The 229,483-nt window shown below is 70.1% G+C and carries 204 protein-coding genes, 1 tRNA gene, 3 pseudogenes and 4 riboswitches (2 of these 212 cut by a window edge); of the genes and pseudogenes, 114 read left to right on the top strand and 94 right to left on the bottom strand.

Annotation, left to right across the window (positions count from 1 at the left end):
• A protein-coding gene (locus OHT77_RS14955; RefSeq protein ID WP_328834242.1) for an MFS transporter crosses the window boundary here: on the top strand, window positions 1-161 show its final stretch. Its footprint begins 1,252 nt before the window's first position; 161 of the gene's 1,413 nt are visible here — the last part of the coding sequence; its start codon lies off the left edge, out of view; it ends in the stop codon at window positions 159-161.
• Window positions 162-228: 67 nt separating this feature from the next.
• On the opposite strand, the gene OHT77_RS14950 is transcribed toward OHT77_RS14955, so the two are convergent.
• From OHT77_RS14950 to OHT77_RS14940, 3 genes are all read right to left on the bottom strand, one after another.
• A complete protein-coding gene (locus OHT77_RS14950) occupies window positions 229-375 on the bottom strand; it encodes a hypothetical protein (RefSeq protein WP_328828894.1) in 147 nt (48 codons plus the stop codon).
• 719 nt (window positions 376-1,094) lie between these two features.
• Complete coding sequence (locus OHT77_RS14945) at window positions 1,095-2,456, bottom strand: hypothetical protein (protein WP_328828892.1); 1,362 nt, start codon at window positions 2,454-2,456, stop codon at window positions 1,095-1,097.
• A 32-nt stretch (window positions 2,457-2,488) separates the two neighbouring features.
• Entirely contained in the window at window positions 2,489-4,072 is a 1,584-nt protein-coding gene (locus OHT77_RS14940; protein WP_328828889.1) for a penicillin-binding transpeptidase domain-containing protein, read from the bottom strand.
• 752 nt (window positions 4,073-4,824) lie between these two features.
• Here OHT77_RS14940 and OHT77_RS14935 point away from each other — a divergent pair.
• The 7 genes and pseudogenes from OHT77_RS14935 to OHT77_RS14905 all read left to right on the top strand — a co-directional run bounded on the left by OHT77_RS14935 (window position 4,825) and on the right by OHT77_RS14905 (window position 12,261).
• On the top strand, window positions 4,825-7,317 hold the full coding sequence (locus tag OHT77_RS14935; protein ID WP_328828887.1) for a transglycosylase domain-containing protein: 2,493 nt from the start codon (window positions 4,825-4,827) through the stop codon (window positions 7,315-7,317).
• A 689-nt stretch (window positions 7,318-8,006) separates the two neighbouring features.
• Window positions 8,007-8,372: a VOC family protein gene (locus tag OHT77_RS14930; protein WP_328828886.1), complete on the top strand. Its 366-nt coding sequence runs from the start codon at window positions 8,007-8,009 to the stop codon at window positions 8,370-8,372.
• A 563-nt stretch (window positions 8,373-8,935) separates the two neighbouring features.
• Window positions 8,936-9,490, top strand: a pseudogene (locus OHT77_RS14925) (phosphatase PAP2 family protein); the annotation flags it as partial.
• A 377-nt stretch (window positions 9,491-9,867) separates the two neighbouring features.
• On the top strand, window positions 9,868-10,353 hold the full coding sequence (gene crcB, locus OHT77_RS14920) for a fluoride efflux transporter CrcB (RefSeq protein WP_328828885.1): 486 nt from the start codon (window positions 9,868-9,870) through the stop codon (window positions 10,351-10,353).
• Window positions 10,350-10,697 (top strand): DUF190 domain-containing protein, encoded by a 348-nt coding sequence (locus OHT77_RS14915; RefSeq protein ID WP_328828884.1) that lies wholly within the window; start codon window positions 10,350-10,352, stop codon window positions 10,695-10,697. Before crcB (OHT77_RS14920) ends, OHT77_RS14915 begins: the two co-directional genes overlap by 4 nt.
• Entirely contained in the window at window positions 10,694-11,068 is a 375-nt protein-coding gene (crcB, locus tag OHT77_RS14910; protein WP_328828883.1) for a fluoride efflux transporter CrcB, read from the top strand. The genes OHT77_RS14915 and crcB (OHT77_RS14910) overlap by 4 nt, the downstream gene beginning before the upstream one ends.
• The gene (locus tag OHT77_RS14905; protein WP_328828881.1) at window positions 11,065-12,261 is read left to right on the top strand and encodes an MFS transporter; all 1,197 of its coding nucleotides are present in this window, start codon (window positions 11,065-11,067) and stop codon (window positions 12,259-12,261) included. Before crcB (OHT77_RS14910) ends, OHT77_RS14905 begins: the two co-directional genes overlap by 4 nt.
• Window positions 12,262-12,561: 300 nt before the next feature.
• Window positions 12,562-12,638: riboswitch (Fluoride riboswitch) on the bottom strand.
• Between the two features lie 82 nt (window positions 12,639-12,720).
• Here OHT77_RS14905 and eno read toward each other — a convergent pair.
• From eno to OHT77_RS14890, 3 genes are read right to left on the bottom strand one after another with little or no spacing between them, the layout of a single operon-like run.
• Window positions 12,721-13,995 (bottom strand): phosphopyruvate hydratase, encoded by a 1,275-nt coding sequence (gene eno, locus OHT77_RS14900; protein WP_328828880.1) that lies wholly within the window; start codon window positions 13,993-13,995, stop codon window positions 12,721-12,723.
• A gap of 60 nt (window positions 13,996-14,055) precedes the next feature.
• Entirely contained in the window at window positions 14,056-14,811 is a 756-nt protein-coding gene (locus OHT77_RS14895; protein WP_328828879.1) for a 2,3-bisphosphoglycerate-dependent phosphoglycerate mutase, read from the bottom strand.
• Window positions 14,808-15,308 (bottom strand): inorganic diphosphatase, encoded by a 501-nt coding sequence (locus OHT77_RS14890; RefSeq protein ID WP_328828877.1) that lies wholly within the window; start codon window positions 15,306-15,308, stop codon window positions 14,808-14,810. The genes OHT77_RS14895 and OHT77_RS14890 overlap by 4 nt, the downstream gene beginning before the upstream one ends.
• Before the next feature lie 128 nt (window positions 15,309-15,436).
• Between OHT77_RS14890 and OHT77_RS14885 the strand changes: the two genes are divergently transcribed.
• Entirely contained in the window at window positions 15,437-15,784 is a 348-nt protein-coding gene (locus OHT77_RS14885) for a DUF190 domain-containing protein (RefSeq protein ID WP_328828875.1), read from the top strand.
• 20 nt (window positions 15,785-15,804) lie between these two features.
• Here OHT77_RS14885 and OHT77_RS14880 read toward each other — a convergent pair whose 3' ends face one another.
• Window positions 15,805-16,236, bottom strand: a complete 432-nt coding sequence (locus tag OHT77_RS14880; protein WP_328828874.1) for a hypothetical protein — start codon at window positions 16,234-16,236, stop codon at window positions 15,805-15,807.
• A gap of 239 nt (window positions 16,237-16,475) precedes the next feature.
• Window positions 16,476-16,898, bottom strand: coding sequence for a universal stress protein (locus tag OHT77_RS14875; RefSeq protein ID WP_328828873.1), 423 nt, complete (start codon window positions 16,896-16,898; stop codon window positions 16,476-16,478).
• Between the two features lie 113 nt (window positions 16,899-17,011).
• Window positions 17,012-17,095: riboswitch (Fluoride riboswitch) on the top strand.
• Window positions 17,096-17,316: 221 nt separating this feature from the next.
• Between OHT77_RS14875 and OHT77_RS14870 the strand changes: the two genes are divergently transcribed.
• The 3 genes from OHT77_RS14870 (at window position 17,317) to OHT77_RS14860 (ending at window position 19,324) form a co-directional block, all read left to right on the top strand.
• The gene (locus tag OHT77_RS14870; protein ID WP_328828871.1) at window positions 17,317-18,345 is read left to right on the top strand and encodes a cation:proton antiporter; all 1,029 of its coding nucleotides are present in this window, start codon (window positions 17,317-17,319) and stop codon (window positions 18,343-18,345) included.
• A complete protein-coding gene (locus OHT77_RS14865) occupies window positions 18,342-18,548 on the top strand; it encodes a DUF2180 family protein (RefSeq protein WP_328828869.1) in 207 nt (68 codons plus the stop codon). The genes OHT77_RS14870 and OHT77_RS14865 overlap by 4 nt, the downstream gene beginning before the upstream one ends.
• Before the next feature lie 428 nt (window positions 18,549-18,976).
• Window positions 18,977-19,324: an STAS domain-containing protein gene (locus OHT77_RS14860; RefSeq protein ID WP_328828867.1), complete on the top strand. Its 348-nt coding sequence runs from the start codon at window positions 18,977-18,979 to the stop codon at window positions 19,322-19,324.
• Window positions 19,325-19,436: 112 nt separating this feature from the next.
• On the opposite strand, the gene OHT77_RS14855 is transcribed toward OHT77_RS14860, so the two are convergent.
• Both OHT77_RS14855 and OHT77_RS14850 read right to left on the bottom strand, forming a co-directional pair.
• Complete coding sequence (locus OHT77_RS14855) at window positions 19,437-19,940, bottom strand: group II intron maturase-specific domain-containing protein (protein WP_328828866.1); 504 nt, start codon at window positions 19,938-19,940, stop codon at window positions 19,437-19,439.
• 106 nt (window positions 19,941-20,046) lie between these two features.
• Window positions 20,047-20,445: a reverse transcriptase domain-containing protein gene (locus OHT77_RS14850; protein ID WP_328828865.1), complete on the bottom strand. Its 399-nt coding sequence runs from the start codon at window positions 20,443-20,445 to the stop codon at window positions 20,047-20,049.
• Window positions 20,446-20,790: 345 nt separating this feature from the next.
• Between OHT77_RS14850 and OHT77_RS14845 the strand changes: the two genes are divergently transcribed.
• Window positions 20,791-21,273 (top strand): hypothetical protein, encoded by a 483-nt coding sequence (locus OHT77_RS14845; protein WP_328828864.1) that lies wholly within the window; start codon window positions 20,791-20,793, stop codon window positions 21,271-21,273.
• A 128-nt stretch (window positions 21,274-21,401) separates the two neighbouring features.
• On the top strand, window positions 21,402-22,577 hold the full coding sequence (locus OHT77_RS14840) for an NAD(P)-binding domain-containing protein (protein ID WP_328828863.1): 1,176 nt from the start codon (window positions 21,402-21,404) through the stop codon (window positions 22,575-22,577).
• A gap of 78 nt (window positions 22,578-22,655) precedes the next feature.
• Here OHT77_RS14840 and OHT77_RS14835 read toward each other — a convergent pair whose 3' ends face one another.
• Window positions 22,656-23,045, bottom strand: coding sequence for an ArsR/SmtB family transcription factor (locus OHT77_RS14835; RefSeq protein WP_328828862.1), 390 nt, complete (start codon window positions 23,043-23,045; stop codon window positions 22,656-22,658).
• 134 nt (window positions 23,046-23,179) lie between these two features.
• Here OHT77_RS14835 and OHT77_RS14830 point away from each other — a divergent pair, with 134 nt between their 5' ends.
• On the top strand, window positions 23,180-25,159 hold the full coding sequence (locus tag OHT77_RS14830; RefSeq protein ID WP_328828861.1) for a heavy metal translocating P-type ATPase: 1,980 nt from the start codon (window positions 23,180-23,182) through the stop codon (window positions 25,157-25,159).
• Window positions 25,156-25,557 (top strand): (2Fe-2S) ferredoxin domain-containing protein, encoded by a 402-nt coding sequence (locus OHT77_RS14825; RefSeq protein WP_328828860.1) that lies wholly within the window; start codon window positions 25,156-25,158, stop codon window positions 25,555-25,557. The genes OHT77_RS14830 and OHT77_RS14825 overlap by 4 nt, the downstream gene beginning before the upstream one ends.
• Window positions 25,558-25,591: 34 nt before the next feature.
• Here the strand turns inward: OHT77_RS14825 and OHT77_RS14820 are convergent.
• Window positions 25,592-26,931 (bottom strand): annotated as a pseudogene (locus OHT77_RS14820) (MFS transporter).
• Between the two features lie 139 nt (window positions 26,932-27,070).
• Between OHT77_RS14820 and OHT77_RS14815 the strand changes: the two are divergent.
• Window positions 27,071-27,430, top strand: coding sequence for an ArsR/SmtB family transcription factor (locus OHT77_RS14815; RefSeq protein WP_328828859.1), 360 nt, complete (start codon window positions 27,071-27,073; stop codon window positions 27,428-27,430).
• Between the two features lie 129 nt (window positions 27,431-27,559).
• Here OHT77_RS14815 and OHT77_RS14810 read toward each other — a convergent pair whose 3' ends face one another.
• The 5 genes from OHT77_RS14810 to OHT77_RS14790 form a co-directional block, all read right to left on the bottom strand.
• Window positions 27,560-28,273, bottom strand: a complete 714-nt coding sequence (locus OHT77_RS14810; protein WP_328828858.1) for a DUF1775 domain-containing protein — start codon at window positions 28,271-28,273, stop codon at window positions 27,560-27,562.
• A gap of 55 nt (window positions 28,274-28,328) precedes the next feature.
• Window positions 28,329-28,976: a hypothetical protein gene (locus OHT77_RS14805; protein ID WP_328828856.1), complete on the bottom strand. Its 648-nt coding sequence runs from the start codon at window positions 28,974-28,976 to the stop codon at window positions 28,329-28,331.
• A 107-nt stretch (window positions 28,977-29,083) separates the two neighbouring features.
• Window positions 29,084-30,484, bottom strand: a complete 1,401-nt coding sequence (chrA, locus tag OHT77_RS14800; protein ID WP_328828855.1) for a chromate efflux transporter — start codon at window positions 30,482-30,484, stop codon at window positions 29,084-29,086.
• Window positions 30,481-30,912: a chromate resistance protein ChrB domain-containing protein gene (locus tag OHT77_RS14795; RefSeq protein ID WP_328828854.1), complete on the bottom strand. Its 432-nt coding sequence runs from the start codon at window positions 30,910-30,912 to the stop codon at window positions 30,481-30,483. Before OHT77_RS14795 ends, chrA begins: the two co-directional genes overlap by 4 nt.
• Window positions 30,909-31,478: a Chromate resistance protein ChrB gene (locus OHT77_RS14790; protein WP_328828852.1), complete on the bottom strand. Its 570-nt coding sequence runs from the start codon at window positions 31,476-31,478 to the stop codon at window positions 30,909-30,911. The genes OHT77_RS14795 and OHT77_RS14790 overlap by 4 nt, the downstream gene beginning before the upstream one ends.
• A gap of 120 nt (window positions 31,479-31,598) precedes the next feature.
• Between OHT77_RS14790 and OHT77_RS14785 the strand changes: the two genes are divergently transcribed.
• From OHT77_RS14785 to OHT77_RS14765, 5 genes are all read left to right on the top strand, one after another.
• The gene (locus OHT77_RS14785; RefSeq protein WP_328828851.1) at window positions 31,599-32,282 is read left to right on the top strand and encodes an ABC transporter ATP-binding protein; all 684 of its coding nucleotides are present in this window, start codon (window positions 31,599-31,601) and stop codon (window positions 32,280-32,282) included.
• Window positions 32,279-33,070 (top strand): ABC transporter permease, encoded by a 792-nt coding sequence (locus tag OHT77_RS14780; RefSeq protein WP_328828850.1) that lies wholly within the window; start codon window positions 32,279-32,281, stop codon window positions 33,068-33,070. The genes OHT77_RS14785 and OHT77_RS14780 overlap by 4 nt, the downstream gene beginning before the upstream one ends.
• A complete protein-coding gene (locus OHT77_RS14775) occupies window positions 33,067-34,110 on the top strand; it encodes a YncE family protein (RefSeq protein WP_328828849.1) in 1,044 nt (347 codons plus the stop codon). Before OHT77_RS14780 ends, OHT77_RS14775 begins: the two co-directional genes overlap by 4 nt.
• A gap of 409 nt (window positions 34,111-34,519) precedes the next feature.
• Window positions 34,520-34,918 (top strand): hypothetical protein, encoded by a 399-nt coding sequence (locus OHT77_RS14770; protein ID WP_328828848.1) that lies wholly within the window; start codon window positions 34,520-34,522, stop codon window positions 34,916-34,918.
• A gap of 78 nt (window positions 34,919-34,996) precedes the next feature.
• Window positions 34,997-35,257, top strand: a complete 261-nt coding sequence (locus OHT77_RS14765) for a hypothetical protein (RefSeq protein ID WP_328828847.1) — start codon at window positions 34,997-34,999, stop codon at window positions 35,255-35,257.
• Between the two features lie 37 nt (window positions 35,258-35,294).
• Here the strand turns inward: OHT77_RS14765 and OHT77_RS14760 are convergent, their stop codons facing one another.
• The 8 genes from OHT77_RS14760 to OHT77_RS14725 form a co-directional block, all read right to left on the bottom strand.
• Window positions 35,295-36,509, bottom strand: a complete 1,215-nt coding sequence (locus OHT77_RS14760; RefSeq protein WP_328828845.1) for an IS110 family transposase — start codon at window positions 36,507-36,509, stop codon at window positions 35,295-35,297.
• Window positions 36,510-37,108: 599 nt separating this feature from the next.
• Window positions 37,109-38,128 (bottom strand): DNA-directed RNA polymerase subunit alpha, encoded by a 1,020-nt coding sequence (locus OHT77_RS14755; protein WP_328828844.1) that lies wholly within the window; start codon window positions 38,126-38,128, stop codon window positions 37,109-37,111.
• A 230-nt stretch (window positions 38,129-38,358) separates the two neighbouring features.
• Window positions 38,359-39,021, bottom strand: a complete 663-nt coding sequence (locus OHT77_RS14750; RefSeq protein ID WP_328828843.1) for an arsenate reductase ArsC — start codon at window positions 39,019-39,021, stop codon at window positions 38,359-38,361.
• Complete coding sequence (locus tag OHT77_RS14745; RefSeq protein ID WP_328828842.1) at window positions 39,014-39,682, bottom strand: arsenate reductase/protein-tyrosine-phosphatase family protein; 669 nt, start codon at window positions 39,680-39,682, stop codon at window positions 39,014-39,016. Before OHT77_RS14745 ends, OHT77_RS14750 begins: the two co-directional genes overlap by 8 nt.
• Window positions 39,683-39,764: 82 nt before the next feature.
• Window positions 39,765-41,213, bottom strand: coding sequence for an FAD-dependent oxidoreductase (locus OHT77_RS14740; protein WP_328828840.1), 1,449 nt, complete (start codon window positions 41,211-41,213; stop codon window positions 39,765-39,767).
• A gap of 86 nt (window positions 41,214-41,299) precedes the next feature.
• Window positions 41,300-41,623 (bottom strand): thioredoxin, encoded by a 324-nt coding sequence (trxA, locus tag OHT77_RS14735; protein ID WP_328828839.1) that lies wholly within the window; start codon window positions 41,621-41,623, stop codon window positions 41,300-41,302.
• A 21-nt stretch (window positions 41,624-41,644) separates the two neighbouring features.
• Window positions 41,645-42,640: a thioredoxin-disulfide reductase gene (trxB, locus tag OHT77_RS14730; RefSeq protein WP_328828838.1), complete on the bottom strand. Its 996-nt coding sequence runs from the start codon at window positions 42,638-42,640 to the stop codon at window positions 41,645-41,647.
• Window positions 42,637-43,050: an arsenate reductase ArsC gene (locus OHT77_RS14725; protein ID WP_328828837.1), complete on the bottom strand. Its 414-nt coding sequence runs from the start codon at window positions 43,048-43,050 to the stop codon at window positions 42,637-42,639. Before OHT77_RS14725 ends, trxB begins: the two co-directional genes overlap by 4 nt.
• Before the next feature lie 117 nt (window positions 43,051-43,167).
• Here OHT77_RS14725 and OHT77_RS14720 point away from each other — a divergent pair, with 117 nt between their 5' ends.
• The 6 genes and pseudogenes from OHT77_RS14720 to OHT77_RS14695 all read left to right on the top strand — a co-directional run bounded on the left by OHT77_RS14720 (window position 43,168) and on the right by OHT77_RS14695 (window position 47,553).
• Window positions 43,168-43,482, top strand: a complete 315-nt coding sequence (locus OHT77_RS14720; RefSeq protein ID WP_328828836.1) for an ArsR/SmtB family transcription factor — start codon at window positions 43,168-43,170, stop codon at window positions 43,480-43,482.
• Window positions 43,483-43,518: 36 nt separating this feature from the next.
• Window positions 43,519-44,301, top strand: coding sequence for an aquaporin (locus OHT77_RS14715; protein ID WP_443048018.1), 783 nt, complete (start codon window positions 43,519-43,521; stop codon window positions 44,299-44,301).
• Window positions 44,298-45,356, top strand: a complete 1,059-nt coding sequence (locus OHT77_RS14710) for an ArsO family NAD(P)H-dependent flavin-containing monooxygenase (RefSeq protein ID WP_328828834.1) — start codon at window positions 44,298-44,300, stop codon at window positions 45,354-45,356. The genes OHT77_RS14715 and OHT77_RS14710 overlap by 4 nt, the downstream gene beginning before the upstream one ends.
• 34 nt (window positions 45,357-45,390) lie before the next feature.
• Window positions 45,391-46,182 (top strand): MerR family transcriptional regulator, encoded by a 792-nt coding sequence (locus OHT77_RS14705; protein ID WP_328828833.1) that lies wholly within the window; start codon window positions 45,391-45,393, stop codon window positions 46,180-46,182.
• Window positions 46,179-46,499, top strand: coding sequence for a hypothetical protein (locus OHT77_RS14700; RefSeq protein WP_328828831.1), 321 nt, complete (start codon window positions 46,179-46,181; stop codon window positions 46,497-46,499). Before OHT77_RS14705 ends, OHT77_RS14700 begins: the two co-directional genes overlap by 4 nt.
• Window positions 46,500-46,594: 95 nt before the next feature.
• Window positions 46,595-47,553, top strand: a pseudogene (locus OHT77_RS14695) (bile acid:sodium symporter).
• On the opposite strand, the gene OHT77_RS14690 reads toward OHT77_RS14695, so the two are convergent.
• Window positions 47,540-47,938: a heavy metal-responsive transcriptional regulator gene (locus OHT77_RS14690; RefSeq protein ID WP_328828830.1), complete on the bottom strand. Its 399-nt coding sequence runs from the start codon at window positions 47,936-47,938 to the stop codon at window positions 47,540-47,542. The pseudogene OHT77_RS14695 and the gene OHT77_RS14690 sit on opposite strands and share 14 nt — an antisense overlap.
• An 85-nt stretch (window positions 47,939-48,023) precedes the next feature.
• Between OHT77_RS14690 and merB the strand changes: the two genes are divergently transcribed.
• Together merB and OHT77_RS14680 are read left to right on the top strand one after the other, a co-directional pair.
• A complete protein-coding gene (gene merB, locus OHT77_RS14685) occupies window positions 48,024-49,007 on the top strand; it encodes an organomercurial lyase (protein ID WP_328828829.1) in 984 nt (327 codons plus the stop codon).
• A gap of 66 nt (window positions 49,008-49,073) precedes the next feature.
• A complete protein-coding gene (locus OHT77_RS14680) occupies window positions 49,074-49,622 on the top strand; it encodes a DinB family protein (RefSeq protein ID WP_328828828.1) in 549 nt (182 codons plus the stop codon).
• 183 nt (window positions 49,623-49,805) lie between these two features.
• Here OHT77_RS14680 and OHT77_RS14675 read toward each other — a convergent pair whose 3' ends face one another.
• Window positions 49,806-50,183: an ArsR/SmtB family transcription factor gene (locus tag OHT77_RS14675; protein ID WP_328828826.1), complete on the bottom strand. Its 378-nt coding sequence runs from the start codon at window positions 50,181-50,183 to the stop codon at window positions 49,806-49,808.
• A gap of 48 nt (window positions 50,184-50,231) precedes the next feature.
• Window positions 50,232-51,293 (bottom strand): flavin-containing monooxygenase, encoded by a 1,062-nt coding sequence (locus tag OHT77_RS14670; RefSeq protein WP_328828824.1) that lies wholly within the window; start codon window positions 51,291-51,293, stop codon window positions 50,232-50,234.
• Between the two features lie 107 nt (window positions 51,294-51,400).
• Here OHT77_RS14670 and OHT77_RS14665 point away from each other — a divergent pair, with 107 nt between their 5' ends.
• From OHT77_RS14665 to OHT77_RS14650, 4 genes are all read left to right on the top strand, one after another.
• A complete protein-coding gene (locus OHT77_RS14665) occupies window positions 51,401-52,777 on the top strand; it encodes an NAD(P)-binding domain-containing protein (RefSeq protein WP_328828823.1) in 1,377 nt (458 codons plus the stop codon).
• A gap of 28 nt (window positions 52,778-52,805) precedes the next feature.
• The gene (locus tag OHT77_RS14660; protein ID WP_328828822.1) at window positions 52,806-53,273 is read left to right on the top strand and encodes an ArsI/CadI family heavy metal resistance metalloenzyme; all 468 of its coding nucleotides are present in this window, start codon (window positions 52,806-52,808) and stop codon (window positions 53,271-53,273) included.
• A gap of 72 nt (window positions 53,274-53,345) precedes the next feature.
• Window positions 53,346-54,503 carry an MFS transporter gene (locus OHT77_RS14655; protein WP_443048209.1) on the top strand — a complete coding sequence of 386 codons (1,158 nt, stop codon included), beginning with the start codon at window positions 53,346-53,348 and terminating at the stop codon, window positions 54,501-54,503.
• Window positions 54,504-54,679: 176 nt separating this feature from the next.
• Complete coding sequence (locus OHT77_RS14650) at window positions 54,680-55,798, top strand: hypothetical protein (RefSeq protein WP_328828821.1); 1,119 nt, start codon at window positions 54,680-54,682, stop codon at window positions 55,796-55,798.
• 476 nt (window positions 55,799-56,274) lie between these two features.
• Here OHT77_RS14650 and OHT77_RS14645 read toward each other — a convergent pair.
• Window positions 56,275-56,346, bottom strand: a tRNA-Arg gene (locus tag OHT77_RS14645).
• 185 nt (window positions 56,347-56,531) lie between these two features.
• On the opposite strand from OHT77_RS14645, the gene OHT77_RS14640 reads away from it, so the two are divergent.
• From OHT77_RS14640 to OHT77_RS14510, 27 genes are all read left to right on the top strand, one after another.
• Window positions 56,532-57,059, top strand: a complete 528-nt coding sequence (locus tag OHT77_RS14640; protein ID WP_443048017.1) for a response regulator — start codon at window positions 56,532-56,534, stop codon at window positions 57,057-57,059.
• 195 nt (window positions 57,060-57,254) lie between these two features.
• Complete coding sequence (gene nrtL, locus OHT77_RS14635) at window positions 57,255-58,571, top strand: ArgS-related anticodon-binding protein NrtL (protein WP_328828820.1); 1,317 nt, start codon at window positions 57,255-57,257, stop codon at window positions 58,569-58,571.
• Between the two features lie 55 nt (window positions 58,572-58,626).
• Entirely contained in the window at window positions 58,627-60,018 is a 1,392-nt protein-coding gene (gene lysA, locus OHT77_RS14630; protein WP_328828819.1) for a diaminopimelate decarboxylase, read from the top strand.
• Between the two features lie 152 nt (window positions 60,019-60,170).
• Window positions 60,171-61,463, top strand: coding sequence for a homoserine dehydrogenase (locus OHT77_RS14625; RefSeq protein ID WP_266772574.1), 1,293 nt, complete (start codon window positions 60,171-60,173; stop codon window positions 61,461-61,463).
• Window positions 61,464-61,469: 6 nt separating this feature from the next.
• A complete protein-coding gene (gene thrC, locus OHT77_RS14620) occupies window positions 61,470-62,528 on the top strand; it encodes a threonine synthase (RefSeq protein WP_328828817.1) in 1,059 nt (352 codons plus the stop codon).
• A 258-nt stretch (window positions 62,529-62,786) separates the two neighbouring features.
• Window positions 62,787-63,716 (top strand): homoserine kinase, encoded by a 930-nt coding sequence (gene thrB, locus OHT77_RS14615; RefSeq protein ID WP_266772578.1) that lies wholly within the window; start codon window positions 62,787-62,789, stop codon window positions 63,714-63,716.
• A 402-nt stretch (window positions 63,717-64,118) separates the two neighbouring features.
• Complete coding sequence (rho, locus tag OHT77_RS14610; RefSeq protein WP_328828816.1) at window positions 64,119-66,191, top strand: transcription termination factor Rho; 2,073 nt, start codon at window positions 64,119-64,121, stop codon at window positions 66,189-66,191.
• Window positions 66,192-66,342: 151 nt separating this feature from the next.
• Window positions 66,343-68,157, top strand: coding sequence for a trypsin-like serine protease (locus OHT77_RS14605; RefSeq protein WP_328828815.1), 1,815 nt, complete (start codon window positions 66,343-66,345; stop codon window positions 68,155-68,157).
• Between the two features lie 218 nt (window positions 68,158-68,375).
• The gene (locus tag OHT77_RS14600) at window positions 68,376-69,512 is read left to right on the top strand and encodes an LCP family protein (protein ID WP_328828814.1); all 1,137 of its coding nucleotides are present in this window, start codon (window positions 68,376-68,378) and stop codon (window positions 69,510-69,512) included.
• A gap of 139 nt (window positions 69,513-69,651) precedes the next feature.
• Window positions 69,652-69,876 (top strand): 50S ribosomal protein L31, encoded by a 225-nt coding sequence (gene rpmE / locus OHT77_RS14595; protein ID WP_266772584.1) that lies wholly within the window; start codon window positions 69,652-69,654, stop codon window positions 69,874-69,876.
• 303 nt (window positions 69,877-70,179) lie between these two features.
• A complete protein-coding gene (gene prfA / locus OHT77_RS14590) occupies window positions 70,180-71,256 on the top strand; it encodes a peptide chain release factor 1 (RefSeq protein WP_266772586.1) in 1,077 nt (358 codons plus the stop codon).
• An 88-nt stretch (window positions 71,257-71,344) separates the two neighbouring features.
• A complete protein-coding gene (gene prmC / locus OHT77_RS14585; protein ID WP_234468096.1) occupies window positions 71,345-72,184 on the top strand; it encodes a peptide chain release factor N(5)-glutamine methyltransferase in 840 nt (279 codons plus the stop codon).
• Window positions 72,185-72,257: 73 nt separating this feature from the next.
• Window positions 72,258-72,905, top strand: a complete 648-nt coding sequence (locus tag OHT77_RS14580; protein ID WP_266772590.1) for an L-threonylcarbamoyladenylate synthase — start codon at window positions 72,258-72,260, stop codon at window positions 72,903-72,905.
• Complete coding sequence (locus OHT77_RS14575) at window positions 72,902-73,570, top strand: arsenate reductase/protein-tyrosine-phosphatase family protein (protein WP_266772591.1); 669 nt, start codon at window positions 72,902-72,904, stop codon at window positions 73,568-73,570. The genes OHT77_RS14580 and OHT77_RS14575 overlap by 4 nt, the downstream gene beginning before the upstream one ends.
• 73 nt (window positions 73,571-73,643) lie before the next feature.
• Window positions 73,644-74,882, top strand: coding sequence for a serine hydroxymethyltransferase (glyA, locus tag OHT77_RS14570; protein WP_328828812.1), 1,239 nt, complete (start codon window positions 73,644-73,646; stop codon window positions 74,880-74,882).
• A gap of 492 nt (window positions 74,883-75,374) precedes the next feature.
• Window positions 75,375-75,764, top strand: a complete 390-nt coding sequence (locus OHT77_RS14565; protein WP_328828810.1) for a hypothetical protein — start codon at window positions 75,375-75,377, stop codon at window positions 75,762-75,764.
• Between the two features lie 227 nt (window positions 75,765-75,991).
• The gene (locus OHT77_RS14560; RefSeq protein WP_328828809.1) at window positions 75,992-77,305 is read left to right on the top strand and encodes an MraY family glycosyltransferase; all 1,314 of its coding nucleotides are present in this window, start codon (window positions 75,992-75,994) and stop codon (window positions 77,303-77,305) included.
• A 294-nt stretch (window positions 77,306-77,599) separates the two neighbouring features.
• Window positions 77,600-78,013, top strand: a complete 414-nt coding sequence (locus tag OHT77_RS14555) for a hypothetical protein (protein ID WP_266772596.1) — start codon at window positions 77,600-77,602, stop codon at window positions 78,011-78,013.
• 225 nt (window positions 78,014-78,238) lie between these two features.
• A complete protein-coding gene (atpB, locus tag OHT77_RS14550; protein ID WP_328828808.1) occupies window positions 78,239-79,060 on the top strand; it encodes a F0F1 ATP synthase subunit A in 822 nt (273 codons plus the stop codon).
• Between the two features lie 74 nt (window positions 79,061-79,134).
• A complete protein-coding gene (locus tag OHT77_RS14545) occupies window positions 79,135-79,371 on the top strand; it encodes a F0F1 ATP synthase subunit C (protein ID WP_067273352.1) in 237 nt (78 codons plus the stop codon).
• A gap of 41 nt (window positions 79,372-79,412) precedes the next feature.
• A complete protein-coding gene (locus OHT77_RS14540; RefSeq protein ID WP_266772599.1) occupies window positions 79,413-79,955 on the top strand; it encodes a F0F1 ATP synthase subunit B in 543 nt (180 codons plus the stop codon).
• Window positions 79,952-80,767: a F0F1 ATP synthase subunit delta gene (locus tag OHT77_RS14535; protein WP_328828807.1), complete on the top strand. Its 816-nt coding sequence runs from the start codon at window positions 79,952-79,954 to the stop codon at window positions 80,765-80,767. The genes OHT77_RS14540 and OHT77_RS14535 overlap by 4 nt, the downstream gene beginning before the upstream one ends.
• 129 nt (window positions 80,768-80,896) lie before the next feature.
• Complete coding sequence (atpA, locus tag OHT77_RS14530) at window positions 80,897-82,486, top strand: F0F1 ATP synthase subunit alpha (protein WP_328828806.1); 1,590 nt, start codon at window positions 80,897-80,899, stop codon at window positions 82,484-82,486.
• 20 nt (window positions 82,487-82,506) lie between these two features.
• Window positions 82,507-83,424 carry a F0F1 ATP synthase subunit gamma gene (locus OHT77_RS14525; RefSeq protein ID WP_328828804.1) on the top strand — a complete coding sequence of 306 codons (918 nt, stop codon included), beginning with the start codon at window positions 82,507-82,509 and terminating at the stop codon, window positions 83,422-83,424.
• Window positions 83,424-84,860, top strand: coding sequence for a F0F1 ATP synthase subunit beta (atpD, locus tag OHT77_RS14520; RefSeq protein WP_328828803.1), 1,437 nt, complete (start codon window positions 83,424-83,426; stop codon window positions 84,858-84,860). The genes OHT77_RS14525 and atpD overlap by 1 nt, the downstream gene beginning before the upstream one ends.
• 112 nt (window positions 84,861-84,972) lie before the next feature.
• Complete coding sequence (locus OHT77_RS14515; protein WP_266772606.1) at window positions 84,973-85,347, top strand: F0F1 ATP synthase subunit epsilon; 375 nt, start codon at window positions 84,973-84,975, stop codon at window positions 85,345-85,347.
• Between the two features lie 138 nt (window positions 85,348-85,485).
• Window positions 85,486-85,932: a DUF2550 domain-containing protein gene (locus OHT77_RS14510; protein WP_328828801.1), complete on the top strand. Its 447-nt coding sequence runs from the start codon at window positions 85,486-85,488 to the stop codon at window positions 85,930-85,932.
• Here OHT77_RS14510 and OHT77_RS14505 read toward each other — a convergent pair.
• The 3 genes from OHT77_RS14505 to OHT77_RS14495 all read right to left on the bottom strand — a co-directional run bounded on the left by OHT77_RS14505 (window position 85,919) and on the right by OHT77_RS14495 (window position 88,934).
• Complete coding sequence (locus OHT77_RS14505) at window positions 85,919-86,119, bottom strand: hypothetical protein (protein WP_328828800.1); 201 nt, start codon at window positions 86,117-86,119, stop codon at window positions 85,919-85,921. The two genes, OHT77_RS14510 and OHT77_RS14505, sit on opposite strands and share 14 nt — an antisense overlap.
• Before the next feature lie 196 nt (window positions 86,120-86,315).
• Entirely contained in the window at window positions 86,316-88,142 is a 1,827-nt protein-coding gene (locus OHT77_RS14500; protein WP_328828799.1) for a glycoside hydrolase family 18 chitinase, read from the bottom strand.
• A 219-nt stretch (window positions 88,143-88,361) separates the two neighbouring features.
• Entirely contained in the window at window positions 88,362-88,934 is a 573-nt protein-coding gene (locus tag OHT77_RS14495) for a cob(I)yrinic acid a,c-diamide adenosyltransferase (RefSeq protein ID WP_328828798.1), read from the bottom strand.
• A gap of 205 nt (window positions 88,935-89,139) precedes the next feature.
• Here OHT77_RS14495 and OHT77_RS14490 point away from each other — a divergent pair, with 205 nt between their 5' ends.
• The 3 genes from OHT77_RS14490 (at window position 89,140) to OHT77_RS14480 (ending at window position 93,271) form a co-directional block, all read left to right on the top strand.
• The gene (locus OHT77_RS14490; protein WP_266772614.1) at window positions 89,140-89,988 is read left to right on the top strand and encodes a 3-hydroxyacyl-CoA dehydrogenase family protein; all 849 of its coding nucleotides are present in this window, start codon (window positions 89,140-89,142) and stop codon (window positions 89,986-89,988) included.
• Between the two features lie 145 nt (window positions 89,989-90,133).
• Window positions 90,134-90,457 carry an STAS domain-containing protein gene (locus OHT77_RS14485; RefSeq protein ID WP_043683078.1) on the top strand — a complete coding sequence of 108 codons (324 nt, stop codon included), beginning with the start codon at window positions 90,134-90,136 and terminating at the stop codon, window positions 90,455-90,457.
• A 276-nt stretch (window positions 90,458-90,733) separates the two neighbouring features.
• Entirely contained in the window at window positions 90,734-93,271 is a 2,538-nt protein-coding gene (locus OHT77_RS14480; protein WP_328828797.1) for an ATP-binding protein, read from the top strand.
• An 86-nt stretch (window positions 93,272-93,357) separates the two neighbouring features.
• Here the strand turns inward: OHT77_RS14480 and nucS are convergent, their stop codons facing one another.
• Entirely contained in the window at window positions 93,358-94,038 is a 681-nt protein-coding gene (gene nucS, locus OHT77_RS14475) for an endonuclease NucS (RefSeq protein ID WP_266772618.1), read from the bottom strand.
• 286 nt (window positions 94,039-94,324) lie between these two features.
• Between nucS and OHT77_RS14470 the strand changes: the two genes are divergently transcribed.
• Window positions 94,325-94,717, top strand: coding sequence for an SCO5389 family protein (locus OHT77_RS14470; protein ID WP_019060740.1), 393 nt, complete (start codon window positions 94,325-94,327; stop codon window positions 94,715-94,717).
• Between the two features lie 77 nt (window positions 94,718-94,794).
• Here OHT77_RS14470 and OHT77_RS14465 read toward each other — a convergent pair whose 3' ends face one another.
• Window positions 94,795-95,823, bottom strand: coding sequence for an LLM class flavin-dependent oxidoreductase (locus tag OHT77_RS14465; protein WP_328828796.1), 1,029 nt, complete (start codon window positions 95,821-95,823; stop codon window positions 94,795-94,797).
• A gap of 221 nt (window positions 95,824-96,044) precedes the next feature.
• On the opposite strand from OHT77_RS14465, the gene OHT77_RS14460 reads away from it, so the two are divergent.
• Window positions 96,045-96,377 carry an ATP/GTP-binding protein gene (locus tag OHT77_RS14460; protein ID WP_266772624.1) on the top strand — a complete coding sequence of 111 codons (333 nt, stop codon included), beginning with the start codon at window positions 96,045-96,047 and terminating at the stop codon, window positions 96,375-96,377.
• A gap of 13 nt (window positions 96,378-96,390) precedes the next feature.
• Here the strand turns inward: OHT77_RS14460 and OHT77_RS14455 are convergent, their stop codons facing one another.
• From OHT77_RS14455 to OHT77_RS14435, 5 genes are all read right to left on the bottom strand, one after another.
• Window positions 96,391-97,236, bottom strand: a complete 846-nt coding sequence (locus OHT77_RS14455) for an ABC transporter permease (RefSeq protein WP_328828795.1) — start codon at window positions 97,234-97,236, stop codon at window positions 96,391-96,393.
• Complete coding sequence (locus OHT77_RS14450; protein ID WP_328828793.1) at window positions 97,233-98,549, bottom strand: ABC transporter ATP-binding protein; 1,317 nt, start codon at window positions 98,547-98,549, stop codon at window positions 97,233-97,235. The genes OHT77_RS14455 and OHT77_RS14450 overlap by 4 nt, the downstream gene beginning before the upstream one ends.
• A 113-nt stretch (window positions 98,550-98,662) precedes the next feature.
• Window positions 98,663-99,433: an ABC transporter permease gene (locus OHT77_RS14445; RefSeq protein WP_266772630.1), complete on the bottom strand. Its 771-nt coding sequence runs from the start codon at window positions 99,431-99,433 to the stop codon at window positions 98,663-98,665.
• Between the two features lies 1 nt (window position 99,434).
• Entirely contained in the window at window positions 99,435-100,415 is a 981-nt protein-coding gene (locus tag OHT77_RS14440) for an ABC transporter ATP-binding protein (RefSeq protein ID WP_328828792.1), read from the bottom strand.
• A gap of 9 nt (window positions 100,416-100,424) precedes the next feature.
• Window positions 100,425-101,789: an MDR family MFS transporter gene (locus tag OHT77_RS14435; RefSeq protein ID WP_328828791.1), complete on the bottom strand. Its 1,365-nt coding sequence runs from the start codon at window positions 101,787-101,789 to the stop codon at window positions 100,425-100,427.
• A 139-nt stretch (window positions 101,790-101,928) separates the two neighbouring features.
• On the opposite strand from OHT77_RS14435, the gene OHT77_RS14430 reads away from it, so the two are divergent.
• A complete protein-coding gene (locus tag OHT77_RS14430; RefSeq protein WP_328828789.1) occupies window positions 101,929-102,567 on the top strand; it encodes a TetR/AcrR family transcriptional regulator in 639 nt (212 codons plus the stop codon).
• 53 nt (window positions 102,568-102,620) lie between these two features.
• Here the strand turns inward: OHT77_RS14430 and OHT77_RS14425 are convergent, their stop codons facing one another.
• From OHT77_RS14425 to mce, 3 genes are all read right to left on the bottom strand, one after another.
• Window positions 102,621-103,556, bottom strand: coding sequence for a cellulose-binding protein (locus tag OHT77_RS14425; protein ID WP_019073154.1), 936 nt, complete (start codon window positions 103,554-103,556; stop codon window positions 102,621-102,623).
• A 184-nt stretch (window positions 103,557-103,740) separates the two neighbouring features.
• Entirely contained in the window at window positions 103,741-107,589 is a 3,849-nt protein-coding gene (scy, locus tag OHT77_RS14420; protein ID WP_328828788.1) for a polarized growth protein Scy, read from the bottom strand.
• Between the two features lie 209 nt (window positions 107,590-107,798).
• A complete protein-coding gene (gene mce, locus OHT77_RS14415) occupies window positions 107,799-108,239 on the bottom strand; it encodes a methylmalonyl-CoA epimerase (RefSeq protein WP_328828786.1) in 441 nt (146 codons plus the stop codon).
• 149 nt (window positions 108,240-108,388) lie between these two features.
• Here mce and OHT77_RS14410 point away from each other — a divergent pair, with 149 nt between their 5' ends.
• From OHT77_RS14410 to OHT77_RS14400, 3 genes are all read left to right on the top strand, one after another.
• Window positions 108,389-109,591: an acetyl-CoA C-acetyltransferase gene (locus OHT77_RS14410; RefSeq protein ID WP_328828785.1), complete on the top strand. Its 1,203-nt coding sequence runs from the start codon at window positions 108,389-108,391 to the stop codon at window positions 109,589-109,591.
• Window positions 109,592-109,635: 44 nt separating this feature from the next.
• Window positions 109,636-110,592 (top strand): methylmalonyl Co-A mutase-associated GTPase MeaB, encoded by a 957-nt coding sequence (meaB, locus tag OHT77_RS14405; protein ID WP_328828784.1) that lies wholly within the window; start codon window positions 109,636-109,638, stop codon window positions 110,590-110,592.
• 187 nt (window positions 110,593-110,779) lie between these two features.
• Window positions 110,780-112,015: an MFS transporter gene (locus OHT77_RS14400; protein WP_328828783.1), complete on the top strand. Its 1,236-nt coding sequence runs from the start codon at window positions 110,780-110,782 to the stop codon at window positions 112,013-112,015.
• 196 nt (window positions 112,016-112,211) lie between these two features.
• Here OHT77_RS14400 and OHT77_RS14395 read toward each other — a convergent pair whose 3' ends face one another.
• The 5 genes from OHT77_RS14395 to OHT77_RS14375 all read right to left on the bottom strand — a co-directional run bounded on the left by OHT77_RS14395 (window position 112,212) and on the right by OHT77_RS14375 (window position 115,298).
• On the bottom strand, window positions 112,212-112,688 hold the full coding sequence (locus tag OHT77_RS14395; protein ID WP_328828782.1) for a MarR family winged helix-turn-helix transcriptional regulator: 477 nt from the start codon (window positions 112,686-112,688) through the stop codon (window positions 112,212-112,214).
• 92 nt (window positions 112,689-112,780) lie between these two features.
• The gene (locus OHT77_RS14390; protein WP_328828780.1) at window positions 112,781-113,578 is read right to left on the bottom strand and encodes an AIM24 family protein; all 798 of its coding nucleotides are present in this window, start codon (window positions 113,576-113,578) and stop codon (window positions 112,781-112,783) included.
• A complete protein-coding gene (locus OHT77_RS14385) occupies window positions 113,575-114,225 on the bottom strand; it encodes an AIM24 family protein (protein ID WP_328828779.1) in 651 nt (216 codons plus the stop codon). Before OHT77_RS14385 ends, OHT77_RS14390 begins: the two co-directional genes overlap by 4 nt.
• A 1-nt stretch (window position 114,226) precedes the next feature.
• On the bottom strand, window positions 114,227-114,859 hold the full coding sequence (locus OHT77_RS14380; RefSeq protein ID WP_266776754.1) for an AIM24 family protein: 633 nt from the start codon (window positions 114,857-114,859) through the stop codon (window positions 114,227-114,229).
• Between the two features lie 109 nt (window positions 114,860-114,968).
• Complete coding sequence (locus OHT77_RS14375; protein WP_328828778.1) at window positions 114,969-115,298, bottom strand: DUF6191 domain-containing protein; 330 nt, start codon at window positions 115,296-115,298, stop codon at window positions 114,969-114,971.
• A gap of 123 nt (window positions 115,299-115,421) precedes the next feature.
• Here OHT77_RS14375 and OHT77_RS14370 point away from each other — a divergent pair, with 123 nt between their 5' ends.
• The 4 genes from OHT77_RS14370 (at window position 115,422) to OHT77_RS14355 (ending at window position 121,332) form a co-directional block, all read left to right on the top strand.
• A complete protein-coding gene (locus tag OHT77_RS14370; protein WP_266772651.1) occupies window positions 115,422-115,766 on the top strand; it encodes a DUF3817 domain-containing protein in 345 nt (114 codons plus the stop codon).
• The gene (locus OHT77_RS14365) at window positions 115,763-116,056 is read left to right on the top strand and encodes an MTH1187 family thiamine-binding protein (protein ID WP_266772653.1); all 294 of its coding nucleotides are present in this window, start codon (window positions 115,763-115,765) and stop codon (window positions 116,054-116,056) included. The genes OHT77_RS14370 and OHT77_RS14365 overlap by 4 nt, the downstream gene beginning before the upstream one ends.
• A 1,533-nt stretch (window positions 116,057-117,589) precedes the next feature.
• The gene (locus OHT77_RS14360; RefSeq protein ID WP_328828777.1) at window positions 117,590-119,374 is read left to right on the top strand and encodes a glycosyltransferase family 2 protein; all 1,785 of its coding nucleotides are present in this window, start codon (window positions 117,590-117,592) and stop codon (window positions 119,372-119,374) included.
• Between the two features lie 2 nt (window positions 119,375-119,376).
• Window positions 119,377-121,332 (top strand): kelch motif-containing protein, encoded by a 1,956-nt coding sequence (locus OHT77_RS14355; protein ID WP_328828775.1) that lies wholly within the window; start codon window positions 119,377-119,379, stop codon window positions 121,330-121,332.
• Between the two features lie 29 nt (window positions 121,333-121,361).
• Here OHT77_RS14355 and OHT77_RS14350 read toward each other — a convergent pair whose 3' ends face one another.
• Window positions 121,362-122,354 (bottom strand): glycoside hydrolase family 6 protein, encoded by a 993-nt coding sequence (locus OHT77_RS14350; protein WP_328828774.1) that lies wholly within the window; start codon window positions 122,352-122,354, stop codon window positions 121,362-121,364.
• Window positions 122,355-122,529: 175 nt separating this feature from the next.
• Between OHT77_RS14350 and OHT77_RS14345 the strand changes: the two genes are divergently transcribed.
• From OHT77_RS14345 to OHT77_RS14335, 3 genes are all read left to right on the top strand, one after another.
• On the top strand, window positions 122,530-123,039 hold the full coding sequence (locus OHT77_RS14345) for a MarR family winged helix-turn-helix transcriptional regulator (protein WP_328828772.1): 510 nt from the start codon (window positions 122,530-122,532) through the stop codon (window positions 123,037-123,039).
• Window positions 123,040-123,082: 43 nt separating this feature from the next.
• Window positions 123,083-123,421 (top strand): DUF3817 domain-containing protein, encoded by a 339-nt coding sequence (locus tag OHT77_RS14340; protein ID WP_328828771.1) that lies wholly within the window; start codon window positions 123,083-123,085, stop codon window positions 123,419-123,421.
• A 75-nt stretch (window positions 123,422-123,496) separates the two neighbouring features.
• Window positions 123,497-125,197 carry an acyl-CoA mutase large subunit family protein gene (locus OHT77_RS14335; protein WP_328828770.1) on the top strand — a complete coding sequence of 567 codons (1,701 nt, stop codon included), beginning with the start codon at window positions 123,497-123,499 and terminating at the stop codon, window positions 125,195-125,197.
• Window positions 125,198-125,210: 13 nt separating this feature from the next.
• Here the strand turns inward: OHT77_RS14335 and OHT77_RS14330 are convergent, their stop codons facing one another.
• Window positions 125,211-125,837: a TetR/AcrR family transcriptional regulator gene (locus tag OHT77_RS14330; RefSeq protein ID WP_266772664.1), complete on the bottom strand. Its 627-nt coding sequence runs from the start codon at window positions 125,835-125,837 to the stop codon at window positions 125,211-125,213.
• Window positions 125,838-126,037: 200 nt separating this feature from the next.
• Here OHT77_RS14330 and OHT77_RS14325 point away from each other — a divergent pair, with 200 nt between their 5' ends.
• The 4 genes from OHT77_RS14325 to OHT77_RS14310 all read left to right on the top strand — a co-directional run bounded on the left by OHT77_RS14325 (window position 126,038) and on the right by OHT77_RS14310 (window position 130,376).
• Complete coding sequence (locus OHT77_RS14325) at window positions 126,038-127,015, top strand: tetratricopeptide repeat protein (RefSeq protein ID WP_328828768.1); 978 nt, start codon at window positions 126,038-126,040, stop codon at window positions 127,013-127,015.
• Window positions 127,016-127,660: 645 nt separating this feature from the next.
• Window positions 127,661-128,311 (top strand): DUF6230 family protein, encoded by a 651-nt coding sequence (locus OHT77_RS14320; protein WP_328828767.1) that lies wholly within the window; start codon window positions 127,661-127,663, stop codon window positions 128,309-128,311.
• A 117-nt stretch (window positions 128,312-128,428) separates the two neighbouring features.
• Window positions 128,429-129,043 (top strand): DUF6114 domain-containing protein, encoded by a 615-nt coding sequence (locus tag OHT77_RS14315; RefSeq protein ID WP_328828766.1) that lies wholly within the window; start codon window positions 128,429-128,431, stop codon window positions 129,041-129,043.
• A complete protein-coding gene (locus tag OHT77_RS14310) occupies window positions 129,033-130,376 on the top strand; it encodes a hypothetical protein (RefSeq protein ID WP_328828763.1) in 1,344 nt (447 codons plus the stop codon). Before OHT77_RS14315 ends, OHT77_RS14310 begins: the two co-directional genes overlap by 11 nt.
• A gap of 99 nt (window positions 130,377-130,475) precedes the next feature.
• On the opposite strand, the gene pyk is transcribed toward OHT77_RS14310, so the two are convergent.
• From pyk to pta, 3 genes are all read right to left on the bottom strand, one after another.
• Window positions 130,476-131,906, bottom strand: coding sequence for a pyruvate kinase (gene pyk / locus OHT77_RS14305; protein WP_266772672.1), 1,431 nt, complete (start codon window positions 131,904-131,906; stop codon window positions 130,476-130,478).
• Window positions 131,907-131,979: 73 nt separating this feature from the next.
• A complete protein-coding gene (locus tag OHT77_RS14300) occupies window positions 131,980-133,191 on the bottom strand; it encodes an acetate kinase (RefSeq protein ID WP_328828762.1) in 1,212 nt (403 codons plus the stop codon).
• A complete protein-coding gene (gene pta, locus OHT77_RS14295; protein WP_328828760.1) occupies window positions 133,188-135,278 on the bottom strand; it encodes a phosphate acetyltransferase in 2,091 nt (696 codons plus the stop codon). The genes OHT77_RS14300 and pta overlap by 4 nt, the downstream gene beginning before the upstream one ends.
• Window positions 135,279-135,565: 287 nt before the next feature.
• Here pta and OHT77_RS14290 point away from each other — a divergent pair, with 287 nt between their 5' ends.
• On the top strand, window positions 135,566-136,591 hold the full coding sequence (locus OHT77_RS14290) for an ATP-dependent 6-phosphofructokinase (RefSeq protein WP_328828759.1): 1,026 nt from the start codon (window positions 135,566-135,568) through the stop codon (window positions 136,589-136,591).
• Between the two features lie 24 nt (window positions 136,592-136,615).
• Here OHT77_RS14290 and OHT77_RS14285 read toward each other — a convergent pair whose 3' ends face one another.
• Together OHT77_RS14285 and OHT77_RS14280 are read right to left on the bottom strand one after the other, a co-directional pair.
• Window positions 136,616-137,245, bottom strand: coding sequence for a helix-turn-helix domain-containing protein (locus OHT77_RS14285; protein ID WP_328834239.1), 630 nt, complete (start codon window positions 137,243-137,245; stop codon window positions 136,616-136,618).
• 525 nt (window positions 137,246-137,770) lie between these two features.
• Entirely contained in the window at window positions 137,771-138,262 is a 492-nt protein-coding gene (locus tag OHT77_RS14280; protein WP_328828758.1) for a CGNR zinc finger domain-containing protein, read from the bottom strand.
• A 64-nt stretch (window positions 138,263-138,326) separates the two neighbouring features.
• Between OHT77_RS14280 and OHT77_RS14275 the strand changes: the two genes are divergently transcribed.
• Entirely contained in the window at window positions 138,327-139,007 is a 681-nt protein-coding gene (locus tag OHT77_RS14275) for a hypothetical protein (protein WP_328828757.1), read from the top strand.
• A 56-nt stretch (window positions 139,008-139,063) separates the two neighbouring features.
• On the opposite strand, the gene OHT77_RS14270 is transcribed toward OHT77_RS14275, so the two are convergent.
• The 4 genes from OHT77_RS14270 to OHT77_RS14255 form a co-directional block, all read right to left on the bottom strand.
• A complete protein-coding gene (locus tag OHT77_RS14270) occupies window positions 139,064-139,927 on the bottom strand; it encodes a carbohydrate ABC transporter permease (RefSeq protein ID WP_328828756.1) in 864 nt (287 codons plus the stop codon).
• A gap of 3 nt (window positions 139,928-139,930) precedes the next feature.
• The gene (locus OHT77_RS14265) at window positions 139,931-140,905 is read right to left on the bottom strand and encodes a carbohydrate ABC transporter permease (protein ID WP_443048012.1); all 975 of its coding nucleotides are present in this window, start codon (window positions 140,903-140,905) and stop codon (window positions 139,931-139,933) included.
• Window positions 140,902-142,290 (bottom strand): extracellular solute-binding protein, encoded by a 1,389-nt coding sequence (locus OHT77_RS14260; RefSeq protein WP_443048011.1) that lies wholly within the window; start codon window positions 142,288-142,290, stop codon window positions 140,902-140,904. Before OHT77_RS14260 ends, OHT77_RS14265 begins: the two co-directional genes overlap by 4 nt.
• A 232-nt stretch (window positions 142,291-142,522) precedes the next feature.
• Window positions 142,523-143,386, bottom strand: coding sequence for a 5'-methylthioadenosine/S-adenosylhomocysteine nucleosidase family protein (locus tag OHT77_RS14255; RefSeq protein WP_328828751.1), 864 nt, complete (start codon window positions 143,384-143,386; stop codon window positions 142,523-142,525).
• 25 nt (window positions 143,387-143,411) lie between these two features.
• On the opposite strand from OHT77_RS14255, the gene OHT77_RS14250 reads away from it, so the two are divergent.
• Window positions 143,412-143,948 (top strand): hypothetical protein, encoded by a 537-nt coding sequence (locus OHT77_RS14250; RefSeq protein ID WP_328828748.1) that lies wholly within the window; start codon window positions 143,412-143,414, stop codon window positions 143,946-143,948.
• A 266-nt stretch (window positions 143,949-144,214) separates the two neighbouring features.
• On the opposite strand, the gene OHT77_RS14245 is transcribed toward OHT77_RS14250, so the two are convergent.
• Both OHT77_RS14245 and OHT77_RS14240 read right to left on the bottom strand, forming a co-directional pair.
• Entirely contained in the window at window positions 144,215-144,898 is a 684-nt protein-coding gene (locus OHT77_RS14245) for a response regulator (protein ID WP_328828747.1), read from the bottom strand.
• Window positions 144,895-146,640, bottom strand: a complete 1,746-nt coding sequence (locus OHT77_RS14240) for a sensor histidine kinase (protein WP_328828745.1) — start codon at window positions 146,638-146,640, stop codon at window positions 144,895-144,897. The genes OHT77_RS14245 and OHT77_RS14240 overlap by 4 nt, the downstream gene beginning before the upstream one ends.
• Window positions 146,641-146,854: 214 nt before the next feature.
• Between OHT77_RS14240 and OHT77_RS14235 the strand changes: the two genes are divergently transcribed.
• From OHT77_RS14235 to OHT77_RS14215, 5 genes are all read left to right on the top strand, one after another.
• On the top strand, window positions 146,855-148,273 hold the full coding sequence (locus tag OHT77_RS14235; RefSeq protein WP_328828743.1) for a cation:dicarboxylate symporter family transporter: 1,419 nt from the start codon (window positions 146,855-146,857) through the stop codon (window positions 148,271-148,273).
• Between the two features lie 193 nt (window positions 148,274-148,466).
• Window positions 148,467-149,231: a DUF2127 domain-containing protein gene (locus tag OHT77_RS14230; protein ID WP_328834238.1), complete on the top strand. Its 765-nt coding sequence runs from the start codon at window positions 148,467-148,469 to the stop codon at window positions 149,229-149,231.
• 75 nt (window positions 149,232-149,306) lie between these two features.
• Window positions 149,307-149,693: a MerR family transcriptional regulator gene (locus tag OHT77_RS14225; protein ID WP_266772689.1), complete on the top strand. Its 387-nt coding sequence runs from the start codon at window positions 149,307-149,309 to the stop codon at window positions 149,691-149,693.
• Window positions 149,690-150,013: a thioredoxin gene (gene trxA / locus OHT77_RS14220; RefSeq protein WP_328828742.1), complete on the top strand. Its 324-nt coding sequence runs from the start codon at window positions 149,690-149,692 to the stop codon at window positions 150,011-150,013. The genes OHT77_RS14225 and trxA (OHT77_RS14220) overlap by 4 nt, the downstream gene beginning before the upstream one ends.
• Before the next feature lie 176 nt (window positions 150,014-150,189).
• Entirely contained in the window at window positions 150,190-152,442 is a 2,253-nt protein-coding gene (locus OHT77_RS14215; protein ID WP_328834237.1) for a HelD family protein, read from the top strand.
• Window positions 152,443-152,645: 203 nt separating this feature from the next.
• On the opposite strand, the gene glgB is transcribed toward OHT77_RS14215, so the two are convergent.
• From glgB to OHT77_RS14185, 5 genes are all read right to left on the bottom strand, one after another.
• The gene (gene glgB / locus OHT77_RS14210) at window positions 152,646-154,874 is read right to left on the bottom strand and encodes a 1,4-alpha-glucan branching enzyme (protein WP_328828741.1); all 2,229 of its coding nucleotides are present in this window, start codon (window positions 154,872-154,874) and stop codon (window positions 152,646-152,648) included.
• A 2,776-nt stretch (window positions 154,875-157,650) separates the two neighbouring features.
• The gene (locus OHT77_RS14200; RefSeq protein ID WP_328828739.1) at window positions 157,651-159,024 is read right to left on the bottom strand and encodes a maltokinase N-terminal cap-like domain-containing protein; all 1,374 of its coding nucleotides are present in this window, start codon (window positions 159,022-159,024) and stop codon (window positions 157,651-157,653) included.
• Between the two features lie 109 nt (window positions 159,025-159,133).
• On the bottom strand, window positions 159,134-160,834 hold the full coding sequence (gene treS, locus OHT77_RS14195; RefSeq protein ID WP_328828738.1) for a maltose alpha-D-glucosyltransferase: 1,701 nt from the start codon (window positions 160,832-160,834) through the stop codon (window positions 159,134-159,136).
• Complete coding sequence (locus OHT77_RS14190; protein WP_328828737.1) at window positions 160,831-162,930, bottom strand: alpha-1,4-glucan--maltose-1-phosphate maltosyltransferase; 2,100 nt, start codon at window positions 162,928-162,930, stop codon at window positions 160,831-160,833. The genes treS and OHT77_RS14190 overlap by 4 nt, the downstream gene beginning before the upstream one ends.
• A 219-nt stretch (window positions 162,931-163,149) precedes the next feature.
• The gene (locus OHT77_RS14185) at window positions 163,150-164,361 is read right to left on the bottom strand and encodes a S8 family peptidase (RefSeq protein WP_328828736.1); all 1,212 of its coding nucleotides are present in this window, start codon (window positions 164,359-164,361) and stop codon (window positions 163,150-163,152) included.
• Between the two features lie 222 nt (window positions 164,362-164,583).
• Between OHT77_RS14185 and OHT77_RS14180 the strand changes: the two genes are divergently transcribed.
• On the top strand, window positions 164,584-167,208 hold the full coding sequence (locus OHT77_RS14180) for a glycosyltransferase family 1 protein (RefSeq protein ID WP_328828735.1): 2,625 nt from the start codon (window positions 164,584-164,586) through the stop codon (window positions 167,206-167,208).
• Window positions 167,209-167,283: 75 nt separating this feature from the next.
• Here the strand turns inward: OHT77_RS14180 and OHT77_RS14175 are convergent, their stop codons facing one another.
• The 9 genes from OHT77_RS14175 to OHT77_RS14135 form a co-directional block, all read right to left on the bottom strand.
• A complete protein-coding gene (locus OHT77_RS14175; protein ID WP_328828734.1) occupies window positions 167,284-167,793 on the bottom strand; it encodes a DUF1990 family protein in 510 nt (169 codons plus the stop codon).
• 82 nt (window positions 167,794-167,875) lie between these two features.
• Window positions 167,876-169,531, bottom strand: a complete 1,656-nt coding sequence (locus OHT77_RS14170; protein ID WP_328828733.1) for a M4 family metallopeptidase — start codon at window positions 169,529-169,531, stop codon at window positions 167,876-167,878.
• Between the two features lie 257 nt (window positions 169,532-169,788).
• Window positions 169,789-171,816 carry a M4 family metallopeptidase gene (locus OHT77_RS14165; RefSeq protein WP_328828732.1) on the bottom strand — a complete coding sequence of 676 codons (2,028 nt, stop codon included), beginning with the start codon at window positions 171,814-171,816 and terminating at the stop codon, window positions 169,789-169,791.
• 210 nt (window positions 171,817-172,026) lie between these two features.
• A complete protein-coding gene (locus tag OHT77_RS14160) occupies window positions 172,027-173,793 on the bottom strand; it encodes an ABC transporter ATP-binding protein (RefSeq protein ID WP_328828731.1) in 1,767 nt (588 codons plus the stop codon).
• Window positions 173,790-175,502, bottom strand: coding sequence for an ABC transporter ATP-binding protein (locus OHT77_RS14155; protein WP_328828729.1), 1,713 nt, complete (start codon window positions 175,500-175,502; stop codon window positions 173,790-173,792). The genes OHT77_RS14160 and OHT77_RS14155 overlap by 4 nt, the downstream gene beginning before the upstream one ends.
• Before the next feature lie 193 nt (window positions 175,503-175,695).
• Window positions 175,696-176,604: an alpha/beta hydrolase family protein gene (locus tag OHT77_RS14150; protein ID WP_328828728.1), complete on the bottom strand. Its 909-nt coding sequence runs from the start codon at window positions 176,602-176,604 to the stop codon at window positions 175,696-175,698.
• Window positions 176,605-176,628: 24 nt separating this feature from the next.
• Complete coding sequence (locus tag OHT77_RS14145; RefSeq protein WP_328828727.1) at window positions 176,629-177,648, bottom strand: aldo/keto reductase; 1,020 nt, start codon at window positions 177,646-177,648, stop codon at window positions 176,629-176,631.
• A gap of 216 nt (window positions 177,649-177,864) precedes the next feature.
• The gene (locus tag OHT77_RS14140) at window positions 177,865-179,733 is read right to left on the bottom strand and encodes an ABC transporter ATP-binding protein (RefSeq protein ID WP_328828725.1); all 1,869 of its coding nucleotides are present in this window, start codon (window positions 179,731-179,733) and stop codon (window positions 177,865-177,867) included.
• A complete protein-coding gene (locus tag OHT77_RS14135; protein ID WP_328828724.1) occupies window positions 179,730-181,538 on the bottom strand; it encodes an ABC transporter ATP-binding protein in 1,809 nt (602 codons plus the stop codon). The genes OHT77_RS14140 and OHT77_RS14135 overlap by 4 nt, the downstream gene beginning before the upstream one ends.
• Window positions 181,539-181,744: 206 nt before the next feature.
• Here OHT77_RS14135 and OHT77_RS14130 point away from each other — a divergent pair, with 206 nt between their 5' ends.
• The 4 genes from OHT77_RS14130 to OHT77_RS14115 are packed head-to-tail and all read left to right on the top strand — an operon-like array spanning window position 181,745 to window position 185,319.
• Complete coding sequence (locus OHT77_RS14130; protein WP_266772720.1) at window positions 181,745-182,656, top strand: ABC transporter ATP-binding protein; 912 nt, start codon at window positions 181,745-181,747, stop codon at window positions 182,654-182,656.
• Window positions 182,653-183,387, top strand: coding sequence for an ABC transporter permease (locus OHT77_RS14125; protein WP_328828722.1), 735 nt, complete (start codon window positions 182,653-182,655; stop codon window positions 183,385-183,387). The genes OHT77_RS14130 and OHT77_RS14125 overlap by 4 nt, the downstream gene beginning before the upstream one ends.
• Window positions 183,388-183,413: 26 nt before the next feature.
• Complete coding sequence (locus OHT77_RS14120; protein ID WP_328828720.1) at window positions 183,414-184,682, top strand: sensor histidine kinase; 1,269 nt, start codon at window positions 183,414-183,416, stop codon at window positions 184,680-184,682.
• The gene (locus OHT77_RS14115) at window positions 184,675-185,319 is read left to right on the top strand and encodes a response regulator (protein WP_266772723.1); all 645 of its coding nucleotides are present in this window, start codon (window positions 184,675-184,677) and stop codon (window positions 185,317-185,319) included. Before OHT77_RS14120 ends, OHT77_RS14115 begins: the two co-directional genes overlap by 8 nt.
• Window positions 185,320-185,385: 66 nt before the next feature.
• On the opposite strand, the gene glgX is transcribed toward OHT77_RS14115, so the two are convergent.
• Window positions 185,386-187,683 (bottom strand): glycogen debranching protein GlgX, encoded by a 2,298-nt coding sequence (glgX, locus tag OHT77_RS14110; protein WP_328828718.1) that lies wholly within the window; start codon window positions 187,681-187,683, stop codon window positions 185,386-185,388.
• Between the two features lie 152 nt (window positions 187,684-187,835).
• On the opposite strand from glgX, the gene OHT77_RS14105 reads away from it, so the two are divergent.
• From OHT77_RS14105 to OHT77_RS14075, 7 genes are all read left to right on the top strand, one after another.
• Window positions 187,836-189,068: a L,D-transpeptidase gene (locus OHT77_RS14105; RefSeq protein WP_328828716.1), complete on the top strand. Its 1,233-nt coding sequence runs from the start codon at window positions 187,836-187,838 to the stop codon at window positions 189,066-189,068.
• A gap of 191 nt (window positions 189,069-189,259) precedes the next feature.
• Window positions 189,260-190,504 carry a L,D-transpeptidase gene (locus OHT77_RS14100; protein ID WP_328828715.1) on the top strand — a complete coding sequence of 415 codons (1,245 nt, stop codon included), beginning with the start codon at window positions 189,260-189,262 and terminating at the stop codon, window positions 190,502-190,504.
• An 80-nt stretch (window positions 190,505-190,584) separates the two neighbouring features.
• Complete coding sequence (locus tag OHT77_RS14095) at window positions 190,585-191,352, top strand: enoyl-CoA hydratase/isomerase family protein (protein WP_328828714.1); 768 nt, start codon at window positions 190,585-190,587, stop codon at window positions 191,350-191,352.
• A 285-nt stretch (window positions 191,353-191,637) separates the two neighbouring features.
• The gene (locus OHT77_RS14090; protein WP_323185436.1) at window positions 191,638-192,141 is read left to right on the top strand and encodes an ATP-binding protein; all 504 of its coding nucleotides are present in this window, start codon (window positions 191,638-191,640) and stop codon (window positions 192,139-192,141) included.
• A gap of 204 nt (window positions 192,142-192,345) precedes the next feature.
• Window positions 192,346-193,146: a polysaccharide deacetylase family protein gene (locus OHT77_RS14085; RefSeq protein WP_328828712.1), complete on the top strand. Its 801-nt coding sequence runs from the start codon at window positions 192,346-192,348 to the stop codon at window positions 193,144-193,146.
• Window positions 193,146-194,333 (top strand): YncE family protein, encoded by a 1,188-nt coding sequence (locus tag OHT77_RS14080; RefSeq protein ID WP_328828710.1) that lies wholly within the window; start codon window positions 193,146-193,148, stop codon window positions 194,331-194,333. The genes OHT77_RS14085 and OHT77_RS14080 overlap by 1 nt, the downstream gene beginning before the upstream one ends.
• Before the next feature lie 97 nt (window positions 194,334-194,430).
• The gene (locus tag OHT77_RS14075; RefSeq protein ID WP_328828709.1) at window positions 194,431-195,042 is read left to right on the top strand and encodes an ADP-ribosyltransferase; all 612 of its coding nucleotides are present in this window, start codon (window positions 194,431-194,433) and stop codon (window positions 195,040-195,042) included.
• A gap of 3 nt (window positions 195,043-195,045) precedes the next feature.
• Here the strand turns inward: OHT77_RS14075 and OHT77_RS14070 are convergent, their stop codons facing one another.
• A complete protein-coding gene (locus OHT77_RS14070; RefSeq protein ID WP_328828708.1) occupies window positions 195,046-195,690 on the bottom strand; it encodes a GNAT family N-acetyltransferase in 645 nt (214 codons plus the stop codon).
• Between the two features lie 57 nt (window positions 195,691-195,747).
• Here OHT77_RS14070 and OHT77_RS14065 point away from each other — a divergent pair, with 57 nt between their 5' ends.
• Entirely contained in the window at window positions 195,748-196,665 is a 918-nt protein-coding gene (locus OHT77_RS14065) for a helix-turn-helix domain-containing protein (RefSeq protein ID WP_328828707.1), read from the top strand.
• Between the two features lie 48 nt (window positions 196,666-196,713).
• Window positions 196,714-196,926 (top strand): EF-hand domain-containing protein, encoded by a 213-nt coding sequence (locus OHT77_RS14060; protein WP_266772742.1) that lies wholly within the window; start codon window positions 196,714-196,716, stop codon window positions 196,924-196,926.
• 65 nt (window positions 196,927-196,991) lie between these two features.
• On the opposite strand, the gene OHT77_RS14055 is transcribed toward OHT77_RS14060, so the two are convergent.
• Both OHT77_RS14055 and OHT77_RS14050 read right to left on the bottom strand, forming a co-directional pair.
• The gene (locus OHT77_RS14055) at window positions 196,992-197,780 is read right to left on the bottom strand and encodes an ABC transporter ATP-binding protein (protein ID WP_328828706.1); all 789 of its coding nucleotides are present in this window, start codon (window positions 197,778-197,780) and stop codon (window positions 196,992-196,994) included.
• Window positions 197,777-199,381 (bottom strand): 2-isopropylmalate synthase, encoded by a 1,605-nt coding sequence (locus OHT77_RS14050; RefSeq protein ID WP_328828705.1) that lies wholly within the window; start codon window positions 199,379-199,381, stop codon window positions 197,777-197,779. Before OHT77_RS14050 ends, OHT77_RS14055 begins: the two co-directional genes overlap by 4 nt.
• Before the next feature lie 243 nt (window positions 199,382-199,624).
• On the opposite strand from OHT77_RS14050, the gene OHT77_RS14045 reads away from it, so the two are divergent.
• Both OHT77_RS14045 and OHT77_RS14040 read left to right on the top strand, forming a co-directional pair.
• Window positions 199,625-200,302 (top strand): FadR/GntR family transcriptional regulator, encoded by a 678-nt coding sequence (locus OHT77_RS14045; protein ID WP_328828703.1) that lies wholly within the window; start codon window positions 199,625-199,627, stop codon window positions 200,300-200,302.
• 133 nt (window positions 200,303-200,435) lie between these two features.
• Window positions 200,436-201,137 carry an NADPH-dependent F420 reductase gene (locus OHT77_RS14040; RefSeq protein ID WP_328828702.1) on the top strand — a complete coding sequence of 234 codons (702 nt, stop codon included), beginning with the start codon at window positions 200,436-200,438 and terminating at the stop codon, window positions 201,135-201,137.
• 28 nt (window positions 201,138-201,165) lie between these two features.
• Here the strand turns inward: OHT77_RS14040 and OHT77_RS14035 are convergent, their stop codons facing one another.
• The 3 genes from OHT77_RS14035 to OHT77_RS14025 form a co-directional block, all read right to left on the bottom strand.
• The gene (locus tag OHT77_RS14035) at window positions 201,166-201,723 is read right to left on the bottom strand and encodes a glycoside hydrolase family 25 protein (protein WP_266772751.1); all 558 of its coding nucleotides are present in this window, start codon (window positions 201,721-201,723) and stop codon (window positions 201,166-201,168) included.
• A 35-nt stretch (window positions 201,724-201,758) separates the two neighbouring features.
• Window positions 201,759-202,799 carry a phosphatidylinositol-specific phospholipase C domain-containing protein gene (locus OHT77_RS14030; RefSeq protein ID WP_328828701.1) on the bottom strand — a complete coding sequence of 347 codons (1,041 nt, stop codon included), beginning with the start codon at window positions 202,797-202,799 and terminating at the stop codon, window positions 201,759-201,761.
• A 69-nt stretch (window positions 202,800-202,868) separates the two neighbouring features.
• On the bottom strand, window positions 202,869-203,828 hold the full coding sequence (locus OHT77_RS14025) for an aminoglycoside phosphotransferase family protein (RefSeq protein WP_328828700.1): 960 nt from the start codon (window positions 203,826-203,828) through the stop codon (window positions 202,869-202,871).
• Between the two features lie 181 nt (window positions 203,829-204,009).
• Here OHT77_RS14025 and OHT77_RS14020 point away from each other — a divergent pair, with 181 nt between their 5' ends.
• Together OHT77_RS14020 and OHT77_RS14015 are read left to right on the top strand one after the other, a co-directional pair.
• The gene (locus OHT77_RS14020) at window positions 204,010-204,366 is read left to right on the top strand and encodes a PRC-barrel domain-containing protein (protein WP_266772755.1); all 357 of its coding nucleotides are present in this window, start codon (window positions 204,010-204,012) and stop codon (window positions 204,364-204,366) included.
• Window positions 204,367-204,419: 53 nt separating this feature from the next.
• Window positions 204,420-204,707, top strand: coding sequence for a hypothetical protein (locus tag OHT77_RS14015; RefSeq protein ID WP_266772756.1), 288 nt, complete (start codon window positions 204,420-204,422; stop codon window positions 204,705-204,707).
• A gap of 22 nt (window positions 204,708-204,729) precedes the next feature.
• Here OHT77_RS14015 and OHT77_RS14010 read toward each other — a convergent pair whose 3' ends face one another.
• The 9 genes from OHT77_RS14010 to OHT77_RS13970 form a co-directional block, all read right to left on the bottom strand.
• On the bottom strand, window positions 204,730-205,875 hold the full coding sequence (locus OHT77_RS14010; protein WP_328828698.1) for a N(5)-(carboxyethyl)ornithine synthase: 1,146 nt from the start codon (window positions 205,873-205,875) through the stop codon (window positions 204,730-204,732).
• 143 nt (window positions 205,876-206,018) lie between these two features.
• A complete protein-coding gene (locus OHT77_RS14005; RefSeq protein WP_328828696.1) occupies window positions 206,019-206,621 on the bottom strand; it encodes an NADPH-dependent F420 reductase in 603 nt (200 codons plus the stop codon).
• The gene (locus OHT77_RS14000) at window positions 206,618-207,853 is read right to left on the bottom strand and encodes a beta-ketoacyl-[acyl-carrier-protein] synthase family protein (RefSeq protein ID WP_328828695.1); all 1,236 of its coding nucleotides are present in this window, start codon (window positions 207,851-207,853) and stop codon (window positions 206,618-206,620) included. The genes OHT77_RS14005 and OHT77_RS14000 overlap by 4 nt, the downstream gene beginning before the upstream one ends.
• Before the next feature lie 55 nt (window positions 207,854-207,908).
• The gene (purU, locus tag OHT77_RS13995; RefSeq protein WP_328828693.1) at window positions 207,909-208,835 is read right to left on the bottom strand and encodes a formyltetrahydrofolate deformylase; all 927 of its coding nucleotides are present in this window, start codon (window positions 208,833-208,835) and stop codon (window positions 207,909-207,911) included.
• Between the two features lies 1 nt (window position 208,836).
• On the bottom strand, window positions 208,837-210,117 hold the full coding sequence (locus tag OHT77_RS13990; RefSeq protein WP_328828691.1) for a beta-ketoacyl-[acyl-carrier-protein] synthase family protein: 1,281 nt from the start codon (window positions 210,115-210,117) through the stop codon (window positions 208,837-208,839).
• On the bottom strand, window positions 210,114-210,578 hold the full coding sequence (locus OHT77_RS13985) for an SRPBCC family protein (RefSeq protein ID WP_328828690.1): 465 nt from the start codon (window positions 210,576-210,578) through the stop codon (window positions 210,114-210,116). The genes OHT77_RS13990 and OHT77_RS13985 overlap by 4 nt, the downstream gene beginning before the upstream one ends.
• Window positions 210,565-214,518, bottom strand: a complete 3,954-nt coding sequence (locus OHT77_RS13980; RefSeq protein ID WP_328828688.1) for a non-ribosomal peptide synthetase — start codon at window positions 214,516-214,518, stop codon at window positions 210,565-210,567. The genes OHT77_RS13985 and OHT77_RS13980 overlap by 14 nt, the downstream gene beginning before the upstream one ends.
• Window positions 214,515-214,859: an acyl carrier protein gene (locus OHT77_RS13975; protein ID WP_328828687.1), complete on the bottom strand. Its 345-nt coding sequence runs from the start codon at window positions 214,857-214,859 to the stop codon at window positions 214,515-214,517. The genes OHT77_RS13980 and OHT77_RS13975 overlap by 4 nt, the downstream gene beginning before the upstream one ends.
• A gap of 50 nt (window positions 214,860-214,909) precedes the next feature.
• Window positions 214,910-216,736 (bottom strand): acyl-CoA dehydrogenase, encoded by a 1,827-nt coding sequence (locus tag OHT77_RS13970; RefSeq protein WP_328828686.1) that lies wholly within the window; start codon window positions 216,734-216,736, stop codon window positions 214,910-214,912.
• A gap of 723 nt (window positions 216,737-217,459) precedes the next feature.
• Between OHT77_RS13970 and OHT77_RS13965 the strand changes: the two genes are divergently transcribed.
• The 3 genes from OHT77_RS13965 to OHT77_RS13955 all read left to right on the top strand — a co-directional run bounded on the left by OHT77_RS13965 (window position 217,460) and on the right by OHT77_RS13955 (window position 221,165).
• On the top strand, window positions 217,460-217,951 hold the full coding sequence (locus OHT77_RS13965) for a MarR family winged helix-turn-helix transcriptional regulator (protein WP_328828685.1): 492 nt from the start codon (window positions 217,460-217,462) through the stop codon (window positions 217,949-217,951).
• Window positions 217,952-218,257: 306 nt separating this feature from the next.
• Window positions 218,258-219,871, top strand: coding sequence for an MFS transporter (locus OHT77_RS13960; protein WP_266772773.1), 1,614 nt, complete (start codon window positions 218,258-218,260; stop codon window positions 219,869-219,871).
• Window positions 219,872-220,112: 241 nt separating this feature from the next.
• Window positions 220,113-221,165 (top strand): bifunctional class I SAM-dependent methyltransferase/NUDIX hydrolase, encoded by a 1,053-nt coding sequence (locus OHT77_RS13955; protein ID WP_328828683.1) that lies wholly within the window; start codon window positions 220,113-220,115, stop codon window positions 221,163-221,165.
• 11 nt (window positions 221,166-221,176) lie between these two features.
• On the opposite strand, the gene OHT77_RS13950 is transcribed toward OHT77_RS13955, so the two are convergent.
• The 4 genes from OHT77_RS13950 to gcvT all read right to left on the bottom strand — a co-directional run bounded on the left by OHT77_RS13950 (window position 221,177) and on the right by gcvT (window position 225,549).
• A complete protein-coding gene (locus OHT77_RS13950) occupies window positions 221,177-222,544 on the bottom strand; it encodes an L-serine ammonia-lyase (protein WP_328828681.1) in 1,368 nt (455 codons plus the stop codon).
• Between the two features lie 114 nt (window positions 222,545-222,658).
• Entirely contained in the window at window positions 222,659-223,918 is a 1,260-nt protein-coding gene (gene glyA, locus OHT77_RS13945; protein ID WP_328828680.1) for a serine hydroxymethyltransferase, read from the bottom strand.
• Window positions 223,919-223,932: 14 nt separating this feature from the next.
• Entirely contained in the window at window positions 223,933-224,310 is a 378-nt protein-coding gene (gene gcvH / locus OHT77_RS13940; RefSeq protein ID WP_266772778.1) for a glycine cleavage system protein GcvH, read from the bottom strand.
• A 111-nt stretch (window positions 224,311-224,421) separates the two neighbouring features.
• Window positions 224,422-225,549 (bottom strand): glycine cleavage system aminomethyltransferase GcvT, encoded by a 1,128-nt coding sequence (gcvT, locus tag OHT77_RS13935; protein ID WP_328828679.1) that lies wholly within the window; start codon window positions 225,547-225,549, stop codon window positions 224,422-224,424.
• A 34-nt stretch (window positions 225,550-225,583) separates the two neighbouring features.
• A riboswitch (glycine riboswitch) is annotated at window positions 225,584-225,691 on the bottom strand.
• Window positions 225,692-225,790: riboswitch (glycine riboswitch) on the bottom strand.
• A gap of 149 nt (window positions 225,791-225,939) precedes the next feature.
• On the opposite strand from gcvT, the gene OHT77_RS13930 reads away from it, so the two are divergent.
• From OHT77_RS13930 to OHT77_RS13915, 4 genes are all read left to right on the top strand, one after another.
• A complete protein-coding gene (locus OHT77_RS13930) occupies window positions 225,940-226,620 on the top strand; it encodes an AAA family ATPase (protein WP_328834236.1) in 681 nt (226 codons plus the stop codon).
• Window positions 226,621-226,683: 63 nt separating this feature from the next.
• Window positions 226,684-227,469 (top strand): enhanced serine sensitivity protein SseB, encoded by a 786-nt coding sequence (locus OHT77_RS13925; protein WP_328828678.1) that lies wholly within the window; start codon window positions 226,684-226,686, stop codon window positions 227,467-227,469.
• A 150-nt stretch (window positions 227,470-227,619) separates the two neighbouring features.
• On the top strand, window positions 227,620-228,408 hold the full coding sequence (locus tag OHT77_RS13920) for an enhanced serine sensitivity protein SseB C-terminal domain-containing protein (RefSeq protein WP_328828677.1): 789 nt from the start codon (window positions 227,620-227,622) through the stop codon (window positions 228,406-228,408).
• 343 nt (window positions 228,409-228,751) lie between these two features.
• Window positions 228,752-229,483, top strand: the 5' portion of a protein-coding gene (locus tag OHT77_RS13915) for an ABC transporter permease (protein WP_266772784.1). The gene runs 267 nt beyond the window's last position; 732 of the gene's 999 nt are visible here — the first part of the coding sequence; it begins with the start codon at window positions 228,752-228,754; its stop codon lies beyond the right edge, outside the window.

Here is a 229,483-nt window from a genome sequence, read left to right as displayed (position 1 = left end):
CCCTGATCACCCTCCAACTCCACCTGACCCACGGCCAAGGTGTCCGCGAACGTTGGGTCCAGTCCATCGCCATCCTGCTGGCCGCTGCGCTTGTTGCCACCGCGACGGCGTGGCTGTCCCCGGCCGACCGCCCCCGCACGCAGGCGATGTCACCGAAGTGACAGCATGGGAAAGGGCGTGAACCCGTGGGCAGGGGAAGAAGAGCCGGCCGAGGCGAGGAGAGCGGGTTCAGGGGCGGCTGAATGCGGCCATCGTGTTTCGGTAGATGGAGCGGAAGGGGCCGGTCAGCCGGGCCAGCAGCGACGCGCCCAGTGCGACGGCCAGGGCCTGGTCGAGCAGGGCCTGCGTGGTCGCCAGGAAGGTCAGCAGTATCACTGCGGCGGGTACGCGGCCCGACCGCAGGACGCTGCGGATGTCCCGGGTGCGCGGCGAGGAGCTTGCAGCTGATGAAGGCGACCAGGGCCCCGATGACGGGAAGCGGGAAGCGGGAAGCGGGAAGCGGGAAGCGGGCGGCGAGCGGCCGAGGCACGCGTGATGCCCGTCTGCTCACCGAGGCCGTCACCCGGCTGCGCCAGCCCTGCGCGCCTCGATAAGGACCGACTATCCGTGGGAAACCCTCCCCATGGCCCAGGTCGAACTGCTCCAGGCCCACGCGGAGCACGCCCCGGCGCGCGTCAGCGACCTCGCCACGGTCCGGCCCCTGGCCCAGTCCACCGTCAGCGGCTGGATCGGCCAGACGATCACTGCCGGGCTCGTCACCCGTGAGGTCCACCCCACCGACCGCAGCGCTTCGGCGGTTGCCGTCACCGAGGTGGGCCGCGCCCAGCTGGCAGCCTGGACCCGAGCCCACGAAGACCGGTTGGACGCCACACTCGGCAGACTCGACGAAACGAAACGGACCGCACCGCCGTCAGGACCGCGCTGCCCGCCCTTTTCCGTCTCACCGAACGCCCCGGCACCACGACCTGACCATCGGCGCCGACACCCTCGACGTCATCGAGGGCGCAACGAAGCAGCCGGCACATCCGCAGGGGTACGACCACGGCACACCTCTGCTGCGGCCGGGCAGGACTCGCTTTGCGGACCGTCGATGCTCACCATGTCCAGCCGTGACCGCCGCTGTTGTGGCACAGGGCGAGGACGGCGGTCGTCGCGGTGAGGTACGGGGTGAGGCGGCCTGGGCGGGACAGGGCCGCCAGTGCGCACGTCAGAGCCGTGTACCAGGGCATCGACCACGGTGCCGTGAGGACCCAGGCGAAGGCGAGCACGAACGGCACGGTGACGGCGGCGGGGGCGTCCGGCGGGACGCGGCGGCGAAGTGCCCATGCGAGCGCGAGCATCAGGACGGGCCACAGGACGCTGACGATCGCGGCGGTGGCACGGCGGCCCAGCAAGGCGGTGCCGAAGTGGTCGAACACCGCCCACAGCGAAGGCGTGGACACCAGATGCGAGGCCGCGGAGAGCGGGGCGAGGGCGTGCGGGCCGTAGACGTCGTAGAGGGCCGCGAGCACCAGCGCGGCCGTGAGTGCCTGTCGGACAGCCGAACGCCACTTGCCCGAGCGCAGCAGCGGCCAGGTCAGTCCGACGCCGAGCAGCGCGGCGCTGATTTTGACTCCGCAGGCCAGGCCGATCAGCCCTCCGACGGCCAGGTCGTGGTGCCACCTTGTGGCTCTGCGGGTGAGCTGGACCGTGCAGACGGCCAGGCAGGCGACGAGGGTGTCCAGATGCCCGCCCGCGACGAGCACACCGATCAGGAGCGGGTTGGCGATCCACAGCAGTCCGGCGCGAACCGGGTCCTCGGCAGTGCGTATCAGCAGGTGGCCGGTCGCCACGAACACGGCCGCGTTCGCGAGCATCAGCGCCCATATCGTCAGCCACGGCCGCTCACCGCCGACGGACGCCGCGCCGGCCTGCCACCACGTCGCCACCGGCCCGTACACCGACGGGGTGTTGCGCCATGCTTCGCCCACCAGATGGGCGTAGGCGCCTCCCAAGTGGGCGGGGGCCGTCACATAGGGGTCCCCGCCGAGGGCAGCAATCCGGCCGTACGCGGCGTAGCTGGCCGTATCGGAGGAACCGACCGGGGTGAGGTTCGCGACGACGAGGGCGGCGAGCACGCCGGCCCGGAACAGGAGGCGCGCGTCCGGGCTCCAGCCCCGCCTGTGGGCGTGGAGCATGCCGAGTGTGCCGAGACAGGACAGCACGATGGCCGCGGAGGTGACCGCCTCGGAGAGCATGCCGGGCATGGCGGGCAGCCGGAACCACGGGATGGGGGCCCTGAGGGTGTTGTGGTTGGGTGCGCTTGCTCCGACCAACGCGAACAAGGCGATGCCTGCCGCCGACATCCCTACGGCTGCGGATGGGCGGCGCCACGCGCTGCCGATCAGGGCCGACCAGGATGCTGTGCGGATCCAGCGGGCCGGATACCCGGCCCAATCGCTGCTGTTGGTCGTCAAGGTCGCTCCCTGGCCGCTCGTTGCTCGCTGCTTTAGCTCGCGGCGAGGACGGCGGTGACGACCTTGCCCGCGAACTTGTAGCCCTCACCGCTGGCAGGCACCACCGCTGCCGCCGCCACATCGCCGCGGTAGGCGATGAACCAGCTGTTGGGCTTTTGCCGTCCGTCCACCTCCGCCGTACCGGTCTTCGCGCCGACATCACCGCTCAGGCCGCCGATGACCGGCGCCGCCGTGCCCTGGCGTGCGGTCAGTTTCATGAGGTCGCGCAGGGCAGCGTCGACCGAGGCGCTCATCCGCCGCGGCGCCCGGGCGATCTGCCGCTTGTCGACGGAGGCCGGCACGAGCACCGGCTGGTGGAACTCGCCCGCTTTGGCGGTGGCGGCCACTGATGCCATGTCGAGCGGGTTGACGAGGATCGTGCCCTGTCCGATGTACGTCATGGCCTTGGAAGCGCCGCCGGTCGGCGGCACGCTGCCGTCGAAGCTGGCCACGCCGGTGTTCCAGGTGAGGCCCAGCCCGAACACGTCGTGCGCCTGGTTCTCCACGGCGCCGTCGGGCAGCACCTTCGCCGTCGACATGAAGGCGGTGTTGCAGGACGCCTCGAAGTCCATGGCGAGATTGGCGTGGTCGATCTTCATCTTGTTCACGTTGTGGAAGGTGAGGCCGCCGTAGGAGAAGTACTGGGGGCAGTCCAGCGGCGTGCTGGGAGTGAACTTGCCGCTGTCCAGCAGGGTCGAGGCGGTGATCACCTTGAAGGTGGAGCCCGGCGCGTACGTGCCCTGGATCGCCTTGTTGAAGCCCTTGGCCGGTGTCATGGCGACGGCCAGCACGTCGCCGGTGCTGGGCTGGATGGCAACCACCGAGGCGTCCGGGCCCTGGGTCTTGACGGCCTTCTCCGCCTCGGCCTGCAGGTTCGCGTCGATCGTGGTGGGCAGCGGCTTGCCCGGCCTGCCCTGCGAGAGCACCCTGAGCACCGGCCCCGCGCTGCCGTCGGCGTTCTTGACGCGGATCTCGGTACCGGGTGTGCCCTGCATTTTGGCCCCGTACCGGGTCTGCAGCTGGCTGAGGATCCCGGTCAGCGACGGGTAGCGGGCGGCGGTCAGTTCGTTGCCGTCGCGGTCCACGGCCTTGACCGGCGGGGCACCGGTCGGTATGACCGCGACCGACTGGCCCGGTGCCAGCTTGGGGTAGAGCACCGATGGTGCCCACTTGACCACGGCGTCGCCGCTGCTGCCGCGCACCACGGTCAGCGAGGAGTCGTAGGCCCACGTCGACTTCTGCCCGGCATAATCCAGTTGCGTCCGTACGGAAAAAGGGACCTGGAAGCCGGTCGGCTGCTTGCCGCCAAGTGTCAATGCGGTGACGTGCAAACCGCTCTTGAAGGAGGCGAGTTGCGCGCCCGCCTGCTTGACGTTGTCGGTGAGTACTGCCGCCTTCGCCGTGTCCCCGGACTGCCAGGCGGTCAGGAACGCCTGGGCCGTGACGCGCACTTCGTGCGGCGAGGGAGGGCTCGTGTTCACCGGCTGCGCCGCGCCCGCGCGCGCCGACGTCGTGTCATGGCCTGCCGGGCCCTGCTGTTCCACGGCATAGGCAAGGGTCACCCCCAAGACAGCCACCGACACCGCACCACCCACAACTGCGATCTTCACCGCTTTCCGCACGCGCCCTCCCCCGGCCACCGACTGGTCGACACGACACTACATCGGGGACCGAACCTTTCGGATACCGTGGTAACGTGATCATCGTCTTGGTGGTGCCCGACAGAGGGCACGGCGGCGGTCCCGGACCCAGTCGAGTTCGACGGTGAAGGCCGGCGTCACCACGAGCTGGCAGTCGTGCCGCCCAGGTCAGCTGGGCGGCACCAGGTGGTTTGTGCCGGCCGGGGCCAGGGTCGCCGACTTTCGAGGGGCCGCGTCCTGGCGGATCCAGACTTTGATCGTGCCCGTGGGCTTGCTCCGACGCCAGGCATATACCAGGGCGTACGGGGCTGGGGGCATCGCGAAACCGTGAGGACCACTGGGAAGCATTTTCACACTTCAGCGCCACCTCCTCGACATCTGTGCAGCTCACAGAAGTGCCCGAATCTGTTGTGGGCGAACTCACCTGCCAGGCACTGGCGAACCGCGCCGCACTGTCACAAGCCGCCGGAAACATCGTCCCCTCGGCTTGCGCCACGCCCGGACCTGTGCGCCGTGGGGCTTTGGCCAGAGGCGGTTGCCGACGCATCCCGAGCACGACTTACTCTTACAACTTGTAGTAATCGCCGGGAGCGTCAGTGGGCCCCAGGCCAGGCCCTTTGTGCATCACGGCGGGGCGGGTCGGTTTCGCAGCGGCGGGCGGGCGTGTGCCTGGCTGAGGAGTGGCGAGTATGAGTGAACACCGGCGCCGATCGTCGGGGAGGACCGGGCCGTCCGGCTCGGAGGGTGTGCCGTACGGCGGCCGTGCCGAGGCGCGCAGGGCTGCCCGGGCCGGGGGTAGGCGGGGCCGCCGCGCTGCGGACACGCGTCCTGCAGGTGCCGGGCACTCTGGCCGGGCGGCCACACGGCGTGCGAATTCGGCACGTTCCAGCCGGGCCCGCCTCATCGATTACCCGCGGGCGGACAAGCTGGGCCTGCGGCGGTGGCTGCCCTCGTGGAAGCAGCTGCTCGGCACCTTCCTGGTGTTCTCCGGCGGCCTGCTGGGCCTGTTCGGTTACGCCTACGCCACCACGACCATCCCGAGCGCGAATCCCAGCACCCAGCAGCAGAGCAACACCTACTACTGGTCCGACGGCTCGGTGATGGCCACCCAGGGGCAGACCAACCGGCAGAACGTCGACCTCGCCCAGGTCCCGAAGCTGGCGCAGTGGGACTTCCTCGCCGCGGAGAACGCCACCTTCTACACCGACCCCGGCGTCGACACGCAGGGCATGCTCCGTGCCGTCTACCACATGGCCACGGGCGGGGAGGTGCAGTCCGGGTCGACGATCACCCAGCAGTTCGTGAAGAACACCTACCTCAGCCAGAACCAGTCGGTCACTCGCAAGCTGAGGGAGATCATGATCTCCCTGAAGATCGGCAGCCAGCTGTCCAAGCAGCAGATCCTGCAGGGCTATCTCAACAGCTGCTACTACGGGCGGGACGCCTACGGCATCGAAGCCGCGGCCCGCGCTTACTATCACGAGCACGCCTCCCAGCTGACCGTCAGCCAGGGCGCGTTCATCGCCGCCACGGTCAACGAGCCGAGCCTGCTGATGCACGCCGACACCGACCCGCAGGCCAAGACCCAGGCCAAGGCGCGCTGGACGTACGTCCTGGAGCGCATGGCCAAGATCCACAAGATCACCGACGCCCAGGAACAGCAGTACCTGGCCGCAGGGTTCCCCACGCCCAAGCCGTACACGGCGTCGGCGGGGATGTCGGGGCAGACCGGCTATCTGGTGGACGCCGCGAAGAAGTACGTCGAGGCCCACTCGTCGATCACCGAGCAGCAGCTCGGCCGCGGGGGCTATCAGATCTACACCACCTTCGACAAGAAGAAGGTGAACGCGCTGGCGGCGTCCGTGGCGGCGATGGAGAAGAAGCACCTCGATCCCAAGCACCGCTCGGCCGACAAGAACGTCCAGGTCGGCGCGGCGTCGATCGACCCGTCGAGCGGCGCGGTCGTGGCCCTGTACGGCGGAGCGGGCTGGAACAAGGGCCACTGGACCGACAACGCCGACGCCACTGGTGTGCCGGTCGGCTCGACCTTCAAGCCCGTCGACCTGGCCGCCGCCCTCGACCACGGAGCCGTGCTCTCCCCGGGCCAGCCGGCCTCACCGATCACGCCCGGCTCCAAGTTCAACGGTGACGACGGCATCACCATCAAGAACCAGCAGGGCCAACAGATGCCGGACCCGGGCGACCCCACGGGAGTCCTCCACCAGCGCAACGACGTCCCCACGAAATGGGGTTACATCACGCTGCGCAAGGCCATGGAGCAGTCGGTCAACACCCCCTACGTCCAGCTCGGCGAGTACGTCGGCTACGACAACGTGGAGAACGAGGCCCTCAAGGCGGGCCTGCTGCGCAAGAGCCTGCAGTACGACACCCCCGGCTTCTACATCGGCACCTCCACCCCCTCGGCGATCCGCATGGCCGACGCCTACGCCACCTTCGACGCCGGCGGCGTCCAGCACGAGCCCTACTCGGTGACCAAGGTCATCGCCGACGGTCAGCCGTTCCCCGGCTTCGACAAGCCCAAGGGCACCACGGCCATGCCCGCCTCGACCGCCGACACCGTCACCGACGTCCTGCAGGACGTCGTCAAGCACGGAACGGGCACCAACGCCCAGGCGCTGGGCCGCCCGGCGGCCGGCAAGACCGGCACCACCGACGACTACAAGTCCGCCTGGTTCATCGGCTACACCCCGCAACTGGTCACGTCCGTCGCCATGTTCAAGGAGGATCCGAAGAACGCCGGCCTGCAGTCGATGCAGGGCGTAGGCGGCTTCTCCAAGGTCTTCGGCGCCGACATGCCCACCGAGGTGTGGACCGGCTACATGACCCCCGCCCTCCAGGGACAGCCCGTCCAGCAGTTCCCGCCCGTACCCCAACTGGGCCAGAGCACCGACGAATACGGCGCCCCCTCGCCCGCTCCCACTCCCTCTCCCGCCGCGAGCACCCCGACAGCACCGGTCACACCGAGCCCCTCCGCCGGGACGTGCCACGCGAAGAAGGACTGCCCGAGCCCGACGCCCACGGACACCTCGGGCACCATCACCGGCGGCACCGGCGACGGCGGGCTGCTCGGTGGCACCACCGGCGGCGCCACCCAAAGCACCTCACCCACCCCCACGCCCACGCCTACTCCCAGCTTTAGCGGCCCCGGTCGGCATCCGTAAGGCGGTCCGACAGGGACCGTCCGGCACGACATGCCCGGCAGCCGTCAGCGGGCGGAGCCTGTCTGTCGTTCAACGCGGCCTGTCGGCGATCCCACGTCAGCGCGGTAAGCAGGAACTGTGGCGACCGGGCTGGCGCAGCTGTACCGACAACACCTACGTCAGCCTGCCGGACCGCGCGGGCAGCAAGTCGAGGAAGTCGTGCCGGTGGACCAGGAATCCGCGCGCGGTCAGTCGGTCGGCCGGAGAGCTCGGGCCCCGGCGGTGCCGTGCGCAGAATGAGGCCACGCCCCATCGCGGCGGGCATCACCAGCTGAAGCTCCTACATGATGTAGAAATTGAGGGAGCGGCGGCCGGAGCCCATCGGGACCTTGAGCCATTCACCCCGCTGCACGAGCCACCACCGGGACCAAGGCATACAGGGCCAGAGCGAACGCATACGCAGCACAATCGAACTGGCGGCGCCCTCTGGCCGAACACCGGCTACGACCATCGCCGACGCAGAACACCGCCGTGGCCGCCGATGCCTCGCAGTTCCCCACCGTGCCGGCGGGCGTCGCCGCGGGGAGCGGCCGACGTGAGTTGCTCGGCGCGGTCCGTCCGGACCGCGCCGCGCGAAGCCGCTATGAAACCGCTCACATAGGTAGGGTGACTGCTACTCGCGGCTACCGTGGAACGGCAGGAGGGGCGTCATGGCAGGTGAACCGGCCTTCTTTGAGCTCGGTGTTCAGGACCCCGAGCGAGCCCGTACCTTCTATGGAGCGCTGTTCGGCTGGACCTTTCAGCCGGCGCCGTCGGGTGTCGGCCTCACGATCAGCACCCGCGGAGTGCCGGGCGGAGTGCACGGTGCGGACGCCGGCGCCTCCCCGTATCTCTTCTTCTGCGTGGACGATCTGGATGCGGCCGTGCACCAGGTCCTCGAACTGGGCGGCACCGTCGACGGCTACCCGTTCTGGGAGGAAGAGGAGCCGGCGTCCGTGACTGCCCGGGGATGGTTCCGGCTGTGCCGGGACGACCAGGGTTCGGCCTTCGGCCTGTACCAGCCCCAGGACGCCTGAGCTCCGTGGAAGCCTCAGCGTGGACATCCGGTGGGGCGGCCGCTCTGGCGCCACGCGGGTGACCGTATCCGAGGACAGCCGCGCCGGTGGGGGCGCGGTGTGGAAGGACTCAGCGGATCGGTGGCCGTGCCCGTGTACGTACCAGAGATTTGTCGAGTTCCAGTGGGTGTTGGGCCTCGACGCCATGATGATGATCAACCTGCGCTACAGGGCCGAATGAGCAAACCGACGTACGCCGTCGCTTGGCACCGCCCGTTGGATGTGCCCGCCCTCCCAGGGATCGGACATCGAGGTTCATTCGTGACCGCCCCCTTGTGGCGCGGGAAGAATTACCGACATGAGAAGACGGCAGTGGTGGACCTGGCTGGGGGACGGCGTGCTGGTCTTGGTGGGGGCTCTGGCGGCAGCCGGACTGATCGTCGGTCTCGGCTGGGGCGAGCACGGGGGCTGGTGGCTGGTCGCCTTCGCGGCTGTGGGTCTGGTGGCGGCCGGAGTGGTGTGCGAACTGCCAGCCGCGCCGGTACGCGGGGAAGGCGGGGCCATCTCGGCCGATGTGCCGCGTGCACATCGTCACGCCCGCCACCCTGGTCTGGCTGTGGCGCCGCCACCCCGTGCACTACCGCAGGGCCCGTACCTGGCTGACGATCTCCACCTTGATCGGCCTGGTCGGCTTCACCGTGCTGCCCACCGCTCCGCCGAGACTGCTGAGCGGCGGGCACGGCTTCATCGACACCATGGCGCTGCACAGCTCCTTCGGCTGGTGGGGCAGCGATGCGAGCGCACCGCGCGGCATGGGCCATCTCGCCAACCAGTACGCGGCCATGCCCAGCCTGCACGTCGGCTGGTCGCTGTGGTGCGGAATCCTCCTCTTCCGCTACGGGCGGCACTGGCCATTGCGCACCCTCGGCGCGATCTACCCGATCGCGCCCCCCCTGATCGTGCTGGGCACCGCCAACCACTATCTGATGGACGCGGTCGTCGGGATCCTGGTGATGGGCCTCGGCTTCGCCCTCACCTGGCCCGCACTGCGGGCCGTCGACGTGCTGTCCGTCCGACTCGGGCGCGCCGGAAGGCCGGGGCAGGCATCCCCCGCCTCAACAGCCGGGGCTGTTCGCTGACATGCATGGCGTTGTTCCGCTCGCACCATCGGCGATGCGTTGCATGAGCATCCGCACCCTGCGCAGCCAGAGATGGAACCCGTGACGGGCCGGCGAGCATGCAGGCGAAGGAGCGGATGTGCCCGGCGAGGGCCTGCGCCTCTGGGCATGCGGCGAGCGCGGCCTTCAGCTGGAGCATCAGGACGAGTAAGGAGGGAGCCGGAGACCGCCGTAACAGACACTCGCGCTACTCTGGCTTCTGGCCGTGGTCTGTGATCGCGGCGCGGCGGTGGGGCTCGCCGTACCCGAACCGCGGCACCGGTGCCGCCAACAGTCCCTACTTGCGATGGTGTGTGCCCGCGTACGTGTGGGCCCCGGCGAGTAGGAGACATGCGTTCATGACAGCCCCGAAGTCCCAGGCGGTGGACGAGCCCACGGATCCCGACGTCGATCTTCACGTGCCCGCCCAGCGGCAGCAGTCCTGGCGGGCACAGGGACCGATCGTGGCGGTGGTCGCGCTCGGCGGAGCCATCGGGGCTTGCGCGCGATACGGGGCCTCGCTCCTGTGGCCGGTCTCGGCCGGGGCGTTCCCGTGGACCACCCTGTGCGTCAACGCCGTGGGCTGTGCGGTGATCGGCGTCTTCATGGTGGTGATCACGGATGTGTGGGCGGCGCACCGGCTGGTGCGGCCGTTTTTCGGCACCGGTGTGCTGGGCGGCTTCACGACCTTCTCGACGTACGCCGTCGACATCCAAAAACTCGTGGACGGTGGCCATGCCCGCACGGGTCTGGCCTATCTCGCGGTGACACTGCTGGCGGCACTCGCCGCCGTTTGGCTCGCGGTGACGGCAACGCGCCGCGTTCTGGCTTGGAGGCAGGGATGACGAGGCTGACGGGCAGAGCCCTGCGGGTGACGGTCTTCATCGGGGAGAACGACACCTGGCACCACAAGCCGCTGTACTCCGAGATCGTGCACCGCGCGCACCGGGCCGGTCTGGCGGGCGCCTCTGTCTTCCGGGGCATCGAGGGCTTCGGTGCGTCGTCGCTGATCCACACCTCGCGGCTGCTGTCGCTGAGCGAGGACCTGCCGGTGGCGATCGTGATCGTGGACACCGAGGACCTGGTGCGGGCCTTTCTGCCGCAGCTGGACGAACTCGTCACAGAGGGACTGGTGATCCTCGACGACTGCGAGGTCATCCGGTACGTGGGCAGGGGGAGCGACGCGTGAACTGGCTGCTGGTGATCGTCGGCGGCGCGATAGGCGCCCCGCTGCGCTACCTGACCGACCGGACGGTGCAGAAGCGGCACGACACGGTCTTCCCGTGGGGCACCTTCACGGTGAACGTCGTGGGCTGCTTCGTGCTCGGCCTGCTGAGCGGGGCGGTCGTGGCCGGTGCCGCCTCCTCGCAGCTGCAGCTGTTGCTGGGCACCGGGCTGTGCGGGGCGCTGACGACGTACTCGACGTTCTCGTACGAGACGCTGCGGCTGGCCGAGGACGGGGCGCGGTTCTTCGCCGCAGCCAACGTGATCGCGAGCGTGGTCGCCGGACTGGGCGCGGTGTTCGTCGGGGTCGCGTTCGCGGAGGCGCTGTGGGTGTGACCAAGGGGGCCGCCGAGCGGTCGGCCGTGATGGGGCCCTGGCGGTTCGTGGTGTGGTTCGGCACGGTCAGCCTGCTGGCGGACTTCGTGTACGAGGGCGCCCGCTCGATCACCGGCCCGCTGCTGGCCTCGCTCGGTGCGTCGGCGCTGGTGGTGGGCGTGGTGACGGGCGCCGGTGAGGCGGCGGCGCTGGGGCTGCGGCTGGTCTCCGGCCCGCTGGCGGACCGTACCCGCCGCTTCTGGGGTCTGGCGATCGCCGGATACGCACTGACGGTGGTCTCCGTACCCCTGCTCGGTGTCGTAGGCGTGCTCTGGGCGGCGTGCGTGCTGGTGATCGCGGAGCGGGTGGGCAAGGCGGTGCGATCGCCAGCGAAGGACACGATGTTGTCGCACGCCACCGCCTCGACCGGCCGTGGGCGCGGGTTTGCCGTGCACGAGGCGATGGACCAGGTCGGGGCGTTGGTCGGGCCGCTCGTCGTGGCCGGAATGCTGGCGATCACGGGCGGTGACTACGGGCCTGCGCTCGGCGTGCTCGCCCTCCCGGGCGTCGCGGTCCTGGGGGTGTTGCTGTGGCTGCGGGCGCGGGTGCCCGACCCCGAGGCGTACGAGCGGGAGATGGCCCCTTCCACGGACGAGCCCGCACCGGAGGGCCGTCTGCCGGCCGCGTACTGGACGTACGCGGCCTTCACCGCCGCCACCACGACCGGGTTCACGACTTTCGGCGTCCTGTCGTACCACCTGGTCGAGCGGCATCTGATGGCCGCGGCCTGGGTGCCGGTGCTGTATGCCGCCGCGATGGCTGTCGACGCCGTCGCCGCGCTCGCCACCGGCTGGCTGTACGACCGCCTCGGCGCGCGGGTGTTGATGGCGCTGCCGCCCTTGACCGCCGCCGTCGTGCTGCTGGCGTTCACCAACACGGTCGCGATCGCGGTGGCCGGGTCCCTGGTGTGGGGCGCGGCCATGGGCATCCAGGAGTCCACCCTGCGCGCCACGGTCGCGGATCTGGTGCCCAGCGGTCGGCGGGCGACCGCCTACGGCCTGTTCGCCGGTGTCGTCGGCGCGGCGAGTCTGGCCGGTGGCGCACTGACCGGCGGCCTGTACGGCTACTCGATCCCCGTGCTGATCACGGTCGTGGTCGCCATCCAGGTCCTTGCTCTGGTGCTGCTGGCCGTCACGCCGGCTACCCGGCGCTGATCCCAGAAACGCCTTGAGTTGGGGGCGCGCCACCCGTGGGGCGGCGCGCCCCCAACCGTGCCCTTTGCCGGAACCGGGCGCGCGGGTGATCGCCCGGCGGGACCCGCGTCAAAGGGCTGGAGGCTGGAACCGCGGGAGCCCGCCATGGGGCGCGGCCCAGCCCGTCCAGGGAGTGTCGGAGACACATGCGGTGGTAGACCGGCGGCAGCAGGGGTGGGGGCATGCCGACAGCCGAGTGCGGGGAGCGAGGTCCTGTGCTGCGATTCCACCTGCGCACCTCCGGGAAGGCATGCGTTCCTGACCAGGTCAGGAACCATCAGCCCGGGCAGGCGGTTCGGACCAGAGCGGTCCCGGCGGGATCCATCGCCACAAGCGAGTGAACAACTCCGCGGAGCGGTGGTCAAGGTGGCGGGCTTCCTGAACCACCGCTCGATGCCACGGCTTTACCCCCGTTGCTCGTCAGCGGTTCAGCCCGTACGGCAGGGCGGGCTCGGCCGCGGCGATCTCGATGAGCCGGTTGTATTTGGCGACGCGTTCACCGCGGGCCGGTGCGCCGGACTTGAGCTGGCCGCTGCCGGTGCCGACGACGAGGTCGGCGATGAAGGAGTCCTCCGTCTCGCCGGAGCGGTGGGAGACCATCTGCGTGTAGTCGGCCTCGCGGCAGATCCGCATCGCCTCCAGGGTCTCGGTGACCGTGCCGATCTGGTTGACCTTGATCAGGGCGGAGTTGCCGATCTTCTTGCTGATCGCCTCGGTGATGATGGCCGGGTTGGTGACGAAGATGTCGTCGCCCATCAACTGCACGCGGTCGCCGAGGCGTTCGGTCAGTCGGACCCAGCCGTCCCAGTCGTCCTCGGCCAGCCCGTCCTCGATCGACCAGACCGGGAAGCGGTCGGTGATCGCCTCGTAGCGGTCGATGAGCTGGTCGGTGCTCAGCGCGTCGCCCGCGACCCGGTAGAGCCCGTCGGCCGCGCTGCGGAACTCGCTGGCGGCCGGGTCCAGGGCGATGGCGATGCCGTCGCGGCCGGGGGCGTATCCGGCGTCGGTGATGGCCTCGACGAGGAGCTGCAGAACGTCCTCGGGGCGGTCGATGGCGGGGGCGAAGCCGCCCTCGTCGCCCAGCCCGGTGGCGTGCCCTTCGGCGGAGAGACGGGCCTTGAGCTTCGCGTAGACCTCGGCCCCGGCGCGGACCGCCTCCGGCAGGCTCGGTGCGCCGAGCGGGGCGAGCATGAACTCCTGGAAGTCGAGACTGTTGGCGGCGTGGGCGCCGCCGTTGACGACGTTGAAGTGCGGGACCGGCAGGCGGGGGGTGGTGCCGGCGATCTGGGCGAGGTGCTGCCACAACTCCCGTCCGGTGAGGGCGGCTTCGGCGCGGGTGGCGGCGAGGGAGACCCCGATGATGGCGTTGGCGCCGAGCCGGGACTTGGTGTCCGTGCTGTCCAGTTCGATCAGCGCGCGGTCGATGTCGGCGGCGGAGGCGAAGGTCCGGCCGGTGAGGGCCTGGGCGATCTCGCCGTTGACGTGGCCGACGGCCGTCAGCACGCCCTGCCCGTTGTAGCGGGTCTTGTCGCCGTCTCGGAGTTCGACGGCCTCGCGGGTGCCGGTGGAGGCACCGGAGGGGACCCCGGCGCGCACACGGGTGCCGTCTGCGGTGGTGAGGGTGACGGCGAGGGTGGGGCGGGCGCGGGAGTCGAGGATCTCCACGGCGTGCAGGTGAGCGATGTGCAGGGACATGCTGGGTTCCTCCGTCGTCCGGTCGGAGCAGGTGGCGGTTGGCTTTCGTGGGCTGCCGGTTCAAGCCTGGCCTTCGGCGACGACGGCCGCTGCGGCCACTCGGGCACTTTCGGGGTCCAGATAGCCCCCTCCGCGTACGACGGGTCGCAGCTCGCGGTCGAAGTCGTAGCGCAGCGGTGCCCCGGTGGGGATGTTCAGGTCTTCGACCTCCTGCTCGGTGAGCCGGTCCAGGACCGCGATCAGGGCGCGCAGCGCATTGCCGTGGGCGACCACCAGCACACGGCGCCCGGTGTACAGCTGCCCGGCGAGGACGTCCGCCCAGTACGGGGCGACCCGGGCGATCATGTCGGCCAGGCTCTCCACGGCCGGCAGTCCGCCGCCGCGCAGGGCGGCGTAGCGGGGATCCGCGCGCAGACAGGCGAGTGCGTCGCCGTCCAGCGGACCGGGAGTGGCGGTGAGCGAGCGGCGCCACGCCTGGTATAGCCCAGGCCCGGCCTCGCGGCGGACCTCGCGTTTGACGCGGCCGGTGAGCGCCCCGTACTGGCGCTCGTTGAGCCGCCAGGTGCGGTGGACCGGGATCCAGGAGCGGTCCATCTCCTCCAGCAGGATGTCCGCGGTGCGGATCGAGCGCCGCAGCACCGAGGTGTGTACGACATCGGGCACCAGCCCGTCCTCGGCCAGAAGCTGCGCCGCGGCGGCGGCCTGCTTCTCCCCGTGGGCCGTCAGCGGGACGTCGCCCCAGCCGGTGAAGCGGCCCTGAGCGTTGGCGGTGCTCTGTCCGTGCCGCAGCAGCACCAGCGTGCCCGGCACGCTCACGAGGACTTCCCGGCCGAGGCGTCCGCGGCCCGCCTGCGGGACGCCTCGATCTCCGCATACGCCTGCTCCCGTCCCTCCCAGTGAGAACCCTCCACCGACTTGCCGGGCTCCAGATCCTTGTAGACCTCGAAAAAGTGGGTGAACTCCAACTGGTCGAAGTGGGAGACATCGCCGATGTCCTGCACGCCTGCCCAGCGCGGGTCGTGGGCGGGCACGCACAGCACCTTCTCGTCCGGGCCGTGTTCGTCCTTCATCACGAACATGCCGACGGCCCGGCACTCGATGAGGCAGCCGGGAAACGTCGGCTCCCCGACCAGGATCAGGGCATCCAGCGGGTCCCCGTCACCGCCGAGGGTGTGCTCGATGTAGCCGTAGTCGGCCGGGTACCTGGTCGAGGTGAACAGCAGCCGGTCCAGCCGGATGCGGTGCAGTGCGTGGTCCATCTCGTACTTGTTGCGGGATCCCTGGGGGATCTCCACGATGACGTCGAACTCCACGACTGCCTCCTTGCCTCATAGGTGTCCTGCACTCGGGGGTCGCCTTGGTCAACCCGGCTTGGTGCGGCCTCTGTTCGCCCTGCCGGCGCGGCAGTACGGTCGCAACGGCGCGCACGAGGAGGTGGGCGATGCCTGATGCTGGCGGCGCCGTCCGTGTGACCATCCACCTCGACGGGGCGGTGCTGTGGCACCACCGGCCCGCCTACGCCGAACTCGTGCACCGGGCCCATCGCGAGGGCCTGGCCGGAGCGAGCGTCTTTCACGGCTTCACCGGCTTCGGCGCCCAGCGGCGTCTCTACCGCGAACGCCCTGCCCACCTGGCCGCCAAGGGCCCGTGCGCGGTCGTGCTCGTCGACGAGGAGGACCGGCTGCGGTGCTTCCTGCTCAGCGTGCAGGACGTGCTGGAGCACACCGAGGCGGTGGCAGTGCTCGACCGGGTCCGCGTCCAATGGACCGGGGCGCGGGCGGCGGGCTAGATCGCTTGTCCTCATGTCGTTCACTCCTCCGCCTTGAGGGTGTCGCGCAGCCGCCGTAGATCGTCCGCCGGCCGGCCCAGGCCGTTCAGCTGCAGCCGGGCCGCCTCGGTGCGGGCGTCTGGGTGCACGGTGAAGGCCAGGTTCACCGACTGGTGCACCATCCACTGGACGTAGTCCAGCAGCCGCCCCGCGTACGCCCGCGCCTGCACGAGGTCGGGGTCGGTGAGCGGCAGCTTCCGCAACCGGGCCCGCAGGTGGAGGAAGGCCGAGCTCGCGTCGCAGCAGTCCCGGGCGACCTGTCCGCAGACGGGACCCGGCTCCCCGCAGGAGGCCACCGCCACATCGGCTCGCTGCTGGGCGGTGACCGCCTCGTCCAGCACCGCGAGCAGCGCCCGCACCTGGGCCGGGCGTGGCAGAGGGAGCGGGGCGGGAGGAGGACGCAGTCGTGTCACGAGGCGAGCTGCACGGTGCCGCAAGGCGGTGCTGCTGCCGGGCGAGGATACGGGCATGGTTCCTCCTGGTCAGCACGGCTGGACCAGGGACCGTCAGCGGACGCCTCCGCGGTTGCGGTGAGCCCCATCACCGGCACTCCCGCCCAAGGGTGTGCCCTTCCAGTGTGCGCCTTCTGTCATTCCGGGCCAGTCCACCGCCGCCGGCCATGAGCCCCGGACGGGGCAGCCAGCCGAAACCATCAGCGCACGATCAGCACCGAGCAGGGGGCGTGCCGGCTGGTCTTCTCCGCGGTGGAGCCCAGGAAGCGGCCCCAGGCCGAGGAGTGCCCGCTGTGCCCGACCACGATCAGATCCGCCCGGTGCTGCTCGGCGGCGCGCACCAGCTCCTGCGCCGGGTGCCCGGCCCGGGTCTCGCCCTCGAAGGCGACGTCGCGTTCGGCGACGTACGCCTCGGCGGCGGCCAGCCAGCGGTGGCAGGCCCGCTCCTCGACCTCCAGCTCCTCGGCGACCTCCCCGACGGTCGCCCCGTAGTGCGGCAGGTGCGCCTCTACCGCCACGGCGATCAGCTCACCCCGGGACAGACGCGCCAGCTCGACCGCCCGCTCCAGTGCTCGGCGCGCGCCCGGAGAGTCGTCGTAGGCCACCACGATCCGGCGGAACATACGACCGAGTCTGCTCCCGTCCGACGCGAGCCGGAAGACACGTCACCACGCGGCCTGCCGCGGAGGCAGCCGACCGGGCGAGCCCTTGACCCGCGCGCCGGGCGGCGGTTCACTCGGAACCAGGCGATGGATCCCGCCCGAGCCGCTGTCAGAGCGGCTCCAACCGCCCTCCCGGGGTTGATGGTTCCTGACCACACACGTCAGGAAACTGCTCACACCCTGCGGAGGTACCGCGTGGAGTCCGCCTACTACGTCGCCGCCGTCCTTGCCGTCACCGCTCTCGCCGCGAGCATGCTCTCGGTCAAACTCGGCCTCTCAGTGGCCGTCATCGAGATCTTCCTCGGCGTCGCCGTCGGCAACGCCCTCCATCTCACCGCACCCCAGTGGCTGGTCTTTCCTCGCCTCCTTCGGCAGCGTCGTGCTGACCTTCCTGGCCGGCGCCGAGGTCGACCCCGACGAGTTCCGGGCCACCTGGAAGGCCAGCCTGCTGATCGGGACGGCCTCCTTCGCGGCCCCATTCGCCGGCGTCCTCCTGCTGTGCCGCTACGGCTTCGACTGGACCTGGAAGGCCGCCGAGATCGGCGGGACCGCCCTGTCCACCACCTCACTCGCCGTCGTCTACGCGGTCCTGGTGGAGACCGGCCTGAACGCCACCGCGCTCGGCAAACTCATCATGAGCGCCACCTTCGTCACCGACCTGGCCACGGTCCTCGCGCTCAGCGTCCTGTTCATCCGGCCCACCTGGTGGCTGCTGCCCTTCGTCGCTGCCTCGGTCCTGCTGATCCTGGTGATGCCGCGCCTGGAACGCTGGTTCTTCGCCCAGTACGGCAACCGCGTCATCGAAACCGAGATCAAAGGCGCCTTCGCCGCCCTGCTGGTCCTGATGTGGCTGGCGGAGAAGGCCAACAGTCAAGCCGTCCTGCCCGCCTTCCTCCTCGGCCTCGCCGTCTCCCGCACCTTCGCCCGCCACCGCGCCACCCAACAACGCTTCCGCGTCGTCGCGTTCGCCCTGCTGACCCCGTTCTTCTTCCTGCGCTCCGGGATGAACGTCTCGCTGCCCCTGGTCATCGCCAACCTCGGCCTGCTCGGCGCACTCCTGGGCGCCAAGCTCGTCCTCAAATCGGCGGCCGTGCACCCGCTGGCCCGCCGCCACGCCCACCCGCACGCCGCGTTCACCACGCTGCTGATGAGTACCGGGCTGACCTTCGGCACGATCTCCGCGACGTACGGCTATACGGCCGGGATCGTCACCAAGGCCCAGTTCTCCCTCCTGGTCACCGTGGTCGTCCTCACCGCCGTCCTGCCCACCGCCGTCGCCCAGCGCTACTTCAGCCCCGACCGGCCGGCACTGGGCATCCCCGGTTCCGCAGACCAGCCCCGACTCCGCCTCGCCGTCTCCGACCGCACCTCCGCCCCGGCACCCGAGCAGAACGGACCCATGCCATGAATTGCTACGACTGCCACTCGGAAGACCTCCCGACCACCCGAGCGGTCGCCGTCTGCTGCCGATGCGGAGCGGCCCTGTGCACGGATCATGTTCAGACGCGGTCGGAACTCGTACTCCGAGTGAGGGGTATGGGCCTTGCCACTCTTCCGGATCGCGCACGGCGCATCACCTGCACGGCCTGCTGCAAGGCTGAGGCCGGCTAGCCATGTGGTTGTTGCTGTAGAGGGGCGGATGACGGCTGACTGCGACCGGTTCGACTGAACCGGCGAGCCGCGACCCCGACCACCGCAGCGCGGACTGCTCACAGGTCCTTTGCGGGCCAGTTCAGCAACCGGGCGCCGGCTTCGTAGGTGACGGACCGTTGACTCAACTTGTAGGTGGGTTCTGACTCCACCCGGTGCCTGGAGGACCCGATTTTGTAGGCGGAGAAATGACTCCACCTGGCGGCCTCGCTGCGACGGGTTGAGCCCCGTGCTGCATCTGAGGTCGGTTCCCGGGGTGCGCAGGTGTGGTGGCTGAACGCTGGGCGCGGCAGCTCGGACTGTGCTGGTGGCCGTGGTGGCGCGTAGTGTGCTGGCAGCTCGCTCCGCGCTCAAGGGTGGGTGGTGTGCCGGGAAGTCTGGTCGGCGACATGTCCGTCGTGCCCGAAAGGCTTGCCGTGCAGCTCAGGCCCCTTCCCCGCCATCGTGCCCGGACCGTTGTGCGGCTGCGGGGTGAGGTGACCTTCCGCAGGGCGCCGCGCGTCCGGAGGAAACTTTTGAGAGCGTTCGCCCGGGCCCCCGGCGTCATGGAAGTAGACCTCGACAAGGTCACCTATCTCGCCCCGGAGGTGCGCGCGCTGCTGTTGGCTGCCGCAGCCAACGCGCGCCGTTCCGGTGCGCGTTTCGTCATCGCCCATGCCTCGCCCCTCAGCCTGCGTGTACTGGACGAGCTAGGCATGCAGCGGTTGACGGACGTACCCCTTCTTTCCGGCCCATAGCTCTGCAATGAGACAAGAGTCTGGCGATGTCATCCCTACACGGTCCCTCCTCTCCGCCTCCGCCCACGCCCCAGGAGCTGGCGGTCCAGGAGGTTCTCACCTGCTTCGATGCCTATGCCCGTATCCGCGTGGCGCGTGACAGCGTGCTTGCCGCCGTCCGCGTCGGGCCGCGCGAGGAAGAACGTGCCTTCGATGATCTGCAGCAAGCAGTCTCCCGGCTCCGCACCGCTTCCCAGCAGTAGGACCGTAGGACCAGAGAGAAGAGAGTTCTCTTGGATGCGCCGTAGCGGAAGTAGGCAGTCCAGCCCCGAAGGACCGGGTTGACCGACCGCAGCACCTGTTCCAACGAGAGCGATGTCGTGCTTCGCCCCGTCAGTTTCTTGATCTTGTGCATCACCGACGCCAAGGCGGGCTTGGACGGAATGGTGAGCACGACGCGACGGCCGTCGTACCAGGGCCTTCGCTGGATGTGGAAGCCCAGGAAGACGAAGCCGTCGTCGATGTGGGTGATGTGGGTCTTCTCGACCGAGAGGGTCATCTTCAGCCTGCGGGCCAACAGCTCACCGATCTCCGCTTTGAGCGTCTCGGCCTCGGACTTGGTGCCGTGCGCCAGCACGACGAAGTCGTCGGCCTATGCCGAGTTCGGCATAGGCCGACGTATCGCACCAGACGGTAGTTCGGCAGCCCCTTGCGCCGCCGGGCTTGCCGACGTGCTCCGAGGTTCATCTCGGTGTTCCAGATCCGGGAGAAATGCCGTCCAGGACGGAGAGATAGACGTTGGCCAGCAGCGGGGAGGCGACTCCTCCTTGCGGAGTGCCCGTGAGGGTCTCCGTGAATCCACCGTGCAGCTCGACAACTCCGGCCCGCAGAAACGCGCTGACCAGCCGCAGGACCTTGCGGTCCTTGACGCGCTCGGCCACCAGGTCCATCAGGACGTGATGGTCGATATTGTCGAAGCAAGCCTTGATGTCGCCCTCGATGCTCCAGTCGTAGGTCGACGGCTGGCGGGTGAAGCGGTGGATTTCGACGATGGCATCCTGACCCGACGTCCGGGCCGATACCCGTAGCTGGACGGGTAGAAATCGGCCTCGAAAATCGGCGCCGGTCGTGGAGCGGTCCACCACCCACATCCAAGTCCCCCCGCGGGAGGTTGCTGCCAGGCCCCCGCACCCCGGATGGTATGGACGATCCGCGTCGAGTCGCGGCGTCGCCGTCCACACGTTGTGCCTTCGTCGTGGCCTTGTGGCCGCTTGGCTGTCACGGGACAGGTGACACGGGCAGGGCACTCGCCCCATGATGGGTGGGTCATGGGGCGTTCGGTGCGTGTGTCCCGTCTGTGCCACCGCGGCTGGGTGCCGCGTGTGGTGCCGGTGGCTGCTGTCCGGGCCGGGCTGTTTTCCCTGCTGGGTACGGCGGTTGCCGTCACTGTCCATCACCTGGCGTTCGATTCGAGCCCCTCGTGGAGCGTGCGCGCTCTCGCCGCGTGTCTCCTTTTCGGTGTCGCGCTGCCCGGCGCGGGTCAGGACAAGCCGCTGGTGCGGCAGTTGATGCTCGCGGTCGGGGCCCAGGTGGCCGTGGGCTACTGGTTCGTACGGGCCGATAACGCGGTCACTGTTCCTGCGCACGCCGTGTGGCCGACCTCCGTCCACGCGGGCTGGCCCGTGGTGGTCGCCCATGTCGCGTTGACCGTGCTGTGCGCGGTACTGCTGCACGGCGTCGACACCTGCCGGCGACGTGTGCTGTACGTGGCCGGGCGCGAATGGGAGCACCTGCGCGAACTGGTGCGCGGGCTGTTCACGCCGGTCCGCGCTCCTCTCGGCCTGAGCAGGGCCGCGGCAGGGCCGCGCCCGCGCCCCGGGCCGGCTCCCGGTCCTCCGGTTCAGGTTCTCCTCGCGGGCGCGGTCGTCCGGCGCGGCCCTCCTCTCTCCTCCCCGCCGCTCGCGGTCTGACGACAGCTGTACGGCGCACCGCTGTGCGCCGTACCTGTGACGTGCGGCGGCATACGGAACACATTGAGGTTGTGACCTGCCATGCCGGAGCGCGGGCTGCCCAAGTGCCCCGCGCCAGGGGGGAATTCATGTCCAGCACAGTCGTTGTCATCGGGGCGGGCCCGTACGGCCTGTCCACCGCCGCGCATCTGAAGGCGCGCGGCCTGCACGTCAGGGTGTTCGGTTCGCCGATGGCGAGCTGGGCCGAGAACATGCCCGCGGGCATGCTGCTGAAGTCGCCGCCGAGCGCGTCGATGCTGTCCGCGCCGAAGCCCGGGTTCACCCTGGATGCCTACGCCCGGCAGGCGGGGGAGCCGCAGTTGGAGGGGCACGACCCGGTGCCGGTCGAGATGTTCGTCCGCTACGGGCGGTGGTTCGCCGAGCAGTTGGTGCCCGAGGTGGAGGACATCCGTGTGCTGGGTGTCGACCGGCAGGCCGACGGGTTCCACATCAAGCTCGCCTCGGGCGAGGAACTGCGGGCCTCGGCCGTGGTGGTCGCGAGCGGGATGGACGGTTTCGCGTACGTCCCCGAGCCGCTGGCGGCGCTCGTTCCCGAGGGGCTCGTCTCGCACAGCTCCCACCACGCCGACCTCGCGAAGTTCACCGGGCGGGACGTGGTCGTGGTGGGCGCCGGTCAGTCGGCGCAGGAGAGCGCGGCTCTGCTGAACGAGGTCGGGGCACAGGTGCAACTGCTCGTACGTGGCAGGGAGTTGGTGTTCGGCGCGGCTCCGACGCCTCCGCCGCACTGGCAGCCGGACACGGGGCTGGGCCGGTCCTGGGGGCTGTACGGCGTCGTTCAGCATGCGGCGGCGTTCCGGTTTCTGCCCGCGGCCACTCGGCTGCGGCTGGTGAAGCGGGTGCTGGGGCCGTTCGGTTCCTGGTGGCTCAAGCCTCGCCTGGAGGGCGTCGTGCCCGTCCACGTCAGGCAGCGCATCACGCAGGCCGCGCGGAACGGCGCCGGTGTCACCCTCACCACCCGGGACGCCGACGGCCGTACCCGCACCGTCGAGACCGGTCACGTCCTGGCCGCCACCGGCTACCGGGTCCGCCTCGATGCGGTGGACTTCCTCGCCTCCGAACTGCGGGCCGAACTGGTCCGCACGGCCGGCTTCCCGCACCTCGACGCCGGACTCCAGTCGTCGGTGCCGGGCCTGTACTTCACCGGTATCCAGGCGGCGGCGACCTTCGGGCCGCTGCTGCGGTTCACGTGCGGCACGCGGTTCGCGGCACCGCGACTGGCTGCGGCGGTGGCGGCCAAGGGCTGACGGCGGATCGGGCCTGGGGATGTGGCTGAGGCGGGCCGTCCCCGGGCCGTCCCGCGTTCACGTTGGCGGGAGGGTGGCTCAGCGGGTCCCGGCCGTCGCGGTCGGGACCTCCGTCGCGGCGTCGCGCAGGCCGAGGCGCAGGTGCTCGACGTGGTAGAGGGCCTGCTCAAGGAGTTCGGCGACGTGGTTGTCGTAGAGCGCGTAGATGACCGAGCGGCCTCGGCGCTCGCCGGTGACCAGGCCGAGGTTGCGCAGCAGGCGCAGTTGGTGGGAGCAGGCGGACTGTTCCATGCCGACGGCGTCGGCGAGTTCGGTCGCCGCGCACGGGCCTTCCTGGAGACGGGCCAGGATCCGCAGCCGGGAAGGGGTGGCCAGGGCCTGGAGCGTGGCGGCCACGTCGGTGGCGCCCACGGCCTCCAGGCGCTCGCGCGCGGTGGCGGTGGTCTTGGCGTCAGCTCCGTGGCCCATGGCGCCCATCCTACGGAGACGAACTCATGAACGCATGAATGAGTCTTCATGTGGTCCTGTACCGTGGAGGAAGCGGGGCCGGATCCCCGGCCGACCGTTGCTTCGTCATGCCTCCGTGAAGGACTTCCGCTCCGATGACCTCCACCCTCACCTCGCCGTGCGCCGACCGGGCCGCGCCGCCGCGCGACGGCGATACCGCCCGCCGCCGTACCCGTGTCCTCGCCCTGCCCGAGGCGCGCTGGGCGATCGTGGCCACGGTCCTCTTCCTCCTCGCCCTGCCGCTGCAGCTGACCGGTGTGCCGGTCTGGGTGTGGGGTCCGCTGTACGCGCTGGCGTACGCCACCGGCGGGTGGGAGCCCGGCTGGGAGGGACTGAAGGCGCTCAAGGACAAGACCCTCGACGTCGACCTCCTGATGATCGTCGCCGCGCTCGGTGCGGCGGCGATCGGGCAGGTCATGGACGGGGCGCTGCTGATCGTCATCTTCTCCACGTCCGGTGCGCTGGAGGCGCTGGCCACGGCCCGGACCGCCGACTCGGTGCGCGGTCTGCTGGACCTGGCGCCGGCCATGGCCACCCGCCTCGACGCCGACGGCAGGGAAGTGGCCGTCGCCGTCGAGGAGTTGGCCGTCGGCGACACGATCCTCGTACGGCCCGGCGAGCGCCTCGGCGCGGACGGCCGGGTGCTGGACGGGGCCAGCGACGTGGACCAGGCGACCATCACCGGCGAGCCGCTGCCCGTGGCCAAGGAGAGGGGCGACGAGGTCTTCGCCGGCACCCTCAACGGCACCGGCGCCCTGCGCGTCCGTGTCGAGCGCGACGCCTCCGACTCGGTGATCGCACGGATCGTGCGCATGGTGGAAGAGGCGTCGGAGACCAAGGCGCCCACGCAACTGTTCATCGAGAAGGTCGAACAGCGGTATTCGCTGGGCATGGTGGCGGCGACCCTCGCGGTGTTCCTCGTCCCGTTCGCCTTCGGCGCGAGCCTTACCGACTCGTTGCTGCGGGCGATGACCTTCATGATCGTGGCCTCGCCGTGCGCGGTCGTGCTGGCGACCATGCCGCCTCTGCTGTCCGCGATCGCCAACGCCGGACGCCATGGTGTGCTGGTCAAGTCGGCGGTCGTCATGGAGCGGCTGGGGCAGGTCGACGCGGTGGCGCTCGACAAGACCGGCACGCTGACCGAGGGCACTCCGAGAGTTACCGACATTCGGCCGCTGACCGGATCCGGGCTGGGTGAACGCGAGTTGCTGGTCCTCGCGGCTGCGGCGGAGCACCCCAGTGAGCATCCGCTGGCCCGTGCCGTCGTGGATGCGGCACGCGAACGCGGACTCGCCCTGCCCGTGGCGGAGGACTTCGACTCCACGCCCGGCGTCGGAGTGACCGCCGCCGTCGACGGGCGCGCGGTCGCGGTCGGTGCCCCGGCCCGGCTGCTCGCAGGGGCGTCGGACGCGGGCTCCGCACGGGCCGCTGCGCTCGCCGATGTATTGGAGCAGGACGGGCGGACCGCCGTGCTGGTCACCCTCGACGGGCGGCCGGTGGGCGTACTCGGCATCGCCGACCGCCTGCGTCCCGATGCCGCCGCCACCGTGTCCTCCCTGAGATCCCTCACCGGAACCGCACCCCTGCTGCTGACCGGCGACAACCCCCGTGCAGCCGCCCGCCTCGCCGCCGAGGTAGGCATCGAGGACGTACGGGCCGGGCTGCTCCCGCAGGACAAGGTGAGCGCGGTCAGGGAACTGGCGAGCGCGGGACGCAAGGTGCTGGTCGTCGGGGACGGCGTCAACGACGCACCCGCACTCGCCGCCGCCCACACCGGCATTGCCATGGGCCGCGCGGGCTCCGACCTCGCGCTGGAGACCGCCGACGCGGTGATCGTCCGCGACGAGCTCGCCACCGTTCCCGCCGTCGTCGCCCTCTCGCGCCGCGCCCGCAAACTCGTCGTGCAGAACCTCGTCGTCGCGGGCGTGTTCATCGCCGCCCTGGTCGTCTGGGACCTGGCGGGCCACCTGCCGCTGCCGCTCGGTGTCGCCGGGCACGAGGGCTCCACCGTCATCGTCGGCCTCAATGGACTCCGGCTCCTGCGTGAAGCGGCCTGGAAGCGGGGTGTCCAGTGAGCCGGGGCAAGGCCCGTACTGCCGACTGGGCGGCGCCGTCGTGCACGGTCACCGTGTGCCGTGGTTGCTGCTGCGGCACGGCCAAGATTCCCGGCGTCGACCATGCCGCCCAACTCGCCGCGCTGAAGGCAGAGTTGGGCTCCGTCGCCCGGGTTCGGGCGGTGAACTGCCTCGATGCGTGCGAGCGGGCCAACGTCATCGTCGTACAGCCATCACCGTCCGGACGCGCCGCGGGCGGGCAGCCGGTCTGGCTCGGACTGGTCAACGACACGGAGGCGACGGCCGACATAGCCGCGTGGGTGCGTGCCGGAGGGCCGGGCCTTGCTGAACCACCCGACATCCTCGACCTGTACGCCTTCGGCCCGTCCCGGCGGGTGCGGCGCGGCATCGAGGACTGAACGAGCGGTGGGCGTGCCGTCCGTCACCGCCCGGTCAGCGGTGGGCGTGCAGTCCGTCGAGGAGCGGGTCGTGGCTGTGCCCCAGCCGTTCGCGACCCGCGCGGCCCCGACGACGTGGGGGTGTGCCGCGTCGAGGCCGGTGTGGTCGTGCTCGACGGCCACCGGTTCCCGTGCCGGCCACAGGCGCACCGCGAGCAGGCCCGCGGAAAGGGCGATCGCCCCGAGCGCGACCACGGCCGCCTGGAGTCCCGCCTCCGCTCCCAGCCAGCCGGCCAGCGGATACGTCAGCAGCCAGCAACTGTGGGACAGCGAGAACTGGGCGGCGAACGCCGACGTCCGTTCCTCCGGAGGGGCCGAGCGGCGGATCAGCCGGCCGGTCGGCGTGAGCACCATCGAGCACGTGGCGCCGAAGGCGGCCCACACCGCGAGCAGCCCGGGCCACCGCCAACTCCCGCTCCCGGCGGCCGTGATGGCGCCCAGCCCGACGAAGACCACGGTGAGCAGCAGGGCGCCGCGCAGCATGACCACGCGGTCCGGGATCCGGTCCAGTACCCGGGGCAGCAGCAGCGCGACCACCATCGAGCCCGCGCCGTACGCGCCGAGCGCGAGGGACACGTCGGCGGCGCTGCGGTCCAGCAGGTCCCGGACGTAGACCACGCTGTTGACCGTGACCATCGCGCTCGCGGCGGCGACGGCGAGGTTGAGGGCGAGCAGGGCGCGCAACTGCGGGGTGGCGAAGAAGAGGCGGGTGCCGGCGGTCGCCTTGGCGTACGCGCTGCCGCTTCGTGGCGTGGTGGCCGTGACCGGCTTGGGCAGCACGGCCGACACCACCAGGGCGGCCGAGGCGAGGAAGCCGGCCACCGTGCCCAGGAACAGCCAGTTGTACGTGATCAGCGAGAGCAGCGCGGCGGCCAGCGCCGGACTGAACAGGCTCTCCAGGTCGTAGGCGAGCCGGGACAGCGACAGCGCCTGGGTGTAGTCGCGCTCGGCGGGCAGCACGTCCGGGATGACCGCCTGGAACGTCGGGGTGAACGCCGCGGACGCCGACTGGAGCAGGAAGATCAGGACGTACACCTGCCACACCTGGTCCACGAACGGCAGCATCAGCGCGACCCCGGCCCTCGTCAGGTCCGAGCCGACCATCAGCGCGCGGCGCGGCAGCCGGTCGGCGACCGCGCCGATGGCCGGGGCGATCGCCACATACGCCAGCATCTTGATCGCGAGTGCGGTGCCGAGTACCGATCCGGCGTCGGCGCCCGCGATGTCGTAGGCCAGCAGACCGAGCGCCACGGTGGCCAGACCGGTGCCGACCAGGGCGATGACCTGGGCGGTGAAGAGGTGGCGATAGGCGCGGTCGCGCAGGACGGAGAACATGCGGGCGGGTCCTCGGCAGGGGGACGGCAGCGGCTGGCATCCACTATATGCATGAGTGCGCATCTGCGCACATGTTCCCGTGTGAACGTGGTGGACGCGCGATGCGCTTCCCGCCCCTACCGGCCTCTACGCTGTCCCCATGTCTGTTCGCGAGCCCCTGCCACCTGCGTCTGATGCGCATCTGCGTGCCCCGGACAGCGCGCGTCTCGCGGAGGCGACCGAGGTGTTCGCGATGCTGTCCGACGTGACCCGGCTGCACCTGCTGTGGCTGCTTGCCCAGGCGGAGTCGGACGTCGGCTCGCTGACCGAGCGTTGCGAGGCGTCCCGGACGGCCGTGAGCCAGCACCTGGCGAAGCTGCGGCTCGCGGGGCTCGTGGAGACACGGCGTGAGGGCCGGCACGTCTACTACAGCCTGCGCGACGGCCATCTGCGCAGGCTGGTGACGGAGGCGCTCAGCCACGCCGACCACCGGGTCACCGGCAAGGCCCCGCACGACTGACGCGGGGGCGGCTCGGGCCGCTGAGCGCGACGCACCGTACTCCAGGAGCCCGGAAGAGCCCGGCCGACTCGGGCAGGTGGCGTCGAGTCGGCTGGGCCGGTCACGGCGAAGACCTTCCGCCGGGTGGGGTTACGCGGACGCGGCACCCCGGCGGCGTACGAGATAGAAGGCCCCGCCCGCCGCTACGACCACGACGGCGCCGATGCCGATCCAGGCACCGGTCGACAGGCCGCCGTCGCCCTTCGTCTCGGCCTCGGCGACGGGGGAGGACGAAGGCTCGGGCTCCTCGGCCGAAGGCGAGGCGGACTCGGACGCCGTCTCGCTCGGGGTCGGGCTCGCGGACTTCGCTCCGGCCGCGGCGGCCTTCAGCTTGAGCACCGGGGCGGGCTGCTCGCCGCTCTCGTCGAGTTCGATCCAGCGGTCGGTACGGCCGTCGCTGTAGGTCTGCAGCGTCTTGAAGGCCAGTTCGCTCGCGTCGGGGAGTTGCTTGACGACGACGGAGTACTCGGCGTTCGCACCGGCCTTCACCGCCGGGCCCTTGACGGTGTAGCCGTCGTCGTTCGCGGTGAACTTCCAGCCCTTGGGGCCCTCGCCGTAGGCCACGTCCGCGGGGGCGATGCCCGCGGGCAGGACCACCCGGATCTGGGTGATCCCCGCCGTGGAGGACTCCGACTCGGCGTCGAAGGAGACCTCGACGTTCTCGGCGAGAGCCTGGGCCCTCTCAGACTCGACCTCCACGTGGGCGGCGGCCGGACCTGTGGTGAGGACGAGGGCGGCGGCCGTCGCGGCGGTGGTGATCGTCAGGCGCCGGGCGGTGGCACGAGTGGTACTGAGGTGGGACATGGGTGTCTCCAGGCGTGGTGGAACGCGGAGCGGCGAGGGTGCCGCTCCGGCGGGGTCAGATGGCGAGTACGAACCCCGCCGGCGGAGGACCCCGCCGTACCACCACGTCCGCGAGCAACGCCTCCTGGGGCAGCGGACGTTCCCTCCACGCGAGGGGGAGCGTCGGCAGGTCGCCCTGCGCCGGTGCCGGGCGGTCGCTCAGCAGCGCCCAGACCGTGGCGATGCGTGCCCGGACGCCGTCCGCGACCACCGTCAGGCCGCGCGCCAGTGACCAGCACGCCGCGTCCGCGCGGTGCAGCAGCACCGCGACGAGTACGGCGGCGACGGCGTGCAGGGCGGTCATAGTGAGGGAACCGTGCAGCCGCTCGTGCCAGGCGCCATGGGTGTCCATGGGGTGGTGGGCGTCCATGGTCATCGTCGGCATCGCGGTGTGCGCGTGCGCCGTCGACAGCCACAGGTGCAGGCCCACTTGGGCGGCGGCGCTCGTCGCCGTCACCGCGCCCAGTGTGCGCGGACGCCGGGCACCGGCGAGCCCGATGCCGAAGAGCACGGAGGCCGCCCAGGCGCTCTGCCGCCAGGGCGCGGGCCCCTCGGCGATCAGGTGGTGGGCGCTCACGCCCAGCACCGTCCCGACGGCGGCGAACAACGCGGCCCGCAGAACGGGCAGAGGCGCACGGTGCGTCGTCGTACGGGGCATGGTCATGGCCCGACCATCATCGGGCATGACCTGGCGAGTGTGGAGGCGGGTTCCGGAAAGAGGCGGCTCGCCCGTAATTCCGCGTTGTGATCAGTTCCTTGGGGTTGATCACGTCACCAGGCGGTGGTGACCGCCGCCGTGGCCAGACCGAGTGCGGCGCAGAGACCGAGGGTGCGCAGGACGCTCCACCTGAGTCTGAAGATCATGATGAGGGCGGCGAGCGTGATGAGCAGGGCGGTGGGCCGCACGGTCGTCAGGTCGGGGAGCTGGAGGTGCAGCGGTCCCCACGAGGCGTCTTCGACCGTGCTGAAGAGCGTGTGCTGCGCGAAGTAGAGGGCGAGGTTGGCGATGACACCGACGACGGCGGCCGTGATGCCGGTCAGGGCGGCGGAGACGGAGCGGTTGCCGCGCAGGCGCTCGATGTAGGGGGCGCCGAGGAAGATGAACAGGAAGCACGGGACGAAGGTCACCCACGTCGTCAGCAGGGCCCCGAGCAGGGCGGCGGCCCACGGGTTGAGGGCGCCGGGGTCGCGGTAGGCGCCGAGGAACGCGACGAACTGCACCACCATGATCAGCGGTCCCGGGGTGGTCTCCGCCAGGGCGAGCCCGCGGACCATCTCGCCCGCGCCGAGCCAGCCGTAGTGCTGTACGGCCTGCTGGGCGACGTAGGCGAGGACGGCGTACGCGCCGCCGAAGGTGACCAGCGCGGTGCCGGAGAAGAACACGCCCTGCGTGGTGAAGACGCTGTGGGTGCCGGTGAGGACTGCCACCGCGGCCAGGGGCACGGCCCACAACAGCAGGCCGATGAGCAGGATGCGCAACGCCCGGCGGCGGCTGGGGCGTTCGGCGTGGAGAGCGTCGTCGGAGATCAGTGGCGGCGGGCCGTCGTCGGCGGTGTGCCCGGCGGGCGGGCGCAGGGTGTGCGGGGCCAGGCGGGCCAGCAGCCAACCGACGAGCGCGGCGCCGATGATCACCAGAGGGAAGGGGACGGCGAACAACGCCAGGGCCGCGAAGGAGGCGACCGCGAGGACGATCAGGGCGGGGTGGGTCAGTGAGCGGCGGCCGACCCGCCACACCGCCTGGGCGACGATTGCGACGACGGCCGGGGCGAGCCCGGCGAACAGTCCGGTGACGGCGGCGGTCGTGCCGAACGCGACGTACAGGCCGGAGAGGGCCAGCAGGGCGAGCACGCCCGGCAGCACGAACAGCGAGCCCGCTACCAGGCCGCCCGGCGTTCCGTTGAGCAACCAGCCGACGTAGATGGCCAGTTGCTGGGCCTCGGGGCCGGGCAGCAGCATGCAGTAGCTCAGCGCGTGGTTGAAGCGCTGCTGGCCGATCCAGCGTTTCTCCTCAACCAGGGCCCGCTGCATGACCGCGATCTGCCCGGCCGGTCCGCCGAAGGTCTGCAGGGATATCGCGAACCAGGTGCGGGCCGCCGTACGGAACGGCACCACATCACGATCACGCGCGGTGGCGGCGCCGGCAGCGGGATCCGTCGCGGGTTCGACGCTCATGCGGGGTCCCGTCCTGTCAGCGTCGCGCGGCGGTGGTACTCGTACAGCCCGTCGAAGAGCGGGCCGGTCAGTTCGAGGACGCGCTCGTCGTCGCAGATCATGGACAGCCCGCGCAGGACCACGTCCATGCCCGGCGCCTCGGGGGCGTCGTAGCGTTCGTCGTCGAGGTCGGCCTCGTGCACGATCTCGGCGAGCTTCCACAGCACCGGGTCGCTCAGGTCGTAGCGGCGCAGGATCGTCTCGAAGGAGCAGTCGCCGCCGTGGTGGCCGAGGTCGACCCCGCGCATGTCGAACGGCGTTGCGCCGACGGGGACTTCAGCCGGATCGGTGACGAAGACGAACTCCGCGTCCTGGTCGACGTGACGGCGGATCAGCCAGGAACAGGCAGCGCGGTCGATGTGGATTCCGGCGCGGGTCGCCCACTTCATGCCCTGTCCTCCTGATGGTGCGCGCTCTCCAGCGGTACGCCGTCGAAGTCGTCGGTCTCGGGTGGGTTCGGCTCGCCGGTCGCGGACCCCTCGGGTTCGTGGGCGAGGGTGCGTACGGCGGCGTGGGCCCGATCGCGTTCGGGCGGCGGGAAGAAGTCGCGGCGGCCGATGCGGCGCAGCTCGGCGCGGAGCCTGCGCACCGCTCCGGTGGTGCCGGCGTTGCTCACTGCGGCCCGGGCGGCTTCGTCGATGACGGCCTGGTACTCGGCGGTGCGAGCGTCGGCCATGGCCATGGCCAGCTCCCGCTCCTGGGCGAGCGTCGCGGGGCGGGCGAGCCAGATCGAGGCGCTGCCGCCCGCCTCGATCGCCTCGTCCGCGATCCACTCCAACTGCTCGCGGGTGCGGGCGTCGGCGGGCAGCGCGACCAGTCCGTCGGAGAGCTGGGCGACACCCAGCCGCTTCAACTTGCGCCAGATGGCGATGCGGGGCGTGGAGGGTTCGCGGGGGACGCGGTAGGAGAGCAGGACCCATTCACCCGGTCTGTCGCGTGCTCGGTCAGCGGTCATGCGTCCGTCCTGGGCGGACGGAACACGGTTCACTGCGTGCCCTCGGGATTCGACGATTCATGCAACCATGGTTACATGCAACCGCGGTTGCAGGAAGCCGGCGCAGGGAGGTAGGCATCTGTGAGGACAAACGCTCCCGCCTTCGCTCTTGAGCAGGTCACGGTGCGTCGCGGCGCCGCGACCCTGCTGGACGCGGTGACCTGCCGCATCCCCGCCTCGGCGTGCACTGCCCTCGTCGGACCGAGCGGCGCCGGCAAGACCACGCTGCTGCGGCTGCTGAACCGCCTGGAAGAGCCCGTGAGCGGAACGGTGACGTTCCAGGGCCGCGCGCTGCCCGACTGGGACGTCCTCACGCTGCGCCGCCAGGTCACCCTCGTCGGCCAGCAGCCCGTACTGCTCACCGACACCGTCCTGGACGATCTGCGCGTCGGCCGCCCCGACCTCGACGAACCGCAGGCAGCCGCACTGCTCGAACGCGTCCACTTGTCGGCCGCGTATCTCCACCGCGGCACCGGGAGCCTGTCGGGAGGTGAAGCCCAACGCGTGTGCCTGGCACGGGCGCTCGCCGTCAGTCCACAGGCACTCCTGCTGGACGAACCCACCTCGGCGCTCGACGCCCTGGGCGCCGCAGCCGTCGAACGCGTCGTAGGGGAACTGGCCTCCGACGGCCTGACCGTCGTCCTGGTCAGCCACAACCTCGCCCAGGCCCGCCGCGTGGCCGAACAGGTCGTCGTCCTCGACGGCGGACGGCTCGTCGAACAGGGCCACGCCCATCACGTTGGCTACCTCAAGGAGGGGACATGAACCCCGCCGTTCCCACCTGGGCGGGCGTGGCCGCCTCCGCCGCCCTGGTCGCGCTCACCATCGTCGTCGCCTGGCGCGGACGCCTGGACCTGGCCCGCGACATCGCCGTCGCCGGCATCCGCGCGGGACTGCAACTGGCCGCCGTCGGCGCCATCCTGCTGCTGGTCTTCCGCCACACCGGACTGGCCGGAGCCATCGGTTGGCTCGCGCTCATGGTGCTCATCGCCGGCCGGGTCGCCGCCCGCCGCGCCCCCGGCCTGCCCCGAGCCCTGCCCACGGCCACCGCGGCGGTCGCCGTCGGCACGGCCGCCACCCTCGGCACCCTCCTCGCGTTCGGCGTGATCGCCACCCAGGCCAGGGTGGTCATACCGGTGGGCGGCATGGTCGTCTCCGGCGCGATGCTGGCCACCTCCCTGGCACTGACCCGGCTGTGCGAGGAGGCCCGTACGGCCCGCCCCGCCATCGAGGCCCGCCTCAGCCTGGGCCTCGCGGCGGCGGACGCCTTCGCCCCGCACCAGCGCACCATCGTGCGCACCGCCCTCATCCCCGCGATCGACTCCACCAAGACCGTCGGCATCATCAGCCTGCCCGGCGCCATGACCGGCCTCATCCTCGCCGGAGTCGACCCGCTCACCGCGATCCGCTACCAGATCGTCGTGATGTACATGCTGCTCGCCGCAGCCGCCCTGGCCGCCGTGACCGCCGCGCGGCTCGGCGAACGCGCCCTGTTCGACAACGCCCACCGGCTGCGCCACCTGACCGCCGAACCCAAGGAGGCCCGCCGATGACCGCCCTCCCACGACCCCGGGTCGTCCTCGCCCTGGCTGTCATCCTGTTCCTCGTAGCGGCCGGAGTGGTGGGGGCCGTGCTGCGGACCCGGACCCCCGAGCAACCCGGCCGGGCCCTTCCACTGGAGCGCATGGGCCAACTCGCCCTGCCCGGTGACAACTCCCGCTTCGACTACGCCGGCCTCGACCCCGGTCGCGGCCTGCTCTTCATCGCCCACCTTGGTGTGAGCGAGGTCATCGAGGTCGACGTACACGCCAATCGCGTGGTGCGTACCATCAGCGGCCTGCCCGACGTCCATGGCGTCCTGGTCGTCCCCGCCCTGCACCGGGTGTACGTGACCGCGACAGGCGCCGACGAGATGGTCACCCTGGACGAGGACACCGGCGCCGTCCTGCACCGCACGCCGACCGGCGCCCACCCCGACGGCCTGGCCTACGATCCCGTACGCGGCACGGTGTGGACCACCAACGAATCCGGCGGCTCGGAAACCGTCATCGACGCCGCCACCGGCACCGTACGCGGCACCGTCGACCTCGGGGGAGACGGGGGCAACGTCGCCTACGACCCGGTCGCCAGCGGGCAGATCCTCGCCGACGTCCAGAGCCGCGACGAACTCGCGGTCGTCGGCCCGGTCACGCTCGCCGTCACCCACCGCATCCCGCTGCCCGGCTGCGATCACGACCACGGCCTGGCCCTCGCCCCCGACGACCGGCTCGCCTTCGTCGCCTGCGACGGCAACGCCCGCCTGCTCACCGTGGACCTGAACACCCGTCGGATCATCGGTACCGACGCGGTCGGCACCGACCCCGACGTCCTCGCCTACGACTCCGCCGCACACCGCCTCTATGTCAGCGCGGAATCCGGCTGGCTCACCGTCCTGGACAACCGCGACCGTCACCTGACGGTCTCCGGCCGCGCCCATCTCGTCGACGGGGCCCATGTCGTGGCCGTCAACTCCACGACCCATCGCAGTTACTACCCAGTTCCCCAGGGCAGCGACGGCCATCCGGCTCTCGTCACCTACCGGCCCAAACGCTGATCCGCATCCCGCGCCCACCGGGACGCCGAGTCATTCACGCGGTGGACGACGGGTGTCATTGTGTGGTGAGAGACCAGGAGCTGATCCGCGCGGACCAGAGGCTTGTCGGCCGGGTCACATACGACTGATCGTTCACCACGTCGGCCGGAGGCAGTCGAATTCACCGTATTCGCGCCGCCGTTCGCATGCGGCTGCGGCATGATGGTCCGGACATGTCGGCCTTCTCTGCATTCGACGAATCCGATCGCACCGTGGGTGGTACCGCTGCCCGTGCGGTCGGCTATGCGCTGGCCGGAACCGCCTTGGCGGCGGGCCTGCATCATGCGGTGACCGACTCCACCGTCTCCTGGACGGCCGTCGCCGTCGCGGCATTCGTGCTCGCGGCCTGCGCCTACCCCATCCTCCAGGCATGCGCATCATCGCCCTCGCCGCGGTGCAGGCCCTGTTGCCCCTCTGGCTCGGCCTGACCGACGCCGATGTGCCCGCCTCGATGCTCGACGACCACCGGCGCCTCCCGTCCGCCTGGCACCACAACACCCCGGCCAGGGCGGCACTGAACTTCCTCGCGGCGCTGGCCCTGGTGTGGGTCTTCCGTAGTGCGGCGAACCTCCGGACCACGCTCTCCCGCAGCGCCGCCGTCTCCGCGCGCCGACTGTGGGAACGGCTGCTGTACGTCATCGGCCTGGTCCTGAGCCTGACGGGTATGCCGTTGCCGCGCCGCGTTCGGCCGCCACTGCCTGCCGTGGCACTCCCACGGCTGCGCGCTCTCACCGTCCTGCTGCACCGCATGCAACCCTGCGCACCCTGACTTCACGGCACTCCGCCGACCCATTTCATGCCGCACGCCCCCCTGTGGCGTGCCCCCATCGACACCGGAGTGTTCGTTGTGTCCGCACATCTGATCGCGATGCGCTGGGCGGCTCAGGGCTGCCCAGCATCCACCGACGGCAGCGCCCTGCAAGCCGACCAGAGCCACGAATCCGATCGCTACGTCCCGCCCGCCGAGGACGGCGGAATCGTCGACGTCCTTACCTCCGTCCAGATGACCCTGGTGCTCCTCGTCGGGCTGATCGCGGTGGTCTTGCTGGTGTTCCAGCTGTGGGCAGGACGACGAGGCGCGCGGGGGGAAGAGGAGGATTCCCAATGACGTTGTCAAGCGGGGGCGGTGACGCCTTGTGATGGGGTCATGCTGCTGTGGCAGCGGGGCTGGGAGTGACGGCTTCGAAGGTCCGGTGGTCGCGTATCAGGGCCCAGAGCACGTTCAGTCGGCGTCTGGCCAGGGCGAGGACGGCCTGCTTGTGGGACTTTCCCTCGGCGCGTTTGCGCTGGTAGAAGGTCCTGGACTGCGGGCAGTGGATGGCGGCGGTCTGGGCGGAGAGGTAGAACATCCGCAGGAGCCGTCGGCTGTAGCGGCGGGGTCTGCGCAGGTTTCCGGTGACCTTGCCCGAGTCGCGGGGAACCGGGGCGAGTCCGGCGACGCCGGCGAGCCGGTCGGGGCTGCCGAAGGCGGTCATGTCGCCGCCGGTCGCGGCGATGAACTCGGCGCCGAGCATGTCGCCGATGCCGGGCATGCTGGTGATCACTTCGGCGTCGGGATGTTCGCGAAACCGGCCCTCGATGAGGGCGTTGAGCTCGGAGATCTCCTCGTCGAGGGTTATCACCTCCCTGGCCAGGGTGTGGACCATTCTGGCGGCCGTTTTCTCGCCGGGGACGGCGGTGAGCTGGGCTTCTGCGGCGGTGACCGCGACGTCGGCGGTGCTCTTGGCGGTGTTGAGGGCACGGACGCCGTGGTTCTTGAGCCAGGTGGCCAGGCGGGCGCGGCCGGTCCGTCGCAGGGCGGCGGGGGTCTGGTATCCGGTCAGCAGGATCAGCGCGGCTTTGGAAGCGCTGTAGTCGAAGGCCCGTTCCAGGGCGGGGAAGTAGTCCAGGATCTGGGCCCGCAGCCGGTTGATCGCTCTGGTGCGGTCGGCGGACAGATCCATGCGGCGGGCGGTGAGAATCTTCAGGTCGACCGCGATCTCGCTGGTCTCCTGCAGCGGCTGGAGGTCGCGGCGCATGCGGGCCTGGTCGGCGATGACGTAGGCGTCCTTGGCGTCGCTCTTGCCGTCGCCCTTGTAGGCGCCGGAGGCGTGGTGCACGGTCCGGCCGGGGATGTAGAACAGCCGCTGCCCGTGGTTGACCAGCAGGGCGATCCACAGCGCGGCGCCGCCGGCGTTCAGGTCGACTGCCCAGGTGACGGGGTCGCCGTCGGCCAGGTCCAGGACGTCACCAAGGAGTTGCAGCAGCTCGTCCTCGTTGTTCGGCACCCGGCGCGAGAGCGCCTTCGTGCCGTCTGTGTCGATCACGGTGCAGTGGTGCTCGGCCTTGCCCGCGTCCGTTCCCGCCCACAGTTCGGGCACCGGTTCCTCCTTCGTCGTCCTTGTGTGCTGTCCCGGCAGACGACCTCGCTGTCACGTCCATACAAGCGATTCGGTTCGCGCATCCCAATCAGCAGTCGAGTCGTCGCGGGATGCCGGGAGGCCAATCCTCCTCAGCCACGAACCCGGCAGACACATGACAGCCACACCCGGCATCCCTGGGTGTCCCGATCTTACGAATGACCCGGATCAACCCACGAGGAAAGGTATGGAAAGGTATGGACACATGACAGCCACACCCGGCATCCCTGGGTGTCCCGATCTTACGAATGACCCGGATCAACCCACGAGGAAAGGTATGGAACACATGGACGGCTAGGAGAAGTCGTCGAGTTGGGACCGCGAACGCCGTTGCCGAGCTGTGGCGACGCCGGCGCCCGCTATGTGATGCGGCAACTGGCACGCCGCATCGACATTGTTCGAGGGGTTCCTCCTGAGCCGGTGCGGAACGTGTTTTGCGGCACTTCGGCCCTGTCCGCGCGGCTGGGCGCGGGACCCTCCGAAGGAGCCGAGCGCGCGGGCAACAGCGTGGAGGTCCTCTTGTCCCGGCACACGAGGTGTCGCCATGCCTGGCGCGGTGTTCAGTATTGCTCGGTCTCCACGAAGCCCGCGTCCACGTCGTCGGCGCCGAAGGAGTCGACGACGGCGGTCGGGTTGAATCCGGGCGGGGCGTCCTTCAGGCCGAGGCCCATACCGGCCAGCTTCTCCTTGACCTCGTCGATGGACTTCGCACCGAAGTTGCGGATGTCCATCAGGTCGGCCTCCGAGCGGGCCAGCAGCTCGCCCACGGTGTGAACGCCTTCGCGCTTGAGGCAGTTGTAGGAGCGGACGGTGAGTTCCAGCTCCTCGATCGGCAGGGCGAGATCAGCGGCGAGCGCCACGTCCACGGGGGAGGGGCCCATGTCGATGCCCTCGGCGTCGATGTTGAGCTCACGCGCCAGACCGAACAGTTCCACCAGGGTCTTGCCGGCGGACGCCATGGCGTCACGGGGACGCATGGCCTGCTTGGTCTCGACGTCGACGATCAGCTTGTCGAAGTCGGTGCGCTGCTCGACACGGGTCGCCTCGACCTTGTACGTGACCTTCAGCACGGGCGAGTAGATGGAGTCGACCGGGATGCGCCCGATCTCCTGACCGACCTGCTTGTTCTGTACGGCGGAGACGTAGCCGCGACCGCGCTCGACGGTCAGCTCCATCTCCAGCTTGCCCTTGCCGTTGAGCGTGGCGAGGACGAGGTCGGGGTTGTGCACCTCGACACCGGCCGGGGGCGCGATGTCGGCGGCGGTGACCAGACCCGGGCCCTGCTTGCGCAGGTACATCACGACCGGCTCGTCCTGCTCACTGCTGACGACGAGCTGCTTGATGTTGAGGATCAGGTCGGTGACGTCCTCCTTGACGCCCGGCACGGTGGTGAACTCGTGCAGGACACCGTCGATACGGATGCTGGTGACAGCCGCACCGGGGATCGAGGAGAGGAGAGTACGACGCAGGGAGTTGCCGAGGGTGTAGCCGAAGCCCGGCTCCAGCGGCTCGATCACGAACCGGGAGCGGAACTCGTCGACGACCTCTTCGGTCAGGGACGGACGCTGAGCAATGAGCACGGGGTGTTGCCTCCATTTTCGGCGCCCGCTATTTGACGCCGTAGACACCACGAAGGGTACGGGGCGACACGACCTCCGCGGAGGCCGAGCCTCCCGACTCCAACCCAGTGGGAGGGTCTTCCCGGCCGCCCGCGGCCCCACGGCCGTTCCTGTTGTGCCCGCGTCCAGCTCGGCTGCTGTGCACGTCGGCGAAGACAGTTGTGGGTCGGCCGCCGTACCCATGTCTGCGGTCAGTGCCGTGCCGGGACGCCGAGTTCGTCGAGGAGTCCGCGGACGCGGCGCTCGATGTCGTCGCGGATGGGGCGGACGTCGTCGACGGACTGGCCGGCGGGGTCGTCGAGGGTCCATTCGAGGTAGCGCTTGCCGGGGAAGACCGGGCAGGCGTCGCCGCAGCCCATGCTGACGACGACGTCGGCGGCGCGGACGATCTCGTCGGTCCAGGGCTTGGTGAACTCGCGGGAGATGTCGATGCCGCGTTCGCTCATCGCGGCGATGGCGGCCGGGTTGACCTCGTTTCCGGGTTCGGAACCGCCCGACCAGGACACCGCGTTGTCGCCGGCGAGGTGCTGGAAGAAGCCCATGGCCATCTGGCTGCGTCCGGCGTTGTGGACGCAGAGGAAGAGCACGATCGGCTTGCCGTCGGTGTGGTGGCCCTCGACCTTGGCCAGGGCGCGCAGGCGCTGGCGGGCGAAGCGTTCGGCCATGAGCGGGAGGAAGTTGGGGATGGTGCTGCGGCCGGCGAACTGGTCGTAGCTGGTGTGCAGGAACCGTTCGATCGTCTCCGTGCCGAAGGTGCCGTCGAACTCGCGGCCCAGGTGGGTGGCGGCGGTACGCAGGGCGAGTTGCTGGTCGATGCTCAGGTTGCGGTGCGGGACGGGCGCGGTTTCAGTCATCGCTGCCTCCAGGAGGCTGTACGGCGGGACCCAGCCGGTCGACCCGGTCGGCGAGATCACTCAGGGCGTCGGCGAAGGCGTCGTCGGTGCCGGTGCGGGTGGGGTCGGGGACCGACCAGTGCAGGCGGTCGGGGACCCGGGGGCCGAGCTGTTCGTGAGCGTTGTCGCAGACGGCGACGACGAGGTCGTCCGGGCGCAGCGTCTCGTCGATGTGGGCGGTGTGGGCGTGGGCCAGGGACAGGCCGTGTTTGCGTGCGGTCGCGACGGCACGGGGGTGAACGCGTTGCGCGGGCTGGGTTCCCGCCGAGGTGGCAGGGACGGTGCTGTGGCGCTTCCACAGGGCTGCGGCGAGGTGGGAGCGGGCGGAGTTGTGGGTGCAGACGAACACCACGCGGGGCGCCGTACGCAGGGGTGTCGGCATGGTGTCGGTCAGGGCCTGCACGCGTAGGCGCAGGTAGGTACGCCGTCGGTCTCCTTCGGAGCGGGACCGCTCGATCAGGCCGACCTGTTCGAGCAGTTTCAGGTGGTGGGCCAGGAGATTACTGGGCAGGTCCAGCTCCTGGCCGAGTTCACTGGGCGAGACGTCGCCCAGCAGCAGCCGGTCGATGATCGCCAGGCGGGCGGGTTCGCCCAGTGCCGCGTGCCGTCGTGCTCGCGCCACCAACGATTCAGACCACTCAGCATTCATTGACTCAATTTTCATTGAGCTAATGACGGCTGTCAATGCAGTCGGCGAAGGTCAATCACGTGGGGCTGCCGGGTAGGTCCGCGACCATGCGGCGCTGGACGTCGAGGTGGTGTTCGTTCATCCATGCCTGCGCGGCAACCTGGACCGCGTCCCAGGGGGAGCCCAGGGGCGGGGTGTAGGAGAGGTCGAGTTCGCTGATGCCGTCGACGTCCATGCCGTGAAAGAGGGCGGTGGCGTAGGTGTCCACGCGCTTGGATATCTCCGCGCCGCGCCGTCCGACGAGCTGGGCGCCGAGCAGGAGGCCGCTTTCGGTGTCGCCGGTGACGCGGATCGAGATCGGGGTGGCGCCCGGGTAATACGCCTTGTGGTCGTCGGGGCGGCTGGCGGTGGCCGCCGGTGTCCAGCCGCGCCCGGCGGTCTGTGCTTCGTGGTCGCGCAGGCCGGTGCGGGCGGCCACGAGGTCGAAGACCTTGACCACCTGGGTGCCGAGGCTGCCGGCGAACCAACGGTGGCCGCCGAGCGCGTTCTCCCCGGCAATGCGGCCCTGCTTGTGGGCGGTCGTTCCCAGCGGCAGCCAGGTCTTGCCCAGGAGGCGGTGATGAGTGACGGCGCAGTCCCCAGCCGCGTACACGTCGGGCAGTGAGGTGCGCATGTACTCGTCGACCTCAATCGCGCCCTTCACGCCGAGCTTGGCTCCGGCGTCGGCAGCGAGGGCGGTGTCGGGGCGTACGCCGACGACGACCAGGACGAGATCGGTGACCTGGGTGAAGGTCTTGCCGTCCGGTCCGGTCGCCTGGACGAGGAGCTGATTGTTGCCCGGGGCGCGGTTGATGGCGGATACCTGGGTGCCGGTGAGGACCTCGACGCCGTTGGCGGTGAGTTCGGCGCGGACGAGGGCGCCGAGTTCCGCATCGACAGTGGGCAGGACTTCGGGCAGGGCCTCAATCTGGGTGACGTGGATGCCGCGGGTGGTGAGGGCTTCGGCCATCTCCAGGCCGATATAGCCGGCGCCGACGACGACGGCCGCCTTCGGGGCTCGGGCGGCGAAAGACTGCATCACGGCGAAGGTGTCGCCCATGCTGTGCAGCAGGTGCACGCCCTCCTGCGGCCCGAGCGCCTCGGATCCGGTCAGGCCCTCGATGGGCGGGCGGGCGCTGACGGCTCCGGTGCCCACGATCAGTGCGTCGTAGGGCAGTTCGCCGATCCAGCCGTCCGCGCTGCGCACCATCAGCCGTCGGCTGGCGACGTCGATGGCGGTGGCGAGGGTGTCCGTGCGGACCTGCATGCCGGTGGCCTTGAGGTCGTCGAGGGTGCGGTGGGCGAGATCGCTCCAGTGCTCGACTTCGCCGGAGACGTAGTACGGGATGCCGCAGATGGAGAAGTTCGGGTAGGCGTCGGCCACCACCACGGTGACCTCGCTGTCCGGGTCGAGTTCGCGGGCGCGGAGCGCCGCGCTGATACCGGCGTCACTGCCGCCGATGGCGACGATGCGCTTGCTGGCCACCGGGATACCTCCGTCGAGATCGGAGAATCAGAGAAAGAGAGGGGCTCGGTGGGGGTCTTGGGGACGCCTCCACCAATGACGCGCAATCAGGCAAGGTGGTCGGCGAGTTCGCGTTCCAGGGCGGCCTTCGGCTTGGCCCCGACGATGGTCTGTACGACCTCGCCGCCCTTGTAGAGGTTCAGCGTCGGGATGGACATCACGCCGTAGCGGGCGGCGATGTCCGGGTTCTCGTCGATGTTGAGCTTGACGATGTCGATCTTGTCGCCGTGCTCGGCGGCGATCGCCTCCAGCGAGGGGGCGAGCTGGCGGCACGGGCCGCACCAGGCGGCCCAGAAGTCCACCAACACCGGCTTGTCGCTGCCCAGGACCTCCTGCTCGAAGGAGTCCTCGGTGACATTCTTGAGAGCCATGACGTTGCCTCCAGCGGAGAGTCAGACGGCGGCCGGGACGGGCTTGCCCGCGGCGTCGGCGTCACTGAGGGCGGCGAGATACCGCTCGGCGTCCAGAGCCGCCGCGCAGCCGGAACCCGCAGCGGTGATGGCCTGGCGGTAGGTGTGGTCGACCACGTCACCGGCACCGAAAACACCAGGGACGTTCGTGCGCGTGGAGGGGGAGACGACCTTGAGGTAGCCCTCGCCGTCCAACTCCAGCTGGCCGGTGACCAGTTCAGTGCGCGGGTCGTGGCCGATGGCAACGAAAAGCCCGGTCGCCGGGAGCTCGGAGGTCCCGCCGGTGACGGTGTCGCGCAGGGTGAGCCCGGCGAGCTTGCCGCCATCCTCGTGGATCTCGGCGACCTCGCTGTTCCAGGCGAAAGTGATCTTCGGGTCGGCGAAAGCGCGGTCCTGCATGGCCTTGGAGGCCCGCAGCAGGTCGCGCCGGTGGACGACCGTCACGGACTTCGCGAAGCGGGAGAGGAAGGTCGCCTCCTCCAGCGCCGTGTCCCCGCCGCCGACCACCACGATGTCGTGCTCGCGGAAGAAGAAGCCGTCACAGGTCGCGCAGTACGAGACGCCCCGGCCGGAGAGCGCGTCCTCGCGGGGCAGGCCCAGCTTGCGGTGCTGCGAGCCGGTCGCCACGATGACGGCCTTGGCCCGGTGGACCGTCCCCGCGCTGTCGGTGACGGTCTTGACCGTGCCGGTGAGGTCGACCTCGACGATGTCGTCGGGGACGAGTTCGGCGCCGAAGCGTTCGGCCTGGGCCCGCATGTTGTCCATGAGGTCCGGGCCCATGATGCCGTCGCGGAAGCCGGGGAAGTTCTCCACCTCGGTCGTCTGCACCAGCGCGCCGTCGGCCGTGACCGCGCCCTCGAAGACCAGCGGCTTCAGCGAGGCGCGGGCGGTGTAGAGGGCCGCGGTGTACCCTGCGGGGCCGGAGCCGATGATGATGACGTTGCGTATGTCCGGGGTCGTGTCCGTCGCGGTGCTCATGCCTGGGGCTCCGGCGCGATCTCCTTGATCAGGCCCTCGATCAGCACCTTGATCTCGTCGCGGATCGGGCGGACGGCCGCGACGCCCTGGCCCGCCGGGTCCTCCAGCTGCCAGTCCAGGTACCGCTTGCCGGGGAAGACCGGGCAGGTGTCGCCGCAGCCCATGGTGATGCAGACGTCCGACTCCTTCACCGCGTCCACGGTGAGCATCTTCGGGACCTCGGCGGAAATGTCGATGCCGACCTCGGCCATGGCCTCGACGGCGGCCGGGTTGACGCCTGCGCCCGGGTTGGAGCCGGCCGAGCGGACCTCGACGCGGTCCCCGGCCAGGTGGGTCAGCCACGCGGCGGCCATCTGGGAACGGCCGGCGTTGTGGACACAGACGAAGAGCACGGAGGGCTTGTCGGGCATCAGGAGGTCTCTCTTGATCTCGCGCCTGCCAGGCGACACCTGTCAGACGGCAGAGGAGGGCACGCACGAATCAGTACCCGGTGGTGTCAGTCACCACTGATGTGACAGTATCAGCGCATGCTGATGTCAGTCGACACTGATCTGATGCGGGTCCTGGCCGACCCGCTCCGCCTCCAGATCGTCACCCTGCTCGCCCAGGAGACGCTCTGCAGCACCCACCTGATCGAGGAGACGGGGGCCAGACAGACCAACCTCTCCAACCATCTGAAGGTGCTGCGCGAAGCCGGGGTCGTGGAGACCGAGCCCTGCGGCCGGTTCACCTACTACCGGCTCAAGCCCGAGGTCATCGCCACCCTCGCCGGTCAGTTCGCCAACCTCGCGGAGACCGCGCGCGCCACCGCCGAGAACAACGTCAAGCGGTCCTGCCCCTGATACCCGCCCCTGCGGCGACTGCACCGAGGAGTCCTGTTGACCGCCACCGAGGCCACCGAGCACGACAGCGCCGGGGAGCCCGCCCCAATCCCCGGCACCGAGCCGCAGCCCGCGCCGGGAGCCACCCCGCCGCGTAACCCCCTGGTCGCCCGCGCTGCGGCCGAACTCATAGGCACGGCGCTGCTGGTGGCGGTCGTGGTCGGCTCCGGAATCCAGGCCACCGAACTCACCAAGGACGTCGGCCTGCAACTGCTCGCCAACTCCACGGCCACCGTCTTCGGCCTCGGCATCCTGATCCTCCTGCTCGGCCCAGTCTCCGGCGCACACTTCAACCCGGTCGTCACCCTGGCCGAGTGGTGGACGGCGCGACGCGGAGGCGCCGGGGTCACCCTGCGCGAGGCCGCGGTGTACGTCCCCGCGCAGATCGTCGGCGCGATCGCGGGCGCCATCCTCGCGGACGCGATGTTCGGCAAGCCACTGGTGGAGTGGTCCACGCACGACCGGTCGGCCGGGCACCTGCTGCTGGGCGAGGTCGTCGCCACGGCCGGCCTGATCCTGCTGATCTTCGGCTTGGCCCGCACCGACCAGCTCCGGTACGCGCCCGTGGCCGTCGCCTCCTACATCGGCGCCGCCTACTGGTTCACCTCCTCGACGTCCTTCGCCAACCCGGCGGTGTCCATCGGCCGCGCCTTCACGGATACCTTCGCGGGCATCGCGCCGGGTTCGCTCCTGGGCTTCATCGGCATGCAACTCGTGGGTGGCGTAGTCGGGTTGGCGCTGGTGGCCCTCATCTTCATGCGCGGACGATCGGCCGAGTGACCAACCGGACGCAGGTGGTGGTGATCGGCGGCGGCCAAGCGGGGCTCGCCGCCGGATACCACCTGCGCCGCCTCGGCCTCGACTTCGTCGTCCTCGACGCCCAGAGCACGCCGGGCGGCGCCTGGCGGCACGCCTGGGACTCGCTGCACCTGTTCTCCCCGGCCGCGTACTCCTCGCTGCCCGGCCGCCTCATGCCGTCGCAGACCGGCGCGACCTACCCTGACGCGCAGCACGTGGTGGAGTACCTCACCGACTACGAAAGACGCTATGAGCTGCCCGTCGAGCGTCCGGTACGCGTCCTGGGCGTCCAACGGGACGGTGGGCTCCTCCGGGTGGAGACCGACTCCGGCACCTGGCACGCCCACGCGGTGATCAGCGCGACCGGTACCTGGTGGCGGCCCTTCCTCCCCACCGTCCCCGGCCAAGCGACCTTCGAAGGCCGCCAACTGCACACGGTGGAGTACCGCACCCCCGCCGACTTCGCAGGCCAACGCGTGATCGTGGTGGGCGGGGGCAACTCCGGCGCCCAGATCGCCGCCGACCTGGCGTACGACACCGAGCTGACCTGGGTGACACAGCGACCGCCACGCTTCCTCGCCGACGACATCGACGGGCGCGCACTGTTCGACGCGGCCACCGCCCGCCGCCAGGCCCTGGACGAGGGCCGGACGGACACGGGCGGCGTCGCCTCACTCGGGGACATCGTCGCCGTACCGCCCGTCCGCGCGGCCCGCGACCGCGGCCTCCTGAAGGCGAGCCCGATGTTCGCGCGTCTCGTCCCCGGCGGCGTCGAATGGGCCGACGGCACCCGTGCCGAGGCCGACACGGTCATCTGGTGCACCGGCTTCCGCCCGGCCCTCTCCCACCTCGCCCCGCTCCAACTCCGAGGCCGACGCGGCCACATCGCCACCGAGGGCACCCGGGCGGGGGACGAGCCGCGCCTGCACCTGCTCGGCTACGGCGACTGGACCGGACCCGCCTCCGCGACGCTCATCGGGGTGGGCCGCCCGGCCCGGGACGCGGCCCGTGAGGTCGCGGGCCTGCTGCGGGCTTGACCTTCCAGTCGACTCGAAGGTTTACGTTCGGGGCATGAGCACTCTGCGGATATCCCAGCTGGCCGAACGCTGCGGCGTTCCGGCGTCCACGCTGCGCTTCTACGAGACGGCCGGGCTCCTGCCGGCCGAGCGCACCGCGTCCGGCTACCGCGCCTACGACGAGGAGTCGGTGGAGCGCCTGGCTTTCATCTCCTCCGCCAAGCTGCTGGGGCTCGCACTGGAGGACATCCGCGACCTGCTCGACGTGCGGGACGCGGGGGTGTGCGCGGCGGTGCGATCCCGGATGGTGCCCCTGGTCGCCGACCGGATCGCGGACGCGGACCGGCGTGCGGCGGAGCTGACGGCGTTCTCCGCCCGCCTCGCCGACGTACACGAACGGCTGGCCGGTCCGGCACCTTCGGGGGCCTGCGGTCCGGACTGCGGCTGCACCAGCGAGGGCGGGGCGCCGGGCCCCGTCTTGGTGGAGCTGTCCCCTGCCCGCCCGCCGGCCCCGGCCCAGATGCCCGCGAAGGCCGGGGAGCCGTGGCGGGAGGCGCCGGTGGCCTGCACCCTCGGCAGCGACGAAGTGGAGGAGCGGACCGTGCAGTGGCGAGCCCTGATCGCCCGGGCCACCGAGCACCAGGACATCCCGGACGGGGTGCGCCTGGCCTTCCCCAATACCCCTGACCTCGCCGCCGAGCTCTCCTCGCTGGCAGCGGCCGAACAGGGCTGCTGCGCCTTCTTCGACTTCACCCTGCACCTGGCCCCGACAGCCCTGACGCTGACCGTCCGGGCCCCCGAGGCCGCCGGATCCCTGCTGTCCGACCTCTTCGGAGCCGCCTCGTGACCACCAAGCCTTCCTCCGGCAGGCCCTCCTCGGATAACTCCATGCTGGGTGCCGGGCTGCTCGCGGTGGCCGCCTGCGCCGTGTGCTGTGCGGGGCCGCTGCTTGCCGTGCTGGGCGGCATCGGAGCCGCCTCCTTCATCGGCGCGATCTGGATACCGGGCCTGGCCGTCGTCGCGGTCGCCGCCGCCTCAGCGGCCGTATGGGTGCAGCGCCGCAGAAAGCGGGCGTCCGCCTGCCAGACGGGGCCCGGCCCCGTCGACGTGGACATGCCCACCGGGATCCCGCACGGTCCCGGCTCCAACCGCTTGCCACAATGAACCACGCCCACCAGGGGGTCAGCCACACTGATCAGCACAACCAGAACAAGGGGTCGGACACGGTGTCGCAGGAACAGCGCGGCCTGGTCGAGTGGATGGAAGCCCACCAGGTCGCGATCTACCTCGCGCCATGGCCCTGGGCGGCCTCCTCGGCTGGGCGGCGCCCGCCTCCGGCCCCGGCCTGGAGCACGCCATCAACCCCGTCCTCGGCGCGCTGCTGTTCGTCACCTTCCTCCAGGTCCCGGACGCGGATCTGCTCCGCTCGCTGCGCGACGGCCGGTTCCTGTCCGCCGCAATGACCGTGAACTTCGTGGTCGTGCCCCTCGTCGTGGCGGCCCTGTTCACGTTCCTGCCCACAGACCAGGCAGTCCGGGTCGGCGTCCTGCTCGTACTGCTGTGCCCGTGAGTGGACTACGTGATCGTCTTCAGCGGACTGGCCGGCGGCGACAGCCACCGCCTGCTGGCCGCCACCCCACTCCTGCTCGTCGCCCAGATGCTGCTCCTGCCCGGCTTCCTGTACTTGTTCATGGGCCCGGACCTGGGGAACATCGTCAAGGCGGGCCCGTTCCTGCAAGCCTTCCTCTTCCTGATCGTCATCCCGCTCGCCCTGGCCTGGACCCTGCAGGCATGGGCCACGCGCCGTCCGGCCGGCCAGACGGTCTCCGGCGCCGCGACCACCACGATGGTGCCGCTGATGGCCGCCACCCTGATCACGGTCGTCGCCTCCCAGGTCCCCAAGCTGAACGGCCGCCTCGGCGACGTGGCGGCCGTCATCCCCGTCTGCGCCGTCTTCCTGATCGTCATGGCCTTCGCCGGGCGCGTGGTGGCACGCCTGTTCCGGCTCGACGCCCCCGCGTCCCGGGCCGTCGTCTTCACCGGCGCCACCCGCAACTCGCTGGTCGTCCTGCCCCTCGCCCTCGCCCTGCCCGACGACCTGGCCGCCGTCGTCGTGGTCACCCAGACCCTCGTCGAGGTCATCGGCATGGTCGCCTACGTACGCCTCATCCCCCGCCTCGTCCCGGCCCCGGACCGGACGTCGGTCATGGCCGGCTGAGGATCGTGCAGATCTCGCCCTCGGCACACGCGTCGGGATCGGTCACCGCTGCCCGCCGGGCCAGCTCCCGCAGCGCGGTACGGGCCTCGCGCAGCTCGGCCATCCGCCGGTCGATCTCCGCCAGATGCTGGTGGATCAGCGCACCGACCTGGGCACAGGGCGCCTGCCCGCTGTCGCGCAGAGCGAGCACGGAGCGGATCTCGGTGAGGGTGAGCCCGGCGGCCTGGGCGTCACGGATGAAGCCCAGCCTGGCGACCGTCTGCCGCGGATAGTCGCGGTAGCCGCCGGAGGTACGCGGGGGCGCGGGCAGCAGTCCGGCCTGCTCGTAGAACCGGATGGTCTTGGTGGTCAGCCCGCCCGCCGCCGCCAGCTCGCCGATACGCATACCTCCACGCTAGCGCCTTGACCTTCCAGTGCACTGGAAGGTCTACGGTCCGGGCAAGTGGCCGTGGACTGGGAGGACAGCGGACATGCGCATCACCATCCTTGCGGTACCGGACTGCCCGAACGTGCCGGTCGTACGGGAGCGGATCACCGCTGCGCTGGCCGGCCGGAGCGCCCAGGTGGAGCTCGTCGAGGTGCGCGAGGAGGCCGAGGCCGCCCGCTGGGGCATGACGGGCTCACCCACCGTCCTGCTCGACGGCGTCGACCCGTTCGCGATGGCCGGTGCCCCGGCGAGCGTGTCCTGCCGCCTCTACCGGGACGCGGACGGCCACGCGGACGGGGCCCCGAGCATCCAGGCCCTGCGCCAGGCGCTGGGCATCCAGGCTGCCGAGGGAAAGGAGTGCTGCACGGCGGATCTGCTGGATCCCGTCGGACGGTTCGGCCGCGGCCGGCGCGCCCCGGCCGAGCGCGGGCTACGCGCCGTCCACCAGGCGATGCTGCGGCACTTCGCTGCCCAAGGCGCGGCTCCGGATAGCGCCGCACTCGATCCGATAGCCGCCGTCGCGGGCAGGACCGCGGCCGACGTCCTCACCGAGCTGGACCGCGAGGACTTCCTGACCCTCGACGCAGCGGGGCGGATCCGGGCGGCATACCCGTTCTCGGCGGTCGGGACCCGGCACCGGGTGAGGCTGGCGAACGGAGCGCAGGTGTGGTCGATGTGCGCCGTCGACGCCCTCGGCATCTCCGCCATGCTCGGCGGGCAGGACGTACAGATCTCCTCCTGCGACCCGGTCAACGACCAGCCGGTGACCATCACCTTCACCGACGGCAGCACACACTGGGAGCCGACGGACGCGGTCGTGTTCATCGGCCGCCGCGAAGCCGACGGGCCGGCCGCCGCGGTGTGCTGCGACGCACTGAACTTCTTCACCAGCCGCGCCTCCGCCCAGCACTGGCAACAAGCCCACCCCGAGATCAGCGGCCAGGTCGTCAGCCAGGACCGGGCCATCCAGATCGGGCAGCAGACCTTCGGCCCGATCCTCCACAACGAAGACGGCGGCGACCGGTGACAGACCGGGCCGGGGCGGGCATCATCGCAGTCCCGGGGCGGGGCGGAGACCGAGAACGGGCAGGCCATGACAGACACGGAACCGATGGACCGCCAGGCCGTGTACGACGAGTACGCGCGCGCCCGCGAGACCTTTCACCGACTCCTCGCCGGCGCGTCGAAGGATGATCTCGCCCGGCCCACCGGCGGCACCAAGTGGACCAACCAGCAGCTGCTGTGGCACATGCTCTTCGGCTACATGGTCGTGCGGGCACTGCTCGTCCTGGTGCGCGTGTTCGGGCGGCTGCCCCGCAGGGCGAGCAAGACGTTCGCGCGGGTGCTCAACGCGGCCACGGCGGCGTTCGACCTGGTCAACTACCTCGGTCCATGCGGGGCGGTGACGGTCTTCAGCCCGCGCCGCACGGGCGCCGCCTTCGACCGCGTCACAGGCTCCCTGCAGCGCAGGCTTGCCGCCGAGTCTGAGACGGACCTTGCTCGCGGCATGCACTACCCGGTCCGCTGGGATCCCTTCTTCAAGGACTTCATGACCCTCGCGGACATCTACCGCTACCCGACCCGGCACTTCGACTTCCACCACCGCCAGCTCACCCTCGGCACAGAGAGCGCGGCCGGCTGACACGCGGACTGCGGCGGTCCAGCAGGATCACCCGGCGCCCCACCTTCGTGACAGCACCCAGCCGAGCACCGCTCCGCGCGCGTCCACGCGAGGCTCGGCCGCCATCGGTAGGACCGTTACCCGGGACGCGTCAGCCGGGGCCGGGCTGCAGACAGCGGCCTTCGCCCCGGCCCCTGGCCACGCTCAGGCCGGGACCGGCGCTATGGTCAGCAGCTTGCCCATCGCGGCCAGCACGGACGGCTCGACGCGGTAGTAGACCCAGGTGCCGCGCCGCTCGGAGGTGAGCAGCCCGGCCTCCTTCAGCTTCTTCAGGTGGTGGGAGACCGTCGGCTGGGAAACCCCGACGTCGGAGATGTCGCACACGCACGCCTCGCCGCCCTCGTGCGAGGCGACCGCGGAGAACAGCCGCAGCCGCACCGGGTCGCCGAGCGCCTTGAACATCCGCGCGGCCACCTCGGCCTCCTGCGCGCTGAACGGTCGCTCGGTCAGCGGAGGGCAGCACGGGACCACGGGCTGGCTGTCGGCGGGCTCTATCAGCGGCAGCACCTTGGCATTCGACATACGTCTATGTTGACACACGTCGAAGCAAGCGGGAGAGGCCCAGCATGGTCAGCTCTGGGTGAGGCGCTGTGCCAGCCGCCGTGCGACGCGGTCGGCGTCCCGGCCGACGCCGCGCAGGGAGTTGGACGACAGGCTGCGCTGCCACTCCAGCCCGACGAACGTCAGCCCGGGGTGGGTGAGCGAGGCGCCGTCGCGGTGACGGGGCTGCCCCGCCGCGTCGAGGGCGCCGTCGAGGCCGGTCAGGTAGGGCAGGTCGGGACGGTAGCCGGTGGCAAGGACGATCGCGTCCACCTCCTCCCGCGTCCCGTCCGGCCACAGGGCCTTGGTGCCGTCGATGCCGGTGAACAGCTCCCGCCGGTCCGGCGCCCCCTGGGCGAGGGCGGCCCGGTAGCGGCCGTCGTCGATGACGAGCTGGGTCGGCGGGGTGCGCAGAAGCCGTCCGAGCGGTGCGATGTCCAGCCCGGTCCGCTTCAGCCAGAAGTGCAGGTCACGACCTCCGATGTGCTGGCGGGCGAACTTCACCGGCGCGCGGCTGACCAGCGTCACCCGGGCCACCGTGGCGAGCTCGGCCGCGATCTGCACGGCCGAATTGCCCCCGCCCACCACGACGACCCGCTGCCCGGCGAACCGGTCCCGGCTGCGGTAGTCGGCGGCATGCAGCACGGTGCCGGTGAAGCCCTCCAGGCCCGGCAGCGCGGGGCGGTGCGGGCGGCCGTACGTGCCCGAGGCGGCAACGACGGCGCCCACCGCCAGTCGGCCACCGCCCGCCAGCTCCACCTCGAACCCCCCGTCGGCCCGGCGAATGGCGCTGACGCGCCGACCAGTACGGATGTCGGCGTCCAGCCCGGCGGCGTACACAGTGAGGTAGGCGGCGACCTCGTCCCGGTGCGGGTAGCGGTCCAGGTCGGCGCCGGGGAACGGCATCCCGGGCAGTGCGCTGTACCGGGCGGGCGAGAACAGCGTGAGGCTGTCGTAGTAGCGCGGCCAAGACCCCACCGCCCGGTCGGACGCCTCCAGCACCACCGGCTCGATGCCCCGCCGTCGCAGAGCGTGCGCCGTGGCCAGCCCGGACTGCCCGCCGCCGATCACCGCGACATCGACATGCTCCACGAAAGAACCCCCAGATTCGATGAATGTCTATGTTGACGCTTATCGAATCAGGTGTCATGCTGGCCGCGCAAGCCATCGACGGATGTCGAAACACCGAGGAGTCGACCGTGAACGCGCCTGCCACCACCGAGCTGCCCGTCGTCGTGATCGGAGCCGGTCCCGCCGGACTCGCCGCCGCCGCCCACCTGGTCGACCGCGGCCTCACCCCGCTGGTCCTGGAAGCCGGCCCGAGCGCCGGATCGGCGGTACGCGAGTGGGCGCACGTGCGGCTTTTCTCCACCTGGGGCGAGGTCACCGACCCGGCCGCCGAGAAGCTGCTGGCCCCCACCGGATGGGTGAAGCCGGACGCGGCCACCTACCCCTCGGGCGGGGACTGGGCCGAGCAGTACCTCCAGCCGCTCGCCGACGTCCTCGGCGAGCAGGTGCGCTTCGGCGCCACCGTCACCGGCGTCTCCCGCGCGGGCCGCGACCGGATCGTGGACGCCGACCGCGAGGACCAGCCGTTCGTCGTCCACGTCGCCCATGCGGACGGCCGCGAGGAGCGGCTGTTCGCCCGCGCGGTCATCGACGCCTCCGGCACCTGGACCACCCCCAGCCCGGCCGGCGGCAGCGGCCTTCCGGCCCTCGGTGAGAAGGCCGCGTCCGACCGGATCACCTACCGCGTGCCGGACCTCAAGGACCCCGCCATCCGCGCCCGGTACGCGGGCAAGCACACCGCGGTCATCGGCTCCGGCGCCTCCGCCTTCACCGCGCTCGCCTACCTCGCCGACCTCGCCACGTCCGACGACGGCACCGGCACCAAGGCCGTGTGGATCCTGCGCCGCGGCATCTCCGGCTCCACCTTCGGCGGCGGCACCGCCGACCAGCTCCCCGCCCGCGGCGCCCTCGGCCTCGCCGCCAAGGCCGCCGTAGACGACGGCCACGCCGACGCGGTCACCGGCTTCCGCGCCGACGCCATCGAGCGCGACGACGCAGGCCGCCTGGTGCTCGTCGGCGAGGACGGCCGCCGCCTCGACCCGGTCGACGAGGTCATCGTCCTGACCGGCTTCCGCCCCGACCTCTCCTTCCTCTCCGAGCTGCGCCTCGGCCTCGACGAGCGCCTCCAGGCCCCGACCGCCCTGGCCCCGCTCATCGACCCCAACCAACACTCCTGCGGCACCGTCTACCCGCACGGCGTGAACGAGCTCTCCCACCCGGAAAAGGACGTCTACCTGGTCGGCATGAAGTCCTACGGCCGCGCCCCCACCTTCCTCGCCATGACCGGCTACGAGCAGGTCCGCTCCATCACCGCCGCCCTCGCCGGGGACCAAGAGGCCGCCGAGCGCGTCGAGTTGACCCTCCCGGACACGGGTGTGTGCGGCGGCGCGGGCCTGTTCGACGAGCCGGAGAACGCCGAGCAGTCCGGCGGCGGCTGCTGTGCCACCCCCGCCGCCACCCTCCAGATCGGCATCGGCGCCCCGGCCACCACCTCCGGCGGCTGCTGAACTCTCCACCCACGCAAGGAGGTTCGCCATGACGTCCCGCGTACAGCTCGCCCTCCGCGTCCCCGACCTCGTCGCGTCGGTCGCCTTCTACACGAAGCTCTTCGGCACCGAGCCGGCCAAACTCCGCGACGGCTACGCCAACTTCGCCATCGCCGAGCCCCCGCTCAAGCTCGTCCTGATCGAGGGCGCGGCGGGCGAGGAAACGCGTATGGACCACCTCGGCGTCGAGGTCGAAAGCACCGAGGCCGTCCAGGCCGCCACCGCCCGCCTGGGCGAGGCCGGACTGTCCACCGACGTGGAGAACGACACCACCTGCTGCTACGCCCTCCAGGACAAGGTCTGGGTCCACGGCCCCGGCCAGGAACCCTGGGAGGTATACGTCGTCAAGGCCGACGCCGACTCCCTGGCCAAACAACAGGGCAGCACCTGCTGCGCCGACCCTGCCGAGGCCGGCACCAGCTCGAAGGAACCGGCCATCGCAGGCGGCTGCTGCTGACCCGCCGATGACCCACCTGCGCGCCGGCGAGGCCGTGACCGGAACGGGAGACCGGTCACGGCCTCGCGCGCGCTGCCCGCCCTGTGCGCCACCCAGATCACCAGCTGGGGAATCGTCTACTACGCCTTCCCCGTCCTCAATCCGCAGATCACCGCGGCCACCGGCTGGTCGGCCACCTCCACCACCGCCGCCTTCTCGGGCGCGCTCCTGGTCTCCGCCGTCACCGGCATACCCGTCGGCCGCATCATCGACCGCCGAGGCCCGCGCGCCGTGATGACCATCGGCTCCGTCCTGGGCGTCATCGCCGTGCTGGCCATCGCCTACGCGCCCAACCTCGTGGTCTTCACCGCCGCCTGGCTGCTGGCCGGCGTGGCCATGGCCGCCACCTTCTACCAGCCCGCGTTCGCCGCCCTCACCCGCTGGTGGGGAAGCGACCGCGTCCGCGCCCTCACCGTCGTCACCCTCGCCGGCGGCCTGGCCTCCACCGCCTTCGCCCCGCTGACCGCCACGCTCGCCGAGCACCTGAGCTGGCGCAGCACATACGCCGTACTCGCGCTGATCCTGGCCCTCGTGACCATCCCCGCGCACGCCTTCGCGCTCCGGGCACCCTGGCCGCCCGCACCGGCGCCGCCCTCCCAACAGGACGTCTCCAGCGGGCCGGTGACCCGCAGCCGCCCCTTCCTGATGCTCGCCACCGCCCTCACGCTGAACAGCTTCGCCATGTACGCGGTCGTCATCGCCCTCGTGCCCCTGCTGATCGCACGCGGCGCCAGTCCCACCGCCGCCGCATGGGTCCTCGGCCTGGGTGGTGCAGGACAGACCCTCGGCCGCACCCTGTACGCGACCCTCGCCCGCCGCACCGGCGTCACCACGCGCACCGTCACCCTGATCGCCTTCGGCGGGACCACCACCGCCGCGTTCGGGATGGTCTCCGGCCCCTTCCCGCTGCTCGTGGGGATTGCGATCGCAGCCGGCATGGTGCGCGGCAACCTCACCCTCCTCCAGGCCACCGCTGTCTCCGACCGCTGGGGAACCACCCACTACGGGCGCCTCTCCGGGCTGCTGGCCGCGCCTGCCACCATCGCTGCGGCGCTGGCCCCCTTCGCAGGCGCGGCGTTGGCCGCGCCGCTCGGTGGTTACCCGCAGCTGTTTGCTCTGCTGGCCGCGATCTCCGCATTGGCTACTGCGCTCGCCCTGAGCAGCTACCCGGCACGACACGACGGCGTGTAACCGCAGCACGGCACGATCGCCCCTGAACAGCGCGTCCGGCAAGGGCGGAAGAGGTGCCACCCCGGGCGCGAGACCTGGCAGACAGGTGTCGTGGAATAGGATTTCTTTCGATGCGGGTGCCTGGCTGCGCCCGAGGTGACGTCATGCCCGAGGGAGCTTAATCAGTGCCACGACGAGTGACCGAAGACGAAGCCGTCAAGGCAATGCTTGACCGGGGAACGCGCCCGCAGGAACCCTTCCCTGGTACACAACTGCCCTGGAAGTGCCGCTGCTTGACCTGCAATGAGGTGAGTTCCCCGCGCTACAACGACGTCGTCAACAAGGGGAGCGGCGCCTGCAACAGAACGTGCCGGTCCCGCAAGATCGCAGCCAAACTCACCCGTGACGGGGCGACGGCTGCTGCTGTCATGCTCGACTGGGGCTGGGATCCACAGGAGGACTACCCGGGCGCCGGAAAACAGTGGGCCGCCAGATGTGTCCACTGCGGCGTCATCAAACCGAAGAAGCTGGCGCACGTCCAACAAGGCCGCGGCGGCTGCACCAACTGCGCCGGACGCGACGTCACCAACGAAGCGGCGCGGCAACTGATGAGCAAGGCCGACCTGGAGCCTCTCGTCGGTTATCCGGGATCATTGCAGCCTTGGTTGTGCCGCTGTCTGCGCTGCGGACACGTCGGAAACCCCACCTACGCCAAGGTCCGTACCCGCGGCCACCAATGCTGGTCGTGCCGCTCGGAGAAGATCGCAGATGCCCTGCGGCTCGACGAGGAAGAAGCCATCGCCAGCATGCTGGAGAAGGCACTCGACCCGCTCGTTCCCTATCCCGGCAGCACAGAACTCCCTTGGAAAGCCCGCTGCATGACCTGCGAAACGGTCCTGGATCCCGGGCCGACCCTGCACAACATTCGTGGCACGCAACGCGGCTGCCCAACCTGCGCCGAGCGCGGCATTAACCCTGCCAAACCCGGCTACCTCTACCTCGTTGTCCACGAGGCCCACCAGGCCCTGAAGTGGGGTATCGCCAACATCGAACAACGGCTGACCCAGCATGTCTCCCAGGGCTGGGAGTTGAGCGCACGTTGGGACTTCGACCTCACCAGAGATGCGTGGGCCTTCGAGCGCCAGGTAAAAGCCTGGGTCCGGGGTCAAGGGATCGCCAGAGCGCTGGAAGCCGACGAGATGAAATACGGCGGCCATACAGAGACCGCTCTCCTCTCCGACATCAGCCTTCAACTCGTCCGGAATTACATAGGGTCCTTGATAGGCCGCAGCTCAGATGTGCCGCCAAAGGCGTAGTTCACATAGCGGCGCCACGCTGCCCTGTCAGTGCGTCACGCGCGGGCGTGCCGACGTGTAGCTGCCCTCCACCTGCATAGGACAGCCCCTCCGCACAGTGGCCGAGGTCCATGTGGTGCCGTCCACCTGGCCGCTGACACTCGACTGATCGGTGGCCTCCGGAGTCGAAAGTGTTACGACCCACCAGACCGTGTGCGCTTTGGTGTGCTCTTCGGCACATTCAGGCAGGTCGCATGGGGTTTTCGCGCGAAAGGCGCGCCGGTACCCGAGGTGTGCGGCACGGTCGGTATTCGGTGACGTGTATCGTCAACCGGTCTTTGGCGAATGGCCTTTGAGCTGCGGAAACGCGTCAGAAGGAGAGCGCGGAAGTCGGTGTATCGCTGAGAAAGAGAAACGGTCAAAAGACCGTGTGCGTTTTGACGTGAACGCAAAAACTCCCGACCTGTATTTCTGCAGGTCAGGAGCTTTTCCCGGAGTGCCCCCGGCAGGATTCGAACCTGCGCACACGGCTCCGGAGGCCGTTGCTCTATCCCCTGAGCTACGGGGGCGTGTCCGTCGCGGTGATCGCGGCGACGGGTAGAACCCTACCAGCTACTTGCGGGTGTCCATGAACAGGTTTCTCAGTGATCAGGGAGGGTTGGTAGGTCGCTCGCAGGGGGTGGAAGTGGGGAAAACCCGGACGCGGTGGCGGGTCCGGACCTACTCTCGAGTTGTGCCAGGCGCGTCGGGTCGGGTGCTTGTTGTGGACGACAACAAGGTCATCCGGCAGTTGATCAGGGTCAATCTCGAGCTGGAGGGTCTCGAGGTCGTGACCGCGGCCGATGGTGCCGAGTGTCTGGACGTCATCCATCAAGTACGGCCCGATGTCGTGACCCTGGATGTCGTCATGCCTCGGCTGGACGGGCTGCGTACGGCCGCTCGGCTGCGCAGCGACCCCCGTACCCGGGATCTGCCCCTCGCCATCGTCAGCGCCTGTACCCAGTACGAGGTGGACAGCGGGCTCGACGTCGGCGTCGACGCGTTTCTCGCCAAGCCCTTCGAACCTGCCGAACTCATCAGTCTCGTACGGCAGTTGATCGAGCGTGGGCGGCGCGAGCCGGGGGACCCGTGTGATCCGGCCGGTGACCTTTCCGGTGGTCTTCCCGGCGGCCTCTCCGACGGTGTCCCCGACGGCCTCTCCCTCGGTGGTGCCTTCGGCGCCGGTGTGAGTGAAGGGGAGCGGGCCGGGCGTAGCGGGCGGGGTGGGCGTAGCAGCGGCTGAGTCGGCTGCCTCTCTCCCCGCTCCCTCCCTCCGTGCTCCCTCTCTCGCCACCCCCTCCCTCCCTGCTCCCTCTCCCTTTTTCTCCGGCCCCTCTCCCTATCTCTCCCTACGGCTGCCGCATCCCCCCGTCCACATCCCGGACCTCCGGCCAAACCGGCTGGCCTACCCACCCCCCTCCTCCCATACGCTTGTCCCGTGACCCCCGTCGAGCTCTCCCGTACCGTGCTGCGCGCGGTGCGTCGTGCTGTCGAGGGCGGGGAGCTGCGCGTGGCCGTGCCGGAGAAGGCCTCGGTCACCGTGCCTGGGGCCGGTGGATGGGGGGACTACGCCACCAACATCGCCCTCCAGCTCGCCCGGCCCGCCGGAGAGACCCCCCGCCGTGTCGCCGAGGTGCTGCGGCCGCATCTCGCCGGCGCCCACGGCGTCAGCGGTGTCGAGATCACCGGGCCCGGGTTCCTCAACATCAGCCTCGGGAGTACGGCGTCCACCGCCCTCGTCGAGGAGATCCTGCGGCGCGGCCCCCGGTACGGATTCGTAGAGTTCGTGGAGTTCGTGGAGTTCGAAGGGTTCGTAGAGGGCGACGGCGCCGGCCGTGACGGCCCCGCGGACCGCCCCGTCCACCTGCACGCGCCCCACGATCCCCGCGCCCTCGTCCTCATGGAGGTCATCGCCCGCCTCCTCCGCTCCCAGGGCACCCCCGTCCGCACCAGCTGCGAGACCCGCCCCGAACCCGAGTGGACCGCGGCCCTCCGCATCGACGTCGACGCGTACGGCACCCCGGCGGCCCTGGCGTCACCGGCAACCCCGGCGTCACCGGCAGCACCGGCAGCACCGGAAGCCCCGGCGGCACCGGAAGCCCCCGCGTCACCGGCAACTCCGGAAGCCCCGGCGGCACCGGCAACCCCGGCGACACCCGTTCCCCTCGACCTCGACGTCGACATCCGCCCCGTCCCGGCCCCCCACCTCGCCGAACTCCTCTCCCTCGGCCCCGACGCCGCCCGCTGGGCCCTGCTGCATCCCGCCGCGCACGACCGGCCCCGGCCGACCGCCGACCTTCTTGTGCAGGGTGAGGGCAACCCCCTCTTCCGGGTCCGTTACGCCCACGCCCGCACCCGGGCCGTCAGCCGTAACGCCGCCGATCTCGGCTTCACCGCCCGACCCGGCGACGTAGACGAAGGCGTACAGGAGGACGTGCACGGGGACACCGCACCAACCACCGTGCCCCCCGTGCGCACCCCACCCCCCGCGCACCCCGCACCTCTCCTCGCCCACCTCGCCGACCACCCCCGCGTCCTCGCCCGCGCAGCTGCCCACCGTGCTCCCGATCTGCTTGCCCGGCACCTGGTCGCCGTGGCCGATGCGACCCTTCCTCTTCTCCCGACCACGCTTCCGCTCGGGGACGAGAAACCCTTGGCCGCCCACCGTGCCCGGCTCGCGCTTGCCGAAGCTGCCGGGGTGGTGCTTGCCGGTGGCCTCTCCCTGCTCGGCATCGACGCACCCGAACACCTCTGAGCGCCACGAAGACATCCACGATCTGCGCGCCAGGAAGAGACAGAAGAGACACGCCATGAGCCGTTCCGCACACCCCGCCGGTCCCCGTCACGCCGATGTCCTGCCCGAGGGGCACTACTCGGGCCCGGCCGCCGATCTCAACGAACTCGATCCCAAGGTGTGGGCGCAGACCGTCGGGCGTGACGCCGACGGTGTCGTCACCGTCGGCGGGGTCGACGTGAAGACGCTCGCGGAGCTGCACGGGACTCCGGCCTACGTGCTCGACGAGGCGGACTTCCGGGAGCGGGCCCGTGCCTGGCGTACCGCCTTCGGGCAGGACGCCGACGTCTTCTACGCCGGCAAGGCGTTCCTCTCGCGTGCCGTCGTGCGGTGGCTGCACGAGGAGGGGCTGAACCTTGACGTGTGTTCCGGTGGTGAGCTCGCCACCGCCCTTTCCGGGGGCATGCCCGCCGACCGCATCGCCTTTCACGGCAACAACAAGTCCGTCAGCGAGATCACGCGGGCCGTCGAGGCCGGGGTCGGGCGGATCGTGCTCGACTCCTTCCAGGAGATTGTGCGGGTCGCTCATATCGCGCAGTCCCTCGGCAAGCGGCAGCCGGTGCAGATCCGGATCACCGTGGGCGTGGAAGCGCACACGCACGAATTCATCGCCACCGCGCACGAGGACCAGAAGTTCGGGATTCCGCTGGCCGGGGGGCAGGCCGCCGAGGCCGTCCGCCGCGCTCTGCAGCTCGACGGGCTCGAGCTGATCGGCATTCACTCGCACATCGGGTCGCAGATCTTCGACATGTCCGGGTTCGAGGTCGCGGCCCACCGCGTGGTCGGGCTGCTGAAGGCCGTCCGCGACGAGCACGGCGTCGAGCTGCCCGAGATCGACCTCGGCGGCGGGCTCGGCATCGCCTACACCAGCGACGACGACCCCCGCGAGCCGCACGAGATCGCCAAGGCGCTCACCGAGATCGTCACCCGCGAGTGCGATGCCGCGAAGCTGCGGACCCCGCGGATCTCCGTCGAGCCGGGGCGCGCGATCGTCGGGCCGACGGCGTTCACGCTCTACGAGGTCGGCACCATCAAGCCCCTCGACGGGCTGCGGACGTACGTCTCCGTCGACGGCGGGATGTCGGACAACATCCGGACCGCGCTCTACGACGCCGAGTACAGCGTCGCGCTCGTGTCCCGCCGTTCCGACGCCGAGCCCATGCTCGCCCGGGTCGTCGGCAAGCACTGCGAGAGCGGGGACATCGTGGTCAAGGACGCGTTCCTGCCGGGGGACCTGGCGCCCGGTGACCTCATCGCCGTACCGGCTACGGGTGCGTACTGCCGTTCCATGGCGAGCAATTACAACCATGTGCTCCGGCCGCCGGTCGTCGCCGTGAAGGATGGGGAGTCGCGGGTCGTCGTCCGCCGGGAGACGGAGGAGGACCTGCTTCGGCTCGACGTCGGCTGAGCGGGCGGAAGAAAGGAGAGGGGTGGAAGATCTACGGTCTTCCACTCCTCTGGAAATGAAATCGATGTCTCACGATCCGGACTATGGATAGAAACTCCCGTCCGGTGAGTGAGACTGGTCCAACCGATGACGGTATGAGGAAACGAGGTCGGATGATGCGTACGCGTCCGCTGAAGGTGGCGCTGCTGGGCTGTGGAGTGGTCGGCTCAGAGGTGGCGCGCATCATGACGACGCACGCCGACGACCTCGCCGCCAGGATCGGGGCTCCCATCGAGCTCGCGGGCGTGGCGGTACGACGGCCCTCCAAGGTCCGCGAAGGCATCGACCCCGCCCTCGTCACCACCGACGCGACCGCCCTCGTCAAGCGCGGGGACATCGACGTCGTCGTCGAGGTCATCGGCGGTATCGAGCCCGCCCGCTCCCTCATCACCTCCGCCTTCGAGCACGGCGCGTCCGTCGTCTCCGCCAACAAGGCGCTGCTCGCCCAGGACGGCGCCGCGCTGCACGCCGCCGCCGAGCAGCAGGGCAAGGACCTCTACTACGAGGCCGCCGTCGCCGGCGCCATCCCGCTGATCCGGCCGCTGCGCGAGTCCCTCGCCGGCGACAAGGTCAACCGGGTGCTCGGGATCGTCAACGGAACCACCAACTTCATCCTCGACAAGATGGACAGCACCGGCGCGGGCTATCAGGAGGCCCTCGACGAGGCCACCGCCCTCGGGTACGCCGAGGCCGACCCCACCGCCGACGTCGAGGGCTTCGACGCCGCCGCCAAGGCCGCCATCCTCGCCGGAATCGCCTTCCACACGCGCGTGCGTCTCGACGACGTCTACCGCGAGGGCATGACCGAGGTCACCGCCGCCGACTTCGCCTCCGCGCGGAACATGGGCTGCACCATCAAGCTGCTCGCCATCTGCGAGCGCGCCGAGGACGGCGGCAGCGTCACCGCGCGCGTGCACCCCGCGATGATCCCGCTCAGCCACCCGCTCGCCTCCGTCCGCGGCGCCTACAACGCCGTGTTCGTCGAGTCCGACGCCTCCGGCCAGCTGATGTTCTACGGCCCCGGAGCGGGCGGCGCCCCCACCGCCTCCGCCGTGCTCGGCGACCTCGTCGCCGTGTGCCGCAACCGGCTCAACTCGACCACCGGGCCCGGCGAGTCGGCGTACGCCGCGCTCCCCGTGTCGGGCATGGGCGAGGTCGTCACGCGGTACCACATCAGCCTCGACGTCGCCGACAAACCGGGTGTTCTCGCACAGGTCGCCACCGTGTTCGCCGAGCACGGTGTCTCGATCGATACGGTTCGGCAGCAGGGGAAGGACGGCGAGGCCTCTCTCGTCGTCGTCACGCACCGCGCGTCCGACGCCGCCCTCACCGGGACCGTCGAGGCGTTGCGCAAGCTCGACACCGTGCGGGGTGTCGCCAGCATCATGCGGGTTGAAGGAGAGTAACCAGCAATGACCCACCAGTGGCGCGGAATCATCGAGGAGTACCGGGACCGGCTCCCGGTGTCCGACAGCACGCCGGTCGTCTCCCTCCGCGAGGGCGGCACGCCCCTCGTGCCCGCGCAGGTGCTCTCCGAGCGCACCGGCTGCGAGGTCCACCTCAAGGTGGAGGGTGCCAACCCCACCGGGTCCTTCAAGGACCGCGGTATGACCATGGCCATCACCCGGGCCAAGGAGGAGGGTGCGCAGGCCGTCATCTGCGCCTCCACCGGCAACACGTCGGCCTCCGCCGCCGCCTACGCCGTGCGCGCCGGGATGGTCTGTGCCGTCCTCGTGCCGCAGGGCAAGATCGCGCTCGGCAAGATGGGCCAGGCCCTCGTGCACGGCGCGAAGATCCTCCAGGTCGACGGCAACTTCGACGACTGCCTCACCCTCGCCCGCCAGCTGAGCGACAACTACCCTGTGGCGCTGGTGAATTCGGTCAACCCCGTGCGCATCGAGGGCCAGAAGACGGCCGCCTTCGAGATCGTCGACATGCTCGGCGACGCGCCCGACATCCACGTCCTGCCGGTGGGCAACGCGGGCAACATCACCGCCTACTGGAAGGGCTACAAGGAGTACGCCGGTGACGGCGTCGCCGCGAGGACCCCGCGCATGTGGGGCTTCCAGGCCTCGGGGTCCGCGCCCATCGTGCGCGGCGAGGTCGTCAAGGACCCCTCGACGATCGCCACCGCGATCCGCATCGGCAACCCGGCGTCCTGGCAGTTCGCGCTGGACGCGCGGGACGAGTCCGGCGGGTCCATCGACGAGGTGACGGACCGTGAGATCCTGCGCGCCTACCGGCTGTTGGCCGCTCAGGAGGGCGTTTTCGTCGAGCCCGCCTCCGCCGCCTCCGTCGCCGGTCTGCTGAAGGCGGCCGAGCAGGGCAAGGTCGACCCGGGCCAGACCATCGTCTGCACGGTCACCGGAAACGGCCTCAAGGACCCCGACTGGGCCGTCGCGGGCGCCCCGCAGCCCGTCACCGTCCCGGTCGACGCGGCCACCGCCGCCGTGCGCCTCGGTCTGGCGTAACCCCGGACGACCCCGTACGACAGGGACATCCCTTACGGGGGTGCACAGGGGGCTTACGACACGCATCGTGCGCCTCCTGTGCGCCCTATGTCGCCACAGAACCTTCCTTCGATAGGCTGTACCGAACCCGCCCGCCGCATATGCCTGCGCGCATGGCTCGGCACCGCGCCGTCTCCACGGCCCGAGGGTCTTCACGTACCTATCGAATGTCATCGAGTGTCTTCGACAATCACGCAGCTCAAGGAGAGTCATCGAGCGATGGCCGGTCCAGCCTTCCGCGCCGCCGCCGTCCGGGTGCGCGTCCCCGCCACCAGCGCCAACCTCGGCCCGGGCTTCGACGCCTTCGGCCTCTCGCTGGGGCTCTACGACGACGTCGTCGTCCGTGTCGCCGACTCCGGGCTGCTCATCGACATCGCCGGTGAGGGCAGCGAGACCCTCCCGCGCGACGAGAACCACCTCCTCGTACGAGCCCTCCGCACCGCTTTCGACCTGCTCGGCGGACAGCCGCGCGGCCTCGAGATCGTCTGCGCCAACCGCATTCCGCACGGCCGCGGCCTGGGCTCCTCCTCCGCCGCCATCTGCGCAGGCATCGTCGCCGCGCGCGCGGTGACCATAGGCGGGGACTCCCGGCTCGACGACACGGCCCTGCTGGAACTCGCCACCGAGATCGAGGGCCACCCCGACAACGTCGCGGCCTGTCTGCTGGGCGGATTCACGCTTTCCTGGATGGACGGCGGAGCCGCGCGGGCGATCAGGATGGACCCGGCCGATTCCATCGTTCCGGTGGTTTTCGTGCCCGGCAAGCCGGTGCTCACCGAGACCGCGCGCGGCCTGCTCCCGCGCAGCGTCCCGCACGTCGACGCCGCCGCCAACGCGGGCCGCGCCGCACTGCTCGTCGAGGCCCTCACCCGGCGCCCCGAGCTGCTGCTGCCCGCCACCGAGGACCGCCTGCACCAGGAGTACCGCGCACCGGCGATGCCCGAGAGCGCCGCACTCGTGGACCGCTTGAGGGCGGACGGAGTTCCGGCCGTCATCTCCGGTGCAGGGCCCACCGTTTTGGCACTTGTCGACGCGGACAACGCCGACAAGGTGTCCCACCTCGCCGGCGAGGGATGGGCCGCCAACCGGCTGGATCTCGACGCACAGGGCGCCTGTGTACTGCCGCTCGCGGCCCCCAGTGCCCATTGACTACGTACCGTCGCCGGATTTCGAGAGGGGGAATGTTTGTTGGATCCGGTAGTGTTAATCTCAAGTCTGCACCCGACCCCACCATGGCGAGGTGCTTGTTGTCCCCGTCCGGGACAGACATTCTTCCGGGAGCCTCCCAAGCCGCACCGTGTTCCGTACGGACACTGAGCGGTTCGCCGGGCACGCTCCGGAAGCCGGGCACGTTCCGGAATTGGTGCGACCAAGCCACGTGACACAGACACTCGGTGCCACGGTTTTCGGAAGCGCCGTCACCACATATCTCTTCCGCCGCTGAGGCGGACCACCGCCCCGGCACGGTTCACACAGCAAGAACCGAAGCCGGACAGCACAACCGGTCGCCGAGCCAGACAGGCCGACGTCCGCTCCAGGGAAGGACCCTTCGTGAGCGACACCACCGATCTGATGGGCGCGCGTGTCGAGGAGACCGCTGCCGCGCCCGCCACGGACGCTTCCGCGCCTGCCACCGGTGCCGGCTCCCGGCGGCGCCGCGGTACCGGCCTCGACGGCATGGTGCTGGCCGAGCTGCAGCAGGTCGCAACCGGCCTCGGCATCAGGGGCACCGCGCGGATGCGCAAGAGCCAGCTGATCGAGGTCATCAAGGACGCGCAGGCGGGAGGGGGTGCTCCGGCCAAGGCCGAGACCGCCACCGAGACCAAGCCGAAGCGCCGCGCCACCTCCAAGACCCGTACGGGCGACGAGACGGTCGCCCCGGCCGAGCAGAAGGCCGAGAAGGTCGCCACCGAGAAGGCCGTGGCCCAGCAGCAGATCGACATCCCCGGCCAGCCGGCCGGCGGCCCCTCCCGTTCGAGCGAGGCCGAGAGCGGGGGAGACGACGCGCCGGTGGAGCGCCGTCGTCGCCGTGCGACCGCCGAGGCCGGCAGCCCGGAGACGGTCACCGCCGAGGCGAAGAACGAGTCCAGGTCCGAGTCGCCCGCCGCCGCGCAGGGCGAGGCCAGGGGCGACGCCGGTGACGACGGCCGGCAGGGCCGCCGGGACCGTCGCGACCGCGACCGCGGTGGCCGCCAGGACCGCCAGGACCGTGACCGCGGCGACCGCCGCAAGGACAACGAGCAGCAGGGCGGCGGCCAGCAGCAGGGCGGCGGACGCCAGGACCGGCAGGACCGGCAGGACCGTCAGCAGCAGGGCCAGCAGCAGAGCGGTGGCCGCCAGGACCGGCAGCAGCGCGACAACGGCCCGCAGGACGACGACGACTTCGAGGGCGGCCGCCGCGGCCGCCGCGGCCGGTACCGCGACCGCCGGGGCCGTCGCGGACGCGACGAGTTCGGTGGCGCCGCCGGTGAGCCGCAGGTCGCCGACGACGATGTGCTGATCCCCGTCGCGGGCATCCTCGACATCCTCGACAACTACGCGTTCATCCGGACCTCCGGCTACCTGCCGGGCCCGAACGACGTGTACGTCTCCCTCGCCCAGGTCCGCAAGAACGGCCTGCGCAAGGGCGACCACGTCACCGGCGCGGTCCGGCAGCCGAAGGAGGGCGAGCGCCGCGAGAAGTTCAACGCGCTCGTGCGCCTCGACTCCGTCAACGGCATGGCGCCCGAACACGGCCGCGGGCGACCGGAGTTCAACAAGCTGACGCCGCTGTACCCGCAGGACCGGCTCCGCCTGGAGACCGACCCGGGTGTGCTGACGACCCGCATCATCGACCTTGTCGCGCCCATCGGAAAGGGCCAGCGCGGTCTGATCGTGGCCCCGCCGAAGACCGGCAAGACCATGATCATGCAGGCCATCGCCAACGCGATCACGCACAACAACCCCGAGTGCCACCTGATGGTCGTCCTGGTCGACGAGCGTCCGGAAGAGGTCACCGACATGCAGCGGTCGGTGAAGGGCGAGGTCATCTCCTCGACCTTCGACCGCCCCGCCGAGGACCACACCACGGTCGCCGAGCTCGCCATCGAGCGCGCCAAGCGGCTGGTGGAGCTGGGCCACGACGTCGTCGTGCTGCTCGACTCCATCACGCGTCTGGGCCGTGCCTACAACCTCGCCGCCCCCGCCTCCGGCCGCATCCTCTCCGGTGGTGTCGACTCCACGGCGCTGTACCCGCCCAAGCGCTTCTTCGGTGCCGCGCGCAACATCGAGGACGGCGGTTCGCTGACCATCCTCGCCACCGCGCTCGTCGACACCGGCTCGCGCATGGACGAGGTCATCTTCGAGGAGTTCAAGGGCACGGGCAACGCCGAGCTCAAGCTCGACCGGAAGCTCGCCGACAAGCGCATCTTCCCCGCGGTGGACGTCGACGCGTCCGGTACCCGTAAGGAAGAAATCCTGCTCGGCAGCGACGAGTTGGCCGTCACCTGGAAGCTGCGCCGGGTGCTGCACGCGCTCGACCAGCAGCAGGCGATCGAGCTGCTCCTCGACAAAATGAAGCAGACGAAGTCGAACGCCGAGTTCCTGCTCCAGATCCAGAAGACCACGCCGGGCAACGGCGACTGAGGCAGGCAAGCAGTATCGAAGGGCCGCTCCCTGGTAAAGGGGGCGGCCCTTCGGCTTGTCAGTGGCTCGCTGTACGATCGCGCCCTTCGGACTTGCTTTCGACAATCGTCCGAACTTCTGATCCCGAGGGGGGACTTGAGTGGGTACGCCCATGCCTGGGGCCGGTCGGCACAGACGCCGGATCCGTTTCGGACTGCCTGTCGCCGCGGCCGGTATCGCCGCCGCCGTGACCGCCGCACTGCTGACGACGTCCGCCGGCGCCGCCACCGCGCTGCCGACGCCGACCGCGAAGCCCGTCGTGGCCCAGCCGTCGCTCGCGACACTGAAGGCGCGCATCGCGGGCGCGCAGGCCGGTGACGACACCGCGGGACAGACGACCAAGAAGTCGTCCCTGAGCGCGAGCACCACCGGCAAGGCCGTCGACCCGAAGATCATCGGGGGGACGACGACCACCATCAACACCGCGCCGTTCATGGCGCAGCTCTGGTACTACGACGACAAGGGCACCACCGCCACGTCCGACGACGTCGGCTTCTTCTGCGGTGGCTCGGTCGTCTCGCCGTCGAAGATCCTGACGGCCGCGCACTGCGTCAAGGGCTACAACTGGGCCAAGTACGGCGTCGTCGTCACCAGCGCCACCCAGCTGCCCACCGACGACGACCTGCACGGCGGCCAGGCCACCGCGGTCCTGCGCCAGTGGAACAACCCGTCGTACGCCGTCTCGACGGACGGCGCCCCGAACAACGACATCGCGGTCCTCACCCTGGCGGCCCCCGTCAAGGCGACCCCGATCCGCATGACGACGAACACCGACACGGCGTCGTACACGGGCACCCCCGCCAAGACCGCCAAGGTCTACGGCTGGGGCCGCACCAGCTCCACCACGCAGGACATCTCCGAGACGCTGAAGACGGCCACGCTGCCGATCAACTCGGACGCCACCTGCACCGCCGCCTACGGCAGCGTCGACTACGTCAAGGGCCACATGGTCTGCGCGGGCACGCCCGCCACCGGCAGCGACACCGGTACGACGACCACCTGCAACGGCGACTCGGGCGGCCCGCTGGTCGTCGGCGGCCGGATCGTCGGCGTGGTGTCCTGGGGCGTCGAGGACTGTGTGGCACAGGGTGCCTACAGCGTCTTCACGAAGGTCAGCACGTACGTCGGCGCGGCCTACGCGCAGATCGACGACGGCAACCTCAGCTACACGGACAACAAGGCCGACGTCTACGCCCGCAAGTCCTCCAACAAGGTGGGCTACGAGCTGGACTCCAAGGGCACCTCGCTGGCCACGCGTCAGTCCCTCGGCGACTGGAGCGCGGTCAACCAGGTCCGCTCGGCCGACCTGAACCGTGACGGCTACCAGGACTGGGTCTACCGGATCGGCAACGGCGCGGTCTACTGGGACCACTTCCAGCTCAACAGCGCCCGGGACGACGGCAGTTGGGTCAGCACGAAGATCTTCGCCAACTGGAAGACCCGCACCCGGATCATCGCCCCCGGCGATGTCACCGGCGACTACCTGCCCGACCTGATCTCGGTCGACAGCTCCGGCGTGCTGTGGATCTACCCGGGCAAGGGCAACGGCACCTTCAGCTCGCCCTCGCGCGTCGGCGGCGGCTGGAGCCAGTACAACGTGCTCGTCGGCCACGGCGACTTCAACGGTGACGGCAAGGCCGACCTGCTCGCCCGCAACAAGAGCACCGGCGCCGTCTACCTCTACAAGGGCGCCGGCAAGTCCGGCACGGGTGCCTTCGCGGCCCGCGTGCAGGTGCGCAGCTGGGGCAGCTACAACGCCTTCGACGCGGTCGGCGACTTCACCGGCGACGGCAAGGCGGACCTCCTGATCCGCAACGCGAGCAACTCGCTGTACCTGTACCCGGGCACCGGCAAGGCCACCAGCGAGATCTTCGGCACACCGAAGTCGCTCGGCACCGGTTTCCAGCAGTACGACATCTTCGGCTGACATCGCAGGTGAGCGGGGTGTGACCCGCTGACGCGACCACGCAGAGTGCCCATCGCCGTACGCGATGGGCACTCTGCGTTGTGCAACCCTTTCCCGAGTTTCCCTGTCTGACCTGGTGGAGCGACCATAGAGCGAGGATTGAGCGGTATCAGTCGCTTCGGCCAGGCCTGAACCCTGAAAGCAGGGGGTACCCGACCGGAACGAGATGCGAGGAGCCCATGTCCGCCGAGAGCACGCCGGAGCCCGCCATACCGGGCGATGACGGCAACAACGGCCCGCGCCACCGCGCGGGAAGCCGTAAGAAGGACCGCAGTCCGCGACACAAGGCCCTGCTGATCACCGCCTGGGTCGCCGCGGGCGTCGTGGTGCTGGGCGGTACCGGCGCCGGGTACGTGTACTTCAAGCTCAACGGCAACATCAAGAGCGTCGACATCAACCAGGCCCTCGGCACCGACCGGCCGGTCAAGGTCGACAACGGCTCCGAGAACATCCTGGTGCTGGGCTCCGACAGCCGCTCCGGCACCAACAAGAAGCTGGGCGGCGGCACCGACGACGGCAGCGCCCGCTCCGACACCGCGATGATCATCCACGTCTACAAGGGCCACAAGAGGGCCAGCGTGGTCTCGATCCCGCGCGACACCCTCGTGGACCGCCCCGAGTGCACCGACACCAAGGGCGTCACGCACGACGCGGCGTCCGGCGTGATGTTCAACGAGGCGTACTCCACCGGCGGCGCGGCCTGCACGGTGAAGACCGTCGAGTCCGTCTCCGGGCTGCGCATGGACCACTACCTCGAGGTCGACTTCGCGGGCTTCGAGAAGCTCATCAACGAGCTGGGCGGCGTCCGGATCACCACCACGAAGGACATCAAGGACCCGCAGAGCCACCTGAACCTCAAGGCCGGCGCGCACACGCTCAACGGCTCGCAGGCGCTCGGCCTGGTCCGCACCCGGCACGGCGTCGGCGACGGCTCCGACCTCGGCCGCATCCAGCTCCAGCAGGCGTTCATCAAGGCGCTGGTCGACCAGGTCAAGCACATCGGCGTCCTGACCAGCCCCACCAAGCTGTACGAGCTCGCCAACACCGCCACCCAGGCCGTCACCACCGACTCCGACCTCGGCTCGGTCAACTCCCTCACGTCCTTCGCCAACGGCCTCAAGGGCATCAGCTCCACGAACATGAACATGGTCACGATGCCGGTCGAGTACGACCCGGCCAACCCGAACCGGGTCATCGTGGAGAAGTCGAAGGCCCAGATGGTCTGGACGGCCCTGAAGAACGACCGCCCGATCCCGGCGGCGGCGACCAAGGGCACGGCCACCGGTGAGGCCAAGGGCGTGGTGACGAGCTCCTGAGGGGGCGCGGGGAATAGACGTCATCAACCCCCGGTTTGGGGAGATGGCTCCAGTCCTGGCAGACTGGACAGTCGGCCCCGGTTCACGCGACCGCACCCGCGGCAGCGACCCGGAGCCCTCCCGAAACTAGGAGACACCCTTGAAGCGCGAGATCCACCCCGAGTACGTCGAGACCCAGGTCAGCTGCACCTGTGGCGCGTCGTTCACCACCCGCAGCACGATCACGAGCGGCAACATCCGCGCCGAGGTCTGCTCCGAGTGCCACCCGTTCTACACGGGCAAGCAGAAGATCCTCGACACCGGTGGCCGCGTGGCCCGCTTCGAGGCCCGCTTCGGCAAGGCTGCTGCCGGCTCCAAGAAGTAGCGAGCCACCTCTAGGGCCTGTCCGGCGGATCCTGTCGGAGACGCGGGGTCCGGCACGCATCTGCGGCGTTGTCGTCGGTCGCCAACGCTCCGCGTTGACTCCCTCCTCCGCCTCGCAGCTGCACGCACCAGACCCCGCTCACCGGCATTCATGAGGTACGGCGGCTTTCCTCCGACCTGATCCGCCGGACAGTCCCTAGCGCCGGTCCACGGCCACGCCCTCCACGCGAGTGAGAGGGCGTGCCGGGACCGGCGTTTTTGGTCGCCCGCCTTCCCTTTCTTCACCGCATTTCAGGAGCCCAAGATGTTCGAGGCTGTCGAGGACCTCATCGGCGAGCACGCCGACCTTGAGAAGAAGCTCGCCGACCCGTCGGTCCACGCCGACCAGGCCAACGCGCGCAAGCTGAACAAGCGCTACGCCGAGCTCACCCCGATCGTCGCCACGTACCGCTCCTGGAAGCAGACCGGCGACGACATCGACACCGCGCGTGAACTCGGCGCCGACGACCCGGAGTTCGCGGCCGAGGTCAAGGAGCTGGAGAAGCACCGCGACGAGATCACGGAGAAGCTGCGCCTCCTGCTGGTCCCGCGCGACCCCAGCGACGACAAGGACGTCATCCTGGAGATCAAGGCGGGCGCCGGCGGCGACGAGTCCGCGCTCTTCGCGGGCGACCTGCTGCGCATGTACCTGCGGTACGCGGAGCGCGTCGGCTGGAAGACCGAGATCATCGACGCCACCGAGTCCGACCAGGGCGGCTACAAGGACGTCCAGGTCGCCGTGAAGACCAAGGGCGGCAACGGCGCGACCGAGCCCGGCCAGGGTGTCTGGGCGCGGCTGAAGTACGAGGGCGGAGTGCACCGCGTGCAGCGCGTCCCCGCGACGGAGTCCGCCGGCCGTATCCACACCTCGGCGGCCGGTGTCCTGGTCACCCCCGAGGCGGAGGAGGTCGACGTCGAGATCAACCCGAACGACCTCCGCATCGACGTCTACCGCTCCTCGGGCCCCGGCGGGCAGTCCGTCAACACGACCGACTCCGCGGTGCGCATCACGCACATTCCGACCGGAGTCGTCGCTTCCTGCCAGAACGAGAAGAGCCAGCTGCAGAACAAGGAACAGGCACTGCGTATCCTGCGCTCCAGGCTGCTCGCCGCGGCGCAGGAGGAGGCGGAGCGCAACGCCGCCGACGCCCGCCGCAGCCAGGTCCGCACGGTCGACCGCTCCGAGAAGATCCGTACGTACAACTTCCCGGAGAACCGCATCTCGGACCACCGCGTCGGCTTCAAGGCGTACAACCTGGACCAGGTCCTCGACGGGGACCTCGACGCGATGATCCAGGCGTGCGTGGACGCGGACTCGGCCGCCAAGCTCGCGGCGGCGTAAGGCACGGCACGGTTCGGCACGGACGAGTACGACACGGAGGACTTGCGTGCAGCAATCATTTGGGGAGCGACCCCCAAACCCCCGGGGGGTGCTGCTAGCAGAGGTGGCCCAGGCCACCCAGCGGCTGGCCGACGCCGGCGTGCCCTCGCCGCGCAACGACGCGGAGGAGCTCGCCGCGTTCGTGCACGGTGTGAAGCGGGGCGAGCTGCACTCCGTGAAGGACGTGGACTTCGACGCCCGCTACTGGGAGACCATCGCCCGCCGCGAGCAGCGTGAGCCGCTCCAGCACATCACCGGCCGCGCGTTCTTCCGGTACCTGGAACTCCAGGTCGGACCGGGGGTGTTCGTGCCGCGCCCCGAGACCGAGTCGGTGGTCGGCTGGGCCATAGACGCGGTCCGCGCGATGGACGTCGTAGAGCCGCTGATCGTCGACCTCTGCACCGGGTCCGGAGCCATCGCGCTCGCTCTCGCGCAGGAGGTCCCGCGGTCCCGGGTGCACGCCGTGGAGCTGTCCGAGGACGCGCTCCAGTGGACCCGCAAGAACATGGAGGGCTCCCGCGTCGACCTGCGGCAGGGCAACGCCCTGGACGCCTTCCCCGACCTCGACGGCCATGTCGACCTGGTCATCTCCAACCCGCCGTACATCCCGCTCACGGAGTGGGAGTACGTCGCTCCCGAGGCCCGGGACTACGACCCCGAACTCGCCCTGTTCTCCGGGGAGGACGGCCTCGACCTGATCCGCGGCATCGAGCGCACCGCGCACCGGCTGCTGCGCCCGGGCGGTGTCGTCGTCATCGAGCACGCCGACACCCAGGGCGGGCAGGTGCCGTGGATCTTCACCGAGGAGCGTGGCTGGGCCGACGCGGCCGACCACCCCGACCTCAACAACCGCCCGCGCTTCGCGACCGCCCGCAGGGCCACGCCGTGACGGCCGGGGGCTCGACACCGACAACAGGCGCCCCGGAGGCGGACCGAGCTACAAAAAAAGGAGACCGCTAGACATGGCACGGCGATACGACACCAATGACGCGACCGACCGCACGACGGGTCTGCGCGAGGCCGCGTCCGCCGTCCGCCGGGGCGAACTCGTGGTCCTGCCGACCGACACGGTCTACGGCATCGGGGCCGACGCGTTCTCCTCGGAGGCCGTCGCCGATCTCCTGGACGCCAAGGGCCGGGGCCGCAACATGCCCACCCCCGTCCTCATCGGCTCCCCGAACACGCTGCACGGCCTCGTCACGGACTTCTCCGAGCTGGCCTGGGAACTCGTCGACGCGTTCTGGCCGGGCGCCCTCACGCTGGTCGCCAAGCACCAGCCGTCGCTGCAGTGGGACCTCGGGGACACCCGGGGCACGGTCGCCGTCCGGATGCCGCTGCACCCGGTCGCGATCGAGCTGCTGACCGAGGTCGGCCCGATGGCGGTCTCCTCGGCGAACCTCACCGGACACCCCTCGCCGGAGGACTGCGACGCGGCCCAGCAGATGCTCGGCGACTCCGTCTCCGTGTACCTCGACGGCGGTCCGACGCCCGGCAACGTGCCGTCGTCGATCGTCGACGTCACGCGCGAGGTCCCGCTGCTGCTGCGCGCGGGCGCGATCTCGGCGGAGGAGCTGCGCAAGGTCGTACCCGACCTCGAGGTGGCGAATTGACAGCCCCTGACGCGGGGCGTGGCATAGGCAACGGGGAAGTGACGGGGACCTTCGGGCTTCCCATGGACAGCTTCCGCATCCTCCACGTCAGCACCGGCAACGTGTGCCGCTCGCCGATCACCGAGCGGCTGACCCGTCATGCCCTGGCGGACCGGCTCGGCGACCCGCTGTGGGGCGGGCTGATCGTGGAGAGCGCCGGGACGTGGGGCCATGAGGGCGCCCCCATGGAGACCAACGCGGCGACCGTCCTCACCGACTTCGGCGCGGACCCCTCCGGGTTCACCGGCCGCGAGCTGCTCGACGACCACGTGATCCGCGCCGACCTGGTCCTGACGGCCACCCGGGACCACCGGGCCCAGGTCATCTCCATGGGCCACTCGGCGGGCCTGCGCACCTTCACCCTCAAGGAGTTCACCCGCCTGGTGAAGGCGATAGACCCGACCACCCTGCCACCCCTGGAGGACGGCATGGTGGCCCGCGCCCGCGCCCTGGTCCGCGCGGCGGCGGCCCTCCGCGGCTGGCTCCTGGCCCCCACGGCGGAAGCGGACGAGGTCTTCGACCCCTACGGCGCACCGCTCCCGTTCTTCCGCTCCATCGGCGACGAGATAAACCAGGCCATCGACCCGGTGGTCACGGCACTGACGGGTGTGCCCGCGCGGACGTAGGGAACGGCCGCGCGCCCCACCCGCCCCGGGCCTACATTGGACGTACGTCATCGTCGACGCCCCGGAGTTCGCCATGTCGGTCGTCCCTGTCATCGAGGCCGATGTCCTGCGTCGGCAGGACCCCGAGCTGGCCGAGATCCTGCTGGGGGAGCTGGCGCGGCAGTCGACGACACTTCAGCTGATCGCCGCCGAGAACTTCAGCTCGCCCGCCGTGCTGGCCGCGCTCGGCTCCCCGCTCGCCAACAAGTACGCCGAGGGCTACCCCGGCGCCCGCCACCACGGCGGCTGCGAGATCGTCGACGTCGCCGAGCGCGTCGCCGTGGAGCGGGCGAAGGCGCTGTTCGGGGCCGAGCACGCCAACGTGCAGGCGCACTCCGGGTCTTCGGCCGTGCTGGCGGCCTACGCGGCGCTGCTGCGGCCCGGTGACACCGTCCTGGCGCTGGGGCTGCCGTACGGCGGGCATCTCACGCACGGGTCGCCGGCGAACTTCTCCGGGCGGTGGTTCGACTTCGTCGGGTACGGGGTCGATGCCGAGACCGGGACCGTCGACTACGCGCAGGTGCGGTCCCTTGCCCGCCTGCACCGGCCCAAGGCGATCGTCTGCGGGTCGATCGCCTGTCCCCGGCACATCGACTACGCCCTCTTCCGCGAGGTCGCCGACGAGGTGGGCGCCTATCTCATCGCCGACGCGGCGCATCCCATCGGCCTGGTCGCCGGGGGAGCGGCGCCGAACCCCGTGCCGTACGCCGACATCGTCTGCGCGACCACGCACAAGGTGCTGCGCGGGCCGCGGGGCGGGATGCTGCTGTGCGGGAGCGAGCTGGCGGAGCGGGTCGACCGGGCGGTGTTCCCGTTCACCCAGGGCGGGGCGCAGATGCACACCATCGCGGCGAAGGCCGTCGCGTTCGGCGAGGCGGCGACCCCGGCGTTCACGGCGTACGCCCATCAGGTGGTCGCCAACGCCCGGGTGCTCGCGGCGGGGCTGGCGGGGGAGGGGTTCGTCGTCACGACAGGTGGGACCGACACCCATCTGATCACCGTCGACCCGCTGCCCCTCGGCGTCGACGGACGCGCCGCACGGGGTCAACTCGCCGCCGCGGGGCTGGTGTTGGACTGCTGCCCGCTCCCGCACGGAGACTCGCGCGGGCTGCGGCTCGGCACCGCCGCGGTGACCACGCAGGGCATGGGCGAGGGCGAGATGGCGACGATCGCGGCACTGCTCGCGGGCGTCCTGCGCGGCCGGGTCGACACCCGGAGGGCGCGTGACGAAGTGCGGGGACTTGTCGGAGGCTTTCCGCCGTACCCGAGCTGAGCATTCTTGTGGTCACTCGGGCGGTCGGAGGGATGTGGCTCAATTCACGGATTATCCGCCGATGTGACGCATGGTGACAGTTCACGGAGTCACTCGTGGCTCTTTTCTGTCGTTATTTTCGCATTGTCCGTTCTTGAGTCGAGCGCGAGATGACCGGTAGTGGTGAATGGTGACTTTTTTTGCGGGTGACACGATCGAGTGTCGTGAACTACCGTCGCCTTTGACGCCGCGCGATGTGACCAATCGTGCGATGAGGGGGTTCGGGGGCTTCTTGGCTTCCGACGCGTGTCGCCATTGCGACACCGGTTAGACCGCATCCTGAGGCCGCTCAGATCTCACCGCACGAATTCGTGTCGAAGTGGACGGCGTGTGAAGAAATCGGATCGGGAACCCGGCAGGGCGCTGGCAAGCAATCGCCGAGGTTCACCGTGAACCGGAACACGAAACCAGGAGTAATGCATGCCCTTCGTCCGTAGAATTCGTGCCAAGCACATGGCCGCAACCATCGCCGCCGTACCCGCGGCGTTCCTTCTCACCGTGGCTCCCGCACAGGCGGCTGGCAACACGACCGTTGTCTACACGGACGACAGCGGCAGCACCAAAGCCGGTAAGGCGATCTTCTGGGGCGGCTACGACCAGGAGGCGTTCCAGGTGTGTGACACGAAGGCGGACGGAATGCGCGTCTGGGCGCACTGGTCATGGGACGGTGGCTCTGTCACCTTGTCGGATGCCGACGGCTCGTCCGCCTTCTGTGACGACAAGCCGTCGCACATTGCCCGCAAGCAGGTTCCGGAGGGCGCCACCGTGGAGATCACGGTCTGCCGCCGCGAGGGAGCCAACGGAGCGAAGAAGGACTGCGGTTTCAACTACGGCAAGGCATGACCTGAATATCCCGGGAGGCGGCCGCGCTGTGACCGGTCGCCTCCCGGGCGTGTCCGCTTGCCTGCGTACGCCCGGTTGAACGGGGCAGACAGCGACGGATGTGGCCCGACGCTTCCGAGCTCACAGCCACACGTGCAACCATCGTCGCTACCCGGAAGTCCCCAAACATATGCGCGCCTCGCTAGGGTGTGGGGCTGTGATGGCCAGCGAGACCTGTGGGGAAGCCTGTGCGTGAATACCTGCTGACGCTCTGCGTGACGGCCGCGGTGACGTATCTGCTGACCGGGCCGGTGCGTAAGTTCGCGATCGTGGCCGGAGCGATGCCGGAGATCCGTGCGCGTGACGTGCACCGGGAACCCACACCGCGGCTCGGCGGTATCGCCATGTTCTTCGGTATGTGCGCCGGCCTGCTCGTCGCCGACCACCTGACCAACCTCAACCAGGTCTTCGAGAGCTCGAACGAACCCCGGGCGCTGCTCTCCGGGGCGGCCGTGATCTGGCTGATCGGGGTCCTGGACGACAAGTTCGAGATCGACGCCCTGATCAAGCTGGGCGGCCAGATGATCGCCGCGGGCGTCATGGTCATGCAGGGGCTGACGATCCTTTGGCTGCCCATCCCGAAGATCGGCACGGTCGCGCTGACTCAGTGGCAGGGCACCCTGCTCACCGTCGCGCTCGTCGTCATCACTATCAACGCGGTCAACTTCGTCGACGGCCTCGACGGCCTCGCCGCTGGCATGGTGTGTATCGCGGCGGCGGCGTTCTTCATGTACACGTACCGCATCTGGTATTCGTACGGCATTGAGGCCGCCGCCCCCGCGACGCTGTTCGCGACCATCCTCATGGGGATGTGCCTTGGCTTTCTGCCGCACAACATGCACCCCGCGCGCATTTTCATGGGGGACTCGGGATCGATGCTGATCGGGCTGGTACTGGCGGCGGGTGCGATCTCAGTCACGGGACAGGTCGACCCGGACAACCTTTTCGGCGGCTCCGAGCGCAGCACTGTGCACCAGATGGTGCCGGTCTACATCCCTCTGCTGATGCCGCTGACCATCATCGCGGTACCGACGGCGGATCTGGTGCTGGCCATCGTCCGCCGCACCTGGCGGGGCCAGTCGCCATTTGCCGCGGACCGCGGCCATCTGCACCACCGGCTCCTGGAGATCGGCCACTCGCACAGCCGGGCGGTGCTGATCATGTACTTCTGGTCGGCGCTGATCGCGTTCGGTGCCCTGTCGTACTCGGTCAACTCGGCCTCGATGTGGATCGTGCTCGGCATCGTCTTCCTGAGCGCGATCGGGCTCGTGCTGCTTCTGCTGCCGCGCTTCACGCCGCGGACGCCGCGCTGGGCCGAGCACCTGGTGCCGCCGCGGTATCGCCGTCGCAGGGCCGGAGTTGACCCTGTCGTGGTGTTGGCGGAGGAAGACCGTGACCCGCGCCCGCCGGTTGCCTCCGGTGTGTCAGGAGTCAACGGGGCGACCGCCGTCGGTGCCCGTTCACGCCTTCTTGACGGTCGTAAAGCGGAGTCCTCGCGCTGACGCCAAGGTAAGAATCTGACTAAAGCGTTGCCATCTCGTGGGGGGACAAAGCCTCCCTATACCAGACAAGTTGGCCGCTATTTTGCACAGACGCGCACTGTCACTCTCATGTGTGACAGCAAGCACACCTTCTAGGTAAAGACCGCATCAAATAGTTTGTGATACGGTTCACGAGAACCCGGGACAGAGCCGAAGGACCGTAGTGCGACGGTCCATTGGCGTGAGGTTCTCTCTCATCCCGGGACTACGCTCGTCCATGACGACACGCCCCCCTTAGCAAGCGGAGTTGCCGCCATGCCGTCCAATGACGCCCGGATTCTCCTTCAAGCCGCTGTGCCCACAGCTGCCGTCGGCGCGATTGCCGCCGTCGTCAGTGGCGTGGTCGCCGGCGGCAAAGGAGCTATTGGGGCAGCCGTTGCGACGCTGATCGTGATCCTCTTCATGGGAATCGGGCTCTACGTTCTGCAGCGCACTGCCAAATCGCTTCCGCACCTGTTCCAGGCGATGGGCCTCATGCTCTTCGCGGCGCAGATTCTGCTGCTGTTCATTTTCCTCGCCGCGTTCAAGCACACCACGCTCTTCAATCCCAAGGCCTTCGCGTTCACGCTGCTCGTCGACACCATCATCTGGACCGCCGCGCAGACCCGTGCCCACATGAAGGCCAAAATCCTCTACGTCGAGCCCGACAAGTCGGGGCACTCGTCGTGAGAGGTAGGGCCGGGATAAGAGGGCGTAAGAGATCCTGCTATCGTCCGGTGCCAACTGCGGCATCGCGGGCGCGGGCATCTGAGCTGACGCCTGCTCAATCGCGAGGCTTGATGCCCCACTGCCGCCCCCACATCCGTAACACCAGTCCAGTGCCGAACCGCGGCCGCGTGCCGCGCCGACACAACGAGGTTGCCGTACCTATGCGCCACGCTGAAGGAGCCCGCGGTGAGTGCTGACCCGACGCAGGTGCTCGCCTTCGAGACCGACTGCCACATCTTCGACGGCTGTGGCTTCCCGGCTCCCGGCCTGCACTCGTTCCTGTTCAAGCCCCTTCTCGGGGACGGCGACAGCAACTTGTACTTCAACAAGACGATGCTGCTGGCGCTGCTCGGCTCGGTCATCGTCATCGGCTTCTTCTGGGCCGCCTTCCGCAAGCCGAAGGTCGTCCCCGGCAAGCTGCAGATGGTCGCCGAGTCCGGCTACGACTTCATCCGCCGCGGTGTCGTCTACGAGACGATCGGCAAGAAGGAAGGCGAGAAGTACGTACCGCTGGTCGTCTCGCTCTTCTTCTTCATCTGGATGATGAACATCTGGTCGATCGTCCCGGTCGCCCAGTTCCCGGTGACGTCGATCATTTCGTACCCGGCCGTCCTCGCGGGCATCGTCTACATCGTGTGGGTGTCGCTGACCTTCAAGCGGCATGGATTCGTCGGCGCCTTCAAGAACTTCAGCGGTTACGACAAGTCGCTCGGCGCGGTTCTCCCGCTGGCGATGGCCATCGAGCTGCTCTCGAACCTGATCGTCCGGCCGTTCACGCACGCGGTGCGACTGTTCGCGAACATGTTCGCGGGCCACACCCTGCTGCTGCTCTTCACGATCGCCAGCTGGTACCTGCTCAACGGCATCGGCATCGCCTACGCGGGTGTCTCGTTCGTCATGGTCCTCGTGATGACGGCCTTCGAACTCTTCATCCAGGCCCTGCAGGCGTATGTCTTCGTGCTGCTGACCTGCACCTTCATCCAGGGCGCGCTCGCCGAGAACCACTGAGCACCCCCACCAGAACCCCCCTTAGCGTCCGGTGGCCAACCCCCGCCGGTCCGTACAGATAAGGAAGAATCAGCATGGCTGCCACTGAGACCCTCGCTGCCGTCTCCGGTTCGCTCGGCTCCATCGGCTACGGCCTCGCCGCCATCGGTCCCGGCGTCGGCGTCGGCATCATCTTCGGCAACGGCACCCAGGCGCTCGCCCGTCAGCCCGAAGCTGCCGGCCTGATCCGCGCCAACCAGATCCTCGGCTTCGCCTTCTGTGAGGCCCTTGCCCTCATCGGCCTGGTCATGCCGTTCGTCTACGGCGTCTGATCAGTCGATCAGCAACAGCCCACTAGACGAAAGGCACTGACATGAGCCAGCTGCTCATTCTGGCGGCCGAGAAGGAAAACCCTCTCATCCCGCCGATCCCTGAGCTTGTCATCGGCCTGATCGCCTTCGTCATCGTCTTCGGCTTCCTCGCCAAGAAGCTCCTCCCGAACATCAACAAGGTTCTGGACGAGCGCCGCGAGGCCATCGAGGGCGGTATCGAGAAGGCCGAGGCCGCCCAGACCGAGGCACAGAGCGTTCTTGAGCAGTACAAGGCTCAGCTCGCCGAGGCCCGGCACGAGGCCGCGCGTCTGCGCCAGGAGGCGCAGGAGCAGGGCGCCACGCTCATCGCCGAGATGCGCGCGGAAGGCCAGCGGCAGCGCGAGGAGATCGTCGCCGCCGGTCACACGCAGATCGAGGCCGACCGCAAGGCCGCTTCGCAGGCGCTGCGTCAGGACGTGGGCAAGCTCGCCACCGACCTGGCCGGCAAGCTCGTCGGCGAGTCCCTCGAGGACCACGCCCGGCAGAGCCGCGTGATCGACCGTTTCCTCGATGAACTCGAGGAGAAGGCCGAGGCCGCACGATGAACGGAGCGAGCCGCGAGGCCCTGGCAGCCGCACGTGAGCGTCTCGACGCGCTGACGGACTCCACGTCCGTGACCGCGGCGCAGCTCGCCGACGAGCTGGCCGCCGTCACCGCGCTGCTCGGCCGTGAGGTGTCCCTGCGCCGAGTCCTCACCGACCCGGCGCAGGACGGCGAGGCCAAGGCCGCGCTGGCCGAGCGCCTGCTCGGCGGCCAGGTCGGCGGCCCCGCCCTCGACCTGCTGTCCGGCATGGTGCGCTCCCGCTGGTCGCAGTCCCGCGACCTGGTGGACGCGCTGGAGGAGCTGGCGGCAACCGCCGACCTCACGGCCGCCCAGCAGTCGGGCGAGCTCGACGACGTCGAGGACGAGCTGTTCCGGTTCGGCCGGATCGTCTCCTCGAACACCGGGCTGCGCGCCGCGCTGACCGACCGCGCCGCGACCACCACGGCCAAGAGCGAGCTGCTGCGCAGCCTGCTCGGCGGCCGGGCCAGGCCGGCCACCGAGCGACTGGTGACGCGCCTGGTGACCGCGCCCCGGGGACGTAGCCTGGAAGCGGGACTCGAGTCCCTGTCCAAGCTCGCCGCCGAGCGCCGCAGCCGCCTGGTCGCGGTCGTCACCACGGCGGTCCCGCTGAGCGACCCGCAGAAGCAGCGCCTGGGCGCCGCCCTCGCGAAGCTCTACGGCCGCCCCATGCACCTGAACATCGACGTGGACCCCGAGGTCCTCGGCGGTATCCGGGTGCAGGTCGGCGACGAGGTCATCAACGGCTCCATCGCGGACCGCCTCGATGACGCCACCCGCCGCATGGCGAGCTAGCAGCACCACAACAAAGACGTAGTAAGGCGGCCCGAGTTGGGCCGTGCAGAGGATTCACCTCGTTCAGGGGGGAGTCCCCCATCCCCCCAAGTGAAACTTCGGGCCCAACAAGGAGAGCAGGGAACCCAGATGGCGGAGCTCACGATCCGGCCGGAGGAGATCCGGGACGCGCTGGAGAACTTCGTCCAGTCGTACAAGCCGGACGCGGCCTCGCGCGAGGAGGTCGGTACGGTCACCCTTGCCGGCGACGGCATCGCGAAGGTCGAGGGCCTGCCCTCGGCCATGGCCAACGAACTGCTGAAGTTCGAGGACGGCACCCTCGGTCTTGCGCTCAACCTCGAAGAGCGTGAGATCGGTACCGTCATCCTCGGCGAGTTCAGCGGTGTCGAGGAGGGCCAGCCGGTCACCCGCACCGGAGAGGTCCTGTCCGTCGCCGTCGGCGAGGGCTACCTCGGCCGTGTCGTCGACCCGCTCGGCAACCCGATCGACGGCCTCGGCGAGATCGAGACCACCGGTCGCCGCGCGCTGGAGCTGCAGGCCCCGGGCGTCATGGCCCGTAAGTCGGTGCACGAGCCGATGGAGACCGGCTACAAGGCCGTCGACGCGATGACCCCGATCGGCCGCGGCCAGCGCCAGCTGATCATCGGCGACCGCCAGACGGGCAAGACCGCCCTGGCCGTCGACACGATCATCAACCAGCGCGACAACTGGCGCTCGGGCGACGTGAACAAGCAGGTCCGCTGCATCTACGTCGCCATCGGCCAGAAGGGCTCCACCATCGCCTCCGTGCGTGGTGCGCTCGAAGAGGCCGGCGCCCTGGAGTACACGACCATCGTCGCCGCCCCGGCGTCCGACCCGGCCGGCTTCAAGTACCTGGCGCCGTACACCGGTTCGGCCATCGGCCAGCACTGGATGTACGACGGCAAGCACGTCCTCATCATCTTCGACGACCTCTCCAAGCAGGCCGACGCCTACCGCGCCGTGTCCCTGCTGCTGCGCCGCCCGCCGGGCCGCGAGGCCTACCCGGGTGACGTCTTCTACCTGCACTCCCGTCTGCTGGAGCGCTGCGCGAAGCTCTCCGACGAGATGGGCAAGGGCTCGATGACCGGTCTGCCGATCGTCGAGACCAAGGCCAACGACGTCTCGGCGTTCATCCCGACCAACGTCATCTCCATCACCGACGGCCAGTGCTTCCTGGAGTCGGACCTCTTCAACGCCGGTCAGCGCCCCGCGCTGAACGTCGGTATCTCCGTCTCCCGAGTCGGTGGTTCCGCGCAGCACAAGGCGATGAAGCAGGTCTCCGGCCGACTGCGCCTCGACCTCGCCCAGTACCGCGAGCTGGAGGCGTTCGCCGCCTTCGGTTCCGACCTGGACGCCGCGTCGAAGGCCCAGCTGGAGCGCGGTCAGCGTCTGGTCGAGCTGCTCAAGCAGCCGCAGTACCAGCCGATGCCCACCGAGGACCAGGTCGTCTCCGTGTGGTCCGCGACCACCGGCAAGATGGACGACGTACCGGTCGACGACATCCGCCGCTTCGAGAAGGAGCTGCTCGAGTACCTGCACCGCAAGGAGCAGGGCCTCATGACCTCCATCAAGGAGGGCGGCAAGATGTCGGACGACACCCTCACCGCCGCCGCGGACGCGATCACCGAGTTCAAGAAGCAGTTCGAGACCTCGGACGGCAAGCTCCTCGGCGAGGACGCCCCGGCCGCGGCCAAGTGACGTAGGAAGGGACCTGACTCATGGGAGCCCAGCTCCGGGTCTACAAGCGTCGCATCCGATCCGTCACCGCGACCAAGAAGATCACCAAGGCGATGGAGATGATCGCCGCCTCGCGCGTCGTCAAGGCGCACCGCAAGGTGCAGGCCTCGACGCCGTACGCGAAGGAACTGACGCGCGCGGTCACGGCGGTCGGTACGGGTTCCAACACCCGGCACCCGCTGACCACCGAGGCGGAGTCGCCGACCCGTTCCGCGGTTCTGCTCCTCACGAGCGACCGCGGTCTGGCCGGCGCCTTCAACGCCAACGCCATCAAGGCCGCGGAGCAGCTGACCGCGCGTCTCGTGGCCGAGGGCAAGGAGGTCGACACGTACATCGTCGGCCGCCGCGGTGTCGCCCACTACAACTTCCGTGAGCGCAAGATCTCGGAGCAGTGGACCGGCTTCACCGACGAGCCCACGTACGCGGACGCGAAGAAGGTCGCGGGTCCGCTGATCGAGGCCATCGAGCGGGACACGGCGGAGGGCGGCGTGGACGAACTCCACATCGTCTACACCGAGTTCGTCTCGATGATGACGCAGACGGCGGTCGACAGCCGCCTGCTGCCCCTCAGCCTCGAAGAGGTCGCGGAGGAAGCCACGCCCCAGGGCGAGATCCTTCCGCTGTACGACTTCGAGCCGTCGGCGGAGGACGTCCTGGACGCCCTTCTGCCGCGGTACGTCGAGAGCCGTATCTACAACGCGCTGCTCCAGTCGGCCGCCTCCAAGCACGCGGCCACCCGCCGCGCGATGAAGTCGGCGACCGACAACGCGGGAGACCTGATCACCACGCTCTCCCGTCTTGCCAACGCGGCCCGCCAGGCCGAAATCACCCAGGAAATCAGCGAGATCGTCGGTGGCTCCGCAGCCCTGGCCGACGCGACCGCGGGGAGTGACAAGTAATGACGACGACAGTTGAGACGGCCGTTGCCACGGGCCGCGTCGCCCGGGTCATCGGCCCGGTCGTCGACGTGGAGTTCCCCGTCGACGCGATGCCGGAGATCTACAACGCTCTGCACGTCGAGGTGGCCGACCCGGCCCAGGACGGTGCGAAGAAGACGCTGACCCTGGAAGTCGCCCAGCACCTGGGTGACGGCCTGGTCCGCACGATCTCGATGCAGCCCACCGACGGTCTGGTCCGCCAGGCCCCGGTCACCGACACCGGCGACGGCATCACCGTCCCGGTCGGCGACTTCACCAAGGGCAAGGTGTTCAACACCCTCGGCGAGGTGCTGAACGTCGACGAGAAGTACACGGGCGAGCGTTGGTCCATCCACCGCAAGGCCCCGAACTTCGACGAGCTCGAGTCGAAGACCGAGATGTTCGAGACCGGCGTCAAGGTCATCGACCTGCTCACCCCGTACGTCAAGGGCGGCAAGATCGGCCTGTTCGGCGGTGCCGGCGTCGGCAAGACGGTGCTCATCCAGGAGATGATCTACCGCGTCGCCAACAACCACGACGGTGTCTCCGTGTTCGCCGGTGTCGGCGAGCGCACCCGTGAGGGCAACGACCTCATCGAGGAGATGGCCGACTCGGGCGTCATCGACAAGACCGCGCTGGTCTTCGGTCAGATGGACGAGCCCCCGGGCACCCGTCTGCGCGTGGCCCTCGCGGGTCTGACCATGGCGGAGTACTTCCGCGATGTGCAGAAGCAGGACGTGCTGTTCTTCATCGACAACATCTTCCGCTTCACGCAGGCCGGTTCCGAGGTCTCGACCCTGCTCGGCCGTATGCCCTCCGCGGTGGGCTACCAGCCGAACCTGGCCGACGAGATGGGTCTCCTCCAGGAGCGCATCACCTCGACCCGCGGTCACTCGATCACCTCGATGCAGGCGATCTACGTCCCCGCGGACGACCTGACCGACCCGGCTCCGGCCACCACCTTCGCCCACCTCGACGCGACGACGGTTCTGTCCCGTCCGATCTCCGAGAAGGGCATCTACCCGGCCGTGGACCCGCTGGACTCCACGTCCCGCATCCTCGACCCGCGCTACATCTCGGCGGAGCACTACGCCACCGCGATGCGCGTGAAGACGGTCCTCCAGAAGTACAAGGACCTGCAGGACATCATCGCGATCCTCGGTATCGACGAGCTGGGCGAGGAGGACAAGCTCACCGTCCACCGTGCCCGTCGCGTGGAGCGCTTCCTGTCCCAGAACACCCACGTCGCCAAGCAGTTCACCGGCGTCGACGGGTCGGACGTCCCGCTGGACGAGTCGATCGTGGCCTTCAACTCGATCATCGACGGCGAGTACGACCACTTCCCGGAGCAGGCGTTCTTCCTCTGCGGTGGTATCGAGGACCTGAAGGCGAACGCGAAGGAGCTGGGCGTCTCCTGACCCCGTGCTTCACCTGAGGGGGTGGGGCCGTGTCCCACCCCCTCTTTCACGCCCCCTAGAATTGAAACCAACACCCGGCACGACCGCCGGGTGGTGACCCGAGGAGCCCACCTTGGCTGCTGAGCTGCATGTCGAGCTCGTCGCCGCGGACCGCCAGGTCTGGTCCGGCGAGGCCACCCTGGTCGTCGCGCGCACCACGTCCGGCGACATCGGCGTCATGCCCGGTCACCAGCCGCTGCTCGGTGTGCTGGAGTCGGGCCCGGTGACCATCCGTACGAGCGACGGAGGGACGGTCGTCGCCGCGGTGCACGGCGGTTTCATCTCGTTCGCGGACAACAAGCTGTCGCTGCTCGCCGAGATCGCCGAGCTGTCGGACGAGATCGACGTCCAGCGCGTGGAGCGGGAGCTGGAGCGTGCGAAGGCGGAGGGCGACGAGTCCGCCGAGCGCCGCGCGGACGTCCGACTGCGTGCGGTGGAGACCCGCTGAACCCAGAAGTGACGCGATGACGTGACTCAGCCGCGGCTGGGACCGGAGGAATCCGGCCCCAGCCGCGGCTGAGGCGAATGTGGGTGTTTTTTCCGTTCCGTTACCTGTTTTACCTAGGAGACGAGGAGGTCGGTGTCGATGGTCCTCGCTCTGACTGCGTGCGGAATCGTGGTGGCCCTGGTAGTCGTGGGGCTGTTCGTCTTCGGCCTGCGCCGCAGACTCATCCAGCGTTCCGGCGGCACCTTCGACTGTTCGCTCCGCTGGGACGTCCCCGAGAAACCCGACACCAACGGCAAGGGCTGGAGCTACGGCGTCGCCCGCTACAACGGCGACCGCATCGAGTGGTACCGCGTCTTCTCCTACGCCTACCGCCCGCGCCGCACCCTGGAACGCTCGGCGATCGAGGTCGCCGGCCGCCGTCTCCCCGAGGGCGAGGAGGAACTCGCCCTGCTCTCCGACGCGGTGATCCTGACCTGTCTGCACCGCGGCACCCGGCTCGAACTCGCCATGAGCGACGACGCGTTGACGGGTTTCCTGGCCTGGCTCGAGGCGGCCCCGCCCGGCCAGCGGGTCAACGTGGCGTGACCGGGCACACCGGGTTGGGCACGTCGGCCTGACCGACGACGGCGGTGCCGTGCGCGGCGCCGAGTGTCACGGTGACGTCGACCGGCCCGGCGGCCATGACGGCGGCGGCGACCGCTGTGGCGAGGGCACTGGCCGGTGCGGCCCAGGAACAGCCGGTGGAACTGCGGGATGTGGACCTGCGCTTCATGGTTTCCCCCGTGGTGCGGTGTTGCTCGTAGGACCACGATGCCCAGGTCGAAGGCTTGCTACCGGCGCCGATCGGCCTTCGCTCCGGGCCGAAGGGCCCCCTGGGGCGCACGCCGGGGGCGCGTGGCGCAGACAACACGCCGCGGACGGACCGGAGTGGTCCGCCCGCGGCGGTCGGGTGCTGAGCGGTGTGGGGATCAGCTCAGCCCGCTGTTGATGGCGGTCACCAGCTCACCGTTGCTGGTGTCGCCGCTGAAGTCCCAGAAGAACGCGCCGCCCAGACCCTGGGTCTTGGCCCAGCTCATCTTTCCGGCGATGGTGCTCGGGGTGTCGTAGGACCACCAGTTGTTGCCGCAGTGGGCGTACGCCGTGCCCGCGATGGTGCCGGTGGCCGGGCAGGTCGTCTTGAGGACCTTGTAGTCCTCGATGCCCTGCTCGTAGGTGCCGGGCGCCGGGCCGGTGGCGGTGCCGCCGGGGGCGTCCTGGGTGACGCCGGTCCAGCCCCTGCCGTAGAAGCCGATGCCGATCAGGAGCTTGTTGGCGGGGACTCCCTTCGCCTTGAACTTGGCGATCGCGTCCGCCGTGGTGAAGCCGGGGGTCGGGATGCCGCTGTAGGTGGTGAGCGGGGAGTGCGGGGCGGTCGGGCCGGTCGGGTTGAAGGCGCCGAAGAAGTCGTACGTCATGACGTTGTACCAGTCGACGTACTGGGCCGCGCCCGCGTAGTCGGCGGCGTCGATCTTGCCGCCGGAGGTGCCGTCGGCCGTGGTGGCGGCGGTGACCAGGTTGTTGGAGCCGAACTTGGCGCGCAGGGCCTGCATCAGGTTCTTGTAGGCCGCGGCGCCGCTGGTGTCGCAGGAGAGCCCGCAGGCGTTCGGGTACTCCCAGTCGATGTCGATGCCGTCGAAGATGTCGGCCCAGCGCGGGTCCTCGACCAGGTTGTAGCAGGAGTTGGCGAATGCGGTCGGGTTGGCCGCGGCCTGGCCGAAGCCGCCGGACCAGGTCCAGCCGCCGAAGGACCACAGGATCTTGATGTTCGGGTACTTGGCCTTCAGCTCGCGCAGCTGGTTGAAGTTGCCCGCGACCGGCTGGTCCCAGGTGTCGGCGACGCCGCTGACCGACTGGTCGGCGGTGAACGTCTTCTGGTAGTCGGCGTAGGCGTCACCGATCGCGCACTGGCCGTTCGTCACGTTGCCGAAGGCGTAGTTGATGTGCGTGATCTTCGCGGCGGAGCCGGAGGTCACCAGGTTCTTGACCTGGTAGTTGCGGTCGTAGGTGCCCCACTCGGTGAGGTACCCGAGCTTGACCTTGCTGCCGCCGGTCGGGGGAGTGGTCGTACCGCCCGTGGTGTGCACGGCGACGGCGCCGCTGACCGGTCCGGTCTGGTCGGCGGTGTCGCGGGCCTGCACGGTGTACGAGTAGTCGGTGCCGGCGGTCAGGCCGGTGTTCGTGTACGACGTCGTCGTGACGGTGGCGACCTTGGTGCCGTCGCGCAGGACGTCGTAGTTCTTGATGCCCTTGTCGTCGGTGGCGGCCGACCAGGAGAGGTTCACCGAGGTGTTGGTGATGCCGGAGGCGGTGGGGGTGCCGGGGGCGGAGGGGGCCGCGTCACCGGGGACCGTGGTGCCGCCGTCACAACTGCCGCCGTTCAGCGCGCAGTTGGTGGGCGAGCCGCTGCCGGCGCCGTTGAAGCCGAAGGAGACGGAGGCGCCCGCGGCGATGGTGCCGTTGTAGGACTTGTTCTTCGCGGTCCAGTGGTTGCCGGAGCTGGTGACGTCCGCGTCCCAGGCCGACGTGACGGACGTGCCGGTGGGGAAGTCCCACGTGATCGTCCATGAACTGATCGCGCTGGTACCGGTGTTCTTCACGGTCCACTGACCGCCGAAGCCGGTGCCCCAGTCACTGGTCTTGGTGAAGGTGGCGGTCGCGGTCGAGGCGGCCTGGGCGGGAGCCGCCAGTCCGACGAGCACGGCGAGCGGAAGCAGCAGGGTGGCGAACCCGGCAACTGCTCGATGTCTGAAGCGCATTGAGCGCCTCCTCGGGGTGTCGGGGGGTGTCTCGAGGATCGGGGCGCGACTGAGCCTTCGCACCACGGTGCCGCGAGAATAGAAAGGTCTGGACCACGGGTCAATAGGTCTGGACCACTTCCGCGCCAGTGCGCTAAACCCCCAACTCCTCAGCCAGTACGGCCGCTTGCCCCCGTCCGCGCGTCCGAGCGGGGACGAGGGCACCGCCGCGGCGCCCGGCTAGCGCTCCCCGCCCGGCACCCACAACACGTCCCCCGTCTCCTTGTTGGCCGTGCGGGCCAGGATGAACAGGAGGTCGGACAGGCGGTTCAGATACGTCGCCGTCAGGGGATTCATCACCTCGCCGTGGGCTTCAAGTGCCGACCAGGTCGAGCGTTCCGCGCGGCGGACGACCGTGCAGGCCTGGTGGAGGAGGGCCGCGCCCGGGGTGCCGCCGGGGAGGATGAAGGAGCGGAGTTTCTCCAGTTGCCCGTTGAAGTCGTCGCAGTCCGACTCCAGTTTGTCGATGTAGAACTGCTCGACCCGCAGGGGCGGGAACTCCGGGTTCTCCACCACCGGGGTGCACAGGTCCGCGCCGACGTCGAAGAGGTCGTTCTGGACGCGGGTGAGGACCTTGACGACGTCCTCGGGGAGGGCGCCGAGGGCGATGGCCGTGCCGATCGCCGCGTTCGCCTCGTTGGTGTCGGCGTACGCCGAGATCCGGACGTCGGTCTTGGCGACCCGGCTCATGTCGCCGAGGGCGGTGGTGCCCTGGTCGCCGGTCCTGGTGTAGATGCGCGTCAGATTGACCATACGGCCAGCGTAGTGAGGCCCCGGGGTTTCGGCGAAGGGGGTCAACTAGGCCGTCCGGGCGGTCGAATGGCCCGTGCCGGTGTGATGTCCGTCAGATGAGACGTGACGCGCGTTACTAACCGGTCACACAGCGCCGCAGCTTCGCTAAGGTCCGCCGAGAGGCATACGGATACACGCTGTAAGCGTTTCAAAGGGGAGTCGCACAGTGGCACGGAAGCTTGCCGTCATCGGCGCCGGACTCATGGGTTCCGGAATCGCCCAGGTCTCCGCGCAGGCGGGCTGGGACGTCGTCCTGCGCGATGTCACCGACGAGGCGCTCAAGCGCGGTACGGACGGCATCAAGGCCTCGTACGACAAGTTCGTCAGCAAGGGCAAGCTGGAGGCGCACGACGCCGACACGGCCCTCGGGCGGATCACGGCGACCACCGATCTGGACGCCGTCGCCGACGCGGACATCGTCGTCGAGGCCGTCTTCGAGAAGCTGGAAGTCAAGCACGAGATCTTCCGCGCGCTGGACAAGATCGTGCGCGAGGACGCCGTCCTCGCCTCCAACACCTCCGCCATCCCGATCACGAAGATCGCGGCCGTGACGGAGCGTCCGGAGCGCGTCGTGGGCGCGCACTTCTTCTCGCCGGTGCCGATGATGCAGCTGTGCGAGCTGGTGCGCGGCTACAAGACGAGTGACGAAACCCTCGCCACCGCAAGGGAGTTCGCCGAGTCGGTCGGCAAGACCTGCATTGTCGTCAACCGCGACGTCGCCGGGTTCGTGACGACCCGTCTCATCTCGGCGCTCGTCGTCGAGGCGGCGAAGCTGTACGAGTCGGGCGTCGCCACCGCCGAGGACATCGACCTCGCCTGCAAGCTGGGCTTCGGTCACGCGATGGGCCCGCTGGCCACCGCGGACCTCACCGGCGTCGACATCCTGCTGCACGCGACGAGCAACATCTACACCGAGTCACAGGACGAGAAGTTCGCCCCGCCGGAGCTGATGCGCCGAATGGTGGACGCCGGTGACATCGGACGCAAGAGCGGGCAGGGCTTCTACAAGCACTGAATCCGTACAGCCCCCTGACCTGTCACACGCAGGGGTGAATTCGGTATCGGTTCGCTCACAGACGGCAACCTCCCGGCACTTCACACAGTCAGAGGTTGCATCACCTACATCACGGAGTACGCCACCGCACTCACGGGGAGCGCATATGTACATCAGGGGCGACCACGTCGAGCTGGTCGTCGGGGGCCGCCTCGACGTCCGCAGCGCGGCGGACGCCCGTACGGTCCTGCACTCGGCCGTCGACGACGGAGTCGGCGATCTGGTGCTGGACCTGTCCGAGCTCGACTCCTGGGACGCCACCGGCCTCGGCGTGATCATGGGAGCCCATCGACGGGCCGGCCGCTGCGGCCGCCGCCTGGTGCTGCGCGACGTACCGCCGCAGATGCAGCGCCTGCTCGTGGCCACCCGGTTGCACCGCATCCTCGCCATCGAGGGCGGGATCGGCGTGGAGTCGCTGCCCAGGGTGTGACACTTTCGGCGAAAGCGTCACGTTCCGCCGAAGAGCCCTCGTCAGCTGCCCGGGACATGTGCACCGCGCACAATCCTCACGAGACTGTGACGTCTCGGACGGCGCGGTACCCCGGCCTGTCGTAGATACTGTGCGAAGGTTTAGGGTTCGGTCGCCCGCTGCCGCACAACCCTTCGAGCGGGCCCGGACCAGAAGCGACAGCGCGGTGTGCACAAGGCCGGGAGGGGCCCTGGGTCCTGTCGACCCGCACACGACGCTTTTGGGGGGCTTGGACCTATGGACCCGATCGACCGGGGACCCGAGGAGTACGGCCACGACGGCGACGGCACGTCGTCACGTCAGCGCCCGCCGCGGGAACCCCTCACACCCGACTTCGGCCAGCACACACCCGCGCTCGCCCGCACCGTGCAACTGGTCACCGGCGACTTCCTGCTCACCGTCAACCCCGTCGACGGCAGCGAGATCGAGGTCTGCCCGCCGCCCCGGCGCCCCGGCACGCCCGCGAAGCGCGGCGCCGCCGACCGCGCCGAGGCGGACCGCGCGGCCAGACCACCGGTCCCGCCCGGCCTGAACCGCCCCGCGCTGCCCCTCCTGGAACGCCAGGAGGAGCGCGAGCGTCTCGTACGGCTGCTCGCCCGCGGCCGTTCCGTACGCCTCACCGGACCCTCCGGCTCCGGGCGCACCAGCCTGCTCGACCTGGTCGCCGAGGACTGCCTCGACCTCGCCCCCGACGGCGTGATCCGCCTCAGCGGCTTCCACCGCACCGCGGGCGACCTCCTCCACGAGCTCTTCCACGCCGTCTACGACGCGCCCCTGCACCGGCCCGACCGGGACGAACTGCTCGCCCTGACACGGGAGATCGGCGCGGTCGTCGTCCTCGACGACATCGAGTTCGGCGCCGCCGCGCTCGACGAACTCCTCGACGCGACGCCCGAGTGCGCCTTCCTGATCGCCGCGACCCCGGATGTCCCGGCACCCTCCGCGGACTCCGCCGTCGAGGAGATCTTCCTCGGCGGTCTCGGCAGGCCCGGTGCCGTGGAGGTCCTGGAGCGTGCCGTGGGCCGCGTCCTCACCGAGGAGGAGGCGAACTGGGCGGGCGACCTGTACTTCGAGTCCGAGGGCCTGCCCCTGCGCTTCGTCCAGGCCGGTGCCCTGCTCCGGCAGCGCGACGAACAGCGCGTCGGCACCAGCGCCGTCGAGGAGTTCGGCGTCTTCCAGGACACGCCCCCGGCCGACGCGCCCTTCGACGCCCCGCCGCTCGACCTCGACGACGCCGACGCCGTACCCCTGCCGTCCCTCGGCGAGGCCGCCGCGCCCGCGGCGCTGCTCGCCTCCCGGCTCAGCACCTCCGCGCGGGCCACCCTGCGCTTCGCCGTCGCGCTCGACGGCGAGGTGCCGCACCAGGCGCATCTGCCCGCGCTCGTCGGCGACACCCACGCGGACGCCGCCCTCGGTGAACTCGCGGGCTGCGGACTGGTCTCCCCGGTCGGCTCCCGCTACCGGCTCGCCGCCGGCGTCCAGACCCAGCTGGAGGCCGCCGGATACGCCGACGAGGTCGCGTCCGGCGCCCTCATCGCCGCCCTGCACTACTCCTGGTGGGCCGGGCACCCCTCGGTCACGCCCGCGCGCGTCTGCGCCGAGGCGGACGCCCTGCTCGCCGCCCTCGTCGCGCTGCTGCCGGGGACGACCCCGCCCGGTGACGGCGAGGAGAGCACCACCGTCCACCTCGCCCGCACGGCGGCCCCCGCGTTCGCCGCCGGGCTGCACTGGAGCGCGTGGGAGCGCGTGCTGCGGTCCGGTGCCGAGGCCGCGCAGCTCGCCGCCGATGTGAGTGAACAGGCCTATTTCCAGCACGAGTTGGGGGTCCTCGCGCTCTGCGACGGCGACCTCGACCTGGCCCGGACAGAGCTGGAGTCGTCCATCGGCCTGCGCGCCGCCGTCGCCGACAAGCGCGGCACCGTCGCGGGCCGCCGTGCCCTCGCCCTGGTCGCCGACCGCTCCGGCGTCGCGCTCGCCCTCGGCGCCGAGGCCGGTGAAGAGGTGCCGGACGCGCGGTACGAGGAGTCGGCGTCGCCGGCCGGCGGCACACCGACGCCCTTCCCGCCGCTCCAGCTGCCCGCCGACACGTACACCCTCGTCTCGCACCAGCCGGCCCCGCTCACGTCCCACAACAAGGCCCGGGGCGGCCTGCGCGGCTACGCCCGTCGCAACCTCGTCGCGGCCGGCGCGGGCGTCCTGCTCGCCGCCGTCCTCGGCACGGTCGTCACCCTCGGCGCCACGTCCAACAACAACGCCGACAACCCGTCCGACAAGGTCGGCGTCAACCCGTCGGCCAGCCAGGGCGGCGACGGCGACAGCCTCGGCGCCGACCCGGCCAAGAACGGCGACGGCGACGACACCGGCACGGCGACCAGCAGGCCGACCGACCCGGGTCCCGACGGGACGTACGGCACGTCGGACGATCCGACCCCGCCGGGCAGCAGCGGCCGGCCCTCGGACAAGCCGAGCGGGACGAGCAGTTCGGGGGGCGGGCACACGAGCCCGTCGCCGACGAAGTCCACGAGCAGGCCGACTTCGCCGACCCCGACCACCTCGCATTCGGCGTCTCCGACCCCGACGGATTCGCACAGCTCGCCGCCGCCCACGGACACCGGCTCGCCTTCGCCGACGGACTCCTCCACCGCCCCGTCCACCAACACCTCGGCGAGCGGTGTCGCCTCAAGTGCCCCCGTGGAGACGGCCAGTTCGGCCGCGCCGGAGAGCAGCACGGTGGACACCCCGAGTTCCGCCGCCGCTTCGGGAGACGTCATCTGACCCTCCGTACGACACGAGAGGGCCGGCTCCGATGATCGGAACCGGCCCTTTTCGTCGTGGTGAGATCGGTGTCCGCCGACGCCTGTTCAGAACAGCCGCAGTTTGTCGTCCTCGATGCCGCGCAGGGCGTTGTAGTCCAGGACCGCGCAGCCGATGCCGCGGTCGGTGGCCAGGACGCGGGCCTGCGGCTTGATCTCCTGGGCGGCGAAGATGCCGCGGACCGGGGCGAGATGGGGATCGCGGTTCAACAGCTCCAGGTAGCGGGTGAGTTGCTCCACGCCGTCGATCTCGCCGCGCCGCTTGATCTCGACGGCGACGGTCTGGCCTTCGCCGTCCCGGCAGAGGATGTCGACCGGGCCGATGGCCGTCATGTACTCGCGGCGGATCAGCGTGTAGCCGTCGCCGAGGGTGTCGATGCGGTCGGCGAGCAGCTCCTGGAGGTGCGCTTCCACGCCGTCCTTGATCAGGCCGGGGTCCACGCCGAGTTCGTGCGAGGAGTCGTGGAGGATCTCCTCCATCGTGATGATGAGCTTCTCGCCCGCCTTGTTGATGACGGTCCAGACGTCTGCCGGGTCTTCCGGGGACCCGGACCCCTCCTTCAGCGTGCAGGGCGGCGACATCCAGTTGAGGGGCTTGTAGGCCCGGTCGTCCGCGTGGATGGAGACGCTGCCGTCCGCCTTCACCAGGATGAGACGGGGCGCGGAGGGGAGGTGGGCGGTGAGCCGGCCCGCGTAGTCCACGGAACAGCGGGCAATGACGAGACGCATGGTCGGCAACGCTACTCGACGGGCGAGGGTCCACGCGATTCGCCCACCCGCCGTCCCCGGGCCCCGCCCCTGTTGTCCTGGAAGACCCGTGACGCCCCTTGTTCATTAGTGGCCGATTGTGGGCCCATTGGGAGTTCCCTATGTACGCATTCTCCTGGTGCCGCCATCCTCCGTTGCCTACCGTATAAACGGGAGGTCGCGAGACGTGTACGCAGCGTGTTCGCAATCGCGGTCTCCCTCATCTGTCCGGCAACCCCCGCGAGTTGGGGGTGCGAGAGGAGAACCCATGTCGCTCGACGTCTCACCGGCCCTACTCGAAAAGGCCGAGCGAGGCGAGGTCGACGAAGCTGAATTCGTCGACTGCGTCCGGACCTCCCTGCCTTACGCATGGGAGATGATCAGCTCCCTGGTGGCTCAGCTGAAGGTCGACGGCGGAGCGTTCGCCGACAACCAGACGCCGCCGCCGGACGAGCAGGCACGCGGTCAGTTGTTGCGTGCGCTCGCGAGTGACGCGATACGCGGCGCGCTGCAGCGGCACTTCGGTGTACGCCTGGCCTTCCAGAACTGCCACCGGGTGGCGGTGTTCCCGCTGGACGGCTCGGTGGACGAGACGCTGGCCCGCTTCACCTCGGTGCGCAGTCAGCTGCTGAACCAGTCCCCGGAGTTCAGGGACTGCTGACGCGGCGGACGGCGCACTGCTTGCCGCTCCGTACGCGGGAGGTGTTCTGTACGGGGCGGCAAGCTCCCGCGGTTCGCTCAGCCGAGGTGGGGGAGTACCTCGGCGCCGAGCCGCCGTACGTTCTCCTCGGTCGCCGCCAGGTCTCCGGATCCCTCGACGAGCAGGGCGAAGCGGGAGATGCCGGTCCGCTCGGAGGTCGCCGCGAGCCGGTCGGCGCACAGCCGCGGGGTGCCCACCGGGTGCAGCCCGCAGAGCAGTTCGGTGTACGCGAGGGGGTCGCGCATCCGGCGCTCGCGGTGGTCCACGGTCACATGGGCGCCGAGCCCCTGCCGCAGCCAGCCCGGCATCGCCTTCACCAGCGCCTCGACGGCGTCGGCGCGCCGGTCCGCGATCTGGCAGACGCCGGCCGACACATGGGCCACGCCGCGGATCTCCTCCGCCGGACGGCCCGCCGCCCGGGCCAACTGCCGCCACAGGGCGACCATTTCGGCTTTCTCCTCGTCCCCGACATGCATGCCGAGGAGCATCGGCAGGCCCCGCTCGGCCGCCAGCCGCACGCTCGCGGGGGAGGTGCAGGCGACGACGACCTCGGGGCCCGGTGTGTCCGACAGCGCCTCCGACGGCCGTGGTACGACGGGCACTTCACGGAACGCGAAGCGGTCACCGGTGCCCGCGACCGACGGCTCGCGCAGCCAGCGCATCAGCAGATCGAGTGATTCCGGGAACCCCTGTTCGTACGCGGCGAGGCCCGCGCCGAACACCTCCAGGTCGACCCACGGCCCGCCGCGCCCCACGCCCAGCGAGAAGCGGCCCCCGCTCGTCACGTGCAGCAGCGCGGCCTGCTCGCCCAGGGCGACCGGGTGGACGGTGGGCAGCACGCTGACGGCGGTGCCGACGCGGATGCGCCGGGTGCGGCCCAGCAGGAGGGCCGCCAGGGTGACCGCGGACGGGCAGGTGCCGTAGGGCACGAAGTGGTGCTCGGCCAGCCAGGCCGTGTCGAGACCGGCTTCCTCCGCGATCTCGACCGAGCGCACCGCGCGGTGCAGTGCCTCCCCCTGGCCCTGCCCCGGGAACTGGGCCGCCAACACAAAACTTCCGACGCGCATGGCATTTCCTGCTTCCTTGGCTCCGACACGGAGCTCCCCCACCGGGCATAACCGTCCGACACGTGCCGAGGACACGGCCTGGCAAAGAGATTTGCGGATTGTCTGCAGAATGCGCGGTCCCGAGGGGGACTTGTGTGGGTTGATGCCCTTCGCGTACCCCTGTCCGCGCCACGTACGCTGGACACAGCCCTTGCCTCCTGTATAGCCCCGTGAGGTGTTCTGTGTCCCCGCGTCGCAACCGACCCAAGGAGTCCGGTTCCTCCGGCCAGAGTGCCGACGACGACCGCTCGGGCCGCTACGGCGGCTGGCAGTCCACGGAGCAGTGGCAGGGCGAGGAGTGGAGCGTGCGCCATGTCGCCGGGGCGAGCGCGGAGGGCAAGACGTACCGCTGCCCCGGCTGCGACCAGCAGATCCCGTCCGCCGTCCCGCATGTCGTGGCCTGGCCGGAGCACTCGGGCGTCGACGACCGCCGCCACTGGCACAAGGCCTGCTGGAACGCGAAGGACCGCCGCACCACACGGGTGCAGCGGTCCAGGAACGCGCCGAGATTCTAGCCCGTCCTACGGCTCACACGTCCCGCTGCTCCAGCAGCGCGACGGCGCCCGCGAACGCCAAAGCCGTCACCCCGGCGATGATCCACAGCGGGTCCCAGCCCGAAGGGCCGGAGTCGGTGAGGGAGTTGGAGTAGAAGACGCTCAGCTGGTTCGGGATCGAGTACTCGAACAGCTTCTGGCGTACGTCCTCCAGGGACTGCGAGAACATGAACAGCGCGATGACCAGCGGGGCGAGCACCGCGCCGATCATGACGGTGATCGCGCCCGCCGAGTGCCGGATGATCGAGCCGATGATCAGCGAGAGCAGTCCGAGCAGCGCGACGTAGAGCGAGACGCCGACGGTCCCCTTGAGCCACTCGCCCGCGGACGGGTCCTTCGCGCCGTTGCCCTCCAGCAGCGAGGCGTCCACGAAGGCGATGAACGCCGAGGACGCCAGCGTGACCACGAAGGCGACGGTGAAGAACACGATCGACTTCGCCGCGAGGACCCGGCCGCGGCTGGGGCAGGCGGTCATCGTGGTGCGGATCATGCCCGTGCCGTACTCCGAGGCCGTGGTCAGCACGCCGAGCGTGATGATGCACATGCAGCCCAGCAGCAGGCCGAAGAAGCCGTAGGAGAGCGGGTTCTCGCCGTGCATCTCCGCGGAGGAGTTGCTGACGACGACGGCGGCGAGCAGGCCGATGCCGATGACCAGGACCACGAACACGCCGAGCGTCCAGAGCGTCGAGCGCACCGACTTGATCTTCGTCCACTCGGAGGCGAGCGCGTGCCCGAGATGCGTGCGCACCACCGGGATCGGCGAGGTGTACCCGGCGTACGGCGCGGCTGCCTGCGGCATCGGGGGCTGGGGCGTACTCATCGGGCGTCCTCGGGCTTGGTCAGGTCGGCGGCGGCGGGGGAGGGGGCGGGAGCGGCAGGGGCCGGGGTCGCGTCCGCGGCCGGAGCCGGGGCGGCCGCCGGGGCCTGAACCGCCGGGGCACCCTGAGCCGGGGCCTGGGGCGGCTGTGTCGGCGCCTGCGGGGTCAGGGGCACCGGAGGCCCGTACGGGCCCGGTACCGCCGCGCCGGGCGCCGCAGGGGCGCCGTACGGGTTCGGGGCGCCGTAGGGATTCGCCGGGGGCTGGCCCATGCCGAAGGGCTGCCCGCCGTGCTGCGGTGACGGCGGCGCGTACCAGCCCGGCTGGCCCTGGCCCGGTACCGGCATCGGCGGCTGCGCGCCCGGCGGCAGCTGCTGCATCAGACCGGCCTTCTGGTCGATCGTCGAGCGGTAGTCGACGGCCCCCTGCGTCATCCGCATGTACGCCTCCTCCAGCGAGGCCTGATGCGGGGACAGCTCCCACAGCCGTACGTCCGTGTCGTGCGCGATGTCGCTGATGCGCGGCAGCGGCAGTCCCGTCACGCGCAGCCCGCCGTCCTGCTCGGGCATGACATGACCGCCGGCCTCGGTCAGCGCGGAGGTGAGCTTCTCGCGCAGCTGGGGCTCGGTGTCGGGGGTGCGCACGCGCGCGAAGTCGGCGGAGTTCGCCGAGATGAAGTCCCGCACGCTCATGTCGGACAGGAGCTGCCCGCGGCCGATCACGATGAGCTGGTCGGCGGTCAGCGCCATCTCGCTCATCAGGTGCGAGGAGACGAAGACGGTACGGCCCTCCGCCGCGAGCGCCTTCATCAGGTTGCGCACCCAGAGGATGCCCTCGGGGTCGAGGCCGTTGACCGGCTCGTCGAAGAGCAGGACCTGCGGGTCGCCGAGGAGCGCGGCGGCGATGCCGAGCCGCTGGCCCATGCCGAGGGAGAAGCCCTTGGAGCGCTTTCTCGCCACGTCCTGGAGGCCCACGACCCCGAGCACCTCGTCCACGCGCCGGGCCGGGATGCCCGAGAGCTGGGCCAGGCTCAGCAGATGGCTGCGGGCGCTGCGGCCGCCGTGCACGGCCTTGGCGTCGAGGAGGGCGCCGACCTGTCTGGGCGCGTTCGGCAGCTTGCGGTAGGGGAAGCCGCCGATCGTCACCTGTCCTGACGTGGGGTTGTCCAGGCCGAGGATCATGCGCATCGTCGTCGACTTGCCCGAGCCGTTGGGCCCGAGGAAGCCGGTGACGGCACCGGGCCGCACCTGGAAGGAAAGGTTGTACACGGCGGTCTTGTCGCCGTAGCGCTTGGTCAGGCCGACAGCCTCGATCATGCTCCGCACCCATCGAAAGGATCAGGACAGCAGGGCACACGCCCCCGTAAGGGTTAGGAGGATATCGGGGCGCTGACGGTTCCGCCCAAGAGAAAGTAAAGCAACGTCCCGCGTCAGGCGTCCCGGCGCTTCAGCAGGACGTAGGCGCCGACGAGCGAGGCGAGCACCCACAGGGCCATGATCCCGAAACCGCCCCACGGTCCGTACGGCGAGGAGTCGTCGACCGGCGTGACCACCTGCATGATCTTGCTGCCAGCCTGGTCGGGCAGGTACTGGCCGATCTTCTTCGTCGCGGAGACGTTGCCGAGGATGTTGGAGATCAGGAAGAAGAACGGCATCAGGATGCCCAGCGACAGCATCGGCGAGCGGAGCATCGAGGCGACGCCCATGGAGAACATCGCGATCAGGGTCATGTAGAGCCCGCCGCCGATCACCGCGCGCAGCACACCCGGGTCACCGATCTCCGCCCTGTGCGAGCCGAGCATCGCCTGCCCGAGGAAGAACGTGACGAAGCTGGTCACCATGCCGACGACCAGGCAGAGCACGGTGGCCACCGCGATCTTGCTGAACAGGAAGGTGCCGCGCTGCGGTACGGCCGCGAGCGAGGTGCGGATCATGCCGGTGCTGTACTCGTTCGACACGACGAGCACCCCGAACACGATCATCGCGAGCTGCCCGAGACTCATCCCGGCGAAGCTGATGAACGTCGGGTCGAAGGACAGCTTGTCCTTGGCACTCATGTCGTCGAACTGGCTCTTCGACAGTGCCGAGATCAGCATGCCGAGCCCGATCGTCACCACCACGGCCAGCGAGAGCGTCCACACCGTCGACGCGACGGAACGGATCTTGGTCCACTCCGAGCGGATGACCTGGGTCGCCGCCATGTCAGCCCTTCTTCCAGCCGTCGCCCCAGCCCTGCTGCGGAGCAGGTGCCGCGGCCGGAACCGCGGTGGGTGGTGCGTCGGAATGCGCGTGGTACTCCACCGACTCCGCGGTCAACTGCATGAACGCCTCCTCCAGGGAGGCCTGTTGGGGACTCAGCTCGTGCAGCACCAGTTGGTGCGACGCGGCCAGCTCACCGATCTGCTCCGACTTGCCGCCGTCCACTTCGAGGACCCCGCTGCCGGACTCGACCACCGTGATCCCGGCCTGGTGCAGCACGTCGAGCAGCCGCTCGCGCTGCGGGGTGCGGATGCGGACGTAGGAGCGCGAGTTCTGCTGGATGAAGTCCGCCATGGAGGTGTCCGCGAGGAGGCGGCCCTGGCCGATGACGACGAGGTGATCGGCCGTCAGCGCCATCTCGCTCATCAGGTGCGAGGAGACGAAGACCGTACGGCCCTGCGCGGCAAGGGACTTCATCAGATTGCGGATCCAGTGGATGCCCTCGGGGTCGAGGCCGTTGACCGGCTCGTCGAACATCAGGATCTCCGGATCGCCGAGCAGCGCGCCCGCGATGCCGAGCCGCTGGCCCATGCCGAGCGAGAACCCCTTGGCCTTCTTCTTCGCCACTGCGGTGAGCCCGACGGTGTCCAGCACCTCGTGGACCCGGGCCTTCGAGATGCCGTTGCTCTGCGCGAGACACAGCAGGTGGTTGAAGGCGCTGCGGCCGCCGTGCATGGCCTTGGCGTCGAGGAGGGCGCCGATGTACTTCAGCGGGTCCTTGAGCCGGTCGTAGCGCTGGCCGTCGATGCGCACGTCACCGGCGGTCGGCCGGTCGAGACCGAGCATCATGCGCATGGTCGTCGACTTGCCGGCGCCGTTCGGGCCGAGGAAGCCCGTGACGATGCCGGGTCTGACGGTGAAGGTGAGATTGTTGACCGCCACCTTGTCGCCGTACCGCTTGGTCAGCCCCTCGAGCTCGATCATGCGGCCACGCTAAGACCGCCGTTCGGCGGATGCCACCCGAACGGGCAAACAGAGTCCGACGAGGCAGGCAACAACCGTGAACGCCGTCGCCCAGGCGAACGCGTGCGGGAAAGCGGAGCCGCCGTGCCCGTGCGCGAGGACCGTCGCCAGCACGGCCGTGCCGACGGACCCGCCGAGCTGCTGCACGATCCGCACGGTGGTGCTCGCGTGCGGGATGCGGGCGCGGTCGAGACCTTGGTACGCGCCCACCATGACCGCCATGTTCGCCGCGCTCACCCCGAGCCCGCGCACGACCAGGGCCACCAGGAGCAGGGCCGCGCCGGGGTGCGGGAGAAGGAAGGGGAGGGTGCCCAGCGCGCACAGCAGCATGCCCGCCACGGTGACCGGGCGCGGCCCGAGCCGGTCGGTGAGCGGGCCGGTGACCCGGGCCAGCAGGCTGCCGAGTCCCTGCGGTGCCAGCAGCAGGCCGGCCGCGATCACGCCCTCGCCGCGCGCCTGCTGGTAGTAGAGGGGGAGCAGGAACATCCCGCCGAACAGGGCGAGCCCGTTCAGGAACATGAGGATCGAGGAGACGGCGAACGCGCGGTCACCGAACAGCCGTAGATCCACGAGGGGTTCGCGGGTGCGCAGCGCGTGCCGGGCGAACAGGGCGATCAGTACGGCGCCCACCGGGATCGCGGTCGCGCGGGCGGCGCCGGTCTCGGACAGGCCGTAGACGAGGGTGGCGAGGCCGGGGGAGAGGAGCAGGAGGCCGGTCAGGTCCAGGTGGTGGCCGGGGCGCGGGGTGTCCTTCGGGACGCCGCGCCAGGCCAGGGCGAGGGCCAGCAGGCAGACGGGCAGGTTGACGTAGAAGATCCAGCGCCAGCTGAGGTGGCCGACGATCAGGCCGCCGACGACCGGGCCGAGGATCGGTACGACCATGGCGGGCAGGGTGATCACCGCCATCAGCCGGCCGAGGCTGCGGCCGCCCGCTGCGCGCATGACCAGGGTCTGGAGGACGGGCAGCAGCAGGCCGCCGCCGATGCCCTGGATCACCCGGAACGCGATCAGTGAGCCGATGTTCCAGGCGAGCCCGCACAGGAGCGATCCGGCGAGGAAGAGGAGCAGCGCGCCGAGCCAGACGCGGCGGGAGTCGAAGCGTTCGACGGCCCAGCCGGAGACGGGGACGACCGTCGCGAGGGCCAGGAGGTACGCGGTGCTGACCCATTGCAGGCTCGTCGTCGAGGCGCCCAGGTCGTGGCCCAGGGTGTGCAGGGCTATGGAGACGATCGTGCTGTCGAGCAGCGGGGCGAGGGCGCCGAGCACGAGGATGCCGGCGAGCTTGCGGACGGCCGGGTCGAGGCGGTCGGCGGGGCGGACGGTGGTGTCGGACATGGCGGTTCCCCCTTGGAGACGCCGTGGGCATGCTTGCGGGACGCCTTTAGAGACGGCTCGTCTCTAAAGAGCCACGTTAGGCTGGAGCCGATAGGAGACGCAAGGTCTCCTAAGGATTTCCGAGGGGAAGGTGCCGGTGATGGCCGCAGAGCAGACGCGGCGGCGCGGGGCCGCGCTGGAGGCCGACATCCTGGACGCCGTCTGGGAGGAACTCGCCGAGGTCGGCTACGCCCGGCTCACCATGGAGGGCGTCGCGGCCCGGGCCAGAACCGGCAAGCAGGTCCTCTACCGGCGCTGGCCCAACCGCGCCGAACTCGTCAAGGCCGCCCTGCCCCACCGCACCGGCTCCATCGTCGACCAGGTCCCCGACACCGGGGAACTGCGCGCGGACCTGCTGACCCTGCTGCGGCTGATGGCCGTGCGGCAGCGGGAGATCGGGCCCGACGTCCTCCGGGGCCTGCTCGCGGAGGCGCCCGACCTGGACCCGAGGGTGTTCGGGATCATGCACGACATCCTGCTGACGGTCCTTCGGCGGGCGGTGGAGCGGGGCGAGATCCCCACCGCCGACCTGCCCCGACGGGTCGTCACCGTCCCGGCCCAGCTGCTGCGGTACGAGATGGTCGTCTCCCGGGACCCGATCGAGGACTCCGCTCTCGTCGAGATCGTGGACGAGGTGTATCTGCCGCTCCTCGCCGGGCACGGCGGACGGGGTGCACGGGGCGGACCGGGCGGACCGGGCGGACGGGGTGGACAGAGCGGGCAGGGCGGGCACGGCTGAGGCCCGCACCCCCGGAGGGAATACGGGCCTCAGCCGTGTGACAAACGCTTTGCTTACCGGGACTGCTGAGCCGGGACCCCGCGGGAGATGGGCTCGTCCTCGACCGGCGAGCTCGCGGCGGCCACCGCGGCTCCGGTGAGGGTGGCGAGCATCTCGCGCACGTTCGTCAGCTGGGCGTTGATGCTGTCCCGACGGTTCGTCAGGGCGGCCAGCTCGCGCTCGGACTCCGAACGGATGCGGTCGGCCTTGGCGTTGGCGTCGGCCACGATGTCCTCGGCCTGGCGCTGAGCCGTCTCCACCGTCTGACGGGCGCGGCGCTCCGCGTCCGTACGCAGCTTCTCGGCCTCCAGCCGGAGCTGCTCCGCGCGGTGCTCGATCTCCGCGAGGCGCTTCTCGGCCTTCTGCTGACGCGACGCCAGATCGCGCTCGGACTGCTCGCGACGCTTGGCGAGGTTCGTCTCGAAGTCGGCGGCGGCCTGCGCGGCCTTGGCGCGGGTCTCCTCGAAGAGGGCGTCGGCCTCCTCGCGCTTCGACTGGGCGTCCTTCTGGGCCTCGCCACGCAGCTGGGAGGCGTCGCTCTTGGCCTTCTCGACGATCCGGACGCCCTCGTCCTCCGCCTTGGCCTTGCGCTCCGCAGCGAACGATTCTGCGTCGTTACGGACCTGCTGGGCAGCGGACTCCGCGAGTTCGCGGTGCTGCTCGGCCGCGCGCCGTGCCTCCTCGCGCAGGTCCTTGGCCTCTTCCTCGGCGAGGCGGAGGATCTTCTCGACCCGCGCGCCGAGACCGGCGTACGACGGCTCCGCGTCGCTGACCTGGGCCTGGGCGTTCTGCGTTTCGAGGTGGAGCTCCTCGATGCGCTTTTCGAGAGCGGTGATACGGGCCAGAGCGCTGTCACGGTCGGAGACGAGCTTCGAGATGCGTTCGTCCACCTGAGCGCGGTCGTACCCACGCCGCACAAGCTCGAAGCCGTAGGGGGAAGTGTCGCTCATGGGGTTCCTGTCGAATGAGACCGGTGAGGTGATAGGTGGAATCCTAGGGGCCGAAGCGGTGTGTCATCGAGCGGATGCGTGTTTGATCTGGAGAATGACACCCCTTTTGAGTGGCTAACCGTCGGACCGCTTGCCAAAGACTCGGTCAAAGGCCCCAGATCCCCCCGAAGCTCACAGGGTCTTCTCAACCTTCAACAGACTTGCCACCCGAACGAGTTGCGCCCGCTGTGGCTGCCGCCTTGACCCCGCCGTCCTTGGCCGCTGTCGGGGCCTCGAAAGACTCCAACGCCTCCAGGACGTCCTGGACACGGGAGATTTCGGCGTTGATGTCCTCGCGGCGGCGGACCAGCACTTCGAGGTCGCGCTTGCCCTCCTCGACCGTGCGGCGGGCCTCGCGGATCGCCTCCGCCTTCAGCTCCTCGGCCTCGCGGATCAGCGTGGACTTCTTCTGCTCGGCCTCCTTGAGGAGACCCTCGGCCTTCTTCACGGCGGCGATACGGACCTTGCCCGCCTCGGAGTTGGCCTCCGAGACCAGCTCCTTCGCCTTCGCCTGCGCCTTGCCGAGCTGCTCCTCCGCGGCCTTGATGAGCGCGTCGCAGCGGTCGCCGGCCGACTTCATCGTCTCGGCCGACTCACGGCGGGCCCGCTCGTGCAGGCTCTCGATCTCCGCCGTGATGCGGTCACGCAGCTCCTCGGACCGCTCCCTTATGGCGGTCGCGTCCCGGCGCGCGCCGACGAGCAGCTCGTCCGCGTCCGTACGGGCCTGCTCCACGCGGGAGTTGCCCTCGACCGTGGCCTCGGACACCAGTCGCTCGGCCTCGGTGCGGGCCGCGCCCACCATGGAGTCGGCCTGCGCCTCGGCGTCCGCCGTCGTCTGCTGCGCCTGCTGCTGGGCCTCGTTGAGGAGTTTGTCCGCCTCGGCCGCGGTCTCCGTGATGAGGGTGTCGACCTGCTCGGCCGCCTCGGAGCGCCGTTTGTTGGCCTCCTGACGGGCCTCGTCCAGCGTCCGCTCGGACTCCTCGCGCGCCGCCGCGGTGACCCGCTCGGCCTCCGCCTCCGCGTCCGCCTTGAGCCGTGCGGCCTCGCTGCGGATCCGCTCGGAGTGCTGCTGCGCGGACCCGACCGTGTCGGCGGCCTCGGCGCGCAGCCGCTCCGCGTCCCCGGTCGCGTCCGAGATGAGCTTCTCGGCCTTGGCCACGGCCTCGGACCGCACCCGCTCGGCCTCGTTGATCGTCTCCGTCTGGAGCCGCTCCGCCTCCGCCGTCACCTCGGTGATCAGGGTGTCGGCCTGCGTCGCCGCGTCCGAACGGATCCGGTTGGCGTCCTCTCGGGCGTCCGCCCGGGCCCGTGCCGCGTCCTGGTCGGCCTGCGCGATCGCGTCCGACGCCTCCGTGCGCACCCGCTGGGCGTGCTCCGCGGACTCCGCCCGCAGCTGCTCCGCCTCCGCGATCGCCTCCGCGACGGTGCGTTCCGCGAGGGCCTTGGCCGCGTCCGTCTCCTCGGCCGCCCGGCGCCTGACCCGGTTCGCGTCCTCGGTGGCCCGCTCCCGCTCGCTGTACGCGTCGGCGCGGACCCGGTCCGCCTCTTCCTGCGCCTCGCGCCGGGTACGGTCCGCGACGTGCTCGGCGGCCGAGCGGATCCCGGCGATCTCCTCCTGGGCCTGCTCGTGCAGCCCGGCGACGGACTCCCGTACCTGCTGGGCGTGCTGTTCGGCGCCCGACACCATCTCGGTGGCGCGCCGGTCGGCCTCCTCGACCAGCCGTACGGCCTCGGACTGTGCCTCCTCGACGCGGTTGCGTGCCGAGGCCAGCAGCTCCTCGCTCTGCTCCCGGGCCTGCTCGCGCTCCTGCCCGGCCTCCTCACGGGCCGACCCGAGGAGCTCCTCGGCCTCCCGACGACGTCGTACGGCCTCCTCCTGGGCGGCGGCCAGCGTCTCCGACGCCTCCGTGGCCAGCCGCTCGGCGGCGGCCTGCGCCTCCGCGCGGACCCGGTCGGCGGTGTCCTGCGCCTCGGTCTTGAGCCGCTCGGCCTCCGCGGCCGCCTCGGACCGCAGACGTACGGCGATGGCCTCGCCCTCGGCGCGGGACGCGGACGCGTCGCCCGCGGCCTCGTTGCGCAGCCGCTCGGCCTCCGCCTCGGCCTGTGCCTGGAGGGAGCGGATGCGCTCGGCGGCCTCGCCGCGCAGGCGTTCCGTCTCCTCGGCGGCCTCGCGACGGATCCGCTCGGCCTCCTCGCGGGCGTCGGTGAGCGCCTGTTCGGCGGCGGCGAGCCGTTCCTCGGCCTCCGTGTGCAGCCGGCGCAGGCCCTCGGCGGCCTCCTCGCGGCGCGCCTCTATGGCCCGCTCGGTCTCCTCGCGCAGCTCGCGCGCGGCCTGCTCGGCGTCGGCCTTGATGCCCTCCGACTGCTCGACGACCTCAGCGCGGTGGCGCTCGGCCTCCTTGCGGGTGCGGTCGAGGGTCTCCTCGGCCTGCCGGCGCAGGGTGGTGGCGCGCTCGATGGCCTCGGTGCGGACCTTCTCGCTGTCCGTGGTCGCGGTCTGACGCAGCTCGTCGGCGTCCGCGCGGGCCTTGGACAGCAGCTCCTCGGCGGTCTTGGCCGCCTCCTCGATCTGCTGGACGGCCTCACGGCGGGCCTCGGCGCGGATGCGCTCGCCCTCGCCGACGGCGTCGGCGCGCAGCTGCTCTGCCTCGCCGCGCAGGCGGCGCGCCTCCTCCTGCAGCTCGACCGTCTTGGCGCGGTACTCCTTGGTGTCGTCCTTCGCCGCGCCCTTGAGGCCCTCGGCGATGTCGTGCGCCTGGGCGCGCAGCCGGTCGGCCTCGGCCTCCGCCTCGGAGCGGATCCGCTCGGCCTCCTCGGTGGCGGCCTTGGTGGTGTTCTTGGCCTCCTCGGACGCCTTGTCGAGGACTTCCTCGGCGGTACGGGCGGCCTTGGCGAGCTGGGAGGCGGTCTCCTCGGCGGTGAGGCTCCGCGCGTTCTCCTCGGCCTCCGCGACGATCTTGTCGGCCTTGGCCTGGGCCTCGGCGACGACCTGCTCGGCGTCCGACTTGGTGGACTCGGCCTCCTTGGTGGCCTCCGTCACCAGCCGGGCGACCTGCTCCTTGGCGGTCCGGGTGCGCTGCTCGTTGGCCGACTCGGCGCTCGCGAGGGCCTTGGCGGCGGCTTCCTTGGCCTCGGCGAGGACCTTCTCCGCCTCGAGGCGGGCCTCGCGCAGTGAGGTTTCGGCCTCGGCCATACGGGTCTCGGCGGCCCGGCTCAGCTCGGTGGCCTGACGGCGGGCGGAGTCCGACTCGTTGACCGTGGAGCTGCGCAGCTGCTCGGCGTGGTCGGTGGCCTCCTGGGCCTGGGTGGAGGCCGCGTTCAGCAGGCGCTCGGCGTCCGTGCGGGCCCGGCGCAACAGCTGCTCGGCCTCCGCGCGGGCCGCCTCGGCGTCCATCTCCAGCCGCTGCCGGGCCTCGGTGGCGACCCGCTCGGCCTCGGCGCGGGCGGCGGCCAGCGCCTGCTCGGCCTCGGCGCGCGACTCGTCCACGAGACGGCGGGCCTGCGACTCGGAGCGGGCGCGGAGCTGCTCGGCCCACGCCACGTTCTCGTTGACGTGGGACTCGACGGTCTGCCGGCGCTCGGCGAGCTCCTGGTCGAGCTGCTGGCGCCGGGTCACGGCCTCCTGGTGCAGCTCCGCCTGGAGGCGCGCGGCCTGCTCGGCGTGCTCCTGGAGGATGCGCTGGGTCTGCGCGCGGGCCTGGCTCAGCTCCCGCTCGGCGTCCTGCCGCAACTGGTCGGCCTGGACCTGGGCATTACGAAGCATCTGCTCGGCCTGATAGCCGATGTCACCGCCGTCGTAAGCCGGTCGGGACATGAGGGTGCGGCGCGCCTCGTGCAGCTTGGCGCGCAGCACCTCGACCTGGTAGCCGAGGTCCTCGGCATGCTGGATCGCCTTTTCCCGCTCGGTCTTCAGCCGCTCCATCTCGGCCTCGAACCGAGAGAGGTGGTCGACGTCAGCCGCCGGCTCTCGCTCCTGGCGTTCGTAGCCCCGCACTGCGCGGTCCCATCCGTCCCCTGGTCACGGTTTACTCCAACGAGCGCCGTCCATCCGCCGAACGGTGCTCCCGGGGAATGGTGTCAGATCAACGACGGAGCATGGGCTGCTGCCCGACGCTCGCCCCCCGAAACCCGGACCCCGGCATGCCGTTGCCCCGGTTGCGGGCGACGACCGACCCCAACCCTACCGGCCCATATGTACGAGGGTCAGTGCTCAGGTGACTCAACAGGCGCCGAAGTGACCAGTTCTGTCAGTACGCCATGGCAATCCTTTGGGTGCAGGAACGTGATCCGTGACCCCATGGAGCCGGTCCGGGGCTCGTCGTACAGAACGCGTACGCCCTTTCCCCGGATGTCCGCGGAGTCGGTGTCGACGTCCGCCGTACCGAAGGCGATGTGGTGGACACCCTCCCCGTTCTTCGCCAGCCACTTGCCCACGGCGGAGTCCTCGCGGGTGGGTTCGAGGAGCTGGAGGTAGGAGGCGCCGCCGTCGTCCGTGTTGTTGATCTTCAACATGGCCTCGCGCACGCCCTGCTCCTCGTTGACCTCGGAGTGGAACACCTCGAAGCCGTAGGTGGCCCGGTAGAACTCCACCGTCCGGTCGAGGTCGAAGCAGGCGATCCCGATGTGGTCGATTCGCGTCAGCATGTATGTAGTGCAGCGCTCGCACGGTGGTTACGCAACGTGCGCGCGATCACACCGACGGCCCGATGACGGGGTGGACTACCGCTCAGTACATTTCAAGTAAACCCTCGTTCACTCCTCAGCTGAAAAACGCTGGAAGGGGATCGCACCTCATGTCTGGAACGAACAGCACGACCTCGGTGATCGTCTCGGGCGCCCGGACGCCCATGGGACGCCTGCTGGGCTCCCTGAAGTCCTTCTCCGGAGCCGACCTCGGCGGCTTCGCGATCAAGGCCGCCCTCGACCGTGCGGGTATCGGTGGCGACCAGGTGCAGTACGTGATCATGGGCCAGGTGCTCCAGGCCGGGGCAGGGCAGATCCCGGCACGCCAGGCCGCCGTCAAGGCGGGCATCCCCATGAGCGTCCCGGCGCTCACCATCAACAAGGTGTGCCTCTCCGGCCTCGACGCCATCGCGCTCGCCGACCAGCTCATCCGTGCAGGTGAGTTCGACGTGATCGTCGCGGGCGGCCAGGAGTCCATGACCAACGCCCCCCACCTGCTCCCCAAGTCCCGCGAGGGCCACAAGTACGGCGCGATCGAGATGCTCGACGCGATGGCCCACGACGGCCTGACCGACGCCTTCGAGAACATCGCCATGGGCGAGTCCACGGAGAAGCACAACACCCGCCTCGGCATCCGGCGCCCCGAGCAGGACGAGATCGCGGCCCTGTCCCACCAGCGCGCCGCCGCCGCCCAGCAGAACGGCGTCTTCGAGGCCGAGATCACCCCGATCGAGATCCCGCAGCGCAAGGGCGAGCCGGTCGTCTTCAGCAAGGACGAGGGCATCCGCGCGGAGACCACCGTCGAGTCCCTCGGCAAGCTGCGCCCCGCGTTCAGCAAGGACGGCACGATCACCGCCGGCACCTCCTCGCAGATCTCGGACGGCGCGGCGGCCGTGGTCGTGATGAGCAAGACCAAGGCGCAGGAGCTGGGCCTTGAGTGGATCGCCGAGATCGGCGCGCACGGCAATGTGGCGGGACCCGACAACTCCCTCCAGTCGCAGCCGTCCAACGCGATCCTGCACGCCCTCAAGAAGGAGGGCCTGGAGGTCGAGGGCCTCGACCTGATCGAGATCAACGAGGCCTTCGCCGCCGTCGCGGTCCAGTCAATGAAGGACCTCGGGGTGTCCACGGAAAAGGTGAACGTCAACGGCGGCGCCATCGCCCTGGGCCACCCCATCGGCATGTCCGGCGCCCGTCTCGTCCTGCACCTGGCCCTGGAGCTGAAGCGGCGCGGCGGCGGGGTCGGCGCGGCCGCGCTGTGCGGTGGCGGCGGTCAGGGCGACGCCCTGATCGTGCGGGTGCCGAAGGCCTGAGCAGCAGTACCTTCTCGACCTTCTCGTAACGGAACGGAGCCGTGATGCAGGACGTCGCCTCGCTGGTGGCCCAGGCCAGGGAAGGCCGGCCACGCGCCGTGGCCCGGCTGATCTCCCTGGTGGAAGGGGCCTCCCCGCAGCTCAGGGAGGTCATGGCGGCGCTCGCACCGCTCACCGGCGGGGCGTACGTCGTGGGCCTCACCGGATCGCCGGGCGTCGGCAAGTCGACCTCGACGTCCGCGCTGGTCACGGCGTACCGCAAGCAGGGCAGGCGGGTCGGTGTCCTGGCCGTCGACCCGTCCTCGCCGTTCTCAGGGGGCGCCCTGCTCGGCGACCGCGTCCGCATGTCGGACCACTCCTCCGACCCCGGCGTCTACATCCGCTCGATGGCCACCCGCGGCCACCTCGGCGGCCTCGCCTGGTCCGCCCCGCAGGCCATCCGCGTCCTGGACGCGGCGGGCTGCGACGTGATCCTGGTCGAGACGGTCGGGGTGGGCCAGTCGGAGGTCGAGATCGCCTCCCAGGCCGACACCAGCGTGGTGCTGCTGGCCCCCGGCATGGGCGACGGCATCCAGGCGGCCAAGGCCGGGATCCTGGAGATCGGCGACGTCTACGTCGTCAACAAGGCCGACCGCGACGGAGCCGACGCGACCGCCCGCGAGCTGAACCACATGCTGGGCCTCGGCGAGTCCCGCGGCCCCGGCGACTGGCGCCCCCCGATCGTCAAGACGGTCGCCTCCCGCTCCGAGGGCATCGACGAGGTCGTGGAGGCCCTGGAGAAGCACCGGGCGTGGATGGAGGAGCACGGCGTCCTCGCGGAGCGCCGCGCGGCCCGGGCGGCCCGCGAGGTCGAGACGATCGCGGTGACCGCCCTGCGCGCCCGCATCGGCGACCTGCACGGAGACCGCCGGCTGAGCGCGCTCGCGGAGCGGATCGTGGCGGGGGAGCTGGACCCGTACCGGGCGGCGGACGAGCTGATCGCAGGCATCACCGAGAGCTAACTCGATGGTCGACGGCCGTGTCCTGTTGGTACGTTGACCGCATGTTCCTCCTCTTGGCATAGGGCCCGCCCGGCCCGCGCACGACAGCGATCACATCGGCGATCACATCGGATCGGCCCGCATCGCAACGCCGTCGCGCGGCGCACAGGCGTCCCTTTCTCCTGCCTCCAGTTGAGGAACCTCTCGCATGTCCGCGCCTTCTTCCACGCCGACTCCGGCGTGCCCTTCGTATGCCGCCGTACTCCAAGTCCCGTACGCCCGCCGCACGTTCGCCGCGGCGCTCGTCGGCCGTCTGTCGTACGGCACGGTCTCCCCGGCGGTCCTCCTCGCGGTCGTCCGCGCCACCGGCTCCTACGCCGCCGCCGGCACGATCATGGCCGCGTTCGGCACCGCGACCGTCCTCCTCCTGCCCCTGCGCGCCGCCCTGGTCGACCGCCACGGCCCGCGCCGCGCCCTCCCGCCCATGGCGCTCCTCTACGGCGGTTTCCTGTGCGTCCTCGCGGCGGTGACCTGGAGCCCCGGGACGCCGGAGGTGGTGCTCGGCGCGGTGGCCGCGCTCACCGGGATGTGCGCGCCCCCGCTGGGACCCACGATGCGCTCCGTGTGGGGCGAACTCGTAGGTGACCGTGGGTCGTTGCTGCAACGCGCGTACAGCCTCGATGGGGTCGCCGAGGAACTCCTCTACGTCGTCGGCCCGTTGGTGGTCGGCGGGGTGCTCAGCTTCGCTCCGGCGGCTGCCGGGGTGCTGCTCAGCGCGGTCCTCGTCGTCACCGGGACGTTCGCGTTCGTCATGTCACCGGCGCTGTCCGGGGTTCGCGTATCCGCAGGCGGGGGGCGGAGGTTGAGGCTCGCCCGGGTCCGCGGGCTCCTCGGGCCGGTCGTCGTCGCCGGGGGGATGGGGCTCGCGTTGAGTGCGGTCTATCTGCTGGTGATGGCGTTCGTGGAGCAGCGGGGGTACGGCGATGATGTCGTGCCCTGGGTGCTGGCGGCGCTCTCGGCAGGCAGTGCGGTGGGTGGTCTGCTGAACGGGGCGGTCGACTGGCGTACGGCCGCGCGGGTTCGGTTGTCCGGGGCGGCGCTGGGGCTCGGGCTGGCGCTGGCTGCCGCCGGGTTCGCCACGGGGCTCTGGTCACTCACCGTGGCCGTGGGGTGCGCGGGGTTCTTTGTGGCGCCGGCGTTGACCACGGCGTATCTGCTGGCCGACGAGACCGCGCTGCCGGAGGCGCGGACGCAGGCCGGGGCGTGGGTCAACATGGCGGTGAACGCGGGGAGTTCGAGTGGGTCGGTGGTGACGGGGCTGCTGGTGGGGCGGCTGCCGTTGGGGGTGTGTTTCGTGGTTGCCGGGGTGGTGGCTGGGGGTGCGGGGGTTGTCGCTTGTCTGCCGGTGCGTCGTGGCTGGTCGCGCAGTTCCCCGCGCCCCTAGAAGCAGGGCGCTGCCGTGGGCCGGACCTCGCGGGTCCCGGCGCCTCTCCAGCACAGGCCGCGCACGCTCAGCCCGTCCCGCGCCTCTCCAGCGCAGGCCGGCTGAATCCAGCCCGTCCGGCGTTTGAGGACGAGGACCCTTCAGGGCCGATCGGGGGTCTGGGGGCGGAGCCCCCAGACGGTCCCCGTGCCCGGGGTCAGGGGCGTCCCCGTTGGCCTCGCAGGTGTTCTGCGATCGGCTTCAGCGTTTTGTTCAGTTCCGACAGACCTTCCGGCGTCACAAGATCGATGAAGTGGCGCCGGACGGACGCGACATGGTGAGGCGCGACCTTCTTCATCGTCTCCAGCCCGTGCTCGGTCAGCACCGCGTACAACCCACGCCGGTCCGACTCGCAATTCTCCCGCCGGACCAGATCCGCGTTCTCCATCCGGGTGATCTGATGCGAGAGGCGGCTCTTGGACTGGAGCGTGGCGGCCGCGAGGTCACTCATCCGCAGCCGTACGTCCTCCGCCTCGGAGAGATTCACCAGAATCTCGTAGTCGTTCATCGTCAGGCCGAACGGCTGCAGATCCTTCTCGAGTTGGTATGTCAGCAGCCTGTTGACCTCCAGGTGGGTGCGCCAGGCGCACTGCTCCTCATCGGTCAGCCAGCGCGTGGCCGTCTCGGTCTCCATGAATGAAGTCTACCTAAAATGTTGAAAGGCGAACTAGTGAGGGTGGCGTGACGGCGCGCACATGTTCGACGTCACACTCCGCAGACTACCGCTCACAGCCCGAAGCGACGCTGGAGATCCCCCAGCTGTCCGGGAAGGCGCGGTGCGCCCGCTTGCTGTGCGGGGCCTGTGGGAGCCCCACCCCCACCGGGTACCCCCGGCTCGTGCGGAACGGCCCCCGTGGCCTGCTCGGCCATCAGCGCCTCGGACGACTGGAGCAGCACCGTGCCGGCCCCGACGAACTCGAACTGGTGCTCCTCGCCGGACGCGCCGCCGATGCCCGTCATCGCACGTAGGCCGCCCATCAGGCCGGTCATGTACGCGTGGTCGTAGTGATGGCAGGGGGAGGGGCAGTCGGCCCAGCCGACGAGGGCCTGCGGGTCGACTCTGATGGGGGGTTCCATGAACACCACCGGGCCGTTCGAGGCGGCCACGAACTTTCCGGTTCCGATGAGTGTCAGAAAGCCGGGAACAATCGACTGCTTGAGAGCGAGACTTGGCTGAAAAGCGAGCAGGTTGCCCGAGCGAATGGTCAGGTTGCCGTCGTCGAGGTCGTACGAATTGACGTCGAAGGCCCGGTCGGCGAGCAGCATCTTGCCCGAGCCCTCCGCCACGACCCAGTCGCTTGCGTGCAGAGGCGAATGGAACGACGTACGGACAAGTCGGTCGAGTCGCCCGTGCCCGATGCCGTTGAACTCCATCGAGCCGTAGTAGGCGATCATCTTCCCCTTCTGCAGGAACCACTGGCTGCTCTTGAGCTCCACGCAGAAGGTGTACTTGTTGACGTTGTCGTCGACCGGGAGGGTCATCGGGTCGTAGACCGTGGGGCCGGACCCCGCGTACTGGCTCACAGCTTCTCCTCCGACGCCTGGACGTACACCGCGCCGCTGCCGCTCAGCTCCAGCTGGAAGGCCTCGCCTGAGCCCCGGCCCACCATGTCGCGCCAACCGAGCGCCGTGGACAGCTTGTTGCGTACGTCGCCGTGGTGGGCGACGTAGGCCTGCGGGTCGACATGGACGGCGCGGCCGGGGGTGATCGGGACCTCGAAGACCCCGCCGTGGGCCATCACGGCGACCGAGCCCTGTCCCTGGAGCGTGGTCGTGAACAGGCCCTGGCCGGTGACCTGGCCGCGGACCATGCCCATGACGCCGCCCTGCGAGCCCATGAACATCGTGCCCTGCTGGAGGGTGCCCTCGAAGGCGAGGAGGCGGTCGGCCTCCACGTAGAGGGTGTCCCCGGTGAGGTTGATGATCTGGATGTGGTGGCCGCCGTGACCGAACATCACGGTGCCGCTGCCCTCGACGGTCATCAGCGGGGTCGCCTCGTTCGCCACGCGGCGTCCGATCATCGACATGACGCCGCCCTGGCCGCCCTGGATGTTCGGGGTGAAGGAGACGTCCCCCTTGTAGGCGAGCATCGCGCCGCGCTGGCTGTAGAGCCGCTGGCCCGGCATGACCGTCGCCTGGATCATCTTCGAGTTGATCTCGGTGAACGCCATGTCAGATGTCCCCCGCGATCGTGTTCCGCTCGCTGGGCTGGACGTAGACGAGGCCGTCGCCCTCGAAGCGGATCTGGAAGGCCTCGCCGCCGCCCTCCCCGAAGAGCGTGCGGAAGGTCACACCGGACTGGAAGGACTGCTGGAGATTTCCCTGGTGCGCGATGTACGCGCCGGGGTCGACCGTCAGCGGGTACTGCCGGCTGACCCGGAGCACGACGGCCGGGCCGTCCGACATGATCGCCGCCTGGCCGTGGCCCTCGACGGTCGTCGTGAACAGCCCGTTGCCCTGCGAGGCGCCGCGCAGCCCGGTGAACGTCGTGCCCGTCCGCAGTCCCGCGTCGGTCGCCAGCAGGTTGCTCGACTCGACGTACAGCTTGTCCCCCTGGAGACTCACGAGGTTGATCTCGGAGGCCCGGTCCGCGAACCAGCAGGTCCCCTGCCCCCTCACCTCCATCACCGTCATCTGCTCACCGGTGAGCCGCCGGGTCACCATCCCCCGGATGCCCTCACCGCCGCCGCTCATCTTCTTGAAGGCCATCTGTCCGTCGTACGCGACCATCGAGCCGTTCTTCGCCTTCACGGCGTCCCCGGTCATGTCGACGGCGAGCACCTTGCTGCCCTGGAGTCGAAACATCGCCACGCAGCGAAGGTAGCCGGAGGGGTGCGGTGGAGGACAGGGCCCGTGGGTGGAGAACGACCCTGATCTGTCCCCCTAAGGGCAGGTCCACGGACTAAGGACGGGTCTACGCGGTCTCGCGGGGCGTGTTCGGGGCCAACCGGATGACGGCGCTGCCCGCGCGCAGGTCGACCGTGGACCAGGGCGGCGCCCCGTCCTCCTCGTCGTCCCGCATCACCAGGGCGCTCTGCCGTTCCTTCAGCTCGGTCTGCTTGCCCGGCGACAGGCTCGCGTGCAGCTGCTCGAAGCCGGTCGCGGATATCTGCCCCTGCCGGCCGGCGTTCCGCCAGGGCAGCGCGCCCGCGCGACCGGCCTTCAGCAGCAGCTGGTCGAGGAAGGCGAGCGCGGTCAGGAGGACGACCAGCCCGGGCAGGGTCATGAAGAACACGAACTGCACGGGCGCTCCCGGGGGCTCGGCTGCGGACCCCCAGTCTCGGCACGCTCAGCCGTTTGCCACAATGGGTGAACGTTTGTGCTCGCGTTCACAAACTGTGGACGTCTCCCTCATCGAAGGTGACCCGTGGACATCAAGACCGCCACCGCCCTCCGCCGCCTCCGCCTGGTGTCGGCGCCCGAGGCCGTGTCCTTCCTCCTGCTGCTCGTCTGCTCGGTGCTGAAGCGGACCACGGACTTCAACGCGGTGCCCGTCATGGGCATGGTCCACGGCGTCCTCTTCATCCTCTACGTCCTCTTCTGGGCCGATGCCTGGAACCGGACCAAGTGGGGTGCCAAGACGGCCGCGTTCTACTTCGTCCTCTCCGTGCTGCCCACCGGCGGCTTCTTCGCCGAGCGCAAGCTCAAGCACGAGGCCGAGAACGCGGTCATCGCCTCCCGCGCCCGCCAGGAAGGAATCGTGAACGCATGATCGTCGCCTTTTCCGTGACGCCGCTGGGTGTCGGCGAGGACGTGGGGGAGTACGTCGCCGACGCCGTCCGCGTGGTCCGCGAGTCCGGCCTCCCCAACCGCACCGACGCGATGTTCACGTCCATCGAGGGCGAGTGGGACGAGGTCATGGACGTCGTCAAACGAGCCGTCGCCGCGGTCGAGTCCCGAGCCCCCCGCGTCTCCGTCGTCCTCAAGGCGGACATCCGCCCGGGCGTGACGGACGGCCTCACATCGAAGGTGGAGACGGTCGAGCGGCATTTGGCGGAGTAGGAGGGGTTCCCTTCGGGGGCGGCGAGTCCTTTTCGGGTAGGGCGAATTCCCTCTGGACGGGGCGGGGCGAGTCGGCGTCGGCTGGGCGTTTCTTTCGAGCGGGAGCGAGGGGAGCCGTAAGGGGCAGGGGCCCCGGGAAATCCCGGGCCTGCAAGGCCCACCCTCACAGGCTCCGCTGTTCCGAGCCCCGCCCCGCTGTTCCGGCACCCAGCTCGACTGCCCGGCACCGCTCCCGGTCTGCCGGTTTGACTGTTCCGGCGCGGGACTCGGCCCACCGGCTTGGCTGCCCGGCACCGCTCCCGGTCCGTCGGCTTGACTGCCCGGCACGGCTCCCAGTCCACCGGCTCGACTGTCCCGGCGCCCCACCCGGCCCACCGGCTCGACCCACCGCGACGAGCCGCTCCCGCGCCGCCGGGACCCCGCCGAGTGCCACCGCGTGTTCACGCCGCGGGCGGCCTACGGCTGACGCCGGGTCGGCCATGAACCCGCCGATCACTTCCTCGCCGTAGCCCACCACCAACGACGTCGCTCGAACGGCATGAGCGCGTCCGCGATCACCCCGCCATCCCTGCACACCGGAATCGACGGGACAACCCGCGCCGGCGCCGCGAGCAGCACCTCCGACCCGGCAACTCCCACCGCTGCCCCGAACTCCTAGGTCTCCGCCCCAATTCGGGCCGGGCGAGGATCTCCTCGGCAGGGGGTTACCGCCCCGCAGCCCGCAGCCCGCAGCCCGCAGCCCGCAGCCCGCAGCCCCGGCACGGCACGGCGCGCAGCATCGACTCCCCACCCCGGGCCCCGCGCCCTACCGAGCCCAGAGCCGCCGTCGCCCCGCCGGAGCCACCCCCTTCCACCTTCCACGGCCGAAGTCCCCTCGCCCCACTGCCGGAAGCGCCTCGCTCCAGCACAGGCAAGACTCCCGCCCCGCTCTCGAAGGCACCTCGCCCCGCAACCCGCAGCCCTGGTGCGGCCCGGCGCGTAGCGCTTATTGACCGACGCGGGGCGCCGCGCCCCACACCGAGCCCAGAGCCGCCGTCACCCAGTCGGGCCCACCCCGTTCCACGACCGAAGGCGCTCCGCCCCCTGCCGGAAGCACCCCGGCTCCCTGCCGGAGGCACCCAGCAGGGAAGCCCCTGCCCACTCCCGAGTGCACCTTGTCCTACTGCCCGAAGCCCCCACCCCACCGCCGCGGCACCCCGCTCCAGCAAAGGCGAGCCCCCGCCTCACCCCCGACGGCCCCCAACCCACCGCCGTAAGCACCTCGCACCCACCCCCGGAAGCCCCCTGCTCTGCCGCCCAACGCACCCCGCCCCACTCCAGGAACCCACCCCGCCCCACCCCACAGACCCCCCGCCCAACCGCCGGAGGCCCCCGTTCCACCACCGGAGGCAACTCCCCACCCACCTGGACGCGTCCAGTTCGACACGCCCTCATATGTCCACTTGTGTGTGGGTATCGGCCCGGTCGATCTTCGGAACGTAGCCGTTCCGGATTCCCCGGGCTTCGATCACTCCTCAATCATTGGAGGGCGCTGTGCGGCCGGAGGGCTACGACTACGACACCTACAGCCGACTGGCGGGGCCGCTCACCGAGCCGTCCGGTGGGTCGTACCAGGTGCAGTACACCTCGCTCCTCTCGCGCGAGCCCCACCGAATACGCGCTGTCCTCCTGATGAGCCTCGCCCCGGTGCTCACCGCCGCCCTGCTCGTCTATCTCGTCTGGCCCTCCCACTGGGTCGAGCGCGAGGGCGGTCAGGAGTGGATGGTCGGGCTCGACGTCACGATGCTGATAGCCATCGGCCTCATCGAGCTGTTCATGGTCGTCAACGTCGCCTCCGTCGCCCACGCCACGCTGGTCGCCCGCGACCCGGTCCCCGTCGTCCCCGCCCCCGGCACCCGCGTCGCCTTCCTCACGACGTACGTCCCGGGCAAGGAACCCCTCTCCATGCTCCGCGCCACCCTCGAAGGCGCGGTCAGGGTCACGCACACCGGGCCGGTCGACGTCTGGCTCCTGGACGAGGGTGACGACGAGCAGGCGAAGGCCCTGTGCGCCGAGTTGGGCGTACGGCACTTCACACGGCACGGCGTCCCGGAGTGGAACCGGCCCAGGGGCGTCCACAAGGCCCGTACGAAGCACGGGAACTACAACGCCTGGATCGCCATGCACGGCGGCGACTACGAGTTCTTCGCCTCCGTCGACACCGACCACGTGCCGCTCCCCAACTTCCTTGAGCGGATGATGGGTTACTTCCGCGACCCGGACGTCGCCTTCGTCGTAGGGCCGCAGGTGTACGGGAACTACCACAACCCCGTCACCAAGGCCGCCGAGTCGCAGCAGTTCCTCTTCCACGCGCTGATCCAGCGCGCCGGCAACCGCTACCGCGCCCCCATGTTCGTCGGGACGAACAACGTCGTACGCATGGCCGCCGTCCAGCAGATCGGCGGGCTGTACGACTCCATCACCGAGGACATGGCCACCGGCTTCGAGCTGCATCGGCACCGCAACCCGCTGACCCGTACGCACTGGCGGTCCGTCTACACCCCGGACGTGCTCGCCGTCGGGGAGGGCCCGGCCTCCTGGACCGACTTCTTCACGCAGCAGATGCGGTGGTCGCGCGGCACGTACGAGACGCTGATCAAGCAGTACTGGAAGGCGCCGTTCACGATGCCTCCGGGGCGGCTGTTCTCGTACACGATGATGCTCGTCTACTACCCCATGACAGCCGTCAACTGGCTGCTGGGCATCATGAGTTGCTTCCTGTTCCTGTGGTTCGGGGCGTCCGGCACCCAGGTCGCCGCGTCCGTGTGGCTGATGCTCTACAGCGATGCCGCCGCCCTGCAGATCGGGCTGTATCTGTGGAACCGGCGGCACAACGTCTCCCCGCACGAACCGGAGGGGTCGGGCGGGCTGGCGGGCATGGCGATGTCCGCGCTGTCCGCGCCCATCTACCTGAAGTCCTTCGGTGAGGCGCTCATCCGTCGGCCCAGCCGGTTCGTCGTCACCCCCAAGGGCGGCGACGCCAGCCCCGACCGGGTGATGACCTTCCGCATCCATCTCTTCTGGGCGATCCTCCTCGCGACCTCGCTGGCCGGCTCCGTCGTCCTCGACCACACGCACGCGGCCATGCGCACCTGGGCCGTCCTGGGCATGCTCATCTCCCTTGCCCCGCTGGGGATCTGGGTCGGCTCGCTGCTCAAGGAGCGCCGGGAGCGGCGGTCGCTGCTCGGCGGCGCGCGCACCGTCGACACGGCCGAGCCCGCGCTCGCCACCACCGGGGCCGGTCCGTCCGTCTCCAGCACCTCGACAGGGGGCAACTGACCATGGCTTTCCAGCCGTCCCAGAAAACCAGGAAGACCGTCCTCGGCATCGGCGGCATCGCCGTCCTGGCCGGTCTCAACGCCCCGGCCGCCCTCGACTTCGCGAGCGAGCAGTACCACGACTACAAGATCACGCGGCCCGAGTACATGGCCAAGTACGGCTCCTGGGACCAGATCGACATCCCGAAGGAGTACCGCACCAACGCCATCCACGCGTCGCTGCTGCACACCGGCAAGGTGCTGATCGTCGCCGGGTCGGGCAACGAGCAGAAGAAGTTCAACGCGGGTTCCTTCGACACCGTGCTGTGGGACCCGAAGGCCAACACGTTCAAGAAGATCCCGACCCCGGTCGACTTCTTCTGCGGCGGGCACAGCCAACTCCCCAGCGGCAACCTGCTGGTGGCCGGCGGCACCGCCCGCTACGAACTCCTCGACGGCGAGGTCAAGCGGGCCGGCGGCGGCATGCGCGTCAAGAACGAGAGCCCGAACAAGGCGATGTTCCTCAAGAAGGGCACCGTCTTCCGCTCCCCGGCGGGCGTCGACTACGTCACCAGGTTCGACGTCACCGTGCCCAAGGCGAAGCGCGAGTTCAAGGTCACCTACAACGCCCGCGGTGTGATGCAGCCCTGGCAGACCAAGGTCACCGCGAGCGAGGTCCGCGTCTTCGTCGAGGCCGCCGAACCGGGCCCGATGTCGGTCACCGAGAACCAGGCGCAGTACGACATCGTCGGCCTCAAGGGCAAGGACGCGAACAACACCTACGGCCTCTCCGAGAAGATCACCCTGCAGAAGCAGGACTACCAAGGCATCCGCGCCGCCTACGAGTTCGACCCGAGGGCCGAGCGGTACATCCCCGTCGACCCGATGGAGAAGGCCCGCTGGTACCCGACCCTCGTCGGCCTCGACGACGGCCGCGTCCTCGCCGTCTCCGGCCTCGACGACGTCGGCGTCATCGACCAGGGCGACAACGAGATCTACGACCCGAAGACCAAGAAGTGGACCCCGGGCCCCAAGCGTTACTTCCCCACCTACCCGGCCCTCTTCCTCACCAAGGGCGGCAAGCTCTTCTACCCGGCCTCCAACGCCGGCTACGGACCCGCCACCAAGGGCCGTGAGCCCGGCCTCTGGGACCTGAAGACCAACAAGTTCACCAAGGTCGCAGGGCTGCGCGACCCCGACGAGACCGAGACCTCGTCCTCACTCCTGCTGCCGCCCGCACAGGACCAGAAAGTGATGATCCTCGGCGGCGGAGGCGTCGGCGAGTCCAAGAAGTCGACCCCGCGCACCGCGGTCGTCGACCTCAAGCAGGACAGCCCGGCCTTCAAGGACGGCCCGCAACTCCCGCAGGGCACCCGGTACTTGAACAGCGTGATCATGCCGGACGACTCGGTCTTCACCACCAACGGCTCCTCGGACTACCGCGGCCGCAGCGCCAGCAACATCTTCAAGGCGCAGTTCTACGACCCGAAGGGCAACGCCTTCCACGCGGCCGCCGCCCCCATGATCGGCCGCAACTACCACTCCGAGGCACTGCTGTTGCCCGACGGCAGGGTCGTCACCTTCGGCTCCGACCCGCTCTTCGACGACCAGGCCAACACCAAGCTGGGCCACTTCGAGCAGCGCATGGAGATCTTCACCCCGCCCGCGCTGCACAGGAACGGCACCAACAGGCCCGTGCTGCAGGACGGGCCGCAGACCCTGGACCGGCACCACCGGGCGACCTTCCGCACCGACCACCCCGAGCGGGTCGTCAAGGCCCGCCTGATGCGGCCGAGTTCGGTCACGCACACGACGGACGTCGAGCAGCGCTCCATCGAACTCGGCCTCGTCAAGGACGGCAAGTCGGTGACGGTGGACGTCCCCAAGGACCAGGCGCTGGTGCCGCCCGGCTGGTACATGCTCTTCGTGACGGACGCGCAGGGCACGCCGTCGGAGGCCAAGTGGATCCAGGTGCGGTGAAGTTGACCCCGGCGCACTGAACCGCCTTGCTACGCCTTGGAGTTGCGGGCCAGCTCCAAGGCGTACTCCGGCCACCACTGCCCGGCGTTCGGACCACCCTCGCAGGTGCCGTCCGAGGCGCCGGGCCGCTTGATCCACAGATAGGCGTCCAGGGCGGCCTCGCCGGTGTCGGTGGTCGGCCGGGTGCCCAGGCCGCGGCCGGGCGGGTTGCACCAGGCGCCGTCCAGCGGACCGTTGCCGTTGCGGCTGGTGTCCACGACGAAGTGCTTGCCGCCCAGATCGCGTGAGAGCTCGACGCCGTACTTCTTCGTCACCTCGTCCGTCTGGAAGTTGGAGACGTTGAGCGAGAACCCGTCGGCCTCCTGGACACCGGCCCGCTTCAACGGCTCCACCAGCTTCCCGGGGTCCCTGATCCAGGCCGGGTTGCCCGCGTCGAGGTACACCCTCGTCCCCGACTGCTGCTTCAGCCGGACGACCGCCTCGCTCAGCAGCTGCTCCCGCTCGTCCTGGTACTCACCGGGCGTGCAGCCGTCCACCGTGTGCGCGACGGCGTCCGGCTCCAGCACGACCAGCGCCTTCGAACTCCCCAGCGCCTCGGCGAACTTCCCGATCCACGCCCGGTACGCGTCCGCGTCCGCCGCCCCGCCGGCCGAGTGCTGACCGCAGTCGCGGTGCGGGATGTCGTACGCCACGAAGAGCGCCGTACGCCCCTCCTGGCGCGCGGCCGAGGTCGCCGCCCGCACCACGGGACCGGGGTCGATCTCCCCGGCGGGCCACAGCGCGGCCGGCTCGTCGGCGATCCGCTTGAGCAGGGCGGCGTCCTGGGTGCGCCCCTCCCGTTCCCACAGCTGGATCTGCTCGGCCGCCGGGCTCGCCGGGTCGACCCAGAAGGTCATGTCGCCGGCCGGCCCCTTGGACCGGGCACCGGCGACGGAGGCCTCGTCGACGTCGGACGCGGACGAACAGCCCACCGCGAGGCCGAGCACCGCGAGCGCCGCGAACGTGTGGATCAGCCGGGACATGCTGCTCCTTGCGCGAGGGGGACATTCAGTGACAATCAGTCAGTAATCCTGGCACAGGGGGCGCGGCCCGCTCCGATACGACACCGGGCACACGGGTACGGCCGCGGCGGACCGCCCGGACCGAAGGGCGAGACGGGGCTGACCACGATGTGACCGGCCGGTAAGGTCTGGTGCCGTGCCGAAGCCCCTCAGTCTCCCTTTCGACCCCATCGCCCGCGCCGACGAACACTGGAAGCAGCGCTGGGGAAGCGTGCCCTCGATGGCCGCCATCACCTCGATCATGCGGGCGCAGCAGATCCTGCTCGCCGAGGTCGACGCGGTCGTCAAGCCGTACGGACTGACCTTCGCGCGCTACGAGGCGCTGGTGCTGCTCACCTTCTCCAAGGCCGGCGAGCTGCCCATGTCCAAGATCGGCGAGCGGCTCATGGTGCACCCCACCTCCGTGACGAATACCGTGGACCGCCTGGTCAGGTCCGGTCTCGTCGCCAAGCGCCCGAACCCGAACGACGGCCGCGGCACCCTCGCCTCCATCACCGACAAGGGCCGCGAGGTCTGCGACGCGGCCACCCGCGACCTGATGGAGATGGACTTCGGTCTGGGTGCCTACGACGCCGAGGAGTGCGGGGAGATCTTCGCCATGCTGCGGCCGCTCAGGGTCGCGGCGGCGGACTTCGACGAGGACTGACCCGGGGAAAGATCGCCCGGAACCGGTCGTTACGCTCGTCCTCATGAAAAAGAGCGTGCTGACCCGCTACCGCGTCATGGCCTATGTCACGGGTGTCCTGCTGGTCCTGCTGTGCCTCAGCATGATCGCCAAGTACCTCCTCAAGATCGACGGTGCCGGGAGCTTCACCGAGGTCGTCGCCATCGCGCACGGCTGGCTGTACGTCGTCTACCTGCTCTTCGCGTTCGACCTGGGCTCCAAGGCGAAGTGGCCGGTCGGCAAGCAGCTCTGGGTGCTGCTTGCGGGAACCATCCCGACGGCGGCGTTCTTCGTGGAGCGGAAGATCAGCCACGAGCTGGAGTCGAAGATCGTCGAGCCGGCTCCGGTCCCCGCCAAGGCCTGATCACCACCGGGGCGTCACTCGGATGCCCCGGTTGGCCATCGACATTTACTAGGACGTCCTAGTAAATTCGAAGGTATGGACGCTGACGCCATCGCAGAGGGCCGCCGACGCTGGCAGGCCCGGTTCGACGCCGCACGCACGCGTGAGGCCGATTTCACCACGCTCTCCGGCGATCCCGTGGAGCCGGTGTACGGGCCCCGGCCCGGGGACAGGTACGACGGCTTCGAGCGGATCGGATGGCCCGGCGAGTACCCCTACACGCGCGGGCTGCACGCCACCGGTTACCGGGGGCGCACCTGGACGATCCGGCAGTTCGCCGGGTTCGGCAACGCCGAGCAGACCAACGAGCGCTACAAGAAGATCCTGGCCAACGGCGGCGGCGGCCTCTCCGTCGCCTTCGACATGCCGACCCTCATGGGCCGCGACTCCGACGACCCGCGCTCGCTCGGCGAGGTCGGGCACTGCGGGGTCGCCATCGACTCGGCCGCCGACATGGAGGTCCTCTTCAAGGACATCCCGCTCGGTGACGTGACCACCTCCATGACCATCAGCGGACCGGCCGTCCCCGTCTTCTGCATGTACCTGGTCGCCGCGGAGCGCCAGGGCATCGACCCGGCCGTCCTCAACGGCACGCTCCAGACGGACATCTTCAAGGAGTACATCGCCCAGAAGGAGTGGCTCTTCCAGCCCGAGCCGCATCTGCGCCTCATCGGCGACCTCATGGAGTACTGCGCGACCGGCATCCCCGCCTACAAGCCGCTCTCCGTCTCCGGCTACCACATCCGCGAGGCCGGCTCCACGGCCGCGCAGGAGCTGGCGTACACCCTCGCCGACGGCTTCGGGTACGTCGAACTCGGCCTGTCCCGCGGCATGGACGTCGACGTCTTCGCCCCCGGCCTGTCCTTCTTCTTCGACGCGCACGTCGACTTCTTCGAGGAGATCGCCAAGTTCCGCGCCGCGCGCCGCATCTGGGCCCGCTGGATGCGGGACGTCTACGGCGCAAAGACCGAGAAGGCCCAGTGGCTGCGCTTCCACACCCAGACCGCCGGCGTCTCCCTGACCGCCCAGCAGCCGTACAACAACGTCGTCCGTACGGCGGTCGAGGCGCTCGCGGCCGTGCTCGGCGGGACCAACTCGCTGCACACCAACGCCCTGGACGAGACCCTCGCGCTGCCCAGCGAGCAGGCCGCGGAGATCGCGCTGCGGACGCAGCAGGTGCTGATGGAGGAGACCGGGGTCGCCAACGTGGCGGACCCGCTGGGGGGTTCGTGGTACGTCGAGCAGCTCACCGACCGGATCGAGGCGGACGCCGAGAAGATCTTCGAGCAGATCAGGGAGCGCGGGCTGCGGGCCCACCCGGACGGACAGCACCCGATCGGGCCGATCACCTCCGGCATCCTGCGCGGTATCGAGGACGGCTGGTTCACCGGTGAGATCGCCGAGGCCGCGTTCCAGTACCAGCGGTCGGTGGAGAAGGGCGACAAGCGGGTGGTCGGCGTCAATGTGCACCCCGGCTCCGTCACCGGCGACCTGGAGATCCTGCGGGTCAGCCACGAGGTGGAGCGGGAGCAGGTCCGGGAGCTGGGCGCGCGCAAGGGCGTCCGGGACGAGGCGGCCGTAGGGGCCGCGCTGGACGCGATGCTCGCGGCGGCTCGGGACGGGTCGAACATGATCGGGCCGATGCTGGACGCGGCGCGGGCCGAGGCCACGCTCGGGGAGATCTGCGGGGTGCTGCGGGACGAGTGGGGGGTGTACACCGAGCCCGCCGGGTTCTAGAACCCGCCCTTTCCTACTGGGTGTTGATCGAGGTCAGACCCAGGAGCAGGACCTGGGTGAAGCTGCGGACCCAGCGCTCGTCGGCTGGTTCCGCGCTCACCAGGGTGCGGTGGACGACCGCGCCCGCGACCACGTCGAAGATGAGGTCGGCGGTGCGGGCGGCCTCCTCGGGGTCGGTCTCCGGGGGGAGTTCGCCGCGCGCCTGGGCCCGCGCCCTGCCCTCCAGGACCAGGCGCTTCTGCCGGTCGACGATCGACTCGCGGATGCGCTCGCGCAGGGCGTCGTCGCGGATCGACTCGGCGACCACCGCCATCAGCCCGCTCTTGGCCTCCGGGCGGGCCAGGATCGCCGCGAACTGCAGGACCACGCCCTCGATGTCGGCGGCCAGCGTGCCCCGGTCGGGGAGGCGCAGCTCGTCGAAGAGCTCCGCCACCGCGTCCACGACGAGTTCGTTCTTGCCCGCCCAGCGGCGGTAGAGGGTCGTCTTCGCGACCCCCGCGCGGGTGGCGACGTCCCCCAACGTGAGCTTGGACCAGCCGAGTTCGACCAGGGCCTCCCGCGTGGCCGCGAGGATCGCGGTGTCCGCCGTGGCGCTGCGGGGGCGTCCTGCGGCGCGCGGGGCGGGAGTGCTGCTCTGCATCCCACGACCATAACCGTCGGGTCCTGTGGTGCAGTGAGGGAGATCACCGGGTACCGGTGTCCGGGAGGTGCCCCACACCATTACGCTACGACTCGTAGCGAAACCACGTGCCGGGTGGGGACCCGGCGCCGGACGGCTCGCACCGGACGAGCTTTCACAACGCTTTTCATTCACACGCGCGGACGGGGGAGGATAGACGCATGCAGCCACGGAACATGTCCATGAGCGGAGTCGTCGACCTCGCCGCGGTGAAGGCGGCCCAAGAGGCCAAGGTCAAGGCGGAGCAGGCGCGCGCCGAGACCGCCAGGCAGGGCGGCGGCGGGGCCGTCTCCCCGGCCGACCTGGTGATCGACGTAGATGAGGCGGGGTTCGAGAGCGAGGTCCTGCAGCGGTCCACCGAGGTCCCGGTCGTCATCGACTTCTGGGCCGAGTGGTGCGAGCCGTGCAAGCAGCTGAGCCCGCTCCTGGAGCGGCTCGCCCTTGAGTACAACGGACGCTTCGTCCTTGCCAAGATCGACGTCGACGCCAACCAGATGCTGATGCAGCAGTTCGGGGTGCAGGGCATCCCGGCCGTCTTCGCGGTGGTCGCCGGCCAGGCGCTCCCGCTCTTCCAGGGGGCCGCCGCCGAGTCACAGATCCGGCAGACCCTCGACCAGTTGATCCAGGTCGCCGAGCAGCGCTTCGGCCTGACCGGCCTGGCCGTCGACCCCGACGCCGAGCAGGGCGACCGCCCCGAGGCCGTCGCCGAGGTGCCCGCGGGCCCCTACGACGCACTGCTCGAAGCCGCCGTGCAGGCCCTGGACGCGGGGGACTTCGGCGGGGCCGTGCAGGCCTACAAGAACGTGCTGAGCGACGACCCGGGCAACTCCGAGGCGAAACTGGGACTCGCCCAGGCCGAGTTGCTGCACCGGGTGTCGGCGCTCGACCCGCAGCAGGTGCGCACCGAGGCGGCCGAGAAGCCGGGTGACGTGCCGGCGCAGATCGCCGCCGCCGACCTGGATCTGGTGGGCGGTCATGTCGAGGACGCCTTCAGCCGGCTCATCGACACCGTGCGGCGCACGGTGGGTGACGACCGGGATGCCGTACGGCTGCGGCTGCTGGAGCTGTTCGAGGTCGTCGGGGCCGATGACCCCAGGGTGACGGCGGCCCGGCGGGCGCTGGCGAGGGCGCTGTTCTGAGCGGGGCGCGGGGCCGGTTCTGACCAGTCGGTAAACCTCGTGACCTGTGTTGCCGGAGTGAAAGATTTGCCGACGGAGTGTCACTGCGGCCGCGCTTTACCAAAACTTGGTAATCGCGGCCGCTGTTACTTGGAGTAAGTCGGGGCAGTTGATCTGCTGGATTCCGTCCGATTATCAACTGGTTTGTCCTGGCCCACGATGGCACCCAGCGTCGCTGACCGATACCGGCGGGTCGTTGTTCGGTTATCCGGCCGTTACTACCCAGTAACGAAGCCCCTTGTGCGGGCGGCGAGAATGCACCACGATCGGCGACGCTCGGTCCATTTCCGTACCCGACAGCCGGTCGGGTCGCCGGAATCTCCTGGGTCCCCACCGAGTAGAGCCGGAAACTATGGAGTCGGCTCTTGGGCAGGGGGGTCTTCGCCGCTCGGCGGAGCCTGTCCAGCAAGGTTGTGCGTGATGTGCGTCAGGCGCGACCAGTGGTTGTCGCTCGGGGGTGATCGCCGGTGATCGGTGCGCGGTTCGCGCCTCCGAGGACGGGCGCTCCCCTTCCCGAGGACGTAGCACTTCTCCCATCCCTGCCCGGCTGAGCCGCCAACTGGGGGCAGTCAGGGCCAGGAGATGTACGTCCGAGAAGGAGGAAATATGGAGTCCCAGGTGCGTGGCGGGACGAGATGGAAGCGCTTCGCTGTGGTCATGGTGCCCAGCGTCGCCGCTACGGCGTGTATAGGTGTCGCCCTCGCGCAGGGTGCTCTCGCCGCGTCGTTCAGCGTTTCCGGCCAGTCGTTCAAGGTGACGGCCGACCAGCTCGACGGTACGGGCTTCGCGCAGTACGGAGCGCTTGACTCGGGCTACAACCTGGACGGCAGCAAGACGGCTCACCCCGTCGCTGTCTCGTCGTTCAAGTCCGCGTCGATCACCAACATGTGCCAGTCGGTGGTCACCCCGAACATCCCGCTGCTCGGGTCCGTCAGCCTCGTGCTGAAGGCCGGCGGCAGCGGTACGCCGGTGCAGGCCGAGAACCTGTACATCGACGTCCAGGACCTCAGCGCCGACGCTGTGTTCCACAACATCGACATCGGTGTGGCGGCCGGTGACACGGGCGCCGCCAAGGGCGGCAAGGGTCCGGGCATGAAGGGCGGCAGCGAGGCTGCCAACCCGTACGGATTCGCTCAGCAGGCCGACTCGGCCACGCTGACCGACGTGAAGCAGACGGCGTGGGCCACCACTGCCGGAACCTTCAAGCTCAGCGGGCTGAAGATGTCGGTCTCGGCCGGCACCCACGAGTGCTACTAGGCACTTGACGGCGGGCGGGGGAGCCGGTGGCGCCCCCGCCCGTCCACCTTCCACCCGCACCTTCACGCGAGGTGCACCTCTCCACCACAGCAACGCCGTACCAGGGAGCTGTTTTCCATGAGCGCCGAGACTCCTGCCGCACCCGGTCAGTTCACCCGCCGGAGGCTGCAGTTCCGCGCCTGGCGTGGCACGAGGCCGTTCTGGGCCGGTCTGTTCGTCATGCTCGGCGGACTCCCGATCGCCTACTTCCCGTACGCGCATCTCCAGATCGGGCACCTGACGCTGGCGATGGCCACCACCGCGGGCGCCGGTTCCCTGATCATCGGTGTGCTGCTCGTCGTCCTGGGCTTCAGCCTCTGGTTCCAGAAGCACGTGCGCACCTTCGCGGGTGTCGCGGCGATCCTGCTGGCGCTGGTGTCCATCCCCGTGTCCAACCTCGGCGGCTTCCTGATCGGCTTCCTCCTCGCCATGGTCGGCGGGGCGCTGGCCGTGTCCTGGGCGCCGGGCGCACCGCCGGAGCCGCAGGCGGTCCAGGAGGACACCCAGGGAGAGGGCGGCGCACCCGCCGGGGCCGCGCCGTACGACACGGCGCCGCACGAGTCCGCGTCGTACTACGCCCAGCCGCAGGAGCCCGCGCCGTACGAGTCCGCCGACGGTACGGGTGAGCCGAACGATCTGTCAGGAACGAGCCCGGTGAACAACGGGGCGAACGGGAGGCACAGTGCCGGCTGACAAGGTGACCCACGGGACTGATGTGGACGAGTCCCGTGTGAGAACCGGGCCGCGGCATGCGGCACCCAAGAAGCCGCTGTTCACCAGGCTCCACATGCCCGCCGGCAAGGCGATAGCCACGGTGGCGATGCCGACCGCCGTCATCATGGGGATGGGCTTCACGTCCTCCCTGGCGCTGGCCGACAACGGATCGACGCCCTCGCCGTCGTCGAAGAGCCTGACGGCCGACGAGTACAAGGACTGCGTCGCGGCCCTCGCCAAGTCGACGGCGAGCGCCACCCCCTCGGTGACGCCGTCCACCAGCGCGAGCGAGTCCGCGGACTCCTCCAAGGACGACGCGACGCCCTCGCCCTCGGCGACGGACGGGTCGAAGTCGGACGACTCCGACTCGGGCAAGACCTCTTCGTCGGATTCAGGTTCCGACGACAGGGCCGCCAAGCCCACGCCGTCCGCCTCCGCGAGCAAGTCGGCGGAGTCGAGCGGTTCGTCCGGCAGCACCGCCACCTCGACGCCCTCGGCGTCCGCGAGCAGCGGCGGCCTGCTGGAGGGCATCGGCGACGCCATCACCGGGATCCTCACCGGCGGTGCGTCGAAGTCCGGCAGCACCGCGAGCGCCACCCCGACGCCGACCGCGTCCGCCTCGGCGAGCGCGACGAAGGACACGTCCTCGGGCGGTTCCTCCAGCGCGTCCGACACCGTCAAGGACACGACGAAGAAGGTCACCGACACGGTCGACGACACCGTGAAGGACACGACCGACACGGCGTCCAAGGCGGCCGAGGACACGAAGAAGGCGGTCGAGGACGCGGCCAGCGCCACGGCCACCCCGAGCCCGTCCGCGAGCGCGAGCACCGACACCTCGGACTGCCCGGTCGCCACGGACGACACCAGCGGCGTCGACAACAAGGTGCTGCTGCCGGACGATCCCTGGTACCTGAACGCGAGTTCGCTGCTCCTCAAGGGCGCCGACTACCAGGGCGTCGTCGAGGTGAAGACGGCCAACGGCACGGTCAAGAAGGTCCTGAAGTACGTCATCTCCGGCGGCACCGACATCGGCGACCTGCACCAGACGGTCGACGACAAGCAGTCCGGCAAGACGTACCACGTGCAGGCGGCCTCCGGCTCGACCTCCACGATCCGCGACGGTGACACCGTGATGTACACGCAGTCCATCTCGGGCAACCTGTTCGGACTGATCCCGATCACGTTCGACCCGGACAACCCGCCGCCGCTGAACATCCCGCTGATCTACTTCACCAACGTGAAGGTGGTCCAGGCGGGCCAGTTCGGCGGCACGCTGACCGTCCCCGGCCTCCACAGCTACCAGAACTGAGCCCCACCACAAGCCCGTTCGGGAGCCGCGCACAAAACTGAGGGCGCCCCCTTCTCCAGGGGGCGCCCTCAGCGCCGTACAAGAACCTTCAGTGGTGCGTCAGTTGCGCTCGCCGCCGCCGAGGTGGTGGACGCGGAGCATGTTGGTGGTGCCGGGGACGCCGGGAGGCGAGCCGGCCGTGATGATGAGGGTGTCGCCCGGGTTGAAGCGGTTGATCTTGGCGATCTCCGCGTCGACCATGTCGACCATCTCGTCCGTGCTGTTGACGAACGGCACGACGTGCGACTCGACGCCCCAGCTGAGCGTCAGCTGGTTGCGGGTGCTCTCGTCCATCGTGAAGGCGACGATCGGCTGCGAGGCGCGGTAGCGGGACAGCCGGCGGGCGGTGTCACCGGACTGCGTGAAGGCCACCAGGGCCCGGCCGCCGAGGAAGTCGGCGATCTCGCACGCGGCACGCGCGATCGAACCGCCCTGCGTGCGCGGCTTCTTGCCCGGCACCAGCGGCTGCAGGCCCTTGCTGAGCAGCTCCTGCTCGGCGGCGACGACGATCTTCGACATCGTCTTGACCGTCTCGATCGGATACGCGCCCACGCTCGACTCCGCGGACAGCATGACCGCGTCCGCGCCGTCCAGGATCGCGTTGGCCACGTCGGAGGCCTCGGCGCGCGTGGGGCGGGAGTTGGTGATCATCGACTCCATCATCTGGGTCGCCACGATCACCGGCTTGGCGTTACGACGGCACAGCTCCACCAGGCGCTTCTGCACCATCGGGACCTTCTCCAGCGGGTACTCCACGGCCAGGTCGCCGCGGGCCACCATCACCGCGTCGAAGGCCGCGACCACGGCCTCCATGTTGGCGACCGCCTGCGGCTTCTCCACCTTGGCGATGACGGGGACCCGGCGGCCCTCCTCGTCCATCACCTTGTGGACGTCGTTCACGTCGTGGGCGTCGCGCACGAAGGACAGGGCGACCATGTCGCAGCCCATCCGCAGGGCGAAGCGCAGGTCCTCGACGTCCTTGTCGGACAGCGCGGGCACGTTGACGGCCGCGCCGGGCAGGTTGATGCCCTTGTGGTCGGAGATGACACCGCCCTCGATGACGATCGTCCGGACCCGCGGGCCCTCGACGTCGAGGACCTTCAGCTCGACGTTGCCGTCGTTGATGAGGATCTGGTCTCCGCGGGAGACGTCACCGGGCAGGCCCTTGTACGTCGTACCGCAGATGGTCTTGTCGCCCGGGACGTCCTCGGTGGTGATGGTGAACTCGTCACCCCGCACCAGCTCGACGGGACCCTCGGCGAAGGTCTCCAGGCGGATCTTCGGGCCCTGCAGGTCGGCGAGGACGCCGATGGCACGGCCGGTCTCCTTGGCCGCGGCACGGACGCGGTCGTACCGCCCCTGGTGCTCGGCGTGGGTACCGTGGCTGAAATTGAAGCGGGCCACATTCATGCCGGCCTCGATCAGCGACACCAACTGCTCGTGGGAGTCGACCGCGGGGCCGAGAGTACAGACGATTTTCGAACGGCGCATGGGACGATCCTATCGGTTTGTTTCCCTGCGGAATATTCCGTCTGGCGGAAGATACAAATGGGCGGGCAGGCGCTCAGGCGTTGGAATTTCCGACCAGTGCATAGGTCTGTGTCGCGATCTCCAATTCCTCGTCCGTGGGCACCACCGCGACCGCGACCCGCGCGGACGCGGGCGAGATCAGCCGCGGCTCGTCGCTCCGTACGGCGTTCAGCGCCCCGTCGACCCCGAGCCCCAGCAGCTCCAGGCCCGTGACGGCAGCTTCCCGCACGGCACTCGCGTTCTCCCCGACTCCCGCTGTGAAGGCGACCGCGTCCACCCGGCCGAGTACCGCGCAGTAGGCACCGATGTACTTCTTCAATCGGTGAATGTAGATGTCGAAGGCGAGTTCCGCCTGTTCGTCGCCCTCGTCGATCCGGCGCCGGATCTCCCGCATGTCGTTGTCCCCGCACAGCCCGATCAGACCGCTCTTCTTGTTGAGAAGAGTGTCGATCTCATCGGTGGACATTTCGCCAACACGCATCAAATGGAAGATGACGGCCGGATCCAGGTCTCCCGACCGGGTCCCCATCACCAGTCCCTCCAGCGGCGTCAGCCCCATGGAGGTGTCCACACACCGGCCGCCGCGCACCGCGGAGGCGGACGCCCCGTTCCCGAGGTGCAGCACGATCACGTTGACGTCCTCGGGCGCCTTCCCCAGCAGCTTCGCCGTCGCCCGCGACACATACGCGTGCGAGGTCCCGTGGAAGCCGTACCGCCGGATCCGGTACGCGTCGGCGGTCGCCACGTCGATCGCGTACCGCGCGGCCGACTCCGGCATCGTCGTGTGGAACGCCGTGTCGAACACGGCCACCTGCGGCAGATCGGGCCGCAGCGCCATCGCGGTACGGATCCCGACGAGGTTCGCCGGGTTGTGCAACGGCGCGACGGGGATGAGCCGTTCGATCTCCGCGAGCACGGCGTCGTCGATCACGGTCGGCGCGGTGAAGGTCTTCCCGCCGTGCACCACCCGGTGCCCGATGGCCGCCAACTCCGGTGAGTCCAGGCCGAGTCCGTCCCTGGTCAGTTCCTCCGCCACGGCCTTGAGCGCGGCCTCGTGATCGAGGATCGGCCCGGTCCACTCACGGACGGCGTCCGTGGCGACGTGGGTGTGCTGGAAACGGGAGGTCTCCTCGCCGATCCGCTCGACGAGCCCGACCGCGAGACGGGTGCCGGCCGCCATGTCGAGCAGCTGGTACTTCACCGACGAGGAGCCGGAGTTGAGGACGAGGACACGGGTCGCGGTCACTGCTGGGAAGCCTTCTCGTTCGGGGTCTGAGCCTGGATCGCCGTGATGGCGACGGTGTTGACGATGTCCGAGACGAGGGCGCCCCGGGACAGGTCGTTGACCGGCTTGCGCAGCCCCTGGAGGACCGGCCCGACCGCGATCGCGCCGGCCGAACGCTGCACGGCCTTGTAGGTGTTGTTGCCGGTGTTCAGGTCGGGGAAGATCAACACGCTTGCCTGGCCCGCGACTTCGGACTCCGGCAGCTTGGTGGCGGCGACGCTGGGCTCGACGGCGGCGTCGTACTGGATGGGCCCCTCGATCCGCAGGTCGGGCCGTCGCAGCCGGACCAGTTCGGTCGCCTCGCGCACCTTGTCGACGTCGATGCCCGAGCCGGACGTACCGGTCGAGTACGACAGCATCGCGATCCGCGCCCCGACCCCGAACTGCTCGGCGGTGGCGGCCGACTGGATGGCGATGTCGGCCAGCTGCTCGGCGTTCGGGTCGGGGTTGACGGCGCAGTCGCCGTAGACGAGGACCTTGTCGGCGAGGCACATGAAGAAGACGGACGAGACGATGTCCGCGTCCGGCTTGGTCTTGATGATCTCGAAGGCGGGGCGGATGGTCGCGGCCGTGGAGTGCACGGCGCCGGAGACCATGCCGTCGGCGAGGCCCTCCTGGACCATCAGGGTGCCGAAGTAGTTCACGTCGGCGACGACGTCGTAGGCCAGCTCGACGGTCACGCCCTTGTGGGCGCGGAGTTCGGCGTACTTCTCGGCGAAGCGGTCGCGGAGCTGGGAGGTGTGCGGGTCGATCAGCTGGGCCGCGGTGAGGTCGATGCCGAGATCGGCGGCCCGCTTGCGGATCTGGTCCTCGGCGCCGAGGAGCGTCAACTCGCAGACGCCGCGCCGCAGAAGGACCTCGGCGGCGTGCAGGACGCGGGGTTCGGTGCCCTCGGGGAGGACGATGCGGCGCTTGTCGGAACGGGCCTGCTCCAGGAGCGTGTGCTCGAACATCATCGGGGTGAGCCGGTCGCTGCTCGGCGCCGAGACCCGCCTCAGCAGGTCGCCCGTGTCGACGTACCGCTCGAAGAGGCCGAGCGCGGTCTCCGCCTTGCGCGGGGTGGCCGCGTTCAACTTCCCCTCCAGGGAGAAGAGTTCGGCGGCGGTGGGGAAGGAGGTGCCGGCCACCGAGATCACCGGGGTGCCCGGCGCGAGACGGGCGGCGAGGGTGAGGACACCGTCGGAGGGCCGCTCGTTCAGGGTGAGCAGCACGCCGGCTATCGGCGGGGTGCCGGCGCTGTGCGCGGCCAGCGCGCCGATGACGAGGTCGGCGCGGTCGCCGGGGGTGACGACGAGACAGCCCGGGGTCAGCGCGTTCAGGAAGTTGGGGAGCATCGCCCCGCCGAAGACGAAGTCGAGCGCGTCGCGGGCGAGCCCCGAGTCGTCGCCGAGGAGGACCTTGCCGCCGAGGGCGTGGGTGATCTGGGCGACGGTCGGCGCGGACAGGACGGGCTCGTCCGGTACGACGTAGCAGGGCACCGGCAGCCGGCTGTCGAGCCAGCCGGCGATCGCGTCGCGGTCCTCGGGGGCGACCCGGTTGGTGACCATCGCGAGGACGTCGCAGCCGAGGCCGTCGTAGGCGCGGTACGCGTTGCGCGTCTCGGCGAGCACGGACTCGGCGGTCTGCTTGCGGCCGCCGACGACGGGGATCACCGAGGCGCCGAACTCGTTCGCGAGGCGGGCGTTCAGGGACAGCTCGTCCGGGAACTGGGTGTCCGCGTAGTCGGTGCCGAGGACGAGGACGACGTCGTAGTCACGGGCGACGAGGTGAAAGCGGTCGACGAGCGTGGACACCAGCTCGTCGGTGCCCTGCTCGGCCTGGAGGGCGGAGGCCTCGTGGTAGTCCATGCCGTAGACGGTCGCCGGGTCCTGGGACAGCCGGTAGCGCGCACGCAACAGCTCGAACAGGCGATCGGGACCGTCGTGGACGAGGGGGCGGAACACCCCCACCCGGTCGACCTGCCGGGTCAGGAGTTCCATGACTCCCAGCTCGACGACCTGACGGCCGTCGCCGCGGTCGATCCCGGTCACGTACACGCTGCGCGTCACGGGTGCGTTCTCCCTCTGGATGGTCGTGTTCCGGCCGCCGTGTTCCTGCCCCGGACGGCCATAAAAATCGCCCACCGAGGGTGAGCAGAACCATCTTGACAATACCTCCGGGGGTGGATAAGGCGCCCGTCAGCTGGGGAGGCGTACGGGAGCTGTGGGGGCGCGGAACACGGCATACCGGACCGAACCGGCACCCCCACTGGGGGACGGAATCGGCAACCCTGTGGAGGACGTGAAAGAATCACCGTGGCTCACCGGTCTCAACAGCGAGCAGGAGACACAGCACGATGCGCATCGGAGTTCTCACCGCAGGCGGCGACTGCCCCGGCCTGAACGCCGTGATCCGATCGGTCGTGCACCGAGCGGTCGACAACTACGGCGACGAGGTCATCGGCTTCGAGGACGGCTACGCCGGACTGCTCGAAGGCCACTACCGCACCCTCGACCTCGACGCGGTCAGCGGCATCCTCGCCCGCGGCGGCACGATCCTCGGCTCGTCCCGGCTGGAGCGGGACCGGCTGCGCGAGGCCTGCGAGAACGCGCTGGACATCGCGCGCGACTTCGGGATCGACGCCCTGATCCCGATCGGCGGCGAGGGCACGCTGACGGCGGCGCGCATGCTGAGCGACGCGGGCCTGCCGGTCGTGGGCGTCCCCAAGACCATCGACAACGACATCTCGTCGACGGACCGCACGTTCGGCTTCGACACGGCGGTCGGGGTCGCGACGGAGGCGATGGACCGCCTGAAGACCACGGCGGAGTCCCACCAGCGGGTCATGGTCGTCGAGGTCATGGGCCGGCACGCGGGCTGGATCGCGCTGGAGTCCGGGATGGCGGCGGGCGCGCACGGCATCTGCCTGCCCGAGCGGCCCTTCGACCCGGCCGACCTGGTCAAGATGGTCGAGGAGCGCTTCGCCCGCGGCAAGAAGTTCGCCGTCGTGTGCGTGGCCGAGGGCGCGCACCCCGCCGAGGGCTCCATGGACTACAACAAGGGCGCGATCGACCAGTTCGGCCACGAGCGCTTCCAGGGCATCGGCACGGCGCTGGCCTACGAACTCGAGCGCCGCCTCGGCAAGGAGGCCAAGCCGGTCATCCTCGGCCACATCCAGCGCGGCGGCGTACCGACCGCGTACGACCGGGTGCTGGCGACCCGCTTCGGCTGGCACGCGGTCGAGGCCTCGCACCAGGGGCAGTTCGGCCGGATGACCGCGCTGCGCGGCACGGACGTGGTGATGGTGCCGCTCGCCGAGGCGGTCACCGAGCTGAAGACGGTGCCCAAGGACCGGATGGACGAGGCGGAGTCGGTCTTCTAGCAGGGCGTTCATGGGGCCCGGCACTCAATAGGTACTCCTCTCCACCATCGCCCAGAACCGGCTGATGATCTGGTCGAGGAAGTCCCGGCCGGCCTCGCCCGCCGCGACCGCGGAGTTGCCGCCGCCCCAGCTGAGGGTGGCGACCATCTGCGCCTGGTAGTCCTCGTGCAACTCCTGGAGGGAGTCCTCCAGGAGCCGCCGGTCCAGCGGCACCATCTTGCCGATCGGCCGTACGTACGCCTGCCACCGCGTGGTCATCGCGCTGCGCAGCAGCTCCGCGAGCCGGCTGTCGCGTCCGGTGACGCTGATGAACTCGGGCAGCGAGAGGTCGAGCAGCTCGGCCAGCGCGGAGGACTGGCGCTCGGTGCCGCGCCACTGGTCGTGCTCCTCCATCCGCAGATACGCGAGGAGTTCGAGCCCGACGGCCCGGGCGACGTCCTCCGGTGCGAGGCCATGGGCGAGCCGGTGCTCACGCAGCGTGCGTGGCTTGCCGATGAGTTCACCCGCCGAGCACCACAACACGCCCGCGAGCGCGGTGAGTTCGGGCCCGGACGGCGCGGTGAGCCCCCGCTCCCAGGCGATGACCAGGTCAGGCGTGACATACGGCAGCCCGTACGAGGCACGCATGCCGTACGCGACGTGCTCGGGCCCCATGTTGAGCGCGGTACGGAGCCGACGGGCGGCGGGCGCGTCGAACGGCGGAGTGGGCGGCGGAGGCGGCGTGGACGGGCTGGGCTGAACTGGGGGTCGGCGCACGCGCCACAAGCTAGGGGCGCCCGCGTGCGGTGACTACGGTCTGTTCGGCCAGGATTACGGATTGTAGGAACGTACGGATCAGGTCGCCCCGCGCGTCCGTACCGACCCCGGGACGGCCGAGATCGGTGACCCTGAGTGGTGACCCCGGGGACGAAGAGACGAACCGAAGGTAACCCCGACCCACTGAATATGCCGCCCTGCCTTGCCATTTGCCGGTGCGGCCGGCTTCGAGGGGGTGGCTTGTCGGGGTGGGGTGTTTGGGCGGGGGTCGAAGAGGAGTGCGTTTGTGGTGGGGGTGGTGATCGGGTGGGGGGATGTGGGGGGTGGCGGGAAATCGATGGTGGGGGGTGGGCCTCGGGGCGTAGGTGGCCGGGAGGCTCGGCTTCCCGTCCGCGCGTTCGCCGACTCCCGACCCTGACCCCGCTACGGCTTCTTGGCCGCCCGAGCCCGGTGGGCCGCGACCGTGGTCCGGCTGGCGCAGGTGTTGGAGCAGAAGCGGCGCGTGCGGTTGCGGGACTGGTCGGCGAAGTAGTTTTCGCAGGTAGTGGCGGCGCAGCGGCCCAGGGTGACCGCGGGGTCCCCGGCGGTGATCAACGCGAGCTTGGCGGCGATGAGTTGGCCGGTCCAGTGGGTGGCGGGGGTGCCGTTGCGGCTGAAGTGGAGGTGCCAGCCGTCGTGGGTGTCGTGGTCGGAGAGGTGCATCTCCGGGGGGTAGTCGCGCAGCAGGCGGTGTACGGCCTCGGGAGCCTCGCCGTCGACCGTCTGGGCCAGGGCCGCGCGCACGAGGGCCGGCAGGTCGCCGTAGTCGCCGTCCGGGGGCGGGGTGATCTCGTGTTCCGTGAAGAACGCGTTGACCAAGTCGCCCTGTTGGTCGAGGGTTCCGGTGTTGGCCAGCTCCACGGCCAGCTGGGTCACGTTCCCAATGTAGTCACCGTATGGCACTTGACCGCCTACATCGCCGCTTCTTAGTGTAGGTGTCATGGTAGCTTATGAGGCCTACATAGCCCGCCGTCTGCATCTCCTCGGGGAGTGGGACGCCGCCCTCTCCGTCCTGGACCCGGACACCGAGCCCGAGTTGCGCGCGGAGATCGCCGTCGACCGCTGGTTCTTCCGGATCGAGGGGCACGACGAGGCCGAGAAGGCGGTCGCCGCGCTCGACCCCGCAACGCCGGTCGCACAGCTGCTCACGGCTCGACTCGCCTACAGCCGCCTGCTGTTCGGGAAGGAGCCCCGCGTCGACGACCGCGCCGTGGCCGAGGCCGGCTACCGTGCGGCGGCCGAGAGCGGTGACGAGAAGACGCGCGGGTGGGCCGAGTACCACTGGGCCGTCCTGCTGGACAACATCGACGAGGACGCGGCCGGAGCCGTCCCGCGGTACCGGACCGCCCTGGAGATCGCCGTGAAGACCGGTGACGACTACTTCGAGTCCTACATCATCCGGCACCTCGCACCGCACATGGAGCCCGCCATGCGGATGGCCATGCTGCGCCGCTCACTTCACCTCCGCGCCGCGCTCGGCGCCCGGCCCCAGACCATCGCCTCCCAGGCCCTCCTCGCCGACAACCTGCCCGAGGGCGACCCCGAACGCGCCGAGCTGATACGGGTGTTCCGCCCCGGCGCGGAGGAACTGGGCATCGGCTGGCTTCTGTCGGGGGAGTGACGCGTGCAGGGTCCGACGGGCGGTCGGCCCTGATCTCAGCGACCGCGCCCAGGAGTTCAGCCCTTGACCGCCCCGCCCAGCGCGAACCCGCCCCCCAGCCGCCGTGAGATCAGTACGTACAGCAGGATCACCGGTGTCGAGTAGACGACGGAGAACGCGGCCAGCTGGCCGTAGGCCACCATCCCCCGGTTCCCGAAGAACTCGTTGATGCTCACGCTCGCCGGCATCTGGTCGGGGGTGAGGAGCAGCATGAAGGGGACGAAGAAGTTCCCCCACATCATCACGAACGAGAAGATCGTGACGACGGCGACGCCAGGCCCCATGAGCGGGAGCACGATCCGGATCAGGGACTGGAGGGACGACGCGCCGTCCGTCCAGGCGGCCTCCTCCAGCTCCTTCGGTACGCCGTCCATGAAGTTCTTCATCAGCCAGATGGCGAAGGGGAGTTGGGACGCGGCGAAGAACAGGATGGTGCCCTGCATGGTGTCGATGAGGTTGACCTGAACGAACAGGGCGTACACCGGCACCATGATCGCCGTGATGGGCAGGCTCGTGGTGAAGAGGATGGTCAGGAGGAACGGGCGGTTCAGGCGGGACTGGAAGCGGGAGAGCGGATACGCCGCGAGGGCCGCGCACACCACCGTCAGCAAGGTCCCGCCACCGCACAGGATCAGGCTGTTGAGCAGGGGCGTGAAGGTGATGTCCGGCTTCAGGACCGCGTCGAAGTTGTCGAGGGTGAGGCTGCTGGGCGCCTTCACCCGCAGGCCCGCGTGCGGGTCGAGCGAGGACAGCACGACCCAGGCCAGCGGGAGCGCGAACGCGGCCGCCACGACGAGGAGTCCGGCGTCCGCCGCCAGGCGTCGGCTCGTACGCCGGGAGAAGCGGGGGCGGCCGGGGGAGAGGGTGGGGGTGAGGGCCATGGGTCAGACCTCCGTCCGCAACAGCCGTACGTACACGAGGGAGAAGAGCGCGCCGACCAGCAACAGCAGCAGGGCGACCGCCGTGCCGTAACCGATCATGCTGTTCTGGAAGGCCTGTTCGTACATGAAGAGGGGGAGGGTCTGGCTCTTGTTGCCGGGGCCGCCCCTCGTCATCACCCAGATCAGGCCGAAGACCGAGAGGGTCTGGAGGGTGTTCAGCATCAGGTTCGTGCCGATCGAGCGGCGGATCATCGGGAGCGTGATGTGCCACATACGGCGCCAGCCGCCCGCGCCGTCGACCTCCGCCGCCTCCGTGATCTCCTTCGGGATCTCGTCCAGGGCCGCCGAGTAGACCAGCATCGAGAACGCCGTGCCCCGCCACACGTTCGCGAACGACACCGCGAGGATCGGCAGCGTGAACAGCCAGTTCTGGGACGGGAGATGGAGCCAGGCCAGGATCGCGTCCAGGGTGCCCTCGCGGCGGAAGAAGGCGTAGAGGAGGAAGCCCGCGACGACCTCCGGGAGCACCCACGCCGTGATCACGATCGCGCCCGCGATGGTGCGGACCGGTTTCGAGGCGCGCTGCATGAGTGTGGCGAGCGCGAGGCCGAGGGTGTTCTGGCCGATCAGCGACGACACCACCGTGAACACCAGCGTCAGCCATACGGCGTTGAGGAACTCCGAGTCCTTGAAGGCGGCACGGAAGTTCGCGAAGCCCACGAACGACGAGTGGGCCTGGCCGGTGAGCTGGAGGTCGGTGAAGGCGATGTAGGCGCAGTAGCCGATCGGGACGGCCAGGAAGAGGAGCAGGAGGACCAGGGCGGGGGAGAGGGGGAGGTAGTGGGTGAGGATCCGGGTGCCCGTGCGGGCGCGCTTGCCGTGGGGCAAGTCCCCTTGCCGCGTGGGCTGTTGGGGCGCCGGGGCCGGGGCGGACGTCGGCAGGTCCGGGCCTGGGGCGTGCCGGGGTGCCGTGGTCACTTCTGCGTGACCTGGTTGTCCGTGGCCGACTTCAGTTCGTCGTCGTACGAACTCGCCGCCTTGTCCACCGGCATGTCACCCGTCGTCACGCCCTCCATCGCCTCCTGGATGGCGGTCGAGACCTTCGGGTACGCCGGGTACGCCGGGCGGTAGTGCGTGCTCGCGACCAGGTCCGTGAAGAACTTGATGCCGGGCTGCGCGGTGGCGTAGGCGGGGTCGGCGGCGACGTCCTTCCGCACGGAGATACCGGAGTTGGCGATGTACCACTTCTCGGCGTTCGCCTTCGTCTGCATGGTCTTGATGAAGTCGAAGGCGAGGTCGGGGTTGCCGGCCTTGGAGGGGATCGCCCAGGTCCAGCCGCCGGACATGCTCACCTTGCCGGGCGCCTGGCCCTGCTGGGTCGGCATGTAGGCGAGACCCAATTCCTTGGACCAGTCGGGCCATTCGTGCCCGCTGCCCTTCAACCAGGCCTGGGGCAGCCAGGATCCGTCGAGCGCGATGCCGAGTTTGCCCTTGGGGAGCAGCTCACCGGCCACGTAGGTCTGGATGTTGGGGTCGAGGGCGTCCGAGACGTCCGGGCCGAGCTTGTCCTTGTACACCGTGTGGACGAAGGAGAGGGCGTCCTTGAAACCCTGGCTCCCGGCGACCCACTTCTTCGACGACCGGTCGTAAAGGGGGTCCGTGGTGCCGTCGTTCGTGCCGTAGAGCAGCATCTCGAAGCCCTGCATGGTGGCGGCTTCGCCTGCGGGCTTCCCGGTGTAGACGTTGAGGGGGGTGACGCCGGGGACCTTCTGCTTGATCGTGCGGGCCGCGGCGAGGACGTCGTCCCAGTTCTTCGGCTGCCAATTCGCGGGCAGGCCCGCCTTCTTGAAGATCCCCTTGTCGAACCAGAGGCCCCGGGTGTCCGTGCCGTCCGGGACGCCGTACGTCTTCCCGTCCTCGGCCTTGGCCGCGGACTTCGCCGTGTCGACGAACTGGTTCCAGTCCGGCCACTTGTCGAGGTAGGCGTCGAGGGGTTTGAGATAGCCCGAGGTGATGTCGCTGTTGATCAGGAACGTGTCCTCATAGACCAGGTCAGGGGCGGTCTTCGGGGAGCGGAGCATCTGCTGGAGCTTGGTGTAGTACTCCGAGTCCGGGGCCTTGATCGGGACGAGCTCGACCTTCTTGCCGGGGTACTGCTTCTCGAACTGCTTCTTGATGTCGGCGAGGTAGGTGTCCATCACCTTGATGGAGTTGTCCGTCGACTGCTTGAAGGAGATCTTCACCGTGTCCGGGTCGCTCCCGGACCCGCTGCTGCAGGCGGTGAGAGTCGTCGCGGCGAGGGCGAGAGCAACTAGGGGCGTGAGAAGGACAGTTCGGCGGGGGCTGGCGGCGGTGGGGCGCACGGGCACGACCTCCTACGGGCTCACTACGTTGTGGCCTGGGCGGATGGCTGCCCGGTGAAGGTAAGTGGAGTGGTCTAGTCAGGTCAATGAGTCTGCGGCGGATTGGGCATCCCGGTGACGGCGGAGACGAGCAGCGGGAGGGTGGGGGAGTCATCCGTCTCCGGGGCCAAGTGGGGGAGCGCTCGCGCCGGGGACCGGCCCGTGGGTGGTGCCCCTAGCCCTGGCCGTACTCCTACCCCCGCCCGTCGACCCGCTTCCCGACGACAGGCCCGTAAAAAGTCCCGCCCCGGAAGTCGATGTGATCCCCGCCGTACGTTGCTCCGCCCCCACTCCGATGGGGCGCCTCCTCGGAGTCGGCGGAACCCTCGCGCGGCCGGTGCTTGCGCAGCAGCGCGACCGTCACCAACGCGGCCTGCTTCGCGGCGCGTTGCTGTGAGCCGGAGGCGTCGGCGGTGGACTTGCCGTCGTCGGCCCGGTCGCTAATGCCACGGACGACCAGGGCATGCAACTGACCGTTCAGATGGGCCGCTTGGAGTGCTCCGAAGCCCTCCATCTCGATCGCGCCGGCGTCGTTGTAGTTGTTGTGGATGAACTGGGCGATCTCCGACTTGGCGTCGGCCAAGACGACATCACCCGTCGCGATCGGCACGAAGTGCGCCCGTACAGCGGGCATGTCCCGTACGGCGGAGCGCGCCGCCTGCTCCAAGGCGTGGGACCCCGGCAGCGCCTTCGGGCGGACGAGGAAACCCTCCGGCGTCTGCTTCCCGCCGTGGATCTCGTACACCTGCGTTCCTACGACGACGTCACCGATCCCGATGTCGTCCTTCAGGCTGCCCGCGACCCCGACGAACAACACGGCTTGCGGGTGAAGCCAGTTGATGAGCTGGGAGGTGAGCGCGGCGGCCCGGTCGGCGCCTACGCCCAGTTCGCTGAGGGCAACATGCCATGAGGTGCTGGGGAGTTGGCCCCGCTCCACTCGTGTTCCGTCGGGATGGACGCGCTCCTCTCGCTGCTCGACCTGTGCGCGGACGGCGTCGTATTCGAGAGGGAGTGCGGTCAGGACGAGGACGGTGGGCTGCGGCTCCGGCACACTCATAAGGTACTGCGGGGAAGGGAAACGAGTGCCGGAACAGGACGTGACGGTCGGGCAGTTGCTGCTCGCCGAGTACCAGAGCATCAAGGACGAGCAGAAGGCGAGGATCGGGTTCAGGGACAACCTGCTCTACGTCACGTTGGGCGTCGTGGCCGCCGTCATCGCCGCCGCCGCGCAGGCGAAGCAGGCGTCGATGCTGCTCGCGTTGCCGCCGGTGTGTGTCGTGCTCGGGTGGACGTACCTCGTGAACGACCAGAAGATCTCCGCGATCGGGGCGTACGTCCGCGACGAACTCGGGCCCAGGCTCGCGGTGTTGGCGCAGCCGGGCGGGGGATTCCAGGCGTTCGGGTGGGAGACCGCGCATCGGGTGGACCGGCGGCGCGGGTCCCGTAAGGCCGTGCAGATCGCGGTGGACCTGACGGCGTTCTGTGTCGTGCCGTTGGCCGCGCTGGTGGTGTTCTGGGTGGACGCGGGGAGCGGGCTGCTCGTCGCCATCTCGGGACTGGAGGCGCTCACCGTGGTCGGGCTGGCTTGGCAGGTCGTCTGGTACGCGAAGGCACCGTGAACTCCCGTACCCGCCTTTACCGTTGAGCCGTAGGCGGAGGGGCGGGCGTATGAAGGCGGCACTGCTGGAGGCCCTGGCCGACGGGGCGGGTGGTGACTCGGGTCGCCGTACGGGAGTCGGGGCGCCGTCGTGCCCGAGGCATCGGCCGGTTGCCGCCGAAGCCCGCGCCGCCTACCTCCAGGCCGCCGACGCCCGCACCCGAGCCAACGCCCCTGTCGAAGCCGCCGACGCCCGCACCCGAGCCGCCGCCCTGGACAACCCCCCACTCACCCCTTCACCCACCGGTACTGCAACTCCGGCCGTCCCACAGTCCCGTACTGCGGACTACGCGCAGCCCTCCCCGCGTCCACCAGATGCTCCAGATACCGCCGCGCGGTGATGCGGGAGATCCCCACCGCCTCCGCGATCCCCGCAGCCGTGAGCCCCTCCCCGCAGTCCCGCAGAGCGACCGTCACCCGCTCCAACGTCGGCGCGCTCAACCCTTTGGGCAGAGCCGCGGGCGACGGCGCCCGCAGCGCGGCCAGCGCCCGGTCGACCTCGTCCTGGCCGCTCGCCTCACCCGCCGCCGCGTGGAACTCGGCGTACCGCACCAGCCGGTCCCGCAGGGTCGCGAACGTGAACGGCTTCAGCACGTACTGGACGACCCCCAGCGACACCCCCTCCCGCACCACCGCCAGATCCCGCGCCGACGTCACCGCTATCACGTCCGCGTGATACCCGGCCGACCGCAACGACCGCGCCAACTGCAGCCCGTGCGCGTCCGGCAGATGCAGGTCCAGCAGCAACAGGTCGACCTGCGTCCGCTCCAGCGCCCGCCGCGCCTCCGCCCCGGTGTGCGCCTTGCCCACCGCCACGAACCCCGGCACCCGGCCGACGTACATGACATGCGCGTCGGCGGCGACGGGATCGTCCTCGACGATGAGGACGCGGATCGGGTCGGCCGTAGTCATGAAGTGCCACCTTTGGAAACAGAACCCTGAGACGAAACAGAACCCTGAGACGCAACAGAAGCCTCGGACGAGAGGGAACCCCGGGACGACGCCGACGCCCGCGCGTCGTCCCCGCTCGGCTCCCGCCCCGCGCCCCACAACGGCAACCGCACCTCGAACACCGCCCCGCCCCCCTCCGCCTCGGCCACCGTCAACGTCCCCTCGTGGCGGTTCACCGCCTGCCGTACCAGCGCCAGTCCGAGGCCCCGGCCGCCCGGCCCCGCCGGCTTCGTCGAGAAGCCGCGCTGGAAGACCGCCTCCGCGTGCGCCGGGTCCACGCCCGACCCCGTGTCCGCCACCCGGAGGAGGAGCGCGGAGCCGTCCGCGGCCGACTCCGTGTACGCCGTCACCGTGACGCGTGCCCGCAGGCTGCCCTGGGCCGCGTCGACCGCGTTGTCGATCAGGTTGCCGAGGATGGTGACCAGGTCCCGCGCGGGCAGGGAGTCCGGCAGCAGGCCGTCGTCCAGACCGCTGTCCTCCGATACGACCAACTCGACCCCCCGCTCGTTGGCTTGGGCCGTCTTGCCCAGCAACAGGGCTGCCAGCACAGGTTCGTTGACCGCCGAGACGACCTGGTCGGTCAGGGTCTGGGCCAGTTCGAGTTCGGCGGTCGCGAAGTCCACGGCCTCCTCGGCGCGGCCCAGTTCGATCAGGGAGACGACCGTGTGCAGGCGGTTCGCCGCCTCGTGGGCCTGGGAGCGGAGTGCCTGGGTGAAGCCGCGTTCGGAGTCCAACTCGCCCATCAGGGACTGGAGTTCGGTGACATCGCGCAGGGTCACCACCGTTCCCCGGCGCTCGCCGCCCGACACCGGTGATGTGTTGACGACCAGTACCCGGGAGTCCGTGAGGTGGACCTCGTCGACCCGTTCCTCCGAGGACAGCAGTGCGCCCGTCAGCGGTGCGGGCAGGCCCAGGCTCGCCACCGAGCGGCCCACCACGTCGACTTCGGGGCCGACGCCCAGCAACTCCCGCCCGCCGTCGTTCATCAGCGCCACCCGGTACTGACCGTCGAGCATCAGCAGTCCTTCGCGCACCGCGTGCAGCGCGGCCTGGTGGTAGTCGTGCATGTGGCTCAGCTCGGTCGCGTTCATGCCGTGGGTGTGGCGGCGCAGGCGGGCGTTGACGACGTACGTCCCCACGGCACCCAGTGCCAGCGCGCCGGCCGCGACGCCGATGAGCGCCGTCACCTGGTCCTGCACCCGCTGGGTGATCGCCTCGACCCGGATGCCCGCGCTGACCAGGCCGATGACCTTGCCGCCGCTCTCCACCGGGGTGACCGCGCGGACGGACGGGCCGAGCGTGCCGGTGTACGTCTCGGTGAAGGAGCGGCCCTTCAGCGCGGGCTCGATGTGGCCGAGGAACTTCCTCCCGATCTGCGAGCGGTCCGGGTGGGTCCAGCGAATGCCCTGCGGGTTCATGATCGTGACGAAGTCGACCTCGGTGTCCCGCTGCACGCGCACGGAGTACGACTCCAGCCGCGCGGTCGGGTCGGACGTACCGATCGCCTCCACCACCGACGGCGAGTCCGCGACCGAGCGCGCCACCGCCATCGCCTGCCGGCCCGCCGCGTCCTCGGCCTGGCTGCGGTCGCTGACGTAGGTGAACAGCGCATATCCGGCCACGACGACCGCTATCAGCACGGCCTGCATGCCGAAGAGCTGGCCGGCCAGGCTGCGGGGTCGGGGGACGTGCGGGAGGCGCATGCCGTCAGTGTGCCTCTCGGACATGGCGTGAACTAAATGAACGGAAGGGTGACCGGCCTCACAGGCCGGGAGATAGTCACCGCAACCCCGGAAGCAGCCGCCTCCCGGACGGGCCCGCACATCCATCGGTGCGGACCGCAGTGAAACCCGAGAACTTCCCGGACGTGAGCCGCACTCGCAGTCCGGGTTCCGCCGGTCGTGAGCCGCACGCCGGATGATGCCGACGACGTCGTCAAGGAGGGCAGCCGTGGCCAGCACCCCCGCTCCCGCACCTGCCGCACCGCCCGCGAAGCGGGACCGCACCCACTACCTCTACATCGCGGTGATCGTCGCGGTCGCCCTCGGCATCGCCGTCGGGTTCGCCGCGCCGGACTTCGCGGAGGAGCTGAAGCCGCTCGGTACGGGCTTCGTCGCCCTGATCAAGATGATGATCTCGCCGATCATCTTCTGCACGATCGTGCTCGGCGTCGGCTCCGTACGGAAGGCCGCCCAGGTCGGCAAGGTCGGCGGACTCGCGCTCGGCTACTTCATCGCGATGTCGTTCGTCGCCCTGGCCATCGGCCTGGTCGTCGGCAACATCATCCACCCGGGCAGCGGCATGCACCTGACCGAGGCCGTCAAGGGCGTCGGACACACGCAGGCCGAGGCCGCCGCCGAGGGCCCGGTCGACTTCCTGCTCGGGATCATCCCGACCACGTTCGTGTCGGCGTTCACCGAGGGCCAGGTCCTCCAGACGCTGCTGATCGCGCTCCTCGCGGGCTTCGCGCTGCAGGCCATGGGCCGCACCGGTGAGCCGGTGCTGCGCGGCGTCGAGTACATCCAGAAGCTCGTCTTCCGCATCCTCGGCATGATCATGTGGGCCGCGCCCGTCGGTGCCTTCGGCGCGATGGCCGCCGTCATCGGCGAGACCGGCATGGACGCGCTCAAAGCACTGGGCACGATCATGGCCGGGTTCTACATCACGTGTCTGCTGTTCGTCGTGATCGTCCTCGGCACGCTGACCAAGCTGGTCGCCAAGGTCAACCTCTTCCAGCTGCTGCGGTACCTGGGCCGTGAGTTCCTGCTGATCGTCTCCACCTCCTCGTCCGAGTCCGCGCTGCCGCGGCTCATCGCGAAGATGGAGCACCTGGGAGTCAGCCGCCCGGTCGTCGGCATCACCGTGCCGACCGGCTACTCCTTCAACCTCGACGGCACGATGATCTACCTGACGATGGCCTCGCTGTTCATCGCCGACGCGATGGACCAGCCGATGAGCATCGGCCAGCAGATCGGACTGCTGCTCTTCATGATGGTCGCCTCCAAGGGCGCGGCCGGTGTCTCCGGCTCCGGCATCGCCGTCCTGGCCAGTGGTCTGCAGTCGCACAAGCCCGCCCTGGTCGACGGCGTCGGCCTGATCATCGGCATCGACCGCTTCATGAGCGAGGCCCGCGCGGTCACCAACTTCGCGGGCAACGCCGTCGCCACGCTGCTCATCGGCACCTGGACCGGCGAGGTCGACAAGGAGCGCGTCAACCGCGTCCTCGCCGGTGAACTGCCCTTCGACGAGAAGACGTTGCTCGACGAGAAAGACGGCGACGACCACCTCGACGGCGTGCCCGAGCAGGGCGGCGAGAAGGAACTCGCCAAGGCCTGACCGTCCCCGACACGGGGTGCCCGGGCCGACCTGAACACGGTCCGGACACCCCGCCGACGCCGGGCGGCTGGGTGTCCCCCCGTCGCTCAGCCGCCCGGTTCTTACAGGGATGCACTAGCGTGCCGTGCCGTGCCGGAAACCTCCGGCGCGCACGGCACGTTCGCGTTCGGCGGGAGTCACGGGGGACATGGGAATGAAGATCGACTGGGACCGGCGGCACTGCGCCCGGCACGGGCATGTGACGTACGCGCCCGACGAGACGGCGCTACGGGACCGGCTGCGCGCCGAGACCGGCCTCGGGGAGGCCTGGCGCTGCCTGCGCTGCGGTGACTTCGTCCTCGGCGAGCCGGGCGCCTCGGGCCCCGCCGAGCAGGCCCCGCTGGTGCCCCGCGGGAAGGTGCTGCGGGACCTGTTCATCCTGCGGTTCCTGGCGATCGAGCGGGCCGTGCGCGGGGTGTTCATCGTGCTGGTCGCCGCCGCCGTGTGGAAGTTCAGCAACAGCCAGGACGCGGTGCGCAGGCTCTTCGACGAGTACCTCGACGTCCTCCGCCCGGTCTTCAAACACTTCCACTACGACCTCGACCACTCGCCGGTCGTCGGCTCCATCCAGAAGACCTTCGGCTACAAGCACTCCACGCTGCTCCTGGTCGCCATCCTGCTGCTGGCGTACGCGCTGATCGAACTCGTCGAGGCCGGCGGACTCTGGTACGCCAAGCGGTGGGCGGAGTACCTGACGGTGGTCGCGACCGCCGCGTTCCTGCCGCTGGAGATCTACGAACTCACCGAGCACATCAGCTGGTTGAAGATCGCCACCCTCGTCCTCAACATCCTCGCCGTCCTCTACATCGCCCTGGCCAAGCGGCTGTTCGGGCTCCGCGGCGGACGGAAGGCCTTCGACGAGGAGCGGGAGAGCGCGTCCCTGCTGGAGGTGGAGACGTCCGCCGGGGTCATGGTCTGACGTGCGCGACGCCGGGGTCGGACCTCGCGCACCGTCCTTGCCCTGACGCCGACGTCAAGGATTACCGTCGTGGACATGCGAATCGGCGAGCTGGCGGCGCGGGCCGGGACCACGACGCGGGCCCTGCGGTACTACGAGGCACGGGGACTGCTGCCCGCGCGGCGGGGCGGCAACGGGTACCGGACGTACGACGAGGGTGATCTGAAGCTGCTCCGGCAGATCAGGACGCTGCAGGACTTCGGGTTCGACCTGGAGGAGACGCGGCCCTTCGTGGAGTGTCTGCGGGCCGGGCACCCCGAGGGGGACTCGTGTCCGGCCTCGCTCGCCGTCTACCGGCGCAAGCTGGCCGAACTGGACTCCCTGATCGGGGAGTTGCAGGCGGTGCGCGCCGAGATCGGGGTGCGGCTCTCGACGGTCGAGGAGCCGGCACCGTTGTGCGAACTGGGAGGGCGGGACCTGTGAGCGGCGTTACGGACGTTACGGACGAGAATTTCGCGGCCGAGGTGGTGGGGGCGGAGCTGCCGGTGCTGGTGGAGTTCACCGCGGACTGGTGTCCTCCGTGCCGGCAGATGGGACCCGTGCTGCGGGCCCTTGCCACCGAGGAGGCCGACCGGCTCAAAGTGGTGCAGTTGAACGTGGACCAGAATCCGGAGACCACGAACGCCTACAAAGTTCTCTCGATGCCCACGTTCATGGTGTTCCGGGGCGGTGAGCCGGTGAAGGCCATGGTCGGGGCCCGGCCCAAGCGGCGGCTGCTGGAGGAACTCGCCGACGTGATCTGAGTCCCCGGACGGCTTCTTGCCGGGCCTCTTGAACGAGAAAATCCCCTGAGCAATTGCGCTCGGGGGATTTCTTTGCGTATATTCAATGGTTCGCGACTTCACGGGAATTGAGTCGCAAAGAGGCTTAGTGAGCACAGTATATATGTCCGGGAGTGGAATTGTCAAACAGCGATGAAATTCACGGTGAGCAGGAATTCATCGACGGTCTGTACGCACGCGTGGACGCGCTGCGCGGCGCCACCGAGGACTCCGTCACGGACGCGCTCGGGCAGGGCAACACGCCCATGCAGGCCCGACTGGAGCGGGACATCCTGGTCGCCGAGCGCTCGGGGCTGCTCGCCGCGCTGAACGCCGTGGACGGCTCGCTCTGCTTCGGCCGGATCGACCTGACCTCCGGCGTCAGCCACCACATCGGCCGCATCGGCATCCGCTCCGACGACGCCGACCTCACCCCGATCCTGATCGACTGGCGGGCCGACGTGGCCCGCCCCTTCTACCTCGCCACCGGCCACACCCCGATGGACCTGCGCCGCCGCCGGCACCTCACCACCGACGGCCGCCGCGTCACCGCCCTGCACGACGAGATCCTCGACCTCGGCGACGCCACCCGCACCGGCCACGAGGACCCCACCGGTGACGCCGTCCTGCTCGCCGCGCTCAACTCCGCCCGCACCGGCCGGATGAGCGACATCGTGCAGACCATCCAGGCCGAACAGGACGAGATCATCCGCGCGTCCCATCGCGGGGTGCTCGTCGTCGAGGGCGGCCCCGGCACCGGCAAGACCGCCGTCGCGCTGCACCGGGCCGCGTATCTCCTGTACGAACACCGGGAGTTGCTCGCCAAGCGGGCCGTTCTGATCGTCGGCCCGAACCCCGCGTTCCTCGGGTACATCGGCGAGGTGCTGCCCTCCCTCGGCGAGACCGGCGTGCTGCTGGCCACCGTCGGCGAGCTGTTCCCCGGCGTGAAGGCCACCGCCACCGACAGCCGGGCCGCCGCCGCGGTCAAGGGCCGCGCCGACATGGCCGACGTGCTCGCCGCCGTCGTACGCGACTGGCAGTCCCTGCCCGACCCCGTGATCGCGATCGAGCACGACCGCGAGATCCTCATGCTCGACGACGGTCTCGTCCGCGTCGCCCGCGACCGCACCCGCGAGGCCCGCCTCCCGCACAACGCGGCCCGTGAGCACTTCGAGGGCCACATCCTCAACACGCTCACCGAGATGGTCGCCGAACGCATCGGCACCGACCCCTTCGACGGCACCAACCTCCTCGACCCCAGCGACATCACCCAGATCCGCGACGAACTCGCCGAGAACCCCGAAGTCTGGGCCGCCATCGACCAGTTGTGGCCGCGGCTGACCCCGCAGTACCTCGTCGCGGACTTCCTCGCCGACCCCGTGGGCTACGTCTCCGACGACGACGCGGACGCGATCCGGCGGCCGGTGACGCGCGAGTGGACCGTGGCGGACGTACCGCTGCTCGACGAGGCGGCCGAACTCCTCGGGCGGGACGACCGGGTGCGGGTCGCGCGGGCGCAGCGCGAGCGGGAGGAGCAAGTGTCCTTCGCTCAGGGGGTGTTGGACGTGTCCTTCGCCTCCCGGACGTTCGAGTTCGAGGACAAGGAGGAGGGGGACCCCGAGGGGTCGGAGGTACTGTCCGCGCACGACATCATCGACGCGGAGCGCTTCGCGGAACGGCACGAGGAGTCGGATCACCGCAGTGCGGCGGAGCGGGCGGCGGCGGACCGGACCTGGGCGTTCGGGCACATCATCGTCGACGAGGCGCAGGAACTCTCCCCCATGGCCTGGCGGTTGCTGATGCGGCGGAGTCCCACGCGGTCGATGACGCTGGTCGGTGACCCCGCGCAGACGGCGGAGGCGGCGGGTGTCGGCTCCTGGTCGGAGATCCTCGCCCCCTACGTCGAGGACCGCTTCGACCACACGCGGCTCGGGGTCAACTACCGGACCCCCGCCGAGATCATGGACCTCGCCGCGGCGGTCGTCCGCGCGGAGAATCCCGACTTCGAGCCGCCGAGTTCGGTGCGGTCGACCGGGGTACGGCCCTGGGTGCGGGCAACTGATGATCTGCCCGGGGCTGTTGCCAAGGCCGTGGGTGAACTGGCTCCGGTGGAAGGGCGGTTGGCGGTGATCGCGCCGCGGGATCTGCATCGGCGGTTGGCGGCGCGGCTGGACGGGGTGACGGCGGGGGCGGAGCCGGATCTGACGTGTGGAGTCGTGCTGCTCGATCCTCGGCAGGCCAAGGGGTTGGAGTTCGACTCCGTGTTGGTGGTGGAGCCGGGGCGGTACGGGACGAGTGATCTGTATGTGGCGTTGACTCGGGCTACGCAGCGGTTGGGGGTTTTGCATACGGGTTCGCTGCCGCTGAGCTTGGCGGAGGCGGAGGCGGAGGCGGAAGCGGGGGCGGTGTGATGGTGGCGGGTGCTGGTGCGGACGTTCTGGGGGCTGCGCCCCCAGGCCCCCGTCGGCCCTGAAGGGGCCTCGTCCTCAAACGCCGGACGGGCTGGATTTTGCCGGCCTGGGTTGAAGGGCGCCGTCAGCGCTGGAAAGGCCCCGCCGGTGTTGGAAAGGCCCCCACCAGTGTTGGAAGGGGCCCTGCCTGTGCTGTCGGGTTGCTATGCGGGGCGCAGCCAGACGGTCGCCAGCGGGGGGAGCGTCACTCGGATGCTGGCCGGGCGGCCGTGCCAGGGTTGGGGTTCGGGCTTTATGGGGGCCGGGTTGGTGATGTCGCCGCCGCCGTAGAGGGCGGTGTCGGTGTTGAGGGTTTCGTGCCAGGCGGGGATGTCGTCGGGGGCGCCGAGGCGGTAGTCGTGGCGGACGACGGGGGAGAAGTTGCTGACGGCGAGGAGGGGGGAGCCGTCGGCGTCGTAGCGGAGGAAGGCGAGGACGTTGTCCTCCGCGGAGTCGCCGGTGATCCACTGGAAGCCGGCCGGGTCGGTGTCCAGTTGCCACAGGGCGGGGGTGTGGCGGTACACCGTGTTGAGGTCGCGGACGAGGTTGCGTACGCCGCGGTGGTCGGCCTCGGCGCCGTAGGCCGGGTCGAGGAGCCACCAGTCGGGGCCACGGGTCTCGGACCACTCCGCGCCCTGGGCGAACTCCTGGCCCATGAACAGGAGTTGCTTGCCGGGGTGGGCCCACATGAAGGCGAGGTAGGCGCGGTGGTTGGCGCGCTGCTGCCACCAGTCGCCGGGCATCTTGGAGACCAGTGACCGCTTGCCGTGGACGACCTCGTCGTGCGAGATCGGCAGCACGTAGTTCTCGCTGTACGCGTACACCATCGAGAACGTCATCTCGTGGTGGTGGAACTTGCGGTGCACGGGCTCATGGGACATGTAGTCCAGCGAGTCGTGCATCCAGCCCATGTTCCACTTCAACCCGAAGCCCAGGCCGCCGAATCCGCCCGGTCCGATGTGGTGCGTGGCACGGGTGACGCCGTCCCAGGCGGTGGACTCCTCGGCGATCGTGACGACACCGGGCACCCTGCGGTACACGGTCGCGTTCATCTCCTGGAGGAAGGCCACGGCGTCGAGGTTCTCCCGGCCGCCGTGCTCGTTCGGGGTCCACTGGTCGGGCTCGCGTGAGTAGTCGAGGTAGAGCATCGAGGCGACCGCGTCCACGCGCAGGCCGTCGATGTGGAACTCCTCGCACCAGTAGACGGCGTTCGCCACAAGGAAGTTGCGGACCTCGCGGCGGCCGAAGTCGAACTCCAGGGTGCCCCAGTCCGGGTGCGCGGCGCGGAGCGGGTCCTCGTGCTCGTACAGGGGGCGGCCGTCGAACTCGGCCAACGCCCAGTCGTCGCGCGGGAAGTGGGCCGGGACCCAGTCCATGAGGACGCCGATGCCGGCCTGGTGCAGCGAGTCGACGAGGAACTTGAAGTCGTCGGGGGTGCCGAGGCGGGCGGTCGGGGCGTAGAAGCCGGTGACCTGGTAACCCCAGGAACCACCGAAGGGGTGCTCGGCGACCGGCATCAGCTCTACGTGGGTGAAGCCCAAGTCCTTGATGTAGGCGGGGAGTTGCTCGGCGAGCTGGCGGTACGTCAGGCCCGGGCGCCAGGAGGCGAGATGGAGCTCGTAGACCGAGAACGGGGCCTCGTGGGCCGGGACTTGGGGGCGTTGGGCGAGCCATTCCTCGTCGCCCCAGGTGTAGTGCGAGGCGGTGACGATGGAGGACGTGCTCGGGGGGACCTCGGTGCGGCGGGCCATGGGGTCGGCGCGGAGCGTCTTGGAGCCGTCCGGCCGGGTGATCTCGAACTTGTACAGCTCGCCCTCGCCGATGCCCGGCATGAACAACTCCCAGACGCCGGTGGCGCCGAGGGAGCGGAGGGGGGCGCCGGTGCCGTCCCAGAAGTTGAAGGTGCCGGCGAGGCGGACGCCCTGGGCGTCCGGGGCCCACACGGTGAACCGGGTGCCGGCGACGCCCTGATGCGTCATCGTCCGCGCGCCGAGCGCCTGCCACAACTCCTCGTGCCTGCCCTCGCCGATCAGGTGCAGGTCCAGATCACCGAGCGCGGGCAGGAACCGGTACGCGTCCTCGACCTCCTGGACGGCACCGTCGTACGCCACGCTGAGCCGGTACTCGGGCACGCCCTGCAGCGGCACCAGCCCCGAGAAGAACCCGTCCCCGTCGTCATGCAACTCCGCCCTCAACTCCCCTGCCACGACCGTCACTCCACGAGCGAACGGCCGAAACGCCCGGAAGGCGACCCCGCCGGGGACCGGGTGGGCGCCGAGTACGGAGTGGGGGGCGTGGTGGGTTCCGTGGAGGAGCCGGTCGCGGTCGGTGGCGTTCAGGGCGGGGGAGATGGCGGGGGTGGGGTCCGAGGTCGGGGTGCCGGTGGGGGCCAACTCCGTGAGCTCGGCCGGGTTCGGGGTGGCAGGCGTCGGTGACGCGACCGTCTTCGGGGCGTCGGCAGCGGTCAGCAGCGCGACCGGGTCCTGGGCGACGGGCGGGGTTGAGGAGGCGGGCGGCTCTGCGGTCTCGGGCGGTGCCGACGGCGTGGCCGGTTCGGAAGCGGGGTCCGATGCGGAGACGAGGTGCGGTTCTTGGGCGGGCTGCGGCTCTGAGGCGGGCCCCGATTCCGAGACGGGGTCAGGATCGGAGGCGGGCTCTGCTTCAAGAGTGGGCCCTGATACCGAGGCGAAGTCCGACTCCGAGGCGAGGTGCGGATCTTGGTCGACGGCCTCTGACTCCGCGGTGAGTCCGGACTCCGATACGAGGTCCGGTTCCGGAGTGAACTCCGGGTCCGAGTCGGGGTCCGGCTCTGAGGCGGGGACCGATGCCGAGGCGTGGGCCGGTTCTTGATTGGGCTCTGAGTCCGAGGTGGGTTCTGAGTCCGAGGTGGGCCCTGGTTCCACGGTGAGTCCCGGCTCCGCGGTGCGGTCCGCTTCTGGGTTGGGTCCTGACTCCGGCGCGAGGCCCGGTTCTGGCGTGGCCGCGGATTTCGGTATGGGTCCCGGTTCCGAGGTGAAGTCCGGTTCAGGGGTGGAGTTTTGCTCGGGGGCGGGTGCCGGTTCTGAGGTGAGGTGGGGTTCCCGGGCAGAGTCTGGCTCCGGGGTGGGCCCCGACTCCGTGACGGGGGCCGGTACTTGGGTGGGCCCTGATTCAGGAGTGGGAACTGATGCCGAGGCGAGGTCCGACTCCGACGCGGGGCTCGGGTCCGGAGTGGTCCCCGGCTCAGAGGCGGGTCCCGATGCCGAAACGAGGTCCGGTTCTGGCGCGGTGCCTGATTCCGAGGTGAGCCCCGACTCCGAGGCGAGGTCTGGTTCCGGGGTGGGGCCCGGTTCCGGGGCGGGCGTGGTGCCGGTTGCGGCAGCGGCTTGCTCCGGCGCGGAGGTCGCCTGTTCCGGTGCGCGATCGGCCTCATCTATCGCGGCAGCCGCCTGCTCTGGTGCGGGGGTTGCCTCGTCTACTGCGGCAGGTGCCTCTTCCGGTGCGGGAACCGTCTCGTCTGCTGTGGCAGCCGTCTGTTCGGGTGCGGGAGTCGCCTCGTCTATCGCGGCAGGCACCTGTTCCGGTGCGGCGGTCGCCCCATCCCCTGCGGAATCCGCCTGCTCCGGTGCGGAAGTCGCTTCGTCTGTTGCGGCAGCTGTCTGTTCCGGTGCGGGAGTGACCTCGCCCGATGTGGCGTCGCCCTGTTCCGGTGTGGGAGTCGCCTCGCCCGGCGCGGCGTCGTCCTGTTCCGGTGCGGCGGCCGTCCCGTCCGCTACGGAAGCTGCCGCCTGTTCGGGTGCGGGGGTTGCTTCGTCTGTTGTACCGGCCGTCTGTTCCTGTGTGGGAGTTGTCCCATCCTTTGCGGCACCCACCTGACTCGGTGCGGGAGTTGCCTCATCCTCCGCGGCATCCACCTGCCCCGGTGCGGAAGTCACCCCGTCCGCCACGGCAGGCACCTGTTCCTGCGCGGAAGCCGTCTCGTCAGTTCCGACACTCACCCCCTCCGGCGCGGAAGCCGCCTCGTCAGTTCCGGTACTCACCCGCTCCGCCCCGGTACTCACCCGCTCCGCCCCGGCACCCACCCCCTCCGGCGCGGAAGCCTCCCTCTCCGGCTCAGTAGACGCCGCCGCATCCGTCCCCGTGTCCGCGCTCACCGTTCGCCGCGTGGGCTTCTCGGCCGCGCTTGTCTTCCTGGCCAGGCCCTTCTTCGCCGAGCTCTTCTTGCCGGCGCTCTTCTTGGCCACGGCCTTCTTACCCGCCGCCTTCTTCGCTGAGGCTCGCTTCGTCACGTTCTTCCTCGAGTCGCCCGTCTCCGCCACGGCTTCAGCCGCCGAACCTGTCTCCGCTGGACCTATCTCCGCCGAACCCGTCTCCGCGGGACCTGTCTCCGTCGGACCTGTCTCCGCTGGACCCGTCTCCGTCGAACCCGTCTCCACCGGAACCCTCACCGTCGCGCTGGTCCGCTTCACCGGCGCGTTCGTCTTCTTCGCCGTACCCGTCTTCGCGGCGCCCGTCTTCGTCATGGCCTTCTCCGTCGCAGCTCTTGTCGCCGAGGTCTCGTCCGCCGAACCGGTCTTCGCCACGGCGTTCTTCGGCGCCGCCTTCGTGCCCGGGATCTTCTTGCCCGCCGCCTTCTTGCCTACGGCCTTCTTCGTCACCGCAGGCTTCTCCGGAACCGCAGGCTTCTCCGTCACCGCAGGCTTCTCCGGAACCGCAGGCTTCTCCGTCACCGCGGCTTTCTTGCCCGCCGCCTTCTTGCCTACGGCCTTCTTCGTCACCGCAGGCTTCTCCGCCACCCCAGGCTTCTCCGTCACCGCGGCCTTCTTGCCCGCCGCCTTCTTGCCCCCGGCCTCCCCGCGCCCGGCACTCTCAGCGGCCACCGTCTTCGTACCGTCCTTCTCCGAGGCGACGGCAGCACGCGCCGCTCCACCCCTCTTCTTCGCCTCACCCTTCGCGACCGCCCCCGCGGGCCGCTCACCCCCGGCACCGTCCCCCTCCCGGGCACCCGCTACCCCCGGCTCACCAACACCCGGCCCCCCTCCCACCCGGCCATCTCCCTCAACCGCCCTCTCCGGACGGGAACGGTTGGACGGCGTACGCGGGGTCACGGTCGAGGCCTCCTGGGCGGGGTGAGGGTGGGGGTGAGGGGGAGGTCGGAGTCAGGAAGGGGTGGGTGGGCGGGGAACCACATCACGTCGGGTCGGACAAGCGCCGTACCGCCGACATCGGCACCGCCAACCAGTCCGGCCGGTGCCGTGCCTCGTACAGGACTTCGTAGATCGCCTTGTCCGTCTCGTATGCGCGGAGCAGGACCGGATCCGTCCGCGGATCGACCCCCGTGACCTCCGCGTACCCCGAGCAGTACGCCGCCCGGCACACATCCGCCCACCCGGGCACGGCCGGGGTCGCGGAGTGGGCCGCGTAGTCGAAGGAGCGGAGCATGCCCGCGATGTCACGGACAGGCGGCTGGGGCATACGGCGTTCCGCGAGGGGCCTGGAGGGCTCGCCCTCGAAGTCGATCAGGGACCATTCGCCGGACGGGGAGTACAGGCACTGGCCGAGGTGCAGGTCGCCGTGGATGCGTTGGGCCGTCCATGTCTCGCCCTCGGCCGCCAGGTCCGCGAGTGCCGTGAAGGCCGAGTGCAGGCCGGGAACGTAGGGTCGGAGCGCCGGTACCGCCTGGGCCGCCGCGTCGAGGCGTTCGGTCATGCCGTCGACCAGGAGTTCCAGCTGGGCGTGGCCCAGGGTGGTGGTGGGGAGGGCTCGGGCGAGGGCCACGTGGACCTCCGCCGTGGCCCGGCCCAGCGACCGCGCCTCCGCGGCGAAGTCCTCGCCCTTCGCCAGCTCGGCGAGCGCCAGTTCCCAGCCGTCGGACGCGCCCTGCACGAAGGGCTGGAGGACACCGAGGACGTACGGCTCGTCGGCCAGCTCGGCCCGTAGCCAGGCCGTGGGGGCCGGCACCCGGGGGCAGCCCTCCAGGGCGAGGGCCAGCGGGAGTTCGAGGTCGGGGTTGGTGCCGGGGACGATCCGGCGCAAAAGTTTCAGGATGTACGAGTCGCCGTAGACGACCGAGGAGTTGGACTGTTCCGCCGTCATCAGGCGCGGGGTCAGACCGGGGCCGATCTCCGGGGAGTCCGCGGCCCGCTCGAAACGCAGCCCGCCGATGCGGGCCTGGGTGCGCAGCGCCTCCAGGAGCACCTCGGCGGGCCGGGGGTCGTACAGGGCCTCGTACACCGTGTGACCGGCGAGCGGGCCCTTCTCCACATGTCCGATGAGCGCGGGCGCGAGCCGGGGTGGCAGCGCCTCGCGCACGCCTATGAGGAGCTGGTAGCAGTCGCCCGGCGCGGGGGACTGATGGGCGCGGATCAGCAGGTGGTAGAGGCCCAGCGGCCCCTCCAACGGAAGCAGCTCGGTCGCCGACACCAGTGAGAAACCGGTGACGGGACGGCCCTTGCCCGCGAACCAGCGCTGCCTCGGCAGCCACTCCCGCAGGAGGGGGTCGAGGGACGCGAGGAGGCCCGGGCCGGGACTGGTCCGGCCGGAAATTGTGACAGTCTCCGCCATAGGTGCCACATTCCTTTCCCCGGGGGGTGGTCGGGGTGTCACTGTTGCGTGCCCCCGGCGGGGCGGAAGAAACCGAAACCGCCCCACCCCACCGGGATCCAGCAAGGAACTAGGCGGCTTCCTTGCGGAGCCTGAACCAGTAGAAGCCGTGCCCCGCCAGCGTCAGCAGATACGGCAGCTCACCTACGGCCGGAAAGCGCACCCCGCCGAACAGTTCGACCGGATGCCTCCCATTGAACGCCCGCAGGTCCAGTTCCGTCGGCTGCGCGAACCGGGAGAAGTTGTTCACGCACAGCACGAGGTCGTCCTCGTACTCGCGCAGGAACGCGATCACCGCCGGATTGGACGACGGCAGCTCCCGGTACGAACCCAGTCCGAAGGCCAGGTTCTGCTTGCGGATCTCGATCATGCGGCGCGTCCAGTGCAGCAGCGAGGAGGGCGACGACATCGACGCCTCGACGTTGGTGACCTGGTAGCCGTAGACGGGGTCCATGATGGTCGGCAACGACAGGCGGCCAGGGTCACAGGACGAAAAACCTGCGTTGCGATCCGGTGTCCACTGCATCGGCGTGCGCACGGCGTCGCGGTCGCCGAGCCAGATGTTGTCGCCCATGCCGATCTCGTCGCCGTAGTAGAGGATCGGCGAGCCGGGGAGCGACAGCAGCAGGGCGGTGAACAGCTCGATCTGGTTGCGGTCGTTGTCCAGGAGCGGGGCCAGCCTGCGCCTGATGCCGATGTTGGCGCGCATACGCGGGTCCTTCGCGTACTCGGCCCACATGTAGTCGCGTTCCTCGTCGGTGACCATTTCCAGGGTCAGCTCGTCGTGGTTGCGCAGGAAGATGCCCCACTGGCAGCCGGACGGGATCGCCGGGGTCTTGGCCAGGATCTCCGAGACGGGGTAGCGGGACTCCCGGCGGACCGCCATGAAGATGCGCGGCATCACCGGGAAGTGGAATGCCATGTGGCACTCGTCGCCGCCGCTCTGGAAGTCGCCGAAGTAGTCGACGACGTCCTCGGGCCACTGGTTCGCCTCCGCCAGCACCACCGTGTCGGGGTACTGCGCGTCGATCTCCTTGCGCACCCGGCGGAGGAACTCATGGGTTGCCGGAAGGTTTTCGCAGTTGGTGCCCTCGGCCGCGAACAGGTACGGGACCGCGTCGAGCCGGAAGCCGTCGATGCCCAGGTCCAGCCAGAACTTCAGCGCCGAGAGGATCTCTTCCTGCACGGCCGGGTTCTCGTAGTTGAGGTCCGGCTGGTGGGAGAAGAAGCGGTGCCAGAAGTACTGCTTGCGGACGGGGTCGAAGGTCCAGTTGGAGGCTTCGGTGTCGACGAAGATGATGCGGGCGTCGGGGTACTGCTTGTCGTCGTCGGCCCACATGTAGTAGTCGCCGTAGGGTCCGTCGGGGTCTTTTCGGGACTCCTGGAACCACGGGTGCTGGTCGCTGGTGTGGTTCATGACGAAGTCGATGATGACGCGCATGCCCCGCTGGTGGGCGGAGTCGACGAACTCGACGAAGTCGGCGAGGTCGCCGAATTCGGGGAGTACGGCGGTGTAGTCGGAGACGTCGTAACCGCCGTCGCGCAGCGGTGATTTGAAGAAGGGGGGCAGCCAGAGGCAGTCGACGCCCAGCCACTGGAGGTAGTCGAGTTTGGCGGTGATGCCCTTGAGGTCACCGACGCCGTCGCCGTTGCTGTCCTGGAAGGAGCGGACCAGGACCTCGTAGAAGACGGCGCGTTTGAACCACTCGGGGTCCCGGTCCTTGGCGGGAGTGTCCTCGAAGGTGTCCGGGACGGGCTCGTTGAAGATCATATTGTGGGTGACCCTCCGATCTGCGGGGACGGTCGCAGGACGGTGAGGATGTGTGCGGGCCGGTTGCCCGGTTCCAGGCGCACATAGTTGGCCCTGCCCCAGTGATAGGTCTCACCGGTGAGCTCGTCGCGCACCGGCACCGACTCGTGCCATTCCAGGCCGAGTTGCGGCATGTCCAACGAGACCGTGGCCTCCTGGGTGTGGTGCGGGTCGAGGTTCGCGACCACCAGAACCGTGTTCGAACCGCTCCGCTTCGAGTACGCGATCACCGCCTCCTGATCCACATGGTGGAAGTGGAGGTCACGCAGCTGCCGCAGCGCCGGACTGTGGCGCCGGATGTCGTTGAGCCTGCCCAGCAGAGGCGCGATGCTCCGTCCTTCCCGCTCGGCCGACGCCCAGTCACGGGGCCGGAGTTGGTACTTCTCGGAGTCGAGATACTCCTCGCTGCCGGGCCGCAACGGGGTGTTCTCGCACAACTCATACCCGCTGTACACCCCCCAGGTCGGCGCAAGAGTCGCCGCGAGCACCGCCCGTAGCTCGAAGGCGGGCCGGCCGCCCTCCTGGAGGAACTCGTGCAGGATGTCGGGGGTGTTCACGAAGAGGTTCGGCCGCATGTAGGCGGCCGCCTCGCCCGACAGCTCGGTCAGGTACTCGGTGAGTTCCTGTTTCGTGTTGCGCCAGGTGAAGTAGGTGTACGACTGCTGGAAGCCGATCTGCGCGAGCGTGTGCATCATCGCCGGCCGCGTGAACGCCTCGGCCAGGAAGATCACGTCCGGGTCGGTGCCGTTGATCTCCGCGATCACCCGTTCCCAGAACACGACCGGCTTGGTGTGCGGGTTGTCCACGCGGAAGATCCGCACCCCGTGGTCCATCCAGTGCCGCAGCACCCGGACGGTCTCGGTGATCAGGCCGTCCATGTCCCGGTCGAAGGCGATCGGGTAGATGTCCTGGTACTTCTTCGGCGGGTTCTCCGCGTAGGCGATCGTCCCGTCCGGGCGGTGGTGGAACCACTCCGGGTGCTTCTCCACCCAGGGGTGGTCCGGCGAGCACTGCAGCGCGAAGTCGAGGGCGATCTCCATGCCCAGCTCGGCGGCCCGCGTGACGAACGCGTCGAAGTCCTCCAGCGTGCCCAGCTGCGGGTGGATCGCGTCGTGCCCGCCCTCCGGCGAGCCGATCGCCCAGGGGACGCCGACATCCTCACGCCCCGCGGAGAGCGTGTTGTTCGGGCCCTTGCGGAAGGTCGTCCCGATCGGGTGGATCGGCGGGAGGTACACGACGTCGAAGCCCATCGCCGCGATCCCGTCCAGCCGTTTCGCGGCCGTACGGAAAGTGCCGTGAGGCTGCGCCGGAGTGCCCTCGGAGCGCGGGAAGAACTCGTACCAGGCGCCGTAGAGGGCCCGCTCCCGCTCGACCAGGAGGGGGCGGGGCTCGGCGGCCGTGACCAGTTCCCGCAGCGGATACCGGGCGAGGACCTTGTCCACCTCCGGGGTCAGCGCGGCGGCGAGCCGGGACATCGGCGGGCGGGTCTCGTCGCGGAGGGCGGTGACGGCGGCACGCAGGACCGGGCGCAGGCCCTTGCCCTTCGGTACGCCGGTGATGGCGCGTTCGTACAGCCGCGCGCCCTCCTCCAGGACCAGGTCGGTGTCCATGCCGGCCGGGATCTTGATCCGCGCGTGGTGGCGCCAGGTGGTGACCGGGTCGCTCCAGGCCTCCACGGTGTACGTCCACCGGCCTGGTGCGCCGGGTGTGACGGTGGCGCCCCACCGGTCGGAGCCGGGGGCGAGTTCCCGCATCGGGGTCCAGGGGCCGGGGCGGCCGTCCGGGTCGTACAGGACGGCGTTTGCGGCGACCGCGTCGTGGCCCTCGCGGAAGACGATGGCCGAGACCTCGAACGCCTCACCGGTCACCGCCTTGGCGGACCGGTGGCCGTGCTGGACGACCGGCCGGACATCGAGGACGGGGATGCGTCCGATGCCGGGCGATGTACCGTCCGCGGAGGGTGGCTCCGGGGCGGGTGGTGCCGTGCCGACGGGGCGCACGGGGGGCGTGGCCGTGCCGGATGTCGTGGGTGGTGACGAGTGGTGCGTGGCGGGCATGACCGCTCCTGTCCGCGTCAACGTGGGTGTGGGCGGATGGATGTGGGGAGGTGGGTCCTGCGAAGAAGATCCCGTGGTGCGTCTGGGGGCGTACCGGTGGAGCCTTCCCACCCTATTCGTGTTAGCAATCCGGCAGGTTGCTAACTACTTACGCGCAGATCTCCACAGAAAGATCCGGCCCCGTCCAGGGCGAACAGGGCCGGAGCCGTCACTCCCGCACTACGACCGCGGTACTTGCAGAAGTTTGTCCGGCGAACCGGGCCCCGCACCGGACACCTTGCCGGAAACCGCCCCCGCGACAAGACCCGCGGAGACCTGCGCGGGGGTGGCGTGCGGGTGAACGGCGAGATAGACGGCCGCCGCTCCGGCCGCGTGCGGTGATGCCATCGACGTACCCGAGTAGGTCGCCTTCCCCGTGTCACTGGCATAGGACGCGGAGGTGATCGAGACCCCGGGGGCGAACAGGTCGACGGCCGGCCCGACATTCGAGAAGGCCGCCCGGGCGTCGTTCCGGCCGACGGCGCCGACCGTGACGGCCTCCTTCACGTCCGCGGGGGAGTACAGGCCGGCCGACAGCCCGTCGTTGCCCGCCGCGACCGTGTAGGTGACACCGGAGGCGATCGAGTTGCGTACGGCCGCGTCCAGCTGGGCGTTGTGGTGGCCGCCCAGGCTGAGATTGGCGACCGCGGGTTTGTGCGCGTGCCGGGTGACCCAGTCGATGCCCGCGATGACCTGCGAGGTCGTACCGGCTCCGGCGTTGTCGAGGACGCGTACGGCGACGACCCTGGCCTTCTTGGCGACGCCGTACGTGGTGCCGGCGATCGTGCCGGCGACGTGGGTGCCGTGGCCGTTGCCGTCCTGGGCGGTGGCGTCGTTGTCGACGAAGTCCCAGCCGTAGGCGGCCCGGCCGCCGAAGTCCTTGTGGGTGACGCGGATGCCGGTGTCGATCACGTACACCGTCACGCCGCTGCCCCCGGAGGCCGGCGAGGTGTAGCTCCTGTTCAGCGGCAGGCTCGGCTGGTCGAGCCGGTCGATGCCCCAGGACGGCGGATCGTGCTGGACACGGCTGCTGCTGTCCAGGGTGACGCGGGTGTCCTGCGCGACCGAGGCGACCCGGGAGTCGGCGGCGAGGAGCCGGGCCTGTCTCTCGTTCGCCTCGACGGCATAGCCGTTCAGGGCCGTGCCGTAGGTGTGGCGTATTTTCGCCCCGTACTTCTCGGCGAGGCCCTTTCCGGCGGCCGACGGAGCCTTCGTTCCCCCCTTCAGCGTCACCACATAGCTGTCGCTGACGGAACCGGGTGCTCCGGCACCGAGTACGGTCCCCTCCGGTGCGGCGTGCGCGGGCAGGGTGATGGCCGAAAACACCACGACTGTGGTGACCGCGGTCAGGCCCCCCGCCCGGCGCAGACGCCGCGTACGCGTCCGTGCCATGTCGAGTTCCCCTCCTTCAACTCTCCACAGGGCAGCCTCTCGTGAGGCGCGAAGCACCACAAGGGCGCATGAGGGCGCCTTTTCAGTACATGCCGGTTCAACTTCTTCGGCGGGGAGCTGCGGGCGAAGCACCCAGCGAGCGCGACACCATCCCCGGTACCGTCGTCACACACGACGACACACATTGCCGTGTGTCATCCAGCGAAGCGCCGAGGTGGAGCTGTGAAGGCGATCCGTCGATTCACCGTCCGTCCCGTTCTCCCCGAACCCCTCCGACCTCTCAGCGATCTGGCGCGCAATCTGCGCTGGTCCTGGCACGCCGACACCCGCGATCTCTTCCAGTCCGTGGACCCCGAACGCTGGGCCGCCTCGGAACGCGATCCCGTACGACTCCTCGGCAGCGTTTCCGCCGAGCGCCTCACGGAACTGGCCGAGGACAGCCGGTTCCTCCGCCGGCTCACCGAGGTCGCCGGAGACCTCGCCGACTACGTGGGCGGTGACCGCTGGTACCAGACCCAGGCCGCCGAGCGTGAACTCCCCGCCGCCATCGCCTACTTCTCACCCGAGTTCGGCGTCACGGCCGCCCTGCCCCAGTACTCCGGCGGCCTCGGCATCCTCGCCGGCGACCATCTCAAATCGGCCAGCGACCTCGGCGTACCGCTGATCGGCGTCGGACTCCTGTACCGGCACGGCTACTTCAGGCAGTCGCTGTCCCGGGACGGCTGGCAGCAGGAGCACTATCCGGTCCTCGACCCGAACGAACTCCCGGTCGCGCTGCTGCGGGAGGAGGACGGCTCCCCGGCCCAGGTCTCCCTCGCGCTGCCCGGAGGGCGTTCGCTGCACGCCCGGATCTGGCTCGCGCAGGTCGGCCGGGTCCCGCTGCTGATGCTCGACTCGGACGTCGAGGAGAACGACCTCGGCGAGCGAGGAGTGACCGACGTGCTCTACGGCGGCGGCAGTGAACACCGGTTGCTCCAGGAGATGTTGCTCGGTATAGGGGGTGTGCGGGCGGTCCGGACGTACTGCAGGCTGACCGGTCACCCCGAGCCCGAGGTGTTCCACACGAACGAGGGGCACGCGGGCTTCCTCGGCCTGGAGCGGATCGCCGAACTCTGCGACGCGGGGCTGGACTTCGACGCCGGCCTGGAGGCGGTGCGGGCCGGCACGGTCTTCACCACGCACACCCCCGTACCGGCCGGAATCGACCGTTTCGACCGGGAGTTGGTGGCCCGGCACTTCGGTCCCGAGGCCGAACTCCCGCGCATGGACGTCCAGCACATCCTGAGCCTCGGCATGGAGACCTACCCGGGCGGCGAGCCCAACCTGTTCAACATGGCCGTGATGGGCCTGCGGCTGGGTCAACGGGCCAACGGCGTCTCGCTGTTGCACGGTCAGGTGAGCCGCGAGATGTTCTCCGGACTCTGGCCGGGCTTCGACCCCGAGGAGGTGCCGATCACCTCCGTGACCAACGGGGTGCACGCGCCCACCTGGGTCGCCCCCGAGGTGTTCCGGCTCGGCGCCCGGCAGATCGGCGCGTCCCGCACCGAGGACGCGCTGACGGTGGGCGGTTCGGACCGCTGGGACGCGGTCGCGGAGATCCCGGACCAGGACATCTGGGAGCTGCGCCGCGAGCTGCGCGAGCAGCTGGTCGTGGAGGTGCGGGAGCGCCTGCGCGCGTCCTGGCGCCAACGCGGCGCCGGATCGGCCGAGTTGGGCTGGATCGACGGTGTCCTCGACCCGGACGTCCTCACGATCGGCTTCGCGCGCCGGGTCCCGTCGTACAAGCGCCTGACGCTGATGCTGCGTGACCGGGACCGGCTGATGGATCTCCTCCTGCACCCGGACCACCCCATCCAGATCGTGGTGGCGGGCAAGGCGCACCCGGCGGACGACGGGGGCAAGCGGCTGGTGCAGGAGCTGGTGAGGTTCGCGGACGACCCGCGTGTCCGGCACCGCATCGTCTTCCTGCCCGACTACGGCATGGCGATGGCGCAGAAGCTCTACCCCGGCTGCGACATCTGGCTCAACAACCCGCTCCGCCCGCTGGAGGCCTGCGGCACGAGCGGGATGAAGGCGGCCCTGAACGGCTGCCTCAACCTCTCGGTCCTGGACGGCTGGTGGGACGAGTGGTTCCAGCCGGACTTCGGCTGGTCGATCCCCACGGCGGACGGCACGGGCACCGATCCCGACCACCGGGACGACGTGGAGGCCGCGGCGCTCTACGACCTCCTGGAGCAGCGGGTCACCCCGCGGTTCTACGAGCGTGGTCAGGACGGGCTGCCCGACCGCTGGATCGAAATGGTCCGCCAGACACTGACGTTGCTCGGCCCGAAGGTCCTCGCCGGGCGCATGGTCCGCGAGTACGTGGAGCGGCTGTACGCCCCGGCCGCGCACGCCCATCGCGCGATGACCCCGGACGCGGCGCGTGAACTCGCCGCGTGGAAGGGGCGGGTGCGGGCCGCCTGGCACGGGGTGACCGTCGACCACGTGGAGACGTCGGCGGCCACGGCCACCGCGGAGCTCGGTACGACGCTCAACCTCCGGGTGCGGGTGGGGCTGGCCGGTCTCGCTCCCGATGACGTGGAGGTGCAGGCGGTCTCGGGGCGGGTGGACCCGGAGGACCGGATCGGGGACGCGGTGACGGTGCCCCTGAAGCCGGTCGGGGGTCCTGACGCGGAGGGGCACTGGTTGTACGAGGGGCCCCTTGAGCTCGATCGCACCGGGCCCTACGGGTACACGGTGCGGATTCTGCCCGCGCACCGGTTGTTGGCGTCCGGGGCGGAGCTGGGGCTGGTGGCGGTGCCGGTGGATGACGGGGTCGAAGGTGCCGGGGTGTTGATGCGCTAGCTCTTCGGCTGCCGGTCCGTCATGGCTGGTCGCGCGGTTCCCCGCGCCCCTTGGGGGCGCGGGGCGTCCCCCCTCTCACACCTCCGAATACGGCGCGCAGATCTGGCGCAGGGTGCTGCCGATCTTGCGGGCGTACGCGTGCTGCAGGCCTCTCGTCGCCGGGCCGCCCATGCGGGCGTACCACTTGGTGGCCCGGCTGAAGGCGGAGACCGTGAGCCAGACCGTGCCGTCGCCGGTGCGGTCGACCACGAAGGACTCCTCGCCGGATTCGGGGTGGCCGGGGAGGGTGCCGTAGGCCCAGCCCGCGCGGCGGGGTTCCTCGAGGGTCCAGACGACGCGGCAGGGGGCCTTGATGAGGCCGGCGAGGGTGATCGTCACGTCCACGCCGGGGGCCGCTTTCTCCGCGCTCGCCTCGATGCCCATGCCCAGCTCGCGGTGGAGTTCCCAGGTCAGGACCGCTTCGGCGGCCCGGCGGAAGACCTTCTCGCCCTCGCCGAGACGTGTGCGCACATACAGGGGATGGAAACCCGGGGGGCAGAAGCCGCGTTCGCGGGTCGCGCCGACGTCGTCGTACGTGAAGGACATGGGACCCAAGAGTAGGGCGGTACCCGGAGCTGCCTTCGCTCCGGGTACCGCCCTCGCGCCTAGCGTGTCAACTCGGCCTGCGTCAGTTGACGTTGACCGCCGACCAGGCCGCCGCCACCGCGTTGTACTCGGTGGAGCCGGAGCCGTAGAGGGCCGCCGCCGCGCTGAGGGTGCCGGTGCGGGCGCCCGCGTACTTGGTGGTCGACGTGAAGTACGTCGTCAGCGCCTTGTACCAGATCTGCAGCGCCTTGGCGCGGCCGATGCCGGTGACCGTGGAGCCGTTGGACGTCGGCGAGTTGTAGCTCACGCCGTTGATGGTCTTCGCGCCGCTGCCCTCGGACAGCAGGTAGAAGAAGTGGTTGGCGACGCCCGACGAGTAGTGGACGTCGAGGTTGCCGACGGTGGAGGACCAGGAGTCCTTCGAGCCGCCGTCCTTGCTCGGCTTGTCCATGTAGCGCAGCGGGGTGCCGTCGCCGTTGATGTTGATCTTCTCGCCGATGAGGTAGTCACCGACGTCGCTGCTGTTGTTGGCGTAGAACTCCACGCCGGTGCCGAAGATGTCCGAGGTCGCCTCGTTCAGGCCGCCGGACTCGCCCGAGTAGTTCAGGCCCGCGGTGTTGGAGGTGACGCCGTGGCTCATCTCGTGGCCGGCCACGTCGAGCGAGGTGAGCGGGTGGTTGTTGCCCGACCCGTCGCCGTAGGTCATGCAGAAGCAGCTGTCGTCCCAGAACGCGTTCACGTACGAACTGCCGTAGTGCACGCGGGAGTAGGCGCCGACGCCGTTGTTCTTGATGCCGCTGCGGCCGAACGTGTTCTTGTAGAAGTCCCACGTCTCCTGGGCGCCGTAGGCGGCGTCCGCGGCGGCGGTCACGTCGGTGGTGGAGCTGGACGCGGTGCCGGTGCCCCAGGTGTTGGTGGTCTGGGTGAAGAGGGTGCCGGTGCCGGACGTCCCGTGCTTCAGGTTGTACGTCTTGTGGCCGCCGCGCGTGGCGTCGGTGAGGCTGTACGTCGTGCCCGACAGGGTCGTGTCGAGGCTGACGGTGCCCGAGTACAGGGTCTTGCCGGTGCCGGTGGCGTTCTCGATGCCCTGGTACTCGAAGAGCTTCTTGCCGGTGGCCGCGTCGGTGATGACGTGCAGCTGGTTCGGGGTGCCGTCGTCCTGGAGGCCGCCCACGACGGTCTCGTAGGCGAGGACGGGGGTGGCGCCGCCGGCCCAGATGACCTTGCGGGCACCGTCGGCGGCGGTCTTGTCGGAGCCGGCGGCCTTCGCCGCGGTCAGCGCCTGCTTCTCGGCCTTGGCCGTGGAGATCTTCGGCGTGACGGTGGCCACCTTGATGGCCGCCTGGTGCGCCTTGGTGACTCCCTCGGTCTTCCCCGACGGAGCGGTGTGGACGACCAGGTCGCCACCGAGGACCGGGAGGCCCGCGTAGGTGCGCTCGTAGCGGGTGTGCACCGTGCCGTCGACGTCCTTGACGACGTCCTTGACGACCAGCTTCTCCTTGGTGCCGAGGCCTATCTGCTGTGCGGTCTCGGGCGCGGCCGCCTGCTTCTCCTTGACCAGCGCGGTCCGCGCGGAGTCGGAGAGCAGCTGCGGGGCAGCGGCGAGGGGGGCCGCCTTGCCCGCGGCGGGCTGGGCGGAGGCACCGGTGGTGACACCGGTGGCGAGCAGGGCTCCGGCGGCGACCGCGGTGGCGATGGCCAGAGTGGTGCGCTTGTGACGCGCGTAGAGGGGGGTCACGCAAGCTCCTCTGTGGGGGAGTCCGGCAGTGTGGGGTTACTGACCGGAGCGGGTTGTGAATTGGCTGTGCTGAAGCGGCGTGAGGGAAGAGTGGCATCAGGGGCGCGTACATGTCAGGACCCCAAAGTGATGTTGGCTCAAAATCGACTGTCCGGTGAACGTTGCTGCAATGTAAACGCCCATAACAGAACGCCGCCCCGGAGTTGAAACCCCGGGGCGGCGACTGGTTCGTGCGGCCTGAAGTGGACGGCTGGATTTTACGGGAACGTAAGCTTCCAGCTGTTGATGTAGCCGGTGTCCTGTGCGGCCACGTCCTGGACCTTCAACTTCCATACGCCGTTGGCGACTTCGGAGGACGCGTTGACCGTGTAGGTCGCCTGCACGTTGTCCGCCGAGTCGGACGAGCTGGAGTTCTTCAGGCGGTACGTCGATCCGTCCGGGGCGACCAGGTCGATCACCAGGTCACCGCGCCAGGTGTGCACGATGTCGACCGAGACCGAGAGGTTCGACGGGGCGTTGCCCGTCCGCCCGGACACGGTGACCGACGAGGTGACGGCCGGCCCGTTGTCCGGGATCGACACGTCGGTGGTGTTCTCGAACGACGTGCCGCCACCGCCGCCGCCACCGGAGCGCGCACCGACCGCGACGGCCGCCCACGCGTCCTGCACGGCCTTGTACTCGGCGCCCGTCGTCCCGTACAGCTCACCGGCCGCCGCGAGGGTCCCGGTGCGGGCCGCCGCGTAGTTGGTGGTGGACGTGAACTTCGTGGTGAGCGCGCGGTACCAGATCTGCAGGGCCTTGTCCCGGCCGATGCCGGTGACCGGAAGCCCGTCCGAGGTGGGCGAGTTGTAGCTGACGCCGTTGATGACCTTGGCGCCGCTGCCCTCGCTCAGCAGGTAGAAGAAGTGGTTGGCGATGCCCGACGAGTAGTGCACGTCGAGGTTGCCGACACCCGAGTACCAGCTGTCCGCGGAGCCGCCGTCCTTGCTCGGCTTGTCCATGTAACGCAGCGGCGTGCCGTCGCCGTTGATGTCGATCTTCTCGCCGATGAGGTAGTCGCCCACGTCGGTCGAGTTGTTGGCGTAGAACTCGACGCCGGTGCCGAAGATGTCGGAGGTCGCCTCGTTCAACCCGCCCGACTCACCGGAGTAGTTGAGCCCGGCGGTGTTGGAGGTGACGCCGTGGCTCATTTCGTGCCCCGCGACGTCGAGGGCCGTCAGCGGGTCCGCGTTGCCGGAGCCGTCGCCGTACGTCATGCAGAAGCAGCTGTCGTCCCAGAACGCGTTGACGTACGAATTCCCGTAGTGGACACGGGAGTAGGCGCCGACGCCGTTGTTCTTGATCCCGGTGCGGCCGAACGTGTTCTTGTAGAAGTCCCACGTCTCGGCGGCGCCGTAGTGCGCGTCGGCGCCGGCCGTCGCCGCGTTCGACGTGGTGCCGTTGCCCCAGGTGTTGCTGGTCTGCGAGAACAGCGTGCCGGTGCCGGACGTCCCGTGGTTCAGGTTGTACGTCTTGTGGCCGCCGCGGTCGCCGTCGGTCAGGGTGTAGTTCGACCCCGACTGGGTGGTGGTCAGCGGGACCGAGCCGCTGTACTGGGTGTTGCCGGTGCCGGTGGCGTTCTCGATGCCCTGGTACTCGTAGAGCTTCTTGCCGGTGGCCGCGTCGGTGATGACGTGGAGTTCGTTCGGGGTGCCGTCGTCCTGGAGGCCGCCGACGACGGTCTCGTAGGCGAGGACGGGCTTGCCGCTCGCCGCCCAGATCACCTTGCGGGCGGAGTCCGCGGCCGACTTGGTGGAGCCGAGGGCCTTGGCGCGGGAGACGGCCTGCTTCTCGGCGGCGCCGGTCGTGACGCTCGGGGTGAGGTCGGCGACCGCGATGGTGGCGTTCGTCGCCTTGACGACACGCTCGGTGGCACCGGACTTGGCGGTGTCGACGATCAGGTCGCCGCCGAGGACGGGGAGTCCGCCGTAGGTGCGCTCGTAGCGGGTGTGGACGGTGCCGTCGGCGTCCTTGATGGCGTCACGCGCGACGAGCGCCTCCTTGGCGCCGAGGCCGATGTCCTTGGCGGTCGCGGCCCGCGCCGTGTCGGCGTCGCGGATCAGCTCGGCGCGCTGCGAGGGGGAGAGCGAGAGCGCCATGTGCGCCGGATTCCCCTTGCTCGCAAGGGGTTTGGCCGGAGCGGCGGAGGAGGTCGCCCCGGCCTGGACGGCCACGGCGAGCAGAGCGGTGACGCCGGCTGCGGCGACTATGTGGGAGGTGCGTCTGCGCGAGGAATTGCTTCTCAACACTGACTCCTTCGAGACGGTCGCGGATCGCGCGACCTGGGGAGATCACAGGGATCACAGTGATCACTGGGGTGAAACTGTGGGGTTGCTGTGAAGCGCCAGAGGGAAGAGTGGCAGCAGCCCGCGCTTTCTGTCAGGAGCGCGTCAGGAACTTGGCCGGAATTCGTTCGTTGTCCGGATGTTCATGTTCGCTATACGAACTAGTGGTGGCTAAGGGCGGGCCGGCGGGTCCCCGTGCCACGAGTTCCACAGTGCCGCGTACGCCCCCTCGGCCGCCACCAACTCGTCGTGCGGGCCGAGTTCGGTCAGGAGGCCGTTCTCCATGACCGCCACCCGGTCCGCGTCGTGGGCGGTGTGCAGACGGTGCGCGATGGCGATGACGGTACGGCCCTCGAGCACGGCGGCCAGGGCGCGCTCGGTGTGCCGGGCGGTGGCCGGATCCAGCAGTGCCGTCGCCTCGTCCAGGATCAGGGTGTGCGGGTCGGCCAACACGACACGCGCCAGCGCGAGTTGCTGAGCCTGCGAGCCGTCCGTCGCCCGACCGTCCGCGCCCAGGCGGGTGTTGAGACCGTCCGGCAGCTCCCGCACCCACTCCTCCGCGCCGACCGCCGCCAACGCGGCCCACAACTCCTCGTCCGTGGCGGCCGGTTCGGCGATCAGGAGGTTGTCGCGGACCGAACCCAGGAACACGTGGTGCTCCTGGGTCACCAGCACCACCTGGCGGCGCAGCGTCTCCGGCGCGAGACCCGAGACCGGCACCCCGCCCACGGTCACCGTGCCCTCGGTCGGCGCGTCCACCCCCGCCAACAGACGGCTCAGCGTGGTCTTCCCGGCACCGGACGGACCGACCACCGCGAGCCGCTCACCCGGCCGCACGGTCAGGTCCACACCGTGCAGCACCTCGCCGCCGCGCTCGTACGCGTACCGCACACCGGTCACGTCGATCCGGTCGTCCGCCGGGGCCGGGGCATCGCCGTCGCCCTCCGCGCGGGGCGCCGCGGCCAGCCCCTCCACCCGCGCGAACGAGGCCCCGCTGCTCTGGAGTTGCTCGATCCGCATCAGGATCTGGTCCAGCGGCTCGGTGAACTGCCGCAGATACAGCGCCGCCGCGACCACCGCGCCCACGCCGACCGCCCCGCGCCCGTGCAGCCAGCCCCCGACGAGCAGCACACCCGCCACCGGGATCGTGTACGACACCTCGACCGCAGGGAAGAACACCGTCCGCAGGAACAGCGTGTACAACCGGGTCCGCAACGCCGTCCGCAGGGTGTCCCGGCTCGCGGTCACCCGGCGCTCCTGAAGCCGGAACGCCTCCACCGTACGAGCCCCCGCCACGGTCGCCGTCAGGATCTCGGCGACCTCCGAATTGGCCGTGCCCTCCGCGAGATAACCGTCCCTGGCCCGGCGCAGATACCAGCGCAGCGCGAACCACACCGGCGTCAGCCCCAGCACCCCGAACAGCCCGAGCAGCGGGTCCAGCACGAACACCGCGCCCATCACGAACAGCGCCTGCACCGAGTTGACCAGCAGCTCCGGCCCCACATCGCGCAGGGTCGTCCCCACGATCGCCACGTCCGCCGTGCCGCGCGCGGTCAGGTCACCCGTCCCGGCCCGCTCCACGACCGACGCGGGCAGCGCCAGCGCCCGGTCCACGAAGTCCTCCCGGACCCGGGCCAGCGTCCGCTCCCCGAACCGGTGCCCCACGTACCGCGCCCACCGCGCCAGCAGCAACTGGGCCAGCGCGCACACCACGATGACCAGCGCCAGCCGGTCCACGACGCTCACCCCGGCCCCGGCCCGCACCTCGTCCACGATCCGTCCGAGCAGCCACGGCCCGGCCAGTCCGGCCCCGGCCGCGAGCGCGTTCACCACCAGCACGACGGCGAAGGCCCGCCGGTCCGCCCGCACCAGCCGCAGCGCGGCCCGCCGCACGTCCGCCGGTTCCGCGACCGGCAGTTGACCATTGTCCTTCGTCACCGTACGACCTCCTCCGCGTCCGCGTCCCGGGCCACCAGCGCGCGGTAGCCGGGTTCCTCCGCCAGCAGCCGGCGATGGCCGCCGCTGGCCGCGACCTTGCCGTCGACCAGGTAGTGCACGGTGTCCGCGTGGTCGAGGACCAGCGGGGACGTCGTCGTCACCACCGTCGTACGGCCCGACCGCTCCGCGTGCAGCCGCCGCGCGACCGCCGCCTCCGTGTGCGCGTCGAGCGCCGACGTCGGCTCCACCGCGAGCAGCACCTCCGGCTCGGCGAGCAACGCCCTCACCAGCCGCACCCGTTGGCGCTGCCCCCCGGACAGACTCCGGCCCTGCGCGGCCACCGCCGAGTCGAGACCCTCCGGCAGCCCCTGCACGATGTCGTCGGCGGCCGACGCGTGCACGGCCCGCGCCACCGCCTCCGCCGGCCGCGACCGCCGCCCGGACACCACCTCCGTCAGCGGCCCGGCGAACAGGTCCGCCTCGTTGTCGGCGACCAGGATCCGCGCCCGCACCTGGTCCAGCGGAATCGCGTCGAGCCGCACCTCGCCCCAGGTCGCCACCGACGGCGCGTACCGCCCGAGCCGGTCCACCACGGCCAGCGCGTCCCCCGGCCGCGCCCCCACCAGCGCGGTCAGCCGCCCCGGCACCACCCGCACCCCCGAATCGGGGTCGTGCAGCACGGCCGGCTCGGCGGGCGCGTCCAACTCCCCGCTGTCCGCAGCCGGTTCGAGCCGCAGCAGTGCCACGACCCGGCGCGCGGCCACCACGCCCCGGCTCAGCTCGTAGACCATCTGGATGAAGAAGGCCACCGGCCCGATCAGCACCGCGACATAGCCGTACACCGCGACCAACTCGCCGATGCTCAACTGTCCTTGGGCCGCGAGGCGGGCCGCGAGCCAGGTCACCACGGCGAGGAACAGCGTCGGCAGCCCGACCCCGATCGCCTGCACCCAGCTCGCCACCGCGCCCACCCGGTACCCCTGCGCCCGCAGTCGCTGCGAGTCACCGCGGAACGCGTCCGCGAACAGCCCCTTGCCGCCAAGGCCGTTGAGGACCCGCAGGCCACCCGCGAGATCGCCGATGCGCGCGGTCAGCACGCTCTGCCGCTCCCGGTACTCCGTCTCCACGCTCTGCAGCCGCAGCGTCAACGGCCCCGCGAGCAGCGCGATCACCGGCACACCCAGCAGCACCACGGCGGCCAGCGGACCCGAGATCGACAGCAGCACGCCCGCGACCACGCCGTAGACGACGAGGGCACCGAAGCCGGGGCCCACGACGGTCAGGGACTGGGCGATCGTCCACACGTCGCCGACGCCGGTGGTGATCACCTCACCGGCGCGCGCCCGGCGCTGGAGCACCGCGCCCAGCCGGACCGACTGGCCGACGATCAGCTTGACCGTGCGGAAGTTGGCGTCGATCCGGACCCGGGTCATCGTGCGGTGGCGCATGATGCTCAGCCACGAGTTGACCGCGCCGACCACGAACAACGCCCCGGTCCACCAGGCCAGCGGACCCATGCGCCCCGGCACCAGGCCGTCGTCGACCGCGCGGGACATCAGATACGGCGCCGCCGCCATCAGCACCATCCACACGCTCGACAGCAGCGCCCCGGACACCGCGCGCCCCGGCTGCCGCCGCACCAGCCACCACAGAAAACGCCAGCCGCCCCGACAGTCGGGAGTCCCGGGATCCTCGTACGCGTCGATCATGTGCCTCCTGCCCGGGCTGCCGAGCGGGGGCAGGCAGCCGTAAGCGGTCCGGGGGTGGTTGGAGGCAACGAAGATTACCGAGCGTGAGCGCGGTTGCCCATCGAATATCGGGCGCCCGCACGCCAAGGCGCCGGGGTGGGGGTGGACGTGCCGGTGTCGTCGGCGGCCGTGTTCGCGCCGAGGAGCACCCGCGCTACTTGCTCTCCACCTTGCCCAGGGGGCTGGGGGCTTGGTCCAGCGCGGTGACCGCCGTCCGCCAGTCGGTGCGTCCGGGATGCAGTGCGCTGCGCAGGAACGCCGTGGTGAGCTGCTGGAGCAGGGCCACGCGGGCCGGGCTTTCGTCCGTCGTCTCGGCGACCTCGTAGCCGGGGATGCCGCCCAGCGAGTGTTCCGCGTCGAAGAGGGTGAGCAGGGTCTTGTCGCCGGGGCTGCAGGTGTACGGGTCGGTGAACCAGTCGGGGCCCCGGGTGGAGAGCGGGGAGTCGTCGTGGTCTCCGGCGACGATGAGGGCCGGGGTGGTCATCGTGGCGAACGACGGCCGCATGAAGGGGAGTTGCTCGGCGGCGAACGGGGTCAGGGAGTCGCCCAGGCCGGTCAGGGCGAGCAGGACGCCCGCCTTGACGCGAGGATCGGACAGGTCCTCGCCGGGCACGCCGTCGGGGTCGAGGACGCGGGCACCGAGGAGCGTGCCGGCCGTCTGGGCTCCCCAGGAGTGGCCGGCCACGGCGATCCGGTCGTGGTCGACGCGGCCCGCGAGGCCCGGTACGGAGGCCTCCAGGACGTCGAGTTCATCCAGTACGCGCTTGAGGTCCGCCACGCGGAAGCGCCAGATCCGGGGGAAGCGGGGGTCCTCGGGCGGGATGGCGAGCGTTCGTGAGTCCAGGTGGGTCGGCTGGATGACCATGAAGCCCTGTGCGGCCCAGTGGTCCGCCAGCGGGGCGTAGCCGTTCATCGACCAGCCGTAGCCGTGGGAGAAGACGAGGACGGGCAGGTCGCCGCCGGTCACGGGGGCGGAGACGCGGACCTGGAGGTCCTCGCCCCGGTCGGGGGCCGAGAGGGTCACCGGTTTCACGGACACGATCGCGCGGGGTGAGTCGGACATCGTCGTGGTTCCGTTCCGGTGGGCTCAGCGGCGGCGCAGGGCCGGGTCGAGGAGGGCGGGCGGGGTGTCGTTCTTCTCGTGGGCGGCGAGGTCGGTGCCGGGGGCGACGATGCCGTCGATCGCGTCCAGTACGTCGGCGGGGAGCACGGTGTCCGCGGCGGCGAGCTGGCTGTGCAGGTGGTCCAGGGTGCGGGGGCCGATGAGCGCGCTGGTCACGCCGGGGTGCGCGGTGACGAAGCCCAGCGCGAGCTGGATCAGCGTGAGGCCGGCCTCGTCGGCGACCTTCGCCAGCTGCTCGACGGCGTCCAGCTTGGCCCGGTTGGCGGGGACGGTCGTGTCGTAGCGCTGGGGCATGAACGTCGAGCGGCTGGTCGTGATGGAGCGGCCCTCGCGGATCGCGCCGGACAGCCAGCCGGAGGCGAGCGGGCTCCAGGCCAGGACGCCGAGGCCGTACTCCTCCGTCACCGGCAGGACGTGGGTCTCGATGCCGCGCTGGAGGATCGAGTAGCTCGGCTGCTCGGTGACGTAACGGCTCAGGTGGTGTTCGCGGGCGGCCCACTGCGCCTGGACGATGCGGTGGGCGGGGAAGGTGGAGGAGCCGAAGTAGCGGATCTTTCCCGCGCGTTGGAGGTCGGTCAGCGCGGACAGGGTCTCCTCGTCGCTGGTGCGGGGGTCCCAGCGGTGGATCTGGTAGAGGTCGACGTGGTCCACGCCGAGCCTGCGCAGGCTGTTGTCCAGCTCGGTGACCAGCCAGCGGCGCGAGCCGCCCTGGTGGTTGCGCTCCTCGCCCATCGGCAGGCTCGCCTTCGTCGCCAGCACGATGTCGTCGCGGCGGCCGGCGATGGCCTTGCCGAGCAGTTCCTCGGACTCGCCGCCGCTGTACGCGTCCGCGGTGTCGATGAGGTTGACCCCGCCCACGAGCGCGGCGTCGACGATGGCCGTGACCTCGTCCTGGTCCGTGCGGCCGATCCTGCCGAAGTTCATCGCACCGAGCGCGAGGGAGCTGACCTGCACGCCGGTGCGGCCGAGAGTGCGGTAGTGCATGACCGGGTCCTCCGGGGTCGCGTAAGTGGAACCTTGTTCCGGTAACGATACGGAACGGGGTTCCGCTTAGCAAGCGGGGGAGTGTGGGGGTGAGGTCGCGTGTGCGGCTTGCGGTGCGTCGTGGCTGGTCGCGCAGTTCCCCGCGCCCCTTGAAAGACACGGCGCGAGGAACTGCGCGACCAGCCCCCACCGGCCGGCGGTCAAAAACAACCCCGCTTACGCCAGGCTGTCCCGCCACGCCCGGTGCAGGTCCGCGAAGCGCCCCGTCCCCGCGATCAGGTCGGCCGGGACGCCGTCCTCGACCACCCGCCCGTGCTCCATGACCAGCACCCGGTCCGCGATCTCGACCGTGGAGAGCCGGTGGGCGATCACGACCGCCGTACGGCCGCGCAGAACCGTCGACATGGCCCGCTGCACCGCCTGTTCGCCGGGCACGTCCAGCGAACTCGTCGCCTCGTCCAGGATCAGGACCGCCGGGTCGGCGAGCAACGCCCGCGCGAACGCCACGAGTTGGCGCTGCCCCGCCGAGATACGGCCACCCCGTTTGCGTACGTCCGTGTCGTAGCCGTCGGGCAGCGCGCTGATGAAGTCGTGCGCGCCGATCGCCTTCGCGGCCCGCTCGATCTCCTCACGGGGCGCGTCCGGCCGGCCGATCGCGATGTTCTCGGCGACCGTGCCGGAGAACAGGAACGCCTCCTGCGTCACCATCACCACCCCGCGCCGCAGTTCGGGCCCGGACAGCTCGCGCAGGTCGACCCCGTCGAGCAGCACCCGCCCCTCCGAGGGGTCGTAGAAACGGGCGAGCAGCTTGGCCAGGGTGGACTTGCCCGCGCCGGTCGAGCCGACGACGGCGACCGTCTGGCCGGCCGGGAGGGTCAGGTCGAAGACGGGCAGGACCTCGCCGCCGGTGCGGTAGGCGAAGCGGACGCCGTCGAAGACGACCTCACGGCCGGGCTGGTCCGTCTCAAGTCCGGGGAGCTGGACGGGTGTTGAGGGTTCGGGAACCGACGGGGTCTGGGCCAGCAGGCCCGCGATCTTCTCCAGGGAGGCCGCCGCCGACTGGTACGAGTTGAGGAACATGCCGAGCCGGTCGATGGGGTCGTAGAGCCGCCGCAGATACAGGACCGCGGCGGCCAGTACGCCCAGCTCCAGCGAGCCGTCCGAGACGCGGAAGGAACCCCACAGGACGATCGCCGCGACGGCCGTGTTGGCGACCAGGCGGGAGCCGGTGACGTAGCGGGCCATCTCCAGCAGGGCGTCGCCGTTGGAGCGCTCGTGCTGCTGGTTGAGGACCTGGAAGTCCGCGTCGTTGACGGCCTCGCGGCGGAACGCGCGGACCGGGCGGATGCCGTTCATCGTCTCGACGAACTTCACGATCACGCGTGCGATGGCCGTGGACCGGACCGCGTACACCCGCACCGCGCGCCGCTGGTAGACCCGCACCAGCAGGTACAGCGGCACGAAGGACGCCACCGCGACCGCGCCGAGGCCCAGGTCCAGCCAGAGCAGCATCGCCGAGATGTACACGAACGACAGGATGACCGTGATCAGCTCCTGGAGCCCCTCGCTGAGGAGTTCGCGCAGGGCCTCGATGTCCGTGGTGGAACGGGAGATGAGCCGCCCGGACGTGTACCGCTCGTGGAAGTCGATGCTGAGCGCCTGCGCGTGCCGGAAGATCCGGCCGCGCAGTTCGAGCAGCACGTCCTGGTTGACACGGGCGGAGGCGCCGATGAAGGCGTACTGGAGTCCGCCCGAGAGCAGCGCGCAGAGCAGATAACCCGCTCCTACGGCGATCAGCGGGCCGTGGTCGTCGTTCCGGAACGCCGGGACCGCGCGGTCGATGGCGTACGCCACGAGGAGAGGACCCACCTGTACGGCCGCCTGTTGCAGCAGCAGGAGGAGGGTCGTGACGGTGACCCGTGCCTTCATCGGGGCGAGCAGGGAGCGCAGGAGCGCGCCGGTCGCGCCCGGGAGCGTGGGCAGGACGTCGTGGTCGAAGGGGTCGCCCGCGGTGGCCGGCGGGCGCGGGGGTTCCGGGGTGTCGTCGCCGCCGGTGGTAGGGGCGGAGGTGGTGGCCGCGGTCATCGTTCGTCCCCCTGGTGGTCGGCGCCGGACATGAGGTGCGCGTACTCCGCGTTCGTCCGCAGGAGTTCCTGGTGGGTGCCCACCGCCGTGATGCGGCCGTCCGACAGGAGGGCCACGCGGTCGGCCAGGAGGACCGTGGACGGGCGGTGGGCCACGATCAACGCCGTCGTGTCGGCGAGGACTTGGCGCAGGGCGGCCTCGACGGCCGCCTCGGTGTGGACGTCCAGTGCGGAGAGCGGGTCGTCCAGGACCAAAAAGCGGGGGTTGCCCACCACCGCCCTTGCCAGGGCGAGGCGTTGGCGTTGGCCGCCGGAGAGGCTGAGGCCCTGTTCGCCCACCTGGGTGTCCGTGCCCTGGGGGAGGGTGTGCACGAAGTCGGCCTGGGCGACGGCCAGTGCACGGTCCAACTCCGCTTCTCCTGCGGCTTCTTCGGCTCCCATGAGGACGTTCTCCCCGACCGTGGCCGAGAACAACGTGGGTTCCTCGAAGGCCACGGCGACGAGGGCGCGCAGCGAATCTCTTGGCATGGCGGTGATGTCCTCGCCGTCCAGGGTGATCCGTCCCGAGGTGACCTCGTGGAGGCGGGGGACGAGGGCGGTGAGGGTGGTTTTGCCGGTGCCGGTGGCTCCTACCAGGGCCATGGATTCGCCGGGTCTGATGTGGAGGTCGATGGTGTCGAGGGTGGGCGGGGAGTCCGGTGGGGCGTCCGGGTAGCGGAAGGTGACGTTGGTGAAGCGGATGCCGTCGTGGTCGGGTGCGGGTTCGTGGGGGCTGGTCGCGCCGTTCCCCGCGCCCCTGAAAAGCGTTTCCTCCTCCCGTGCTTCGTCCATCACCTCGAAGTAGCGTTCCGTAGCCGTTGCCGCCTCCTGGCTCATGGCCAGGAGGAAGCCGATCGACTCGACCGGCCAGCGGAGGGCGAGTGCCGTCGACAGGAAGGCCACGAGTGTGCCTGCCGAGAGGTCGCCGTCCGCTACCTGGACGGTGCCCAGGACCAGGGTCGCCCCCAGGGCCAGTTCGGGGAGGGTGACGATGACGCCCCAGATGGTGGCGAGGAGTCGGGCCTTGTGGAGTTCCGTGCCGCGCAGGGTGAGGGAGAGGTCGCGGAAGGCTCGGGCCTGGGTGCGGTGGCGGCCGAAGCCCTTGATGATGCGGATGCCGAGGACGCTCTCCTCGACGACCGTCGTCAGGTCGCCGACCTGGTCCTGCGCGAGCCGGGCCACGCGCGCGTACCGCTGCTCGAAGATCACGCAGGTGACGATCACCGGGATCGCGGGACCCAGGATCACCAGGCCGAGGGTCCAGTCCTGGAGCAGCATGATGATCACGCCCGCCAGGATCGTCACGGCGTTGACCAGCAGGAACGTCAGGGGGAAGGCGAGGAACATGCGGAGCAGCATGAGGTCCGTGGTGCCCCGGGAGAGGAGCTGGCCGGAGGCCCATCTGTCGTGGAAGGAGACCGGCAGCCGCTGCAGGTGGCGGTACAGGTCCGCCCGCATCTCCGCCTCGACATGGGACAGCGGCCGTGCGACCAGCCAGCGCCGCAGCCCGAACAGGCCCGCCTCCGCGATGCCGAGCAGCAGCAGGTACAGCGCCCCCAGCCATACGCCCGCCGCGTCCCGGTCGGCGACCGGGCCGTCCACCATCCACTTCAGGACGAGCGGGAACACCAGTCCCGTACAGGACGCGACGACGGCGACCCCGGCCGCGCCGAACAGCCGTACCCGCACCGGCCGGACGTAGGGCCAGAGCCGCGCGAGGGTACGGAGGGCGGATCGTTTCTCGGTGGTTGCACGCGTCGTGGACATCACGGGCGAGCCTACGGATCGGCACTGACAGTGCCCACCGGGTTTTGGCCGGACCCGGATCGGACGATGGTCCTACGACCTGGGTGCCCCGGGGGTCGTAGCCGCGTGGCCAGGGGAGTCGTAGGCACGCATCAACCGATCGGTTGATGTCCCTTCGAGCGCGATGGGCGATGTGGCGGACCCGGCGCCGGCGGGACCCTCGGTACATGCCAGCCACACCAGTCATCGAAGTCAGCGCACTACGGAAGTCCTACGGCGGCCGGGCCGTCGTGGACGGGGTGTCCTTCGCCGTCGAGGAGGGCGAGATCTTCGGGATCCTCGGCCCGAACGGCGCGGGCAAGACCACCACCGTCGAATGCGTCGAGGGCCTGCGGGTCCCCGACGCGGGCCGGGTCCGGGTCACCGGACTCGACCCGGTGGCCGACCACGAAGAGGTCGCCCGGGTCCTCGGCGCCCAATTGCAGGAGAGCGAACTCCAGGCCAAGCTGACCGTCCGTGAGGCGCTGGAGCTGTACGCGTCGTTCTATCCGCACCCCGCCGACTGGCGGCCGCTGGCCGAACGCCTGGGCCTGACCGCGAAGTTGACCACCCGCTTCGCGAAGCTGTCCGGCGGCCAGAAGCAGCGTCTGTTCATCGCGCTCGCGCTGATCGGCAACCCCCGGGTCGTCGTCCTCGACGAGCTGACCACCGGGCTCGACCCGCGCGCCCGCCGGGACACCTGGCAGCTGATCGAGGACGTGCGGGCCGGCGGGGTCACCGTGCTGCTGGTCACGCACTTCATGGAGGAGGCGCAGCGGCTGTGCGACCGCATCGCCGTGATCGACAAGGGGCGGGTGGCCGCCCTGGACACCCCGGACGGGCTGATCCGGCGCTCGGCGGGCTCCACCGTCATCAGCTTCACACCCTCCGCGCCGCTGGACGACGGTGATCTGAACGTGCTTCCCGCGCTGACCTCCGTGGCCCGCAAGGACGGCCGGATCACGCTCTCCGGCTCGGACGAGACCGTCAATGCGGTCATCACGCTGCTCGCGCGCAACCACATCACCGCCCACCAACTCCGCGTGTCCGACGCCACGTTGGACGACGCGTTCCTGGACCTGACGGAGGTCACCGCATGAACACCGCCGTGCTGCGCACCGAGTTGAGGCTCTTCCGCCGTGAACCGGGCGCGCTCTTCTGGATCTTGCTGTTCCCCACCCTGCTGCTGGTGATCCTGGGGTCCATCCCGGGCTTCCGGCACCATCAGGCCGACCTCGGGGGGCTGCGCACGGTCGACGTGTACGTCCCGGTCGCCGTCCTGCTCGGCATGATCGTCGGCGCGCTCCAGTCGATGCCGCAGAACCTCACCGGCTACCGCGAACGCGGCATCCTGCGCCGTATGTCCGCGACCCCGGTCCGCCCGACTGCCCTGCTCGCCGCGCAGATGGTCGTCTACGGCGCGGCGGCCCTGGCCTCCGCCCTGTGCGCGCTGATCGTCGGCCGCCTCGCCTTCGGCGTACGGCTGCCGAAGCAGCCCGGCGGCTATCTCCTCGCCCTGCTCCTCGCGGTCCTGGCCGCGCTCGCCCTGGGCGCGGTGGTCTCGGCGCTGTCCCGGACCACGAAGATCGCCGGTGCGATCGGGTCGGCGGTGTTCTTCCCGATGATGTTCTGCGCGGGCGTGTGGATCCCGGTGAACTCCATGCCGGACGTCATGGCCCGCATCGTCGGCTACACCCCGTTCGGCGCCGCCGCCGAGGCCCTGAACCGGGCCGCGGCCGGGAACTGGCCGGGCTGGACGCACCTGGGCGTGATGCTGGCGTGGACCGTCCTGCTGACCGCCGGCGCCTCGCGCTGGTTCCGCTGGGAGTAGGGGGAACGGCCGTGCAGACTGGGGAGATGACCACGAGGGACAAGCAGATCGACCGGCGCTGGGAGCAGCTGCACACCTGGGGACCGTACGGGCTGCTCGGTGTCAGTGTCGTCCTCGCGGTCGCCTCCTCAGGGCTTTTCGACCACACCTCCGTCCAGTGGTGGACCGGCTGGTCCCTGGCCGGTGCCGCGCTCGTCCTCCAGCTGTGCTGGCACGGCACCCGCTCCCGCCTCCCCGGCCACGGCCGGGTCCCGTCGCGGGCGGGGGCCGTGTACTACGTCGTCCGCTGGGGCATCGCCTTCGCCCTCACCTGGATCGACCCGTTCTTCGCGTTCTACGCCGCCTCCGGTTTCATGGACGCCGACGAACTGATCCCGGGGAAGGTGGGGCAGCGGATCGGGCTGTTCGCGAGCGCCGTCACCGTGGCCGGTGCGCAGGCGGGCGGGATGCCCTTCGGGAGCGGGATCCAGTGGATCCTGTTCGCGGCGCTGGTGGCCGCCAACTCCGGTCTGCAGATGGCCATCGCGCATCTCACCGAGCAGGAGTCGCTGCGCTCCCACGAGCGCAACGAGACCATCACCGAACTCGAACGCACCAACACCGCCCTGCAGCAGGCCCTCGACGAGAACGCCGCCCTGCACGCCCAACTCCTCGTCCAGGCAAGGGAGGCCGGGGTCGCCGACGAACGCCGGCGGCTCGCCGCCGAGATCCACGACACCATCGCCCAGGGCCTCACCGGCATCATCGCCCAGCTCCAAGTCGTAGCCAGCGCACCCGACTTGACGACGGCCCGCACCCACCTCGAACGCGCCTCCACCCTCGCCCGGCACAGCCTCGGCGAGGCCCGCCGCTCGGTGCAGAACCTCGCGCCCGTCGCCCTGGAACACGACGGACTGCCCGAGGCGCTGAAGAACACGGTCGCGGAGTGGGGCGAACGCACCTCCGTCCGCGCCGAGTTCACCGTCACCGGCACCACCGAGCAGCTCCACGACGAGGTCTCCGCGACCCTGCTGCGCATCGCCCAGGAGGCCCTGTCGAACGCGGCCCGCCACGCCCGCGCCACCCGCGTCGGCGTGACCCTCTCCTTCCTCGGCGAGGAGGTCATCCTCGACATCCGCGACGACGGCCGGGGCTTCGACCCGCTCGCCCTCCCCGAACGCACCCGCACCGGCGGCTTCGGCCTCGACGGCATGCGCGCCCGCGCCGAACGCATCGCGGGCTCCCTGACGATCGAGGCCGAGCCCGGACACGGCACGGCCCTGTCGGCTCGCGTACCGTTGGTCCGCCATGAGTGACGAGTTGCTGATCTCCCTGCTGATCGTCGACGACCATCCCGTCGTACGGGACGGTCTGCGCGGCATGTTCGAGTCCGCGCCCGGCTTCCGTGTCCTGGGGGAGGCGGCCAACGGGGTCGAGGCCGTGGAGCGGGCCGCCGACCTCGACCCGGACGTGATCCTGATGGACCTGCGCATGCCGGGCGGCGCGGGCGTCGACGCCATCCGCGAGCTGACCCGCCGCGCCGCCCGCGCGAAGGTGCTCGTCCTGACGACGTACGACACCGACTCCGACACGCTCCCCGCGATCGAGGCCGGCGCGACCGGCTATCTGCTGAAGGACGCCCCGCGCGACGAGCTGTTCACCGCCGTCCGCGCGGCGGCGGAGGGCCGCACGGTCCTCTCACCCGCCGTCGCCTCCCGCCTGGTCTCCGCCGTCCGCGCCCCGCAGACCCCGGGCAACGAACCGCTCTCCGCCCGCGAACGAGAGGTCCTCGCCCTGGTCGCCAAGGGCACCTCCAACCGCGAGATCGCCCGCGAGCTGTTCATCAGCGAGGCCACCGTCAAGACCCATCTCACCCATCTGTACGGCAAGTTGGGCGTCAAGGACCGCGCGGCGGCCGTCGCCGTCGCCTACGACCGGGGCATCCTCGGCTAGGACGGGCGAGGGAGAAGGCGTGTACGCGTCGGTGAAGCGCGCGCCCTGGACCCGCGACCCCGTCCCTCAGCCGATCACCTTCAGCAGCAGCACCGCCCGCGCCGGAACCGTGATCGCCGCCCCCGCCCGGTGCACGACCCCCGGCGCCTCCTCCTGCTCCTCCCGTGACGTGTCGACGACCACCTCGTACCGCTCCGCCCACGGCGGCCCCGGCAGCACGAAGCCCACCGGCCGGTCACCGGCGTGCAGCACGGCGAGGAAGCTGTCGTCGAGGATGGGGGCGCCGCGTTCGTCGCGGCCGGGGATGTCCCGGCCCGAGAGATACATGCCGAGGGTGGCGGCGGGCGCGTACCAGTCCCGTTCCGTCATCTCCGTGCCGCGCGCGGTGAACCACGCCAAGTCCCTTATGCCGTCCGCCGATCGGGCCCGCCCGGAGAAGAACGCCCGCCGGCGCAGCACCGGGTGGCGGTGGCGCAGGTCGATCAGCCGGGCGGTGAGATCCGTCAACGCCCGCCAGCCGGGGTCCTCCTGCAGCCCCCAGTCCACCCAACTGATCTCGTTGTCCTGGCAGTAGGCGTTGTTGCTGCCCCGCTGCGTCCGCCCCAGCTCATCACCGGCGACCAGCATCGGCACGCCGGTGGACAGCAGCAGGGTGGTGAGGAGGTTCCTCAACTGCCGTCGCCGCAGCGCCTTCACGCGCTCGTCGTCCGTCTCGCCCTCGACCCCGCAGTTCCAGGAGCGGTTGTCGTCCGTCCCGTCCCGATTGCCCTCGCCGTTGGCCTCGTTGTGCTTTCGCTCGTAGGACACCAGGTCCCGCAGGGTGAAACCGTCGTGCGCCGTGATGAAGTTGACCGAGGCGTACGGGCGGCGCCCTCCCCACGCGTACAGGTCGCTCGACCCCGACAGCCGGTACCCGAGGTCCCGCACGTCCGGCAGCGCGCCCCGCCAGAAGTCTCGGACGGCGTTGCGATAGCGGTCGTTCCACTCCGTCCACAGGGGCGGGAACGCGCCCACCTGATAGCCGCCCGAGCCCACGTCCCACGGCTCGGCGATCAGCTTCACCCGTCGCAGCACCGGATCCTGGGCGATCACCGCGAGGAACGGGGAGAGCATGTCGACGTCGTGCATCGAGCGGGCCAGGGCCGCCGCGAGGTCGAAGCGGAAGCCGTCGACGCCCATCTCGGTGACCCAGTAGCGCAGGGAGTCGGTGATGAGGCGGAGCACGTGCGGCTGGACGACGTGCAGGGTGTTGCCGCAGCCGGTGTAGTCCGTGTAGCGGCGGGCGTCGCTCTGGAGGCGGTAGTAGCCGCGGTTGTCGATGCCCTTCAACGACAGCATCGGCCCCAACTCGCCCGCTTCGGCGGTGTGGTTGTAGACGACGTCGAGGATGACCTCGATCCCGGCCTCGTGCAGCGCCCGCACCATCCGCTTGAACTCGCCGACCTGCTGGCCCGCCGTGCCGGTCGCCGCGTAGCCCGCGTGCGGGGCGAAGTAGCCGATCGAGTTGTAGCCCCAGTAGTTCTTCAGGCCCCGGCGCAGCAGATGGTCCTCGTGCGCGAACTGGTGGACGGGCAGCAGCTCCACGGCCGTCACGCCCAGCTTCACCAGGTGCTCGATCGCCGCCGGGTGCGCCAACCCGGCGTAGGTGCCCCGGAGTTCCTCCGGTATCCCGGGGTGCAGCTTGGTGAAGCCGCCCACGTGGACCTCGTAGATCACCGAGTCCGCCCACGGTGTCTTCGGGCGGCGGTCGTCCATCCACTCGTCGTCGGTGGTGTCGTCGTGCACGACGACGCCCTTCGGGACGTGGGGCGCGGAGTCGCGGTCGTCGCGCACGGTGTCCGCGACCTGCTGCTGCGGCCAGTCACGGACATGCGCGTACACCTCGGGCGGCAGCCCGAACTCGCCGTCCACCGCCCGCGCGTACGGGTCGAGGAGCAGCTTCGCCGGGTTCCAGCGGGCGCCGGTCCACGGGTCCCAGCGGCCGTGCACCCGGAAGCCGTAGCGCTGTCCCGGCATGACGCCCGGCAGGAAGCCGTGCCAGATCTCGTGCGTCAGCTCGGTCAGCGGGGCGCGCGTCTCCACGCCGTCCGGGTCGAACAGACACAGCTCGACCGCCTCCGCACCCCCCGCCCACAGCGCGAAGTTGGTGCCCGCCACTCCGTCGGGACCGACCCGGTACCGCGCCCCCAACGGCATCGGCGCCCCGGGCCACACCGGCAGGGGCGGTCCCGTGTGCGGGGCGCCGTTCAGCACGGGTGCGGCGCGTGGCGCCGGTATGGCCGCCTCGTCGACGGATCGCTCCATAGGCACGCCGTCGTCGACGCCCTCCTCCTGCACGGCCTCCTGCTCGGCTGCGCTCGACACCGTACGGCCTCCCGCGGCTCATGGAACGACGTGGTGAAGGGCAGTTGGCGTCCCGGCCGCGTGTGCCTGTCATGTCGTTCTCCCCACTGTTCTGCCCAGAGCTTGGGTCGCACTCACGTTTCCCCGGAGCGGGCCCGCTCGTTGGGCACCCCGTGAGGCATGCACAAGGGCGCGCGCGGCGCGCAGGGGTCGCTCTGGCCGCCGTACTGACATGGGCAGGACTGCTGGCCGGAGCCACCGGCTGTACTTCGGACGGGTCGGGCGGGGGCGGTATCGGCGAGATCTTCGGCAAGGCACCGGCGCCCGAGGATGTGATCCGGATCTCGCCCGACGACGCCAGCAAGGGCGTCAGACCCGGCCGCCGGCTCGAAGTCCGGGTGCCCAGCGGACGCCTGGAGTCCGTGCAGGTGGTGAAGTCGCAGGACGCGCAGGACACCCCCGTCCCCGGCCGCATCACCGACGATGGACTGCGCTGGCGCCCCGATGACCCGCGGCTCGCGCTCGCCGCCGAGTACACCGTGGACGCGGTCGCCCTCGACGGCGACGGCCACCGCTCCGCCCGGCACACCACGTTCACGACCTTCGTCCCCGACGAACGGTTCATCGGCTACGTCACCCCCGAGAACCGCGCCACCGTCGGCACCGGGATGATCGTCTCCCTCGGCTTCAGCCGGGACATCGAGAACCGGGCCGCCGTCGAGCGCGCGATCCACATCACCGCGAAACCGGCCGTCGAGATCCGCCCGCACTGGTTCGGCAGGACCCGCCTCGACTTCCGCCCCGAGGCCTACTGGAAACCCGGCACCCAGGTCACCGTCTCCCTCCGCCTGCGTGACGTGGAAGGCGCCCCCGGCGTCTACGGCCTCCAGTACAAGACGTTCTCCTTCACCGTCGGCCGCAGCCAGGTCTCCCTCGTCGACGCCGCGAAACACACCATGGAAGTGCGGCGCGACGGCGACCTGTTGGCCACCGTCCCGATCACCGCGGGCGCCCCCGGGAAGACCACGTACAACGGGAAGATGGTGGTCATGGAGATGCTGGAGGTGACCCGCATGAACAGCCGCACGGTCGGCTTCGGCGGTGAGTACGACATCCCCGACGTCCCGCACGCCATGAAGCTCACCGACTCCGGCACCTTCCTGCACGGCAACTACTGGGCGCCGAACGCCCCCGGGCACGTCAACGTCAGCCACGGGTGCGTGGGACTGCGGGACGTGAAGGGCGGCGGATCGGACACCCCGGCCGGCTGGTTCTTCGACCGCAGCCTCATCGGGGACGTCGTCGAGGTCGTGCACAGCAACGACAAACAGGTCGCTCCGGACAACGGCCTCGGCGGATGGAACATGGGTTGGAAGGAGTGGAAGGCGGGCAGTGCCCTGAAGTGACCGGAGAGCGGTGCCCCCACGTGAGCGGAGACGGTTCGCGGAGCCTGTGTCAGGCGGCAGTTGAAGTTGCGACCGAATGGTGACATTCGGCTGACATGAAGCTCAAAACCTGGCGGTTAATATGCGCGGACGTGCACGTCAGATGCGCGAAGGGGTGCGGGCCTGACCGGGCCCTGCGAGGGGAGAAAGTCTTGAACGTGCGACCGATATCGGGGGCGTCGGTTGACGCGCGCGGCCGGAGAAACAAGGGGCTGCTGGCGCTGATCCTCGGCGTACTGCTGCTCGCCGTCACCGCGTGCGGAGGCGGCGACTCGAACTCCGGGTCCGGCTCCAGCGACAGCAAGGCCAAGGGGTCGGACACGGCCGAGACCAAGCAGTCGCAGGCGGTCGTCACCATCGCCCCGAAGAACGGCTCGAAGGCGGTCGACACCAGCGGCGCCCTCAAGATCAGTGCCGCGAAGGGCAAGTTGACCCAGGTCGAGGTCAAGGACGCCGACGGCGCGAAGGTCTCCGGCGCCATCACCGGCGGCGGCGCCAGCTGGACGCCGGCCACGCACCTGGCCGCCGCCACCAAGTACACCGTGCACGCGGTCGCCAAGGACTCCGACGGCCGGGTCGCCGCCGAGGACTCCAGCTTCACCACGCTGACCCCGAAGAACACGTTCATCGGCGACTTCACCCCGGAGAACGGCTCCACGGTCGGCGTCGGAATGCCGTTCTCGGTCAACTTCACCCGGGGCATCACACACCCCGACGACGTGAAGAAGGCCATCACCATCACCACCGTGCCGCCCGTCGACGTCGAGGGCCACTGGTTCGGCAACGACCGCCTCGACTTCCGCCCCGAGAACTACTGGAAGTCCGGCACCAAGGTCACCGTCAAGCTGAACCTCGACGGCGTCGAGGGCCGCCCGGGCGTCTACGGCAAGCAGGCCAAGACGATCTCCTTCACCATCGGCCGCAACCAGGTCTCCGTGGTCGACGCCAAGAAGCACACCATGAAGGTCACCCAGGACGGCAAGACCATCAAGTCCATCCCGGTCACCACCGGCAAGCCCGGCTACGACACGTGGAACGGCCAGATGGTCATGAGCGAGAAGCTCGAAGTGACCCGGATGAACGGTGAAACGGTCGGCTACGGCGGCGAGTACGACATCAAGGACGTCCCGCACGCCATCCGCCTCACCAGCTCCGGCACCTTCATCCACGGCAACTACTGGGGCGGCGGCGCCTTCGGCAACTACAACGCCAGCCACGGCTGCGTCGGCCTCCGGGACGTCAAGGGCGGCTACAGCAGCAGCGTGCCGGCCGCGTGGTTCTACAACCACTCGATGATCGGCGACGTGGTCGTCGTCAAGCACTCAGACGACGAGACGGTCGCGCCGGACAACGGGCTCAACGGCTGGAACATGTCGTGGGCCAAGTGGAAGGCGTAGCAGGCTAGTTGACCTCCGGGCCCGGTGCTGTGACACACAGCACCGGGCCCGTTGTCGTTAGCGGCGGTTAACCTTCCGGCATGACCGTGAATCTCGAAGTCGCCGAGGGCGTCGGCACGATCCGCCTCGACCGCCCGCCGATGAACGCGCTGGACGTCGCCACCCAGGACCGCCTCAAGGAACTCGCCGAGGAGGCGACGCGGCGCGAGGACGTCCGGGCCGTGGTCGTGTACGGCGGGGAGAAGGTGTTCGCCGCGGGGGCGGACATCAAGGAGATGCAGCGGATGGACCATGCGGCGATGGTCGTGCGGTCGCGGGCGCTGCAGGATTCGTTCAGTGCGGTGGCTCGTATTCCGAAGCCTGTCGTGGCTGCGATTACGGGCTATGCGTTGGGCGGGGGTTGTGAGTTGGCGTTGTGCGCGGACTTCCGGATCGCGGCGGACAACGCGAAGTTGGGGCAGCCGGAGATTTTGCTCGGGTTGATTCCGGGTGCGGGTGGGACGCAGCGGCTGGCCCGTCTGATCGGCCCCTCGAAGGCGAAGGATCTGATCTTCACGGGTCGGATGGTGAAGGCCGATGAGGCGCTCGCGTTGGGGCTGGTGGACCGGTTGGTCCCCGCCGCCGATGTGTACACCGAGGCGTTCGCGTGGGCGTCTAAGCTCGCGCAGGGGCCGGCGATTGCTTTGCGTGCGGCGAAGGAGTCGATCGATGTCGGGCTCGAGACGGACATCGAGACCGGGCTCGCGGTCGAACGGAACTGGTTCGCCGGGCTGTTCGCGACCGAGGACCGTGAGCGCGGGATGCGGAGCTTCGTCGAAGAGGGTCCCGGGAAGGCGAAGTTCCGCTGAACCGGAGGGTCAAATACCGCTCAACCACTTGCAATTGACGTGATGTCTCATACAGGTCCCTCGGCGAGTCGGTTTATGGGAACCTTAACCCGACCTTAAGCCTGCCTTGTCGAGGGAGCCTGTCGATTGCCTCCAACAGAGCCTTCACCGCAGGTCGGAAGGGTTGTCGCCGACCCTGAAATGACCCTGGCATATGTCGATCGGATGTCGCGGAACGAGGGCTTCCGGGGGGCGTATTCCTCCGGAACCGCCACGGAGGCCGTTCGGGGCGGCCATGATGGACGCATGGCGGGGCTGGAAGGTATCGGACAGCCGCGGGGACAAGGCCGTGCGACCGCGGCGCGCTGGTCGCCTGCGGTCGAGGACGAGCGGGCGCTCAAGGCGATCGAGTTGTTCGGCAATCCCACGGAGGCGGAAGTTCCGTTGCCGTCCCGGCCGGAGTCCGCGGCGGCGGCCCGCCGGCTCACCCAGATTGTGGTTCTGCGGCACTGGGGGCTCAGTCCGAAGCTCACCGAGGACGCGGTCTTACTTGTCTCCGAGCTTGTCGGGAATGCCGTGCGGCATACCGGGGCGCGGGTGTTCGGGCTGCGGATGAAGCGGCGGCGGGGGTGGATTCGGGTCGAGGTTCGGGATCCGTCGCGTGGGTTGCCGTGTCTGATGCCGGTTCAGGAGATGGATCTGAGCGGGCGGGGGTTGTTCCTCGTCGACAAGCTTTCTGATCGGTGGGGTGTGGATTTGTTGCCGCGTGGCAAGACCACCTGGTTCGAGATGCGTGTCTCTGATCGTTGAGTGAGTTGTTGTTGATGCCCGGTCAGGTTGTTTGTCGTCTGCGGGCTCGCTGTGGCTGGTCGCGCAGTTCCCCGCGCCCCTGGGGAGGTGCGCCTGGCCGGGGTTGATTGCTGCGGGCGCTGTCCCTGGCCTTCATTCTTGGCGCGACCCGTGCCGGTCGCCCAAACGGGTTAATGCCCCGGTTTCTTACTCAACGCCCCTTAAATGGGGCGGGTGACCACGACCGACCGCCGTACGGCGTTGCTTGCGGGTGCCGGGCTTGTCGCCGGGGGTGCGCTTGCTGCCGGGTGTGCCACGTCCGGCTCTGCCGCAGCTCCCGCCGCCACCCATGCCTCCGCCGGTGGACCGGCGCCCGCCGCCAGGGCGACGCCGCTCACCGCACCCGCCCCCCGCGCCTTCCCCCAGCAGCCCGCGCAGATCACGCACGGGCCCCGCGACCACCCCCGCATCGCGCTCACCTTCCACGGCCAGGGCGACCCCAAGATCGCCACCGCCCTCCTCGCCGAGGCGGAGAAGCACGGTGCCCATGTCACCGTCCTCGCCGTCGGGACCTGGCTCGACACGCACCCCGAGATGGCCCGCCGCATCCTCGACGGCGGCCACGACCTGGGCAATCACACCCAGCGGCACATCGCCGTCAACACCCTGTCCGAGACCGACGCGCTGGCCGAGATCACCGGCTGCGCCGACCGCCTCAAGCGGCTCACCGGGTCGATCGGCACCTGGTTCAGGCCCTCGCGCGCCCCGGCCGCGTCCCCGCTCGTCCAGCGCCTGGCCCACCGCGTGGGCTACCCGCACGTGCTGTCCTACGACGTCGACTCCCTCGACTTCACCTCGCCCGGCGCCCCCGCCGTCACCCGCAAGGTGCTCGCCGAGGTCCGCAACGGCTCGGTCGTCAGCATGCATTTCGGGTACGCCGACACGGTCGCCGCGCTCCCCGCCGTACTGGAAGAACTCGACCGCCGCGGACTGCGCGCGGTGACGACCACGGAGCTGCTGAGCTGATGCGACACATCCCCCTCACCCGCGCCCTCGTCGCCGGGACCGCCCTCGCCGCGCTGGCCGCCCTCGCCGGCTGCGGTTCGCAGGACCGCGCCGACGAGGCCCTCGGCACCAAGGCCGCCCTCCAGCCGCAGCAGGAGAAGAAGGCGCAGGTCGCGCGGGCGCTGCCCGGAATGCCGCCGGTGCTGAACCCCGCGGACCTGTACGCGGCCGACCGGCCCGACCAACTCTCGCCGGTGGTCCGGGACTTCCCCTCGCGGGTCTACGTCCCCAACACCAACTCCAACTCCGTCTCGGTGATCGACCCGAAGACGTACAAGGTCGTCGAGACCATCCCGGTCGGTGTCCAGCCCCAACACGTCGTTCCCTCCTGGGACTTGAAGACGCTGTGGGTCAACAACGACCGGGGCAACACCCTCACCCCGATCGACCCGCGAACGGGCCGTGCGGGCAAGCCTGTTGACGTGCACGACCCGTACAACCTGTACTTCACGCCCAACGGCAGGTACGCGATCGTGATGGCCTCGCTGGACCGGCAGCTGGTGTTCCGGGACGCGCACACGATGAAGACGGTGAAGGCGGTCCATGTCGGCTGCTACGGCGTCAACCACGCCGACTTCTCCCCGGACGGGCGGTACTTCATCGTCTCCTGCGAGTTCAGCGGTGAGCTGCTGAAGGTCGACACCGAGAAGATGGAGGTCGTCGGGCAGCAGAAACTGCCGTTCCACGGCTCGATGCCGCAGGACGTCAAGATCTCGCCGGACGGCAAGAAGTTCTACATCGCCGACATGATGGCCAACGGCATGTGGGTCCTGAACGGCGACACCTTCGCCAAGCCGGACTTCCTGCCCACCGGCAAGGGCTGCCACGGCCTCTACATCAGCCGGGACTCGCGCGAGATGTACATCTCCAACCGAGGCGAAGGCACCATCTCCATCTTCGACTTCACGAAGAACAAGCTCACCAAGAAGTGGCACCTCCCCAACGGCGGCAGCCCCGACATGGGCGGCGTCTCCGCCGACGGCAAGGTCCTGTGGCTCTCCGGCCGCTACAACTCCGAGGTCTACGCCATCGACACCCGCACCGGCACCCAGCTCGCCCGGATCAAGGTCGGCGGGGGCCCGCACGGCCTCGCGGTGTACCCGCAGCCGGGCCGCTACTCGCTGGGCCACACGGGCATCTTCCGCTGACCGGACCCAAAACCGACTGAAATCCGGTCAGTTGGACACGCCCCCGTACGAGTGATGATCCACAGCCCGCCGCCGCGGAACCGGAATCGTGCCCCGCATGATCACCCTTCACCTGCGGCGGCGGACCGCTGCCGCCGTCCTGTCCTTCGCGGCCGTCCTCGCCACGACCGCCGCGACCGTCCCCGCCCACACCCGCACGCACGCCCCGGCCAGGGCCGCCGCGCCGTCCTGTCCCGTCGTCGCCGACCCGGCGATGGCCGCCGTCGACCAGCGCGTGGACATCGACCGCATCACCCCGGACCCGGTCTGGCGCACGAGCTGCGGCACCCTCTACCGCAGCGACAGCCGGGGCCCCGCGATCGTCTTCGACCAGGGCTTCGCCCCCAAGGACGTCGTGAACGGCCAGTACGACGTCGAGAAGTACGTCCTGGTCAACCAGCCCTCGCCGTACGTCTCGACGACGTACGACCACGACCTGTACAAGACCTGGTACAAGTCGGGCTACAACTACTACATCGACGCCCCGGGCGGTGTGGACGTCAACAAGACCATCGGCGACACCCACAAGTGGGCCGACCAGGTCGAGGTCGCCTTCCCGGGCGGGATCCAGCGGCAGTACATCATCGGTGTCTGCCCGGTCGACAAGAAGACCAAGGTCGAGATCATGAGCGACTGCGAGAGCAACCCGAACTACCGCCCGTGGCACTGACGTTCAGCGGCTCTGTCGGGCGCTGAGCAGTACCGCCTCCGAACCCACCGGACGGTAGCCCGCCGCCAGGAACGCCCGTAGGGAGCGGGCGTTCCCCGGCGCGACCTGCGCCCACAGCGGCTCGGCGGTGAGATGGCGGGCCGCCACGACCAGGGCCCGCCCCAGTCCCCGGTGTCGTACGTCCTCGTCGATCTCGACGGAGACCTCCAGCCGGCCGCCGACCCCGCGGCCCAGCACCACCACTCCGCCCTCCGTCGTCCACGCGCGCACGTCGTCGCGGCGGCGGCGGGCGTACACGATCCGCGGATGGTCGCCGTCCGTGATCTCCCGCAGGGGGAGCGGGGGTTCGCCCGGCAGCGGGGTGCCGACGAGCATCGCGTCGATCGTCTCCGCCGTGCGGCCCGTACGGTCGAGCAGGGCCGTCAGGAAGTACGGGTTCATCGGCGCCGCGAGCGCGTCGCACGGGACGGCGGCCAAGGCGTCGTGGACCCACCGCGGATCCTCGTCGGTGAAGACGACGGCGTGCGCGGTGAAGGCGAGGACTCCCGCGTCCCGGTCGGACAGCTGCGGTACGACGGTCACGCGGCCGTCCGTCGGAGGGAGGTCGTCCCGGGCCACCGCGTCGAGAATGTCCCGCAGAGTCTCCATCACCGTGCTCCTCGCGCCGCTTGAGTCTCCACCCACTGGAAGGCCCACACTCACGACATGATCGACGACGGCACCGGACTTCTCACCATCGGGGAACTGGCCAGATCCACCGGACTGACCGTGCGCACCATCCGCTACTGGTCCGACGAGGGCGTCCTCACCCCGGTGACCCGCTCCGCGGGCGGCTACCGGCTCTACGACGCCGAGTCCGCCGCCCGGCTCGAACTGATCCGCACCCTGCGGGAGTTGGGCCTCGGCCTGGACGACGTCCGCAAGGTGCTGGCCGGTGAGACGACCATCGCGGAGGTGGCCGCCGCGCATGTGATGGCACTGGACGCGCAGATCCGTGCACTGAGGGTGACCCGGGCGGTGCTGTCGACCGTCGCGAGACGCGGTTCGACCGCGGAGGAGATGACGTTCATGAACAAGCTGGCACGGCTGTCGGCGGCCGAACGCAGGCGGATCATGGAGGAGTTCGTGGAGGAGCTGTTCCACGGCCTCGACACGGTGGATCCGTGCATCAAGGAGCGGATGCGGACCCTGGCGGTGGACCTGCCGGACGATCCGACGCCCGAACAGGTCGACGCCTGGGTGGAGTTGGCGGAGATGGTGCAGGACCCCGAGTTCCGGGCGCAGATGCGCAAGGCCGTCGAGTTCAACGCCTCGGACCAGGACCGCGCCGCCGTCCGGGGGCGGTCCACCTGGTTCCCCATGCGGCTGGTGCAGCTGGGCGCGGAGGCCAGGGAGCGGGGGGTCGACCCCGCGTCGCCGGAGGCCGAGGGGATCCTGCGGGAGGTGCTCGGCGAGGGCGGCGACCCGGCCGTCGTACTCGAAAGGATGGTGTCCGCGTCCAACGACCGGCTCGCCCGCTACCGGGAGTTGCTCGCCACGGTGAAGGGCGGCGGGCCCGCGGCGGCGCACCGGGAGGAGTTCGCGTGGGTGGTCGCCGCACTGCGCGCTCGCCTGGCCGGTTAATCTGACCTCCGTCAACAGGCAGTAAAGCGTTACGAAGGGGCGGATCCGGTGGCGGACATCGAGGAAGCACGTAAGCAGTTCGAGCGGATCGACACGGACGGTGACGGCTTCATCACCGCGGCCGAGTTCAAGACCGCCCTGGCTCAGGGAGGCGACTGGAACGTCACCGAGACGGTCGCCGAGGCCATCATCAAGAGCCGGGACCTCAACGGGGACAAGGTCCTGTCGTTCGACGAGTTCTGGGCCCACCTGAACAAGTGACCCGGGAGTGATCCTCGCCCGAGCGGAAGGGGCGCCCGTCCGGTGTCGGACGGGCGCCCCTTCCGTCAGGTCCTGCGCCTGATCCGTACGCTCCAGCGGCCCTCGTGCCGGTCCAGGACCAGGGGCAGGTCGAAGCACTTGCCTACCTGGTCGCCGGTGAGGACCTCGGCCGCCGGGCCCTGCGCGAGCGGGCGGCCGTCGCGCAGGAGCAGGGCGTGGGTGGTGCCGACGGGCAGTTCCTCCAGGTGGTGGGTGACCAGCACCGTGGCGAGGTCCGGATGCTCCCGGCGCAGCGAGTCCAGCGCGTCCAACAGCCGCTCCCGGCCCGGCAGATCGAGGCCGGTGGCCGGTTCGTCCAGCAGCAGGAGCCGGGGCTCGGGCATCAGCGCGCGGGCGATCAGGGTCCGGCCGCGCTGCCCCTGGGAGAGCGTGGGCCAGCGGGCGTCGCTCAGTTCCGTCAGCCCCATCGTGTCGATGAGCCGCGCCGCCCGTGCTTCCTGGTCGGGCGTGGGACGCCAACGGGGGAGTGGGGCAACGGAGTTGGTCAGCCCGGTCAGGACCACGTCCCGGACCCGCAGCGGTTCGGCGAGCGGATGGCGCGGGTTGACGTGACCGACGTACGACCTCAACTCCCTTACGTCGACCCGGCCGAGGCGCCGGCCGAGCACCTCCACCGTGCCGCCGGTCGGGTGGACCTGGGCGCCGAGCAGGCTCAACAGGGTCGATTTCCCGGCCCCGTTGGCGCCGAGGAGCGCCCAGTGCTCGCCGGTGCGGACGGTGAGGGAGACCTCCGCGAGGATGGGGCGGCCGTCCCGTACGACCCGCACGTCCTCGGCGCGCAGCACCTCGCTCATCGGGCCACCCGGTGCACGGCGGAGAGCACGGCCCGCGCGGAGGCCGCCGGGCCCTCGGCGGCGCCCCACACCGTGACGCCGTCGACCCGGCACTCGGCGTAGGCGGCCGTCTCGTCCTCGGTCAGCTCCAGCACCTCCACCGCGCGGCCGGTCGCGGCGAGCGCCTCGATCAGGGCGGCCGTGTCCAGGCTCGCCGACTCGGCCTGTCCGGGCGGGCCTTCGAGCAGGTACGTCTCGCGGAACAGTTCGTACAGCTCCTTCGGTGTCGCCTCCCGGCCGCTCGTGTCCGTCGCCTCCTGGACGACGCGCGAGAAGTCGGGGCGCAGCCGCGGGGGCAGGTCGAGGCCGTGGTGGGTGCGCAGGAGGTACGCCATTCCGCCCTTGCCCGACTGGGAGTTGACGCGGATCACCGCCTCGTAGGAACGGCCCACGTCGGCCGGGTCGATCGGCAGATAGGGGACGGACCAGGGCAGGCGGCCCTCGGGCACCCCCGACTCGGCCGCCATGCGCGCGTGTCGGGCGAGTCCCTTGCTGATCGCGTCCTGGTGGGTGCCCGAGAACGCGGTGTGGACGAGGTCGCCCGCGTACGGGTGGCGGGGGTGCACCGGCAGCCGGTTGCAGTGCTCGACGGTGTCCCGGACCGTGTCGATGTCGCCGAAGTCGACCATGGGGTCGACGCCCTGGGCGTACAGGTTCAGTGCGAGGGTCACCAGGTCGACGTTCCCGGTGCGTTCGCCGTTGCCGAACAGGCAGCCCTCGACGCGCTGGGCGCCGGCCAGGACGGCGAGTTCGGCGCAGGCGACGCCGGTGCCGCGGTCGTTGTGCGGGTGGACGGAGAGGATCACCGCGTCGCGCCGGGCGAGGTTGCGGTGCATGTACTCGATCTGGTCGGCGTAGACGTTCGGCGTCGCGATCTCGACGGTGGCCGGGAGGTTGTGCGTGACCGGGCGGTCCGGGCTCGCGTCCCAGAACTCCGTGAGCCCGTCGCACAGTTCGAGGACGAAGTCGGGCTCGGTGAGGTTGAAGGTCTCGGGGGAGAACTGGAAGCGGATGCCGGGCGCGTCCCCGGCCCGGCGCGCCATGTGCTCGGCCGCCGCGCGCACGGTCGCCCACACCTCGCCCCGGTCCCGGCCCAGTACGACGTCACGCCACACCGGCGAGGTCGCGATGTACAGGTGGACCACGGCGCGGGGCAGTCCCTCGACCGCGTCGAAGGTGCGGTCGATCAGCTCCAGCCTGGCCGGGGTGAACACGACCGGTGTGACGTCGTCCGGCACGGCACCGGAGGTCACCAGATGCCGTACGAAGTCGAAGTCGGTGCGGCTGGCGGAGGGGTAGCCGACCTCGATCTCCTTGAAACCGGTCGCCACCAGCAGGTCGAACAGCCGGCGCTTGCGCGGGGTGTCCATCGGCTCGGCGAGCGCCTGGTTGCCGTCGCGCAGGTCCACGGGGACCCAGAGCGGGGCGCGGTTGATACGGGCGGCGGGCCAACTACGATCCTCGGCAGGGACGTCGACGCGCTCATGGAAGGGGCGATAGCGGTGGTACGGCATCGGGCTCGGGCGCTGGGGGTTCCAGCGGAAGGGGGTTGCGATGGTCATCGTCTGCTGACTGCTCTCGGCTCGGTCGGACGGTGACCGGCAGCACGGCGACCCGCGGCGGGGTGCCGGTCGCGTCAGGCCCCGCCGCGGCAGCCGAGAAGAAGGAGACCGCGAAGCGTCATGCCGGTAGGCTAGCGACACCTCAGGTCCTCAGACAAGTGAGAATTTCCTGAGACCGATGAGTACCCCTGAGTTCTGATGACGTTCCGATGAGCCCGATGATCCCGAGTTGGTGAGCTGCCCGTGCCGCTAGGTCCCGTCCGTCCCAGTCCCCTCGTCGAGCAGGCCGCCGCCCGGCTGCGCGCGCAGATCACCGCCGGTGAGTGGCCGGTCGGCACCAAGCTGCCCGGCGAGACCACGCTCGCCACCGAGCTGGGCGTGGGGCGCTCGACGGTCCGCGAGGCGCTGCGGGCGCTCGCCGGGGCGGGACTGGTCCGGCCGCGGCAGGGCGCCGGGGTCTTCGTCGTCGCCACCGAGGTCGCGGAGGACTGGCCGACCCGGCTGCGCAGGGCCGCGGTGACCGACGTCTACGAGGTGCGGATGGGCGTCGAGGTCCAGGCGGCCCGGCTCGCGGCGAGCCGTCGTACACCCGAGGACGTGACGGCGCTGGAGCGCGCGCTGGAGGCGCGGCGGGTGGCGTCCGGGGCGGACGACATCGCGTTCGTCGACGCCGACATCGCGTTCCACGCGGCCGTGGTCGCCGCCGCCCACAACCCCGTACTCGCCGATCTTTTCGGCCAGTTCACGCCCGTGCTGCGCGAGGGTCTGGTGGAGCTGCTGGCGCTGACGGAGCTGCGCGCGCACGATCCGAACACCGGGGACGACGCGCACGAGGCGCTGGTGCGGGCGGTCGCGGAGGGGGACGCGGAGACGGCGGCGGAGGTGCTGCGGGCGGAGCTGGGGGACCCGTTCGGGGAGTAGGGGGCGCGGCGTGGAGTCACTCGTACGGCGGAGGGTCCGGAATAGGTGACGGACGGTGGGGGTTGAGCCCGCAGGCGCATGCGTGTGCATGGAACGAGCGCGGAACAGGCATGGATCGCGCGTGCGTCGGATCATGGTTCCGGATCATGGATTTCCGATCGGCGAAGGGTCTGTCATGAAGATCGGCATCATCGGCGCGGGCAACATCGGCGGCAACCTCACCCGGCGGCTCACCGCCATCGGGCACGAGGTCTCCGTCGCCAACTCGCGCGGCCCGCAGACACTCAGCGCGCTGGCCGAGGAGACGGGGGCGACTCCCGTACCGGTCGAGGAGGCGGCGCGCGGGGCCGAAGTGGTCGTCGTCACCGTGCCGTTGAAGGCGGTGCCGAACCTGCCCAAGGGCTTCCTGGACGGCGCGGCGGAGAACGTCGCGGTCATCGACACCGGGAACTACTACCCCGGCCGGGACGGCCGGATCGACGCCATCCTCGACGACGGCCTCACCGAGAGCCGCTGGACGGCGCAGCAGATCGGCCACACCGTCATCAAGGCCTTCAACGGCACCTTCGCCCAGGACATCGTGGACCGCCCCCGCCCGGCCGGCGACCCCGACCGCCTGGCCCTCCCGGTGGCCGGCGACGACGAGGCCGCGAAGCGCGTGGTGAGGGCCCTGATCGACGACCTCGGTTTCGACACGGTCGACTCCGGCGGCCTCGACGACTCCTGGCGCCAGCAGCCGGGGACGCCGGTGTACGGCCTGCGTGAGGGCGTGGACGGGATCGTGAAGGGGCTGGCGGAGGCTTCGCCGGAGCGGACGGGCGACTTCAAGGGCTGAGGGGGTTCCCCTGCGGCCTACGCGACCATCAGGCGTCCTTGGCCCACTTCTGCAGGGCCGCCTTGGTCGTGAAGTCGGCGACGTCCTTGTCGTGCGGGTCCGAGGTGTACTGGTGGAACTTCCAGTCCGCCTTGATCCGGGGCTTGCCCGCCGTGACGTAGTCGGCGATCCAGAGACCGTCGCCCGCGTAGGACGTCGTGTCGATGTTCAGCCAGAAATTGCGGTTGGTGTAGAGGATGACCCGGTTGTTCGGGCGCAGGGACTTCACCTTGCGGATGAAGCTGTCCTTCTCCGCGTTCGTGGCGTGGGTCCCGTCGCCCGTGGTCTCCCAGTCGACGGCCAGCAAGTCCCCTGCTTTCTCAGGGGCCTTGCTGACGAAGTACTCCGCCTGGGCCGTGATGCTCCCGGGCCACAGGAAGTGGTAGAAGCCGACGACCAGTCCCGCGTCACGGCCCGTCTTCGTCTGGGCGGTGAGTCTGGGGTTGACGTACGTGTGCCCCTCCGTCGCCTTGATGAAGACGAAGGAGGAGCCGTCCGTGTCGTACGCCGTGGACTGGAACGCGCTTACGTCGATGCCATGCAACATGGGGGACTTGTGCCCCGTCCCCGGCATCCGGAACCTCAGCTTCTGGTGGCCGCCGAGGACAGCACCGACGCCGATTTCGCCGACCAGTCCGAGGTGATCACGCTCGCGTGGTCCCCCGCGAGAAGGGCCAGTCTGGCGGCAACTTCCGCGTCCGTCGGGGCGGTTGAGGAGATCGCCGGCGCCACCGCGTACGCGTCCGTCATGATCAGGATGTAGTGGTTCGTGGAGTAGAACGACGTGTCGTAGCCGTTGTTGACGTACGTCGCCGCGTCACCGTCGAAGAACACGAACCACGGCCGGACCGAGGTGTCCGAGGTCCAACGGGTCGCCCTGGGATCGCCGTTGGCCGCGCCGAGCACCGCCGGGAAGGCCTGGGCCTGGGAGATCGTGCCGGCCGCGTACAGGTCCCGCAGATGGTCGCCGTACTCCTGGTCGGTCCAGTAGTGGTCGAAGGGGTTGGCCTGTTCGACCGTGCCGGGAATCAGTTCGAAGATGAACTTGCCCTTGAGGGCGTCCCGCGAGGGCCACGCGTCGGCCTGGGCCGCGGCGTCGAGCGTGGAGTACGAGGAGCCCAGCAGGTCGGACGGCTTGTAGACGCTGTTGCCGAGCTTCTGCGAGACGAGGGTGTCGAAGGCGGTCGGGCCGAGACCGGCGGTCTGGTTGAAGCCGACCTTCATCTCCACCTTGATGATGACGGGCGCGTGGTCCGGGTGCAGGGTGTTCCAGGCGGCCATGTTGTCCAGGCAGCTGCCGAGGTCCTGGTTGCGGTCCTTGCTGTACAGGTCGGCCGGGGTGCTCGCCTTCTCGCAGTTGTTGTCGTTGGCGAACAGGTCGCTGTGGCTGACCCGCCACCGCTTGCTCAGACTGTCGACGTAGACGTCCAGTTCGAGCAGCGAGGCCCCCGAGTCCAACGCCTGCGCCCAGTACGTGTACTTGTCCTTCTCGTACGCGTTGTGCGTCCCGATCGTCGTCGTCGCGGAGAACTTCGCCGCCGCCGCATGGGCGTTCCCCGCGGCCCCCGTCACCAGCAGAGCCGTGGCGCCGAGCAGCGCCGCCAGCCGTCTTATCGCCTTCATGGGTGTCAAGTCCCCTTCGCCGTGGCCTGGTTGGCGCTTTGTTGGCGGCAGCAGCGTAGGGCGAAGGGGTTACTGCTCGGTAGAGGCTGGGGGAACAACACCTTCCGCCGATCCGGTAAAGGTTGTCCCTGGGGAGCACCTCGGCGTGACCCCGGTGTGCTCGGCGATGATCTCGGTGAGCTGGCGGGCGCTCTGGCGGGCGACTCGGGGCTCCGTGGCCGCGACCCGGGTGTAGGCGGCGACGCCGGTGGCCAGGGCCCAGCCCGTGCCGCGTGTCCAGGTGGCGTCGTCCACGCCGAGGGCGGTGCGGAAGAGGGGGCGGGTCGTGGCCGACAGCAGGGTGTAGGCGATGACCAGGTCGCAGGCGGGGTCGCCCATGCCGAGGCCGCCGAAGTCGATGACGGCGGAGATGTGGCCGTCGGTGGTGAGGAGGTTGCCGGTGTGGAAGTCCCCGTGGCACCACACCGGTTGGCGGTCCCAGGGCGGGGCCGCGAGCGCGGTCTCCCAGATCTCCGTCAGGGTCGCGGTGTCGAACACCCCGTCCAGCGCCTTGATCGCTGCCCGGGTCGCGCCGTCGCGGGCGGCCAACGGGGCGCGGGTCAACTCGGGGTGGGGGCCCGGACGTAGGGAGTCGGCGGCCGGGGCTGCCTGCAACGACCTTAGGAATGAGGCGAGTTGACGGGTCGTCCGGTCCGGGGTGCTGGTGAGGGTGTCGGTCGTCGCCGGGGTTCCGGGCAGCCAGCGGGTGACGGACCAGTGCCATGGGTAGTCCGGGGCCGGGGTGCCGAGGGCCAGGGGTTCCGGGACGGTGAGGGGGAGGTGCGGGGCGAGGAGCGGGAGCCAGGTGTGTTCCTTGGCGGCCTCGCCGTCCGCCCAGGCGCTGCGGGGGAGCCGTACGGACATGGTGTCGCCGAGCCGGTGGATGACGTGGTCGGAACCGGCCGGTTCGAGGAGTTCCAGGGGCAGCCCGGACCACTGGGGGAACTGGGCGGTGAGCAGGGCGCGGACGAGCGTGGGGGTGATGGTCATCTCTCCCTTTCGTGGTTCCCTGTCCGTACCCCCCTTTCCGGCTCGCCGATCTTGCGCACGGGGATCACTCGATGGCGTAGGACCCGGTGGGGCGGGAACTCGTGCAGGTGTGCGGCGGGATCGACCGGTTGCGGCGGGTGCGGCCCGCCACCGGTGGACGGGCCGCCGGAAGGAGAAGGTCATGATTCACTCAGCCGATGTCCGCGAATGGCGTGAACGAGACGTCGTGGACCCGGAGTCGCACAAGATCGGCGTGCTCGAGGCCGTGTATGTGGACACCGCCACCGACGAACCGGCCATGGCCACGGTGCGGGTCGGACTGCCCACACGGCACCGGTTGATCTTCGTCCCGCTCGACGACGCGATCGTAGGACCGGACTACGTCAAGGTCGGCTACGCCAAGGCGCTGGCGAAGGAAGCCCCTTCGATCGGCACCGACGACGTGCTGCCCGCCGAGCAGGAGGAAGCGATCTTCAAGCACTACGGCCTCACCTACCGGCCGGGTGCCAACGGCGAGCGGCAACTGGCCCGCCGTTGACGGTTCCGGACGCCGGGAGGTTTCAACTCGGCGTTCGGGGCCACCCGTTGAACATGTCCAGACGCTACGGCGGAAGCCCCGCGGGGACGGTCATCTCCGTCATCGCGGATATCGCGGCACTGATCCTGATCCTGTGGATCGTTCTCTATTTGTTCGACGCCAACACCGCGAACAACTCGGTCGACTGGGTCCACAACGCGGCCGACTGGCTCTCGGGCTGGTCGCACAACCTGTTCACCATCCACTCGGCGGACTGGCGCACCGTGGTCAACTACGGCCTGCCCGCCCTCGTCTATCTGTTCATCGGCCACGCGGTGGCCACCGGGGTCAACCGGAACTGACCGGCGGCCACCGGGTCCGTCCCTAGGCCTCCGGGCCGTGGGGGTAGGCGGCCGCACGGTGCTGGAAGGAGAGGATCTTCGGGTTCTGGACGACTCCGTCCCGGATCTCGATGGCCTTCCGCACCGTGACGTCGTCGTCCCACGCGGCGGGGCCGCTCATGACCTTGCGCAGGTAGGGCAGGAGCGCCTCGCTGATCTCCCAGGTGGCCGAGTTCCACAGATGGGACGGGCTGTGGTCGACGGCGTAGTAGTGGCAGCCCGGTCCCACGGTGGACATCGGGTCACCGAAGCCGCTCGGCCGGGCCCAGCTGAAGCCCATGCCCTCGTCGCAGGCCACGTCGATGAAGAAGGTCCCCGGCTGGAACAGGCCGAGCTCCTCGTCGTTGACGAACATCAGCGGCGCGTCCGTGTCCTGGAGGACACAGTTGACGACGATGTCGAACCCGGCGAGGTACTGCGCGAGCGGTACGGGTCCGAGGCCGGTGACGGCCTCCAGGCGCGTCGGGTCGTCCTCCTGCTCCTGGAAGTGACCCATCACGACCGACGGCATCGGCGAGGCCACGGCCGCCGCCGCACGCTGCGTGAGCACCGTGACGTCGGAGACGCCCATCGCGCCGAGCCCCGTGACCGCGCCGCGGGCGGTGGCGCCGAAACTTATGACGACCGCGCGCAGCCGACGGCCGTAGCTGCCGGTCAGCCCGCCGAGCTGCAGTGCGTGCAGCACCGAGCAGTAGCCGGCCAGCTCGTTGTTCTTGTGGAAGACGTGGACGCTGAAGGCGCCCGTGGAGGTCCAGTGGTTCATGGCCTCCCAGGCGATCAGGGTCAGCCGGCGGTCGATGGCCAGCTGCGTCGTCTTCTCGTCCTGCACACAGTGCGGCCAGCCCCACAGCACCTGGCCCTCGCGCAGTTCCGCGAGGTCGGCGTGCATGGGCTTGGGCAGCAGCATGACGTCGCACTCGGCGACCAGCCGCTCACGCGAGCGGAGGCCGGCGACGAGGGGACGCAACGCGTCGTCGCCGATGCCGAACCGCTCGCCGTACCCCTCTTCGAGGAAGATCCGCTCCCGTAGGTCCGGGTCGATCCGCTCGAGGTGGCGGGGGTGCAGCGGCAGACGGAACTCGTTCTCCTTGCGGGAGGAGTGGAGTACTCCGAGACTCATCAGACTCATGTGGGGAGGCTCATTTCCGGCCGGGCACGAAACGCTCCGGCGTTGCCGTTCCCCGAGGGCGACGCCGAAACGGCTGACGGCGTGCGAGGTGCGCTCGGTAAGGCCCACGGTACTCCAGTCCCCGAAGGGCCGGATTCCATCGGTCAGGCCGCCAGCACCCCCGCCGAACCCACCCCCCGCAGCGCCATCCGCTCCACCCGGCGGGCCTGGTCCAGGCCGCCGGCGTCGGTGTACGTGTAGGGGGTCGGTGCGCACAGGGACAGGAAGGTGCGTTTCGCCTCCGGGGCGTCGGAGATGACGTGGATGGTGGGGACGGACGGGTCGGGGCCGCCGGTGAACGTCTCCCACCAGACGTTCTTGAAGGCGCCGACCAGCAGCGCCCCGGGGAACGCGGCGGCCAGGTCGGTGCTGCCGCCCGTCGCCCAGGGGCCCACGAAGTCGACGTGGCCGCCGGTGAACGGGTTGGTGATGTCCACCAGGATCTTTCCGCGCAGCCCGGCGCGCCAGGGGCGGAGCTGCTGCACCGCTCCCTGCACGCCGAGCACGGCGGGGATCACGACGGACGACGTCGCTACGACCTCCTCGTAGCCGCCGGTGACCACTCCCGGCGGTGCCGCGGCCCGGCCGGTGGCCGGGGTGCCCAGGCGTACCTCGTGCCCGGCGCGGGCGAACATCGTCGCGAGTGCCACGGCGATGCCGCCCGTGCCCAGGACGCCGATCGTCGGCCGCTCCGCCTCCCCGCTCATGGCGTCCGCTTCAGGACCAGGCTGACGTTGTGCCCGCCGAAGCCGAAGGAGTTGGCGAGCGCCGCATCCCAACTACCCTGCCGATTGCTGCCGTTGACCACGTCGAGGTGGATCTGCGGGTCGAGGGTGTCGAGGTTGCGGGTGGCCGGGACCACCCCGTGACGGAGCGAGAGCAGGGCCGACATCGCCCCGAACGCGCCCGACGCGCCCAGCATGTGGCCCGTCATCGACTTGGTCGCCGTCACCACCGGATGCTCGCCCAGCGCCTTCGCCACCGCGTCGGCCTCCGCGAGGTCGCCGCCCGGTGTCGAGGTGGCGTGGGCGTGCACATGGCCGATGTCGGACGGCGCCAACTCGGCGTCCCGCAGGGCCCCTTGGATCGCGAGGACCTGTCCCTCGGTGTCGGACGCCGAGATGTGCCGGGCACTGGAGGTGACCGCCGCGCCGGCCACCGCGCCGTAGACGCGGGCACCCCGGGCGCGGGCGAACTCGGCGCGTTCCAGGACCAGTACGGCCGCGCCCTCGGCGATCACGAACCCGGAGCGGTCCGCGTCGAACGGCCGGGACACGGCCGCCGGGTCGCCCTCCTGCCGGGACAGCGCCTTCATCTGCCCGAACGCGGCGACCATCAGCGGATGCAGGCTCGCCTCGGTGCCCCCGGCCACCACGACGTCCGCGCGGCCGAGCCGGATCAGGTCCAGGGCGACGGCGATGGACTCGGCGCCCGAGGCACACGCGCTGACCGGGGCGCGGGCGCCCGCCCGGGCGCCGAGGTCGATGCTGACCCAGGCCGCAGGCCCGTTCGGCATCAGCATCGGGACGGCGTACGAGGACAACTTCCGCATGCCGGACCGCTCGTAGACCTCGTTCTGGCCGAGGGTGCTCAGGACGCCGCCGATGCCGGTGCCGACGACCACGGCAAGCCGCTCGGGTTCGACCGGGGGGCTGCCCGCGTCCTGGAAGGCCTCGCGGGCCGCCGCCACGGCGAGTTGCTCACCGCGGTCCAGTTTGCGGGCGTGCACCCGGCCGAGGACGTCGGCCGGGTCGGCGGCCACGGAGCCCGCGATGCTCACCGGTAACTCCTCGGGCCAGGAGCCCTGTTCGTCATGCAGGGTACGCACGCCGGAGCGTCCGTCGAGCAACCCCTGCCACGACTCCGGTGCCGTCCCGCCGAGCGGGGTCATGGCGCCCAGCCCGGTCACGAGCACGTCCGCGTCCCTGAGTCGGGTCATCGCCGTGCCCTCCTTTCCGTTCCTGTCGCTGTTCCTCGCGCTGTGCGTCGGGTGGTCACGCGAAGACGATCGTGTGGTTGCCGTGCCGGATCACACGGTCCTCGGCGTGCCACTGAACTGCCCTGCTGAGAACGGCCCGTTCGACGTCCGCGCCACGTCGTTGCAGCTCGGCGGCGGTGTCGGCGTGGCTGACCCGGACCACGTCCTGCTCGATGATCGGGCCCTCGTCGAGGTTCTCCGTGACGTAGTGGGCGGTCGCGCCGACGAGTTTCACCCCGCGTTCCTTCGCCTTGGCGTACGGGCCCGCGCCGACGAAGGCGGGCAGGAACGAGTGGTGGATGTTGATGATCGGCACGCCCGCCCGCTCGATGAACTCCGCCGACAGGATCTGCATGTAGCGCGCGAGCACGATGAAGTCGACGTTGCCCCGCAGCAGCTGCAACTGGGCTTCCTCCGCGGCCGACTTGTCCGCCCCGGCGGACGGGACGTGGAAGAACGGGATGCCGAACGACCGGACCTCCTCCGCCGTGTCGGGATGGTTGGAGATCACCATCGCGACGGAGACGGGGAGTTGACCGCGCCGGTGCCGCCACAGCAGGTCCAGCAGACAGTGGTCGGACTTCGACGCGAAGACCGCCACCCGCTTCGGCACCGACAGGTCCCGCAGGGTGAACTCCAACTCGAAGTCCCCGGCGAGCCGTTGGCGCAGTCCCTCCTCGATCGCGGGCAGCGCCGCCCCGAGGTGGTCCAGGCCGAACACGGTCCGCTGGAAGAACGCGCCGCCCTGCGGATTGTCCGAGTACTGGTCCAGGGAGACGATGTTCGCGCCGTGCTCCCCGAGCACGGCGCCGACGGCCGCGACGATCCCCGGCCGGTCCTTGCCCCGCACGGTCAGCGAGGCGTGCCGGTGCCCGCCGCGGACGGCCGGCGCGGGGACGGTCGCAGGACGGACCGTTCTGTCCGCCGCCAGAGTTGACGGCATGTCACTTCACCTTCTCGGCGCGGAAGGTGAGGGCCACGTTGTGGCCGCCGAAGCCGGCCGAGTTCTTCACCGCGACGATCTGCTCGGGGCCCAGCTTGAGCGGGCTGCCGTGCACGACGTCGACGGAGAGTCCCTCGTCGAGGCGGGTGAAGTTCCGGGTCGGCGGGACCAGGCCGTGGTGGAGCGCGAGGATGGTGGTGATCGACTCGATCGCGCCGGCCGCGCCGAGGCTGTGCCCGGTCATCGACTTGTTCGCGGAGAGCGCCGGGCCCTGGGTGGCGTCGCCCTCCGCGTCGCCGAACACCGACATCACCGCGCGCGCCTCGGCCGCGTCACCGGGGGCGGTCGCCGTGCCGTTGGCGTTGAAGTGCGCGACGTCCGCGGGGGTGACGCCCGCGTCGGCCAGCGAGGCGCGGACGGCCGCCGCGGTGCCGGTGCCGTTCGGCTCCGGCTGCACCACGTGGTAGGCGTCGGAGGTGATCCCGACCCCCGCCAGCTCGGCGTAGATCCGGGCACCGCGCTCGCGTGCGTGCCGCTCCGACTCGAGTACGAGGATGCCGGCGCCCTCGCCGAGGACCATGCCGTCGCGGTCCGCGTCGTAGGGGCGGCAGGCGGACGCGGGGTCGTCGAAGCGCTGCGAGAGCGCCCGCATGGCCGCGAACGAGGACAGCACCATGGGGTGCAGGGGGGCCTCCGCGCCGCCCGCCACGACGATGTCCGCGTCACCGCGCCGGATCAACTCCGCCGCCGTGACCAGGGCTTGGGTGCCGGAGGAGCAGGCGTTGACGGTGGCGTGCACGCCGAGGCGCGCGTTCACCAGCAGGGCCACGGCCGCCGCCGAGCCGTTGCCCATCGACATCGGGACGGTCATGGGCGGCACGCGCCGCCAGCCCCGGGTCCTGAGGGTCTCCCAGCCGTCGATGATCGAGGTCATGTCGCCGAGGGCGGCCGAGACGGCCACGGCCACCCGGCGCGGGGCGGTGGAACCGTCGTCGAGACCGGCGTCCGCCCACGCCTCCGCCGCCGCCACGACCGCGAACTGCGCGGAACGGCTGAGGCGTCGGCGCTGCTGGTGCTCAAGTCCCGTACCGGGCTCGGACTTCGCGCGACCGCCGAGCAGCGGCGGCAGGTCCTTGGCCCAGGACTCCTCGTCCAGCAGCCCGAGTCCGCTCTCGCCGCGCAGCATCGCGTCCCAGGTGTCGGCGACGTTCCCGCCGAGCGGGGTGGTCTCGCCGAGGCCGGTGACGACGACCCTGTGGTTCTCTTCCTGACGGTTCTTCATCGGTTCCGCACTCCCTGTCCGAGCTGTGCCGCGAGCTTTCCGGAGTCCTTCTTGACCGAGTTGACGAGTACCTTGCGCAGCAGGGACTTCGGCATGATCCCGAAGTAGTCCCCGGGGTCCACCTCGAACGTCCAGTGGACGGTGGTGGTGCCGTCCTCGCGCCGCACGTACTCGTAGGTGCCGACGTAGCCGAACGGCCCCTCGACGGTGTGGAACTTCGAGCGCCGGCCGGGCTCGAACTCGCTGATCTCGACGGTGAACTGCATCCGCTTGCCGATCAGCTGGAAGGTGATCTCGTACCGGCCGCCGGGGCGCGGCTCGCCGTTCAGCAGCGTCACGTCGACGCAGGCCGCCTGCCACACCGGGTCCTGGGCCGGGTCGGAGATCAGGGCGAACGCCTCGTCGGGCGGCACCGGGAGGTGGAACGCGTACTCGGCCGTGACCTGCTCAGTTTTCGTCATCGTCGGTGGGACCTTCCATGTGGGGAGCGATCGCGCGGGCCGCCAGCTCCGCGTACGGCGGGTACATCACCGAGTTGTGGTCACCGGAGACGTCGATGACCTGCAACTCGCCCTTGATCAGGGCCTCCCAGCCGAGCTTCGGCCCGTAGTCGGCCTCCTCGTCGGCCGCGCGCAGCAGCACCAGGTCGAGTTCGGCGGGCTCGGGGAGGTAGGTCTGCAGGGCGATGCCGTTGGCGAGGTACGCCTCGAAGTAGCGCAGGATCTGCGCGCGGTCCGCGTCCTCGGCCAACACCCCGATGGCGGCGGCCTCGTGGAGGATGTGGTCGAACGCGGCGTCACCGCCGAGCGCCCGCAGCTCGTCCGCCGGGATGTCCAGGGTCTTCCCGGCCGGTACGGCGAGGTCGCGGGCGAACCAGGACAGGATCGTCGAGTCGTCCGCGGACTCCGGGATGTTCTCCTCGACCGGCGCCCGGCTGTCGATGCCGATGATGAACTCGATGTCCTCGCCCTCGGCGCGCAGTTGACCGGCCACCTCGTAGGCGATGACCCCGCCGAAGCACCAACCGCCCAGCGCGTACGGGCCGTTGGGCTGCACCTCCCTGAGGAGGTCGATGTAGCGGGTGGCCATGGCCTCGACGCTGATCTCGGCCTCGCCCTCGTTCTGGATACCGGGCGCCTCGATCGCCAGCACCGGCCTGCCGGGTGGCAGATGGCGGGTCAGCTCGACGTAGCAGAAGACGGTGCCGCCGAAGGGGTGGAACAGGAACACCGGGCGCTGCTCAGGCTGGCCCTCGCGCAGCGTGACCAGCGGGCCGCGCGCGGTCTCCTGGCCGCCGGACCGGACGATCGCGGCGAGTTCGGCGACGGTGCCCTGCCGGCCGAGCATGACCGAGATCGGGATCTCCACGTCCCACTCGGCGCTGATCGCCGAGCTGAGCCGGACGGCGAGCAGCGAGTGGCCGCCCACGTCGAAGAAGTGGTCGTGGACGCCGACCTGGGACACGCCCAGGATCTCCGTCCACATCCGGGCGAGGGTGATCTCGGTGGCGTCACGCGGCTTCTCGAACCCCGCGTCCGAGGAGACCACCGGCTCCGGCAGCCGGTTGCGGTCGATCTTCTTGTTCGCCGTCAGCGGCAGCTCGTCCAGCACCATCACGATGCCCGGCACCATGTACGGCGGCAGGGACACCCCGGCCGCCGACCGGACCTCGGACGGCTTCAACTCGGCGCCGTTCTCCGCGAGCAGATAGGCGACAAGCCTGTCGTCACGGACCACGACGACGGCCGTGGAGACACCCTCGACCGCTTCGAGAACCGTCTCGACCTCGGAGAGCTCGATGCGGTAGCCGCGCAGCTTGACCTGGTTGTCCAGCCGCCCGTGGTGCAGCAGCCGCCCCTCGCTGGTCCAGCGCGCCCGGTCGCCGGTGCGGTACAGCCGCCGGTCCGGCGCGGCCGGCAGCCCGGTCACGAACCGCTCCTCCGTCAGCTCCGGCCGGTCCCAGTACCCGACGGCCAGACCCTCGCCGCCGATCCACAGCTCGCCCGGGAAGCTGGGCTCGACGCCGCGCCCCTGCGGATCGAGGACGTACAGCTGTGTGTTGTCGAGGGGGACACCGATGTCGATGCCCGACGCGGGGTCCACCAGACCGGCCGTGGACCAGATCGTCGTCTCGGTCGGCCCGTACACATTGCGCAGGCTCGCCACCCGGGAGGACAGGAACTCGGCCAGATCCAGGGGGAGTTCCTCACCGCCGCAGAGCACGTTGAGCTGCGGTGCGCCCGTCCAGCCGGCGTCGCGGAGCATGCGCCACGAGGTGGGCGTCGCCTGCATCCAGGTGGCACCGGACTCCTCGATGCGCACCGCGAGCGCGGCACCGTCGGCGGCCGTACCGCTGTCGCACACGACGACCCGGCCGCCCGCCACCAGGGGCAGATACAGCTCGAGTCCCGCGATGTCGAAGGAGATCGTGGTGACCGCGAGCAGACTGTCCGCCGCGCCGAACCCGGTGGTCTCCCGCATCGACAGCAGCAGATTCGTCAGCGCGCTGTGCGGGATCGCCACGCCCTTGGGGCGGCCGGTGGAGCCCGAGGTGTAGAGGATGTACGCCAGGTCGGCGGGGCCGGTGGCCGGGGCGGGCGCGACCGGGGCATCGGCCGGGAGGTCGTCCAGGTCCAGCACCGGAAGGTCCGGCAGCCAGCTCTCCCGCAGGGCGCCCTGGCTCAGCAGCAGCCGGGCCCGGGAGTCCTCCGCCATGTAAGTCAGGCGCTCCGACGGCAACTTGGGGTCGAGCGGGACATACGCGGCCCCGGACTCCAGCACCCCCAGCAGCGCGGCCAGCAGCGGCGCGCCGCGCTCCACCATCACCGCGACCCGGTCACCCGGGGTGATCCCGGCCGCCCGCAGCGCCGCCGCCGTCCGCTCCACGGCGGTGAGCAGCCGGCCGTAGCTCCACTCCTCGCCGTCCGCGACCAGCGCGACCGCGTCGGGCGCACTCCGCACCCGCTCACGGAACAGCTGCGGCAACTGACCTGCGGGCAGCGCGCGTTCGGGTCCCGCACCCCACTCGGCGAGCAGCCCCCGCTGCCGTTCGTCGCCGCGCGCCAGCTGGTGCAGCGGCTCGTCCGGGCGGTCCACCAGGGTCTCCACCGTGGTGACGAACGTGGCCGCCAACTCCCGTGCCGTACCGGCCCCGAAGATGTCGGTGTTGTAGCGCAGCACCCCCGCGAAGGCGCCGTCGCGCTCCGCGCCCATCTCGACCCAGAGATCGGTCTGGCCCTCCTGCTGCGGCAGCGGATACGGCCGCAGGGTCGCGCCCGCGATGCCCAACTCGGCACCGGGGCCCGGCTCCAGGAGGAAGAACGCGTCCATGTCGTTCAGGAACGGCAGCCGGTCCCAGGCGAACCCGGCCTGGTACAGCGGCGTCCGGCTCGGGTCGCGCGGCGGCGCCAACTCCCGTACCAGCCACGGGAACGGCAGCTCCTGCGCCCGCATCGCCTCCGACACCCGCTCGCGCGAGGACGCGAGCAGCTGACGGTACGTCACCTCCTCGTCCACCTCGCCGCGTACGACCACGGTGTTCACGAAGTTGCCGAGCGCGTCCCGGAACTGGCGGTGCAGCCGCCCCGACGTCGGGGTGCCGACCAGGATCTCCTGCTGGCCGCTCAACCGGCTCAGCAGCACGAAGTACGCGGACAGCAGCACCGAGTACGGCGTCGACGAGGTCTCCCGCGCCAGCCGCCGTACCGCCTCAGTCGCGGTGACGGACAGCGCGAACGGCGCCGAACCGCCGTCGTAGGACGGCACGGGCGGGCGCGGCCGGTCGCCGTACAGGTCGAGCGCGGGCGGTACGTCCGCCAGCCGCTTGGCCTCGCTGTCGAGCAGCGCCCGCGCGTTCTCGCCGCTCAGGAAGGCCTGTTGGCGCTCGGCGTACGCGGCGAAGGCACCGCCGTCGAGCGTGAACCGGTTCGGTGTGCCCTCCAGGCGGCTGCGCACCTCGGAGAGCAGCAGGGCAAGCGACCAGAAGTCGGCCGCGATGTGGTGCATCACGACGGTGAACACCCAGGTCTGCTCGCCGGTGCGGTACAAGTGCACGCGCCACAGCGGGGGTCGGGACAGGTCGAAGGGGCTGCGGCTGTCCGTGCGGACCAGCTCGCGCAGTGCCTCGGGAGCCGTCTCCCGTGCGTCGGTGTGCCGGATGTCGAGCGGCACGTCGTCCCGCACGAACTGCTCGGGACCCTCGGGGCCGGCACGGAAGCCGATCCGCAGAGCGTCGTGCTCGCGGCTCAGGTCGGCGAGTATCTCCCTTACCTGCAAGCCTAGTTGGGGATCGGCGGTGACCTCGGCGCCGAACACGATGTGGTAGGCGGAGCACCCCGGATCGGTCTCGTGGATGAACCAGAGGCCGGTCTGCTGGGCGTTGACGGAGTTCGCAGTGGTCATCGCAGACCGTCCGCTGCGGCGGTGGCGGCGACGGGCTCGGCGTTCATCAGCTTCCACAGCGCCTCGGCCAGGGTGTCGACCGTGGGGTGGTCCCAGAGCAGGTCGACCGGCGGGTCGGCGAGACCGCAGACGTCCTCGATCTCCATGCCCACGGAGAGCGCGGCCATGGAGTCCAGGCCGTAGTCGGTGAAGGGCCGGTCGGTCGCCAACTCGGCCGGGGCGACGCCGGCTTCGGCGGCCACCGCGTGGACCAGGACCTTCTTCACGTCGTCGAGAGTCATGCGGGTGCTGCCCTTCGTGTCGGTCGTGCCCGGGGTGGTGGTCGTGTCGGTCGTACTCATCGCAGGTCGATACCTTCCGGCCGGTATGTGGTGCTGATCAGGGATGTCGTTCACGCGGCTGTCGTGGACGCGGCGTCGTCGCGGCCGGTCTCACGGGCTCCGGGCGCGGCCATGCGGACCGGGCGGACGGAGAAGAACTCGTGGTCGGCGCGCTGGGTGTTCATACGGGTGAACAGCCGCCTGGCGGTGCTCTGTTCGAGGTCGCCGACCTCGTACTGGTGGACCTGCCGGCGCTCCAGCGCGGCGTGCAGCCACTCGCCGTCCGCGAAGAACGCGTCGAGGTGGTCCCGGTTGTACAGCCAGACGCCGAGGGCCGCGACCTTGGCGTGCAGCGAGCTGAGTTCCTCCGCCACCCGGATCAGGCGGGGTGCGGTGGACTTGCTGGTCCTCGTCGTCGGCGAGGGCTGCCCCGCGGTCGAGCGGCGGATCTCGGTCACGCGGGCGAGCAGCTCGTCCAACTCCAGCCGCAGGTCCTCCGCCTGGGCGCGCAGCGCGGTCAGCCGGTCGTCGTCGAGACCGTCGGACGGTTCCAGTTCCGCGAGGCGCCCGATCAGCGCGGGCAGGCTGGCGAAGGTGGCGTCCCGGCCGCGTCCGAAGACGCTCACCCGGTGCGGCTCGAAGGCGGGCAGCTCGGCCCGCAGGTCGTACAGCGGACGCCAGTCCTCGTCCCGGTCGTGCCCATGTGCCTTGGCCAGTGCGGGGAGTTGGAGCGCGAGCGAGTCCAGGCAGACCGGCTCGCTGCCGTCGAAGACCGAGACGACGGCGCCGTCGCGGAGCATCTTCTGGAACGTGCCCACGTGTTCGGCGGCGCGCAGGAAGTAGCGGGCGCCGAGCGTGCGGGCCAGCACCTTGCTGTTGGTGTCGACCAGCCGGGCCACCTGCACCTTCGCGAGGTTGCCCCAGATGCTGAACTGCTCGGTGTACAGGTGCAGTCCGCGCATCGCGACCAGGCTCTCGCACTCCGCGACCAGCAGGCTCAGGTACGCGTTGGCGAGGGACTCGGTGACGTACGGGATCTCGTTCGCGGGCCCGTCGTAGAGGATGCGGTCGGAGAGGAAGCCGGCGACGGTGCGGAGCATCGTGTCGCCGGTGCCCAGGGACAGGCCGGTGCAGAAGGTGCGGGTGATCAGCAGGCCGCGCAGGGCGAGTTCGAGGCCCTCGCCCTCGGCGCCGAGGCGGGACGTGGCGTCCACGCGGGCGTTGTCGAAGGCCACGCCGCTGATGTCGCAGCCGCGCAGACCGTAGGTCGGGACGCGCGGGACGCCGGTCACCTCACCGGCGATGACCTGCTCCCGGTCCACCAGGAACATGGACTGCTGCCGCTTGGCCGGGGTGTGCTCGTCGCCGGTGGTACCGAGCAGGACCACGTGGGTGGAGGTGCGGCCCCGGTTGATGGGCCACTTCTCGCCTGACAGCACGTACTGGTCGCCGTCCGGGGTGGCCGTGAACCGGTTGGCGGCCAGGTCGGCGCCGTGCCCCGGCTCGGAGTAGGCCAGACACGGGACGACCCCGCCGCGCAGGACCGTGGCCGCGTACTTCGCCTGCTGCTCGGCGTCGCCGCCGATCCACGCGAGCATCATCCAGACCTGGGTGCTCTCGCTCACCGCGACGTTCATGTCCCTGCGGGCGATCACCCGGGTCAGCATGAGGATGTCCTCGGCGGCCCGCAGATCACCGCCCAGCCACTCCGGGACGAAGTACCGGTTGAAGCCGAAGGCGCGCACTTGGTCGATTCCGGCGGCGGGCAGTTCGTCCCGCTCGTCGAGCGCGAGCGCACCGGCGAAGGACACGGCGTTCGATTCCACTTCTGGGTCCCCGAGCCAGCCCTCCAAGGCCTCCGCGAGGGCAGTGCTCGACTGGTTCTTTGAGCTTTCCATGAGCTTTCCATTCCATGCCGGAGAGGGCAGTGGCGTGATGACACAGCCCTGCCCGATAAACGGACCTGAAAGTGGACGTGCGGAAGTGACGAATGAATACACGTCGCAGTGGAGAATGCAGGCGAAAGAAGCGCACGGCGCGATGCGAAAAAGCGCAGCACTGTGCGAAAGAGTCAGTTCAGTAGCGTCTGACCTGCGCCGATGGGCGCGTTGTCGTCGTCGTCAGCGTTGTCCGATACAACAGCTGGTCGAATGTATAAACATGTTGAAACCCCCGTTGCGCGAAGCGCGGTTTCTTCCCCGTGTGTGGCCCGGTCGCAGAGTGCAATGTTCTGGCCAGGCGCTTCGAGAGCGTAGCAGGCGCGCTACTTGGTGCCACGTGACTCAGGTCACGTGGCGTTTCCGAAGGCCTTGCCGAACGTTCGATTCTGTGATCGATCACCAGGTGGCTGACCTCGAAGATCACCGGAGAACGACCAGTTCCATTTCCCCTTATGCGGATGGCTGCATTCCGCTGGATTTTGCATCGCGATAACCGTCCGGGGTCTTGCCATCGGAGGCGGACTGGTGAATTCCATGTGACCCCGGCTTCGCTGCCGGGCGACCGGCACTCCGCACCGGCGGGCCGCGTTCCGGCCGATTCCCCTGGCGGAGGGGGGTGCTGTGGCGGGAGAACGTTGTATCTTCGATGGTGGAGATTGCAACGATCGAAGGAGTCGGCTCATGGTGCGCACTGCAGGCACGGAGCAGAACGGGGTGTCCCCCCGGGAGGACTTCCTCATCGCCGAACGTCCCGGGTACCTGCTCCACAAGGCGGGGCTGGTGCTGGTGGAGGACGTGGAGAAGGCGCTGGGCTCGGTCGGCATGCGCATCCGCTACTTCTTCGTGCTGGCAGCGCTGGCCGGCGGACCCGAGCTGTCCCAGCAGGACCTGAGCCGGCTGCTCAACCTCGATCCGACCACCGTCGTGACGGTGATCGACGAGATGGAGCGCGACGGACATGTGGAGCGCCGCCGCAACCCCGCCGACCGGCGCCGCTACAACCTGATCCTCACCGAGTCCGGCCGCGAGGCCCTCGCGACGGCGGACCGGGTGGCCACGGAGGTCGAGTCGGCGTTCTTCGGCGCGCTCTCGGAGGACGAGCGCGGGGTGCTGCGCAAGATGCTGGGCGTGCTGATGGCGGGGCGCTGGCCCGCGTCGGTGTGTTCGGACTGACTGGGTGTGGCATGTAGTTGGCGCGGCGCGTGAGTGAACTGACGCGGTGCGTGTGTGAACTGACGTTGCGCGCCGGTGAGTTGACCTGGCGTGCCCATGAGTTGACGTAGGACATCCCTGGATTCGCGCGAGCCCGCGGTGCCGGTCGGCGCCGCGGGCTTTGTCGTGCCCGGAGATCGTCACTCAGGGTGACCGCGCGCGGCGCGCCGGGCGGGGCGGCATTGACTCGCGGCTTTCCAATCATCTAGATTTCCATCATCTAGAGATCCCAAGGTCCAAAGTTCCTGTTGATTGGAAGGTCCCCGCATGTCCGCAGAACGCGCACCATCTCCCACTAGGTGGTGGACACTCGGGATCGTCGCGTTGGGCTCGTTCATGCTGATGCTCGATCTGAGCGTGGTCTCCATCGCGCTGCCGCAGATCCACAAGTCCCTGGGCAGCAGCTTCGCCGACCTGCAGTGGGTGTTCGACGCCTACGCCCTCACGCTGGCGATCTTCCTCGTCGCGGCGGGCTCGCTCGCCGACCGGATCGGCCGCAAGAAGGTCTTCCAGGTCGGCTTCGCCATCTTCACCGCCGCCTCGCTGGCCTGCGGACTGGCCGACGGAGCAGGGGAGTTGAGCTGGTTCCGGGCCATCCAGGGCATCGGCGCCGCCATCATGTTCGCGGTCGGCCCCGCCATGCTCAGCCATGAGTTCCACGGCAAGGAGCGCGCCACCGCGTTCACCGCGTTCGGTGCCGCCGTCGGCCTCGCCGTCGCCACCGGACCGCTCATCGGCGGCTCGCTGATCAACGCGCTGTCGTGGCGCTGGATCTTCTACATCAACGTGCCGGTCGGCGTGCTCGCCATCCTCATCGGCGCGCTGCGGGTCCGCGAGTCCCTCAACAAGAAGGCCCACCCCACGGACTGGGCCGGTCTCGCCACGTTCAGCCTCGCCCTGGCCGCTCTGGTGTACGCCACCATCCGCGGCCCGGTGGAGGGCTGGACCAGCGGCACCACGCTCGGCCTCTACGCCGCGAGCGTCGTCTTCCTGGTCGTCTTCGTCGCCATCGAGCGCCGTCTCGGTGAACGCGCCCTGATCGACCCGGCGTTCTTCCGCAACCCGACCTTCGTCGGCATCTCCCTCGTCGCGATGATCGGCAACGCGGGCGCGCTGCCGTCGGTGTTCTTCGAGACCAGCTACCTGGAGAACATGCTGCACGTTGACGCGTGGGGCACGGGGCTGCGGTTCCTGCCGCTGACCGGCGCGATGTTCGTCGCCGGCGCGCTCGGCGGCGGTCTCATCGGCAAGGTGCCGTTCCGGTTCCTGCTGGGCGGTTCGACCCTGGTCATGGCGATCGGCATCCTGTGCCTGCGCCTGACCGAAGCGGACTCGTCCTGGACCGTGCTGATCCCGGCGCTCGTCATCGCGGGCCTCGGCATGGGCGCCTTCAACCCGGCCCGCGCGGCCCTCGCCATCGGGGTCACCGAACCGGCCAAGTCCGGTGTCGCGTCCGGCATCAACGAGACCTTCCAGCAGGTCGGCATCGCGGTCGGCATCGCCGGTATCGGCGCGTTCTTCCAGCACACCGTGACCCAGGACTTCACCTCCTCGGCCGCCGGGAAGCAGCTCGGCGCGGACGCCGCGGAGACCGCCTCGCACGGCATCAGCGCCGGTGGCCTCGACGCCGTCGCCCAGGCCGCGGGACCGCTGCGCGAGAAGGTGCTGGCCGCCGGACAGGACGCGTTCATGAACGCGTTCCACGGCGCGATGACCCTCAGCGCGATCCTCGGCTTCATCGCCGCGATCATCGGCTTCACGATGCTGCGCACGAAGGACCTGCACGCCACCGCCCTGTCGACGATCCCGCCGGACGTCGACGAGGACGGCGAGGTGCGTCCCGACGACGCGTCGGACCTCGCGGTCGGAGCGCCTGCCTAACACCGGAGCCCGCCCGAACAGGCTCCCCCTGGAGACGCCCTCGCGACCCGAGTCCCCTCCCGATGCACCGTCCCGGTGGCCACATCCCCCGCGCCACCGGGGCGGTTTCGGCGTGTCCGGGTTGCTGTGGCGTCAACCTCGTGCGGCGCGGGGAGGGATGGGGGCGTGAGCGAGGTAGGGGCATGACCGGAGCGACCAGAGAGTTGTTGTACCGCCGCCTCGAAGGGAGCACACCGACACCGTGACCGACGTATGGGACGCGCACTACGCCGACGGCAACTCCTTCAGCCCGTTGAGAGATACCGAGCGGGCGCTGCTCGCCGAGCACGCGCCGGTGCCGGGAGGCGGGGGACGTGCCCTGGACGTCGGTTGCGGGGTGGGTGAACTCGCCAGGCATCTGGCGGAGTCGGGGTATGAAGTCGATGCCGTCGACTTCGCCTCCGCCGCTCTCGCCCGCGCCCGCGCCGAAGCCCAACCCGGTGCGGTGGCCTACCACTTGCTCGACATCGAGCGGGACGGCCTCGATGCCCTGGCGCCCGCCTACGACCTGATCACCTTCCGGCTCGGTTGGGCCTTCGTGCGTGACCGTACCCGGGTGATGAAACGGCTTCGTGAGCGGTTGCGGCCGGGTGGGGTCGTCTGTGTGATCACGCCCGTCGTGGAGGGTGTGGGAGATGGCGAACGTTCCATCGCCCTTAACGCCGCCGAGTTGGGGGTGTTGTGCGCGGGGTGGGGGAGCGCCGAGCGGTACGACGCGGACGGGCTCGCGTTCGTCGTTCTGCGTGATCCCGTCGCCGTGCCTGTCTCCTGCGGTGGCAAGAAGCGGCCCACTCCGCATGCCCTCACCGGCGCGGGTGTCGTCGTGACCGACGCGGCCGGGCGGATCCTGCTGGGCTGGTCGGTGCGCGGAGTGTGGGAGTTGCCCGGGGGCAAGAACGACCCCGGTGAGGGCTTTCTTGAAGCGGGTGTACGCGAGTTGGCGGAGGAGACGGGGCTTCGGGTCGAGCCCGGTGGGGCGCGGTTGTTGGCGCTGCTGATGGATTCCACCCATGGCATCCCTCGGCTGACCGGTGCCGTGCGTGTCGACGCCTTCACGGGTGAACCGGCCGTCACCGAACCGGAGTTGGTCCACCGGTGGGAGTGGCACGAGGTCGCCGATCTGCCGACGTTGCCCCAGCCGCTGTTCACGCCGAGCGCGCATGTCATCGACACGGTGTGGCCCGGACTGCTGCCCGGGCTGCCGCCCGTGCATCGTTACCCGGTCAACGCCGACTCCCCTTCGGACACCGAGTAGTTGCTACGCCCTCAGCACTCGATGATGTTCACGGCAAGCCCACCCCGAGCCGTCTCCTTGTACTTCACGCTCATGTCCGCCCCCGTCTCCTTCATCGTCTTGATGACCTTGTCGAGGGAGACCTTGTGCGAGCCGTCCCCCCGCATCGCCATCCGCGCGGCGGTGACCGCCTTCACCGCGGCCATGCCGTTGCGTTCGATGCAGGGGATCTGGACGAGGCCGCCGACGGGGTCGCAGGTGAGGCCGAGGTTGTGTTCCATGCCGATCTCGGCGGCGTTCTCGACCTGTTCCGGGGAGCCGCCGAGGACCTCGGCCAGGGCACCCGCGGCCATCGAGCAGGCGGAGCCGACCTCGCCCTGGCAGCCGACCTCCGCGCCGGAGATGGAGGCGTTCTCCTTGAAGAGCATGCCGATGGCGCCGGCGGAGAGCATGAAGCGGACCACGCCCTCCTCGTCGGCGCCGGGCACGAAGTTGATGTAGTAGTGCAGGACGGCCGGGATGATGCCGGCGGCGCCGTTCGTGGGGGCGGTGACCACGCGGCCGCCCGCCGCGTTCTCCTCGTTCACGGCCATCGCGTAGAGGGTGATCCACTCCATTGCGTGGGCCAACGGGTCGCCCTCCGCGCGGAGTTGGCGTGCCGACATGGCGGCCCTGCGGCGGACCCGGAGGCCGCCGGGCAGGATGCCCTCCCGCGACATGCCCCGCGAGACGCATGCCCGCATGACGCCCCAGATCTCCAGCAGCCCGGCCCGGATCTCCTCCTCCGTGCGCCAGGCGCGCTCGTTCTCCAGCATCAGCGCGGAGATCGACAGGCCGGTCTCCTGGGTGAGGCGGAGCAGCTCGTCGCCCGTGCGGAACGGGTACTTGAGGACCGTGTCGTCCAGCTTGATGCGGTCGGCGCCGACCGCTTCCTCGTCGACGACGAACCCGCCGCCGACCGAGTAGTACGTCTTGGAGAGCAGCTCGGCGCCCGCCGCGTCGTAGGCCCACAGCGTCATGCCGTTCGCGTGGTAGGGCAGGGCTTTCCGGCGGTGCAGCTTCAGGTCGGCGTCGTAGGAGAAGGGGATCTCGTGCTCGCCGAGGAGGCGGAGGCGGCCCGACTCCTTGATGCGCTCGACCCGGTCGTCCGCCTTCTCGACGTCCACCGAGCGCGGTGACTCGCCCTCCAGGCCGAGCAGCACCGCCTTCGGGGTGCCGTGGCCGTGGCCGGTCGCGCCGAGGGAGCCGTACAGCTCGGTGCGGACGGAGGCGACGGAGTCCAGCAGCTCCTCGTTGCGCAGCCGGCGCGCGAACATGCGGGCGGCCCGCATCGGGCCGACCGTGTGGGAGCTGGACGGGCCGATGCCGATCGAGAACAGGTCGAAGACCGAGATGGCCACGGTGACTCCTCAGAACGCAGACAAGCAGGGTGGTGCGAGGGGGTGGGACACCGGCGCGCACCTCCCAGTGTGCGCCGGTGTCCCCGACGGGCGGTTACGGCCCGGTGGGCCGGATTACAGCCCGGGGTACAGCGGGTACTTCTCCGCCAGCGCGGTGACGCGGGCCTTCAGGCCCGCGACGTCGAACGACGGCTTCAGCGTCTCCGCGATGACATCGGCGACCTCGGCGAAGTCCTCGGTCGTGAAGCCGCGGGTCGCCAGCGCCGGGGTGCCGATGCGCAGGCCGGAGGTGACCATCGGGGGCCGCGGGTCGTTCGGGACGGCGTTCCGGTTGACCGTGATGCCGACCTCGTGGAGCCGGTCCTCGGCCTGCTGGCCGTCCAGCTCGGAGTTCCGCAGGTCGACCAGGACCAGGTGCACGTCCGTACCACCGGACAGCACATCGACCCCTACGGCCTTCACGTCGTCCCGCACCAGGCGCTCGGCCAGCAGCCGCGCCCCCTCCACGGTACGCCGCTGCCGCTCCTTGAACTCCTCGCCGGCCGCGACCTTGAAGGAGACCGCCTTCGCCGCGATCACGTGCTCCAGCGGACCGCCCTGGAAGCCGGGGAAGACCGAGGAGTTGAGCTTCTTCGCGAAGGACTGCTTGGCGAGGATGATCCCGCCGCGCGGGCCGCCCAGCGTCTTGTGGGTGGTGGACGTGACGACGTCCGCGTACGGCACGGGGTTCGGGTGCAGCCCCGCCGCGACCAGGCCCGCGAAGTGCGCCATGTCGACCCACAGGAAGGCCTCGACCTCGTCCGCGATCCGGCGGAACTCGGCGAAGTCCAGCTGGCGCGGGTACGCCGACCAGCCCGCGATGATGACCTTCGGCCGGTGCTCCTTGGCGAGCTTCTCCAGCTCGGCCATGTCGACCAGACCGGTCGTCGGGTCCACGTGGTAGGCGACCACGTCGAACTGCTTGCCGGAGAAGTTCAGCCGCATCCCGTGGGTCAGGTGACCGCCGTGCGCGAGGTCCAGGCCGAGGATGGTGTCGCCGGGCTGGGCCAGCGCGAACAGGGCGGCCTGGTTGGCGGAGGCGCCCGAGTGCGGCTGCACGTTGGCGTACTCGGCGCCGAACAGCTCCTTGACCCGGTCGATCGCGATCTGCTCGGCCACGTCGACGTGCTCGCAGCCGCCGTAGTAACGACGGCCCGGGTACCCCTCCGCGTACTTGTTGGTGAGGACCGAGCCCTGCGCCTCCATGACCGCGACCGGAGCGAAGTTCTCCGAGGCGATCATCTCCAGCGTGGACTGCTGCCGGCGCAGCTCCGCGTCGACGGCGGCGGCGATGTCCGGGTCGAGCTCGTGCAGGGGCGTGTTCAGGACGGACATGTTTCTACGACTCCTCAGCCGGCGGAAAACGCGGTGTACTCGTCGGCGGAGAGCAGGTCGCCCGGCTCCTCCGTGACGCGCACCTTGAACAGCCAGCCGCCCTCGAAGGGGGCCGAGTTCACCAGCGACGGGTCGTTCACGACGTCTTCGTTGATCTCGGTGACCTCGCCACCGACGGGCGAGTACAGGTCGGACACCGACTTCGTCGACTCCAGCTCACCGCAGGACTCGCCCGCGGTCACCGTGGAGCCGACGTCGGGGAGCTGGGCGTAGACGACATCGCCGAGCGCGTTGGCCGCGTACTCGGTGATGCCGACCGTCGAGACGCCGTCCTCGGCGACCGACAGCCACTCGTGCTCCTTGCTGTAGCGCAGCTGCTGGGGGTTGCTCATGGCCTGAATTCTCCTGTACGCGGGGGAGTGCTGGTGAATGGGGGACTGCGAGGGGCAACGGCGAACCGGGGCGATCCGCCCCAGGTCACACACGAGACGCTACGACGACTGTCACTTCTCGCGCTTGTAGAACGGCAGCGCCACGACCTCGTACGGCTCGTGACTGCCCCGGATGTCCACGCCGACACCGGCCGTGCCCGGCGCCGCGTGCGCCGCGTCGACGTAGGCCATCGCGATCGGCTTGCCCAGGGTGGGGGAAGGGGCGCCGGAGGTGACCTCGCCGATGACCTGGCCGTCGGCGACGACCGGGTAGCCGGCGCGCGGGACCCGGCGGCCCTCGGCGACGAGTCCGACGAGGACGCGCGGGGGCTGCGAGGCGGCGCGCTCGGCGGCGGCCTCCAGGGCGCCGCGCCCGACGAAGTCGCCGTCCTTCTCGAACTTCACGACCCGGCCGAGCCCGGCGTCGAACGGCGTGAGGGAGGTCGACAGCTCGTGGCCGTACAGCGGCATCCCGGCCTCCAGGCGCAGGGTGTCGCGGCAGGACAGGCCGCACGGGATCAGCCCGGCCCGGGCTCCGGCCTCCGTCAGCGCGAGCCACAGCTTCTCGGCGTCGGCGGGGGAGACGAACAGCTCGAAGCCGTCCTCGCCGGTGTAGCCGGTGCGGGCGATCAGCGCGGGGACGCCCGCGACCGTGCCGGGCAGACCGGCGTAGTACTTCAGGCCGTCGAGGTCTGCGTCGGTGAGCGACTTGAGGATGCCGGGGGACTCGGGGCCCTGCACGGCGAGCAGTGCGTAGGCGTCACGGTCGTCGCGTACGACCGCGTCGAAGCCGTCGCTCCGCTCGGTGAGCGCGTCCAGCACGACCTGCGCGTTGGAGGCGTTGGCGACCACCATGTACTCGGTTTCGGCGAGCCGGTAGACGATCAGGTCGTCCAGGATGCCGCCGTCGGCCCGGCAGATCATGGTGTAGCGGGCGCGGCCGAGGCCCACCGAGGCGATGTTGCCGACGAGGGCGTGGTTGAGGAGCTGGGCGGCCTCGGGTCCGGTGACGGTGATCTCGCCCATGTGGGAGAGGTCGAAGAGGCCGGCCTTCGTGCGGACGGCGAGGTGCTCGTCGCGCTCCGAGCCGTAGCGCAGCGGCATGTCCCAGCCGGCGAAGTCGGTCATCGTCGCACCGAGCGAGCGGTGCAGCGCGTCGAGCGCGGTGCGGCGCTTCTCAGGGGTGGCGGTACTGCTCATCGGTCGGTCTCCCAAGGCATGACGGCGAGGTCGTTCCTCCCCATCTGTCATCGGGACCTGAGAGGTTCGCCATGACCCCTCGGGTCACGGGTTGCACCTTGGGTGGGACCACCGTGACCGGCGGTCCGCTTTTCAGATGTGCCTCGCCCGCGCGGTAACGGGGCCTGAGAGATTCAAGGGAGGGACTTGCTCCTTCGGCGCCCCAGCAACAGATGCCTGGGGACTCTCCCGCGCGGATTCAAGCGGCCGGTATGCAGTTAGGCGGGCACATCATCGCACAGGCTTTGTAACAGGCCTGTGGCCGGACGCGCACCGAACCGCGAGACACCGTGCATTACCTTCTCTTTACGTTTGGTGGGGAGAACCTTTCCTGACCCCGCAGGGAGGACGATCACGGTGACAAGGACCACGGTGTACGCCACGACCTCGGCCGTAGCACTGCCCAAGCAGCCCTCCGCCCCGGCCGGGGAGGCATGCCGGGCCCGCCCGGCACCGGTCGTCCGCGACCTCCGCGAGCGCGCCGGGCACAGCCCGCACGGACTCCGCTTCGGCCCCCGCGACCTGGTCGTGGTCACTGGCCTGCCCGGCAGCGGCAAGTCCACGCTGATGCGGCGCGCGGTGACGGCCGACGGGGTCCGCGTCGACAGCCAGGACACCCGCGACCGCTGGGACACCCGCACGGCCGGCTTCCTTCCGTACGCGGTGTACCGCCCGTTGGTCCGCCTCGCCCACTACGCCGGACTGCACCGCGCGCTGCGCTCCGCGTCCGGAGCCGTCGTGCACGACTGCGGCACGCAGACCTGGGTGCGCGGCTGGCTCGCCCGCGCCGCCGGACGCCGGGGCGGCACCCTGCACCTGGTCTTCCTCGACGTCACCCCGGACATGGCGCTCGACGGGCAGCGCGAGCGGGGGCGCGGAGTCTCGCGGTACGCGTTCCTGCGTCACCGGCGGGCCGCCGCGCGCCTGTTGCGCGCGGTGGAGCGCGGCGAACTCCCGCACGGCGTGGGCTCGGCGGTCCTCCTGGACCGGGACGCGGCGGACGTGCTGCGCCGGATCGACTTCGCGGACTGAGCCGCTAGCCTTTTCGCCACAGCAGGGTTACAGCAGGCGGTTTCACCAGCAGGCGGTAGGTAGATGGACTTCCCGGCGGACTTCCCCGGACAGGCGTACCCCCACCCGCATCCGCACGGCGGATGGCCGGGCAACGAGCTGGAGGAGGTGCTCTCGGTCTCCCTCGGTCTGCCCTCGGCAGGCGGCCGGATCGTCGAGGTGCTCGGCCGCAGCTTCGTCTGGGTCCCGCTCCCCAGCGGCGGCGGCCCGCAGAGCGGTCCCCTGGACCTGCCCACACTCGACATCGAGGGGCAGGCCTACGTCCCGGTCTTCAGCTCCGAGGAGCAGTTCCGTCAGGTCGTCGGCTCGCATCTGTCGTTCACCATCGCGCCGGCCGTGGAGTTCGCCCGCGGGCTGCCCCCGCAGGTCGGCATCGCGGTGAACCCCGGCGGCACGGTCGGCGTCCCGCTCCCGCCGCTCGCGGTGGCCGAGCTGTGCCGCTTCGGCCGCACCGCCCTCGACGGCCCGACCAGCGGCGGCCGGGTCCGCCTCTTCGAACCCGACTGGCAGGACGACCCGGTCGATTTCCTCGCCGCCGCCTCCGCCGAGTTCGCCGCCATCGGCGTCGTCGCCACGGCCCGCCGCTGCCTCGCCGCCATCGAAACAGCCACCCCGGTGATGTTCGTCGGCGTGGAACTCACCAACTGGGACGGCGACTTGAGAGCGGCCCCGATGGAAGCCCTGGCAAAAGCACTGGGCCAGGTAACGGTTCAGTGGCAGGTGAACCTCGTCCTCCTGGACGTGACGCAGGACCCGGTGGCGGAGTGGATGAGGCAGACAGTGCGTCCTTTCTATACACAGGGTCACTAGCAATCTCCGCAAGGGCAGCCAACCAGGGGCGCGGGGAACTGCGCGACAAGCCACGACGCACCCGCACCCGCCAACGCACACAAGGCCCCCACCCCTAGGGCGCTTAAGCTGTTTCCCAACGCAGGCCAACTACCAGAAGGGGCGGTACACGTGAGCGCCAGCGGCACCGCGACCGGCCAGGTCGAGCACATGCTGCGCCAAGTGACCCCCGGGCGCTACGACGCCTACGAGGCGCTCCTGCGCGCCCTCGCGACCCCCCACTCCGGTCAGATCTGGATGCTGCTGTGGCACGGCCAGTCCGGCTCCCCGGACGCCCAGTACGGAAACATGCAGGTGGAGGGCCACGGGTACGCCCCGTGCGTCACCTCGGCCCAGGAACTCTCCGCGAGCGGCTGGAACCGCTCGTACGAGGTGGTCGACGGCCTGGACGTGGCCCGCACCCTGTACCCCGACCACTTCGGCCTCTGGCTCAACCCGCACGCCCCCGGCGGCGGCGTCGGCATCCCCTGGCTCGACCTCCGCAGAATCGCCACCGGCCTGGAACGCCAGCCGGCAGGGCCGCTGCGCCTGTCGGAGCCGGGCATCGAGATCCCGCAGTTCTACGCCCTGCTCACGCAGAACGCCCACCGCACCCCGGCGGTCAGGGCGCTGCGCCGCGCCTGGGTGCAGCCCGCGCTCGGAGCGCCGTATCTCGCGATCGGTCTGGACGTCTACGACACCAGCCCGCCCGCGGTGGACTCGGTCCGCGGCATGATGCAGCAGTCGATCGGCGCGGTCCCCGAGGGGCTGCCGGTGTCGACGGTCGCGATGTCCGACGAGTACGACCCGGTGGCCCTGTGGCTGCGGGCCAACTCCCGCCCGTTCTACGACCGTGAGGCCCATGCGGCGCCCGCTCAGGCGGGCGGGTACGGATACCCACCCGTCCGTGGTGGATACTGAACCCGCGAGTCCTCTTCTCAGCTTCTCCGCAGGATTTACGTCTACGGCACATTTCTTCGCGCGTAGACGGCGGTGTGTTGCCCCAAAAGACGCCAGATCTCCGTTCTGTCCCAAGTGCCCGGCGTCCGGGGGGCGTTACCCACTGTTCGGATAACGGAATCCCTAGTTAAGCATCACGGTTGCGCATACTTTCGCCGTCAGACCTGGCGGGTGATCGCAGCCACGCTGAAGACTCGCGACTCAGACACAGGGTCCAGGTACCCGTGTCCACTGCAAGTCGACAAAGCCGCTAATCCGCGGCAGGCGTAAGCCGGTAACCACCGGCGAGAGGGGTCGGGTCACAGTGACCGCACCGATCGAGACCACGGGGGCGGAAGCCGGGGCGCAGCCGGAGGCTGTGCTGGCCGGCGCCGACAAGGCGCAGATCGAGGGCCGTTCCCTTGGACAGATCGCCTGGACCCGCTTCAAGAAGGACAGGGTCGCCGTCGCCGGCGGCGTCATCGTCGTCCTGCTGATCCTGGTCGCGGCTCTCTCCCGTCCCATCCAGGCGCTGTTCGGCCTGGACCCGGACGCCTTCCACCAGAACCTGATCGACGCCAACACCTCGCTGCCCACGGGCGGTTGGGGCGGCATGAGCTGGGACCACCCGCTCGGCGTGGACCCGCAGTTCGGCCGTGACGTGGCCACCCGCATCCTCGAGGGCTCCTGGGTCTCCCTGGTCGTCGCCTTCGGCGCCACGATCCTGTCGAACGTGATCGGCACGATCCTCGGTGTCGTCGCGGGCTACTACGGCGGCCGGGTCGACTCGATCATCAGCCGGCTGATGGACACCTTCCTCGCCTTCCCGCTGCTGCTGTTCGCCATCGCCATCTCGGCGACCCTGCAGGGCGGCGCCTTCGGCCTCAACGGTCTGCCGCTGCACCTGTGCGTGCTGATCTTCGTCATCGGCTTCTTCAACTGGCCCTACCTGGGCCGGATCGTCCGCGGTCAGACCCTCGCCCTGCGCGAGCGGGAGTTCGTGGACGCCTCCCGGGGGATGGGCGCCAAGGCGCCGTACATCCTCTTCCGGGAGCTG

Origin of the sequence: Streptomyces sp. NBC_00252, assembly GCF_036187565.1 — a bacterium.
In the GTDB taxonomy this organism is placed as follows: Bacteria; Actinomycetota; Actinomycetes; order Streptomycetales; family Streptomycetaceae; genus Streptomyces.
This window is presented reverse-complemented; position numbering and strand designations above follow the sequence as displayed.

Bases quoted from the DNA above. Each gene is read 5' to 3' on its own strand.
- OHT77_RS14330 (WP_266772664.1), bottom strand. From the start codon at position 125,837: ATGCAGAGCAGCACTCCCGCCCCGCGCGCCGCAGGACGCCCCCGCAGC.
- OHT77_RS14780 (WP_328828850.1), top strand. From the start codon at position 32,279: ATGAACCCCGCCGTTCCCACCTGGGCGGGCGTGGCCGCCTCCGCCGCC.
- OHT77_RS14815 (WP_328828859.1), top strand. From the start codon at position 27,071: ATGTCTGTTCGCGAGCCCCTGCCACCTGCGTCTGATGCGCATCTGCGT.
- OHT77_RS14540 (WP_266772599.1), top strand. From the start codon at position 79,413: ATGAGCCAGCTGCTCATTCTGGCGGCCGAGAAGGAAAACCCTCTCATC.
- atpA (WP_328828806.1), top strand. From the start codon at position 80,897: ATGGCGGAGCTCACGATCCGGCCGGAGGAGATCCGGGACGCGCTGGAG.
- OHT77_RS14010 (WP_328828698.1), bottom strand. From the start codon at position 205,875: ATGAGTCTGATGAGTCTCGGAGTACTCCACTCCTCCCGCAAGGAGAAC.
- OHT77_RS14080 (WP_328828710.1), top strand. From the start codon at position 193,146: ATGCGACACATCCCCCTCACCCGCGCCCTCGTCGCCGGGACCGCCCTC.
- OHT77_RS14255 (WP_328828751.1), bottom strand. From the start codon at position 143,386: ATGAGTGTGCCGGAGCCGCAGCCCACCGTCCTCGTCCTGACCGCACTC.
- OHT77_RS14875 (WP_328828873.1), bottom strand. From the start codon at position 16,898: ATGTTCCGCCGGATCGTGGTGGCCTACGACGACTCTCCGGGCGCGCGC.
- eno (WP_328828880.1), bottom strand. From the start codon at position 13,995: ATGTCCCTGCACATCGCTCACCTGCACGCCGTGGAGATCCTCGACTCC.
- OHT77_RS14750 (WP_328828843.1), bottom strand. From the start codon at position 39,021: ATGACTGAAACCGCGCCCGTCCCGCACCGCAACCTGAGCATCGACCAG.
- OHT77_RS14450 (WP_328828793.1), bottom strand. From the start codon at position 98,549: ATGATCGAGGCTGTCGGCCTGACCAAGCGCTACGGCGACAAGACCGCC.
- OHT77_RS13990 (WP_328828691.1), bottom strand. From the start codon at position 210,117: ATGAAGAACCGTCAGGAAGAGAACCACAGGGTCGTCGTCACCGGCCTC.
- OHT77_RS14915 (WP_328828884.1), top strand. From the start codon at position 10,350: ATGACGAGGCTGACGGGCAGAGCCCTGCGGGTGACGGTCTTCATCGGG.
- OHT77_RS14270 (WP_328828756.1), bottom strand. From the start codon at position 139,927: ATGGCCCTCACCCCCACCCTCTCCCCCGGCCGCCCCCGCTTCTCCCGG.
- glyA (WP_328828812.1), top strand. From the start codon at position 73,644: ATGTCGGTCGTCCCTGTCATCGAGGCCGATGTCCTGCGTCGGCAGGAC.
- gcvH (WP_266772778.1), bottom strand. From the start codon at position 224,310: ATGAGCAACCCCCAGCAGCTGCGCTACAGCAAGGAGCACGAGTGGCTG.
- OHT77_RS14190 (WP_328828737.1), bottom strand. From the start codon at position 162,930: ATGCCCGCCACGCACCACTCGTCACCACCCACGACATCCGGCACGGCC.
- OHT77_RS14125 (WP_328828722.1), top strand. From the start codon at position 182,653: ATGAACACCGCCGTGCTGCGCACCGAGTTGAGGCTCTTCCGCCGTGAA.
- merB (WP_328828829.1), top strand. From the start codon at position 48,024: ATGCGCATCACCATCCTTGCGGTACCGGACTGCCCGAACGTGCCGGTC.
- OHT77_RS14035 (WP_266772751.1), bottom strand. From the start codon at position 201,723: ATGTTGCATGGCATCGACGTAAGCGCGTTCCAGTCCACGGCGTACGAC.
- OHT77_RS14030 (WP_328828701.1), bottom strand. From the start codon at position 202,799: ATGAAGGCGATAAGACGGCTGGCGGCGCTGCTCGGCGCCACGGCTCTG.
- OHT77_RS14790 (WP_328828852.1), bottom strand. From the start codon at position 31,478: ATGACCGCTGACCGAGCACGCGACAGACCGGGTGAATGGGTCCTGCTC.
- OHT77_RS14885 (WP_328828875.1), top strand. From the start codon at position 15,437: ATGCCTGATGCTGGCGGCGCCGTCCGTGTGACCATCCACCTCGACGGG.
- OHT77_RS14200 (WP_328828739.1), bottom strand. From the start codon at position 159,024: ATGGCGGAGACTGTCACAATTTCCGGCCGGACCAGTCCCGGCCCGGGC.
- OHT77_RS14605 (WP_328828815.1), top strand. From the start codon at position 66,343: ATGCCTGGGGCCGGTCGGCACAGACGCCGGATCCGTTTCGGACTGCCT.
- OHT77_RS14860 (WP_328828867.1), top strand. From the start codon at position 18,977: ATGTCCGTCGTGCCCGAAAGGCTTGCCGTGCAGCTCAGGCCCCTTCCC.
- OHT77_RS14025 (WP_328828700.1), bottom strand. From the start codon at position 203,828: ATGACCATCACCCCCACGCTCGTCCGCGCCCTGCTCACCGCCCAGTTC.
- OHT77_RS14275 (WP_328828757.1), top strand. From the start codon at position 138,327: ATGGTAGCTTATGAGGCCTACATAGCCCGCCGTCTGCATCTCCTCGGG.
- OHT77_RS14135 (WP_328828724.1), bottom strand. From the start codon at position 181,538: ATGTCCACGACGCGTGCAACCACCGAGAAACGATCCGCCCTCCGTACC.
- OHT77_RS14065 (WP_328828707.1), top strand. From the start codon at position 195,748: ATGATCGACGACGGCACCGGACTTCTCACCATCGGGGAACTGGCCAGA.
- OHT77_RS14340 (WP_328828771.1), top strand. From the start codon at position 123,083: ATGAAAAAGAGCGTGCTGACCCGCTACCGCGTCATGGCCTATGTCACG.
- OHT77_RS14050 (WP_328828705.1), bottom strand. From the start codon at position 199,381: ATGACCATCGCAACCCCCTTCCGCTGGAACCCCCAGCGCCCGAGCCCG.
- OHT77_RS14425 (WP_019073154.1), bottom strand. From the start codon at position 103,556: ATGAGCGACACTTCCCCCTACGGCTTCGAGCTTGTGCGGCGTGGGTAC.
- meaB (WP_328828784.1), top strand. From the start codon at position 109,636: ATGCAGGACGTCGCCTCGCTGGTGGCCCAGGCCAGGGAAGGCCGGCCA.
- OHT77_RS14795 (WP_328828854.1), bottom strand. From the start codon at position 30,912: ATGAAGTGGGCGACCCGCGCCGGAATCCACATCGACCGCGCTGCCTGT.
- OHT77_RS14775 (WP_328828849.1), top strand. From the start codon at position 33,067: ATGACCGCCCTCCCACGACCCCGGGTCGTCCTCGCCCTGGCTGTCATC.
- OHT77_RS14325 (WP_328828768.1), top strand. From the start codon at position 126,038: ATGCAGCCACGGAACATGTCCATGAGCGGAGTCGTCGACCTCGCCGCG.
- OHT77_RS14235 (WP_328828743.1), top strand. From the start codon at position 146,855: ATGATGCCGACGACGTCGTCAAGGAGGGCAGCCGTGGCCAGCACCCCC.
- OHT77_RS14580 (WP_266772590.1), top strand. From the start codon at position 72,258: ATGGCACGGCGATACGACACCAATGACGCGACCGACCGCACGACGGGT.
- OHT77_RS14510 (WP_328828801.1), top strand. From the start codon at position 85,486: ATGGTCCTCGCTCTGACTGCGTGCGGAATCGTGGTGGCCCTGGTAGTC.
- OHT77_RS14725 (WP_328828837.1), bottom strand. From the start codon at position 43,050: ATGCCCGACAAGCCCTCCGTGCTCTTCGTCTGTGTCCACAACGCCGGC.
- OHT77_RS14440 (WP_328828792.1), bottom strand. From the start codon at position 100,415: ATGATCGAGCTCGAGGGGCTGACCAAGCGGTACGGCGACAAGGTGGCG.
- thrB (WP_266772578.1), top strand. From the start codon at position 62,787: ATGGCCGGTCCAGCCTTCCGCGCCGCCGCCGTCCGGGTGCGCGTCCCC.
- OHT77_RS14830 (WP_328828861.1), top strand. From the start codon at position 23,180: ATGACCTCCACCCTCACCTCGCCGTGCGCCGACCGGGCCGCGCCGCCG.
- OHT77_RS13975 (WP_328828687.1), bottom strand. From the start codon at position 214,859: ATGAGTACGACCGACACGACCACCACCCCGGGCACGACCGACACGAAG.
- purU (WP_328828693.1), bottom strand. From the start codon at position 208,835: ATGCCGTCAACTCTGGCGGCGGACAGAACGGTCCGTCCTGCGACCGTC.
- OHT77_RS14385 (WP_328828779.1), bottom strand. From the start codon at position 114,225: ATGGCGTTCACCGAGATCAACTCGAAGATGATCCAGGCGACGGTCATG.
- OHT77_RS14185 (WP_328828736.1), bottom strand. From the start codon at position 164,361: ATGGCACGGACGCGTACGCGGCGTCTGCGCCGGGCGGGGGGCCTGACC.
- mce (WP_328828786.1), bottom strand. From the start codon at position 108,239: ATGCTGACGCGAATCGACCACATCGGGATCGCCTGCTTCGACCTCGAC.
- OHT77_RS14660 (WP_328828822.1), top strand. From the start codon at position 52,806: ATGACGTCCCGCGTACAGCTCGCCCTCCGCGTCCCCGACCTCGTCGCG.
- OHT77_RS14355 (WP_328828775.1), top strand. From the start codon at position 119,377: ATGGCTTTCCAGCCGTCCCAGAAAACCAGGAAGACCGTCCTCGGCATC.
- OHT77_RS14350 (WP_328828774.1), bottom strand. From the start codon at position 122,354: ATGTCCCGGCTGATCCACACGTTCGCGGCGCTCGCGGTGCTCGGCCTC.
- OHT77_RS14470 (WP_019060740.1), top strand. From the start codon at position 94,325: ATGTCGCTCGACGTCTCACCGGCCCTACTCGAAAAGGCCGAGCGAGGC.
- OHT77_RS14400 (WP_328828783.1), top strand. From the start codon at position 110,780: ATGTCCGCGCCTTCTTCCACGCCGACTCCGGCGTGCCCTTCGTATGCC.
- OHT77_RS14485 (WP_043683078.1), top strand. From the start codon at position 90,134: ATGTACATCAGGGGCGACCACGTCGAGCTGGTCGTCGGGGGCCGCCTC.
- OHT77_RS13965 (WP_328828685.1), top strand. From the start codon at position 217,460: ATGGTGCGCACTGCAGGCACGGAGCAGAACGGGGTGTCCCCCCGGGAG.
- trxB (WP_328828838.1), bottom strand. From the start codon at position 42,640: ATGAGCACCGCGACGGACACGACCCCGGACATACGCAACGTCATCATC.
- OHT77_RS14505 (WP_328828800.1), bottom strand. From the start codon at position 86,119: ATGAAGCGCAGGTCCACATCCCGCAGTTCCACCGGCTGTTCCTGGGCC.
- thrC (WP_328828817.1), top strand. From the start codon at position 61,470: ATGACCCACCAGTGGCGCGGAATCATCGAGGAGTACCGGGACCGGCTC.
- OHT77_RS14090 (WP_323185436.1), top strand. From the start codon at position 191,638: ATGGCGGGGCTGGAAGGTATCGGACAGCCGCGGGGACAAGGCCGTGCG.
- OHT77_RS14175 (WP_328828734.1), bottom strand. From the start codon at position 167,793: ATGTCCTTCACGTACGACGACGTCGGCGCGACCCGCGAACGCGGCTTC.
- OHT77_RS14935 (WP_328828887.1), top strand. From the start codon at position 4,825: ATGAGTGAACACCGGCGCCGATCGTCGGGGAGGACCGGGCCGTCCGGC.
- OHT77_RS14805 (WP_328828856.1), bottom strand. From the start codon at position 28,976: ATGACCATGCCCCGTACGACGACGCACCGTGCGCCTCTGCCCGTTCTG.
- OHT77_RS14865 (WP_328828869.1), top strand. From the start codon at position 18,342: ATGAATTGCTACGACTGCCACTCGGAAGACCTCCCGACCACCCGAGCG.
- OHT77_RS14545 (WP_067273352.1), top strand. From the start codon at position 79,135: ATGGCTGCCACTGAGACCCTCGCTGCCGTCTCCGGTTCGCTCGGCTCC.
- OHT77_RS14225 (WP_266772689.1), top strand. From the start codon at position 149,307: ATGCGAATCGGCGAGCTGGCGGCGCGGGCCGGGACCACGACGCGGGCC.
- OHT77_RS14055 (WP_328828706.1), bottom strand. From the start codon at position 197,780: ATGAGCGAGGTGCTGCGCGCCGAGGACGTGCGGGTCGTACGGGACGGC.
- OHT77_RS14020 (WP_266772755.1), top strand. From the start codon at position 204,010: ATGATTCACTCAGCCGATGTCCGCGAATGGCGTGAACGAGACGTCGTG.
- OHT77_RS14095 (WP_328828714.1), top strand. From the start codon at position 190,585: ATGACCGTGAATCTCGAAGTCGCCGAGGGCGTCGGCACGATCCGCCTC.
- trxA (WP_328828839.1), bottom strand. From the start codon at position 41,623: ATGGCTCTCAAGAATGTCACCGAGGACTCCTTCGAGCAGGAGGTCCTG.
- OHT77_RS14625 (WP_266772574.1), top strand. From the start codon at position 60,171: ATGATGCGTACGCGTCCGCTGAAGGTGGCGCTGCTGGGCTGTGGAGTG.
- OHT77_RS14320 (WP_328828767.1), top strand. From the start codon at position 127,661: ATGGAGTCCCAGGTGCGTGGCGGGACGAGATGGAAGCGCTTCGCTGTG.
- OHT77_RS14365 (WP_266772653.1), top strand. From the start codon at position 115,763: ATGATCGTCGCCTTTTCCGTGACGCCGCTGGGTGTCGGCGAGGACGTG.
- OHT77_RS13960 (WP_266772773.1), top strand. From the start codon at position 218,258: ATGTCCGCAGAACGCGCACCATCTCCCACTAGGTGGTGGACACTCGGG.
- OHT77_RS14930 (WP_328828886.1), top strand. From the start codon at position 8,007: ATGGCAGGTGAACCGGCCTTCTTTGAGCTCGGTGTTCAGGACCCCGAG.
- OHT77_RS14480 (WP_328828797.1), top strand. From the start codon at position 90,734: ATGGACCCGATCGACCGGGGACCCGAGGAGTACGGCCACGACGGCGAC.
- OHT77_RS14680 (WP_328828828.1), top strand. From the start codon at position 49,074: ATGACAGACACGGAACCGATGGACCGCCAGGCCGTGTACGACGAGTAC.
- OHT77_RS14395 (WP_328828782.1), bottom strand. From the start codon at position 112,688: ATGGAGACCGAGACGGCCACGCGCTGGCTGACCGATGAGGAGCAGTGC.
- OHT77_RS14335 (WP_328828770.1), top strand. From the start codon at position 123,497: ATGGACGCTGACGCCATCGCAGAGGGCCGCCGACGCTGGCAGGCCCGG.
- OHT77_RS14720 (WP_328828836.1), top strand. From the start codon at position 43,168: ATGCTGATGTCAGTCGACACTGATCTGATGCGGGTCCTGGCCGACCCG.
- gcvT (WP_328828679.1), bottom strand. From the start codon at position 225,549: ATGAGCAGTACCGCCACCCCTGAGAAGCGCCGCACCGCGCTCGACGCG.
- OHT77_RS14155 (WP_328828729.1), bottom strand. From the start codon at position 175,502: ATGATCGACGCGTACGAGGATCCCGGGACTCCCGACTGTCGGGGCGGC.
- prfA (WP_266772586.1), top strand. From the start codon at position 70,180: ATGTTCGAGGCTGTCGAGGACCTCATCGGCGAGCACGCCGACCTTGAG.
- crcB (WP_328828885.1), top strand. From the start codon at position 9,868: ATGACAGCCCCGAAGTCCCAGGCGGTGGACGAGCCCACGGATCCCGAC.
- OHT77_RS14015 (WP_266772756.1), top strand. From the start codon at position 204,420: ATGTCCAGACGCTACGGCGGAAGCCCCGCGGGGACGGTCATCTCCGTC.
- treS (WP_328828738.1), bottom strand. From the start codon at position 160,834: ATGATCTTCAACGAGCCCGTCCCGGACACCTTCGAGGACACTCCCGCC.
- OHT77_RS14410 (WP_328828785.1), top strand. From the start codon at position 108,389: ATGTCTGGAACGAACAGCACGACCTCGGTGATCGTCTCGGGCGCCCGG.
- OHT77_RS14240 (WP_328828745.1), bottom strand. From the start codon at position 146,640: ATGCGCCTCCCGCACGTCCCCCGACCCCGCAGCCTGGCCGGCCAGCTC.
- OHT77_RS14435 (WP_328828791.1), bottom strand. From the start codon at position 101,789: ATGTCCGACACCACCGTCCGCCCCGCCGACCGCCTCGACCCGGCCGTC.
- OHT77_RS14445 (WP_266772630.1), bottom strand. From the start codon at position 99,433: ATGGCGGCGACCCAGGTCATCCGCTCGGAGTGGACCAAGATCCGTTCC.
- OHT77_RS14000 (WP_328828695.1), bottom strand. From the start codon at position 207,853: ATGACCCGACTCAGGGACGCGGACGTGCTCGTGACCGGGCTGGGCGCC.
- OHT77_RS13970 (WP_328828686.1), bottom strand. From the start codon at position 216,736: ATGGAAAGCTCAAAGAACCAGTCGAGCACTGCCCTCGCGGAGGCCTTG.
- chrA (WP_328828855.1), bottom strand. From the start codon at position 30,484: ATGAGCGTCGAACCCGCGACGGATCCCGCTGCCGGCGCCGCCACCGCG.
- OHT77_RS14085 (WP_328828712.1), top strand. From the start codon at position 192,346: ATGGGGCGGGTGACCACGACCGACCGCCGTACGGCGTTGCTTGCGGGT.
- OHT77_RS14290 (WP_328828759.1), top strand. From the start codon at position 135,566: ATGCGCATCGGAGTTCTCACCGCAGGCGGCGACTGCCCCGGCCTGAAC.
- OHT77_RS14245 (WP_328828747.1), bottom strand. From the start codon at position 144,898: ATGACTACGGCCGACCCGATCCGCGTCCTCATCGTCGAGGACGATCCC.
- OHT77_RS14675 (WP_328828826.1), bottom strand. From the start codon at position 50,183: ATGTCGAATGCCAAGGTGCTGCCGCTGATAGAGCCCGCCGACAGCCAG.
- OHT77_RS14230 (WP_328834238.1), top strand. From the start codon at position 148,467: ATGAAGATCGACTGGGACCGGCGGCACTGCGCCCGGCACGGGCATGTG.
- glyA (WP_328828680.1), bottom strand. From the start codon at position 223,918: ATGTCCGTCCTGAACACGCCCCTGCACGAGCTCGACCCGGACATCGCC.
- atpD (WP_328828803.1), top strand. From the start codon at position 83,424: ATGACGACGACAGTTGAGACGGCCGTTGCCACGGGCCGCGTCGCCCGG.
- OHT77_RS14770 (WP_328828848.1), top strand. From the start codon at position 34,520: ATGCGCATCATCGCCCTCGCCGCGGTGCAGGCCCTGTTGCCCCTCTGG.
- OHT77_RS14130 (WP_266772720.1), top strand. From the start codon at position 181,745: ATGCCAGCCACACCAGTCATCGAAGTCAGCGCACTACGGAAGTCCTAC.
- OHT77_RS14040 (WP_328828702.1), top strand. From the start codon at position 200,436: ATGGTTCCGGATCATGGATTTCCGATCGGCGAAGGGTCTGTCATGAAG.
- OHT77_RS14115 (WP_266772723.1), top strand. From the start codon at position 184,675: ATGAGTGACGAGTTGCTGATCTCCCTGCTGATCGTCGACGACCATCCC.
- OHT77_RS14600 (WP_328828814.1), top strand. From the start codon at position 68,376: ATGTCCGCCGAGAGCACGCCGGAGCCCGCCATACCGGGCGATGACGGC.
- lysA (WP_328828819.1), top strand. From the start codon at position 58,627: ATGAGCCGTTCCGCACACCCCGCCGGTCCCCGTCACGCCGATGTCCTG.
- OHT77_RS14005 (WP_328828696.1), bottom strand. From the start codon at position 206,621: ATGAGCGGGGAGGCGGAGCGGCCGACGATCGGCGTCCTGGGCACGGGC.
- OHT77_RS14145 (WP_328828727.1), bottom strand. From the start codon at position 177,648: ATGCACTACCGCACTCTCGGCCGCACCGGCGTGCAGGTCAGCTCCCTC.
- OHT77_RS14500 (WP_328828799.1), bottom strand. From the start codon at position 88,142: ATGCGCTTCAGACATCGAGCAGTTGCCGGGTTCGCCACCCTGCTGCTT.
- OHT77_RS14455 (WP_328828795.1), bottom strand. From the start codon at position 97,236: ATGAGTACGCCCCAGCCCCCGATGCCGCAGGCAGCCGCGCCGTACGCC.
- OHT77_RS14835 (WP_328828862.1), bottom strand. From the start codon at position 23,045: ATGGGCCACGGAGCTGACGCCAAGACCACCGCCACCGCGCGCGAGCGC.
- OHT77_RS13980 (WP_328828688.1), bottom strand. From the start codon at position 214,518: ATGACCACTGCGAACTCCGTCAACGCCCAGCAGACCGGCCTCTGGTTC.
- OHT77_RS14150 (WP_328828728.1), bottom strand. From the start codon at position 176,604: ATGTCCGACTCACCCCGCGCGATCGTGTCCGTGAAACCGGTGACCCTC.
- OHT77_RS14495 (WP_328828798.1), bottom strand. From the start codon at position 88,934: ATGGTCAATCTGACGCGCATCTACACCAGGACCGGCGACCAGGGCACC.
- OHT77_RS14315 (WP_328828766.1), top strand. From the start codon at position 128,429: ATGAGCGCCGAGACTCCTGCCGCACCCGGTCAGTTCACCCGCCGGAGG.
- OHT77_RS14285 (WP_328834239.1), bottom strand. From the start codon at position 137,245: ATGGGGCCCGAGCACGTCGCGTACGGCATGCGTGCCTCGTACGGGCTG.
- OHT77_RS14140 (WP_328828725.1), bottom strand. From the start codon at position 179,733: ATGACCGCGGCCACCACCTCCGCCCCTACCACCGGCGGCGACGACACC.
- OHT77_RS14070 (WP_328828708.1), bottom strand. From the start codon at position 195,690: ATGGAGACTCTGCGGGACATTCTCGACGCGGTGGCCCGGGACGACCTC.
- OHT77_RS14840 (WP_328828863.1), top strand. From the start codon at position 21,402: ATGTCCAGCACAGTCGTTGTCATCGGGGCGGGCCCGTACGGCCTGTCC.
- OHT77_RS14535 (WP_328828807.1), top strand. From the start codon at position 79,952: ATGAACGGAGCGAGCCGCGAGGCCCTGGCAGCCGCACGTGAGCGTCTC.
- OHT77_RS14525 (WP_328828804.1), top strand. From the start codon at position 82,507: ATGGGAGCCCAGCTCCGGGTCTACAAGCGTCGCATCCGATCCGTCACC.
- OHT77_RS14565 (WP_328828810.1), top strand. From the start codon at position 75,375: ATGGCCGCAACCATCGCCGCCGTACCCGCGGCGTTCCTTCTCACCGTG.
- OHT77_RS14120 (WP_328828720.1), top strand. From the start codon at position 183,414: ATGACCACGAGGGACAAGCAGATCGACCGGCGCTGGGAGCAGCTGCAC.
- OHT77_RS14810 (WP_328828858.1), bottom strand. From the start codon at position 28,273: ATGTCCCACCTCAGTACCACTCGTGCCACCGCCCGGCGCCTGACGATC.
- nucS (WP_266772618.1), bottom strand. From the start codon at position 94,038: ATGCGTCTCGTCATTGCCCGCTGTTCCGTGGACTACGCGGGCCGGCTC.
- OHT77_RS14380 (WP_266776754.1), bottom strand. From the start codon at position 114,859: ATGTTTCGACTCCAGGGCAGCAAGGTGCTCGCCGTCGACATGACCGGG.
- OHT77_RS14690 (WP_328828830.1), bottom strand. From the start codon at position 47,938: ATGCGTATCGGCGAGCTGGCGGCGGCGGGCGGGCTGACCACCAAGACC.
- OHT77_RS13985 (WP_328828690.1), bottom strand. From the start codon at position 210,578: ATGACGAAAACTGAGCAGGTCACGGCCGAGTACGCGTTCCACCTCCCG.
- OHT77_RS14430 (WP_328828789.1), top strand. From the start codon at position 101,929: ATGGCCGCAGAGCAGACGCGGCGGCGCGGGGCCGCGCTGGAGGCCGAC.
- OHT77_RS14705 (WP_328828833.1), top strand. From the start codon at position 45,391: ATGAGCACTCTGCGGATATCCCAGCTGGCCGAACGCTGCGGCGTTCCG.
- OHT77_RS14465 (WP_328828796.1), bottom strand. From the start codon at position 95,823: ATGCGCGTCGGAAGTTTTGTGTTGGCGGCCCAGTTCCCGGGGCAGGGC.
- pyk (WP_266772672.1), bottom strand. From the start codon at position 131,906: ATGCGCCGTTCGAAAATCGTCTGTACTCTCGGCCCCGCGGTCGACTCC.
- OHT77_RS14555 (WP_266772596.1), top strand. From the start codon at position 77,600: ATGCCGTCCAATGACGCCCGGATTCTCCTTCAAGCCGCTGTGCCCACA.
- OHT77_RS13925 (WP_328828678.1), top strand. From the start codon at position 226,684: ATGGACTTCCCGGCGGACTTCCCCGGACAGGCGTACCCCCACCCGCAT.
- OHT77_RS14075 (WP_328828709.1), top strand. From the start codon at position 194,431: ATGATCACCCTTCACCTGCGGCGGCGGACCGCTGCCGCCGTCCTGTCC.